Annotated in this window: 181 protein-coding genes, 5 tRNA genes and 5 pseudogenes (1 of these 191 cut by a window edge); 126 read left to right on the forward strand and 65 right to left on the reverse strand. The window is 69.6% G+C overall.

Annotated features, from left to right (window positions below):
- The first annotated feature begins 74 nt into the window (after positions 1-74).
- The 8 genes from OHA61_RS25915 (at position 75) to OHA61_RS25950 (ending at position 10,046) form a co-directional block, all read left to right on the forward strand.
- Complete coding sequence (locus OHA61_RS25915) at positions 75-1,094, forward strand: rod shape-determining protein (protein ID WP_142218247.1); 1,020 nt, start codon at positions 75-77, stop codon at positions 1,092-1,094.
- Between the two features lie 136 nt (positions 1,095-1,230).
- Positions 1,231-2,184: a rod shape-determining protein MreC gene (mreC, locus tag OHA61_RS25920; protein ID WP_266476390.1), complete on the forward strand. Its 954-nt coding sequence runs from the start codon at positions 1,231-1,233 to the stop codon at positions 2,182-2,184.
- A 13-nt stretch (positions 2,185-2,197) separates the two neighbouring features.
- A complete protein-coding gene (mreD, locus tag OHA61_RS25925) occupies positions 2,198-2,869 on the forward strand; it encodes a rod shape-determining protein MreD (RefSeq protein WP_406305046.1) in 672 nt (223 codons plus the stop codon).
- A 16-nt stretch (positions 2,870-2,885) separates the two neighbouring features.
- Positions 2,886-5,051: a penicillin-binding protein 2 gene (mrdA, locus tag OHA61_RS25930; protein ID WP_406305047.1), complete on the forward strand. Its 2,166-nt coding sequence runs from the start codon at positions 2,886-2,888 to the stop codon at positions 5,049-5,051.
- Positions 5,052-5,054: 3 nt separating this feature from the next.
- The gene (gene rodA / locus OHA61_RS25935; RefSeq protein ID WP_406305048.1) at positions 5,055-6,257 is read left to right on the forward strand and encodes a rod shape-determining protein RodA; all 1,203 of its coding nucleotides are present in this window, start codon (positions 5,055-5,057) and stop codon (positions 6,255-6,257) included.
- A gap of 50 nt (positions 6,258-6,307) precedes the next feature.
- A complete protein-coding gene (locus OHA61_RS25940) occupies positions 6,308-7,843 on the forward strand; it encodes a CHAD domain-containing protein (protein ID WP_406305050.1) in 1,536 nt (511 codons plus the stop codon).
- A 54-nt stretch (positions 7,844-7,897) separates the two neighbouring features.
- Complete coding sequence (locus tag OHA61_RS25945; protein WP_406307459.1) at positions 7,898-9,859, forward strand: TIGR03960 family B12-binding radical SAM protein; 1,962 nt, start codon at positions 7,898-7,900, stop codon at positions 9,857-9,859.
- 1 nt (position 9,860) lies between these two features.
- Positions 9,861-10,046, forward strand: a complete 186-nt coding sequence (locus OHA61_RS25950) for a hypothetical protein (protein ID WP_406305052.1) — start codon at positions 9,861-9,863, stop codon at positions 10,044-10,046.
- Between the two features lie 226 nt (positions 10,047-10,272).
- Here OHA61_RS25950 and OHA61_RS25955 read toward each other — a convergent pair whose 3' ends face one another.
- Positions 10,273-10,743, reverse strand: a complete 471-nt coding sequence (locus tag OHA61_RS25955; RefSeq protein ID WP_406305054.1) for a VOC family protein — start codon at positions 10,741-10,743, stop codon at positions 10,273-10,275.
- Positions 10,744-11,651: 908 nt separating this feature from the next.
- On the opposite strand from OHA61_RS25955, the gene OHA61_RS25960 reads away from it, so the two are divergent.
- Positions 11,652-12,644, forward strand: a complete 993-nt coding sequence (locus OHA61_RS25960; protein ID WP_406305055.1) for a DUF4238 domain-containing protein — start codon at positions 11,652-11,654, stop codon at positions 12,642-12,644.
- A gap of 111 nt (positions 12,645-12,755) precedes the next feature.
- Positions 12,756-13,082, forward strand: a complete 327-nt coding sequence (locus tag OHA61_RS25965) for a hypothetical protein (protein ID WP_406305056.1) — start codon at positions 12,756-12,758, stop codon at positions 13,080-13,082.
- Between the two features lie 255 nt (positions 13,083-13,337).
- On the opposite strand, the gene OHA61_RS25970 is transcribed toward OHA61_RS25965, so the two are convergent.
- Positions 13,338-15,020 (reverse strand): hypothetical protein, encoded by a 1,683-nt coding sequence (locus tag OHA61_RS25970; protein ID WP_406305057.1) that lies wholly within the window; start codon positions 15,018-15,020, stop codon positions 13,338-13,340.
- A gap of 1,065 nt (positions 15,021-16,085) precedes the next feature.
- Between OHA61_RS25970 and OHA61_RS25975 the strand changes: the two genes are divergently transcribed.
- Positions 16,086-17,003 (forward strand): aminoglycoside phosphotransferase family protein, encoded by a 918-nt coding sequence (locus OHA61_RS25975; RefSeq protein WP_406305058.1) that lies wholly within the window; start codon positions 16,086-16,088, stop codon positions 17,001-17,003.
- Entirely contained in the window at positions 17,000-17,329 is a 330-nt protein-coding gene (locus OHA61_RS25980) for an ankyrin repeat domain-containing protein (RefSeq protein WP_406305059.1), read from the forward strand. The genes OHA61_RS25975 and OHA61_RS25980 overlap by 4 nt, the downstream gene beginning before the upstream one ends.
- Before the next feature lie 3 nt (positions 17,330-17,332).
- Here the strand turns inward: OHA61_RS25980 and OHA61_RS25985 are convergent, their stop codons facing one another.
- Positions 17,333-18,703, reverse strand: coding sequence for a sporulation protein (locus tag OHA61_RS25985; protein ID WP_406305060.1), 1,371 nt, complete (start codon positions 18,701-18,703; stop codon positions 17,333-17,335).
- 207 nt (positions 18,704-18,910) lie between these two features.
- On the opposite strand from OHA61_RS25985, the gene OHA61_RS25990 reads away from it, so the two are divergent.
- Both OHA61_RS25990 and OHA61_RS25995 read left to right on the forward strand, forming a co-directional pair.
- Positions 18,911-19,453 carry an ATP-binding protein gene (locus tag OHA61_RS25990; RefSeq protein ID WP_406305061.1) on the forward strand — a complete coding sequence of 181 codons (543 nt, stop codon included), beginning with the start codon at positions 18,911-18,913 and terminating at the stop codon, positions 19,451-19,453.
- Positions 19,454-19,781: 328 nt separating this feature from the next.
- Complete coding sequence (locus OHA61_RS25995) at positions 19,782-20,078, forward strand: hypothetical protein (protein WP_406307461.1); 297 nt, start codon at positions 19,782-19,784, stop codon at positions 20,076-20,078.
- A 407-nt stretch (positions 20,079-20,485) separates the two neighbouring features.
- Here the strand turns inward: OHA61_RS25995 and OHA61_RS26000 are convergent, their stop codons facing one another.
- Positions 20,486-21,265, reverse strand: a complete 780-nt coding sequence (locus OHA61_RS26000; RefSeq protein ID WP_406305062.1) for a GntR family transcriptional regulator — start codon at positions 21,263-21,265, stop codon at positions 20,486-20,488.
- A 164-nt stretch (positions 21,266-21,429) separates the two neighbouring features.
- Between OHA61_RS26000 and OHA61_RS26005 the strand changes: the two genes are divergently transcribed.
- The 5 genes from OHA61_RS26005 (at position 21,430) to OHA61_RS26025 (ending at position 26,704) form a co-directional block, all read left to right on the forward strand.
- Positions 21,430-21,777 (forward strand): hypothetical protein, encoded by a 348-nt coding sequence (locus OHA61_RS26005; RefSeq protein WP_406305064.1) that lies wholly within the window; start codon positions 21,430-21,432, stop codon positions 21,775-21,777.
- Complete coding sequence (locus OHA61_RS26010; protein ID WP_406305065.1) at positions 21,777-23,078, forward strand: FtsK/SpoIIIE domain-containing protein; 1,302 nt, start codon at positions 21,777-21,779, stop codon at positions 23,076-23,078. Before OHA61_RS26005 ends, OHA61_RS26010 begins: the two co-directional genes overlap by 1 nt.
- On the forward strand, positions 23,075-23,272 hold the full coding sequence (locus tag OHA61_RS26015; protein ID WP_355836720.1) for a hypothetical protein: 198 nt from the start codon (positions 23,075-23,077) through the stop codon (positions 23,270-23,272). The genes OHA61_RS26010 and OHA61_RS26015 overlap by 4 nt, the downstream gene beginning before the upstream one ends.
- A gap of 298 nt (positions 23,273-23,570) precedes the next feature.
- The gene (locus OHA61_RS26020) at positions 23,571-24,917 is read left to right on the forward strand and encodes a replication initiator (RefSeq protein WP_406307463.1); all 1,347 of its coding nucleotides are present in this window, start codon (positions 23,571-23,573) and stop codon (positions 24,915-24,917) included.
- A 557-nt stretch (positions 24,918-25,474) separates the two neighbouring features.
- On the forward strand, positions 25,475-26,704 hold the full coding sequence (locus tag OHA61_RS26025) for a DUF6236 family protein (protein WP_406305067.1): 1,230 nt from the start codon (positions 25,475-25,477) through the stop codon (positions 26,702-26,704).
- A gap of 135 nt (positions 26,705-26,839) precedes the next feature.
- Here the strand turns inward: OHA61_RS26025 and OHA61_RS26030 are convergent, their stop codons facing one another.
- On the reverse strand, positions 26,840-28,459 hold the full coding sequence (locus OHA61_RS26030; RefSeq protein WP_406305068.1) for a recombinase family protein: 1,620 nt from the start codon (positions 28,457-28,459) through the stop codon (positions 26,840-26,842).
- Positions 28,460-28,692: 233 nt separating this feature from the next.
- Between OHA61_RS26030 and OHA61_RS26035 the strand changes: the two genes are divergently transcribed.
- The 8 genes from OHA61_RS26035 to galE all read left to right on the forward strand — a co-directional run bounded on the left by OHA61_RS26035 (position 28,693) and on the right by galE (position 41,414).
- Positions 28,693-29,874, forward strand: a complete 1,182-nt coding sequence (locus tag OHA61_RS26035; protein WP_406305069.1) for a hypothetical protein — start codon at positions 28,693-28,695, stop codon at positions 29,872-29,874.
- A gap of 125 nt (positions 29,875-29,999) precedes the next feature.
- On the forward strand, positions 30,000-30,776 hold the full coding sequence (locus OHA61_RS26040; RefSeq protein WP_324991328.1) for a TIGR03936 family radical SAM-associated protein: 777 nt from the start codon (positions 30,000-30,002) through the stop codon (positions 30,774-30,776).
- A gap of 231 nt (positions 30,777-31,007) precedes the next feature.
- Entirely contained in the window at positions 31,008-34,949 is a 3,942-nt protein-coding gene (locus OHA61_RS26045; RefSeq protein WP_406305070.1) for an Rne/Rng family ribonuclease, read from the forward strand.
- A gap of 332 nt (positions 34,950-35,281) precedes the next feature.
- The gene (locus OHA61_RS26050; protein ID WP_324981502.1) at positions 35,282-36,400 is read left to right on the forward strand and encodes a DegT/DnrJ/EryC1/StrS family aminotransferase; all 1,119 of its coding nucleotides are present in this window, start codon (positions 35,282-35,284) and stop codon (positions 36,398-36,400) included.
- Positions 36,401-36,402: 2 nt separating this feature from the next.
- Positions 36,403-37,413: a Gfo/Idh/MocA family protein gene (locus OHA61_RS26055; protein ID WP_389369761.1), complete on the forward strand. Its 1,011-nt coding sequence runs from the start codon at positions 36,403-36,405 to the stop codon at positions 37,411-37,413.
- 11 nt (positions 37,414-37,424) lie between these two features.
- Positions 37,425-39,074: a glycosyltransferase family 2 protein gene (locus tag OHA61_RS26060; RefSeq protein ID WP_406305071.1), complete on the forward strand. Its 1,650-nt coding sequence runs from the start codon at positions 37,425-37,427 to the stop codon at positions 39,072-39,074.
- Entirely contained in the window at positions 39,071-40,354 is a 1,284-nt protein-coding gene (locus OHA61_RS26065) for a nucleotide sugar dehydrogenase (protein WP_324981496.1), read from the forward strand. The genes OHA61_RS26060 and OHA61_RS26065 overlap by 4 nt, the downstream gene beginning before the upstream one ends.
- A gap of 79 nt (positions 40,355-40,433) precedes the next feature.
- Positions 40,434-41,414 carry a UDP-glucose 4-epimerase GalE gene (gene galE / locus OHA61_RS26070; RefSeq protein ID WP_406305072.1) on the forward strand — a complete coding sequence of 327 codons (981 nt, stop codon included), beginning with the start codon at positions 40,434-40,436 and terminating at the stop codon, positions 41,412-41,414.
- A 156-nt stretch (positions 41,415-41,570) separates the two neighbouring features.
- Here the strand turns inward: galE and OHA61_RS26075 are convergent, their stop codons facing one another.
- From OHA61_RS26075 to wecB, 3 genes are all read right to left on the reverse strand, one after another.
- Entirely contained in the window at positions 41,571-43,694 is a 2,124-nt protein-coding gene (locus OHA61_RS26075) for a glycosyltransferase family 1 protein (RefSeq protein ID WP_406305073.1), read from the reverse strand.
- Positions 43,691-45,046 carry a glycosyltransferase gene (locus OHA61_RS26080; RefSeq protein ID WP_406307465.1) on the reverse strand — a complete coding sequence of 452 codons (1,356 nt, stop codon included), beginning with the start codon at positions 45,044-45,046 and terminating at the stop codon, positions 43,691-43,693. Before OHA61_RS26080 ends, OHA61_RS26075 begins: the two co-directional genes overlap by 4 nt.
- Before the next feature lie 166 nt (positions 45,047-45,212).
- Complete coding sequence (gene wecB, locus OHA61_RS26085) at positions 45,213-46,316, reverse strand: non-hydrolyzing UDP-N-acetylglucosamine 2-epimerase (RefSeq protein WP_361914167.1); 1,104 nt, start codon at positions 46,314-46,316, stop codon at positions 45,213-45,215.
- Between the two features lie 412 nt (positions 46,317-46,728).
- On the opposite strand from wecB, the gene OHA61_RS26090 reads away from it, so the two are divergent.
- A complete protein-coding gene (locus OHA61_RS26090) occupies positions 46,729-47,784 on the forward strand; it encodes a hypothetical protein (protein ID WP_406305074.1) in 1,056 nt (351 codons plus the stop codon).
- A gap of 72 nt (positions 47,785-47,856) precedes the next feature.
- On the opposite strand, the gene OHA61_RS26095 is transcribed toward OHA61_RS26090, so the two are convergent.
- Together OHA61_RS26095 and OHA61_RS26100 are read right to left on the reverse strand one after the other, a co-directional pair.
- Entirely contained in the window at positions 47,857-48,459 is a 603-nt protein-coding gene (locus OHA61_RS26095; protein WP_266476420.1) for an acyltransferase, read from the reverse strand.
- Positions 48,460-48,766: 307 nt separating this feature from the next.
- Positions 48,767-49,348: a glycosyltransferase gene (locus tag OHA61_RS26100; RefSeq protein WP_406307467.1), complete on the reverse strand. Its 582-nt coding sequence runs from the start codon at positions 49,346-49,348 to the stop codon at positions 48,767-48,769.
- Between the two features lie 455 nt (positions 49,349-49,803).
- On the opposite strand from OHA61_RS26100, the gene OHA61_RS26105 reads away from it, so the two are divergent.
- The 6 genes from OHA61_RS26105 (at position 49,804) to OHA61_RS26130 (ending at position 64,085) form a co-directional block, all read left to right on the forward strand.
- Positions 49,804-51,147, forward strand: a complete 1,344-nt coding sequence (locus OHA61_RS26105; protein WP_406305075.1) for a VCBS repeat-containing protein — start codon at positions 49,804-49,806, stop codon at positions 51,145-51,147.
- Between the two features lie 53 nt (positions 51,148-51,200).
- A complete protein-coding gene (locus tag OHA61_RS26110) occupies positions 51,201-51,467 on the forward strand; it encodes a hypothetical protein (RefSeq protein ID WP_406305076.1) in 267 nt (88 codons plus the stop codon).
- 205 nt (positions 51,468-51,672) lie between these two features.
- Positions 51,673-53,157 carry an IS4 family transposase gene (locus OHA61_RS26115; protein WP_406301285.1) on the forward strand — a complete coding sequence of 495 codons (1,485 nt, stop codon included), beginning with the start codon at positions 51,673-51,675 and terminating at the stop codon, positions 53,155-53,157.
- Between the two features lie 74 nt (positions 53,158-53,231).
- Entirely contained in the window at positions 53,232-56,579 is a 3,348-nt protein-coding gene (locus OHA61_RS26120; RefSeq protein WP_406305077.1) for a LamG domain-containing protein, read from the forward strand.
- A 133-nt stretch (positions 56,580-56,712) separates the two neighbouring features.
- Positions 56,713-63,579 (forward strand): polymorphic toxin-type HINT domain-containing protein, encoded by a 6,867-nt coding sequence (locus OHA61_RS26125; protein WP_406305078.1) that lies wholly within the window; start codon positions 56,713-56,715, stop codon positions 63,577-63,579.
- On the forward strand, positions 63,579-64,085 hold the full coding sequence (locus tag OHA61_RS26130; protein WP_406305079.1) for an SUKH-3 domain-containing protein: 507 nt from the start codon (positions 63,579-63,581) through the stop codon (positions 64,083-64,085). Before OHA61_RS26125 ends, OHA61_RS26130 begins: the two co-directional genes overlap by 1 nt.
- A gap of 274 nt (positions 64,086-64,359) precedes the next feature.
- Here the strand turns inward: OHA61_RS26130 and OHA61_RS26135 are convergent.
- A pseudogene (locus OHA61_RS26135) lies at positions 64,360-64,730 on the reverse strand (tyrosine-type recombinase/integrase); the annotation flags it as partial.
- Between the two features lie 972 nt (positions 64,731-65,702).
- Entirely contained in the window at positions 65,703-67,529 is a 1,827-nt protein-coding gene (locus OHA61_RS26140; RefSeq protein ID WP_406305080.1) for a hypothetical protein, read from the reverse strand.
- Positions 67,530-67,835: 306 nt separating this feature from the next.
- Here OHA61_RS26140 and rplU point away from each other — a divergent pair, with 306 nt between their 5' ends.
- The 11 genes from rplU to OHA61_RS26195 all read left to right on the forward strand — a co-directional run bounded on the left by rplU (position 67,836) and on the right by OHA61_RS26195 (position 81,389).
- On the forward strand, positions 67,836-68,156 hold the full coding sequence (gene rplU / locus OHA61_RS26145) for a 50S ribosomal protein L21 (protein ID WP_015033583.1): 321 nt from the start codon (positions 67,836-67,838) through the stop codon (positions 68,154-68,156).
- Positions 68,157-68,170: 14 nt separating this feature from the next.
- Positions 68,171-68,425, forward strand: coding sequence for a 50S ribosomal protein L27 (gene rpmA / locus OHA61_RS26150; RefSeq protein ID WP_142217134.1), 255 nt, complete (start codon positions 68,171-68,173; stop codon positions 68,423-68,425).
- A gap of 121 nt (positions 68,426-68,546) precedes the next feature.
- Positions 68,547-69,983: a GTPase ObgE gene (gene obgE, locus OHA61_RS26155; RefSeq protein WP_406305081.1), complete on the forward strand. Its 1,437-nt coding sequence runs from the start codon at positions 68,547-68,549 to the stop codon at positions 69,981-69,983.
- A 259-nt stretch (positions 69,984-70,242) separates the two neighbouring features.
- On the forward strand, positions 70,243-72,303 hold the full coding sequence (locus OHA61_RS26160; protein WP_406305082.1) for a glycosyltransferase family 4 protein: 2,061 nt from the start codon (positions 70,243-70,245) through the stop codon (positions 72,301-72,303).
- A gap of 193 nt (positions 72,304-72,496) precedes the next feature.
- Complete coding sequence (locus OHA61_RS26165; protein WP_324980600.1) at positions 72,497-73,996, forward strand: bifunctional cytidylyltransferase/SDR family oxidoreductase; 1,500 nt, start codon at positions 72,497-72,499, stop codon at positions 73,994-73,996.
- Positions 73,997-74,147: 151 nt separating this feature from the next.
- A complete protein-coding gene (locus OHA61_RS26170; RefSeq protein ID WP_406305083.1) occupies positions 74,148-76,256 on the forward strand; it encodes a hypothetical protein in 2,109 nt (702 codons plus the stop codon).
- A gap of 85 nt (positions 76,257-76,341) precedes the next feature.
- Complete coding sequence (proB, locus tag OHA61_RS26175; RefSeq protein WP_266476433.1) at positions 76,342-77,469, forward strand: glutamate 5-kinase; 1,128 nt, start codon at positions 76,342-76,344, stop codon at positions 77,467-77,469.
- Between the two features lie 132 nt (positions 77,470-77,601).
- Positions 77,602-78,120, forward strand: a complete 519-nt coding sequence (locus OHA61_RS26180) for a hypothetical protein (RefSeq protein ID WP_406305084.1) — start codon at positions 77,602-77,604, stop codon at positions 78,118-78,120.
- Positions 78,121-78,195: 75 nt separating this feature from the next.
- Complete coding sequence (locus OHA61_RS26185) at positions 78,196-79,488, forward strand: glutamate-5-semialdehyde dehydrogenase (RefSeq protein ID WP_406305085.1); 1,293 nt, start codon at positions 78,196-78,198, stop codon at positions 79,486-79,488.
- Between the two features lie 78 nt (positions 79,489-79,566).
- On the forward strand, positions 79,567-80,181 hold the full coding sequence (locus tag OHA61_RS26190; RefSeq protein ID WP_324980586.1) for a hypothetical protein: 615 nt from the start codon (positions 79,567-79,569) through the stop codon (positions 80,179-80,181).
- A 134-nt stretch (positions 80,182-80,315) separates the two neighbouring features.
- The gene (locus tag OHA61_RS26195; protein ID WP_406305086.1) at positions 80,316-81,389 is read left to right on the forward strand and encodes a hypothetical protein; all 1,074 of its coding nucleotides are present in this window, start codon (positions 80,316-80,318) and stop codon (positions 81,387-81,389) included.
- Positions 81,390-81,549: 160 nt separating this feature from the next.
- Here the strand turns inward: OHA61_RS26195 and OHA61_RS26200 are convergent, their stop codons facing one another.
- The gene (locus tag OHA61_RS26200; protein ID WP_406305087.1) at positions 81,550-82,671 is read right to left on the reverse strand and encodes a M48 family metallopeptidase; all 1,122 of its coding nucleotides are present in this window, start codon (positions 82,669-82,671) and stop codon (positions 81,550-81,552) included.
- Between the two features lie 317 nt (positions 82,672-82,988).
- On the opposite strand from OHA61_RS26200, the gene OHA61_RS26205 reads away from it, so the two are divergent.
- The 6 genes from OHA61_RS26205 to OHA61_RS26230 all read left to right on the forward strand — a co-directional run bounded on the left by OHA61_RS26205 (position 82,989) and on the right by OHA61_RS26230 (position 86,932).
- Complete coding sequence (locus OHA61_RS26205) at positions 82,989-83,150, forward strand: hypothetical protein (RefSeq protein ID WP_186357104.1); 162 nt, start codon at positions 82,989-82,991, stop codon at positions 83,148-83,150.
- A gap of 53 nt (positions 83,151-83,203) precedes the next feature.
- A complete protein-coding gene (nadD, locus tag OHA61_RS26210; protein ID WP_142217123.1) occupies positions 83,204-83,827 on the forward strand; it encodes a nicotinate-nucleotide adenylyltransferase in 624 nt (207 codons plus the stop codon).
- A 19-nt stretch (positions 83,828-83,846) separates the two neighbouring features.
- Positions 83,847-85,559, forward strand: coding sequence for a LytR C-terminal domain-containing protein (locus OHA61_RS26215; protein ID WP_406305088.1), 1,713 nt, complete (start codon positions 83,847-83,849; stop codon positions 85,557-85,559).
- A gap of 83 nt (positions 85,560-85,642) precedes the next feature.
- Positions 85,643-86,074 carry a ribosome silencing factor gene (gene rsfS, locus OHA61_RS26220; protein WP_266478842.1) on the forward strand — a complete coding sequence of 144 codons (432 nt, stop codon included), beginning with the start codon at positions 85,643-85,645 and terminating at the stop codon, positions 86,072-86,074.
- Entirely contained in the window at positions 86,071-86,754 is a 684-nt protein-coding gene (locus OHA61_RS26225; RefSeq protein WP_406307469.1) for a histidine phosphatase family protein, read from the forward strand. Before rsfS ends, OHA61_RS26225 begins: the two co-directional genes overlap by 4 nt.
- A 105-nt stretch (positions 86,755-86,859) precedes the next feature.
- Positions 86,860-86,932: transfer RNA gene (locus OHA61_RS26230), tRNA-Ala, on the forward strand.
- Between the two features lie 95 nt (positions 86,933-87,027).
- Here OHA61_RS26230 and OHA61_RS26235 read toward each other — a convergent pair.
- On the reverse strand, positions 87,028-87,912 hold the full coding sequence (locus OHA61_RS26235) for a helix-turn-helix transcriptional regulator (protein ID WP_406305089.1): 885 nt from the start codon (positions 87,910-87,912) through the stop codon (positions 87,028-87,030).
- Positions 87,913-88,006: 94 nt separating this feature from the next.
- Here OHA61_RS26235 and OHA61_RS26240 point away from each other — a divergent pair, with 94 nt between their 5' ends.
- From OHA61_RS26240 to OHA61_RS26255, 4 genes are all read left to right on the forward strand, one after another.
- Positions 88,007-89,443, forward strand: coding sequence for an MFS transporter (locus OHA61_RS26240; RefSeq protein ID WP_406305091.1), 1,437 nt, complete (start codon positions 88,007-88,009; stop codon positions 89,441-89,443).
- Between the two features lie 70 nt (positions 89,444-89,513).
- Entirely contained in the window at positions 89,514-89,681 is a 168-nt protein-coding gene (locus tag OHA61_RS26245) for a hypothetical protein (RefSeq protein WP_324980570.1), read from the forward strand.
- A gap of 3 nt (positions 89,682-89,684) precedes the next feature.
- Positions 89,685-89,918: a hypothetical protein gene (locus OHA61_RS26250; RefSeq protein WP_040916346.1), complete on the forward strand. Its 234-nt coding sequence runs from the start codon at positions 89,685-89,687 to the stop codon at positions 89,916-89,918.
- Between the two features lie 143 nt (positions 89,919-90,061).
- Positions 90,062-90,134: transfer RNA gene (locus OHA61_RS26255), tRNA-Ala, on the forward strand.
- A 97-nt stretch (positions 90,135-90,231) separates the two neighbouring features.
- On the opposite strand, the gene OHA61_RS26260 is transcribed toward OHA61_RS26255, so the two are convergent.
- Both OHA61_RS26260 and OHA61_RS26265 read right to left on the reverse strand, forming a co-directional pair.
- Positions 90,232-91,827 carry a ferredoxin gene (locus OHA61_RS26260; RefSeq protein ID WP_324980561.1) on the reverse strand — a complete coding sequence of 532 codons (1,596 nt, stop codon included), beginning with the start codon at positions 91,825-91,827 and terminating at the stop codon, positions 90,232-90,234.
- Complete coding sequence (locus OHA61_RS26265; RefSeq protein WP_406305092.1) at positions 91,824-93,257, reverse strand: hypothetical protein; 1,434 nt, start codon at positions 93,255-93,257, stop codon at positions 91,824-91,826. The genes OHA61_RS26260 and OHA61_RS26265 overlap by 4 nt, the downstream gene beginning before the upstream one ends.
- A gap of 586 nt (positions 93,258-93,843) precedes the next feature.
- Between OHA61_RS26265 and leuS the strand changes: the two genes are divergently transcribed.
- From leuS to holA, 8 genes and pseudogenes are all read left to right on the forward strand, one after another.
- Positions 93,844-96,699, forward strand: a complete 2,856-nt coding sequence (leuS, locus tag OHA61_RS26270) for a leucine--tRNA ligase (protein ID WP_406305093.1) — start codon at positions 93,844-93,846, stop codon at positions 96,697-96,699.
- A 119-nt stretch (positions 96,700-96,818) separates the two neighbouring features.
- A complete protein-coding gene (locus OHA61_RS26275) occupies positions 96,819-97,610 on the forward strand; it encodes a hypothetical protein (protein WP_406305094.1) in 792 nt (263 codons plus the stop codon).
- 77 nt (positions 97,611-97,687) lie between these two features.
- Positions 97,688-98,533, forward strand: coding sequence for a DegV family protein (locus OHA61_RS26280; RefSeq protein WP_406305095.1), 846 nt, complete (start codon positions 97,688-97,690; stop codon positions 98,531-98,533).
- Positions 98,534-98,643: 110 nt separating this feature from the next.
- Positions 98,644-99,714: a helix-hairpin-helix domain-containing protein gene (locus OHA61_RS26285; protein WP_406305097.1), complete on the forward strand. Its 1,071-nt coding sequence runs from the start codon at positions 98,644-98,646 to the stop codon at positions 99,712-99,714.
- Positions 99,711-102,299, forward strand: a pseudogene (locus OHA61_RS26290) (ComEC/Rec2 family competence protein); the annotation flags it as partial. The gene OHA61_RS26285 and the pseudogene OHA61_RS26290, both read left to right, overlap by 4 nt.
- Positions 102,300-102,399: 100 nt before the next feature.
- A complete protein-coding gene (locus OHA61_RS26295) occupies positions 102,400-103,176 on the forward strand; it encodes an arylamine N-acetyltransferase (protein ID WP_406305099.1) in 777 nt (258 codons plus the stop codon).
- A gap of 11 nt (positions 103,177-103,187) precedes the next feature.
- The gene (locus tag OHA61_RS26300; protein WP_361910350.1) at positions 103,188-103,433 is read left to right on the forward strand and encodes a hypothetical protein; all 246 of its coding nucleotides are present in this window, start codon (positions 103,188-103,190) and stop codon (positions 103,431-103,433) included.
- A gap of 51 nt (positions 103,434-103,484) precedes the next feature.
- On the forward strand, positions 103,485-104,471 hold the full coding sequence (gene holA, locus OHA61_RS26305) for a DNA polymerase III subunit delta (RefSeq protein ID WP_406305100.1): 987 nt from the start codon (positions 103,485-103,487) through the stop codon (positions 104,469-104,471).
- 575 nt (positions 104,472-105,046) lie between these two features.
- Here the strand turns inward: holA and rpsT are convergent.
- Positions 105,047-105,313 (reverse strand): 30S ribosomal protein S20, encoded by a 267-nt coding sequence (rpsT, locus tag OHA61_RS26310; RefSeq protein ID WP_142217110.1) that lies wholly within the window; start codon positions 105,311-105,313, stop codon positions 105,047-105,049.
- A 210-nt stretch (positions 105,314-105,523) separates the two neighbouring features.
- On the opposite strand from rpsT, the gene lepA reads away from it, so the two are divergent.
- Together lepA and OHA61_RS26320 are read left to right on the forward strand one after the other, a co-directional pair.
- Positions 105,524-107,389: a translation elongation factor 4 gene (lepA, locus tag OHA61_RS26315; RefSeq protein WP_406305101.1), complete on the forward strand. Its 1,866-nt coding sequence runs from the start codon at positions 105,524-105,526 to the stop codon at positions 107,387-107,389.
- Between the two features lie 268 nt (positions 107,390-107,657).
- Positions 107,658-109,547 carry an AMP-dependent synthetase/ligase gene (locus OHA61_RS26320; protein ID WP_406305102.1) on the forward strand — a complete coding sequence of 630 codons (1,890 nt, stop codon included), beginning with the start codon at positions 107,658-107,660 and terminating at the stop codon, positions 109,545-109,547.
- A 102-nt stretch (positions 109,548-109,649) separates the two neighbouring features.
- Here the strand turns inward: OHA61_RS26320 and OHA61_RS26325 are convergent, their stop codons facing one another.
- Positions 109,650-110,234 carry a response regulator gene (locus OHA61_RS26325; RefSeq protein ID WP_361910332.1) on the reverse strand — a complete coding sequence of 195 codons (585 nt, stop codon included), beginning with the start codon at positions 110,232-110,234 and terminating at the stop codon, positions 109,650-109,652.
- 10 nt (positions 110,235-110,244) lie between these two features.
- Positions 110,245-114,357: a HAMP domain-containing protein gene (locus OHA61_RS26330; RefSeq protein WP_406307471.1), complete on the reverse strand. Its 4,113-nt coding sequence runs from the start codon at positions 114,355-114,357 to the stop codon at positions 110,245-110,247.
- A gap of 251 nt (positions 114,358-114,608) precedes the next feature.
- Between OHA61_RS26330 and OHA61_RS26335 the strand changes: the two genes are divergently transcribed.
- Together OHA61_RS26335 and hemW are read left to right on the forward strand one after the other, a co-directional pair.
- A complete protein-coding gene (locus tag OHA61_RS26335) occupies positions 114,609-116,561 on the forward strand; it encodes a SpoIIE family protein phosphatase (RefSeq protein ID WP_406305103.1) in 1,953 nt (650 codons plus the stop codon).
- Positions 116,562-116,589: 28 nt separating this feature from the next.
- Positions 116,590-117,822 (forward strand): radical SAM family heme chaperone HemW, encoded by a 1,233-nt coding sequence (gene hemW, locus OHA61_RS26340; protein ID WP_406305104.1) that lies wholly within the window; start codon positions 116,590-116,592, stop codon positions 117,820-117,822.
- A gap of 123 nt (positions 117,823-117,945) precedes the next feature.
- On the opposite strand, the gene OHA61_RS26345 is transcribed toward hemW, so the two are convergent.
- Both OHA61_RS26345 and OHA61_RS26350 read right to left on the reverse strand, forming a co-directional pair.
- Entirely contained in the window at positions 117,946-118,785 is an 840-nt protein-coding gene (locus tag OHA61_RS26345) for a DUF3097 domain-containing protein (protein WP_406305105.1), read from the reverse strand.
- Positions 118,786-118,795: 10 nt separating this feature from the next.
- Positions 118,796-119,518: an MBL fold metallo-hydrolase gene (locus OHA61_RS26350; RefSeq protein WP_406305106.1), complete on the reverse strand. Its 723-nt coding sequence runs from the start codon at positions 119,516-119,518 to the stop codon at positions 118,796-118,798.
- A 166-nt stretch (positions 119,519-119,684) separates the two neighbouring features.
- On the opposite strand from OHA61_RS26350, the gene hrcA reads away from it, so the two are divergent.
- The 4 genes from hrcA (at position 119,685) to OHA61_RS26370 (ending at position 123,789) form a co-directional block, all read left to right on the forward strand.
- A complete protein-coding gene (hrcA, locus tag OHA61_RS26355) occupies positions 119,685-120,710 on the forward strand; it encodes a heat-inducible transcriptional repressor HrcA (RefSeq protein ID WP_324977532.1) in 1,026 nt (341 codons plus the stop codon).
- Positions 120,711-121,847, forward strand: coding sequence for a molecular chaperone DnaJ (dnaJ, locus tag OHA61_RS26360; protein WP_266476475.1), 1,137 nt, complete (start codon positions 120,711-120,713; stop codon positions 121,845-121,847).
- 128 nt (positions 121,848-121,975) lie between these two features.
- A complete protein-coding gene (locus tag OHA61_RS26365; RefSeq protein WP_406305107.1) occupies positions 121,976-123,049 on the forward strand; it encodes a nitronate monooxygenase in 1,074 nt (357 codons plus the stop codon).
- Positions 123,046-123,789 carry a 16S rRNA (uracil(1498)-N(3))-methyltransferase gene (locus OHA61_RS26370; protein ID WP_406305108.1) on the forward strand — a complete coding sequence of 248 codons (744 nt, stop codon included), beginning with the start codon at positions 123,046-123,048 and terminating at the stop codon, positions 123,787-123,789. Before OHA61_RS26365 ends, OHA61_RS26370 begins: the two co-directional genes overlap by 4 nt.
- 9 nt (positions 123,790-123,798) lie before the next feature.
- Here OHA61_RS26370 and OHA61_RS26375 read toward each other — a convergent pair whose 3' ends face one another.
- Positions 123,799-124,209 carry a hypothetical protein gene (locus tag OHA61_RS26375; RefSeq protein WP_406305109.1) on the reverse strand — a complete coding sequence of 137 codons (411 nt, stop codon included), beginning with the start codon at positions 124,207-124,209 and terminating at the stop codon, positions 123,799-123,801.
- Positions 124,210-124,285: 76 nt separating this feature from the next.
- Between OHA61_RS26375 and OHA61_RS26380 the strand changes: the two genes are divergently transcribed.
- The 16 genes from OHA61_RS26380 (at position 124,286) to era (ending at position 141,552) form a co-directional block, all read left to right on the forward strand.
- Positions 124,286-124,813 (forward strand): hypothetical protein, encoded by a 528-nt coding sequence (locus OHA61_RS26380; protein WP_406305110.1) that lies wholly within the window; start codon positions 124,286-124,288, stop codon positions 124,811-124,813.
- 46 nt (positions 124,814-124,859) lie between these two features.
- Positions 124,860-128,066 carry a S41 family peptidase gene (locus tag OHA61_RS26385; protein ID WP_406305111.1) on the forward strand — a complete coding sequence of 1,069 codons (3,207 nt, stop codon included), beginning with the start codon at positions 124,860-124,862 and terminating at the stop codon, positions 128,064-128,066.
- Between the two features lie 108 nt (positions 128,067-128,174).
- Complete coding sequence (locus tag OHA61_RS26390) at positions 128,175-128,534, forward strand: histidine triad nucleotide-binding protein (protein WP_406305112.1); 360 nt, start codon at positions 128,175-128,177, stop codon at positions 128,532-128,534.
- Positions 128,535-128,550: 16 nt separating this feature from the next.
- Complete coding sequence (locus OHA61_RS26395) at positions 128,551-129,459, forward strand: ribonuclease Z (RefSeq protein ID WP_406305113.1); 909 nt, start codon at positions 128,551-128,553, stop codon at positions 129,457-129,459.
- A gap of 14 nt (positions 129,460-129,473) precedes the next feature.
- The gene (locus OHA61_RS26400; protein ID WP_406305114.1) at positions 129,474-130,478 is read left to right on the forward strand and encodes an adenosine deaminase; all 1,005 of its coding nucleotides are present in this window, start codon (positions 129,474-129,476) and stop codon (positions 130,476-130,478) included.
- 214 nt (positions 130,479-130,692) lie between these two features.
- Positions 130,693-131,991: a glucarate dehydratase family protein gene (locus tag OHA61_RS26405; protein ID WP_406305115.1), complete on the forward strand. Its 1,299-nt coding sequence runs from the start codon at positions 130,693-130,695 to the stop codon at positions 131,989-131,991.
- Positions 131,992-132,087: 96 nt separating this feature from the next.
- Entirely contained in the window at positions 132,088-133,197 is a 1,110-nt protein-coding gene (locus OHA61_RS26410) for a PfkB family carbohydrate kinase (protein ID WP_361918463.1), read from the forward strand.
- A gap of 152 nt (positions 133,198-133,349) precedes the next feature.
- Positions 133,350-134,366, forward strand: coding sequence for a PhoH family protein (locus OHA61_RS26415; protein WP_324977474.1), 1,017 nt, complete (start codon positions 133,350-133,352; stop codon positions 134,364-134,366).
- A 12-nt stretch (positions 134,367-134,378) separates the two neighbouring features.
- Positions 134,379-134,876: an rRNA maturation RNase YbeY gene (gene ybeY, locus OHA61_RS26420; RefSeq protein ID WP_266476494.1), complete on the forward strand. Its 498-nt coding sequence runs from the start codon at positions 134,379-134,381 to the stop codon at positions 134,874-134,876.
- Complete coding sequence (locus OHA61_RS26425; protein ID WP_389374341.1) at positions 134,873-136,171, forward strand: hemolysin family protein; 1,299 nt, start codon at positions 134,873-134,875, stop codon at positions 136,169-136,171. The genes ybeY and OHA61_RS26425 overlap by 4 nt, the downstream gene beginning before the upstream one ends.
- Complete coding sequence (locus tag OHA61_RS26430; protein ID WP_389374342.1) at positions 136,168-136,521, forward strand: MmcQ/YjbR family DNA-binding protein; 354 nt, start codon at positions 136,168-136,170, stop codon at positions 136,519-136,521. Before OHA61_RS26425 ends, OHA61_RS26430 begins: the two co-directional genes overlap by 4 nt.
- Before the next feature lie 356 nt (positions 136,522-136,877).
- Positions 136,878-137,606 (forward strand): hypothetical protein, encoded by a 729-nt coding sequence (locus OHA61_RS26435; protein WP_406305116.1) that lies wholly within the window; start codon positions 136,878-136,880, stop codon positions 137,604-137,606.
- A 44-nt stretch (positions 137,607-137,650) separates the two neighbouring features.
- Positions 137,651-138,004, forward strand: a complete 354-nt coding sequence (locus OHA61_RS26440; RefSeq protein ID WP_266476499.1) for a cytidine deaminase — start codon at positions 137,651-137,653, stop codon at positions 138,002-138,004.
- A 202-nt stretch (positions 138,005-138,206) separates the two neighbouring features.
- Positions 138,207-139,583 carry a beta-xylosidase gene (locus OHA61_RS26445; RefSeq protein ID WP_406305117.1) on the forward strand — a complete coding sequence of 459 codons (1,377 nt, stop codon included), beginning with the start codon at positions 138,207-138,209 and terminating at the stop codon, positions 139,581-139,583.
- Between the two features lie 56 nt (positions 139,584-139,639).
- Entirely contained in the window at positions 139,640-140,590 is a 951-nt protein-coding gene (locus tag OHA61_RS26450; protein ID WP_406305118.1) for a WxL protein peptidoglycan domain-containing protein, read from the forward strand.
- Between the two features lie 11 nt (positions 140,591-140,601).
- Positions 140,602-141,552 (forward strand): GTPase Era, encoded by a 951-nt coding sequence (era, locus tag OHA61_RS26455; RefSeq protein ID WP_389374360.1) that lies wholly within the window; start codon positions 140,602-140,604, stop codon positions 141,550-141,552.
- Positions 141,553-141,866: 314 nt separating this feature from the next.
- On the opposite strand, the gene OHA61_RS26460 is transcribed toward era, so the two are convergent.
- Positions 141,867-142,133 carry a protealysin inhibitor emfourin gene (locus tag OHA61_RS26460; RefSeq protein WP_324977498.1) on the reverse strand — a complete coding sequence of 89 codons (267 nt, stop codon included), beginning with the start codon at positions 142,131-142,133 and terminating at the stop codon, positions 141,867-141,869.
- A 25-nt stretch (positions 142,134-142,158) separates the two neighbouring features.
- Positions 142,159-143,226 (reverse strand): M4 family metallopeptidase, encoded by a 1,068-nt coding sequence (locus OHA61_RS26465; RefSeq protein ID WP_324977500.1) that lies wholly within the window; start codon positions 143,224-143,226, stop codon positions 142,159-142,161.
- Positions 143,227-143,589: 363 nt separating this feature from the next.
- Between OHA61_RS26465 and leuA the strand changes: the two genes are divergently transcribed.
- Together leuA and OHA61_RS26475 are read left to right on the forward strand one after the other, a co-directional pair.
- The gene (leuA, locus tag OHA61_RS26470) at positions 143,590-145,350 is read left to right on the forward strand and encodes a 2-isopropylmalate synthase (protein ID WP_406305119.1); all 1,761 of its coding nucleotides are present in this window, start codon (positions 143,590-143,592) and stop codon (positions 145,348-145,350) included.
- A 202-nt stretch (positions 145,351-145,552) separates the two neighbouring features.
- Positions 145,553-146,245 carry a TerB family tellurite resistance protein gene (locus OHA61_RS26475; RefSeq protein WP_406305120.1) on the forward strand — a complete coding sequence of 231 codons (693 nt, stop codon included), beginning with the start codon at positions 145,553-145,555 and terminating at the stop codon, positions 146,243-146,245.
- Between the two features lie 192 nt (positions 146,246-146,437).
- Here the strand turns inward: OHA61_RS26475 and OHA61_RS26480 are convergent, their stop codons facing one another.
- The gene (locus OHA61_RS26480; protein ID WP_406305121.1) at positions 146,438-147,799 is read right to left on the reverse strand and encodes an FAD-dependent oxidoreductase; all 1,362 of its coding nucleotides are present in this window, start codon (positions 147,797-147,799) and stop codon (positions 146,438-146,440) included.
- Between the two features lie 305 nt (positions 147,800-148,104).
- Between OHA61_RS26480 and OHA61_RS26485 the strand changes: the two genes are divergently transcribed.
- On the forward strand, positions 148,105-148,947 hold the full coding sequence (locus OHA61_RS26485) for a hypothetical protein (protein WP_406305122.1): 843 nt from the start codon (positions 148,105-148,107) through the stop codon (positions 148,945-148,947).
- Here the strand turns inward: OHA61_RS26485 and OHA61_RS26490 are convergent.
- Positions 148,871-149,167 carry a DUF397 domain-containing protein gene (locus OHA61_RS26490; RefSeq protein ID WP_406305123.1) on the reverse strand — a complete coding sequence of 99 codons (297 nt, stop codon included), beginning with the start codon at positions 149,165-149,167 and terminating at the stop codon, positions 148,871-148,873. The genes OHA61_RS26485 and OHA61_RS26490 overlap by 77 nt on opposite strands.
- Complete coding sequence (locus OHA61_RS26495) at positions 149,149-149,982, reverse strand: Scr1 family TA system antitoxin-like transcriptional regulator (RefSeq protein ID WP_406305124.1); 834 nt, start codon at positions 149,980-149,982, stop codon at positions 149,149-149,151. Before OHA61_RS26495 ends, OHA61_RS26490 begins: the two co-directional genes overlap by 19 nt.
- A 175-nt stretch (positions 149,983-150,157) precedes the next feature.
- Here OHA61_RS26495 and OHA61_RS26500 point away from each other — a divergent pair, with 175 nt between their 5' ends.
- Both OHA61_RS26500 and OHA61_RS26505 read left to right on the forward strand, forming a co-directional pair.
- Positions 150,158-150,337, forward strand: coding sequence for a hypothetical protein (locus OHA61_RS26500; RefSeq protein ID WP_361917105.1), 180 nt, complete (start codon positions 150,158-150,160; stop codon positions 150,335-150,337).
- Positions 150,334-150,549, forward strand: a complete 216-nt coding sequence (locus OHA61_RS26505; RefSeq protein WP_389374351.1) for a hypothetical protein — start codon at positions 150,334-150,336, stop codon at positions 150,547-150,549. Before OHA61_RS26500 ends, OHA61_RS26505 begins: the two co-directional genes overlap by 4 nt.
- A gap of 41 nt (positions 150,550-150,590) precedes the next feature.
- On the opposite strand, the gene OHA61_RS26510 is transcribed toward OHA61_RS26505, so the two are convergent.
- Entirely contained in the window at positions 150,591-153,086 is a 2,496-nt protein-coding gene (locus OHA61_RS26510; protein WP_406305125.1) for a SpoIIE family protein phosphatase, read from the reverse strand.
- Positions 153,087-153,258: 172 nt separating this feature from the next.
- Here OHA61_RS26510 and OHA61_RS26515 point away from each other — a divergent pair, with 172 nt between their 5' ends.
- The 3 genes from OHA61_RS26515 to OHA61_RS26525 all read left to right on the forward strand — a co-directional run bounded on the left by OHA61_RS26515 (position 153,259) and on the right by OHA61_RS26525 (position 155,236).
- Positions 153,259-153,528 (forward strand): DUF1905 domain-containing protein, encoded by a 270-nt coding sequence (locus OHA61_RS26515; protein ID WP_266476529.1) that lies wholly within the window; start codon positions 153,259-153,261, stop codon positions 153,526-153,528.
- Positions 153,529-153,629: 101 nt separating this feature from the next.
- A complete protein-coding gene (recO, locus tag OHA61_RS26520) occupies positions 153,630-154,376 on the forward strand; it encodes a DNA repair protein RecO (protein WP_406305126.1) in 747 nt (248 codons plus the stop codon).
- Between the two features lie 14 nt (positions 154,377-154,390).
- Positions 154,391-155,236: an isoprenyl transferase gene (locus OHA61_RS26525; RefSeq protein WP_361917115.1), complete on the forward strand. Its 846-nt coding sequence runs from the start codon at positions 154,391-154,393 to the stop codon at positions 155,234-155,236.
- A gap of 368 nt (positions 155,237-155,604) precedes the next feature.
- Here OHA61_RS26525 and OHA61_RS26530 read toward each other — a convergent pair whose 3' ends face one another.
- From OHA61_RS26530 to OHA61_RS26545, 4 genes are read right to left on the reverse strand one after another with little or no spacing between them, the layout of a single operon-like run.
- Positions 155,605-156,042: a transcriptional repressor gene (locus OHA61_RS26530; protein WP_324977521.1), complete on the reverse strand. Its 438-nt coding sequence runs from the start codon at positions 156,040-156,042 to the stop codon at positions 155,605-155,607.
- A gap of 55 nt (positions 156,043-156,097) precedes the next feature.
- Positions 156,098-156,991 (reverse strand): metal ABC transporter permease, encoded by an 894-nt coding sequence (locus OHA61_RS26535; protein WP_324977522.1) that lies wholly within the window; start codon positions 156,989-156,991, stop codon positions 156,098-156,100.
- Positions 156,992-156,993: 2 nt separating this feature from the next.
- On the reverse strand, positions 156,994-157,764 hold the full coding sequence (locus OHA61_RS26540) for a metal ABC transporter ATP-binding protein (protein ID WP_406305127.1): 771 nt from the start codon (positions 157,762-157,764) through the stop codon (positions 156,994-156,996).
- A 20-nt stretch (positions 157,765-157,784) separates the two neighbouring features.
- Positions 157,785-158,753 carry a metal ABC transporter substrate-binding protein gene (locus tag OHA61_RS26545; RefSeq protein ID WP_406305128.1) on the reverse strand — a complete coding sequence of 323 codons (969 nt, stop codon included), beginning with the start codon at positions 158,751-158,753 and terminating at the stop codon, positions 157,785-157,787.
- 200 nt (positions 158,754-158,953) lie between these two features.
- On the opposite strand from OHA61_RS26545, the gene OHA61_RS26550 reads away from it, so the two are divergent.
- Positions 158,954-160,336 (forward strand): glycine--tRNA ligase, encoded by a 1,383-nt coding sequence (locus OHA61_RS26550; protein WP_406305129.1) that lies wholly within the window; start codon positions 158,954-158,956, stop codon positions 160,334-160,336.
- 43 nt (positions 160,337-160,379) lie between these two features.
- Here OHA61_RS26550 and OHA61_RS26555 read toward each other — a convergent pair whose 3' ends face one another.
- Positions 160,380-160,769, reverse strand: coding sequence for a hypothetical protein (locus tag OHA61_RS26555; RefSeq protein WP_361918101.1), 390 nt, complete (start codon positions 160,767-160,769; stop codon positions 160,380-160,382).
- Positions 160,770-160,945: 176 nt separating this feature from the next.
- Between OHA61_RS26555 and OHA61_RS26560 the strand changes: the two genes are divergently transcribed.
- The 4 genes from OHA61_RS26560 (at position 160,946) to OHA61_RS26575 (ending at position 163,529) form a co-directional block, all read left to right on the forward strand.
- Positions 160,946-162,157: a sensor histidine kinase gene (locus OHA61_RS26560; protein WP_406305130.1), complete on the forward strand. Its 1,212-nt coding sequence runs from the start codon at positions 160,946-160,948 to the stop codon at positions 162,155-162,157.
- Positions 162,145-162,798, forward strand: coding sequence for a response regulator (locus OHA61_RS26565; RefSeq protein WP_406305131.1), 654 nt, complete (start codon positions 162,145-162,147; stop codon positions 162,796-162,798). The genes OHA61_RS26560 and OHA61_RS26565 overlap by 13 nt, the downstream gene beginning before the upstream one ends.
- Before the next feature lie 106 nt (positions 162,799-162,904).
- Entirely contained in the window at positions 162,905-163,108 is a 204-nt protein-coding gene (locus OHA61_RS26570) for a hypothetical protein (protein WP_324974499.1), read from the forward strand.
- Between the two features lie 217 nt (positions 163,109-163,325).
- Positions 163,326-163,529 (forward strand): DUF6243 family protein, encoded by a 204-nt coding sequence (locus tag OHA61_RS26575; protein WP_361918095.1) that lies wholly within the window; start codon positions 163,326-163,328, stop codon positions 163,527-163,529.
- A 61-nt stretch (positions 163,530-163,590) separates the two neighbouring features.
- Here OHA61_RS26575 and OHA61_RS26580 read toward each other — a convergent pair whose 3' ends face one another.
- Entirely contained in the window at positions 163,591-165,030 is a 1,440-nt protein-coding gene (locus tag OHA61_RS26580; protein WP_406305132.1) for an MFS transporter, read from the reverse strand.
- Positions 165,031-165,131: 101 nt separating this feature from the next.
- Between OHA61_RS26580 and OHA61_RS26585 the strand changes: the two genes are divergently transcribed.
- Entirely contained in the window at positions 165,132-165,983 is an 852-nt protein-coding gene (locus OHA61_RS26585) for a helix-turn-helix transcriptional regulator (RefSeq protein WP_406305133.1), read from the forward strand.
- Here the strand turns inward: OHA61_RS26585 and OHA61_RS26590 are convergent.
- Positions 165,956-167,383: an MFS transporter gene (locus OHA61_RS26590; RefSeq protein WP_406305134.1), complete on the reverse strand. Its 1,428-nt coding sequence runs from the start codon at positions 167,381-167,383 to the stop codon at positions 165,956-165,958. The genes OHA61_RS26585 and OHA61_RS26590 overlap by 28 nt on opposite strands.
- Positions 167,384-167,435: 52 nt before the next feature.
- Between OHA61_RS26590 and dusB the strand changes: the two genes are divergently transcribed.
- The 4 genes from dusB to OHA61_RS26610 all read left to right on the forward strand — a co-directional run bounded on the left by dusB (position 167,436) and on the right by OHA61_RS26610 (position 174,002).
- Entirely contained in the window at positions 167,436-168,584 is a 1,149-nt protein-coding gene (gene dusB, locus OHA61_RS26595) for a tRNA dihydrouridine synthase DusB (protein WP_406305135.1), read from the forward strand.
- A gap of 162 nt (positions 168,585-168,746) precedes the next feature.
- Positions 168,747-169,391 (forward strand): HAD family hydrolase, encoded by a 645-nt coding sequence (locus OHA61_RS26600; protein WP_406305136.1) that lies wholly within the window; start codon positions 168,747-168,749, stop codon positions 169,389-169,391.
- A gap of 395 nt (positions 169,392-169,786) precedes the next feature.
- Positions 169,787-172,495 carry a pyruvate, phosphate dikinase gene (gene ppdK, locus OHA61_RS26605; RefSeq protein WP_406305137.1) on the forward strand — a complete coding sequence of 903 codons (2,709 nt, stop codon included), beginning with the start codon at positions 169,787-169,789 and terminating at the stop codon, positions 172,493-172,495.
- A gap of 514 nt (positions 172,496-173,009) precedes the next feature.
- The gene (locus tag OHA61_RS26610) at positions 173,010-174,002 is read left to right on the forward strand and encodes an ArsR/SmtB family transcription factor (protein ID WP_406305138.1); all 993 of its coding nucleotides are present in this window, start codon (positions 173,010-173,012) and stop codon (positions 174,000-174,002) included.
- A 10-nt stretch (positions 174,003-174,012) separates the two neighbouring features.
- Here the strand turns inward: OHA61_RS26610 and OHA61_RS26615 are convergent, their stop codons facing one another.
- The 5 genes from OHA61_RS26615 to OHA61_RS26635 form a co-directional block, all read right to left on the reverse strand.
- A complete protein-coding gene (locus OHA61_RS26615; RefSeq protein WP_406305139.1) occupies positions 174,013-175,173 on the reverse strand; it encodes an alkaline phosphatase PhoX in 1,161 nt (386 codons plus the stop codon).
- Between the two features lie 167 nt (positions 175,174-175,340).
- Positions 175,341-176,276, reverse strand: coding sequence for an oxidoreductase (locus OHA61_RS26620; protein ID WP_406305140.1), 936 nt, complete (start codon positions 176,274-176,276; stop codon positions 175,341-175,343).
- Between the two features lie 137 nt (positions 176,277-176,413).
- Positions 176,414-176,764 (reverse strand): nitrite reductase small subunit NirD, encoded by a 351-nt coding sequence (gene nirD / locus OHA61_RS26625; RefSeq protein ID WP_406305141.1) that lies wholly within the window; start codon positions 176,762-176,764, stop codon positions 176,414-176,416.
- Positions 176,761-179,358, reverse strand: a complete 2,598-nt coding sequence (gene nirB / locus OHA61_RS26630) for a nitrite reductase large subunit NirB (RefSeq protein WP_406305142.1) — start codon at positions 179,356-179,358, stop codon at positions 176,761-176,763. The genes nirD and nirB overlap by 4 nt, the downstream gene beginning before the upstream one ends.
- Position 179,359: 1 nt before the next feature.
- Positions 179,360-180,538 carry an NAD(P)/FAD-dependent oxidoreductase gene (locus OHA61_RS26635; protein WP_406305143.1) on the reverse strand — a complete coding sequence of 393 codons (1,179 nt, stop codon included), beginning with the start codon at positions 180,536-180,538 and terminating at the stop codon, positions 179,360-179,362.
- Between the two features lie 501 nt (positions 180,539-181,039).
- Between OHA61_RS26635 and OHA61_RS26640 the strand changes: the two genes are divergently transcribed.
- Positions 181,040-181,843, forward strand: a complete 804-nt coding sequence (locus OHA61_RS26640) for a putative protein N(5)-glutamine methyltransferase (RefSeq protein WP_406305144.1) — start codon at positions 181,040-181,042, stop codon at positions 181,841-181,843.
- A gap of 86 nt (positions 181,844-181,929) precedes the next feature.
- Positions 181,930-182,715, forward strand: coding sequence for a TSUP family transporter (locus OHA61_RS26645; RefSeq protein ID WP_361918576.1), 786 nt, complete (start codon positions 181,930-181,932; stop codon positions 182,713-182,715).
- Here OHA61_RS26645 and OHA61_RS26650 read toward each other — a convergent pair.
- From OHA61_RS26650 to OHA61_RS26660, 3 genes are all read right to left on the reverse strand, one after another.
- On the reverse strand, positions 182,712-183,353 hold the full coding sequence (locus OHA61_RS26650; RefSeq protein WP_406305145.1) for a class F sortase: 642 nt from the start codon (positions 183,351-183,353) through the stop codon (positions 182,712-182,714). The genes OHA61_RS26645 and OHA61_RS26650 overlap by 4 nt on opposite strands.
- Before the next feature lie 93 nt (positions 183,354-183,446).
- Positions 183,447-183,953 carry a hypothetical protein gene (locus tag OHA61_RS26655; protein WP_406305146.1) on the reverse strand — a complete coding sequence of 169 codons (507 nt, stop codon included), beginning with the start codon at positions 183,951-183,953 and terminating at the stop codon, positions 183,447-183,449.
- Between the two features lie 226 nt (positions 183,954-184,179).
- Complete coding sequence (locus tag OHA61_RS26660; RefSeq protein ID WP_406305147.1) at positions 184,180-184,776, reverse strand: Uma2 family endonuclease; 597 nt, start codon at positions 184,774-184,776, stop codon at positions 184,180-184,182.
- Positions 184,777-184,939: 163 nt separating this feature from the next.
- On the opposite strand from OHA61_RS26660, the gene OHA61_RS26665 reads away from it, so the two are divergent.
- The 3 genes from OHA61_RS26665 (at position 184,940) to OHA61_RS26675 (ending at position 186,434) form a co-directional block, all read left to right on the forward strand.
- A complete protein-coding gene (locus OHA61_RS26665; RefSeq protein WP_406305148.1) occupies positions 184,940-185,545 on the forward strand; it encodes an NADPH-dependent FMN reductase in 606 nt (201 codons plus the stop codon).
- Positions 185,546-185,625: 80 nt separating this feature from the next.
- Positions 185,626-185,958: a divalent-cation tolerance protein CutA gene (gene cutA / locus OHA61_RS26670; RefSeq protein WP_324984809.1), complete on the forward strand. Its 333-nt coding sequence runs from the start codon at positions 185,626-185,628 to the stop codon at positions 185,956-185,958.
- Between the two features lie 83 nt (positions 185,959-186,041).
- On the forward strand, positions 186,042-186,434 hold the full coding sequence (locus OHA61_RS26675) for a gamma-glutamylcyclotransferase family protein (protein WP_406307474.1): 393 nt from the start codon (positions 186,042-186,044) through the stop codon (positions 186,432-186,434).
- Here OHA61_RS26675 and OHA61_RS26680 read toward each other — a convergent pair.
- The 8 genes from OHA61_RS26680 to OHA61_RS26715 all read right to left on the reverse strand — a co-directional run bounded on the left by OHA61_RS26680 (position 186,431) and on the right by OHA61_RS26715 (position 202,410).
- Positions 186,431-188,581 carry a molybdopterin oxidoreductase family protein gene (locus OHA61_RS26680; RefSeq protein ID WP_406305149.1) on the reverse strand — a complete coding sequence of 717 codons (2,151 nt, stop codon included), beginning with the start codon at positions 188,579-188,581 and terminating at the stop codon, positions 186,431-186,433. The genes OHA61_RS26675 and OHA61_RS26680 overlap by 4 nt on opposite strands.
- 110 nt (positions 188,582-188,691) lie before the next feature.
- Positions 188,692-189,273 carry a TIGR03086 family metal-binding protein gene (locus OHA61_RS26685; protein WP_406305150.1) on the reverse strand — a complete coding sequence of 194 codons (582 nt, stop codon included), beginning with the start codon at positions 189,271-189,273 and terminating at the stop codon, positions 188,692-188,694.
- Positions 189,274-189,372: 99 nt separating this feature from the next.
- A complete protein-coding gene (locus OHA61_RS26690; RefSeq protein WP_406305151.1) occupies positions 189,373-190,053 on the reverse strand; it encodes a vancomycin high temperature exclusion protein in 681 nt (226 codons plus the stop codon).
- Positions 190,050-191,864 (reverse strand): hypothetical protein, encoded by a 1,815-nt coding sequence (locus OHA61_RS26695; RefSeq protein ID WP_406305152.1) that lies wholly within the window; start codon positions 191,862-191,864, stop codon positions 190,050-190,052. The genes OHA61_RS26690 and OHA61_RS26695 overlap by 4 nt, the downstream gene beginning before the upstream one ends.
- Positions 191,861-195,463 (reverse strand): vWA domain-containing protein, encoded by a 3,603-nt coding sequence (locus tag OHA61_RS26700; RefSeq protein ID WP_406305153.1) that lies wholly within the window; start codon positions 195,461-195,463, stop codon positions 191,861-191,863. Before OHA61_RS26700 ends, OHA61_RS26695 begins: the two co-directional genes overlap by 4 nt.
- The gene (locus OHA61_RS26705) at positions 195,450-196,601 is read right to left on the reverse strand and encodes an AAA family ATPase (RefSeq protein ID WP_406305154.1); all 1,152 of its coding nucleotides are present in this window, start codon (positions 196,599-196,601) and stop codon (positions 195,450-195,452) included. The genes OHA61_RS26700 and OHA61_RS26705 overlap by 14 nt, the downstream gene beginning before the upstream one ends.
- Entirely contained in the window at positions 196,598-201,538 is a 4,941-nt protein-coding gene (locus OHA61_RS26710; protein WP_406305156.1) for a hypothetical protein, read from the reverse strand. Before OHA61_RS26710 ends, OHA61_RS26705 begins: the two co-directional genes overlap by 4 nt.
- Complete coding sequence (locus OHA61_RS26715) at positions 201,535-202,410, reverse strand: DUF4132 domain-containing protein (protein WP_406305157.1); 876 nt, start codon at positions 202,408-202,410, stop codon at positions 201,535-201,537. Before OHA61_RS26715 ends, OHA61_RS26710 begins: the two co-directional genes overlap by 4 nt.
- A 151-nt stretch (positions 202,411-202,561) precedes the next feature.
- On the opposite strand from OHA61_RS26715, the gene OHA61_RS26720 reads away from it, so the two are divergent.
- The 5 genes and pseudogenes from OHA61_RS26720 to OHA61_RS26740 form a co-directional block, all read left to right on the forward strand.
- Positions 202,562-203,539 (forward strand): sirohydrochlorin chelatase, encoded by a 978-nt coding sequence (locus OHA61_RS26720; protein ID WP_406305158.1) that lies wholly within the window; start codon positions 202,562-202,564, stop codon positions 203,537-203,539.
- 46 nt (positions 203,540-203,585) lie between these two features.
- Positions 203,586-204,917 (forward strand): deoxyguanosinetriphosphate triphosphohydrolase, encoded by a 1,332-nt coding sequence (locus tag OHA61_RS26725; protein WP_406305159.1) that lies wholly within the window; start codon positions 203,586-203,588, stop codon positions 204,915-204,917.
- Between the two features lie 129 nt (positions 204,918-205,046).
- A complete protein-coding gene (locus tag OHA61_RS26730) occupies positions 205,047-206,309 on the forward strand; it encodes an FAD-dependent oxidoreductase (protein ID WP_324989691.1) in 1,263 nt (420 codons plus the stop codon).
- Between the two features lie 35 nt (positions 206,310-206,344).
- Positions 206,345-208,249: a DNA primase gene (dnaG, locus tag OHA61_RS26735; protein WP_324989693.1), complete on the forward strand. Its 1,905-nt coding sequence runs from the start codon at positions 206,345-206,347 to the stop codon at positions 208,247-208,249.
- 177 nt (positions 208,250-208,426) lie between these two features.
- Positions 208,427-209,608 (forward strand): annotated as a pseudogene (locus tag OHA61_RS26740) (RNA polymerase sigma factor); the annotation flags it as partial.
- A 135-nt stretch (positions 209,609-209,743) separates the two neighbouring features.
- Here the strand turns inward: OHA61_RS26740 and OHA61_RS26745 are convergent.
- The 4 genes from OHA61_RS26745 to OHA61_RS26760 all read right to left on the reverse strand — a co-directional run bounded on the left by OHA61_RS26745 (position 209,744) and on the right by OHA61_RS26760 (position 215,270).
- Positions 209,744-211,666 carry an ABC transporter ATP-binding protein gene (locus OHA61_RS26745; protein ID WP_406305160.1) on the reverse strand — a complete coding sequence of 641 codons (1,923 nt, stop codon included), beginning with the start codon at positions 211,664-211,666 and terminating at the stop codon, positions 209,744-209,746.
- Complete coding sequence (locus OHA61_RS26750) at positions 211,663-213,396, reverse strand: ABC transporter ATP-binding protein (RefSeq protein WP_406305161.1); 1,734 nt, start codon at positions 213,394-213,396, stop codon at positions 211,663-211,665. Before OHA61_RS26750 ends, OHA61_RS26745 begins: the two co-directional genes overlap by 4 nt.
- A gap of 92 nt (positions 213,397-213,488) precedes the next feature.
- Positions 213,489-214,934, reverse strand: a complete 1,446-nt coding sequence (locus OHA61_RS26755) for an FGGY family carbohydrate kinase (RefSeq protein ID WP_406305162.1) — start codon at positions 214,932-214,934, stop codon at positions 213,489-213,491.
- Between the two features lie 36 nt (positions 214,935-214,970).
- On the reverse strand, positions 214,971-215,270 hold the full coding sequence (locus OHA61_RS26760; RefSeq protein ID WP_324989785.1) for a YtxH domain-containing protein: 300 nt from the start codon (positions 215,268-215,270) through the stop codon (positions 214,971-214,973).
- 173 nt (positions 215,271-215,443) lie between these two features.
- On the opposite strand from OHA61_RS26760, the gene OHA61_RS26765 reads away from it, so the two are divergent.
- The 3 genes from OHA61_RS26765 (at position 215,444) to OHA61_RS26775 (ending at position 215,857) form a co-directional block, all read left to right on the forward strand.
- Positions 215,444-215,516 (forward strand) — tRNA-Asn (locus tag OHA61_RS26765).
- Positions 215,517-215,521: 5 nt separating this feature from the next.
- A tRNA-Asn gene (locus tag OHA61_RS26770) sits at positions 215,522-215,594 on the forward strand.
- Between the two features lie 189 nt (positions 215,595-215,783).
- Positions 215,784-215,857, forward strand: a tRNA-Ile gene (locus tag OHA61_RS26775).
- Positions 215,858-216,265: 408 nt separating this feature from the next.
- Here OHA61_RS26775 and OHA61_RS26780 read toward each other — a convergent pair.
- The 4 genes from OHA61_RS26780 to OHA61_RS26795 form a co-directional block, all read right to left on the reverse strand.
- Positions 216,266-216,556, reverse strand: a complete 291-nt coding sequence (locus tag OHA61_RS26780; protein ID WP_406305163.1) for a hypothetical protein — start codon at positions 216,554-216,556, stop codon at positions 216,266-216,268.
- A gap of 677 nt (positions 216,557-217,233) precedes the next feature.
- Entirely contained in the window at positions 217,234-218,076 is an 843-nt protein-coding gene (locus OHA61_RS26785) for a slipin family protein (protein ID WP_406305164.1), read from the reverse strand.
- 673 nt (positions 218,077-218,749) lie between these two features.
- Positions 218,750-219,481, reverse strand: coding sequence for a hypothetical protein (locus OHA61_RS26790; RefSeq protein WP_406305165.1), 732 nt, complete (start codon positions 219,479-219,481; stop codon positions 218,750-218,752).
- 56 nt (positions 219,482-219,537) lie between these two features.
- Positions 219,538-219,777 carry a hypothetical protein gene (locus OHA61_RS26795; RefSeq protein ID WP_406307636.1) on the reverse strand — a complete coding sequence of 80 codons (240 nt, stop codon included), beginning with the start codon at positions 219,775-219,777 and terminating at the stop codon, positions 219,538-219,540.
- Between the two features lie 71 nt (positions 219,778-219,848).
- On the opposite strand from OHA61_RS26795, the pseudogene OHA61_RS26800 reads away from it, so the two are divergent.
- The 3 genes and pseudogenes from OHA61_RS26800 to OHA61_RS26810 all read left to right on the forward strand — a co-directional run.
- Positions 219,849-219,932, forward strand: a pseudogene (locus OHA61_RS26800) (flavin reductase); the annotation flags it as partial.
- Positions 219,933-220,029: 97 nt separating this feature from the next.
- Positions 220,030-220,326 (forward strand): flavin reductase family protein, encoded by a 297-nt coding sequence (locus OHA61_RS26805; RefSeq protein WP_406307476.1) that lies wholly within the window; start codon positions 220,030-220,032, stop codon positions 220,324-220,326.
- A gap of 512 nt (positions 220,327-220,838) precedes the next feature.
- A complete protein-coding gene (locus tag OHA61_RS26810; RefSeq protein ID WP_406305166.1) occupies positions 220,839-221,792 on the forward strand; it encodes a ScbA/BarX family gamma-butyrolactone biosynthesis protein in 954 nt (317 codons plus the stop codon).
- A gap of 215 nt (positions 221,793-222,007) precedes the next feature.
- Here the strand turns inward: OHA61_RS26810 and OHA61_RS26815 are convergent, their stop codons facing one another.
- Positions 222,008-223,534, reverse strand: a complete 1,527-nt coding sequence (locus OHA61_RS26815; RefSeq protein WP_406305167.1) for an SDR family oxidoreductase — start codon at positions 223,532-223,534, stop codon at positions 222,008-222,010.
- Between the two features lie 500 nt (positions 223,535-224,034).
- Here OHA61_RS26815 and OHA61_RS26820 point away from each other — a divergent pair, with 500 nt between their 5' ends.
- Positions 224,035-224,268, forward strand: coding sequence for a type II toxin-antitoxin system VapB family antitoxin (locus OHA61_RS26820; protein ID WP_175331083.1), 234 nt, complete (start codon positions 224,035-224,037; stop codon positions 224,266-224,268).
- On the forward strand, positions 224,265-224,672 hold the full coding sequence (locus tag OHA61_RS26825) for a PIN domain nuclease (RefSeq protein ID WP_406305168.1): 408 nt from the start codon (positions 224,265-224,267) through the stop codon (positions 224,670-224,672). The genes OHA61_RS26820 and OHA61_RS26825 overlap by 4 nt, the downstream gene beginning before the upstream one ends.
- Before the next feature lie 777 nt (positions 224,673-225,449).
- On the opposite strand, the gene OHA61_RS26830 is transcribed toward OHA61_RS26825, so the two are convergent.
- The 3 genes from OHA61_RS26830 to OHA61_RS26840 form a co-directional block, all read right to left on the reverse strand.
- Positions 225,450-226,178: an ANTAR domain-containing protein gene (locus OHA61_RS26830; RefSeq protein ID WP_406305169.1), complete on the reverse strand. Its 729-nt coding sequence runs from the start codon at positions 226,176-226,178 to the stop codon at positions 225,450-225,452.
- 5 nt (positions 226,179-226,183) lie between these two features.
- On the reverse strand, positions 226,184-226,903 hold the full coding sequence (locus tag OHA61_RS26835; protein ID WP_406305170.1) for a GAF and ANTAR domain-containing protein: 720 nt from the start codon (positions 226,901-226,903) through the stop codon (positions 226,184-226,186).
- Positions 226,904-227,186: 283 nt separating this feature from the next.
- On the reverse strand, positions 227,187-228,047 hold the full coding sequence (locus OHA61_RS26840) for an RNA polymerase sigma factor SigF (protein ID WP_406307477.1): 861 nt from the start codon (positions 228,045-228,047) through the stop codon (positions 227,187-227,189).
- A gap of 539 nt (positions 228,048-228,586) precedes the next feature.
- Here OHA61_RS26840 and OHA61_RS26845 point away from each other — a divergent pair.
- From OHA61_RS26845 to OHA61_RS26855, 3 genes and pseudogenes are all read left to right on the forward strand, one after another.
- The gene (locus OHA61_RS26845) at positions 228,587-228,781 is read left to right on the forward strand and encodes a hypothetical protein (RefSeq protein WP_406305171.1); all 195 of its coding nucleotides are present in this window, start codon (positions 228,587-228,589) and stop codon (positions 228,779-228,781) included.
- Between the two features lie 250 nt (positions 228,782-229,031).
- Positions 229,032-229,298 carry a hypothetical protein gene (locus OHA61_RS26850; protein WP_406305172.1) on the forward strand — a complete coding sequence of 89 codons (267 nt, stop codon included), beginning with the start codon at positions 229,032-229,034 and terminating at the stop codon, positions 229,296-229,298.
- A gap of 224 nt (positions 229,299-229,522) precedes the next feature.
- A pseudogene (locus OHA61_RS26855) lies at positions 229,523-229,831 on the forward strand (PRC-barrel domain containing protein); the annotation flags it as partial.
- A gap of 15 nt (positions 229,832-229,846) precedes the next feature.
- Here the strand turns inward: OHA61_RS26855 and OHA61_RS26860 are convergent.
- Together OHA61_RS26860 and OHA61_RS26865 are read right to left on the reverse strand one after the other, a co-directional pair.
- The gene (locus tag OHA61_RS26860) at positions 229,847-230,353 is read right to left on the reverse strand and encodes a diacylglycerol kinase family protein (protein WP_406307479.1); all 507 of its coding nucleotides are present in this window, start codon (positions 230,351-230,353) and stop codon (positions 229,847-229,849) included.
- A 93-nt stretch (positions 230,354-230,446) separates the two neighbouring features.
- Positions 230,447-230,686, reverse strand: the final stretch of a protein-coding gene (locus OHA61_RS26865; protein WP_406305173.1) for a hypothetical protein. The gene runs 357 nt beyond the window's last position; the window shows 240 of its 597 coding nt (coding positions 358-597); its start codon lies beyond the right edge, outside the window; its stop codon occupies positions 230,447-230,449.

The raw sequence follows: 230,686 nt of genomic DNA on the forward strand, positions 1-230,686 counted from the left end.
CACCCACCTCGCCATCCTAAAAAGCCATCAACGCTCGATTTGGGAAGGCCAGACGCATCCTCATGGGGAACAACATGTCGTTCATCGGCCGTGACATGGCTGTCGACCTCGGGACCGCCAACACGCTGGTGTACGTCAGGGGCCGGGGGATCGTCCTCAACGAGCCGTCCGTCGTCGCCATCAACACCAACACGGGCGGCATTCTCGCGGTCGGCGCCGAGGCGAAGAAGATGATCGGCCGGACACCGGGCAACATCGTTGCCGTCCGGCCGCTGAAGGACGGCGTCATCGCCGACTTCGAGATCACCGAACGGATGCTCCGCTACTTCATCCTGAAGATCCACAAGCGCCGGTACCTCGCCCGGCCGCGCGTCGTCGTCTGTGTGCCCTCCGGCATCACCGGCGTCGAGCGCCGCGCGGTCATCGAGGCGTCGACGCAGGCGGGCGCCCGGCAGGTGCACATCATCGAGGAGCCGATGGCCGCGGCCATCGGCTCCGGACTCCCGGTCCATGAAGCCACCGGCAACATGGTCGTCGACATCGGTGGCGGGACCACCGAAGTCGCCGTCATCTCACTCGGCGGAATCGTCACGGCACAGTCCATCCGTGTCGCCGGCGACGAGCTGGACAACGCGATCATCCAGCACATCAAGAAGGAGTACTCGCTCCTGCTCGGCGAACGGACCGCCGAGAACATCAAGATCACCATCGGTTCCGCCTACGACATGGACAAGGACGAGCACACCGAGATCCGCGGGCGTGACCTCGTCTCCGGTCTGCCGAAGACCGTCGTCATCTCGGCCGCGGAAGTCCGCAAGGCGATCGAGGAACCCGTCAACGCGATCGTCGACGCCGTCAAGACCACCCTCGACAAGTGCCCGCCGGAGCTCTCCGGCGATGTCATGGACCGCGGCATCGTCCTCACCGGCGGTGGCGCCCTGCTGCGCGGCCTGGACGAGCGGCTGCGCCGCGAGACCGGAATGCCCATCCATATCGCCGAGGATCCGCTGGACTCCGTTGCCCTGGGATCCGGTAAGTGCGTCGAGGAGTTCGAGGCACTCCAGCAGGTGCTGGACGCCCAGCCCCGCCGCTAGCGGCAATCGACGGATCCTCCCCCTGCGCCCCGGCGGGCGTGGGGGGACCCCCATACGGGTGCGCTGCCAACCCGTGCGGCGGGTCGTTGATATACAGACATCACCATTCCTACGAGGAAGGCACGGCCGCCGCACTGTGAGGGACACACGAGAGAGCCGGCTGCTCCTGGTGCTGCTGATCGCCATCGCGTTCGCTTTGATCACGGTGGATATCCGCGGGGGCGAGGAGTCACCGGTCGACGGCGCCCGGCAGGCCGCCGCCACGGTCTTCGGACCGGTCGAGAACGGCGTCGCGGCAGCGGTCGACCCGATCGGCAACGCGATCGGAGCGGTGCGGGACTCCGGTCAGCGCCACGACCGCATCACCCAACTGGAGCACGAGAACGCCGCGCTGAAGCAGAGACTCGGCAGCGACGACCGCAACCGCAGCCGGGTGCGCGAGCTCGACAAGATGCTCAAGAAGGCCGGCGCGGGACAGTACGGCATCAAGGGCGCCGAAGTCATCGCCATAGGAGCGGCCCAGGGCTTCTCCTGGACGGTGACCATCGACGTCGGCTCCAGTGACGGCATCCAGCGGGACATGACCGTCCTGAACGGCGACGGACTCGTCGGACGCGTCACCACGGTCGGCCCGAACACCGCGACCGTACTGCTCGCCAACGACCCGGACTTCACGGTCGGGACGCGCATGGAGAAGACCGACGAACTGGGCTTCGCCACCGGCCAGGGCGACCGTCCGCTCTCCGTACAGCTGCTCAACGGCAAGGCCAAGGTCAAGAAGGGCGACCGCCTGGTCACCTTCGGCTCGCAGGCCGACAAGCCGTTCGTGCCGGGTGTCCCGGTCGGGGAGGTCGTCCGTGTCGACCCCTCCGGCGGCGACCTCACCCGCACCATCTACGTCCGGCCGTTCGTCGGCTTCACCAAGCTCGACATCGTCGGCGTCGTCGTCCAGGCACCCCGGTCCGATCCGCGCGACGCGGTCCTGCCGCCCAAGCCGGCGGCCCCGAAGCCCACACCGACGGTCACGGTGACGGTCACCCCGTCACCCGGCGGCGATGTGAACGCGACCGGCCAGAACGACGAGCAGTAGGAGCTGATCCGTCATGCGTTTCAACCGGATGCTGCTCTCCACGACACTCGTCGTGGTCGCCCTCGTCATCCAGGTCTCCGTCCTCGCCCGCCTCCAGCTCCCCGGCGCCGTCCCCGACCTGCTGCTGCTCGTCGTCCTCGGACTCGCCTTCGTCTACGGGCACATGGCCGGGGCCTTCATCGGCTTCGGCGCGGGCCTGCTCGCCGACCTCGCCCCGCCCGCCGACCACGCCGCCGGACGCTACGCACTCGTGCTCTGCGTCATCGGCTACCTCGCGGGCCTGGTGCGCCCCGACAACGGCCAGATCAAGTCGGCCACCGGACCGATGGTCGTGGTCGTCGGGGCCGCCATCGGCTCGACGCTGCTGTACGCGGGGGTCGGCGCCCTCGTCGGCGACACCGCGGCCCGCCATGTGGGCCTGGGCAGCCTGCTGTTCACGGCCGTCGTCTACGACCTGCTGCTCGCGCCCTTCACCGTGCCGCTGATCATGGCCCTCGCCAGACGCGCCGAGAACGATCCGCTCTCCGAGAGCCCGAGCGGCGGCGGCGGCGACGTCGCCTCCCGCTGGCTCTCCTCCGGTACCGGTCTGCGGATCGGCACCCAGCGCCGCGGCGGACTGCGGGTGAAGGCGGCCAGGACGCGGGCGGCACGAGCCGGCCGCATCAAGGGAGTCAAGCGACTGTGATCGAGGGGGCAGCAGCGTGAGCAACATTCCGGAGACCGGGCGGACCCCCCGGGTCCAGATCCGGCTCGTGATCATCCAGGTCCTTGTCTTCTCCCTCCTCCTTACCCTCGGCGGACGCCTCTGGTATCTCCAGATCCGCAACGGCGAGGAGTACACCGACGAGGCGAAGAACAATCACGTACAGCAGGTCGTCCAGCCCGCCGTCCGCGGCGCGATCCTCGACGCCCGCGGCATCCCGCTCGCCGACAACGAGACCCGCCTCGTGGTCTCCGCGTCCCGCACCGAGCTGATGAAGATGAAGGACGACGGCAAGGGCGTCCTCACCCGTCTCGCGGCCGTCCTCGGCATGAAGCCGAAGGACGTCATGGACAAGGTCAGGCTCTGCGACGCCAAGACCCCCCAGCCCTGCTGGAACGGCTCCCCCTACCAGCCGATCCCGGTCACCGACGAGGCCACCACCCAGCAGGCACTGCAGATCCGTGAGCGCGCCGAGGACTTCCCCGGCATCACCGCCGAGCCCACCGCCGTACGCCGCTACACCGCGCCCGGCAAGACCAACACCGCGCAGGTGCTCGGCTATCTCTCGCCGGTCACCGACGAGGAGCTCACCAAGGCCAAGGACACCGACTCGCCGTTCCTGCGCTCCGACCAGGTCGGCCGCTCGGGCATCGAGCGCACCTACGACAAGGAGCTGCGCGGCAAGGCCGGAGTCACCCGCTACGAGGTCGACAACCTCGGCCGCGTCATCGGCCAGGCCGCCAAGGACGAGGCCCAGCCCGGCGCCAACCTCGTCACCTCGATCGACGCGCGCGTCCAGGCCGTCGCGGAGTTCGAGCTCAACAAGGCGATGAAGACCGCCCGCGGGGAGTTCGACAAGAACACCGACGAGAACTACAAGGCCGACGCCGGTGCCGTCGTGGTGATGGAGAACAAGACCGGCCGGATCGTCTCGATGGCCTCCCAGCCCACCTACGACCCCAACTCCTGGGTCGGCGGCATCTCCGCCAAGGACTACGCCAAGCTCACCGGCAAGAACTCCAACTACCCGCTGCTGAACCGCGCGATCCAGGGGCAGGCCGCCCCCGGCTCGATCTTCAAGGTGATCTCCTCGACAGCCGCGGTCAACGCCGGCTACCCGTTCGACGGCGCCTACCCCTGCCCCTCCTCGTACTCCGTCGGCGGCCAGGTCTTCAAGAACTTCGAGTCCAAGGGCTACGGCAGCATCAGCCTCGGCAGGGCGCTGGAGGTCTCCTGCGACACCGTCTTCTACGGCCTCGCCCACCGCGAGTGGCAGAAGGACGGCGGCACCAAGCCCAAGAAGCACACCGACGACTGGTTCTACAAGACCGCCCACCAGTTCGGCCTCGGCAAGGAGACCGGCATCGACCTCCCCAACGAGGTCAGCGGCCGTGTCCCCGACCGCCAGTGGAAGCAGCGCTTCTGGGAGGCCAACAAGGACGGCTGGTGCAAGCAGGGCAAGAAGAACGGCTCCTACGTCGAGAAGATCGCCTACGAGAACTGCCTCGAAGGAAACCGGATGCGGGCGGGTGACTCCGTCAACTACTCCATCGGACAGGGCGACACACTGGTCACCCCGATCCAGATGGCCACGATCTACGCCGCCATCGCCAACGGCGGCACCCTCTTCAACCCCACCATCGGCAAGGCCGTCATCAGCCCGGACGGCAAGTCCGTCAAGGAGATCAAGCCGACGTCCCACGGCAAGCTGCCGATGGACGCCGACACCCGCGAACAGATAGACAAAGCCCTCGCGGGAGTCACGACCCGCGGATCGGCCGCCTGGCGATTCGGCGGCTGGCCGCAGGACAAGATCCCGATGCACGCCAAGACGGGTACGGCGGAGGTCTACGGCAAGCAGACGACCTCCTGGTTCGTGTCGTACACCCCGGACTACACGATCATCATGACGATCGCCCAGGGTGGTACGGGCTCCGGCGCCTCAGGTCCTGCCGTGCGCAAGATCTACGAGGCGATGTACGGACTCGACGAGAAGGGCGGCCAGGACCTGAAGAGGGCCCTGCTGCCCGCACCGCAGAAGGCGCTCCCCAAGATCCAGCCCGACGGCTCCATCGACGCTCCGGAGATCAAGCCGTACGTGCCGAAGGAAGAGGAACCGGACCAGACCGAGCAGCTCGCGGGCCCGCCCGCGCGGAGGGACTGAGCCATGGCCGGTACGAACGGCTTCTCCGTCCCCGGATACGGGCCCCGGCGCGGCGGCCTGTGGTCCCAGCTGAGCGCCCGTGACTCCATGGTGCGCAGGCTCGACTGGCCGCTGCTCTTCGCGGCGATCGCGCTCTCCTTCGTCGGCTCGCTGCTGGTGTGGTCGGCGACGCGCGGGCGTACCGAGCTCAACCAGGGCGACCCGTACTACTTCCTGTTCCGGCACGCCCTCAACACCGGTATCGGCTTCGCGCTGATGATCGGCACCATCTGGCTCGGGCACCGCACCCTGCGCGGCGCCGTCCCGGTGCTGTACGGGCTGTCCGTGGTGCTCGTCCTGCTGGTCCTCACGCCGCTCGGCGCCACCATCAACGGCGCGCACGCGTGGATCGTGATCGGCGGCGGATTCTCACTCCAGCCCTCGGAGTTCGTGAAGATCACGATCATCCTAGGGATGGCGATGATGCTGGCCGCGCGCGTGGACGCGGGCGACCAGGTGCATCCGGATCACCGGACGGTCGCCAAGTCGCTGGGCCTCGCGGTCCTTCCGATGGCGATCGTCATGCTGATGCCGGACCTCGGCTCGGTCATGGTGATGGCGGTGATCGTGCTCGGGGTGCTGCTTGCCTCGGGCGCGTCCAACCGCTGGATCCTCGGGCTGATCGGCGCCGGCGTCATCGGCGCGGTGCTGGTCACGGCTCTCGGACTGCTCGACGAGTACCAGATCAACCGCTTCGCCGCGTTCGCCAACCCCGAGCTGGACCCGGCCGGTGTCGGCTACAACACCAACCAGGCCAGGATCGCGATCGGATCGGGCGGGCTGACCGGCACGGGCCTGTTCAAGGGCTCGCAGACCACCGGCCAGTTCGTGCCCGAACAGCAGACGGACTTCGTCTTCACCGTCGCGGGCGAGGAACTCGGCTTCCTGGGGGCCGGTCTGATCCTGCTGCTGCTCGGCATCGTGCTGTGGCGCGCCTGCCGGATCGCGCGCGAGACCACCGAGCTGTACGGCACCGTCGTCGCCGCCGGGATCATCGCCTGGTTCGCGTTCCAGTCGTTCGAGAACGTCGGCATGACGCTCGGCATCATGCCGGTGGCCGGTCTGCCGCTGCCGTTCGTGTCGTACGGAGGTACGTCGATGTTCGCGGTCTGGATCGCGATCGGGCTGCTGCAGTCGATCCGCGTTCAGCGGCCGATAACGGCTTAGGTGAACATTTGGGGCTGCCGCCAAGTCGTTTTGGCAACTAGATTCGGCACATGGCGGATACGAAGCGTGAGATCGAGCGGAAGTACGAAGCCTCTCCCGATACCCGGCTGCCGGATCCCGGCCGGGTTCCCGGGGTTTCGTCGGTCGTCGACAAGGGCGTCGTCGAACTCGACGCCGTCTACTACGACACCGCTGACCTGCGGCTCGCCGCCGCCTCGATCACCCTGCGGCACAGAACGGGCGGGAGCGACGCAGGCTGGCACCTCAAGCTCCCCGTCGCACCAGGCGTACGGGACGAGATCGCCGCGCCGCTGTCCGACACCGTCCCGCACAACCTGGCGGGCCTGGCCCGGGCCCGCACCCGGGACGCCGAACTCGTGCCCGTCGTACGGCTGCGGTCCAGCCGGGACATCCGCCACCTGCTCGATGCCGAGGGCGCGCTCCTCGCCGAGCTGAGCCGGGACGCTGTCCGTGCGGAACGCCTCACCAAGGGCGGCGGCACGGCCGCCTGGGACGAGATCGAGGTCGAACTCGCCGACGGCGGTGATCCGTCCTTTCTGGACGCCGTCGAAAAAAAGCTCCGCAAGGCCGGACTGAAGCCCGCCGCTTCGCCGTCGAAGCTGGCAAGGGCCCTGGCGGAGACCACCCCCCGGGGCAAGCGCGCCCCGAGGCAGCCGGCCCCGCCCGCCGGGCCGGGCCCGGAGACCGCCGGCGGCCAGGTCCTCGCCTATCTGCGGGAACAGGCCGAGGCACTGCTCGCCTACGACCCTGCCGTACGCCGCGATCTGCCCGACGCCGTCCACCAGATGCGCGTCGCCACCCGGCGGATGCGCAGCGCGTTCAAGACGTTCGGCAAGGTCGTCGACCGGACCGTCACCGACCCGATCGGCGAGGAGCTCAAGTGGCTCGCGGCCGAGCTCGGTGTCGCCCGGGACCAGGAGGTGCTCACCGAGCGGCTGAAGTCGAGGATCGACGCCATGCCCAGGACCCGGCTGCTCGGCCCCGTGCGCGGGCGGCTGCGCCTGTGGAGCGTCGCCCACGGCTCGGGCGCCCGGCGCAAGGCCGTCGCCGTGCTCGACAGCAAGCGCTACCTCGCGCTGCTGGAGTCACTGGACACCCTGCTCGGCGACCCGCCGCTGCTCAAGGCGGCGGGCGGCGCGGCCGCCAGGGTGATCCCCGCGGCCGTGATCAAGGACTACGACCGGCTGGCCGGGCGGATCGACCACGCCCTGGAGCTCCCGCCCGGCGAGGCCAGGGACATGGCCATGCACGACGCCCGCAAGGCCGCCAAGCGCGCCAGGTACGCGGGCGAGGCGGCCACGACCGCGCTCGGCAAGCCGGCGAAGAAGTTCACCAAGCGGATGAAGGCCGTACAGACGGTCCTCGGGGATCACCAGGACAGCGTCGTCGCCCGCGAAGCCCTGCGGAATCTCGCGATCCAGGCGCATGCGGCGGGGGAGTCCGCCTTCACCTGGGGCCTGCTGTACGGGCAGGAGGAGGCGGCCGCGGCGCAGCGCGAGGCGGAGCTGCCGGGGGTGTGGGCGCAGGCGTCGGCCCCGGAACTTCGGGCGGATCTGAGCGGATGAGCATCAAGGTAGGCTTGATGGTCACCCCAGCCCGCCTCTATGAGAGACACCACGATGCCTGTCGAGTCGGTCTTCCCACGCCTGGAAGCCCTCCTGCCGCACGTGCAGAAGCCCATTCAGTACGTCGGCGGTGAGCTCAACTCCACCGTCAAGGACTGGGACGCCTGCGATGTCCGCTGGGCGCTCATGTACCCCGACGCGTACGAGGTCGGACTGCCCAACCAGGGCGTCATGATCCTCTACGAGGTACTGAACGAACGCGAGGGCGTGCTGGCCGAGCGTACGTACAGCGTCTGGCCGGACCTCGAAGAGCTGATGCGGGAGCACAAGGTCCCGCAGTTCACCGTGGACTCCCACCGTCCGGTGAAGGCCTTCGACGTCTTCGGGCTGAGCTTCTCCACCGAGCTCGGGTACACCAACATGCTCACGGCCCTCGACCTCGCGGGCATCCCGCTCGCGGCCAGGGACCGGACGGTCGACGACCCCATCGTGCTCGCGGGCGGCCACGCGGCCTTCAACCCCGAGCCGATCGCGGAGTTCATCGACTGCGCGGTCATCGGCGACGGCGAGCAGGCCGTCCTCGACATGACCGGGATCATCCGCGCCTGGAAGGCCGAGGGCCGCCCGGGCGGGCGCGAGGAGGTCCTCTTCCGCCTCGCCAGGACGGGCAACGTCTACGTTCCGGGCTTCTACGACGTCGAGTACCTGCCCGACGGCCGTATCGGCCGCGTCGTCCCCAACAAGTCGGGGGTGCCGTGGCGGGTGTCCAAGCACACCGTCATGGACCTCGACGAGTGGCCCTACCCCAAGCAGCCCCTCGTGCCGCTCGCCGAGACCGTCCACGAGCGGATGTCGGTGGAGATCTTCCGCGGCTGCACGCGCGGCTGCCGCTTCTGCCAGGCCGGCATGATCACGCGCCCCGTGCGGGAGCGAAGCATCACCGGCATCGGCGACATGGTCGAGAAGGGCCTCAAGGCGACCGGCTTCGAAGAGGTCGGACTGCTGTCGCTGTCCTCCGCGGACCACAGCGAGATCGGCGACATCGCGAAGGGTCTGGCCGACCGGTACGAGGAAGACAAGATCGGCCTCTCGCTGCCGTCCACCCGGGTCGACGCCTTCAACGTCGACCTGGCCAACGAGCTGACCCGCAACGGCCGTCGCTCGGGTCTGACCTTCGCCCCCGAGGGCGGCTCCGAGCGCCTGCGCAAGGTCATCAACAAGATGGTCTCCGAAGAGGACCTGATCCGTACCGTCTCGACGGCGTACGGCAACGGCTGGCGCCAGGTGAAGCTGTACTTCATGTGCGGCCTGCCCACCGAGACCGACGAGGACGTCCTCCAGATCGGCGACATGGCGGTCAAGGTCATCGCCGAGGGCCGAAAGGTCTCCGGCCAGAACGACATTCGCTGCACGGTCTCCATCGGCGGCTTCGTGCCCAAGCCGCACACCCCCTTCCAGTGGGCCCCGCAGCTGAGCGCCGAAGAGACGGACGCCCGTCTGGAGAAGCTGCGCGACAAGATCCGCGGCGACAAGAAGTACGGCCGCTCCATCGGCTTCCGCTACCACGACGGCAAGCCCGGCATCGTCGAGGGCCTGCTCTCACGCGGCGACCGGCGGGTGGGTGCGGTCATCCGCGCCGTCTACGAGGACGGCGGGCGCTTCGACGGCTGGCGTGAGCACTTCTCGTACGACCGCTGGATGGCGTGTGCCGCCAAGGCGCTGCCCGAGTTCGGTGTGGACGTCGACTGGTACACCACCCGCGAGCGCACCTACGAGGAGGTCCTGCCCTGGGACCACCTGGACTCCGGTCTCGACAAGGACTGGCTCTGGGAGGACTGGCAGGACGCGCTCGACGAGACCGAGGTCGAGGACTGCCGCTGGACGCCGTGCTTCGACTGTGGCGTCTGCCCGCAGATGGACACGTTCACACAAATCGGCCCGACCGGACAGAAGCTGCTGCCTCTGACGGTCAAGAACGCAGGTCCGACGCCCGCCGCGAGTGGTCACACCCACTGACGTGACCGAGGCACTCGATCGGGTGGTTGAGGCGCTGGCGGGGGTGAGCGAGGAGGAGGTGGCTGCGGCGCTGGCTGCGGTCGTCGCTTCGCCCCCTCGCCCGTCGGCGCCGCTGGCGTCCTCTCGGACGTCGCTGCCGGGTCCTGGCAGTGCCCTGCACATCGTCTCCGAGGTGGAGTGGATCTGAGGGCTCGTTCCAGGCTTATGCGAAGCTGTGTGGCCTTTGAGCTCCTTACCTCTGGGAGGGTCTCTCGGCGTGGTGGCGTTTGAGCCCGTCAATCTGGTGCTGTGAGGCCTTCGACGGAGCCGACCCTCAACTTTCTCTAAGAGGCAGGCACAGTGCATGAGGTCAGCACCGTCGTGGCTGAGGCGGTCGGCCGCACGACGACGGCGCACGTGCGGAACGCGGTAGGTCAGGCCGGGGCGTCGGCGTCCTGCACGGAGGCTGCGAACGCCTCGGGGCCCTGCTCCGCCGCCGCCGGGTCCATCCACATGACCTGCCAGCCGTGGCCGTCGAGGTCGAAGAAGCTGCGTGAGTACATGAAGCCGTAGTCCTCGGCGCCATCCGCCTCGGAGCCGCCCGCCGCGAGCGCAGCGGCGCTGACCGTATCGACCTCATCGCGGGATGACACGCTGAAGCAGTACAGCGCCAGCGTGTGCGTGGTGGGGTCGGCCATCGGCAGTTTCGCGAACTCCGCGAACTTCTCGCGGCTGAGCAGCATGACGAAGGCGTGCTCGCCGACCAGCATGCAGGCGGCGGTCTCGTCGGTGAACTTCGGGTTGAAGCTGAACCCGAGCTCAGCGAAGAACGCCTTGCTGCGCTCGAGGTCCGCTACGGGGATGTTCACGAACAGCATGCGGCCGGGGTGTGCGGGATTGGTCATGGTGGGTCTCCAGTCGGTGGCTCGATGGCGTACGTCCTAGTAGACCGGCGCAGCCGGCGGAACTCATCGGTGGATCTCGGCTAGGTCGCAGTCGCAGCGTTGACAAAGTCCACAGCCACAGCTCAGAGACCCGGCCCTTCACTTCTTCGGCTCCTGGTGGAGGTGGCCCGCCCGTCGACACAAGTGACGTGCCTATGCGTGTTCTTGCCCGGCCGGGACCGTGCCCGTTTCCGGCGGGACGCAGCGGGCGGTGCGATGCGGCCTGTGTCGTGTCCGTGCAGGTACTTCCGCCTCCTGCCTATCACCCTCACCAAGGATTTCGGGCCGCTCCTCTCCTCGTCCGCGCAACCGACACCGGGCAGTACCCGCTCGCCGTCTGAAGGCTTTGACCAGGGTCTGGGCGTGAGTGTTGGTGACCAGCTGCCCGCAGATGGATACGCTCACACAAATCGGCCCGACCGGTAAGAAGCTGCTGCCGCTGATGTGAAGAAGCCGGCGGCCAGTGGGCACAGCCACTGAGGTGAGCGAGGCGCTGGCACGCATTGAAGAGGTCCTGTCGGGGATGAGTGGGGACGATGTGACCGCCGCTCTTGCTGCTGTCGGTGAACCGAGTCGGCAACGGCCTCTAGCGCCTGCCACACGGCGAACGCCCCTGCCGGGCCTTGAGGGCTCCTCACAAATCCACTCAGGGGTTGAGTGGGTCTGACCCTCGGGTGTTCTCCCCTGTGAGTTGCTGAGGCCCCTCTCGGTTGGACGAGGGGTCCCTCGGTGTTGCCGGGTCAAGCTGGCGGTGGATGAGTAGCTGCGTCGGTGCAACGGCGAGCTGACGAGGACCGCGCAGGGCCCGGTTGATCAGCCTCCCCGGAAAAGGCCATGACGCTGTCAGGACCTGCCCGTATCGTCATGACATGAGCAAGTCCTCCGGGAAGTCGAAGTTGAAGCGCCGCCACCACACTGTGCCGCGCCTGCTTCTGCGGCGCTTTGCCGACGGCGAGCAGATCATCCGTGTCCCCCTCGATGGGGGCGAGCGGCGTCTGGTGGGGATCGCCGACGTCACCGTCCACCGCGACTTCTACTCGATGCGGGACGAGTCGGGACAGCTCGACGACACCGTGGAGGACCTGCTCGCCGAGCTGGAGGGGAAGGCGGCGAAGGTCATCCGCAAGGTCATCGGCGGGGTCTGGCCTCTGCCGATCGAGGAGCGGGCGGTACTTGCCGAGTGGATCGCGGCGCAGCACGCGCGGATTCCTGCTGCTCGTACGGCACACAACGAGATGGCCGACCACCTCGGCAAGGTCCTGATTGCCATGGGCGGGAAGCCCGAGATCCGCAGGCACCTTGAAGAGGACGCCACGGGGCCCGTCTCTGACGAGGAGGTCGAGGCGTTGTGGGCGGAGGTGACGGACTTCGATAGCTACTCCGCCGAGATGTCGGTCAACGACCACGTGCTGTCGATGGGCCAGTCCATGAAGACGGCCTACGAGGTGTTCATGGCGCGTTCCTGGGGCCTGATCAAGTTCGAGCGCCGTACGCTGCTCATCCCGGATCATCCGGTGACGCTGGTACGTGACGAGGACATGCCGAGCTGGTCCGGCGTTGGAATCGGTAACGCAGCCGTGATCCTGATGCCGATCGACCGGCGGGCGGCCATCATGATGGCGTCGCTGGGACCTGATGACTTCTTCGTGCGAACCCACACGAAGCTGGCCAAGGAGCTTAACCAGCGCCTCGCCTACAACGCGCGCGGGGAGTTGTTCCACCACCCTGACGACAACCCCCTGGAGGGGGTTGAACTGCCGCCGGTGCGAGGCCGCGAGATGATGATCAGCCAGCCGCCGGAGAACTTCCTGTTGCCGGACGGCCCTTCGCACGCCTTCAAGGCAGCGTCGAATCCGCCCTGATGGGTCGCAGGCGACGAGGTCTACGGCGCCGACCCCGGCTTGCGGATCACGGCCGGCGAGCTGGCCTGGTACCGGTGCCTGACCCCATACCCGGTCCCCGTATGCGACCTCGTGCACGTCGCTGGCCGCCGGTGGACCGTCAGGAGAACTTCTAGGCCGCCAAGGGTCACGCCGGGGCTGGTCACCGCGGCGGCGACGACGGCGCCGACCGGCGAGCACCAGGTCCGCCGCTGGAACTACTGGCACCGGTGGACAACCATGGTCATGCTCGCCCACGCTTTCCTCACCGTCCGGGCCACGGTGATGAACGCCGCCGGGCTCACCACCGACGAGGCCGGGCTCATCGCGGTCAGGCTGGCCGAAGCACGCCCGCTGTTCACCACGCTCCTGGCCCGCACCACCGCGACCCCCGAGCAGATCCTCGCCTGGTCCCGCTGACGACGACGCCACCAGCCCCGAGCCCACACCGCCCACCGCCGCAGACGCGAATCCGCAGACCACAGCCCCCGGCTACGGCACCAGGGCGACGGGGCCTGTCAGACCATCGCGTGACGGCGGCGATCGCTGGCGAGGCACTTCGCAACGGCGTCGGCACCTCGAACTGCCGACGCCGTGACGGAATGCCGACCTGGCGGATTCACCGCCGACGACACGGACCCACCTGGCGCGGGGCGGCGCTCTACGGCTGTGGTCCTAGGGTTGAACGTGCCCTGGAAGAAGATCAGGGCTCGGTGCATCCATTCTCCGCAATGCTTGTTCGAACGATGACGCGTCCGGACGTGAGGGGTCGAGCAAATCGTGGAGAGTCTCCCAAATGGCTGCGTACTGGGTGCACAGGGTTTGGACCGTGGAGCCCGCCAACGGCTTCCAGCCAGACAGGTGAACCATGCGAACGGCGATCATCCACTGGCTGCTGCGATCCAATGGAGAAAGTTCGGCCCCCTTTTCTATGAAGTCACTCAGCAATCCCAGCCGTTCATCCAACTGTTCTATGTTGGTCCTGATGTGGTCGTAATCAGGCCAAGATGCTTCGTCGTTGAGGATTTCTTCAAAATCTGGTACCGCAGTAGGGATATCGGCGGAATTAGCCACCGTGGAGTCGGCTGCTAGTCGTGTTTTCTGTAGCAGCGTATCGCGGTCGGGCCAATTCCTGGCGCGACTCTCAGCCACTCTGTGCACCCAGTTCCAAACTTCTTGTTCCTTGCGGAGCCAATCGATCAAATCGTGAATGTCAGATGGGGGCCGTGTTTTTCGTAGACTCCAGGTTCGTTCCATAGTGCTGGCGATTCCGTCCAGCAGTCGCCGATCGTATGCTGTCATCTCAATCTCAATCGGCGGTGCGTCCCTGAAACGGTAACGATCGAGAGTGGAGTGTGGGTAGGCCTCGCGTCCGAATCGCAGGAAGCGGTCATTCTTGCGCAGTTGGGCGAGATCAGGATCCTCGGCGAGAAGCCAGGATCTCTCCATGGCTACAGATCCGCTGTCTGCTCCCTTAACGGCATCTCCCAGTTCACGGCAAGCGAGGTCGGCGAACCTTTCTGAGGATTCCCCATTTAGTCCGTCAGCGAAAAGTGCTACAGCATATACACAAGCGGCATCATAATGATCGAGCCAATTCTTACGATGCTCTCGGAAGTGCCAGGTGCGTGCCTTCTTTATGAGTTCCTCCAGTACTTCTGGGTTGGCTGGCCAATCAGCGTTGTAGCCAGCCGTCTTGCGGGCCCAGGATAGCCTTAGTGGCGCCCATGCCATCTGGTTAATTCGGAGTGCCGACTTTGTCAGCGGTGCTTCCAGAGTGTCATCTGTTACTGAATGTGAATAATCCTCGATCAGTCCATCAATTTCCTTTTTGCATGCAACCTGAAAGATTAGGCTGACGGTGTTCTCATGAGAAGCTCCTGGCGGGAGGGAAAGTTGCTGATGCAGCCAAAGGGCTGCTGCCGCTTTCCTGTCATGAATTGGCCCATACCATCCCGGAACTATCGCCTGCATATGCTCGCTGTATTTCCTCAACAGTGCGGGGATGAGAGCATGTCGAATCTCGTTCCTCGCCTCCTCCCGTCGCCTATGTGCGGGCTCACTCTTGCACCACTCTCGGGCTAGATTATTCGAAGTTCCTAGCACCACCGCATATCTATAGCGCGCATGAAGCAAACCCAACTTCCTTCGCCTGCGTGATTCATTCGTCGACAGTTGACCAAGCTCCAGCGCGCCGTGGTAGGTCTCCAAGGCGTCTAGAGGCAAGCCGAGCTTCTCCTGGGTCGCGGCTATCTGTGTACGCAGATAGAAATTAGTTGGATCAAATTGCACTGCCTCAAAAAAGGCATGGAGCGCCTCATCGAATCGGCGTTCACGGCTTAGCCTTGTGCCCTTCATGTAGGCAGAGAAGAGCTTGTAAGGCAGATGTCCTCCTTGCCAGCTGCCCCATGGGGGGTTCTCTCCTTTACGTGTGATTGTCAAAATTGCTGACATCACCCAACATCCGGCGTCATGCGTTGCTTCCTCCCATGTGTCTCCCCAGATTGTCTCTGTACAACTTCCGCGAGAGACGAACGATGTAACAGTGACAGTTGTGCCGCAGCTAGGCTTAAGGGGCCGGGTTTGAAGTACTCCCCTGACGCGATATGCAACCTTTGGGTGCAGCCGGGTGAAGACCTTTAGGAGACTTGACCAAAATTTCCCTGAGGATTCTAGGTTGACGTCTCCTACTAGGTCCAAGAAACTCACTGGTGGAGGCTCCGCCGGCAATGAGGTGGGCGGGTACAGGTCGGTCTCGGAAAGGTGCTTTCGGAATTTTGCAGTGAGATCGTCTAGGAGCGGCTTCGCCTTCCCATCCGGGGTCGCGTCAACGAAGTTTTGGACGTCCACTGGCCCAGGCTGATAGGCGCTTCGCGCGAGCAGGAGCGTCCTTATGGTCGCAATTAGGATAATCAATGCGGCTAGGCAAATGAGGCGTATGCTCAGTGGCGCTCCACCTTTTGCTGGCGTGACTGCCTCGGCAACCCCGTCGAAAATCCGGCCAACGGGACCACCCCAAGTGACCTGATGCGGATGTGCGTCGTATGGGTGGCCGCCGACCCACCAGAGCAAGGCCCCCAGTGAGCCGATCGCCAACGTCGTGGCCCATCGCCAGGGATGTGGGCGGCGGAGCGGCAGCAGTGACCGCTCGGCTGATCGACGCTTTTGGCGGTGAAAGGACATCTCCGCCTCCGATGCTTGGCATCCCGAGATATCCCCCACACCTGAGTGTTCTACGTGCACTCTTCGTGTCAAATTGATCACGCCTTGTGGGGGCGCACTGCCCACGCCCAGGGCACCAGGCGCGCTCTCGTCGTCGTCCCTGAACCTCGGTACGGTCGTGGTCGTGTCCGGTGCACGTGGGTTGGTCGCCCGCAGGCGTGCGGCGGTTGATCGCGCACGACTAGGGGAGCTGGTACGGGGATGGCGTTTGACGCTGTTCGGGGTTCGGAAGAGGGGTTCACGTCGGCGGGGGCGACGCGGGTGATGGTTGCCGCGTGCCGGGCTGCGGGACTCGACGACAGTGGTGCGAAATTGATCCGCCTCGGAGAGAACGCTCTGTTCCGACTGGCCTCGGCGCCGGTGATCGTGCGTGTGGCGCGTGGGGAAGAGTGGCTGCCGAAGGCACGCACTGAAGTCGCCGTCTCTCGCTGGCTGACGGGCGAGGGGTTCCCCGCGGCCCGAGCCGTGGAGGACTTGGAGCAGCCGCTGTTGATCGGCGGCCACCCTGTGACGTTCTGGCATCTGATCGTTGAGGGGGATCGCAAGGCTACGTACGGGGAGCTGGGCGGCGTCCTGCGGGACCTGCATTCGCTGTCGGTACCGGATGGCCTGCATCTGCCGTCGTTCGAGCCGTTCGACAAGCAAGAGTTGCGACTCGATCGAGCCGTGATCCCTGAGGATGACAAGGTCTTTCTCCGGAAGCGCTGGCTGGAACTCAAGGACCGGTACGCAGAGCTGCGGTTCTCCACGCCCAAGGGGCCTGTTCACGGCGACGCCCATGTGCAGAACCTGATGGTGGACGACCAAGGGCAAGTGATCCTGATCGACTTCGAAGCCTTCTGCTTCGATCACCCGGAGTGGGACCTGATGGTCACGGCTGTGGAGCATCACAGCCTTGGGTGGCAGACCGACGAGCAGTACGCCGATTTCGTGGCCGCGTACGGGCGGGACCTGTACGACTGGGAGGGGTACGAAACGCTGCGTGGCCTGCAAGAGTTCGGCATGACGACGTGGCTCATGCAGAACGTGCAGGAAGACGAGCAGACGGCAGCGGAGTACCGCCGGCGCATCGCCGGGCTGCGGAACGATGACGGGCCCCGGGACTGGCGGCCCTGGTGACCGTCCCGGATGAGCCGTGGAGCGAAGCTCGGTTCGCAGTGGAAATCGAGGATCTCGAACGGCTTCGTGAGCTCGTGGACGCTGGCGCGGACGTGAACGAGACCTACATGGGGATGCCGTTGCTGCATCACGCGATCGACACTGAGGCCGATGGCGCGTTGCAGTCAGGGCAGCCGCTGCATGTGGACACCACGGCCTACTTGTTGAGCAGCGGTGCCGATCCACGGCTCAAGGATGGGCAAGGTCGGGATGCCCATAGCTTCGCCGAGGGGTGCGGGCATTGGCTGGCGCTGAAATTGATCGTCGCATTCACAGCCAGACACTGACAGCTACTCGTCCTCTAGGCATTCGAGCGCGTCGCGAACCTGGTCGTTGAAGGCGGACACCGTCGGGTTCGTCGAGTGAGTGCTGACCTCGACCTGGAAGTCGGTGACGTAGCGCTGGAAGCGGGCGGACTGGAGAGAGTCGCCGCCGTCGACCGCGAGGCTTGCCGTGGTGACGGCTGCTTCCAGCTCGCCGTTCAGAAGCTGGCTCTGGGCAAGTACCATGCGGCAGAAGCCGAGAGTGCGTGCGTACTTCGGGTCGGTGTCGTTCACTGCCCGCTGCGCATGCTCCACGGATTCGCGGCGCATCTTGAGGTCGCGGAAGCAGTGGCACAACTCGCCCATGAGTTCCGCGGAGTCGAAGTAGCCCAGCCATTCCGGGTCTTCGGCTGTGCCGGCGCGCTCGAAGTGGCGCTCCGCTTCGTTCATGGCCCGGCCTCCCCCGATCGGATCACCCGCGTTGGAGAAGGCACGGGCCTCCATCGCCGAGAACAACGCCATGGCGCGCGGGGTTGCCTTCCCCTTGGCGCCCTCGACTCCTGCGCGCGCGAGTTGGATGGCCTGAGCATGGTTGCCGAGGTAGTTGGCCTGATGGCTGAGGTTGGACAGGATACGGGCGCCGAACATGCGATCGCCGATGACCTGGGACAGGCGCAGTGTGGATGTCAGGTAGCGGTGCGCGAGCCGGTGGTTTCCCGAGTCGTACGCGGTCCAGGCGAGCAACTGCGAGATTTCGGAGGCGGCGCCGAATAACGCGGTGCCGACCCGCTCGCTGTAGTTGGCGCTGAGCAGCGGTAGGACCTCGTGGCGGAAGTAGTGACGCAGTGCCTTGTGCCCGTGGCCTCCGCCGAACTTGAAGTCGAGCTGCATGAACATGTCGGCGGCTGCTCGGATCGCCTTGACATCGCGCATCCCTACACGCTGGGAGACGGGCCTGTCGGCCTGGACTCCGTCCGGGCGGGCCACCATCCATGACAGGACGGCAGAGCCGAGATCGGCGTCCGCGACGATCAGTTGCCCGCTCGACGGGGCCTCCGCGCGCTCCTCAGCGAGTCCGTCGAGCATCGACAACACATCGGGCACGGTGCCCGGGTAGCCAACCGGCTGCGGCGCCGACGGCTCCGGCTGGCCGAAGAATCCGAGATCGCCGGGTGTGATGCGACGGCTCAGTTTGGCGCCGAGTACCTCCGCCATGATCGCCGCTGTCTGTGGCTGGATGCCTGCGCCGTCCCGCCATCGCTGCACAGCGACGTGCGTCGTCCCGAGACTTGATCCGCGCTGTTCGGCGGCGTCACGCATGCGCTTCGCGAGGCCCTTGTTCGAGACCTTCGCTGCGTCCATGACTGCGATCAATTGCGCGTTCGGCTCTCGGCCCATGCTCCCCTGCCAACCAGAGAATGACGGCTTGTGTTCATCGTGGCACAGCCTGCTGACAGAGGGGGTTCATTCGTGAACCCCCTTCTGCCTTCCAAGTGTTCACGCGAACCCCCAGGTGAACGCTCCCGATCGTGCCGCCGTCGCCGTTCACTGTTCAGCACGGAAAAGGGCGGGACACAGGACCTGCCAACTTCGGGAGGGGACGGAATGAATGCCTGGCAGAGCAGACGGCTGGCGAACACTCCGGCGATGCTCACTCAGCGCGAAACGGTCGTGCCGGGGGCGGTTGAGCAGTTCCGTGCTCTGACGCTGTTCGTCGAGTCTCCCGATTCGGTGAAGGCGGCGCGCGACATGGCACGGTCCGCCGTACTGGACTGGGGGCTCGCCCATCTCGTCGAAGATGTGCGGCTGGTCGTCTCGGAACTCGTCGGCAACGTTGTGCATCACGCGGTTCCTGACGACTGTCTCGCTCACCCCGGCGCCGCTCGAAGGCTAGATGTCTCAATCCGGAAGTGGCCGAAGTGGCTGTTCATCGGCGTGACCGACGAAGACTCCAGCCCACCGACACTTCCGACAGGTGAGGTCTTCTCGCCCGAGCTGGTCGGCGGCTTCCCAGAAGCCGTGCTGCCGGACTGCGGCCGTGGCTTGCGGATCGTTCAAGGGCTGGCAGACGCGCTGTGGTGGTCACCGGACGAAGCGGGCGGCAAGACCGTGTTCTGCCGCTTCGACCTCGACGGCTCTACGACGTAGAGACTCCGGGGCGTTGCATACCTACCTCCTCCCACGCGATCGGGAGGAAGGCGATGCCCCGGTAACCGGCCGGTCCAGACCGCACCGGCCGAGGGGCGCGGTCTCTCAGCGGCTCCCGGGATCCCCTCCCGGCTGAGCGGCCGCGCCCTGCACAACAACCGAAGACCGAGACCGGACCACCCCCGCGCCTGGCAGCTACCGGGGTGGTCCGGGAGGGGACGCAGCGATCCCCGGTGCCTGATGGTACCGGGGTCGCTGCGCTGCGTTTCTGCCCTGGACCAAAAGAAGTTGATGATCCGTTACCTAGATCGGGGCAGAGGTGAGCAAGTTGACTGGCGCGGGTGAGGACTGGCTGAGCGATGGTCTCGACGTCGTAGGCGCAGACTCCGGTCTGTGGGTGCCAGGCGTCGACTACGTAGCGGGCTGGCGCAGGGCGGGAGAAGCTGCGGATCGGCTGAACCGGGCGCTGCTCGGTGCCGGGTTCGAACTGTCGGAGGTACGGGCCGTCGCGTCAACGAACGAGTGCGGGCGCGGGGTCGTACGGGTCGCGGGCTGGCCGGACGTCGTCGACAGGCTTGCCAGGTGCCTGGAGTCGGTTGCGGACGACGAAGGCGGCGCGTCGTGAGGCGCCTTTTCCCTGGTTATTGCCGCACGTGGGCATGTCGCCGGCCGCAGAGGTTTTGGGCGGTAGCTGCCATGGGGCGAGTGAGCAGGGGGCCTTACGCTGGCCCGGCGAATCGGGCAGGCACCTGCCCTGCCCGCTGTTGTGCCCGATGGGCCCCCTGCTCTTCGAGGCTCGCCCCATGGGAGCTGCCTAAAGCATCGGAGGCCGTCGACCCCCAGCCACGCGGGCCCCGGCCACAGCCGACGGGTCACCGCCTCTCCACCTCTGCGGCGTTGCGGCTTGGGGCACCGGGCGACCGGCCGGGACCGGCGGCCACGCCGCACGCCCGGCCGGGGCGGCCGGGCTGCCCGGCGCGCCGCAGGCGCGCCCTTGAGGAAGTGGAGAAAGTTTCGACCGATCTACGGCTCTCAGGCGCTGGCGGCCCGCGCGGACTCCTTGTCAGCCGTGATCCGGTAGGCCAGTTCGGCGCGGTCCGCCCCGACGCGGATCTCTTCGATGAGCAGGGGGCGGTCGTCGATGCCGTGCGTCACGCGGGCGAGGTGAAGGAGAGGGGTCGCGTCCGGGAGTCGCAGGGCGGCTCGCTCATCAGGCAGTGGCATCCGGGCGCGGACCGTCTCGGACCACCACAGCTTGTGCCCGGCCTTCGTGAGCAGACCGTAGATCACCGCTGGGTGGCTGCCCGGCGCTGCGGAGAGCTCGGGGACGTCATCGGTGACCGCGTACGGGATCAAGGTGCGGTGCATCGTGCGCGTACCGGTTGCGGAGTGCACGAGCAGGCGGTCACAGCCGAAGACGGCTTCCTCTTCGGGAAGGTCGAGCAGTTGGCCCGTGGCCTTCGTGGTGTGCGAGCGGTAGACGCTCGGCTCTTCGACTTCGTCCCACGCGGTGCCGTTGGGCTTCACGAATCGTCCGCCGGATGTACGGGTCACTCGGCGCTCGATGGTGACGGCGGGCTGGCCGTCGGAGCGTACGAAGCTGCCTTTGCCGTGGCGGACGTCGATAAGCCCTTCCGCGCGCAGTGCTGCGATGGCGTTGCGGACGGTCGGGCGGGAGACCTGGTAGCGCTCGATGAGCTGGGCCTCGGAGGGGAGCGGGGCGCCGGGCTCGAACTCGCCCGAGTGGATCGCTTCCCGGATCGCGGCGGCGACCTGTTGGTAGAGCGCGCCGGGGCGCTGGATCTCCGTCATCTCGGCACCTTCGGGTTGAGGTCATAGGCACGTCGCACGCGCGACATCACTCGTCAGCATAAGTAGTTGACCCCTCGCCGTACAGAGGCACATAGTTATCACTCGTCATAACAAGTGACGTCACATCAAGTGTGGCGTCCGGAACGGCCAAGGAGGCCAAAGCAATGCAGTCCATTCCCGTGGACACGGCGCGACTGGGCGTACTGCGGTGCGCCATCGCGCCCGAAGTGAAGATCAGCAACTCCGAGACAGGGGAGGTGAAGAAGGACCGCGACGGCAACACGATCTACACCGTGGCCGTCACCGTGCGGCAGGACCGGCGGCGTATCTCCGTGGTCGAGATCGCCGTGTCCGGTGAGCCGAAGGGCGTTGAGGAAGGTCAGATCGTCAAGGTCACCGGACTGGTGGCGTTCGCCTGGGCGATGGGCGACCGGCACGGAATCAGCTTCCGCGCAGATGCGGTCACCCCGGTGCCGGGTACCCCGGCTCAGGGCAAGGCCGGTGGTGCGTGATGGGTGCGATCCTGCTCGCCCTCTCGCTGGCTGCCCTGGCCTGGATATTCGTCGTCGCTGACCTGCTGCGGCGTCACCGTCCGGCCTGGCACTGGTACGTCACCGGCTATCCGCTAACCGCGTGGCGGGTGCTGTTCACCTGGCGCCGGGTCGCGATGCTCAACGACCTTGCGGTGTCCCGTCGTCCGCCGCGCGGGCTGGTCGGGGACTTGGTGGTCAAGGGCGATCCTCTGCGGCCGGTGGCTCCGCTCATCTCCATCCCGCGCGCTACTCGTATGGGCCTGACCGTGGTCGTGCGGCTGCACGCCGGGCAGACCCCGGCGACGTACATGAAGGCGGCCGACGCGCTCGTACATGCGTGGAAGGTCCACGCCGTACGGGTCACCTCGCCGGAACGCGGCCTGGTGCTCCTGACCGCGACGGCCAGTGATCCGCTGGAACGGACTGGCTTAGCGACAGCTCCGGCCGTGCTGTTGTCCGCTCTCATCGGCGCACTGGAGAGCGGCGGGGCATGGGTGATGGATCTCCGGATGGTGCCGCACTGGCTCATCGCCGGAGCCACACGCTCGGGCAAGTCCACTTTGCTTGCCCGGCTGATCACCCAACTCGCGCCGCAACCGGTTGCCCTGGTCGGCATCGACTGCAAGGGCGGGATGGAACTCGGCTTATTCGCCGACCGGCTGAGCGCGCTCACGACGTGCAGGCGCGAGGCGGTCGCGGTGCTCGCTGCACTCGTCGTCGACATGCAGGACCGCATGCGCGCCTGCCGCGCCGCGGGCGTCCGGTCGATCTGGGAGCTCCCCGACCAGCTGCGCCCCGTGCCGGTCGTCGTGATCGTCGATGAACTGGCCGAGCTGTACCTCTCCGACGGCAGGCGCGAGAGCAAGGCCGAGGCGGAGCAGTGCTCCACGCTCCTCCTGCGCTTGGCCCAACTCGGTGCCGCGCTCGGCTTGCACCTCGTGGTCGCCGGCCAACGCGTCGGTTCGGATCTCGGGCCCGGCGTCACCGCACTGCGGGCACAACTCGGCGGCCGTATCTGCCATCGGGTCAACGACCCCGGCACGGCGGAAATGACCCTCGGCGACCTCAACAAGGACGCGGTGGCAGTCGCCCAGTCGATCACCGCTGAGGAACGGGGCGTCGCCGTCTGCACGGGCCCGGACGGCGGCTGGAGCCGTGCCCGATCGCACCTGACGACGACCGAGGAAGCCATGGCGACGGCCCGGAAGCACTCGGCTCTGACCCCGGAGCTGCCCGCCATAGACCGCGCCCTGGTGGCGCTGGAAGGGAACGGCAAGTGATCAGCGAAGGTACAGCGTTCACGTTCTCGGTGATCTTCGGGATCATCACCGTCCTCCTCGTCCGCTCCCGCGACGTACGCGCCTGGGAAGCGGTCTGCGTCGGCCTCTTTGGGGTCTACCTCGGCCAGACGCCCGTGGTCTTCACCGTCCACGGCCTCGTGACCTGGGTCATCAGCGGCTTCTCCCACACCTGAGCAGGAAGGACAGACATGCCCATGAGTCGCGTGCGGTGCACCCACTGCAAGGGCGAAGGGGCCCGGACGACCTGGACCGGACGGCGCCGCCGCTGCCGCGTCTGCCGAGGCACCGGAACCATCCGCTGACCTGAGACCGGCACAACCGACCACGCACGTAAGGAGCACGACCCATGACCGACAGCGCCCCACCAACCAACAACCGTGCCGCCTCGGCGGCCCACCCCGGAAGGTCCCCACCATCACACCCGAGTTCACCCCGGCTGACAGGCGCGCCGCCCTCGACCGCGCGGCGCGCCTGCGTCACCTCTCCGAAGCAGACCGCGACGCGATACGACTCGCCCAAGACCCCAAGTTCGCACGATGGTTGGAACAGATCGCGGCCACTGGCGGATGCGCCCACCCGGTCCACCTCTCCGGTTCAACGACCACGCGGGACGCGATCACGGGCGAGATCCTGCGCTACTACGACACCCGCGAGGAACCGGGCGAGCGGCTCTCTGTCCGCTGCCGCAACAGACGCGCGACCGTCTGCCCGCCGTGTTCCCGCCTCCACGCAGGGGACACGTTCCACCTCGTCCGCGCGGGCCTCCTCGGTGGAAAGACCGTCCCCGCCACAGTCCGCGAACGGCCTCGGCTCTTCGTCACGCTCACCGCCCCGTCCTTCGGGCCCGTGCACCGGGCCGGGGATCGCTGCCGACCCCGACGCGACGGCGGCGAGTGCGAGCACGGTCATCCCCTCAGCTGCCGCGCCGTCCACGACACAGCCGATTCCCTCGTCGGCCAACCCCTCTGCACCGACTGCTACGACTACCCGGCCCACACCCTGTGGCACGCACACGCGGGCAAACTCTGGGACCGCTTCGTCATCGGCGTCAGGCGCCACCTCGCCTCCGCGGTCGGACTGACACAGTCCTGCTTCCCAGACCACGCGCGGCTGTCCTTCGCCCGCGTGGCCGAGTATCAGAAGCGCGCCGCCGTCCACGTGCACGCGGTCGTACGCCTCGACGGACCGGCCGGACCAGACGACGAACCCCCGGCATGGGGCAGCGCGGACCAGCTGGCCGACGCCGTGCGAGCGTCCGCGCACCGAGTCGTGGTCCGCACCCACTACAGCCCCGCCGTCGGTGAACTCGCCCTGCGCTGGGGCTCCCAGGTCGACGCTCGTCCCCTGCGTGCCGAAGGCCCCGGACCGGATGACGACGCCGTGGCCGCGTACGTCGCCAAGTACGTCACCAAGGGAGCGAACGAGACAGGCGCCGGCACCGACCAGCGGCTCACCACCTCGAAGGACATCGACGCAGCACCGGTGACCGACCACGTGCGCGCGCTCATGCGCACCTGCTGGCGCCTCGGCGGACTGCCCGAGTACGCGCCGCTGCACCTGCGGGCGTGGGCCCACACCCTCGGCTACCGGGGCCACATACTGACCAAGTCGCGTGCCTACTCGACGACGTATGCAGCGCTGCGGGCTGAACGCGCGGAGCACAAGGGCAATGCAGAACCCTTCGACATCCCCGGCGCCATCACCGATGCCCACTGGCGCTACGTCGGCTCCGGACACACGCCCGGAGCTGCTCTCATCGCTGCGGGGGTCGCCGAAGACCTCGCAGAGTCCCGGCAGCTCTGCGCGGAGGCGACGTAGGGGTGGAGCCGATAGCTGCCGCATCCAAAGGTGAGATTCGGCTTCCCGATCACTCGTACCTGCCTCGCCGTCCCGCCGACGGAGCGAGGAGCTTGATCGAAAGCGAGATCGTAATCGTGGATGAGGACGGAGCTGAGGCACCCTTCGATCCCTCGACATGGTTCGGGTGAGACAGCAAGACCGCCCTCTCTAAGACTGCGGGCAAGCAGCCGCCTAAGCCGGCGGGCGAGCAGGAACCGGCCGGACAGATCGTCGACTTGATGGCAACGCTGAACGCCTCCGTCCAGGCGGCGAAGGACGCGCGCGGCGAGAGCGGCGAGCACGCCACCGTCCATGAGATGCCGAAGAAACGCACCGCGAAGAAGGCGACCGCGGCAAAGAAGAGCACAGCCACAGCGCAACTCCCGCCGCCCTACGCCACCTCTCCGTGCTCCCGTGGACGAGAGTCAGCCCAGTTGCGGGCGCCGAACTTCCGAAGAACATGGAGGTAGGGCAAGGCCACGTCCTCCAGTAACCCGTCAGCGGCGGCTGCGGTGTGACAACGCTCGGAGCCTGAGATGCAGAAGATTGGATTGTACTACCCCTATATTCATCTGCGGGACACAGGCTGGATCAAAGCTGCGGCACTCTATCGCCCTCGCCTCGCGCGGATGGTGCCTTCGGGATATCCCGTCGATGATTCAATTGTCGTGCGGACCCTCACGGATGAACTCGACTTCCTGCTGAACGTAGAACCAGACGCTGCTGCGCGAGATGTTGCACCGCTGTTCCTTGACTTCTTGCGCAACAATATCGCTCAGGTAGTTGAAGAGTATGGGGTTTCTGGGTCTGGCATTCGTAGTGTGTCGCGCGAGCCTCACCTGAGGGGCGTCCGTCTTACTCTGGCGGAGAACTGGGGGTTGTCTGGAGTTCATTGGAGTGAGCTTGATGCCGAACTGCGTCAAGTTCTGATCGACTCTGGCCTTGCCGTCGAAGCATCCGATGCAACGAATCGGACCTCGACTCCCCGTCCCTGGATAGCAATGGACCCGATGCTTGCCTGGGTTTACAAGTGTGCTCTCGCCGACGAGTTGGCTCGACAAAATGGACTCGAGCCGACAACGGATCAGGTTCCTGCCCACCTTGGCGTCTACGAGTGGGACAGAGACCGCATCTCTTCCACCCTCCTCGGTGCAGCACCTCCTGTCGATCCAGGGGATCCTGTGGGGACTGTCGGGTTCTTGGCGGTCAAGCTTGCGGTGCCAAGAAACCTGGAAGATATTCCGATCTCGAAAATCGTCGAGCTGCGCCGAAAGCACGCGACCGAGTTTGAGGCGTTCGAGCATGCAATTTCCGAAGCGGCCGATGACCTTGGACAGGCCTCAAGAGGCGTGTGTGATCAGAAAGTTCTCCAAGCCTATGTCGAGTCGGAGATCCGGCACCGGTTCGATCAGCCGCTGAAGAATCTCCAGGGTGCCATGAGGGGGCTCAAATTGGGTACGGCTCTCGGCATTGCCAACCTAAAGTTTGAGATCCCGGCGCTCACCCTATTGGGAGTGGCGGCGGACCGGCCGTTGGTCATGGCTTCGGCAGCGGCTTTCGGGATTGCGTCTTTGTGTCGAAGTGCAGCCCAAGTCAGAAATGAGAAGCTGCGGGGAAACCCAACCGCCTACCTTCTGCGGATAAGCGGCGAGTTTGGCCCTAAGCCTGCGAATTGGATCAGGGGACTCGCTGCCAAGGCCGCCGCCACGCCGCCGAGCCGTGCAGACGATCTTCCCGAGGGGCAATGGAGTGCACGGCTGAAGTAAGCTATTTCGGTTGGCACCCGAGCGAAACGAAGTGCGCGCCAAGGCAGCCCCGCTCGAAGGAGCGTCTGTGTCCAACGGGGATATTGGCCTGTGGGCAACCGCAGCTCAAGCTAGGCGGAGATGGCGATCGCAGCGCTAGAAGACTTCCGCGAAGTCGTCCTCCTTGATGATCAGGCGGTCCCGTACGTCCTTGGGGATCGTCAGCTTCATGTGGATATAAGGGGCGCGGACCCCTTTCACCTTGGTGCGCTTGATCCTGCACCTCACGCCAACCCGGAGAAGGTCGGCGGACATGGCCTCCATGCCGCCCTCCTGCCATCGGGTCCGGAACGACTTGCCGTTGTGCACAGCTACCCAGCGGTCCTTGGTGGACTCCGGGTCCATGCTCTCCAACTGCTTGATGAGGCCGTCCAACGTCTTCTCGGCCTGCTCCTTGGTGAAGCGGGTCTTCGTGAAGCGGCCCCCGGGCTCAAGGCCGGTCATGTAGTAGCTGACGGACTGTTCGAGGCGCTGCTCTTCCTTCCGCGCTTCGGCACCCTGCCGGTACTCGCGCGTCATGACAGGCTCGTCACCGAGGACCTTCAAGACATCGTCAACGAGCTTGCTGTAGATGTCGTTGGGGTTCGGTGCGCCGTGGCCTCCGGCCTTGCACTTCCCGCACCGGAGATAGGCGTATGCCTTGCCCTTGGTCGTCGTCTTCTGCACCGTCATGTTGGTGCCGCAGTCGTGGCAGATCAGGACCCCGAGGAACTGCGTCGCGCCGCCGAGGACTCGGGCAGGCTGGTCCTTCCCTCGCCGGTTCAGTACTTCCTGAAGGCTCTCGAACTCGTCCTCAGTGAAGATCGGCTCTGCTACTCGGATGGGCTTGGCGTCCTTGCCTAGGACGATCTTCGAGCGGCGTACTCCACCGTTCTTGTCCTCTTCTACCCGGTAGCCCATGAGCGCCGGGTTCCTGAGCCGACGAAGAAGTGTCGAGGCCGTCAGCCCCGGCCCGCACAGTCCGGAACGTACGAGGACCTTGACCATGCGACGGGCGGAGGCGGGTGTGGCCCTCGTCGTGGCGTTGCGGCACCAGTGCAGCGCCCTGCGCGCGTCCTGGTTGATGACGAGGACGACCTTGCCGTTCTTGTCCTCTGCTGTCATGTAGCCGTACGCGGGCTTACCTACGAGCCATTCGCTCTGCGTCTTCGTGTAGTCCCAGAGGCTCGCGACGCGAGTGCTCGTGTTCGCCGCCTCGATCTCGGCGATACCGCCAATGATCGTGACCATGATCTTCCCGGCCGTCGTGGTCAGGTCTATGGAGTCGTTCTTGGAGACCAGGTTCTTCCCGTACTTCAGGCACCAGTCGATCATGATGCTGAGGTCCGAGAGCCGACGGACGAAGCGGTCCAGCTTCCAGAAGAGGAGGACGTCGAACTCCGGCGCCCGGTTGTTGAGCCAGTTCCCAAGCTCCTTGCGCTTCCATGGCGGGACCTTCGTGGCCGACACGTTCAGGTCGCTGGCGACGCCGACAACGCGATAGCCCCTTTCTCTGGCGAGGATGCGCAGATCCAATTCTTGGCGGACCGGCGACGTCGTGTCGTCGGTGAGTACGGACAGCCGCACGGACAACAGGGCTCGCGGGGCATCGTCGGGCAAGAGGGCTTCTGCCCTCTTCAACTCTTCTAGTAGTGCGCGATCTGCCTCAGTCCACTCGGTCTCAACGGCGTACTGCCCTTGGTCGGCCGCTGCACGTGTCCTTGTACGTCTCCCCATGTCTAGGACGGTAGTGCTGGATTTGGGGCTGTGTCTATATGGCCGCAGATGGACACGCATATCCAAATCGGCCCGACCGGCAAGAAGTTGCTGCCGCTGACCGTCGTCAAGTAGAGCTCGGGGCAAGGCCCGGCCGAGGGGAAACCCCGTGGCCGGGCCTTGGCCGTGTGCTGATCTTGCGAAGACCGCAGGCCGCGTCCCGTTAGTGGATCCGGACCGGGCCGTAGCGCGTCATGGCTGACATGGAGTTCGAGAAGTCCCCCCAGACATACGGGAGTCATCAGGCGACGCACTACCAGCCCGGCGAAGGCTGTCTGACCACCATCGTCCGGGTCCCGGTACGGATCGTGGTGCTGCTCGTGGTCGTTCCCCTACGGATGATCTGGGACCTACTCGTCGTCTGCGGACTCGCTCTCGACCGCCTGCTGCTGAGGCCGGTCGGCCGCGGGCTGGTCTGGCTGTACGAGCGCGTGCTCGCCCCTGTCGCGCTCTTCGTCGGCAAGGCGCTGTTCGTCTGGCCGTGGGTGGCGCTGTGGCGGTATGTGGTGGTGCCTGTGGTGACGTACGGGCTGGTGGTGCCGGTGGTGTGGATCTACCGGCAGTTGTTGACGCCGCTCGGCCACTGCATCGCCTGGCTCGTCGAGAACCTGCTGTTCGCGCCCGCGCGCTGGATCTACCGCCGGCTGCTCACCCCGGTCGGGCACGGTATCGCCGTGGTGCTCGGCCTGCTGGGCATGGCGCTGTTCGTCTGGCCGTGGGTGGCGCTGTGGCGGTATGTGGTGGTGCCTGTGGTGACGTACGGGCTGGTGGTGCCGGCGGTGTGGATCTACCGCCAGCTACTGACGCCGCTCGGCCACTGCATCGCCTGGCTGCTCACCGTGACGGGCCGCGACATCGCCGCCGTCTGCCGCGGGGTGTGGATGGCGGTCGCATGGCTGTTCGTGACACTGCTGGTCACGAACGCCGCCTGGGTCTACCGGCACATACTCGCCCCCGTCGGACGCGAGATCGCCGACGCGTTCGCTTTCGCCTGGCGTATCGCCGGATACATCTCCCACGCCGTCGGCAGGGCGCTGAAGTGGCTCGCCTGGAATCTGGTGGGGCGCCCGGTGCGCTGGTTCTACCAGGTCGTCTGCATCCCCGTCGGGCATGCCCTGCGCGACGGGATCTGGCGTCCGGCGAAGAAGGCCGCGGTCGAGGCGGGACGGGCCGCCCGGGCCGCGCTGCGATCGGCACGCGAGACGGTACGCCAGGCCAGGCGCGACGCCTGGCGGGCACTGGTCGGCGGGCCTGAGGCGCCCACGCCCGGGGAACCGGTAGTGCGGCAGACGCGTAGGCTGGGTGATGCGCAACAAACACAGACTGTTCCCGGCGCGCCGGCCGAACCCGAGATCTCCCTGCACAAGCGGGGGTGAGCCGGTCAGGCCCCCAGGGAACACCCCGCACGTCCGAGGGCGGCGCGCCCCCCGCGCCTGCCCCGCACCGAGGAGAAGAACCACTGGGCAAGCGACAGCCCGAAGGCCCGCCGCCCGCACCGGCGGTGCAGCGCATCCGACTGCGCTACACCAAGCGCGGCCGCCTCCGGTTCACCAGCCACCGAGACTTCCAGCGTGCCTTCGAGCGGGCGCTGCGCCGTGCCGAGGTGCCCATGGCGTACTCGGCGGGCTTCACACCGCACCCCAAGGTCTCCTACGCCAATGCCGCACCCACCGGCACGGGCAGTGAGGCCGAGTATCTGGAGATCGCCCTCACCGAGCATCGCGACCCCGACAAGCTGCGTGAGCTGCTCGACGAGTCGCTGCCCGCCGGGCTGGACATCACTGACGCCGTCGAGGCCCGTACGTCAGGGCTCGCCGACCGGCTCACCGCATCCGTGTGGGAGCTGCGGCTCGACGGGGTGGGAGTCGACGATGCTTCACAGGCCGTGTCCGCCTTCCTCGGCGCCGAGAGGGTGGAGGTCGAGCGCAAGACGAAGAACGGCCTGCGGACCTTTGACGCACGAGGCGCCGTGGCAGAGCTGCAGGCGCTCCATTCACCGGCTGATAGGCCGGGGGACGGGCCCTGTGCGATACTGCGGCTGGTTGTTCGGCACGTAACACCTGCCGTGCGACCCGACGACGTCCTGTCCGGTCTCCGAGCTGTGGCCGACCTGGCGCCGCCGGTCCCCGCAGCGGTGACCAGGCTGGCGCAGGGGCTCTTCGACGAGGAGTCCGGCACGGTGACCGACCCGCTCGCGCCCGACCGCGAGGCAGTTCCGGCCGCTCCATCCACGGCCGCCGGAATCGCCGCCGCGACGGCGCCGGGTCCCGCCGCGTAAGGGCAGTCGTTGTAGCGCAGCCCTGGTACTCGGGAGCCACCTGGGTCGGGCCGCGCACTGACAGGAGACTTTCGCCAGGCCGTACGTACATCGCGTAGGGAACCGGCGAGCCATACATCAGCTCCCGTGCGGCGCCCGCGCCCCGGACGGCGGCACCGCGAACATCACGCGGGCCGTGACCGGACCGGAATCAGGCGTGGCGCCCGGGAGCGTGACGGGAGAACCGCCCGCATGCACGAGCCGAACGAATCCGGCACCGCCGGAGAGACCGAGAACAATTCACCCAGCGATACGCTGCCGCCGCGCCGCAGGCGCCGGGCAGCATCGCGTCCCGCGGGGCCGCCGACGGCGGCCGCGGGTTCCACGGAGGCCGCGGAGGTCACGGCGGACATCGCCGAGACCCCTGTCGTCGCCGATGTTGCGGAGGCCGAGGCCGCCGAGCCGCGTACGCGTCGCCGTGCGACCCGCAAGGCGACCGCGCCTGCCGGTGCCCCCGAGGCGGCTGAGGCCGCCGAGGCTCCTGAGGTTGTTGCCGAGCCGGAGGCCGAGGCTCCCGCGCCGCGCACGCGCCGCCGCGCCACCCGTAAGGTCACCGCGCCCGCCGGCGCCCCGCAGGCCGCAGAGGCTGCTGAGGCACCTGAGGTTGGTGCTGAGCCCGAGGCCGAGGCCCCCGCGCCGCGTACCCGCCGTCGGGCCACCCGCCAGGTGACGGCCCCCGAGCCGGTCGCCGAGCCCGCTGCGGCCGAAGCCGTGGCCGTCGAGGACGAGGCTGAGACTGAGGCTCCCGCGCCGCGTGGCCGTGCCCGCCGCCGGGCGTCCGCGCCCGCCGGTGCCCCGCAGCCCGTAGAGACGGCTGAGGCCCCCGAGGCCGCTGAGGTTGCTGCCGAGGCTCCTGAGGTTGTTGCCGAGCCGGAGGCCGAGGCTCCCGCGCCCCGCACCCGCCGCCGCGCCACCCGTAAGGTCACCGCGCCCGCCGGCGCCCCCCAGGCCGTCGAGGCCGACGAGGACGAGGACGTCGTCGAGGCGGGCGAGAGCCTGCCCACGGGCACCGTCGCCCAGATCACCTCCGACGAGGCCGAGGTCGCGGCCGCCGAGAAGGCCGCCACCCGTGGCCGTACGCGCCGTCGCGCCACCGCGCCCGAGTTCGCACCGCCCGCGAAGGCCGAAAGCGTGAAGGCCGAGCCCGCGAAGGCCGAGAGCGAGAAGGCTGAGGCACCCGCGCGCGGACGCCGCGCCGGACGGCCCGCCGTGGCCGTGTTCCAGGCCCCCGTCTTCACCGAGCCCATGTTCCAGACCCCGGAGACGGCCGCCGCTGCCGCCGCCGCTGCCGTGGACACCGAGCCGGAGGAGGACGAGGACGTCGTCGAGCCGGTCGTCGAGACCGTCGCCCCCGAGCCTGCGGGCCGTCGCCGCCGTCGCCGTCGTGGTGAGGCCGCCGAGCCGGTCGAGGCCCCCGCGCCCGCCGCGCAGGAGGCCGAGCCGGAGGCAGAGACAGAGGCCGAGCCGGAGACCGAGGGCGAGGAGTCGGACGAGTTCGACGAGCGGCCCTCGCGCCGCCGCCGCCGTGGTGGCCGTCGCCGTCGCCGCGGTGAGCCCGCCGACACCGACGAGACCTCGGAGGAGCCCTCCGAGGAGACCGCCGGCGAAGAGGCCCAGTACGACGAGGAGGCCGAGGAGGAGGAGGGCGAGTCCGGGACCCCTTCGGCCGCCGGTACCTCCAGCAGCCGTCGCCGTCGTCGCCGTCGCCGTCGCAGCGGTGAGCCCGCCGAGGGTGAGGAGACGGTTTCGGGCGACCCGGAGCGTACGGTCGTCAAGGTCCGCGAGCCGCGCCCCGCGCGTGCCAAGAGCGACGAGCCGTCCGACGAGGTGCAGTCCATCAAGGGCTCGACCCGTCTGGAGGCGAAGAAGCAGCGCCGCCGTGAGGGCCGCGAGCAGGGCCGCCGCCGGGTGCCGATCATCACCGAGGCCGAGTTCCTCGCCCGCCGCGAGGCCGTCGAGCGGGTGATGGTCGTCCGACAGAGCGGCGAGCGCACCCAGATCGGCGTCCTCGAGGACAACGTGCTCGTCGAGCACTACGTCAACAAGGAGCAGGCGACCTCGTACGTCGGCAATGTCTACCTGGGCAAGGTGCAGAACGTACTGCCGTCCATGGAGGCCGCCTTCGTCGACATCGGCAAGGGACGCAACGCCGTTCTGTACGCCGGTGAGGTCAACTTCGAGGCGCTGGGCATGGCGAACGGCCCGCGCCGTATCGAGGCCGCACTCAAGTCCGGCCAGTCGGTCCTCGTCCAGGTGACCAAGGACCCGATCGGCCACAAGGGCGCCCGCCTGACCAGCCAGGTCTCGCTGCCCGGCCGCTACCTGGTCTACGTGCCCGAGGGCTCGATGACTGGTATCAGCCGCAAGCTGCCCGACACCGAGCGCGCCCGTCTGAAGACCATCCTCAAGAAGATCGTCCCCGAGGACGCGGGCGTCATCGTCCGTACCGCCGCCGAGGGCGCGAGCGAGGACGAGCTGCGCCGCGACGTCGAGCGTCTGCAGGGGCAGTGGGAAGACATCCAGAAGAAGGCCAAGAGCGGCGGCAGCTCCAACGCCCCGACCCTTCTCTACGGTGAGCCGGACATGACCGTCCGGGTCGTCCGCGACATCTTCAACGAGGACTTCACCAAGGTCATCGTCAGCGGTGGCGAGGCCTGGGAGACCATCCACGGCTACGTCAACCACGTCGCCCCGGACCTGACCGACCGGCTGTCCAAGTGGACGTCCGAGGTCGACGTCTTCGCGACGTACCGGATCGACGAGCAGCTGATGAAGGCGCTGGACCGCAAGGTCTGGCTGCCGAGCGGCGGTTCGCTGGTGATCGACAAGACCGAGGCCATGGTCGTGGTCGACGTCAACACCGGCAAGTTCACCGGTCAGGGCGGCAATCTCGAAGAGACCGTCACCAGGAACAACCTGGAGGCGGCCGAGGAGATCGTGCGCCAGCTGCGGCTGCGCGACCTGGGCGGCATCGTCGTCGTCGACTTCATCGACATGGTCCTGGAGTCCAACCGCGACCTGGTCATGCGGCGTCTGCTCGAATGCCTGGGCCGCGACCGTACGAAGCACCAGGTGGCCGAGGTCACCTCGCTGGGCCTGGTCCAGATGACCCGTAAGCGGGTGGGTCAGGGTCTGCTGGAGTCCTTCTCCGAGACCTGCGTCCACTGCAACGGCCGTGGTGTGATCGTGCACATGGAGCAGCCGACCGCCCCCGGTGGCGGTGGCGGCGGCAAGCGCGCCAAGAAGCGCGGCCGCGGCGGCGCGGAGCAGGGCCACGAGCACGAGCTCGCTGCCGAGGCCGAGACCGAGGCCGAGACCGAGGCGGAGGTCGCCGCCGAGGTGGCTGCCCCGGTGGCGCCGGCGGAGCCCGAGTTCGTGCCGGACGAGGAGCTGTACAGCAGCGCCGCGGAGGCCGAGGCCGCCGCGACGCGCGGCCGTGGCCGCCGCCGGGCGAGCCGTAAGGTCACCGCTCCGGCCGGTGCGCCGAAGGCGGCGGCCCCCGCGGCCGAGGCCGAGGTCGTCATCGAGGCCAGGGCCGAGGCGCCGGTTGCTGAGCCCCAGGCCGAGGCGCCCGTCGCCGAGGCGGAGGCTCCCGCTCCCGAGGCCGCCCCGGCGGGCCGCACCCGCCGCCGGGCCACCCGCAAGGCGACGGCTCCGGCCGGTGCGCCGAAGGCCGCCGAGACGACCCCCGTCGAGGCGGAGGTCGTCATCGAGGCCAAGGCACAGGCCCCCCAGGCCGAGGCGCCGGTCGCCGAGCCGGAGGCCCCCCTCTCCGAAGAGGCCCCCGTCGTGGCACCGCCGCGTGCACGCCGCCGGGTGACCCGCAAGGTCACCGCTCCCGCCGGTGCGCCGTCGGGCGCCGAGGAGGCCGCGATCGTCGTGGTCCCCGCGACGGCCGAGCCGGAGGCGGAGCCGGAGGCCGGGGCCGACGAGGCCGAGGCCGGCGCTCCGGCCAAGAAGGCCGCCCGCAAGACCGCCAAGAAGGCAACCGCGAAGAAGGCCGCCACCAAGAAGACGGCGGCCAAGAAGACCGCGGCGAAGAAGACGACCGCGAAGAAGGCCGGTGCGAAGAAGACCACCGCGGCGGCCGAGCAGCAGGCGCTGCCCACAGTGACGGCGACCACTGAGAGCTGAACAGTTGATGAGCCCTCAGTGAACGAACTGTGTCCCATCCCGCAGAGTGCGGGGTGGGACGCGGTTTTTGTCGCCGAATCGATGCAGGGCTGCGTTAACAGCCCCGAAATTGACTAGGAAATCCCTGATAATGTGACGGCGGTCGCTGCCGGGTGAGGGCCCCGTTCCGGACACTACGGTGGGTGACCGGCCCGGTTCGGGACAAGACCGGTCCCAGATCCTCGGTAGGGCGTTGGCTTTGCGCCGGAGGGGTATGCGCGGCCTCGTGAGACGTCCGCTCCGCCCCTGACCTCTGCCACATAGAGCTCTTGCGGTGTTCAAGGAGGACGTCCATGACGAGCAGCAACCAGCAGCCCATTCCCGCTGCACGCCCGGTCATCGGTGAGGAAGAGATCGAGGCCGCAGTACGCGTACTGCGCAGCGGCAGGGTCGTACAGGGCCCCGAAGTCGCCGCGTTCGAGGAGGGCTTCTCGGAGCTCGTCGAGGGGCGCCACTGTGTGGCCGTCAACTCGGGTACCTCCGCGCTGCACCTCCTTCTGCTGGCTTTGGGCATCGGCCCGGGTGACGAAGTGATCGTTCCTTCGTTCTCGTTCGCCGCTTCGGCGAACGCCGTCCGCCTCGTCGGCGCCGATGTCGTCTTCGCCGACATCGAGCCGGGCAGCTTCGGCCTGGACCCCGCGGCCGTCGAGGCCGCGATCACCCCGCGCACCGCCGCGATCATGCCGGTGCACCTGTACGGCCACCCGGCCGCGATGGACAAGCTCATGCCCATCGCCGCCAAGCACAAATTGGCCGTCGTCGAAGACGCCTGCCAGGCGCACGCCGCCGCGCTGAACGGCACCCCCGTCGGCGCGTTCGGCTCGGGCGGTACCTTCAGCTTCTACCCGACCAAGAACATGCACTCCCTCGAGGGCGGCATGATCTCCACGGCGGACGCCGAGATCGCCCGCACCCTGCGCCTCCTGCGCAACCAGGGCATGGAGCAGCGGTACGCCAACGAGATCGTCGGCGCCAACATGCGGATGACCGACGTCGCCGCCGCCGTCGGCCGCGTACAGCTCTCCAAGCTGGGCGGCTGGACCGAGCAGCGCATCGCCAACGCCGCGTACCTCACCGAGCACATCACCGCGCCGGCCGTACAGACGCCGACCGTCGCCGAGGGCGCGCGCCACATCTACCACCAGTACACGATCCGGGTCGGCGGGGACCGCGACGCCGCCATGGCGAAGCTCACCGAGGCGGGCGTCGGCAACGCCGTCTACTACCCGACCCCGATCCACCGGCTGAAGCCGTACTGGGAGCCGGACCAGAAGGCCGGCCGTAACTGGGACCTGCCCGAGACCGAGCGTGCGGCGGCCGAGGTCGTCTCCCTGCCGGTGCACCCTTCGCTGTCCGCGGAGGACCTCGAGCGGATCGCTGTCGCCGTGAACGAGCTTGGAGAGAACCAGTGACCATCGCCCAGGGACTTCGGGCCGGCCTGATCGGCCTCGGCTCGATGGGCCGCCACCACGCCCGCGTACTCGCCGGCCTGGAGGGCGTCGAGCTTGTCGCCGTCGTCGACCCGATGGGTGACAAGAACGGCTGGGGCCAGGGCGCCCCGGTGCTGTCGACCGTCGAGGAGCTCATCGCGCTCGGCATCGACTACGCCGTCGTGGCGTGCCCGACCGCATTGCACGAGGAGGTCGGCCTCCAGCTGGCCGAGGCCGGAATCGGCGCGCTCGTCGAGAAGCCGGTCGCGGACACCGTCGACGGCGCCCGCCGCCTCGTCGAGGCCTTCGAGTCGCGCGGCCTGGTCGCCGGCGTCGGCCACATCGAGCGCTGCAACCCGGCGCTGCGCTCCCTGCGCCAGCGCCTGGAGGCCGGCGAGCTCGGTGACGTCTACCAGGTCGTCACCCGCCGCCAGGGCCCCTTCCCGCACCGCATCGCCGATGTCGGCGTGGTCAAGGACCTCGCAACCCACGACATCGACCTCACCGGCTGGGTGACCGGCCAGACGTACACCTCGATCTCCGCGCGCACGGTCTCCAAGTCGGGCCGTCCGCACGAGGACATGGTCTCCGCGGTCGGCCAGCTCTCCGACGGCACCATGGTCAACCACCTGGTCAACTGGCTGAGCCCGCTCAAGGAGCGCTTCACCTCGGTCACCGGTGAGAGGGGCTGCTTCGTCGCGGACACGCTCACCGCCGACCTCACCTTCTACGCGAACGCCTCCCAGGCCACCGAGTGGGAAGCGGTCCAGGCGTTCCGCGGCGTCGCCGAGGGCGACATGATCCGCTACGCCATCCCGAAGCGCGAGCCGCTGCTGGTCGAGCACGAGCTCTTCCGGGACGCGGTGCTCGGGAAGTCGCACGACATTTGCACACTGCGCCAGGGTCTTCGTACCGTCGAGGTCGCAGCAGCCGTTCTGGAGTCCGCCGCCACGGGCATCACCGTCGATCTCTCCGCGTACCCCGCGGCCCAGTAGGGCGAGGAGCCTTGACCAGTCCTGATGTCACCGTCGTCGTCGCCGTGTACAACACGATGCCGTATCTGACGGAATGCCTTAACTCCCTTGTCGGGCAGAGCATTGGCCGGGACAGGCTCGAGATCGTGGCCGTCGACGACGGTTCCACGGACGAGAGCGGAGCGGAGCTCGACCGGTTCGCGAAGAAGTACCCGGACACCGTCACGGTGATCCACCAGGCGAACTCCGGTGGCCCGGCCGCGCCCAGCAACAGGGCGCTGGACGTGGCCACCGGACGGTACGTCTACTTCATCGGCGCCGACGACCACCTCGGCAAAGAGGCGTTGGCGCGGATGGTGGCCTACGCCGACAAGCACGACTCCGACGTCGTGATCGGCAAAATGGTCGGCACGAACGGCCGCTATGTCCACCAGGCGCTCTTCAAGAAGAGCGACCCGGACATCAGCCTGTACGACTCGGAGCTGCCGTTCACGCTGGCCAACACCAAGCTGTTCCGCCGTGAGCTGGTGGACAAGTACAAGCTGCGCTTCCCCGAGGACCTCCCGGTCGGCAGCGACATGCCCTTCACCATCGAGGCGTGTGTCCGGGCCCGGAAGATCTCGGTGATGGCGGACTACACGTGCTACTACGCCGTGAAGCGCGGGGACGCCAGCAACATCACCTACCGCGCCGATCATCTGTCGCGGCTGCGCTGCACGGCCGAGATCATGAAGCACGCGGCCGGGCTCGTCGAGGCGGGCCCCCAGCGTGATCACCTCCTCAAGCGGCACTTCACCTGGGAGCTCGCCAAGCTCGTCCGGGAGGACTTCCCGTCGCTGGACGCGGAGACCCGGCAGGAGGTGTGTGCCGGTATCGCCCGTCTCGCGGACGAGTACTTCACCGAAGCGCTGCGTGACTCCATGGACGTCAAGCGGCGGGTACGGATCGGGCTGGCCCAGCGGGGCGCGGTCCAGGAGCTCGTGCAGGCCATCACCGACGAGGCCGGGGCGCCGGTCCTTGTCGAGGACGGCCGCGCCTTCGTCCGCTACCCGGGGTTCCGCACTGGGGGGCTGGACCTGCCCGACCGTCTCTTCGAGGCGGACGCCGCATCCCTACCCGCGGTGCTGGCCGAGGCCACCGGCCTTGTGTCCGCGGAGTGGGAGCAGACCGGCGAGCAACTGGCGCTCGCCGTCGCCGTACGGGCCGGTGCGGTCGGGGACACCGACTCCGCCGTCATCCGTCTGGTGAACGGAGCCATGCCCAAGAGCTCCGACAAGGCGGGCGGCCGCAAGCTGCCCGAAGGGCACGAACTGCCCGCCCCCGTGGGCGAGTTCAGCCGCGAGCCCATGCCCGACGGAAGCGGCACCCTGATCCGGGCCCGGATCCCGGTCGAGCCGAAGCGCGCCAAGCTCGGCGTCCGTGTCCACCTGGACGTCGCCGGCTCGACGTACGAGATCCCGGTGAAGACCTGCGGGCTGCCGCTGCCGCTCGCACGGCGGTGGCGGGAGACGATCCCGTACCGCATCTCCGCCAACGCGAACCCCAAGGGACGGCTGGTCATCACCACGGCCCCCCTGTGGGAGCCCAGAGTCGGCCTGGACGCGCGCCTGCGCGCCCTGCTGTCCCGTCTCCCGCGCCTGCGCGCCCTGCTGTCCCGTGTGAAGAGGAAACTGACCCGATGAATATCTGTGTAGTCGCGCTGGGCAAGATCGGCCTGCCGCTCGCCGTCCAGTTCGCCGCCAAGGGCCACAAGGTCATCGGCGCCGATGTCAACGAGAAGGTCGTCGAGCTGGTCAACGCCGGCACCGAGCCCTTCCCCGGCGAGCACGACCTCGACCGTCTGCTCAAGGAGACCGTCGGCGCCGGGCTGCTGTCCGCGACCACCGACACCGCCGCCGCCGTCGCCGAGTCCGACGCCGTGGTGGTCGTCGTCCCGCTGTTCGTCGACGCCGAGGGCGTGCCGGACTTCGGCTGGATGGACTCCGCCACCAAGGCGATCGCCGCGGGCCTCAAGCCCGGCACGCTCGTCTCGTACGAGACCACCCTGCCGGTCGGCACCACCCGCACCCGCTGGGCCCCGATGCTGGAGCAGGGCTCCGGTCTCACCGCGGGCAAGGACTTCCACCTGGTCTTCTCGCCGGAGCGGGTGCTCACCGGCCGGGTCTTCGCCGACCTGCGCCGCTACCCGAAGCTCGTCGGCGGTATCGACGAGGCCTCCGCGAAGCACGGCGTGGAGTTCTACGAGCAGGTGCTCGACTTCGACGAGCGCGCGGACCTGGCGCAGCCGAACGGCGTCTGGGACCTGGGCACCGCCGAGGCCTCCGAGCTGGCGAAGCTCGCCGAGACCACCTACCGCGACGTCAACATCGGCCTGGCGAACCAGTTCGCCCGCTTCGCCGACAAGAACGACATCGACGTCAAGAAGGTCATCGAGGCCTGCAACTCGCAGCCCTACAGCCACATCCACCAGCCCGGCATCGCGGTCGGCGGCCACTGCATCCCGATCTACCCGCGGATGTACCTGTGGAACGACCCGGAGGCCACCGTCGTGCGCTCGGCGCGCGAGGCGAACGCCGCCATGCCCGAGTACGCCGTCGACCTGCTGGCCGCCGCCTACGGCGACCTGGAGGGCGTGGGCGTGCTGGTGCTCGGCGCCGCCTACCGCGGCGGTGTGAAGGAGACGGCCTTCTCCGGCGTCTTCCCGACCGTCGAGGCGCTCAAGGCGCGCGGGGCCGTCCCCTTCGTGTCGGACCCGATGTACACGGCCGAGGAGCTCACCGCGCACGGCCTGACCCCGCACGAGGGCCAGACCGTCACCGCCGCGATCCTGCAGGCCGACCACGCCGAGTACCGCGAGCTGGCCGCATCCGACCTGCCGGACGTCCGCGTCCTGGTCGACGGCCGGCGCACCACCGACCCGGCGCGCTGGGAAGGCGTCCGCCGGGTTGTCATCGGCGGCTGATTTAGTACGCAGTACTGGAGCGACACAGTGGCCCCGTCCCGAGTCACCGGGACGGGGCCGTTCCGCAAGGGGTATTGACATGACGTGGCTGATCACGGGCGGCGCCGGATTCATCGGCTCCCATGTGGTGAAGGCGATGACCGACGGTGGCGAGAGCGTCGTCGTCCTCGACGATCTGAGCACCGGCAGCGCCGACCGGCTGCCCGCGGGCGTACCGCTGGTGGCCGGCTCCGTCCTCGACGGTGAGCTGGTGGGCCGTGTCCTGGCCGAGCACGCGATCACCGGAGTCGTGCACATCGCGGGCAAGAAGCAGGTGGCCGAATCGGTGGAGAAGCCCCTGTTCTACTACCGCGAGAACGTCGAGGGTCTGCGGGTCCTGATCGAAGCGTCTGCCGCAGCAGGCGTCGGCCGGTTCCTGTTCTCCTCGTCGGCGGCCGTCTACGGCATGCCCGACGTCGACCTGGTGACCGAGGCGACGCCCTGTCTGCCGATGAGCCCGTACGGCGAGACCAAGCTCGCGGGTGAATGGCTGGTCACCGCCGTCGGCGGGGCGCACGGGATGGCGACCGCCTCCCTGCGCTACTTCAACGTCGCCGGCGCGGCCTCGCCGGAGCTGGGCGACGAGGGGATCTTCAACCTCGTGCCGATGGTCTTCGAGCGCCTGACCGCGGGCGAGCCGCCGCGCATCTTCGGCGACGACTACGCGACGCCCGACGGCACGTGCATCCGCGACTACATCCACGTCGAGGACATCGCCTCCGCGCATGTCGCGGCGGCACGGCGGCTCGCCGCGGACCCCTCGGCCTCGCTGGTCCTCAACATCGGCCGGGGCGAAGGGGTTTCGGTGGCGGAGATGGTCGACATCATCCTCGACGTCACCGGGCACACGGACAGCAAGGCCGAGGTCACGGCCCGCAGGCCGGGCGATCCGGCCCGCGTCGTGGCCGCCGCCGACCGCATCCGCCAGGAGCTCGGCTGGGAGGCGCGTCACGACGTGCGCGCGATGGTGACATCGGCGTGGGAGGGCTGGTGCCTGCGCCACCCGGAGGCACGCGGCTGACCAGCGCATCTGGAACCTGTGCACGACTTGGCCCTGTCAGGTCGATCAGGCCGCAGCAGATGTGCGTGCCAGGGCACGCGAGCCCGGCAAGATCGGCCGAACAGGGCCGAAGGGCCCCCGGGACTTCCCGGGGGCCCTTCGTGCTGCCTTACCGTCCTACTCGCCGAGCAGCAGCTCGTCGAAGCGACGGCTCACCACCGGCCAGTCCCATGCGGACAGCGCGTGCTCGGAGGCCAGCTTGCCCGCGTTCTGCCAGCTCTCCTCGGTCGCCGTGACCTCGAGGATGCGCTTCGCGGCCTCCTCCGGGGAGCCGACGACCCAGCCCTCGGGGTAGAGGGTGCGGGCGCTGTGCTCGCGTCCGGCGTAGAAGGGCCAGTCGCGGACGACGGGGACGGCGGCACTGGCCGCGCCCTCCATCAGACCGACATGGCAGCCCTCACGCACAGAGGAGCTCAGGATCGTGCCGATCGAGGTGAGCGCGGACGGTACGTCGTCCGTCGGCCCGAGACGAACCACGGCGCCGGACTCCACCAGCGGTTCGAGCTGGCGCTCGAACTCCTTCAGGTAGTCCTTGGTGGCACGGCTGGTCTTGGGATCCATGTCGCCGCCGACCAGCAGCAGCCGGTAGCGCTCGTCCTGCTTGCGTACGCGCTCCAGGACGTCGATGGCCCACAGCGGGTCCTTCGCCACCTGCGAGACACCGATGAGCCCGAGGTTGAAACGGGCGTCGGCGGGCTTCGCGCGGTTGAAGGCGCTCAGGTCCATGGCGTTGTCGATCATGTGCGTACGAGGCGCATCAGGACCGCGGAGCTGCGGCACCAGAGCGGTCGTCAGGTCCTGCACATGGTCGGCGACATAGATGAGGTCGTCCACGCGGGAGAAGTCCACGAGGTGCGGCCACCGGGTGAAGGCCTCGTAGCTGTGCAGCCGGACCACGATCCGGGTGTCACCCGGGTCGATCGTCGTGAGCATCACGGCCGGTGCCACACACCAGTCGAGGAACACCGTGTCGGCCCAGTCCAGATGGGGCCGCATGAGCTGCTCGACCTGCTCCGCGTAGAGGGCCTCGCCCCCGAGACGGTTCTCTATCATCCGCCGGCCGGCCCACGAGATGCGCTTCATGGCCGGCGTGGACGCCAGGTCCAGGTAGCGGACCTCGACGCCCTGGTGGGCCTCGTAGTGGGACAGGATCAGCTTGAGGAAGTTGTCGTTGGCGCTCGTGGTGACCAGCAGCCGCAGCGGCCGGTCCTTCGGAGGCGTCGCGGCCGGGGTCTTCCTGCCCTGCGGCTGCTGGATCTTCTTCATGACCGCCGAGCCGTGCACCGGCGCCGAGAAGGCGGCCGGGTCACTGGCCAGCGGCGAGCTGAGCTGGTCGATGTGGACGACCCGGTGGAAACCGAGGACGAGCGCACGGTCCAGCGTGGACGCCGCGCCCTCGGGATCCCCGGACGCGTACTGCTCGTCCGCGGCGGTCAGCAGCTCCTTGACCGTGCTGTCGAAGGCGCGCGGTGCCATGCCCCTCTTGAGCTCGGTCTTGGCTGCCTCGTCCAGCAGCGCCGTCCTGATCGCGGGGTCCGAGATGCGCTGTGCGGCGGTGGTCAGCGCGAGTGTCGCGCCGCCCGGCCGGCCGGCCCAGCGCATGCCCTCGGCCACCTGGCGGGACAGGCGCGCCCGGACGTTCGAGGGAACACCAGGTGCGCTGAGCGCGGTGCGCCACAGACGGGCACCGACGCTGCTGCGCATCAGGGGACGCGCCGTGGCCGTACGGATCACGGTCTCGGGCAGCGCCTTGGCCTGTCGGCGTACATCGCTGACGATCACCGAGCGGGGCGGCAGTGTCCTCCGCCTGGCCGGGGCCGGGGTCCGCTGCGGGTCCGACAGGGCACGCAGCGCCGGCGCGATGCCGAAGCTGGCGTCCGCGTTGGTGTACTGGGACAGCCGCCAGACCGTGTACACGGCGTTGGCGTCGAGCGCGACGAGCTGCTGTGCTCCCAGGCCGTGGCGGCGCAGCCACGGATTGCGGCGCATCTGGATCCACAGGCGGCGGCTCGCCGGGAGCCTGCGCAGCCTGCGGCGGGTCGCGGTGCGCAGATGCCCTATGCCGTACGGCAGTGCCTGGTACCCGTCCAGCTCGAGCCGGTCGAGCTCCTCCTGGCAGCTCTTCGTGTCGAAGGCGCAGGCCAGATAGACGCGGGCGCCCTGGGCGCGGAACTTCTGCACCGCGCCGGCCAGCACGCCGAGTTGCGGCTGGGCGGCGGCGACGAGCAACACATCGGTCACGGGGTGGGACCTCCGGCGACGATCGACTTCGATGAGAGGTCGTCCACATCCGTGGCTTCGACTGTCTGGGGGACGATGCCCTCCGCGGGCGCGGCCGGTACACCGTGCTCGGTGGCGAGCCGGTCGACGAGGTTCTTCACGGCGAGGGACATCAGGGCCTCACGGGTGAACTGGTCGGCGTGCGCCATCGCTTCCGCGTGGACCTCGTCGCTCGTCTCGACGGCCATGTGGGCCGCCTTCACGAAGGACTCCGCCAGGCCTTCCTCGTCGATGCCGACGGCGCCGGTCCACAGCGGATGACCGTTGAGAACGTTCGAGGCGTCGTGCTCGACGACATGCGCCGAGACGATCGGCAGGCCCGTGGCCATGTACTCGTACACCTTGCCGGAGGTCACGAAGCGACCGCCGATCAGGATGAGCACCATGGCGTCCCAGCGGGCGTAGATCGAGGAGACCTCGGCCTTGGCGGCGGGGCCGCCGAAGAACACGCCGTCAGCCTCGGCCTGCTTGAGCATCTCGGAGTGCTTGTTCGCCTCGCGGCCCGCTCCGTTGCCGATGTGGCCGCGTACCTCGAAGCGCGCGTTGGCGAGCAGTGGCTCCCTCTCACGGGCCGCGCGCCAGGCGTTGAGCACCGTCTCCAGGTGCGCGGGCGTGAAGTTGACCGTGCCCAGGTAGCCGAAGACCAGACCCGACTCGGGGTCGGGGCTGTGGGCGCGGCCGGGCGAGCTGTCCGCGTCGTAGCCGTTGCGCACGACCTCGACGCGTGAGGCGAACTCCGGGTAGCGGGCGCGGTAGTGGTCGGCGATCGGGTCGTTGACGACCCACAGCGAGACCGCGTTGTCGAGGACCTTCTGTTCCCAGCGGCCCATCTCGGAGTCCTTGGTGAACGCCTCGATGCCGGTGATCACATCGATCGACCAGCCGTCGCGGAAGTCCACGGCGTACGGGACCTTGGCCTCTTCCCAGAGCTTCCAGGCCGCGGCGAGATTCACGTACGGAACGCAGCTGGCCACGAGCAGATCCGCCGGGTGCTCCGCGTGAATGTCGAGCACCGCCTGCTCCAGATCGCCGCGCCACTCGCCGAAGTTCGGCTCGGGGAACGCCTTCTGCTGCCGCTTGCGCAGCTGCGAGACCCACCTGTTGGGGTTGAGGGCGCGGTCCTCGCTGTAGAGCCGGATATCCGTTTCCAGGTCCTCACGGGACAGCGGCAGCTCGACGATCTTCACCCGCGGGTCGACCTGCTCCAGCAGGGTGAGGTCGACACCCGAGTCCCGCTCCCAGGACTCCTGGGCGATGTTGACGACGGTGACGTCCCAGCCTGCTTTGCAGAACTGGTTCGCCGTCTCGCGCATGCGGTAGGCGCTGCTCTTCGCAGCCGGCGGGAAGCCGATGGCGAGATAGATGACATGCGGTCGCGGGCCTTCTGAGGGCAGCCCGGACCTGGGAGACGCTGACATAAACGGTGACGCTAGCACGGTGACAAGTACGGATTAGAGCCTGCATTGAGGCGCTTGTCCGTCACACGCGCCGGCTGCCCCCCTTCCACTCTTCCATGATCCGGACAACGTTCTGCGCGGCTCGTCCGTCGCCGTAGGGGGTGCCCGGGTCGGCCGTCGGAACGGCGCGGGTGACCGTGGCGGCCCACTCGTCGGCGGAGAGCTCGTGCGGGTCGGGTACCAAGACGTTCCAACCGGTGTCTACGGTTTCGACCCACTCGGTCTCGGGACGGATCGTGGTCGTGATCCGCTCCAGGAGGAAGGCCTCCTTCTGCAGGCCGCCGGAGTCGGTGACGACACCGGTCGAGGCCAGCACCGCGGCGACCAGGCCCGCGTACGGCAGCGGACGGCCGACGTGCACCGAGCCCTGCGTGAGCTCGATGCCGTGCTGGTCGGCCCGCGCGACCAGGCGCGGGTGCGCGAGCAGCGCCACCGGCACCGGCAGCTTGGCCATGGCGCCGATGATCGCGGCCAGGCGCTCGGGGTCGTCGGTGTTGTCGGGCCGGTGCAGGGTCGCCAGCAGGAACGGCTTCGAGGGGTCGATGCCCTCGGGCAGCGCGGGCGCGGCGTGCTCGCCGGCGAGCACCGCGTCGCGGATGCGCAGGCAGATGTCGACCATCACATCACCGGCCAGCACGGCGCGGTCCTTGAGGCCCTCGTCGGCGAGGTGGCGCATGGCCTCCTCGGTCGGGGCCAGCAGGACGTCGGCGCAGTGGTCGGTCAGTACGCGGTTGTGCTCCTCGGGCATGCGCCGGTTGAAGGAGCGCAGACCGGCCTCCAGGTGCGCGACCGGCAGGTGCATCTTCACCGCGGAGAGCGCACCGGCGATCGTGGAGTTGGTGTCGCCGTAGACGAGGACCCAGTCGGGCTGCTCACGCTCAAGCACCGGGTCGAGCGCGGTGAGCACCGCACCGGTCTGGACGCCGTGGCTGCCGGAGCCGACACCGAGGTGCACATCCGGGTCGGGGATGCCCAGACCGTCGAAGAAGACGTCGGAGAGATCGGCGTCGTAGTGCTGCCCGGTGTGCACGATGACGTGCTCGTGGTCGGTCTCGGCGAACGCGGCCGCGATGGGGGCGAGCTTCACCAATTGCGGACGGGCACCGACGATGCTGATGACTTTCACTGAACACTCTTCTTCTGGGTCAGGTCACTGGCGGGGCGTGTCACGGTCTCATACTGCGGGCCGACACCCCGCGCGATCGCGCCACCGCCGACGCGGCCTGACCGGCCCGGCGAAGCGCGTGCTCCCAGGGGTGCTCCAGGCAATGGTAGGCAATGGCCGAGGTGAGCGGACCGGCGGCCGGGGCTTCGCGCGGGGGCGCGCGTCATCGATAACGATTTCGTGAACGAGGCACGGGAGTGAGGGCCGACCGCGGCCCGGTCGGTGCTGCGAAAACCTGTCGTACTATCGTCGCGCAAGTTTTGCGGGGCGGTCACGCGAAAGACGATGGTGAGCCATGGCGGTCTGGTCCGGACGGAAATCTGCGCGCAGCTCGGACGAGCCGCCGAGCCGAAAGGCCGCTCCGATACCCACCGTGGACACCTCGTCGGCCCCCACCACCGGCTGGCTGGTGCGCGGCAAGGACGGCAGGCTCACAGCGTACGCACCGGGCTCGGACGGCGTGCTGCGCTGGACCGAGACCCGGCCCGGTGGCCCCCAGTGGACCGGGCCCGAAATGATCCCCGGACGCGGCGTGCTGCCGTATCTCTCCATCGCCCAGGGCGCCGACGGCTATGTCCACCTGGTGAGCCTGCGCCGCAGCCGCCTCGCGGACGGCCGGACCGGCACCGATGTGGTGTACGCCGTGCAGTACCAGTCCGGTCTCGCCGTACGTGACTGGTATCCGCTCGGCTCCCCCTACCCGAACGACCCCGATCTCGCCGGCCAGATCGGCCTCCCGTCGGCCGTGATCGACGCCGAGGGCTCGCTGCATGTGTTCGTACGCAACGCGGGCGGCGGCGTCTGCGGACGCGCCCAGGTGCCTTCCGGCAAGTGGAACAAGTGGGCCGACCTCAAGGGCAGCGGCGGCGTCGGTACGGTCTCTGCCTCGCTGACTCCGGACGGCCTGATGGAGCTGCTCGTCCCCACCGCGGACCACATCATGCGCTGGGAGCAGGAGACGCCGGGCGTCAAGTTCCAGCGCGCCGACGACATCCCCGCCAAGGCCGCGGCCGACTCGCTCAGCTCGGAGCGCACCGGCGGCAGCCGGCTCACGCACTTCTGGCACGACGCCGGGGACAACACGGTCCGCGCCTGGCGCCCGACCTCCGACGGGGCCCCGCTCGGCAACGGTGCGGGCACCGGGCCTGTCGCGCTGCTGCGCACCCCCGTCGACGGTCACGACTGCACGATCCTCGCCCACCGCGACGCCGCCACCGGCCGCCCGGCGCTGGCCGCGTATCCCACCGAGGACGAGTCCTCGGGTGTCACCTGGACTCTTACGGGTGAGCCCTGCGCGGGCGCTCCGGCGCTCGCGATCGACGCGAGGGGCCGGGTCGTGATGGCGGCCTTCGGTACGGACGGCACGCTGCGGGTCACGCGTCAGAAGGACGAGTCGGGCCTGGCGCTGGAGGCATGGACGCGGGTCTGACCGAGACAGGCATGCGAAACCCCCCGGACCGGGTCCGGGGGGTTTCGTCTGCCGTGGCGGAGCCGTCGCGCGTCAGACCGCCTGCTCGGCGAGGACGCCGTCCTTCTCCACGTACACGGTGCCGGACTGCGGGCACTCCCAGACGCCGGCCTCGCCCTCGCGCTCCACGAGACGGACACCGGCCCGGCCGACCCAGCCGATCTGCCGGGCGGGCACGCCCACGACCAGCGCGAAGTCCGGTACGTCCTTGGTGACGACCGCGCCGGCCGCGACCATGGACCAGCGTCCGATCCGCACCGGCGCGACACACACCGAGCGTGCGCCGAGCGATGCGCCCTCGGCGACCTTGACGCCGACGGCCTCCCAGTCGCCGCCGCGCTTCTGCTTGCCGTCGGGGTCGACGGAGCGAGGGTTGTGGTCGTTGGTGAGCACCACGGCCGGGCCGACGAAGACACCGTCGCCGAGCTCGGCGGGCTCGTACACCAGGGCGTAGTTCTGCAGCTTGACGTTGTCGCCGATCTGCACGCCGGTGCCGACGTAGGCGCCGCGGCCGACGACACAGCCCTCGCCGAGCTTGGCGCCCTCGCGGATCTGGGCGAGCTCCCAGACGCTGCTCCCGGCGCCGATGACGGCGGTCTCGTCGACCTGGGCGGTGGGCTGGACCCTGTAGTTCACTGTTCTGCCTTCCGGTGCGCTGCTTCGCCCGGCGAGCATACGTCGGAGCCGGGACGAACCCGGGGTCAGGGCGACCGGGGCCCAGACGAGCATCAGGTAACTGCCGTATGTATTGGATCGGACCAGGGCATACCCAGCTAGCGCGGACAACTGTTAAGTCACGTGCACGCTATGCACAGGTACCACACGTTCACCACAGAAATGGCACAGAGTGGCGACGAGGTGTGATGTCGATCAGATCACACGGGCTTCAGGTTCGGGGCAAGGGGGCTTTGAGGCGGGCCGTAATGCCCCAGGCCGCGACTCATCACAGAGCCTCGACGACAATCGCTCGGCTCATCTTGCTGTCGCCGCGCTCGCGTTCCACGAAGGTGATCGGGACCTCTGTGACCTTGAAGCCGGCCTTCACCACCCGCCCTACCCACGAGTAGAGGCTGCCGCCGCGAGAAGGGAACTCGCGCGACTTGGGCCAGTTCGCGACGCTTCCGCCCGGGACCCAGCGCGAGCCGAGGACAAGATCTGCCTCCGGTAGCGCCTCCAGGGGCCGGGGCAATCGTTCGGGCTGGTGAGAGGTGTCGGCGTCAATTTCAACGAGCACGCCGTAGCCGTGATCGAGACCCCAGTGGAAGCCTGCCAGGTAGGCCGCGCCCAGGCCCTCCTTGCCGCGACGGTGCAGGACATGTAGGTGATCGTCGTGGCCGGCGATCTCGTCGACGATCTTGCCGGTGCCGTCAGGTCTGTTGTCGTCGGCAACGAGGGGGTGCGCCTCGGGTACGGCGGCCCGAGCCCGCGAGGCGATCAACTCGATGTTGTCAGCCTCGTTGTACGTCGGGATGATCACCAACACCGTTCCCAGGGACCGAAAGTCCGCTGACCGCCCTTTACCAATTCCTCACCTCATGCTTCGGCCGGCGCGTTGAAGGGCTGCTCGGCTGGATCAGGTCAGCATGCGGGGTCCCTGGAGTACGGGCGGTCTCTGGCCGGATTGCGTCGATGTGGCAGAAAGGGCGGCCATTCGTGAAGCAGTTGTGACGGATTCGTGACCAGTCAGAAATGATCATGTCGGACATGTGATCTTGAATCCTTCTCTGAGTACACGTCAGAGTCGCACCCTGCTATGGCCAAAACGGTGGGGTGGGAATTCAGATGTCCGGCGTAGGGAAGGGCTGGCGGCGCTGTGCCGTCGGTGTCGCCGCAGCGGCGTTGCTTTCAGTAGGTCTAGGGGCTGCGTCCCCGCAACAGGCGTCGGCCGCCACCGCGTGTGCCGGTGGCCTCGACAACGACTTCAACGGGGACGGGATCCGAGATGTAGCCATCGCGGATCCCCTCGCGACCGTCTCAGGAGTGGAACGGGCGGGAGCGATCCACGTCGTCCTCGGAGGCGGCAAGGGGACCGTTGAGGTCTCACAGGACATGCCCAATGTCTCCGACTCGGCCGAGGCTGGGGACCAGTTCGGGTTCTCGTTCGCCGTTTACGATGCGGACCTGGACGGCTGCAGCGATCTGGCCGTGGGCATCCCCTACGAGGACGTGGGCACCACGCAGGATGCCGGGCTCGTTCATCTCATCTACGGTTCGACGGCCGGTATCGGCCAGGGCACCCCGTCCAAGGGACTCCGGCAGGGCTCTGACGGGCACCTGGGCGAGGCCTACGAGACCGAGGACTGGGTCGGCTATTCCGTCGCTGCCACCAAGTCGACGACGAACAATGTGTTTCTGATCATTGGAATTCCTGGCGAGGACGGCACTGGAAAGCCGGACATGGGAATGGTCAGCACCGTCTACGGCCCGGACCAGAAAGTCGCCTCGATCACTCAGGACCACCCCGGCGTCTGGGAAGACGCCGAGGCGTACGACCAGTTCGGCGCGTCGGTCGTGGCGGCCGGACAGGTCTTCGTCGTAGGAGTACCCGGCGAATCGATCGACACCGACCGGGCCGCCGGCGCCGTGATGTCGTTCCGGCCGTCGATCAACACCGACGGCATCCCTTCGCCGTCCTGGGGCATGGGCCAGACCCGTGAACCGGGTAAGGAAGCGTCCGCCGAGTCCGGGGACCGCTACGGCACGTCGATGGCCATCGCCCCGTACCGGCCGGCGGGCGCTACTGCCGCCACCGACTTCCTGTTCGCCGTGGGCACGCCCGGAGAGGACCTGGCCGGCGCGGCAGACGCCGGAGCGGTGCAGATCTATCACGCGACGGCTGCGGGCACTGTCACCCAGCTGAACTGGCTCGACCAGAACACGGCCGATGTGGAAGGTGAGGCCGAGGCCGGCGACTTCTTCGGCCAGCGCCTCACCGCGGTCAACACCACGCCCAGCGCGGTCGGCACCGCTTCCACCATGCGCCTCGCGGTCGGCGTTCCTGGGGAGGAGTCCTCGGAGGAGCACCGCGACAAGGGCGGTGTGCAGGTCTTCTCGATGCTTGGTGCCCCCGGCACTGGTGACAGCTGGATCGAGCCGGGCGCCGGCATCCCCTCCACGCCGTCCAATCAGCTCCTCGCCGGCCTGAGTGTCGCGAGCAGCCCCTCGCTGCTCTACGTCGGCATCCCGTACGGCCCCGCCGAGGGGCGCGCCGTGTACGGCTTCCCCTGGAACGTGGCGACGGGCGGTACTCCGACCCAGACCTGGAAGCCCGGCGAAGGCGGCATCCCGGCCGGTGGCGTCGCGTTCGGTGCCGTCGTCCGATGACCGAGCCGCGCGGATCTCGAGGAACTGATGTGAACAGCAAGGGGAGTAGATACGTGTCCACGCGGATACGGCGCAGCGTGCTGCTGCGTGGCGCGGCGGTGGCCGCGACGGCGGGCGCCGTCCTGGCCGGCGTCCTGGCCGGGCATCCAGCGCCGGAGCAGGCGCCGAAGGCCCAGAACGCGGCCGCCTCCGGTCCGGTCGAGACTGAGGACCAGGCCAAGGCCGCTGCCCGCAAGAGCGGTGAGCGAGTGGAGGTCTTGAGCCTGCGCACCGAGCGCCGTGAGATCTTCGCGGAGCCCAACGCAATGCCGGTGAGTTAGCACGTAGGTGCAGGTCAGGTGTTCATCGGCGAGGGGTTCAGGTAGAAATATCCCCTCGTGACGTTGCGTAGTTCGTTACTTCTAGTGATGTGTCGGCGGAGGCCGGGACGCGGCAACGGAGCTCCCGGTAGGACAGAAGATCGACCAAGATCCGATTGTCCGCGAGGGAACTCCGTTGGTTGCTCAGTGTGCCACCGCCGGTCCGTTGTCTGCCATCGCCGAGGGTGGCCAAGTCCCGTTAAGCGGGCTGGTGGCGCCGCCGGAGGGGCGCTTTGGCGAGCATGTGCGTCTCGGCGTGTTGACCGAGGAGATCAGTCCTGGGCTGGTGGACGAGGTTGTGGCGCTGACAGGCTGCGGCGAGCGTCGCCGTCGGCTGTTGCCGGCCCGGGCGGTGATCTACTTCGTCCTGGGTTTATGCCTGTTCAGCAGCTCCGACAGTGCCGGTCCGCCGGGATACCGGTCGGTTCTGCGCACGCTGACCGAGAAGCTGCGGCACCTGCCGGGCATGTGCGTGCAGCGCCTGCCCACCAGCTCTGCCCTGACCCGGGCCCGGCAGCGACTGGGCGACAAGCCGCTGCAGGCACTGTTCGAGCGACGATGCGGCCCGCTGGCCACGCCGACAACCTCGGGCGCGTTCGCGTTCGGGCTGCGGCTGGTCGCCTGGGACGGCACCGCGCTGGACGTCCCCGACACCCCCGCCAACGCACGGGAGTTCGGGTTCACCGGCAAAGGCAGTGTCAACCAGAGCGGACACCCGCAGGTCCGCCTGATGGCGCTGACCGAGTGCGGCACCCACGCCCTGATCGACGCGGCCTTCGACGCCGTGGCCAAGTTCAGCGAGCACAAGCTCGCCCGCCAACTGCTGGCCTGCCTGCGGCCGGACATGCTGCTGCTGGCCGACCGCAACTTCTCCGGCTACGAGTTGTGGGGCCTGGCCCGGGCCACGGGCGCCCATCTGGCCTGGCGGATCAAGAAGAACCTGGTCTTTGTCCCGCTGCGGGTACTGCCCGACGGGTCGTATCTGTCGGTCATGCCGACCCCGAAGGAGACCGTCCGGCACGGACAGGCCAGGGCGGCCGGCCGCACCCTGGCCGAGCCGCCGAAGGGCCACACCGTCCGCATCATCCAGTACACCGTGACCGTCCGGCCCCGGGTCGGGCTGCCCCGCACCGAGACATTCCGGCTGGTCACCAGCCTGCTGGACCCCCAACTGGCCCCGGCCCGCCAGCTGGCGCTGACCTACCACGAGCGGTGGGAGATCGAAAACGGGTTCGCGGAGCTGAAGAACCGCCTGCGCGGTGCCGGGTTCATCCTGCGCTCCAAGGCCCCCGAGCTGGTCTGCCAGGAGATCTATGCCCTCCTCACCGTCTACCAGGCGTTGTGCGCACTGGAGATGCGCGCGGCAGAGCAGGCCAGGATCGATCCCGACCGGATCTCCTTCACCGTCACGATGCAGCTCGTCCGGCTGACTGTCGCCGCTCAGGTCGCGGCGGACGCGACCGCGCTGGGCACCGCCCGCCGCGAGGTCGTGGCCGAGCTGCTGAACGCCCTCCTCCCGACCCGGCGCAACCGGCAGTGCCAGCGCATCAAGAAGCCGTCCAAGAACACCTTCGAGGTCAGGAAGCGGGACCAGCCCCGCACTCCCAGTAACGTCCACTACACACTCAGAGTCACCAAGCACCCGAGCTGACCTGCACCGACGTGCTAACTCACCGGCATTGGGAGCCCAACGGCACTTTCACCGCACGCGAGTACACAGAGCCAGTGCGCACCGTGCGGGGCGGCAAGTGGGCGCCCATCGACGCCACGCTGGTCAAGCGCGCGGATGGCTCCCTCGCGCCCAAGGCAACCACAGTCGGTCTGTCGTTCTCCAACGGCCAGGCGGGCAAGCCGTTCGTCACCATGAATCGGGCGGGGCGGGAACTCTCACTGACCTGGCCTTACGGCAAACTCGCGGCCCCCGTCGTCAAGGAGAACACGGCGACTTACGCCGACGCGCTGCCCGGCGTCGATCTGACCGTACGAGCCGAGGCCGACGGATTCGGCCACCTGCTCGTCGTCAAGACCCCCGAGGCAGCATCGAACCCGAAGCTGGCCAAGCTCGACCTGGGGCTCAAGGCCGACGGCCTGAAGCTGAAGGAGGATGCCTCCGGCGCTCTGCGGGCGGAGGACGCCGCGGTGGGCGGCACCGTCTTCGAGGCGGGCAAGCCGACCATGTGGGACTCGGCGGCCGTCAAGGAAGCCGCGAGCAAGTCCCGGGGAACCAAGGCGGTTGCCAAGGCGCTCGCCGCTGGCGGGGCCGAGGCCCAGAGCCGTACCCAGGCGCCGGCCGCTGCACTGGAGGGCGCGGGCGGAGGCGGCAAGACCGCCCCGCTGGGCGTCGAGATCGCCAAGGGCAAGCTCACGCTCATACCGGACCAGAAGCTGCTCACGTCGGCCGACACGGTCTTCCCTGTCGTGATCGACCCGATCCAGCGGACCACCTCGCGCACCGCGTGGACCGGCGTCATGTCCGGCATGCCCACCGAGCAGGACTGGAAGTACGCGGACAGCGCCGGTGTGGGCAAGTGCCCGACCGACTACAACCCGGTGTCCTGCAACGGCGTCGGTGTACGGCGACTGCTGTTCACCATGCCGACGTCCTTCTACAAGGGCAAGCAGATCCTGGGCGCGACGTTCTCGGCGCGCGTGGCGCACATCTACAGTGCGTCGCCGACGGCCGAGCCGATTCAGCTGTACCGGATCGGCGGGGCAAACTACTCGATCACGTCTTCCAGCAACTGGTCCAATACCAAGGACGACTGGTCTGACTACCTTCAGACGGTCGACAAGGCGATCTCGCCGACGTCCTGCTCCGGCCAGGCGAACCTGCACTTCGAGAGTGGCGCGACCGGCGAACTCACCAGCGAGGTCAAGGCGGCTGCCAGTGGTGGCTGGTCGTCGATGACGCTAGGTCTGCGAGCCGCGGACGAGAGTCGATTCGCGGAGTGGAAGAGGATCTGCGGCAACGCGTATCTGTCGATCAGCTACAACACGCTGCCGTCGCCGATTACGGCCGCCATGATGTCCAGCAACCCAGGGGGCAGCTGCAAGACCGGCGCAGCCCGCCCGTACAGCGAGGTACCTCCGGTCATCTCCACCGAGGCGCGTGACCCCGACCATGGGAACGGCCAGACGGACAAGGTCCTGGTCCAGTTCAAGGTCGAGTGGGCCGCCAGCCCTGGTGCGCCGCAGCCGTACAACAGCAGCACGGGCTATCTCTCACCCATCGCGGGAACGAAGTTCACGCACCAGGTGAAGTCCACCATCCCCCAGAACACGGTGATCTATTGGAGCGCCCATGCCTTCGACGGTGACGGCTGGGGCCCGTGGTCCCCACGGTGCGAATTCATCTATGACGCGACACTCCCCGGCAAGCCCAATGTGCTCTCCAAGGAATATCCGGCTGACACCGTCGAGCACGACGGGGTGGGCACGTACGGCGATTTCACCTTCACGCCCAACCCCAACGACTCCGTGCCCGACACAGATGTCGTGAAGTACCGCTACGCCTTTGACGGGGAGGTGTCCGCAGCCTCCCCCACCATCGCCGCTGCCGCACCCGGCGGACCGGCCTCCGTGACCTGGATGCCCCCCCGTGATGGTCCGCACTGGCTCGAAGTCGTCTCGGTCGACAAGGCGGAGAACACGAGCACGAGACAGCGCTACGACTTCAAGGTGAGCGAAGGCAAGCCGGTCGCCGGCCAGTGGAACCTCGCGGACGAACCCGGCAGCACCGAGGCGCACGACGAGCGTGAGGCCTTCTCCGCGAATGCCGGCAGCGGCGTGACCTTTGGTGTGGAAGGCCCGGGCGGCACTGCCGACTCCGCGGCGCACTTCGACGGCACATCCAACGCGTACCTCGACGCCGAGGAGACGGTGATCGACTCGTCGAAGGGCTTCAGCGTCAGCGCATGGGTACGCCCGACCGACCTCAGTCGTGACATGGCCGTCGTCAGCCAGGACGGCACCGGAGAGCCCGGTTTCACCCTGGGATACGACTCCATCGGCAAGACCTGGTCCTTCTCGGTCCCTGTCACCGACGTGGACACCATCGGCGAGTGGAAGGCCGTTTCCACCGGCCTGACCGCGGTGAAGGACCAATGGGTTCTGCTGACTGGTGTGTACGACGCACAGAAGACTGAGCTGCAGCTGTACGTGAACAAGGACATGAAGGGGACCGCCCAGCGCCCGTCGGTGTGGAAGTCGTACGGCCCGCTCCAGATCGGCCGCTCCACGGCCAAGAGCGGTTACCGCGACCAGTTCACGGGCGACCTCGCGGAGGTCCGGGTGTTCGACCGGATCCTGCCGGCCGCCCAGGTTGCGGAACTGATGACCGTCAAGCCGGACCGCAAGGGCTACTGGCAGCTGGACACCGCGACCAACGGTGTTTCGGCCGAGACGGGCAAGCCGAGCGGTTCGACGACCGTCTACGGGCCGGCCCTCAATCTGTCGGGTAACGCATCGATCTACCGCCCGGACCCGGACCCCTTGGTGGGAGACACCGCAGCCCTCGTTGGAGATGGTCACTTGCTCCTGGCCGGCGACGGTGGTTATGCGTCCACGGTCACGGCTCCCATCACCGGAGGCACGAGCTTCACCGTCTCCGCCCGAGCCCAGCTCACCTCGCTGGACCCGGAGAAGTCGCAGACCGTGCTGTCTCTTCCGGGAGTGAACGCCAACCGGTTCGCGGTGCGCTACCGCGCCGACGCCGAGGGCGGCAAGTGGGAGCTGGTCGTGGCCAAGACGGACACGGCCGGAGCCGAGGTCAAGTCCTTCGCGGACGACCAGGAACTGCCCGACACGGGCGGCTCCGGCCAGCACCTGGCAGTCGTCTACGATGCCGTCGCCAACGAGATCCGCTTGTACGTTCAGGGCCAGCTGGCTGCCACGGCGCACGGTGTCGACACCACCCTGTGGACCGCGAGTGGCGGCCTCCAGGTGGGCCGCTCGGCCATCGGTGACAGCGAGTTCTTCGCCGGTGCCCTTGACGAGGTCCGCGCCTACACCGGTGCCGCCGACCCGGTCAGGGTCCGTCAGATGGCCGTACTGACAGCGCAGCCACAGCTGTAATCACTTGCGGGTGTGCCGACTTCGACCGCGAGGTCGGCACACCCGCGTTCTCGTCTTCTTCTTGCTTCCCTGTCCCCGTTTTGATCCGTGGAGTTCTGTGATGTCTATACGTGGCCGCTTGCTGAGCCGCCGCATGCCCAGACATACAGTCGCCGCAACAGTGCTCGGGCTTTCCCTGGCACTGGCGGCTTCCTCTGTCCAGGCTGTTGCCTACGCTGATGAGAAGGGCCGGGGAAGACCCGGTGTCCAGGACTTCGGTGACCCTGTCGAGGGCACCGAGGGCAAGGTCAGGCACCGCCCCGCCGACCCTGCCCGCAAGGCTGCTGTGAAGCAGCTCGACAAGGCCGCCTGGCCGGCTCAGGGCAGCGCGGAAGTGCCGGTATCGAACGGCACGAAGACGCCCTCTGAGGTCAAGGTGGGTGGTCTGCCCATCTCCGCCACCGCGCCCAAGGTTGCGAACAAGACCAAGTCGGCTGCGAAGCCGATCACGGCGCCCGGCGAGATCAAGGTCGATGTCCTCGACCCCAAACGGGCCGCCAAGCTCGGAGTCGGGGCCGTTCTCCGCGTTCAGCGCTCGGATGACGGGTCGCAGGCCGCCAAGGTCCGCATGCACGTAGACTATGCCGCCTTTGCCGACGGCTACGGTGGTGCCTACGGTGCCCGCCTCCGGCTCGTCCAGTTGCCTGCATGTGCGGCGTTCGCCGACCCTGGCAGCAACGCATGCCCCGAGCTGCCCAAGCCTTTGGCGACGGTGAACAACGCGAAGGACCGTACGGTCTCGGCCGATGTCACGGCCACCCCCGCCGAGACTGGGACCTCCACCATGGCGGTCCAGGGCGCTTCGCTGGTAGCCGTGGCCGCCGGCCCGTCCTCGGCCCAGGGCACCTACAAGGCGACGGCTCTGTCCCCGTCCGCGAGCTGGAACGTGGCCCCCTCCTCGGGTGGCTTCTCGTGGAACTATCCGATGCGCACTGTCCCCACGCCCGGCGGGCAGACACCCAGCATCGGCCTGGGCTACTCGTCCCAGTCCGCCGACGGCCGGACCTCGGCGACCAACAACCAGGGGTCCTGGGTCGGCGAAGGCTTCTCGTACGACCCCGGGTACATCGAGCGCCGCTACAAGCCCTGCTCGGACGACGGCCACGCCGGGTCCGGTGAACAGTGCTGGGCGTTCGACAATGCCACCATCCTGCTCAATGGCAGCGCCACCGAGTTGGTCAAGGACGACAGCACCGGTCAGTGGCGCCTCGCTTCTGACGATGGCGCCAAGGTCGAGAAGCTGACCAATGCCACGAACGGCGACAATGACGGTGAGCACTGGCGCGTCACCACCACGGATGGCACCGAGTACTACTTCGGCATGAACCGGCTGCCGGGCTGGGCGACCGGCAACGAGGAGACCGCGTCCACTTGGACGACTCCCGTCTTCGGCGACGACTCCGGGGAGCCCTGCTACAACGCCACCTTCACGAGCGCTCACTGCAAGCAGGCCTGGCGCTGGAACCTCGACTACGTCAAGGACACCCACGGAAACGTGATGTCCTACTACTACGCGCCGGAGACGAACTACTACGCGCTTAATGGGAAGACGGACGTCAACGGCACGGCGTACCACCGTGGCGGATACCTGAAGCGGGTCGATTACGGTCAGCGCGACGGCCAGGTCTACGCGGCCAAGGCCCCGGCTCGTGTGGTCTTCAACACCGCCGAGCGCTGCTTGCCCACTGCGGACTTCGACTGCGCCGAGAGCAAGCGGACGAAGGCCAATGCTGCCTACTGGCCCGATGCCCCGGTCGACCAGGAGTGCAAGGCCGACACCAAGTGCACCGTGGGGCAGACGTTTTGGACTACGAAGCGTCTGACCGGCATCACCACGCAGATGCGCAAGGACGCCACGACCTACCAGGACGTGGACGCGTGGACCTTCACGCACCTCTTCACGGACAACGGTGACGATTCGAAGACGCTGTGGTTGTCGAAAATCGACCACGAGGGTCGGGTCGGCACTGCGGCCAATCTGCCGTCGCTCGAGCTCTACGGCCAGCAGCTCGTCAACCGAGTCGACGCGATCGGTGACAATCTCGCTCCGTTCTACCGCTTCCGTCTGGCGGCGGTGCTGAGCGAGACGGGCGCCCAGCTGGACGTCAACTATGCGCCGACGAACTGCACCAAGGACGCACTGCCCACGCCGGGCGAGTCGACGAAGCGCTGCTACCCGGTCAAGTGGGCACCGCCCGGATACATCGACCCGATCACGGACTGGTTCCACAAGTACGTCGTCGCGGAGATCGTGGAGACCGACCGCACGGGCGGTGGGGAGAGCCTGGTCACTCGATACGACTACCAGGGCAATGCAGCCTGGCGTAAGGCCGAGCCGGACGGCATCACCGAGGACAAGTACCTGACGTGGGGGGGCTGGCAGGGCTACGGCAAGGCCAAGGTCACCAGTGGCAGCGCCGACCAGCAGACCTCCCGCATCGACTACACGTACATGCAGGGCATGGACGGAGACAAGGACTCCGCCGGCGGAACCCGTTCTGTCAAGGTCCAGGACTCCACCGGTGCCGAGTACACCGACTCCAAGGAGTTCACCGGCTTCGAGCTTGAGGCGGCCACTTACGACGGCCCCGACCTCGTCTCGAAGGTGATCAGCACGCCGTGGAAGTACAACACCGCAACCCAGACGAAGAGCTGGGGCACCACACACGCCACCATCACGAAGGCGGAGACGACTCGGGGCTTCACGCCTCTCGCAGCCGGCGGTTGGCGTGAGACGAAGTCGACCACGAAGTACGAGACGGCGAACCACACAGGACGTGCCTACGAGGCTGAGGACCTGGGTGACGTATCGACGGCTGCGGACGACACCTGCACGCGTACCTGGTACGCCGACAACGCGGGCGAGAACATCCTCTCGCTGCCGTCGCGCAGCGAGTCCGTCGCGGTCAAGTGCTCTGCCGCGCCTGACCGTAAGACCCAGGTGCTCGCGGACGAGCGGACCTCCTACGACGGGGGTGCCTTCGGCGCGGCCCCGACGACGGGCGACGCGACCAAGACCGAGCGCCTCACCTCGCACGATGGCACGACCGGTACGTACCAGGCCACCGGTACCACGGTGTATGACGTGTTCGGCCGCCCCACGTCGCAGAAGAACGCGAGCCAGGCCGAGACCAAGACGGCCTACACGGACGTGAACGGTCTGATCTCCAAGGCCACGTTCACCAATGCCCTCGGCCACGTGACGACCACCGACTACGCCCCGGCCTGGGGCCAGTCGGCGGGACAGACGGACCCGAACGGAAAGCGGACCGATCTGGCGTACGACGGCCTTGGCCGGCTGACGTCCGTGTGGCTGCCGGACCGGGCCAAGACCCAGACCCCGAGCATCAAGTACTCGTACAACGTGCGCCGGGACAAGGTCGTCGCGATCAAGACCGAGAAGGTTGAGATCGACGGCTCGTACGGATCTGAGTACCAGCTGTATGACGGTCTGCTGCGCCCCCGTCAGATACAGACCGAGGGGCTGAACGGCACCCGCATGGTCGCCGACTCGTTCTACGACGGCACCGGCAAGGTGAAGAAGACCAACGCCACCTACAATGCGGCCGGCGTCCCCTCCGACGAACTCCTCATCGTGCACAACGGAGAGGTCGGCGCCCAGAGCCTCTTTCAGTACGACGGGATCGGCCGTACGACGGCGGAGATAACCGCCGTGTCAGGCGTCGAGCAATGGCGCTCGACCATTGCGTACAACGGTGAGCGTGTCGACGTCGACCCGCCGATCGGTGGTGTGCCGACGACGACCATCACCGACGCAGCCGGCCGCACCAGCGAAATATGGCACCACCACGGGACCTCGCCGAGCCCGAGCAGTGGTCACGACACGACCAAGTACACGTACACCTCGGCCGGAAAGTTGGAGACCGTCACTGACGCCAAGAGCAATGTGTGGCGTTACGAGTACGACCAGTTGGGCCGCAAGACGAAGTCGGTCGACCCTGACGCCGGCACGTCGACCACGGAGTACGACTCCCTCGACCGTCCCGTCAAGACGACGGACGGTCGCGGCAAGCAGATCTCGACGGTCTACGACAAGCTCGGCCGCCCGCTGACGACGTGGGAGGGTGAAGCCAACACCGGGACCAAGCTCACGGAGACCCGCTACGACAAGGCGGGCTGGCTCGGCCAGGCATGGGCTTCACTGCGGTACATCTCCGCCACCGAGTCCTTCGCATCGGTCACACAGTCCCTGGACAACTTCTACCGTCCGCTGAAGACGGCGTACACCGTGCCCGCATCTCAGGGCGCGCTCGCCGGCACTTACGTCTTCACGAACGCGTACAACCGTGATGGCACGGTGCAGTCTGCCGGTCTCCCCGCCGCGGGCAGCCTGCCGGCCGAGGCGCTCGTCTACGATTACGACGAGCTCCAGCGGCCGACGAAGCTCACGGGTACGTCGTCGTACGTCACCAACACGGTCTACTCGAACGCCAGCCATCTCCAGCAGCTCGAACTGTCCACCGGGACTGGCAAGAAGGTCTGGCAGACCTTCGCCTACGAGACCGGAACTGACCGGCTGACCCGGTCGGTTGTCGACATCGCCGGCGCGGCCGCTCCGGCGAAGGAGTCGAACTACTCCTACGACCAGGTCGGCAACGTCCTGTCCATCTCGGACACGGCGAATCCGGCGGCGCCGGACGTACAGTGCTTCGCCTATGACAACGGTCAGCGACTTGCCGATGCATGGACTCCTGGGTCCATCGCGGCGGACGCGACCGGGTCGGGCACCGTGGGCACGACCGCCCCCGTTGACGGAACCAGGCCCGCCGCCTGCGGGGCAGCCCCGGGGGCGAAGCCGCTCGGCGGCCCGGCTCCCTACTGGAAGTCGTACGTCACTGACGCAATCGGCAACCGCACCTCCGAAACGGCGCACGACACCGGACTCGACGCGTCGAAGAACATCACCCGCACCTACACCTACGGTGGCGCGGGCGCGGCGGGCGACGGCCCGCACCAGGTCACCAAGGTCGTCGAGAACACGCCGACCGGTGATCGTCAGTCGACGTACGAGTACGACGACGCGGGCAACACCACCAAGCGGACCATCGGCGGCAACGCCCAGACCCTGGAGTGGGACGCCTCCGGAAGGCTGGCCAAGGCCAAGGAGGCCGGCGGGTCGGAGACCACGTCCATCTACGATGCGAGTGGCAGCCGCGTACAGCGCAAGGACCCATCCGGCACGACGGTCTACCTGCCCGGCATGGAACTTCGGCTACGTAGCGGCGGCACCAAGGCGGAGGCCACCCGCTACTACACGCACCTCGGCGAGACCGTCGCGATCCGCTCCGACAACGGCGAGGTCTCCTTCCTCGCCTCCGATCACCACGGCACTGGCGAGCTGGCGATCAACTCCGCCACGGGGGCGGTCTCTCAGCGGCGCTTCGACCCGTACGGAGTCGAACGGGGCGAGGCGACCGGGACCTGGCCGGGGGAGAAGGGCTTTGTCGGAGGCACGATCGACTCCTCCACGGGCCTGACACACCTGGGCGCACGTGAATACGACCCGGTCATCGGCAAGTTCATATCCGTCGACCCGATCATCGACTACACGCGCCCGCAGCAGATCAACGGCTACGCGTACGCAGACAACACACCCGTCACGCTCAGCGACCCAAGTGGTCTCGAGAGCTGCTACGGCGCCGCCTACTGCTCGGGGAGCAACGGCACCTACGGCGAGTTCAAGGAGACCAAAGAGGGCAAGGCGAAGGGCGACGAGCAGCGAGCAGAGCAGGCGCGCGATCAGGCCCAGGACCAGCAGGCCGCCGCGAAGCAGCGGATCAAGCAGGCGGTAAAGGTCCTGGTGAAGATCGTCCGCGACATCCTCGGGATCGACGCGGCGCTGGACTGTTTCTCCAGCGGCGACTTGGGTGCCTGCGGGGAGACCCTGCTGAACGTCGCGGGCAGCTTCGCCGGCGGCATCGCGGGCAAGATCCTCGCAAAGTACGGCGTGCCGTGGAAGTGGGCCAAGGGTGCCAAACTCGCCAAACGAGTGGTTGGCCTGGTCGGCGACCTCATCGGCGGTGTCAAGGATCTGTTCAAGGCGAACAAGACGCTTGGCAAGGCGGAGGATGCCTTGTCGGCGGCACGCGCGAGGCTCAAGGCGGTCCTGAAGAAGGGCAAGGGGGACTCCGGATCCTGCCCGGTCCCCAATCACAGCTTCCTGCCAGGAACCAAGGTCGCCCTCGCGGACGGCAGCACCAAACCGATCGAGCGGGTCGAACTCGGTGACAAGGTCGTCGTCACGGATCCGGAGACGGGCGAGACCACGACCCGTGAAGTAGTCGGCACGATCGTCACCGAGGACGACAAGCACTTCGTCGACCTCACCATCGAGGGCAAGTCCGGTGACCAAGCGGCACTGATCTCCACGACGACCCACCCCTTCTGGGTGGAGTCCGAAGGCAAGTGGATCGAGGCCGGCGACCTCAAGCCCGGGATGACGCTCCGCACACCGGACGGCGATGTTGTCGAGCTGGCGAAGACCCGCTACTTCGAAAAGCGCCAGCGCACTCATGACCTCACGATCAGTGGCATCCACACGTACTATGTGGTGGCGGGGGCCACGCCGGTCCTCGTCCACAACTGCGGTGAGGCATCCCTCGACGCACAGGCCGATGCGGGCGAGATTCGGGGAAGCGACTTCGCCGCCGAATACGAATCTCGTAGCGGCCATGTCTACCGATCGGACAACAAGGAGCCTGTCACCGCTCCGGATGAAATGGCGGAGATCTTCGAGCAGCAGGCCCACCCGATGAACGGTGGATGTGCGGAGATGCAGTGCCTGAGCAAGGCGTATGCAAGAGAAGGCGAGCCGGGAATCCGAGGCGGGAACATGTCTACGGTACATGTGAGCGATACGCCCAAGGGTGACCACGGTGCTCCTGCCACCCCGTGCAAGGCGTGCCGCCGAGTGATGGACAGCTTGGGGGTGAATTACTAGTGAGCGGCGAACCGGCGGATTTCACCTCCCGATTGAACCCGGCAACGGTTTCCGCCCTGCGGCAGGCTGGCTGGTACCCCGGGCGACACCTCGACGTGTCCTCCGACATCCAGTCTCTGGAGGCACAGGGGTACATCCCGAGCCCATTGGCAACCGCCTTCCTCGAATCGTTCCGAGGTCTGAAGATTGGGCCGGCCCGTGAGGACGGCCCCAACTTCATCAACGGTGAACCGTTCTTCGTCGATGCCGTGGGGGCTGGCGGCAGGCATCAGGACGAATCCTCGGCAATCGGCTCAGCCATCGGCGGTTCGTGGTTTCCCGTCGGCTGGTGGCTCAGCTATTCGCATGTCTTCATGCGGCAGGACGGGGCTCTGGCCGCTTACGCGAACGGCCTGATCTGGAGCATCGGAAGCACACCTTGCGAGGGCTTGGACCTCATGGTGAGCGCGGATCGCCCGTTGATCTGCGTTCATGCGCCCGAGGGGATGAAGCCGTGGCCCAAGTAGGGCTCACGTGCCCGTCGGGAAATGTGGATGCGCCTCAGTCAGAACAAAGCCCTTCGGAAGTGGGCTTCAGGGCAAAACCCCTAGTCCGGACGTTCGGATCTCAGTTCGTGAACTTGTGGAGTTCCGCGAATCCGAGGAGTGGCTCTCTGAAGGTGGCGCTCAGAACGTTCTTCTGATGCCACGGGCATAGCCTGGAAGTGTGAGTTTGAAAGCCCCACCGGCAGTGGTGCCGGTGGGGCTTTTGGGTGCCTTGACGGCAACGGTGACGGCACCGTCAGCGGACTACGACTGCGGCGGGTGGGTCGTTAGGGTCGTTGTCCCGGGTGCCGAGGCACGGCCCAAGGTGTCGATGGCTTCGCGTTGGAGGCGGAGTCGGACGTGGGCGTAGACGTCGGCGGTGACGCCGATGTGGGCGTGGCCGAGGAGTTCCTTAATGACGACGAGGTCGACGCCCTGCTCCAGGAGCAGGGTCGCGGTCGAGTGCCGGAGGTCGTGGAAGCGGATACGGCGGAGCCCGGCCCGGTGGCGGAGTCGGCCGAAGCTGCGGGTGAGGTTGGCGGGGTCGAGGGGTCGGCCGGTCGGGGTGGTGAAGACGAGCCCGCTGTCCGGCCAGTCCGTTTTGGCGGCTCGCCGTTCCTGCTGCTGCTGTGCTCGCTGGGGTCACGCTGGTCCTCGTTCACAACTGCAACGAGTCGATGGACTTCGTGCACGGGACGAGCTCGACCCATGCCGAAAACATCGAGGCCAATGGGCTGAGCGGCGATGCGGCTCGCGGGAATTCCCAAGGCGGGTCTGTGGGGCAGCCAGGGAACCTGTTCACTTATCGGGTGAGCCCTGGCGACTCGGATACCCTCAGTGCCGCTGCAACGTTCGGCGGGAGCCGTACAGCTGCCGGAGATCGCCCAGCCATTCTCATCTTCCGTGTGTGTAAATGCACGTACGACCGGCTGTGTGCAGAGGGACATATAACTGACGAGGTGCGCGGGAGGCTTGAGCACATCTTCGGACCAGGAGCGATGCCGCACTTACAGCAGATCTACCGCAGGAACTTGTGATCGGCGTGGGCGGCCGCGAGGGAGATTGGCGGTGATATTCAGATGGTAGACCCCGCGGAGTATGATAAGGACATTCCGCGTGTTCAAGAGCAATTGAAGAAATTTGAGCGCGCTGTTGCGAATGTTCGGCGGACCCATAGCGGACGCCCGATGGAAGAGATTCGGCAGGCACTCTTGAAGGAATTTGATTCTGAGGGCTTGGCCGTGTGGAGTGAAGTGACGGATGACGCGGCTCGTCGCATTGCTGATGGACGAATGGGCGAGGCGTAAGGCCGCCACGCAAGCCGCCTCGGCTTCACTCGATCGTGATAGCAAATCTGGAGCCTCATCAAGCGGGACTGGTGGGGCTTCAGAGGTGCTTGACGGCAGTAGTTGACGGCAACGGCGGTGAACGCCGAGGGTGTTCACCGCCGTTGCCGTGCGCGCTTCAGGGGCGGTCGAGGGCGTTGCCGAGTGCGGTCATTGCCTCTCGCTGGAGGCGGAGGCGTACGTCTCCGCGCACGTAGAGAAGGTCAAGGCAACCTGCCGGTGCGGGTCCCGCTAGCTGTCGTCGCCCGACGGCTCAGCGCCGCTGGGCCCGGGCCTTCCTCAGTTGGAGCGCCAGGTACAGCGCGGCCGCCGTCGGGACGATCGTGCGGTACCAGCTCACATCCGGGGACCACCAGGCGTACGCCGCCGCGGGGACCAGGATCGCCAGGCCCACGATGCGCAGCACCCACCAGCGCCTGGCGCGGGGGACAGGCAGAGCAGGGGTGCCCAGGTCCGTCGACATGGTGTCGCGGATGCCCTTGAACACCCCTCGCTTGGCCAGGAGTTGGGCCCCGGGCACGCCGTCCAGGATCTCGTCGCGCTCTCCGAACCCGTCCGGGAGCGGGGGCAGCCCGAGCGCGGCCACCAGCTCCGACTGCCGCCGGGCCGGGCTGTCGGTGCCGCGCAGCAGCGAGACCAGCGGCCGAGGGTCGGCCGCGGGGAAGACGGCGGCGAGGGCCTGTGCAGTGGCGGTGGCCTGCGCGTGGTCGGTGACCGGGGCCGCCGGGTCCCACAGATGGGAGGCGCGGGCCCTGCCCTTGTGGAACAGCGTGAAGCCGCAGCGGTCGGCGGTGCGGCGCAGCACCAGGGCGGGCCACTTCTCGCCGGTGGTGAAGTTGTCCGCGGCCGCCGTCAGCATCTCCTCGCCGGCGAGGAAGCTCGCGCGTCTGCCGGGGGACGCGTCGGGGACGAGTTCGACGTAGCTCATCCCTGTCGCGGACGGGGCGGGGGCGATACGGAGCGAGACACCGCACATCAGGGCCGCCTCGGCGACCTGGTGGGGGCGGGCCGCCGCTATCGCCAGGGAGCGCGGCGCCGGGACGGCCGGTACGGGAGCCGCCGGCCGGACGTGCCCCGGCGGGCGGCCGAAGAACGGGGTCTGGGAGGCGACCTGCATCCGTACGCCGAGCCGGAACTCCAGGAACTCCTTGCGGCTGCCACCCACGTACGCCCACGGGAATTCGCGGGCGTGCACGCCGATCGCCCGGAAGACCTCCAGGGCATCGCTCCAACGCTCGGCGAAGATCAGCATCAGAGCCAGGTGGTTGCGGAACCCGGCGGCTTCGGGGTCGCCCGGCTCGTACCAGCCCGACAGCTCCAGGGCCCGGGTCACGGCGGCCTCGACCCGGGAGCGGTCGATCGGGCCGTCCTCGGTGGAGTCGTCGGACACCACCTCGTACTCGACCGCGGCCAGCAGCGGAAGAGCGTGCAGTTTCGAGCCGGGCAGCGCCCCTTCGGCGGCCCGCTCGGCGAAGGCGAACATCTCCTCGTGCGAGCCGTACCACTTGTCGCACAGGTACTGCAGGGCCGTGGCATGACAGCCGTAGTGGTGCGGTGCGCGGGCGACGGCCTCCGCCCAGTACGCGTCGAACACATCGCGGGGCGCCTGGATGCCGCGGGCGTGGGTGAGCGCGATCTCCCACGGCACCGGGTCGGTGGGGTTCAGTTCGGCCGCGGCGGCGATGACCGGAACGGCGTCCTCCAGGAGCGCGAAGAAGGCCCGGAACTGGTCCTGCGAAACATGGCGGGCGCGGTGGCCGGTCCGTATCTCCCAGGCCTGCTGGATGCACAGATCCGCCTTCACCAGCACCGCGTCGGGGTCATCGGGCGACTTCCCCAGCCAGTCCTCCAGCCAGCCCGGGCTGTGCAGCGCGCACCCGGCGAGCTCCGAGACGCAGACACTGCGCCGCTCCCACTGGGCGCCCAGCCGGGTCTCGGCGAGCAGCTCGCCGGCGGGTGCGGCATCGCCGCTCGCGGCGGCGGCGAGCGCGGCACGCAGGGCGGGGTCGGCGACGGCATCGACGGTGACGGCCTCGTCCGGTGGCAGATCCGCGCCCACGGCCGAACCGTGGCGGAGCATGCGAGGCATGGTGATGAGCGAGCGCAGGGACACGAGTTGATATTGAACAGGCCGCGGTGAGCATCCACCAGAGACGGGGGCCGGGTGCCCGGGAGACGGGGGCCGGGTACCCGGTTTGACCCCCTGGGGGCGGGCCCCGTAACCTTGACCCTCGGTGTGTTTCCATGCACACCCACCCCTGAGCAACTCCCTCCCAACGGCTCTGCCGGTCAGGAGAGGCCGCTCATCCTTCCGGATCGTCGCGGGCTTCGGCCCGTGCGAGTGGCTGGCATCAGGGGGTCCGTTCCGAGCGAGAGAGAGATCCGCGTGTACGCCATCGTGCGCAGCGGTGGTCGCCAGCACAAGGTTGCTGTCGGCGACATCGTTGAGGTTGACAAGATTTCCACTGCCAAGGTTGGCGACACGGTCGAGCTCTCGACCCTGCTCGTTGTCGACGGCGACGCTGTGACCAGCGACCCGTGGGTGCTGGCCGGAATCAAGGTCACGGCTGAGGTCGTGGACCACCACAAGGGCGCGAAGATCGACATCCTTCGCTACAAGAACAAGACCGGCTACCGCCGTCGCCAGGGTCACCGCCAGCAGTACACGGCGATCAAGGTCACCGGCATCCCCGCGGCTGCGAAGTAAGGGACTGAGGAGACATGGCACACAAGAAGGGCGCATCGTCCACTCGGAACGGGCGCGACTCCAATGCTCAGCGGCTCGGCGTGAAGCGCTTCGGCGGTCAGGTCGTCAACGCCGGTGAGATCCTGGTCCGCCAGCGCGGCACCCACTTCCACCCGGGCAACGGCGTCGGCCGTGGCAAGGACGACACGCTGTTCGCGCTGGACGCCGGCGCGGTGGAGTTCGGCACTCGCCGTGGCCGCAAGGTAGTGAACATCGTTCCGGTCGCCTGACTCAGGCGCCCGTAGAGCGGTTTTCTTCGCGAGGGCGGACCTCGCTTCCCGTTGATCGGGAAGCGGGTCCGCCTTTCGCTTGTTACGTAAGAGACATTCGGTACTTTCTGGAGGCACACCCATGACCACCTTCGTGGACCGCGTCGAGCTGCATGTCGCCGCGGGTAACGGGGGCCACGGCTGCGCCTCCGTTCACCGGGAGAAGTTCAAGCCGCTCGGCGGCCCCGACGGCGGCAACGGCGGCCGTGGCGGCGATGTCATCCTGGTCGTCGACCAGTCGGTGACGACGCTGCTCGACTACCACCACAGCCCGCACCGCAGGGCCACCAACGGCCAGCCCGGCGCCGGTGACAACCGCTCCGGCAAGGACGGCCAGGACCTGGTCCTGCCCGTGCCCGACGGCACCGTCGTCCTCGACAAGCAGGGCAATGTGCTCGCCGACCTGGTCGGCCAGGGCACCACCTTCATCGCGGGCCAGGGCGGCCGCGGCGGCCTCGGCAACGCGGCGCTCGCCTCCGCGCGCCGCAAGGCGCCCGGCTTCGCGCTGCTCGGTGAGCCCGGCGAGGCCCGTGACGTGGTCATGGAGCTGAAGACCGTCGCCGACGTGGCGCTCGTCGGCTACCCGAGCGCGGGCAAGTCCTCGCTGATCTCGGTGCTCAGCGCGGCCAAGCCCAAGATCGCGGACTACCCCTTCACCACGCTCGTACCGAACCTGGGCGTGGTCACCGCGGGGTCGACCGTCTACACCATCGCCGATGTCCCCGGCCTGATCCCCGGCGCCAGCCAGGGCCGTGGCCTGGGCCTTGAGTTCCTGCGCCATGTCGAGCGCTGCTCCGTGCTGGTGCATGTCCTGGACACCGCGACGCTGGAGTCCGACCGCGACCCGGTCTCCGACCTCGATGTGATCGAGGAGGAGCTTCGGCAGTACGGCGGTCTCGACGACCGTCCGCGCATCGTCGTCCTCAACAAGATCGACATCCCGGACGGCCAGGACCTCGCCGACATGATCCGCCCGGACCTCGAGGCGCGCGGCTACCGCGTCTTCGAGGCGTCCGCGGTGGCGCGTACCGGCCTGAAGGAGCTGTCCTTCGCCCTGGCCGAGATCATCGCCGAGGCGCGCGCGGCCAAGCCCGTGGAGGAGGCGACCCGGATCGTCATCCGCCCGAAGGCGGTCGACGACGCGGGCTTCACGGTCGCGCAGGAGGAGGACGGCCTCTTCCGGGTGCGCGGCGAGAAGCCGGAGCGCTGGGTCCGCCAGACGGACTTCAACAACGACGAGGCCGTGGGCTACCTGGCCGACCGCCTCAGCCGCCTCGGCGTCGAGGAGCAGCTGATGAAGGCCGGTGCCCGCGCGGGCGACGGCGTGGCCATCGGCCCCGAGGACAACGCGGTCGTCTTCGACTGGGAGCCCTCGATGATGGCGGGCGCGGAGATGCTCGGCCGCCGCGGCGAGGACCACCGCCTGGAGGCCCCGCGCCCCGCGGCCCAGCGCCGCCGGGACCGCGAGGCCGAACGGGACGACGCGCAGCGGGAGTTCGACGAGTTCGACCCCTTCTAGGGAACGTGCCGGATGGCTGAGCCGGGTCGGCGGACGGAGTCCGGCGCAGCCGTCCGAAGCGACGCGCAGCGGGAGTTCGACGAGTTCGACCCCTTCCAGGGGTTCGTTCCAAGGGCTCGGCCCCGATCGCCGGACGGGCTTGGAGAACAAGCCCGTCCGATTCGCTCTATTGCGTGAAGCGGCACAACCTCTCGCCCTCAATGACCGTCTTGTACGCGGGGGTGGGGCGTATCGCCCCTGCACACGGAACGGAGCGTCGGTGAAGATTTCTTTCCTCATCCACACGATTTACGGCATCGGCGGGACCATCCGGACCACGCTGAACCTCGCCGAGGAACTCGCCGACCGGCATGAGGTGGAAATCGTCTCGGTCTTCCGGCACCGCGACGACCCGATCTTCGCCATCGACCCGCGCGTCACCGTCGTACCCCTCGTCGACACCCGCCCCGCCTCCCCGTCCAACGAGACGAAGCACCCGCGCCAGCTGGAGCCCGCTGTGTGCCTGCCCCGGTCCGAGGCGCGGTACAAGGAGTACAGCAGGCTCACCGACGAGCGGGTGCAGGCCCACTACGCGGGCTCCGACGCGGATGTGGTCATCGGGACCCGGCCGGGACTCGTCGCGTACGTGGCACAGTTCGGCCCGGAGGGCGCCGTGCTCATCGGGCAGGAGCATATGACGCACAACCATCACAAGCCCGAGCTGCGCGCCGAGATGTACGACCATCTCGGGCGCCTCGACGCCTTTGTGACCGTCTCCGAGGGCGACGCCGCCTCCTACCGCGCGCAGATGCCGCTGCCCGACACCCGCGTGCTCGCGATCCCCAACAGCGTGCCCGAGCCGATGGTTCTGCCGTCCGACACCTCGGGCACGACCGTGGTCGCGGCCGGACGCCTCGCCTCGGAGAAGCAGTACCAGGTGCTCATCGAAGCCTTCGGCAAGGTCGTCGCCGTCCGGCCCGAGTGGTCGCTGCGGATCTGCGGCTGGGGCAACCAGAAGGACCGGCTGCGCCGGAAGATCGACGAGCTCGGCCTCTACAACAGCGTCCATCTCATGGGTCCCCGCTCGCCCATCGAGCCGGAGTGGGTCAAGGGCGCGATCGCCGTTTCCACATCACGGCACGAATCCTTCGGCATGACGCTCGTGGAGGCCATGCGCTGCGGTCTACCGGTGGTCAGCACGGACTGCGACTACGGCCCGAGGGAGATCATCGAGGACGGGGTGGACGGGCTGCTCGTCCCGGTCGGTGACGTCGAGGCCATCGCCGATGCCCTGCTGAAGCTCATCGACGACGAGGAGCTGCGCCGCCGGATGGGCGCGGCCGCGCTGCGCAACGCTCATCGCTTCGCCCCAGGTCCGGTCGCCAAGCAGTACGAGGAGCTCTTCGCGGAGCTGGGCGCGGCCACGGCCTCGCGCGCAGGCGCGGGCCATGTGGCCCGGGCGGCGGGGGAGAGTGAGCAGTTCACGCCCCTCGCCGACTGCCTGGTCGCCGATGACGGCGGGCTGACGGTCAGTCTGATCCCCGGCGGCGGCCGGCCCGTCGGCCGGGGTGCCGGGCTGCACCTGGTGTGTACGCACCCGGACACCGCGGTCGAGGCGCGGCGCTTCGCGTTCGACGGGGAGGGACGGGCAAGGGTGCCCGCCGGCGCCCAGTTCCCGGAGGGCGTGTGGACCTGCCAGGTGGAGCTGCCGGACGGCGAGCGGATCGCGCTGGCGACCCGGGCCGTCGACCAGCGCGGATCGATGCGGGCCGCTGCCCGTACGCCCGCGGGCGGCCCGGTCCGCAATCTCGTCCCGTATGTGAAGCAGGGAGTGCTCTCCCTGCGGTCCTGGGTCCGGCCGGTCCACGCCGAGGTCGGGGAGATCCGGCTCACTGGGCAGAGGATGATCATCTCCGGGCGGCTGTTCGCCCCGGGCACTCCCGCCGGCGACCCGGCTCTGCTGCTGCGCCGACGTGGCAAGGCTCACGCCGAGCTGACGTTCCCGGCGAGCCGCGAGGGAGATGACGGCTTCCGGGCCACCGTCCCGTGCGCGGCTCCGGCGGACCGCCAGGCGGATGCGCACGACGTCTGGGACTTGTGGCTGCGCCCGGCGCCCGGCGCGCAGCCGGTCAGGCTCGCGCGGGTCCTGGACGACGTGGTGGAGAAGGGTTCCCTCTTCCCGTATCCCGGCATCGACCTGCGCAAGAGACGCCCACTGGAGACGCTGCGCGCGGTGGCCCGCAGACTCGGCGGCAGACCGCAGGAGCTGGTCACGGTCAAGGTCTTCTACAGCGCGGCCAACGAGCTCGTACTGAACGTTGTCGACAAGCCGATCAGGTAGCCGTGCGCACTCTTGACAACTGTGGTTTCAGTCACCCGGACCCTGCGTCGGGATGCAGCAGTACCCCCTGTCCAGGGGGTGAACGCCCGGTTTCGAGGAGGTGTGGGGTGCTTGACCACCGCCTTGCGAGACCGTCACGGAGAGTGCGACCATCAGCCCGTCCCCCATTCGTCGCAAGGTAGGTCGGTCGTCTGTGTCTGTGCCGCACGTAGCCAAGCCCCGCACTACAGCCGTTGTGCTCGCCGGTGGTACCGGTCAGAGAGTGGGACTGGCGATCCCGAAGCAGCTGCTGAAGATCGCCGGCAAGGCCGTCATCGAGCACACACTGTCGATCTTCGAGCAGGCGGAGTCCGTCGACAACGTCATCGTGCTGATGGCGCCGGGTTTTGTGCCGGATGTGGAGCGGATCATCGCCAAGGCCGGACTCACCAAGGTGACGAAGGTGATCGAGGGCGGCGCGACCCGCAACGAGACCACCGAGCGCGCCATCGAGGCGCTCAGCGAGGGGCTCGCCGAGGGTGAGGACCACAACGTCCTCTTCCATGACGCTGTCCGTCCGCTTCTGTCACAGCGTGTGATCAAGGCGTGTGTCGACGCCCTCGACCGCTATCAGGCCGTCGATGTCGCGATTCCGTCCGCGGACACCATCATCGTGACCCGAACCCACGGCGAGGACGGCGAGTTCATCACCGACGTCCCGGACCGCTCGCGGCTGCGCCGTGGCCAGACCCCGCAGGCCTTCAAGCTCTCCACCATCCGGCGGGCCTACGAGATCGCGGCCGGCGACCCCAACTTCCAGGCGACCGACGACTGCAGCGTCGTGCTCAAGTACCTGCCCGACGTGCCGATCTATGTGGTCGCGGGCGACGAGTACAACATGAAGGTCACGCAGCCTGTCGATGTCTTCATCGCCGACAAGCTCTTCCAGCTGGCCTCCAGCGCGGCCCCGCGCCAGGCCGACGCCGCCGCCTACCGCGAGCTGCTGACCGGCAAGACGCTGGTGGTCTTCGGTGGTTCGTACGGCATCGGCGCGGACATCTGCGCGATCGCGAAGCAGTACGGCGCCCATGTCTACGCGCTGGGCCGCTCCACCACCGGTACGCACGTGGAGAATCCCGAGCATGTCGACGACGCCCTTTCCCGGGCGTATGCCGAGACGGGCCGGGTCGACTACGTCATCAACACGGCCGGTGTGCTGCGTATCGGCAAGCTGGCCGAGACCGACAACAGCACCATCCAGGAAGCGCTGAACGTCAACTACCTGGCGCCGGTGCAGATCGCTCGTGCCTCGTACAAGTATCTGGCGGAGACGAAGGGGCAGTTGCTCCTCTACACCTCCTCCAGCTACACCCGCGGTCGCGCCGAGTACAGCCTCTATTCGTCGACCAAGGCGGCCATGGTGAATCTCACCCAGGCCCTTTCCGACGAATGGGCCGGCGACGGAATTCGCGTCAACTGCGTGAATCCCGAGCGCACGGCGACTCCCATGCGCACCAAGGCTTTCGGCGCGGAACCGGAGGGCTCGCTGCTCTCTTCCGAGGCCGTGGCAAGGACCTCGCTGGACGTCCTGCTGTCCGAACTCACCGGCCATGTCATCGATGTCCGGCAGCAGGATCCGACACGTGAGGCGAGCGAAGCTTCGGACTTCGAGAAGGCCCTCGAAGCGGTCCTGGATCGCCAGGAGGATGTGTAATGATCGTTCGTTTAAAGTAATTATCGGGCCTTTGTGGTCGCCCTGAGGCGAAAACCTTGAGGCGAGGACAGAGGCCCGAGTTCGTGAAGCCCCACCTTCACGAAACCCGCCAAACGTGAATCAACCGGCACCCCCTTGGAGCAGGTTCTTCGTGATTTCGACCGCCATTCGACTGGCTCGCGTCGGCAGCCGGTCAGAGCTGGCCGCAGCGGCTCTGATGGGGCTCGGCTATCCGTGCGTGATGATCGCCGCACTGATCCCGAACCTCTGGTTCTTCGCGGCTGCCGCTGCCGTGACCTATCTCGCCGACTGGTATCTGCACCAGAAGGGCAGCTACCTGGTCAACCGGCTCAACAAGGTCCGGGCCGGTCTGCCGATCCGCTTCCTGCTGCGTCAGCTGCTGCTGGTTCTGCTGCTCGCCCGTGAGGGTCTGGCGGAGACCAACTTCTTCTACGCGGCCGTCGCCGGGTTCCTGATCTTCTACGGCCTCCAGGCGCCGCAGGGCGCGATCGCGACCCTGATCCGCCTACGCCGCACCATGCCGGTCGTCACGCGCAACGTCGACCTGAACGCCGTCCGTATCCCCGACGCCCCGCCGAACGCGCTGCTGCACCGCTCCGGCGAGAAGATGCTCCACCTCGACATCCCGGCGATGGCCGGCGTGGTGATCGCCGCGGGGACCGGCACGTACGGCATCGGGTATGCGGGCGTCGCCGTCACCCTCGCCCTCGGACTTGTCTACACGGCCGTCCTCGTCCCGTATCTGCGGCGCAGTCGCCGGGTGCCGGGCGCGGCCGCCGTGCTCAAGGGCGTCGAGACCTGGCTGCGCGAGTACCAGCCGACCGTCGTCCTGTACTTCTCCGGCTCCGACGAGTCCGCGTACCAGGTCAACATGTGGCTCGAGACCATGGAGCAGATCGACGGCCGGCCGCTGATCATCATGCGTGAACGCGGCATGGTGAAGAAGCTCACCGCGACCGCGGTACCCGTCATCTGCGTGCCGGGCGGCATGCATCTGATGAACCTCGACCTGTCCTCGGTCCGCGTCGCGCTGTACCCGGCCAACGTCGGAAAGAACATCCACATCCTGCGCGTGCCGACGATGAAGCACGTCTTCATCGGTCACGGCGACAGCGACAAGCTGGCCAGCGTCAACCCGTTCAGCAAGGTGTACGACGAGGTGTGGACCGCGGGCCGCGCGGGCCGCGACCGCTACGCGCTGGCCGACGTCGGCGTGCGCGACGAGGACATCGTCGAGGTGGGCCGCCCGCAGCTGGCTCCCATCACCTCATGGGCCGGCACCCCGAAGAACCCCATTCCCACGGTGCTGTACGCCCCCACCTGGGAGGGCTGGGACGACAACCCGGGCAACACCTCGCTGCTGCTGGCCGGCGAGAACATCGTCCGGCATCTGCTGGAGGCCGAGAAGCCGGTCCGCGTCATCTACAAGCCGCACCCCTTCACCGGCATCCGCAACAAGAAGGCCCTGGCCGTCCACGAGCGCATCACCGCGATGGTGCGCGCCGCGGCCGCCGAGCGTGCCGTCGACCCCCGCTGGGCTGCCGAAGCCGCCGCCACCCAGTCGGACCAGGCCGAGGCGAAAGCCGAACTGACCCGTATCCAGGCCCGTTTGGCCGAGCTGTCCAAGCCCGGCCGCGCGGGCGGCGACGAGTCGGAGGAGTCACGGGTCTCCCTCGCCGACCCTGAGCGCCTGGCCGAGATCAAGAGGCTGCGGGCCGAGTGGAACGACGCGTACTGGCGCTCCTGCGGCTGGTGGGAGCACCGGGTCGTCTCGGGCTCCGAGCCCAAGCTGTACGACTGCTTCAACGAGGCCGACGGCATGGTCTCCGACATCTCCAGCGTGGTCTCGGACTTCATCGCGAGCGGCAAGCCCTACGCGGTGACCGACTCCGGCCAACTGGGCGAGGAGGAGTTCAAGCGGCAGAACACCGCCGTACGGGCCGCGGTCATCCTCTCCAACAGCGCCGAGGAACTGAGCGAGCTGCTCGACGCGGTGGCGGATCGTTCCGGCGACAAGCTGGTTGACGCCAGGCGCGAGTTGAAGCGCTATCTGCTCGGCCCGGAGGAGCCCAGCTCGATCGAGCTGTTCAACGCGGCCGTACGGCGGCTGACGGCCAAGGCCGAGGCGCGCAACGCCGGTGTGGAGCAGCGCATCGGAGGCCAGATCATCGGCGAGCTCGACCCCGAGTCGGAGACCCCGGACGCGGAGTCCCAGGAGTCGACCGCGGTCGCACGCTGAACCGAGTGGCGCGGGGTGGGTGTGCGCTGTCCAGCCGGTGAAATGACCGCGCACCCGCGCCGCGCCCTGGCATAGATTCGGCACTGTGACAGTGGCAAGACAGCAGGTAACGCAAGCCCGCAGGATCGTCGTCAAGGTCGGCTCGTCCTCGCTGACCACGGCATCAGGAGGACTCGACGCCGACCGCGTCGACGCCCTGGTCGATGTGCTCGCCAAGGTGCGCAGCGGCGGCGAGAAGGAGATAGTGCTGGTCTCCTCCGGCGCCATCGCCGCGGGTCTCGCACCGCTGGGCCTGGCCCGCCGCCCCAAGGACCTGGCCCGCCAGCAGGCAGCCGCCAGTGTCGGCCAGGGCCTGCTGGTCGCCCGCTACACCGCCTCCTTCGCCCGCTACGGCGTACGCGTCGGCCAGGTGCTCCTCACCACCGACGACACCAGCCGCCGCGCCCACTACCGCAACGCCTACCGGACCCTGGACCAGCTGCTCGACATGGGCGCCGTCCCGGTCGTCAACGAGAACGACACCGTCGCCACGGACGAGATCCGCTTCGGCGACAACGACCGGCTCGCCGCCCTCGTCGCGCATCTCGTACGCGCCGATCTGCTCGTCCTCCTCTCCGACGTCGACGGGCTGTACGACGGGGATCCGGCCAGGCCCGGCACCTCGCGGATCGAGGAGGTGCGCGGCCCGGAGGACATCGCGCACGTACAGATCGGCAGCGCGGGCAAGGCGGGCGTCGGCACCGGTGGCATGGTCACCAAGGTCGAGGCCGCCAGGATCGCCGCGGCGGCGGGCGTCCCCGTCGTCCTCACCTCGGCCGTCCGCGCGGCCGACGCCCTCGCGGGCCGCGCCACCGGCACGTACTTCCACAGCACCGGACGCCGCTCCGCCGACAGGCTGCTCTGGCTCGCCCACGCCTCGACCCCGCAGGGCGCACTGACCCTCGACGACGGCGCGGTACGGGCGGTGGTGCAGGGCAGGAAGTCGCTCCTGCCCGCCGGGATCGCCGCCGTCGAGGGTGAGTTCAGCGCGGGCGACCCGGTCGAGTTGCGTGACACCGCGGGCCGGGCCGTGGCCCGTGGGCTCGTCAACTTCGACGCCAAGGAAATCCCGCAGCTGCTCGGCCGCTCGACCCGGGAACTCGCCGAGGAGCTCGGCCCGGCGTACGAGCGTGAAGTCGTACACAGGGACGATCTGGTCGTCCTGCACCCCTGAATCGGCTGAAAGTCCCGTCTTCTCTCGGAGACCTTCACCAAAAGCGCCCCACATCCCGTCCGGGACTGGTCAACTTTGTTGCGGAGGCATGGCGGGGGACAGCAGGACGACACATACAACAGGAGGCCGCCGGTGAGACGAGCGCGCCCAGGGGATGTGCCCCGAGGGCCGGGGGGCTTCCCCCATGCCCGGAGGGCCATGGGCGAGGAACGAGCCCTGACCAGCGTCGGAGCGGGCGCCGACTTCGACGACGGCGCCCAGAGCCGGGAGAGCGCGAAGGAGACGGACACCCACGGCGAGGACCGTGTGCTGTCCAAGCTGTGGCACATCACGCTCAGCGTCTCCGGAGCCGAAGCCCCGCTCAAGGAGGTCCGCCGCGGTCTGGAGCAGCTCGCGCACGACCATCCCTTCCTGCTGACCAGCCGGTACGCCAACGACCACGCGGAGATCCGCTACTGGGAGGAGGCGCGGGACCTGCACGATGCCGCGGCGGTGGCGCTGCGGCTGTGGGGCGAGCACCGCTCCAGCGCCCAATTGCCGCCTTGGGAGATCGTGGGCCTGGAGGTCATCGACCGCCAGACCTACCACCAGCGCATCGCGGAGGGGTACGGTCCGCCGCCGGCCGCCCCGGTGGGCGTACATCCCTTCTGAGGCCTCTGTCTCGCAGTTCGGGACAGCCGACGACGCCCGCCCGGGAGCCCCCGCAAAGCGCAGTACCCTGCGGTCATGACGACGTCCTCGCCGCTTTCGCCCTACGACAACCTCTCGCCCGTCGCCCGGGCCGCCTACCGTGCCCGTGGCGCCGCCGCCGACCTCGCCCCGCTGCCGCGCTCGGCGAAGGACGACGCGCTGCTGGCGATCGCGGACGCCCTCGAGGTCCGTACGAGCGAGATCGTCGCGGCCAACGCCGAGGACATCGCACGGGCCAGGGAGGCCGGCACCAGCGAGTCGATCATCGACCGGCTCACGCTGACCCCCGAGCGGGTGCGGGCGATCGCCGCCGACGTGCGGGACGTGGCCGCGCTGCCCGACCCGGTCGGCGAGGTGGTCCGCGGCTCGACCCTGCCCAACGGCATCGACCTGCGCCAGGTGCGCGTCCCCCTCGGCGTCGTCGGCATCATCTACGAGGCACGTCCCAACGTCACCGTGGACGCCGCCGCGCTCTGCCTGAAGTCCGGCAACGCGGTCCTGCTGCGCGGCTCCTCCTCGGCGTACGCCTCCAACAGCGCCCTGGTGAAGGTCCTGCGCGACGCGGTCGGCGGCTCGGGCCTGCCCGCCGACGCGGTGCAGCTCGTGCCCGGTGAAAGCCGCGATTCCGTACGGGAGTTGATGCGCGCCCGCGGCCTGGTGGACGTGCTCATCCCGCGCGGCGGCGCCTCCCTGATCCGTACGGTCGTCGAGGAGTCCACCGTCCCCGTCATCGAGACCGGCACCGGCAACTGCCATGTGTACGTGGACGCGCAGACCGACATCGACATGGCCGTCGACATCCTGATCAACTCCAAGGCGCAGCGTCCGAGCGTCTGCAATGCGGCCGAGACCCTCCTGGTCCACCAGGACATCGCGGCCGAGTTCCTGCCGCGCGCGCTCGACGCCCTGGCCGAGGCCGGGGTGACCGTGCACGGCGACGAGCGGGTGCTGGAGTACGGCGACGCCACCAAGGCCACCGTCGTGGCAGCAACGGCGGAAGACTGGGAGACGGAGTACCTCTCCTACGACATCGCCGCCGCCGTCGTCGACTCGCTGGACTCGGCCGTCGCCCACATCCGGCTCTGGTCCTCCGGGCACACCGAGGCGATCGTCACCACCTCGCAGGCTGCGGCCCGCCGGTTCACCCAATTGGTGGACGCCACGACGGTCGCCGTGAACGCGTCCACGCGTTTCACCGACGGTGGCCAGTTCGGATTCGGCGCCGAGATCGGGATCTCCACGCAGAAGCTGCACGCACGAGGTCCGATGGGTCTTCCGGAGCTGACCTCGACGAAATACATCGTGACAGGAGACGGTCACACCCGGTGACCGTCGGGCGGGTCATCCGAGCGGGGAGACTTCGGACTCCGCCTGCCCAAAGCGACCGCCCAGGTTTACTCTGAAGGCGTGCCGGACGACGTGGGGGGCAGGCCGTTCCCGGACGGCTGGGAGCCCGACGACGACCGCGGGGGCGCGGACGAGGACTTCGCCTCCGTGGTGTTCGACGAGGATTTCGTGCGTGCTGCCGAGATCCATGAGCCGACCGCCGTCGAGCGGCTTCTGGCTGCCGCCGAGGCCCGCGCCGAAGCCGACGCCTCACGGGCCGGATCCCGCGGCGGGGTGCCCGACGAAGAGCTCTACGACGACGGCTACGGCCCGGGTCTTTACGGCCGGGAGCGGGCATACGACGACGATGACGACGGCCTGGACTTCGACGACGAGTACACAGGTCCGTACGGCCGCCACGGCGGCGCTCTGCGCCCCTACCGCGGCAGCGCCCGCTGGCACCGCCCCGTGGCCTGGATCCTGGCCCTGCTGATGGGCATCGGAATGGTCGCCCTCGCCTTCACGGCCGTCTACCGCGGAGCCGCGGGCAACCGCCAGGACCAGGTGCCGCCGCCCGCCACGACCGGTGTGGACGCCACTCCCACCGGTGGCCCGGCCACCGACCGGGTGGGCGGGCCCTCCGCCTCCGCGGAGTACTCCGCGCCGCCGGTTCCGGCGGATCCGCGCACCCCGTGAACACCCCCTGAGCACCCTCGGACAAGCCCCTGATCAGGGGCTGTGCGCCCGCTTGACAAACTGCGTGAGAACTCGTCAGACATTGTCGTGTACCAGCGCGTTTACCGGGGCCCCGGCGGACCTACCCTGAAAGTATGGCTGGGCGCGGAGACCCGCCCGAGGGGACACCCGAGGGACTCCCCGGCGGTGAGGACGAGTACCGATCCGTCGTCTTCGACGAATCGTTTGTACGGGCTGCGCGGCTTCAGGAATTCTCGGCGCAGGAACGGATGGGCGAGCACGCGCGAGCTGTGCGCAGCCTTCCCGCCTGGAGCCGCAGGACGGGCTCCAAGCAGGTCCTGGTGCTCATCCTGCTCGTCGCGATGGCCTTCGGAACCGCGATCTACCTCGGCATCCGCCACCCCTACCAGACACCGGCGATCAAGCAGGCCGAACCGCTGCGCATCACCATGATCCCGCTCGCTCCGCAGGGCCCCGTCCCGGGCGGCACCCCCGCCGACCTCTACGCTCACAGCCCCGCCGCGAACTTCCGCCTCGGAGCCGCGGGCATCAATCTGCCCGGCGCCCGGCGCACCAAGAACTTCTCCGAGAGCCAGGTCATGACTGCCCTGACCACGGCGAAGGACTACCTCGTGGAGTCCTCGCTCGACCCCGACGTCCTCACGGGCGGCGCGGTGCGGCCGGTGCGGGTGCTGCTCGACCCGGACCAGCTGGAGCAGTTCGACCGGAGCATCGCCACGCCGGCTGCGGACGGCCGCCATGCCGCCACCGGCTGGCTGGTCCGCTTCGACCCGGCGAAGGTGGCGCTGGCCGACACGCAGGTACGGGTGCAGGGCACGCTGCGCTTCGCCGAGGCGGGGCCCGACGCCCTGGAGGTGACGTCGGACCACACCTTCGCCTATGCGCTGCGTCCGGTCGGCGTGAGCGGGCCCGGGGCGAACCAGGCCTCGCTGTTCACCGTCCGCCGCGAGCTGCACTTCCGCTTCGACCGGGACGACCTGCGCCAGCACCGCGCGGAGCTGCTGGTCAGCTACGTCCAGGCCGGCCCTCAGGCCTGCTCGGCGGACGCCTCCGGAACCCTGCGCCCGCTGCTCGCCGGCGAGCGGGCGACCGCGGACGGCCCGGCGGGCACGGACCCGTATGCGACGGGCCAGGCCACCGCGGCACTCTGCGGCTCCCTGTCACCAGGCGCGCAGCCCTCGCCGTGACGGACTGGGCGGTGCGGGGCGTCGGGACGGCAGCCTGGCCGACGGGCTGCCGTCGCCGCCTTGACCGCCTGGTCGACGACGGCCGCCTGACCGGCTGGTCTACGACGGCCGCTTGGCCGCCTGCCCGACGGCCGCCCGACTTGAGCCCGGCCCCCCGTGCTCAGCTGCCGCCCTGACCGCCTCCGCCCCCGGTCTCACCCGCCGGACCGCTGCCGTTGCCGCTGCTCTTCGTGCCGCCGGAGCCCGCGCCGCCGGCCGCCCCCGCGGCGGTGAACTTGTCCCGCAGCTTTCCGCCCAGGTCGCCCGCGCCGCCGGCTATGTCGCCGACCAGCTTCATCAGCGGGTCCTTGCTGGTGCGCACCGTGTCCGCGTAGTGCGATGCGGACTCGCGGAAGGAGTCGGACACCGATGCGTCCTTGTCCTCCGTACGCCGCGGGTAGTGGCCGTCCATGATCCGCTGGTAGTCGCGGCTCGCGGCCCACTTCTTGAGCTCGGCCGCGCGCACCGTGGTGAACGGGTGTGAGCGGGGCAGCACATTGAGGATCTTCAGGACCGAGTCGCGCAGGTCGCCGCCCGCCTCGTACTCCTCGGCCTGCTCCAGGAACGCGTCGACATTCATCTCGTGCAGATGGTTGCCACCTGCGATCTTCATCAGGCCGCGCATCGACGCCTGAAGGTCCTGGCCGACCAGCAGTCCGGCGCGGTCCGCCGAGAGCTCCGACTTGCGGAACCACTCGCGCAGCGCGGTGACGATGGCCATGATCGCCACAGTGCCGAGCGGGATCCACGCGATCTTCAGCGCGAGGTTGGTGAGGAACAGCAGGATCGTGCGGTAGACGGAGTGGCCGGAGAGGGCGTGGCCCACCTCGTGCCCCACGACCGCCCGCATCTCCTCCTCGTCGAGCAGCTCCACCAGTCCGGTGGTGACGACGATGATCGGCTCGTCCAGGCCGATGCACATGGCATTGGGCCGCGGGTCCTGCGTGACATACATCGCGGGGACCTTCTCCAGGTCCAGGATGTAGCAGGCGTCCCGCAGCATGGTGTTGAGATGGGCGAACTGAGCGTCGCTCACCCGCACCGAGTCGGAGAGGAAGAGCAGCCGCAGGCTGCGCTCGGGCAGCAGACCGCTCAACGCCTTGAAGACGGTGTCGAAGCCGCTGAGTTTGCGCAGCGCGACCAGCGCCGAGCGGTCCGCGGGATGTTCGTACGCCCGTGAGGAGATGCCGGCGAAGCGCTTGCGCTGCCTGCTCGGCACGTTCTCGTGACTGCTTTCGGTCATTCAAGCCCCCTGTTGCGCCTGTTGGTGCGTCTTATGGCTCGTCCCCCTGACGGACCCCAGCGTAGGTGCTGTGGCTACGGCCTGGCGGGGGCTGTGGATAACTGAGGAGCACGCCCGACATCGCTTGCCGGAGCGGGCCCCTCCCGCCTTGTCCTGCTACGCGGATACCGCGGAAACGGCACCGACGAGCAGGACAACGACTGAGTCGGCGTGAGCGTGCCCGGGCGCCCCGCATACGATGTGCGCGAAGTCTCTCCGCTCCGTCGGAGGCGTCCGATTCCCGAGCTCCGACTCCCGATCGATAGGTCCTGCTGAAGATGAGCCTCACCAGCACCGCCGCCAGCCTGGTCACCCTCGCCGAAGGCGCCGAGCACGGTGGCAACCACGAAAGCCTCAGCCCGTACCTCACCGGTGGCGGCGCGCTCTTCGCGCTCCTCCTGCTGCTGTGGATCACGACGCGCTTCAACCGCGACCGCTGAGTCCCCGGCCGACGAGTGGGGGCCGTTTCGTGGTGCCAGTAGGCTCTGCACGCATGGGAGAGCAGGAAGTGCCTACTGGTTCCGGTTCCGGCAAGCGCCGACTCGGTGTGATGGGCGGGACGTTCGACCCGATCCACCACGGACACCTGGTGGCTGCCAGTGAGGTGGCCGCCCTGTTCCACCTGGACGAGGTGGTGTTCGTGCCGACCGGGCAGCCGTGGCAGAAGACACACAAGGCCGTGTCGCCGGCCGAGGACCGGTATCTGATGACGGTCATCGCGACCGCGTCCAACCCGCAGTTCTCGGTCAGCCGCATCGACATCGACCGCGGCGGGCCGACGTACACGATCGATACGCTGCGGGATTTGCGCTCCCTCAACAAGAACGCGGATCTTTTCTTCATCACCGGAGCCGACGCCCTGTCTCAGATCCTCGGCTGGCGGGACGCCGAAGAGCTGTTCTCGCTCGCCCACTTCATCGGTGTGACCCGGCCGGGGCACGATCTGACGGACGACGGGCTGCCCGAGGGCGGTGTCTCTCTTGTGGAGGTTCCGGCGCTGGCGATCTCCTCGACGGACTGCCGTGCGAGGGTGGCGCAGGGCGATCCGGTCTGGTATCTGGTGCCGGACGGCGTGGTGCGCTACATCGACAAGCGCCAGTTGTACCGCGGCGAGTGAGCCACGGAGAGGGGCACCTGTGAACGACCAGCAGAGCCACCCGTACGACCCGTACTACCAACAGCCGCAGATCATCGGCTACGACGAGTACGGGCAGCCGGTCTATCAGCAGCCCCAGCCGTACGACCCCTACGCGCAGCAGCAACAGCAGCACCCTCAGCAACAACAGGCTCCCGGCCAGGGATACGGCTACGACCCGTACCAGCAACAGCAGCAACAGCGACCGCAGCCGCAGGCCGATCAGTCCCAGCAGTACGACCCGTACGGCCGTCCGCACCCCCAGCAGGGCCAGGGCCCGGGGTACGGCTACGACGGCTACGGCTATGACACCGGCCAGCAGCCCGCCGTCGACACCACCGGGCAGTGGAACATCCCGCAGCGGCCCCCGGCCCCGCCCGCGCAGGCGCCCGGGCCGGAGCAGCCCGCGGTGCCCGGCCAGCGCAGGCCCGCGCCCGATCGTGACTACCGCACCGAGCAGTTCTCCTTCATCGAGGAGCCGGACGAGGACTCCGAAGACGTCATCGACTGGCTGAAGTTCAGCGAGAGCCGCTCCGAGCGGCGCGAGGAGGCCAAGCGCCGCGGCCGCAACCGCGTCGTCGCGCTGTTCGTCGTCCTCGCGCTGGCTCTCGCCGGCGGCGTCGGCTACCTCTGGTACGCGGGCAAGCTGCCCGGTCTCGCGGACGCCGAGAAGAAGAACAACACGGCCACCGGACCGCAGAAGCGGGACGTGATCGTGGTCCATCTGCACAACACCAAGAAGAAGGGCACCTCCACGGCTCTTCTCGTCAACAACGCCACAACCAAGCAGGGCACCACGGTTCTGCTCCCCAACGCCCTCTCCGTCGCGAACGACGACGGCACCGCCACCACCCTCGGCAAGTCGGTCGAGGACGACGGCTCCGCGGGCACCCGTGAGTCGATCGGCACCCTCCTGGGCGCCAAGATCACCGGCACCTGGCGGCTCGACACCCCGTACCTGGAGAACCTCGTCGAGCTGGTCGGCACCATCGACCTGACCACCGACGCCGCGGTGCCCGGTACCAAGAAGGGCGAGGCGCCGCTGGTCAAGAAGGGCGAGAACCAGACGCTCAACGGCCGCGCGGCCGTCGCCTACGCCACCTACCTCGGGCCCGGCGAGGCCGAGGCGAAGCAGCTCCAGCGCTTCGGCCAGGTCATGCAGGGCGTCCTGAAGAAGTTCCCCGACGACCCGAAGTCCGCGACCGTCACTGTGGAGACGCTGGCGCAGATTCTCGACCCCTCGCTGCGCGAGAGCGATCTGGGCGCGTCGCTGGCCAAGCTCGCCGAGCACGCAAAGGGCGGCGACTACAAGACGGCGCTGCTGCCGGTCCAGCAGGACGGCACGCTCACCGAGCAGGCCGCCAGCAGTGTGGTCAAGGACATCCTGGGCGGCTCGGTCACCGCGCCGGACAAGGACGCAGCCCTCCGTGTGGGCATCAAGAACGCCACCGGGAACACCGGCGCCACCGAGAAGGCCCGGATCGACCTGGTCAACGCCGGTTACGCGGTCCTCGACGGCGGCAAGGCGGACACCGAGTCCACCTCGAAGATCACCTACGGCGACGAGGCGCAGAAGGCCAAGGCCGTCGAGGTCGCCAAGACCCTGGGTCTTGCGACGAGCGCGGTCAAGAAGGGCGCCGGCGCCCCCAACGCCGATGTCTCCGTCGTCCTCGGCAAGGACTACAAGTCCGGGAGCTCGTCCACCGGCGGATGATCAAGCCTCAATAATCCCGGCAAGGGGTGTCGGTGGTCCGTGAGACCCTTGAGGGGTACCTGACCGCCGACGAAAGCCTGCTTGTGACCGCCACGGATCGCTCCATCGAGCTCGTCAACACCGCCGCTCAGGCGGCTGCCGACCGGCTCGCGCACGACATCATCGCCTACGACGTCAGTGACGTGCTGTCGATCACCGACGCCTTCCTGCTCGCCTCCGCCCCCAACGACCGCCAGGTCAAGTCGATCGTCGACGAGATCGAGGAGCGGCTCAACAAGGAGCTCGGCGCCAAGCCGGTGCGCCGCGAGGGCGACCGCGACGCCCGCTGGATCCTGCTCGACTACGTCGACATCGTCGTGCACGTCCAGCACAGCGAGGAGCGTGTCTTCTACGCCCTGGAGCGGCTGTGGAAGGACTGCCCCGAGCTGCCCCTCCCCGAGGACGCCCTGAAGACCCGCGGCAAGGCCGAGGAGCACGCTCGGCTCACCGGTGACCCGGACGGTGAGCTGAGCTGAACGGCAGAGACACCGGAAACAGCAGAGACACCGGAAACAAGAGCGGCGCGGGGCGCCGTGTCGTCCTGTGGCGGCACGGCCAGACCTCGTGGAACCTCCAGCGCCGCTTCCAGGGCTCCACGGACATCGCCCTGACCGATGCAGGCGTCGCCCAGGCACGCCGGGCCGCACGGCTGCTCGCCTCCCTCAGGCCCCACGCGATCGTCGCCTCCGACCTTAAGCGGGCGGCGGCCACGGCCGGCGAGCTGGCCGGGATCACCGGCCTCGACGTCTCCTACGACTCGGCTCTGCGGGAGACCTACGCGGGCGCCTGGCAGGGCCTGACCCACGACGAGATCGTCGAGCGGTACGGCGAGCAGTACGCCGCCTGGAAGCGCGGTGAGCCCGTGCGCCGGGGCGGCGGTGAGTTGGAGACGGAGGTCGCCGACCGGGCCGCTCCCGTGGTGATGCACCACGTCGAGAAGCTCCCCGAGGAGGGCACGCTCGTCGTGGTCAGCCACGGCGGCACGATCCGTACCACCATCGGCCGGCTGCTCGGCCTGGAGTCCCACCACTGGGAGAGCCTCGGCGGCCTCTCCAACTGCTGCTGGTCGGTGCTCGGCCAGGGCGCGCGCGGCTGGCGGCTGCTGGAACACAACGCCGGCACGCTGCCGGAACCGGTCCTCGGCGACGACGACTGACCAGCTCCGGGCCCGGCGTTCGGCCCTGCGACCCCGGATTTCACTTTCCGGCAGGTCGCAGGCTAAAGTTCTTCTTGTTCGCAGCGCGGAGCGCGAAGAACACGCGGGGCTATAGCTCAGTTGGTAGAGCGCCTGCATGGCATGCAGGAGGTCAGGAGTTCAATTCTCCTTAGCTCCACAATCCGGATCCCGTCCTCACCAGAGGGCGGGATCTCGCGTTTCCCTGGCCGTCTGCCGGCTCGTCGTCTCCGGCGGTTCGTCGTCTCCGGCTCGTCAGCGGCCGCGGCGCGCGCGCAGCGCCTCGATCCGCTGCCGGCTCTCCTCGTCGTTCGGGGTGTAGGCGACGATCCGGCACTCCGGCATTCCGTTGATCGACAGCGATACGGATGTCATCCGAACCTCACCCACGGCCTTGTGGCGGAACGTCTTCACCCGCGGCCCCGGCGGCCGGACATTCCCGCTCTCCCACAGCTCGGTGAAGTAGTCGCTGACGGCCGAGAGGCGGTGGATGAACGACTCCCAGGCGGGCTCGCCCACATGACGTCCATACGCACCGCGCAGCTGCGCCACCATCAGCGGCAGCTCCGACTCCCGGAAGACCAGCGGGCAGTCCGGCTCGGGCAGGGTGAAGAGGCTCCACAGCACATTCCGCAGGCCGAAGCCCTTCACGTCGTGGCGGGCGAACAGATCGCGGTAGGCGTGGTTGGTCGCCAGGACGTCGTACCGCTCGTTGTAGACCACGGCCGGGTGCGGGTCCAGGGCGTCGATGATGCCCTGGATCTCCGGGCCGACGTGCTCGGCGCCCTCCTGCCTGTCCGGCGCGTACGGCACCTCCGCCAGGTGGTACAGATGCTCCCGCTCCGGCCGGTCGAGCCTGAGCGTGCGCGCCACGGCGTCCAGGACCTGGGCGGACGCATTGATCGGACGGCCCTGTTCGAGCCAGGTGTACCAGGTGACGCCGACGCCGGAGAGCTGGGCGACCTCCTCGCGGCGCAGCCCCGGGGTGCGTCGCCGCAGCCCGGGCGGCATGCCCACGTCGGCGGGTGTCACCCGCGCCCGGCGGCTGCGCAGAAACGCGGCCAGCTCGGGTCTGCGGCGGTGGTGTGCCGCCGCGCCTGTGGTGTTCGTCGTCGCCGTCATCGTGGTCACATCCCCCATGGTTGAGGCCCCGGCCCGTCCTTGCCAGGTGCTGTCAATACCAGCATCGGCGGGCTCTCGTTACCCGTACTGGAATGCCGTCAGGCTCGCAGCCATGACGGCAACCTCTGCGGAAACTCCACTGGTCAGTAAAGACCCAGGCACTGACAACCGGCCACGGCTGCTGCTCGCGATCGTGCTCGCGGCGCAGTTCATGGCGCTCCTCGACACCTTCATCGTCAATGTCGCGGCCCCCACCATCCGTGCCGAACTCGACGCGTCCGGCGCCGGGTTGCAGCTGGTCATCGCCGGTTACACCATCTCGTACGCCGTCCTGCTCATCACCGGCGCGCGGCTCGGCGATCTGCTCGGACACCGACGGGCCTATCTGGGCGGGCTGTTGCTCTTCACCGCCGCCTCGCTCGCCTGCGGACTCGCCGCGGACACAGGCCAGTTGATCGCCTTCCGGCTGGTCCAGGGCACGGGCGCGGCCCTGATGATTCCCCAGGTGCTCAGCCTGATCCAGCGGAACTTCACCGGCGAGCGAAGGGTGCGGGCGCTCGGCGCGTACTCGGCGGTTCTGGCCACCGGAGCCGCCGCCGGGCAGGTCGTGGGCGGTGTGCTGGTCAGCGCCGACCTTTTCGGCGCGAGCTGGCGGCCGGTCTTCCTGGTGAACGTTCCCATCGGCCTCGTACTGCTCGTCCTGGGTGCGCGGATACTGCCCAGGGACCGGCGCGAGGAGCCCGAGCGCGCCCGCGGCCTCGACCTGCCCGGTCTGGTGCTGCTCGCCGCCGCTGTGTCGCTGTTCACCGTGCCGCTGGTGCTCGGGCAGGAGCAGGACTGGCCTGTGTGGTCCTGGCTCTCTCTCGCCGCCTCCGTGGTGTTCTTCGGCGCCTTCCTCGCGTACGAGTCACGGCTGGCCGCTCATGGCGGCGCACCGCTGATCGCGCCGCGCGTGCTGCGCATACCCGGCATGGGCCGCGCGGTGCTGCGGATCACCTTGGTGATGGCGGTGAACGCGGGCTTCCTCTTCACCCTGACCCTGCATGTCCAGGGTGGTCTCGGCCACAGTGCGCTGCGCGCGGGGCTGATGTTCGCGCCGACCGCGGTGATCTTCGGAGCGGTCGGGCTGACCTGGCGGCGCTGGCCCGCCCGCCTGCACAAGGCGCTGGTCCCGGGCGGGTTCGCGCTGACCGCGCTGGCCTGCCTCGCGGTCGGCCTGACGCTGCGTGACGGCGGCGACGGCGGGTTGTGGCTGTACCTCGCCTTCATGGGTGTGGGAGCCGGTCTGGCGCTCGCCTACAGTCCCACGCTCACCGGCGCGCTCGCGACGGTACGACAGGAGGATGCCGCGGACGCCAGTGGGCTGCTCGTGACGATCGCGCAGCTCGGACAGCTGATCGGAGTTGCCGCATTCGGCACACTCTTCCTGAATCGGCAGACAGTACCCGGGGCGCAGGGGTCGGCTGATGCGCTGTGGGTGTGCGCGCTCGCGCTCGCCGGGGCTTCGATCTTGGGTTCGGTGGCCGGTCTGGTACGTAAACGCCGCTGACCCTCTTGCGTGGCCATGGCAGAATCGGACGGCCGGAGGGGACACCGGCCAGAACGGGAGGGAGAGCACGATGTCCGCCAGCGGGAGCGAGGAGGCCGAGGATGACCTGCTTGCCGCGGCGGAAGCACGCGCTCGTCTCAGCTGCCCGTCCTGCGGTTCGGCGCATGTCGCCCAAGTCCTCGGCGACAATGGCGGAGTGTCCTACGTGTGCACGGCCTGCGGCCACAGCTGGAGCTGAATGATGGGTGCACACAGGCGTAAATGCGACTGGTGCGGCAGTGGTACGCCCATCGTCCGGGACATGGACCCGATCAATCCCGAGTACCAGTACTGGTGCGAGGAGTGCGCGCGGGCGCTGATCATAAAAGGCGACCCCATCGAGACGTACAGAGAGCTCGAAGGGGAGCCGATCTACGGGCGGCTGCTGGACGAGCACTGCACCCTGAAGCGGTTCTACTCCTTCGCCACGGCCTGACAGGGACGGCTCGCGCCGTCGGCGGTGTCCCCTCGGAGTGTCCGTGGGAGGCCCGGAAACGATTTGGTGAAGCACCGGGGGGACCGTGTAATGTTGTCGACGTCGCCGCGGGGGAAGCCTTCCGGCAGGGCGGCACATCGCAAGGGGCTATAGCTCAGTTGGTAGAGCGCCTGCATGGCATGCAGGAGGTCAGGAGTTCAATTCTCCTTAGCTCCACAGAAGCAGTACAGATCAAGCAGTACACATGCAGTACGCATAAGGAAGCGGGCCACCCGGATCGGGTGGCCCGCTTCCTTATGTGCCGTCAGTCCCGTCAACCGCGGCCGCTGCCAAGGGCCTTGCGGTTGCCGCCGGGCAGTTCCCGCCGGCCGGAGGGCGCGGGGGCCCGCTCGCCGGGCATCTGCTCGATACGCATCGCCAGTGCGGGACACCGGCGTACGGCCCGCTGGGCGCGCCCCTGCAGGTGCATGGGAACGACCGCGTCGGCCACCGAGGGGTAGCCGTCGGGGTTGAGCCGGATCAGCTCCGGGATGATGTCCGCGCACAGCCCGTGGCCCTGGCAGAGCGTCCAGTCGATGAAGACCTTCTCACCGCTCGGAATCGACTCTTCCGCCTCCTCGTAGCCGGGCAGCGGGAGCGGCAGCACGCCGGTCGTCTCGCGTCCGCAGCCGCCGTGGAGCACATGGGCGGCGAGATCGTCGGTGAAGGCGGACAGAGTCGAGGCGAAGAAGCGCGCCGAGCCGTCGGGGTGCTTGCACGCGCCCCTGCCCTTCACGGCCTGGGTCACCTCGCGCAGCGCCTCCAGGGCGGCCGGGCCACCGCCGTTGATGACATCGGACAGACCGCCGGCCGCGGCGGGCAGGCCCAGCTTGCAGGGGCCGCACTGCCCGGCCGTCTCGGCGGCCAGCCAGTTGGCCACCCTCAGCGCCTCGCCCAGCGGGCAGGTCTCGGGGCCGATGGGGAGGATCGCTCCCGCGCCCAGCGAGCCGCCCACGGAGGCCAGGGACTCTCTCGAGACGAGCGACTCATGGACGGCGACCGAGTCGATCCAGTTGCCGTGGTAACCGCCGGTCAGCACGCCCTGGGGGAGCGGCGGGGCGCCCGCCAGCTGCAGCACGTAGCGCAGCGGCACGCCCGTGGGGACCTCGACGACCATCGGGCGCGCGACCGCCCCGGAGATCGTCAGCATGACTGTGCCCGGCTCGGTGTCCAGGCCGGTGTGGCTGTAGCGGCGTGAGCCGATGCGGGCGCCGATGGCGAGTTGCGCGAACGTCTCCGCGTTGGACAGCAGGGTCGGCGCGCCGCCGACGCCCGTGTCGGAGGCGCGCTCACGGCGGCCCGGCGGCAGCGCGGGGCCGCCGTTGACGGCACGGATCACGGAGGAGGCCTCGCCGGAGACCATGCGCTCCGGGGTACGCACCACCCGCGCGCGCAGCTGCTGCCCGCGCCGGTCGGACAGGCCGCGCTCGGCGAGCGCGGCGCGCATGGAGATCTCCGTGGAGTTGCGGGTGACCGCGACGACCAGAGTGCGCGCGCCGAGCGCCTCGGCGGCCAGCAGCGCGCCGTCGAGGATCAGATGGGGGGCGCGGTTGAGCAGGACGGTGTCCTTGCGGCAGGCGGGCTCGCCCTCACTGCCGTTGATCACGACGACGGGCCGCACCCCGCGCCGGATGGCGGACTTCGCGACCGCTCTGAGTTTCTGTCCGAAAGGGAAGCCTGCGCCGCCGCGGCCGCGCAGGGTTATCTCCTCGGCGAGCTGGGCCAGCCGCTCGCCGGTCATGGGTTCAAGAGGGCCGTGCACCTTGAGATGCATGGGGAGGTCGAGTCGTTCGACAAGGTCGAACCCCTGCGTCAGCTGGGGAAGGCCGACGACTCGGACCTCGGGGACATCAGGAAGGGGGGTGTTCACGGTCGGTCTCCTGCTGGCGCGTTCCAGGGCTCTCCCGCCGGAGGCGGAAAGAGGGGTCCGGGCATTGGCGCTGTGTCTTCGTAGCCACCGGCGGTGCCGGATTGGTACGGGGAGGGGGGTTCTTCGTACGGGGATGAGGGTTCGTAAGCGGAGGGAGCATCGTACGAGGCTGTGTCGTACGAGGTTGTGCCGTACGAGGGGGAGGGAGGTGCTTCGTACACGGGAGGGGGCTCGTACGCCGAAGGAGCGGGGGGCTCGTTCGGCTCCGGCAGGAAGGCCTGCGCGGGAGGCGGGGGCGATGGGGCCGGCCACAGGCCCGGCCTGGGGCCCGACTCCGAGACGACGGGGATCTCCTCGGTCATCGGGATGCGCTCGGCCAGCGGGGCCGACTGGTCGCCCGCGAGGGACACCGCGCGGTACGCGGCGGAGATCCCCGTGCCGGGGCCGATGCCGCCGCCTGCGGTCCTCTCGGCGGGGGTTTCCGCGATCGGGGGCGGCGGGGCTTCGTAGAGCTGGGGCGAGGGGGCGGCGAGCCGGCGGGGCTGCGCGCGCGACTGGCCGAGGGGGCCGCCGAGCGGGGTCTCGCGCTGGAACTCGGCCTCGTACGGGCGCTGCGAGGGAATGCCGTTCATGCCGTTGAGTCCGGCCGGTGCGGTCACTCCGCTCGCACCGGGGAGCGGGGAGGCGTTCAGATCGCGCCGTTCCCATTCCTCCGCGCCCTGTCTGTCGCCGGCCGAGCCGATCAGGGAAAGGATCTTGGCGGCGAGGCGGCGCTTCACAGGTCGCGGCAGCATCCGCAGGGCGACGGCGGCGGCGACGGCGGTGAGCGTCAGGCAGTACATGGTGACCACCCACGTCGCGGCCGGCCGGCCGGTGTACAGCCCGTGCACAAGGGCGAAGCACCAGGCCGGGTAGGCCAGCATGTGGAGCGGCCGCCAGCGGCCCGCCACCTTGACGTTGGCCGCGAGAGCGCTGCGCAGCGCGCCGGTCGTGGCTGCCACCACCATCAGGAACCCGGCGAGCGAGCCGAAGCCGATCAGGCTGGACGTCCCGGTGACGCCGAGTCCGAACGGGACCAGGGCGCCGATGAGTTCGACATGGCCCAGCGACACCTTGACGGTGGCGTGCAGCAGCAGGAAGCCGAGCGAGGCGACCGCCGTGCTCCGGTGGATGCCCTGGGCGAGGAGGCGGTGGCGGGTGGAGAGCAGCAGCCGGTCGGTGGCGATCAGGCCCCACGCCACGGAAGCGGTGAGGGACACCAGGGACAGAACCCCGGTCGTGAAGTCCAGCGCGGCGCGGAAACTGTCGCTCCCGCCGACGGCGAGCAGGGGTATGAGTACCAACGCCGCAGCGGTCAGGCCGCCTTGGACCTGGCGACTGAGCCCGGGGCCCGGCGCTGGCGAAGAACGGCTTTTGCGATGAGGGTTCATGGGGCGACTCCGAATGGTGCGGGAAATGCGGTCCCGTTGACGCATGCTAGGTCGACCCATACCAAGTGGTCTGAGGTTTCGGCGTTTAGAGAGCGGAACCACAGTCAACTGACTCTGGGGTTGCCCCGGATAAGCCCGATACGCGGAGTAACTTGAGCGCCTTGAGGTATTGGCCTATGCCAATCGGAGGGTGATCCGGGGCGCGATGCGGAGCGTGCGCCGGTGGCACATGAGGGGTGCGTGGGGGAGTTCGGTGGTTCGACGGGGAAACGGCGAGTGTCATGCGCGGGGTATGTGCGCGGGTTGGGTGGGGGAAGTGTGCAGAGGTGCGGTTCGTGCCGCCCGGATCCTCCCGGTCGGGTACTGGAGCCGCTCGGCGGCCCCGCCCGGGTGTCATGCGGCCGGTTCGCCTGCTGCGGTACCCTGACGCCATGCGTGCCGTACGCCTTCTGCTTAGCGAGCCGCGCTGATCAGTCCCGACGGATGAAAGATCCGGTCGGAATCGGCGCGGCGTCCCCTCCTGTGCGAGGGGTTTTTTCGTTTTGGATTCCGCTGGCAGAGACGAATCGATGGAGCTTCAAAGATCATGAGCGAGACGAATTCAGCTGCAGAGGTGGCCGCAGCGCACCGCTATACGGCTGCCATGGCGGCCGACATCGAGGCACGCTGGCAGGACTTCTGGGACGCCGAGGGCACGTACGAGGCGCCGAATCCGACGGGCGACCTGGCCGGGGACCCCGCCCTGGCGGCCAAGCCCAAGAAGTTCGTCATGGACATGTTCCCCTACCCCTCGGGCGCGGGTCTGCACGTCGGCCACCCCCTGGGCTACATCGCCACCGACGTGTTCGCCCGCCACCAGCGCATGACCGGGCACAACGTCCTGCACACGCTGGGCTTCGACGCCTTCGGCCTGCCCGCCGAGCAGCACGCGGTCGCCACCGGCACGCACCCGCGGGTCTCCACCGAGGCCGCCATGGAGAACATGAAGCGGCAGCTGCGCCGACTGGGCCTGGGCCACGACCAGCGCCGGTCGATCGCGACGATCGACCCCGAGTACTACAAGTGGACCCAGTGGATCTTCCTGCAGATCTTCAACTCCTGGTACGACGAGGACGCGCAGAAGGCCCGTCCGATCGACGAGCTGGTGGCACAGTTCGAGAGCGGTGAGCGTGCCGTTCCGGGCTCCACGCGCGCGTGGAGTGAGCTGAGCGCCGTCGAGCGCGCCGACGTACTGAGCGGCTACCGCCTGGCGTACGCCTCCGACGCGCCGGTCAACTGGTGTCCGGGCCTGGGCACCGTACTGGCGAACGAGGAAGTCACCGCCGACGGACGTTCCGAGCGCGGCAACTTCCCTGTCTTCAAGGCCAAGCTGCGCCAGTGGAACATGCGCATCACCGCCTACGCCGACCGGCTGCTGGACGATCTGGACGGCCTGGACTGGCCCGAGGCGATCAAGCTGCAGCAGCGCAACTGGATCGGCCGCAGCGAGGGCGCACGCGTCCACTTCTCCGTCGACGGCCGCGACGACGCACGGATCACGGTCTTCACCACCCGCCCCGACACGCTGTTCGGTGCCACCTACATGGTGCTGGCGCCCGAGCACGGCCTGATCGACTCCATCGTCCCGGCCGAGTGGCCCGAGGGCGTCAAGGAGCAGTGGACGGGCGGCGCGGCCACTCCTGCCGAGGCGGTCGCGGCGTACCGCAAGCAGGCCCAGACGAAGAGCGATGTCGAGCGGCAGACCGAGCACAAGGACAAGACCGGGGTCTTCACCGGTGCCTACGCCCTGAATCCGGTCACCGGCGAGAAGATCCCGGTCTTCGTCGCCGACTATGTGCTGATGGGCTACGGCACGGGCGCGATCATGGCCGTCCCCGGTCAGGACGAGCGTGACTGGGAGTTCTCCGAGGCCTTCGACCTGCCCATCATCCGTACCGTCCAGCCCCCCGAGGGCTGGGAGGGCGAGGCCTTCACCGGCCAGGGCCCCGCGATCAACTCCTCCAACGACGAGATCTCGCTGGACGGTCTGGGTGTCGCCGAGGCCAAGGCGAAGATCACCGAGTGGCTGACCGGTCGCGGCATCGGCGAGGGGACCGTCAACTTCCGGCTGCGCGACTGGCTGTTCAGCCGACAGCGCTACTGGGGCGAGCCCTTCCCGATCGTGTACGACGAGGACGGCGTCGCGCACGCCCTGCCCGAGTCGATGCTGCCGCTGGAGCTGCCCGAGGTCGACGACTACTCGCCTCGTACGTTCGACCCGGACGACGCCGACACCCAGCCCGAGACGCCCCTGTCGCGCAACGAGGACTGGGTCGATGTCGAGCTGGACCTGGGCGACGGCGTCAAGCGCTACCGCCGCGAGACCAACACCATGCCCAACTGGGCCGGTTCGTGCTGGTACGAGCTGCGCTACCTGGACCCGCACAACAGCGAGAAGCTGGTCGACCCCGAGATCGAGCGGTACTGGATGGGGCCGCGCGAGGGCCTGCCGCACGGCGGCGTCGACCTGTACGTGGGTGGCGCCGAGCACGCTGTGCTGCACCTGCTGTACGCGCGGTTCTGGTCGAAGGTGCTGTTCGACTTGGGGCACATCTCCTCGGTCGAGCCGTTCCACAAGCTGTACAACCAGGGCATGATCCAGGCGTACGTCTACCGGGACAGCCGCGGCTTCCCGGTGACGGCGGCCGAGGTCGAGGAGCGGGACGGGAAGTTCTACTTCCAGGGCGAGCCCGTCAAGCGCGAGCTGGGCAAGATGGGCAAGTCCCTGAAGAACGCGGTCACTCCGGACGAGATCTGCGCCGAGTACGGCGCGGACACGCTGCGTCTGTACGAGATGGCGATGGGTCCCCTGGATGTCTCGCGGCCGTGGGACACCCGCGCAGTGGTCGGCCAGTACCGGCTGCTGCAGCGGCTGTGGCGCAACATCGTCGACGAGGCGACCGGTGAGGTCACGGTCGTCGACACCGAGGCCGACGAGCCGACGCTGCGCGCGCTGCACAAGGCGATCGACGGCGCCGGACAGGACCTGGCGGCGCTGCGCTTCAACACCGCCATCGCCAAGATCACCGAGCTGAACAACCATCTGACCAAGGTGGGCGGTCCGCTGTCGCGCAGCGTGGCGGAGCGGCTGGTGCTGCTGATCGCCCCGCTGGCCCCGCACATCGCCGAGGAGCTGTGGCACAAGCTGGGGCACGGCGACTCGGTCGTGCACCAGGACTTCCCGGTCGCCGACCCGGTCTATGTCGTGGACGAGTCCGTGACGTGCGTGGTGCAGATCAAGGGCAAGGTCAAGGCGCGGCTGGAAGTCTCCCCGTCGATCTCGGACGAGGAGCTGGAGGCGCTGGCGCTGGGTGACGCGGCGGTGGTCGCGGCGCTGGGCGGCGCGGGCATCCGCAAGGTGATCGTGCGGGCGCCGAAGCTGGTCAACATCGTCCCCACGTAGCGCAGGGCGGTTGACGGCAGGGGTTTCCCCTACGGGCAGGTTGAGGGTTCCGATGGAACCCGCGGCCTGCCCGTTCCGTTTACGGTGGAGGGACAACAGCCGACGCCGGAGGGGCGCTCATGGAAGCCGCGATTCTGATAATGGCGCTGCTTTTCGTCGCCTTTGTGGCGTTGGGGGTGTATGTCAGCGTGAAGGTCATCGGCGCGGCCAAGCGAGGTGTGGAGCGCACGGTCACGCAGGCGCGCCGCACCGTCGAGGAGACGACGCTTCGCGCCAAGAGCTACGGACAGGGCGGCGTGGCCGGCGAGCTGGCACAGCTGCGGCTGTCGCTGCGTACGTCGATGAGGGCGACGCAGGACGCGCTGCACGCCGGTGCGGCCGAGGACGCCTCGCTGTCGGAGTCGATCGGCCTGTTCCAGCGGCTGAGTGCGCACGGCCATGAGCTCGACGACGAGCTGAAGCGACTGGAGCGCGAGCCGGACCGGGCGACGGTGGCGTCGCTGCTGCCCGGGCTGCGTGAGCGTACGGAGCGGATCACGCGCTCGGCCGAGTCGCTGCGATGGGCGGCGCGGGACCGGGCACGCAAGTTCGCCGACGACGATCTGGACGCGCTGAGCACGCAGATCGATGTGGAGGCCGGCGCGCTGAGGCACTGGTCGGGAGCGGAGACGGCGGAGCCGGAGGCCGCTGCGGCGGCGTCGTGGCCGCAGGCCGGGGGCACGGGCGGTGCCGGAGGTGGTGTTGACGGTGGTGGGGACCGCGTCGCGGAGCAGACGTGGCCGGAGGCCGGGGCCGGTGTTGGGCCCGGGCAGACCGTGGCCGAGCAGCCGCAGGCGATCACGGCATCCGATCCCCGGCAGCAGACCTCCTACCCCTGGCAGAAAACAGCCCGTCCGGAGACCACGAACTGAACCACCAGGCAGGCGACGCGACCACCGACGAGGGCCCGGGCTGCCGTCCGGCCGCCCCTGCGGGTAACCTCCCGCTCATGTCCCGCCATGTCGCGATCGTCACCGATTCAACGGCCTACTTGCCGCCGCCGACGATGGAGAGCCACGGCATCATCGCGGTGCCGCTGACCGTCGTACTTGGTGATCAGGCGCTCGAGGAGGGCACCGAGATCTCGGCCCGCTCGCTGGCGCTCGCATTGCAGAAGCGACGCCCGGTGACCACGTCCAGGCCGAGCCCCGAGGTGTTCGCCGAGGCGTACCGCGCGCGAGCCGAGGCCGGAGCGACGGGGATCGTCTCCCTGCATCTGTCGGGCGAGTTCTCGGGGACGTACGACGCGGCTGTGCTGGCCGCCAAGGACGCGCCCGTGCCGGTGCGGGTGGTGGACACCGGGATGGTTGCCATGGCCCTGGGGTTCTGCGCGCTCGCCGCCGCAGAGACGGCGGAGGGGGGCGGCACGCTGGACGAGGCGGTGGCCGCCGCGGAGAAGCGCGCCGCGGGCACGTCGGCCTACTTCTACGTGGACACCCTGGACTATCTGCGCCGGGGCGGCCGGATCGGGGCCGCGCAGGCGCTGCTGGGCTCGGCGCTCGCCGTGAAGCCGCTGCTCCAGCTGGACGGCGGACGCATCGAGATGCTGGAGAAGGTGCGTACGGCCTCGAAGGCGATCGCCAGGCTGGAGGAGATCGTCGTCGACCGCGCGGGCACGAGCAGCGTCGACATCGCCGTGCACCATCTCGCCGCGCCGGAACGGGCCGCGGCGCTGGCGGAGCGACTGCGGGAACGGGTTCCGGGCCTTGTGGATCTGCATGTGAGCGAGGTGGGCGCGGTGATCGGGGCGCATACGGGACCGGGGCTGCTGGGGGCTGTGGTCTCGCCTCGCTGAGGAGCTTCCGACGCTCTTGTGGGTGACCGGGTTATCCACAACAGGGCGGTTGTCCACGGAAATTGGGCCTGCTCAGCGGGTTCGGGTGGATGTGCCTACCGTCCTGTGACATGGCTCTGAGAACACGTTCCGCACGTAGTGGCCCGGGCAGGGCGCGGGCTTCGGACGGCCGCGCCCGCGACGGCCGCGTCGCTGATGGCCGCGCCCGCGACTTCGGCTCGGGTAGTGGACCCGGCCGTGGCGTGCACCGCCCTGCTCGCCGATCCGCTCGTCTTCGCGGCGGGCGGGTGGCTGCCGCGTCGACCACAGCCCTGCGCCGGCGCGCGGACGCCCTGTTCGACGGTTCGCCGGGCGGTACTGGACCTGCCGAACCGCCGGCGGCGAGTCTCGACGTTGCTGTCGGGCACTCGCGTGCCGAAGGACGCGCCGTCGCAGCCGCGGATGCGAGCGTCGGTGCCGATGTGGCCATCGGTACGAGCGCCCGGCAGCGCATGCGGCTGGCGGTGCGGGAGCGCTTGCCGTTGTGGCTGCAGCTCAGATGCGGTCTGGAGCCCAGAGCTCTCGCCGCCCTGGCCGTCGTGCTCGTGCTGGCCGCGGGATTCGCGGTCCAGCACTTCTGGGTGGGGCGGCCCCAGACCGTACGGGCCCCGGAGCTGGTCCAGCAGGGCGCGGCCCCGCCGGAGCCCCGGCCCTCCCCTGGGCCGCCGCCGCCGCCCGATCCGGGGCCGGGCGGCGGTCGGATCGTCGTCGTCGACGTCAGCGGCAAGGTGCGGCGGCCGGGCGTTCACCGGCTGCCGGCGGGATCCAGGGTGGCCGACGCGCTGCGGGCGGCCGGTGGCGTCAGAGCGGGCACGGACCTGACCGGGCTGAACCGGGCTCGGGTGCTCATGGACGGAGAGCAGGTGGTGGTGGGCGTCGCCGCAGCTCCGGGGGTGCCCGCCACCGGATCGGGCCCGGGCGCACCGGGCTCGGCAGGAGCCCAGCCGGCGGGGCCGGTGAGCCTCAACGCGGCGACCGTGGAGCAGCTCGACTCCCTGCCCGGGGTCGGTCCCGTGCTGGCCCAGCACATCGTCGACTACCGCACCCAGCACGGGGGTTTCCGGTCGATCGACGAACTCCGCGAGGTCAACGGGATCGGCGACCGCCGGTTCGCGGACCTCCAGACCCTCGTACGGCCATGACGCGCCCGGCGGTGCACGCCGCGTCGGGCCATCGGCTGGGGGCGTCCGACCCGCGGCAGGAGGGACCGGCCGATCTGCGGCTGGTGCCCCCGGCCCTGGCGGCCTGGGCCGCGGCTGCTCTCGCCGTGGGCGTGCCGGGCTGGTGGACCGGGCTGGCCGTGACCGTCTGTGTTGTCGTTGCGGGGCTGTTACTGGCTCCGATGTCGTTGAGGGCGGTGCGTGCCGGAACGGGCGGCGGAGGCCCGGGGGCCGATGGCGGGGATGCGGGTTCCGGCCGACGCGGGTTCCGGCTCAACGCCACGGCGCTGGCGGCCATGTTGCTGTGCGGTGCCGCGGGTGCGGCCTCGGCCGGTCTGCACGGTGCGGATCTGCGGCGTGGTCCACTGCCGGAATTGGCGGGCGAATATGCCCACGTCACGGCCGAATTGACCGTCATCTCAGATCCGCGACTGACCCGGCCCCGGGTCCGCGGCGATCAGATGGCCGGACGTTCCGTGGTGCTGGACGCGGAGGTGAGCCGAGTGACGGGGCCAGGCGGCACTGTGACCGTGACCCGGACGCCCGTGCTGGTGATCGTGCGGGCAGGTGCGTCCGGCAAGGCGGGCGACTCCACAGCCCGGTGGCTGCGACTGCTGCCCTCCACCCCGCTCCGGCTGGCGGGACGGCTCGCGCCGCCGTTGAACGCCGACGACCGATTCGCTGCGGTCCTGCGGCCGGACGGGGCCGGTCCGCCGCCGATCACGGGACCGCCGACCGCCCTTCAGCGCACGGCCGGAGGGCTCAGGGCGGGACTGCGCGCTGCGACCGAGGGGCTCGCCCCGGATGCCCGCGCTCTGCTCCCTGGGCTGGTCGTGGGCGACACCTCTCGGGTCCCGCCCGACCTCCAGGATGCCTTCGAGGCAACGGATCTCACGCATCTGCTTGCCGTATCGGGCAGCAATCTCACCGTCGTGCTCATACTGCTGATCGGACCGCCTGGCACCGCGCTGCTGGCCGAACGGCGAGGTCTCGCGCCCCGGTTGGGCATCACGCTGCGAGGGGCCGCACTCCTCGGCGGTGGGCTCACGCTCGCTTTCGTCGTCGTGTGCCGACCGGAACCGAGCGTGCTGCGGGCCGCGGCCTGCGGGACCGTCGCCCTGCTCGCCATCGGCACCGGACGCCGCCGGTCGCTGCTGCCGGCGCTGGCCACCGCCGCACTGCTGCTGGTCCTGTACGACCCGTGGCTCGCGCGGAGTTACGGCTTTCTGCTCTCCGTTCTGGCCACGGGCTCGCTGCTCACCATCGGCCCCCGCTGGAGCGCGGCGCTGCAACGCATACGGGTGTCGCCCCGGCTCGCCGAGGCGCTGGGTGCGGCGGCTGCCGCACAGGCGGTATGCGCTCCCGTCGTGGCGGTCTTCGCGGCCAGGGTCAGCCTGGTGGCGATCCCCTGCAATCTCGTCGCCGAGCTCGCGGTCGCCCCGGCCACGGTTCTCGGGTTCGCCGCTCTCGCCGCGGCGCCGGTGGCGATGCCGGTTGCCGAGGCGGTGGCCCGTTGTGCCGGGTGGCCCGCGGGGTGGATCGCCTCCGTCGCGCGCACCGGGGCGGCGCTGCCCGGGGCTGAGGTGGGGTGGCCGGACGGCTGGCCGGGCGGGCTGTTGCTGGCTGTCGTCACGGTCCTGGTCGTGCTCGCCGCCCGGCGCCTTCCCAGGCATCCCTGGTGGGCGGCAGGCTGCACGCTGCTGCTTCTGCTCGCCGTGCTGCGTCCGGCCCCGCTCACCAGAGCCATGTCCGGCTGGCCGCCACCGGGGTGGACGTTCGCGATGTGCGATGTCGGGCAAGGGGACGCCACCGTGCTTGCGGCGGGCGGGGGTTCGGCCGTCGTCGTGGACGCGGGGCCCGATCCGGAGCTGGCCGACCGTTGCCTGCGCGACCTGGGAGTCACCCGGGTTCCGTTGATCCTTTTGACGCACTTCCATGCCGATCATGTCCGGGGGCTGCCAGGTGTGTTGCGGGGCAGAGCCGTCGGTGCGGTTCAGACGACGACGTACGACGAGCCCTGGGAGCAGAGCGTGTTTGTGCGGAGGACGACGGCTGCGGCCGGGGTGCCCGTGATCCGGGCGGGGCCGGGGGAGCGGCGGAGGGTCGGGCGGCTTGCCTGGCAGGTGCTGTGGCCGCCGGCAGCCCGTGCATCCGGGGCAGCCCCTGCGGCCGGGCCTGGCCTTCCGGGGCCGGGCTTCGTACCGGAGGGGCCCAATGACGCCAGCGTGACGCTGCTCGTACGGGTCGAGGGCGGCCCGACCCTGCTGCTCCTGGGGGACCTCGAACCAGCGGCCCAGAGGGGGCTGTTGAGAGCCTTCCCGGCGCTCCCTTCCGTCGATGTCCTCAAGGTCGCCCACCACGGCTCGGCCCATCAGCACCCCGGTCTGCTGCGGGGCGTACGCGCACGGCTGGCGCTGATCTCTGTGGGCGCGGACAACACGTACGGCCATCCCTCCCCTCGGACGATCGGCGCGTTGCGGGCCGGGGGCGCGGTGGTGCTGCGTACGGACACCGACGGGGCGATCGCGGTGACAGGAGGCGGCCGGGACCTGCGGGCGGTGCCGCGAGGCTCTGACCCGCCGCTGCGGATGACGTCGGTGCATCGGGCGACAGGTCTAGGACCAGGGGCCCATGGCGTGCGGACACCCCGGGCGCCACACTCTCCTCATGGATGCCTACCTCCGCCGTATCGGCGCGAGCCGCCCGGCGCGCGCCGATGCCGACGCACTGCGCGAGCTGCAGCTGCGCCACTTGCAGACGGTCCCCTTCGAGAACCTCTCCATCCATCTCGGCGAGGACATCGTGCTGGAGGAGAAGGCGCTTCTGGGCAAGATCGTGGAGGCCGGGCGCGGGGGCTTCTGCTACGAACTCAACGGGGCCTTCGCCGCGCTGCTGCGCGACCTCGGCTTCGGTGTCAGCCTCCTCCAGGGGCGGGTCTTCGGCGACGAGGGCCGCCTCGGTGTCCCGTACGACCATCTCGCCCTGCTGGTCGAGACGGCGGACTCGACGGGTCCCTGGCTGGCCGATGTCGGCTTCGGCGACCACTGTCACTATCCGCTGGCGTTCGACGAGCGGGGGGACCAGGAGGACCCGGCCGGTACGTTCCGGATCGTCGAGGTTCCCGAGAGCGGTGATCTCGATGTCCACCGCGACGGGAAGCCGCAGTTCCGCCTTGAGCGGCGGCCGCGCGTCCTGGACGACTTCCGGGCGGGAGCCTGGTGGCACCGGACCTCGCCCGATTCCCACTTCACGCGGTCGGTCGTGTGCTCGCGGCTCACCCCGGAGGGCCGGATCACGCTCAGCGGCCGCAAGCTGGTCACCACCGTGCGGGGCGAGCGTCACGAGCAGCCGCTGGCCGACGACGCTGCGGTGCTCGCGGCCTACCGCGAGCACTTCGGGCTGGTGCTCGACCGCCTGCCGTCGGCTCCCGGCCGGGCGACCTGAACAATGTCTCTGTGAGTGCTGTGAGACATGTACTGGTGCTGCCCGACCGCGACGCCGCCGAGGAGACGGCCGAGGCCCTGCGGGACCGCTTCGGCATCGCCGATGAGCCCCTGCTCGTACGGGACGCGCTGGCAGGTGAGGACGATGCCGAGGACGCGCAGTGGCTGGTGGTCGTCGAGGACCCGGAGCGGCGGCTCGATCCGGTGAAGCTGGACGAGTTCGTGGGGGAGTGGGACGGCTGGCTCGAGGGGCCGTGATGGTTGCGAGGTCGGGGGAGGTGTCAGTGGTGCGTGGGATGCTGGACCGCGATGGCCACAAGGAAGAATTCGACCGACGATCCCCTCGCCCCCGTCACGCTCGCCGTGGGCCAGGAGGACCTGCTCCTCGACCGTGCCGTACAGCAGGTGGTGGCGGCCGCCCGGGCCGCCGACGCCGATACGGACGTGCGCGACCTCACCGCCGATCAGCTGCATCCGGGCACCCTTGACGAGCTGACGAGCCCTTCGCTCTTCGCCGAGCGCAAGGTCGTCGTCGTGCGGAACGCGCAGGATCTGTCCGCGGACACCGTCAAGGACGTCAAGGCGTATCTGGATGCGCCCGCGGAGGAGATCACTCTCGTTCTGCTGCACCCCGGCGGGGCGAAGGGGAAGGGGCTGCTGGACGCGGCTCGTAAGGCGGGGGCGCGCGAGGTCGCCTGCCCCAAGACGACGAAGCCCGCGGAGCGGCTCACGTTCGTACGCTCCGAATTCCGTGCGCTCGGGCGGTCGGCGACGCCCGAGGCGTGTCAGGCGCTGGTCGACTCGATCGGCAGCGATCTGCGGGAGCTTGCCAGTGCGGTGTCCCAGCTGACGGCCGACGTGGAGGGGACGATCGACGAGGCGGTCGTCGGGCGCTACTACACCGGCCGGGCCGAGGCCTCCAGCTTCACGGTCGCCGACCGTGCGGTGGAGGGGCGGGCGGCCGAGGCGCTGGAGGCGCTGCGCTGGTCGCTGTCGACCGGGGTGGCCCCTGTCCTGATCACCAGCGCGCTGGCGCAGGGGGTGCGGGCGATCGGCAAGCTCTCCTCGGCCCGTGGCGGGCGGCCCGCGGATCTCGCGCGCGAGCTGGGCATGCCGCCGTGGAAGATCGACCGGGTGCGGCAGCAGATGCGCGGCTGGACGCCGGACGGGGTGGCGGTGGCACTGCGGGCGGTGGCGGAGGCGGACGCGGGGGTCAAGGGCGGCGGGGACGACCCGGAGTACGCGCTGGAGAAGGCGGTGGTTGCGGTGGCGCGGGCGGCGAGGTCGCGGCGCTGAGCCCTGCGGTGGGCTTTTCCCCCACCCCGCCCGCCCCCTACGGCCTGGCGGCCGTGGGAGGTACCCCCATCCCGAACCGGGGGCAAGCCCCCGGACCCCCCGGGGAGGGGGAGACGTGGGGATACTTCGTACCCCCACACCCCCGAAGCGCCGGCTGCGCGGCGCGAAACGCGGCCCGGGCGCCCCTGTGCCCCGGCGCACCCCGAAGCGCCGGCTGCGCGGCGCCATGCGGCCTGGGCCCCGAGCGCCATTTCCGCGGCGCGCTGCGCCGGCGATGCTGCCCGGCGTGACGGCGCACCCTCGGTCCGGGGCGCCCCCGATCCCCGGCGCACCCCGAAGGGTCGGTCTCTCGCGGCGCCGAGCGGACGACCCACCCGGCGCCCGCCCCGCCCTCGAGCCCCCCAAACGCCGAAAGCCCCGGTCCCGTCCTGGGGAAGGACGGTGACCGGGGCCACGGATCAAGCTTGGTGCGCCGCACCCGCGTGGCGAACGCAGGCCGCGTGCGGCGCGAAGGGTGCCGGGTCAGGAGCGGAAGAGAGGGCCCGCTGAGTCCCTACCGGCGACAATCAAGAGGTTCAGCCCTGCAGGGAGCCAACCTTGGCGGCCAGCGCCGACTTCTTGTTGGCGGCGGCGTTCTTGTGGATGACACCCTTGGAGACGGCCTTGTCCAGCTTCTGCGACGCCTCACGGACGGCCACAGTGGCCTTCTCGACGTCACCCGCTGCGACAGCCTCGCGGGCCTTACGGATCGCGGTCTTGAGCGACGACTTGACGGCCTTGTTGCGCAGGCGCGCCTTCTCGTTCGTCTTGTTCCGCTTGATCTGGGACTTGATGTTCGCCACGAAAGAGCCTTTTCAGGTTCGGTGAAACTTCGATCTCTGAGGTTGCGTCCCGCACTGAGAGGGCACGAGACACAGCTGCCCACGTTACCAGCCGTTCATCCGACCGCCCAAACCGGGCGCAGCCCCGCAGCCATGGGACGATAGAAGCTACGTATCGATCCGACATCGCCCGAGACGAGACGCCCCGCGTCTCAAGAATCAGGACCCTGCGTGCCCGCGACTCCTACCAACGTGCCCGAGCCGAGCCGTACCGACCCGGCGCTGATCCGCAATTTCTGCATCATCGCGCACATCGACCACGGCAAGTCGACCCTTGCCGACCGGATGCTCCAGCTGACCGGTGTGGTCGAGCAGCGGCAGATGCGCGCTCAGTACCTCGACCGTATGGACATCGAGCGCGAGCGCGGCATCACGATCAAGTCCCAGGCAGTCCGGCTGCCCTGGGCGCCGACCGAGGGGCCGGATCAGAGCAGGACCCACATCCTGAACATGATCGACACCCCCGGGCACGTCGACTTCACCTACGAGGTGTCGCGATCCCTCGCCGCCTGTGAGGGCACGGTCCTGCTGGTCGACGCCGCGCAGGGCATCGAGGCGCAGACGCTCGCCAATCTCTATCTGGCGATGGAGAACGACCTCACGATCGTTCCGGTCCTCAACAAGATCGACCTGCCCGCCGCCCAGCCGGAGAAGTTCTCCGAGGAGCTCGCCAACCTCATCGGCTGCCAGCCGGAGGACGTTCTCAAGGTCTCCGCCAAGACCGGCGTCGGCGTGGAGGCCCTGCTGGACCGCGTGGTCCGCGACGTCCCCGCCCCGGTCGGTGTCGCCGACGCCCCCGCCCGCGCGATGATCTTCGACTCGGTCTACGACTCGTACCGCGGTGTCGTGACGTATGTACGGGTCGTCGACGGGCAGCTCAACAAGCGCGAGCGCATCAGGATGATGTCCACCGGCGCCACCCACGAACTCCTCGAGATCGGCGTCTCCTCTCCCGAGATGACCCCGGCCGACGGCATCGGCGTCGGCGAGGTGGGCTACATCATCACCGGCGTGAAGGACGTGCGTCAGTCCAAGGTCGGTGACACGATCACCTCCCTCACCAAGGGCGCGACCGAGGCGCTGGGCGGCTACAAGGACCCCAAGCCCATGGTGTTCTCGGGCCTGTATCCGCTGGACGGCTCGGACTACCCCGAGCTGCGCGACGCCCTCGACAAGCTGCAGCTCAACGACGCCGCCCTGGTCTACGAGCCGGAGACCTCCGCCGCGCTCGGGTTCGGCTTCCGTGTCGGCTTCCTCGGGCTGCTGCACCTGGACGTCATCCGTGAGCGGCTTGAGCGCGAGTTCGGGCTCGACCTCATCGCCACCGCCCCCAACGTGGTCTACCGCGTGGTCATGGAGGACGGCACCGAGCACACCGTCACCAACCCGAGCGAGTTCCCCGAGGGCAAGATCGACGAGGTGCACGAGCCGGTCGTACGGGCCACGATCCTCGCCCCCAGCGAGTTCATCGGTTCGATCATGGAGCTCTGCCAGACCCGCCGAGGCACGCTGCTCGGCATGGACTACCTCTCCGAGGACCGGGTCGAGATCCGCTACACCCTCCCCCTCGCCGAGATCGTCTTCGACTTCTTCGACCAGCTGAAGTCCAAGACCCGCGGTTACGCCTCCCTCGACTACGAGCCCACCGGCGAGCAGGCCTCCAGTCTGGTGAAGGTCGACATCCTGCTGCACGGCGACAAGGTCGACGCCTTCTCCGCCATCACGCACAAGGACGCGGCGTACGCGTACGGCGTACGGCTGGTCGCCAAGCTCAGGGAGCTCATCCCGCGGCAGGCCTTCGAGGTGCCCATCCAGGCCGCCATCGGCTCTAGGGTCATCGCCCGCGAGACCATTCGCGCCATCCGCAAGGACGTCCTCGCCAAGTGCTACGGCGGTGACATCTCCCGTAAGCGGAAGCTGCTGGAGAAGCAGAAGGAGGGCAAGAAGCGGATGAAGATGGTCGGCAGCGTGGAGGTCCCGCAGGAGGCCTTCATCGCGGTGCTGTCCAGCGACGAGGGCGGCAAGGCGAAGAAGTAGCCCAGGAGACATGACACGGGAAAGCGCCCGCCGGGGGGTCCGGACGGGCGCTTTTCGCGTGTCAGAGGGGCGCATCCCGCGATACGTGAGAGGTGCACCGATTATCGGTTCCGGCACGTGATCCTGCCGTCTGTTCGTTATGAAGCGGCAGCCCGCAGCCTCTTACGCACCGGCTTGGTGCGCTCTACTCTGATCACGGCTCGATGGTTACTCGCCAGTTAAACAACCAGCCAGTCGTGCAGTGCTTGCCGCAGGCCCGGAGGACGTCGTGAGCGACACACAGACCCTGATCGAGAACCGACCGCCCTCGGTGGCGACCCTCTTCGCCGAGCGCGTGGCGGCCACGCCCGACGCCGAGGCCTACCGGTATCCGGTGGCCCCCGCCTCCGGTCATGGACCCGACGACTGGAAGTCGTTGAGCTGGGGCCAGGCCGCCGAGCGGGTGTACTCCATCGCGGCCGGCCTGATCGATCTCGGCGTACAGCCCGAGGAGCGGGTCGCGCTCGCCTCCTCCACCCGGGTCGAGTGGATCCTCGTCGACCTCGGTGTGATGTGCGCGGGCGGCGCGACCACGACGGTCTACCCGTCCACCAACGCCGAGGAGTCGGCATACATCCTCGCCGACTCCGTCAGCCGGGTGCTGATCGCGGAGGACGCCTCCCAGCTCGCCAAGGCGCGTGAGAAGCGGGCCGATCTGCCGGAGCTGAAGCATGCCGTGGTCATCGACATGGCGGGCGTCGAGCCGGACGAGAGCGACCCCGAGGGCTGGGTCCTCTCGCTCGCCGACCTGGAGGCGCGCGGCGCGGAGTATCTCGCCAAGCACCCGGAGGCCGTCAAGGAGCGGGTCAGTGCGATCAGGGCCGACCAGCTGGCGACGCTCATCTACACCTCGGGCACCACGGGCCGCCCCAAGGGCGTCCGGCTGCCGCACGACAACTGGTCGTACATGGCCAAGGCGATGACCGCCACCGGCCTGATCGGCCCGGACGACGTCCAGTACCTCTGGCTGCCGCTCGCGCACGTCTTCGGCAAGGTGCTGACCTCCGGACAGATCGAGGTCGGCCATGTCACCGCCGTCGACGGCCGCGTCGACAAGATCATCGAGAATCTGCCGGTCGTGCAGCCGACATACATGGCCGCCGTGCCGCGCATCTTCGAGAAGGTCTACAACGGCGTCGCGGCCAAGGCGCGGGCCGGCGGCGGTGCGAAGTACAAGATCTTCCAGTGGGCGGCCGGGGTCGCCCGCGAGTACGCCAAGGCCACGCAGGACAACTACCGGCGTACGGGCACGGCCGGCGCTCCCTTCGGGCTGAGCGCCAAGCACAAGGTCGCCGACGTACTCGTCTACTCCAAGCTCCGCGACGCCTTCGGCGGGCGGCTGCGCGCCGCGGTCTCCGGCTCCGCGGCCCTCGCGCCGGACATCGGTTACTTCTTCGCCGGCGCCGGGATCCACATCCTGGAGGGCTACGGCCTCACCGAGTCCAGCGCGGCGTCCTTCGTCAACCCGGGCGAGGCGTACCGCACCGGCACCGTCGGCAAGCCGGTGCCCGGCACCGAGGTGCGCATCGCGGACGACGGCGAGATCCTGCTGCGCGGTCCCGGCATCATGGAGGGCTACCACGGGCTGCCGGAGAAGACGGCGGAGGTCCTGGAGCCCGACGGGTGGTTCCACACCGGGGACATCGGCGAGCTGTCCGCGGACGGCTATCTGCGGATCACGGACCGCAAGAAGGACCTGATCAAGACGTCGGGCGGCAAGTACATCGCGCCGGCCGAGGTCGAGGGTCAGTTCAAGGCGGTCTGCCCCTTCGTGTCCAACATCCTGGTGCACGGCGCGGACCGTAACTTCTGCACCGCGCTGATCGCGCTCGACGAGCCCACGATTCTCGGCTGGGCCAAGGAGAACGGTCTTGAAGGCAAGTCGTACGCGGAGGTCGTGGCGACGAAGGAGGCCCAGCAGCTCATCGAGGGCTATGTGAAGCGGCTCAACGAGGGGCTGCAGCGCTGGCAGACGATCAAGAAGTTCCGGCTGCTTCCGCGGGACCTGGACATCGAGCACGGCGAGCTGACGCCGAGCCTGAAGCTGAAGAGGCCGGTCGTCGAGCGGGAGTACAAGGACCTGATCGAGGACATGTACGCGGGCTCGCGCGAGGCGTAGGTCGAGGGCGGGGCCCGGAGCCCGGCGGAGTCTTCCGCCGGGGCTCCGGCCCCGGACCCCGCGCCTCAAACCCGGCGGGGCTGAATCTGGGCCCTGGCCCCGCTACACGCATCTGCCGCGGCGCAGGTCCGTCAGGAGTTCCTCCATCCGCGTCAGCTGCATCCGCAGCTCCGGCACATCTGCCGGACCGCTGCGGCCCAGTTCCGTCTCTATCGTGCTCAGCCGCTCCGCGAGCTCGCCCAGCTGCTCCTGCTCGCGCGCCAGCATCCGCTCCAACTGGCGGTTCTTGCGGTGCAGATCGAGGAACACGTTCACCTTCGCCCGCAGCACCCACGGGTCGAAGGGTTTGGTCAGAAAGTCCGCCGCCCCCGTCGCATACCCCCGAAACGCATAGCCGCTGTCCGCCTCCGTCCCGGTCAGGAAGATGATCGGAACGTCCTTCGTCTGGTCGAGGCGCTTGATGTTGGACGCGGTCTCGAAGCCGTCCATGCCCGGCATCCGTACATCCAGCAGGACCACCGCGAACTTCTGCCGCAGCAGTGCCTTCATCGCCTCCTCCCCCGAACGCGCGCGGACCAGCGGCTCGTTGAGGGACCCCAGTACAGCCTCCAAGGCGACGAGATTGTCCTCCATGTCGTCCACCAGGAGGATGCTCGCGCGGTCGGCGGTGGTCGCCTCTGTGCTCATCGTGTCTGCCTCACGTGATCGTCGGTGGGACGGTCGGATTCCCATCGGCGGTTGACTGTCCCGGTATCGCGGGTGCTGCTCCAGGTGTCGCTCCGTCCGGTCCGCTCGTCCCCCCGCCCTCCGGGTCCAGCAGGGCGCAGACGACGGTCAGCAGACGGTCGACGTCCACAGGTTTGGGCACGTACTCGTTCGCGCCCTGGGCGATCGACTTCTCACGGTCGCCGGGCATCGCCTTGGCGGTGAGAGCCACGATCGGCAGATCCGTCCACAGCGGGCTCCGTCTGATCGCCTCGATCGTCTCGTAACCATCCATCTCGGGCATCATGATGTCCATCAGGATCAGTTCGACGTCGGTGTTCCGCTCCAGCGTCTCGATGCCTTCCCGGCCGTTCTCCGCGTACAGCACGGGCATGCCCACCCGGCCCAGCACATGGGTGAGCGCGAAGACGTTGCGGATGTCGTCGTCCACGATGAGGACGCGCCGGCCCGTCAGGAGCCGGCCCCGGCCCGACCTCCACTCCTCCAGCTTGGTAGTGGTCGCCCAGCCGTCGTCCAGGTCCGCGCGCGGCATGTGCTCCGCGTGATGGCGCTCCGGCGAGGTCATCGGCACGTCGTGGACGTCATGGATGCCCAGACCGTCGTGGGAGCCGTCGCTGTCGGCGCCGATGTGGCCGGGGTAGAGGACGGGGACGTACAGCGTGAAGGTGGAGCCGCAGCCCGGCTCGCTCTCCGCGATGATGCGGCCGCCGAGCAGCCCGGCGATCTCCCGGCTGATCGACAGGCCCAGGCCCGTGCCGCCGTATTTGCGGTTGGTGGTCCCGTCGGCTTGCTGGAACGCCTCGAAGATCACCGGCAGTTTCTCGGGCGCGATGCCGATTCCGGTGTCCGTGACGGCGAAGGCGATCAGGTCGTCGATGCCCTTGAGCAGCTTGTTGTCGGGGTCCTTGAGCCGGCCCACCCTCAGCTCGACGCGGCCGCTGGAGGTGAACTTGATCGCGTTGGAGAGCAGATTGCGCAGGATCTGCTGGAGCCGCTGCTCGTCGGAGTACATCTCGCGCGGTACGTCCTCGGCGACCGCGACATCGAAGGCGAGACCGCGGTCGAGCGTGATCGGGCGGAAGGTGGCGTGGACGTAGTCGAGGAGTTTGATCAGCGGCAGCTTCTTCGGGCGCACATCCATCCGGCCCGCCTCGATCTTCGACAGGTCCAGGATGTCGTTGATCAGCTGGAGCAGGTCGGAGCCCGAGCGGTGGATCGTGGTGGCGAACTGCACTTCCTGGTCGGAGAGATGACCGTCCGGATTGTCGGAGAGCAGCCGGGCGAGGATCAGCAGGGAGTTCAGCGGGGTGCGCAGTTCGTGTGACATGTTCGCCAGGAACTCCGACTTGTACTGCGAGGAGGTGGCCAGAAGTGCCGCCTTCTCCTCCAGTTCCGCGTTGGAACGCTGCAACTCGGCCTGCTGGCGCTGGAGTTCGTCGGAACGCTCCTGGAGCTGGATGGCCAGGCGCTGGGACTCGCCGAGGAGCGATTCCGTACGGGAGTTGGCGATGATCGTGTTGATCGCGACGCCGATGGTGTTCACGAACTGGTCGAAGAAGGCCAGGTGGACATCGGAGAAGCGGGAGAAGGACGCCAGCTCGATGACGCCGAGCAGCTTGTCCTCGAAGAGGATCGGGATGATGACGACGCTGGCGGGGGACGCCTCGCCCAGCCCCGAGTTGATCTTGATGTAGTCCGGCGGGGCCTCCTCCAGGAGGATCCGCTTCTTCTCCAGGGCCGCCTGGCGCACAAGACCGTGTCCCGGCATGCCGGTCGTGTCGATGGTGGCGGACTGGGCCGAGCCGTACCCCGCGATGAAGGCGAGTCCCTTGGTGGTCGATGTCGTACGGGACGGAGTGCCGTCGCCGTCCGGGTCGGCCAGGAAGAAGGCGCCGTACTGCGCGTTCACCAGCGGGGTCAGCTCGCGCAGGATCAGGTCGGCGACCTCCATCAGATCGCGGTGGCCCTGCATCAGACCCGCCAGGCGGGCGAGGTTGGACTCCAGCCAGTCCTTGGCGCGGGTGGTCTCACGGAGGTTGGACACCATCAGGTTGATGTTGTCCTTCAGCTCGGAGACCTCACCCCGGGTCTCGACGGTGATCGAGCGGGACATGTCGCCCTGGGCGACGGCGGAGGCCACCTCGGCGATGGCGCGGACCTGGGTGGTGAGGTTGAGCGCGAGCTCGTTCACATTGGTGGTCAGGCGCTTCCAGGTGCCGTACACGCCCTCGACGCGCGCCTGGCCGCCGAGCTGGCCCTCGCTGCCCACCTCGCGGGCCACGCGCGTGACCTCGGAGGAGAACGAGGAGAGCGTGTCCACCATGGTGTTGATGGTGGTCTTGAGCTCCAGGATCTCGCCGCGGGCGTCCACGTCGATCTTCTTGGACAGGTCGCCCTGCGCCACGGCCGTCGCCACCTGGGCGATGTTCCTCACCTGTGAAGTGAGGTTGTCGGCCATGTAGTTGACGTTGTCGGTGAGGTCCTTCCACAGGCCGGTGACGCCGAGGACCTGGGCGCGGCCGCCGAGTCTGCCGTCCGTACCGACCTCGCGGGCGACCCTTGTCACCTCGTCGGCGAAGGCGCGCAGCTGCTCCACCATCGTGTTGACGGTGTCCTTGAGCTCAAGGATCTCGCCGCGGGCGTCGACGGTGATCTTCTTGGAGAGGTCGCCGTTGGCGACGGCGGTGGTGACCTGGGCGATGTTGCGGACCTGTGAGGTCAGGTTGGACGCCATGAAGTTGACGTTGTCCGTGAGGTCCTTCCAGACGCCGGAGACGCCGCGGACCTGGGCCTGGCCGCCGAGGTTTCCTTCGGTGCCGACTTCGCGGGCGACGCGGGTGACCTCGTCGGCGAAGGCGGAGAGCTGGTCGACCATGGTGTTGATGGTCGACTTGAGCTCCAGGATCTCGCCCTTCGCCTCGACCGTGATCTTCTTGCCGAGGTCGCCCTGGGCCACGGCCGTCGACACGAGTGCGATGTTCCTCACCTGTGAAGTGAGGTTGTCGGCCATGAAGTTGACGTTCTCGGTGAGGTCCTTCCAGACGCCGGAGACGCCGCGGACCTGGGCGCGGCCGCCGAGGTTTCCTTCGGTGCCGACTTCGCGGGCGACGCGGGTGACCTCGTCGGCGAAGGCGGAGAGCTGGTCGACCATGGTGTTGATGGTCGACTTGAGCTCCAAGATCTCGCCCTGGGCGTCGACGGTGATCTTCTGGGACAGGTCGCCGTTGGCGACGGCAGTGGTGACCTGGGCGATGTTGCGGACCTGTGAGGTCAGGTTGGACGCCATGAAGTTGACGTTGTCCGTGAGGTCCTTCCACACGCCGGAGACGCCGCGGACCTGGGCACGGCCGCCCAGCTGGCCCTCCGTGCCGACCTCGCGGGCCACGCGGGTGACCTCGTCGGCGAAGGCGGAGAGCTGGTCCACCATCGTGTTGACGGTGAGCTTCAGCTCCAGCAGCTCTCCGGTCGCCTCGACCGTGACCGTACGGGTCAGGTCGCCGCGGGCGACGGCCGTGGTCACCGCCGCGATGTCCCGTACCTGCGCGGTCAGCCGGGAGGCCATGGTGTTGACCGCTTCGGTCACATCCCGCCAACTCCCGGACAGGCCCTGGACCTTGGCGCGTCCGCCGAGGCGGCCCTCGGTGCCCACTTCGCGCGCGACGCGGGTCACTTCGCCGGTGAAGAGCGAGAGCTGGTCGACCATCTTGTTCACGGCACGGCCCAGCCGCCGCAGATCTCCGCGCAACTGGCGGTTGCCGTCGTGCAGATCGACCCGCTGGGTCAGATCGCCGCCGGCCACCGCGTCCAGCACACGGGTGGCGTTCGCCGCGGGCACCACGAGGGCGTCGAGAAGCGCGTTCGTACTGTTCACGCCGGAGGTCCAGGCGCCCTGGCCGGGGCTCGCCGCCAGCCGGTCGTCCAGGCGTCCGTGCCGTACGACTTCCCTGCGTACACGCGTCAGTTCATCCGTGAAGTGCTGATTGCGCACCGCGATCTGGTTGAACATCGCCGCCAGCTCGGCGGACATCCCTTCATGCGTCTCAGCCACCCGTATCTTGAAGTCCCCGTCCCGCAGAGCCGTCATGGCGGCCAGCAGAGGGCGGAGCTCCGAGGCCCGGATCCAGGCACCGTCGGGCGGCGGCTCGGCACCCGACGGGGAGGCCGACGGGGCGGGCAGCCCGGAGGACTGGGCGGGCGACAAAGCACTCTGTTCGTTCATAACCGCCCACTTCAGTGACTCGGCGCTTATGGGCAGGCTCAGTCTGTCACTCTGTCGGTGTCATAAGCGGCGCATTGCCAGAACCGACCAGGAGCCGCACAGTGGGGCCCATTCCGATGCAGCGAGACACCGTCCAGCGCACAACCCCGTTGTACCCACTACGGGATGACGCGCGGTCGGTTTCCCGCACGAGCCTGCCCGGAAACCCTCTCGCGCCCTGTGCCGCGCGACGTTTCGTACGAGCCGCACTCGCCGACTGGACCAACCTCGGACTGCTCGCCACCTGCGCCTACTGCCGGGGCACGGCGGGCCGCGGGGGCTGCCCGCCGGGCAGGCACAGTACGGACCGGCTCGCAGACGATGCCGTACTCGTCGTCAACGAGCTGGTGACAAACGCCGTAGTCCATGCGGGTACCACCGTCGAACTCCTCTGCCGGCTCGAGGAGTCGGCCGAGGGCGAGCCCGCCGCGCTGGTGATCGAGGTCTCCGACCACCACCCCGCCAGGACCGTACGCAACGAACCGCACGGCGAGGACCGCACCGGCACCCCCGAATACGGACGCGGCCTCCATCTCGTCGGCGCCCTCGCCGAGCGCTGGGGCATCACCTATCGCGCCGCCCTCAAGACCGTCTGGGCCCGCCTGCCCGTCGACGGACTGGAGTCCTGCCCCGTGCCGGGCGCCGAACCCGCGCTCCAGCGCGGGCTGCGCGCCGCCGAGATCCTCGCCCCCACGCCGCGGCGCACCGCCCGGGAGGACCCGGACTGGATCAGCCGAGGGGCGCTCTCCTTTCTCGCCGAAGCCTCCGACCTGCTCGCCGGACAGCTCGACGAGGACTTGGTCGCGGCGCTCGCCGGGCAGCTGCTGGTGCCACGGCTCGCCGACTGGTGCGCGATCTGGCTCGACGGCGAGGGCGGCCATCCCAGGTGGGGAACGGGCGGCCCGCTGGGAGCCGCGCCCCGGCTCGCGCGGGTCTGGCACAGCGACGAGTCCCGCATCGAGGAACTGCGCGAGACCCTCGGCAAGGAGCCCCCGCGGCTGCCCGACACCCCAGGCAACGGCCCCGTGCCGATCCCCTGGCCGCGCGAGGGCGAGCCTGGCGCGGGCACGGGGACGGTGCAGGCCTACCGTCTCGTCACCGGCGGGCGCGGTCTCGGCACGCTTCTCGTCGCCCGGCAGGGCCTGGCACGGGTGCCCGACGAAGTGACCGCGCTGATCGAGGACTTCGCGCGGCGGCTCTCCCTCGCGATCGGCGCGGCCCGGCAGTACACCCGGCAGGCCACCATCAGCAAAGTCCTCCAGCGGGGTCTGCTGCCCGGCAAGGTCGGCGAGATCCCCGGCGTGGACCGCTTTCTCGTGTACGAGCCGAGCGACGACGGAGTCGCGGGCGGCGACTTCTACGACATCTTCCCGGCGAGCTCCGGCGGCCGCTGGTGCTTCATGCTCGGCGACGTCCAGGGCAGCGGGCCCGAGGCCGCCGTCGTCACCGGCCTCGCCCGGCCCTGGCTGCGGCTGCTCGCCCGCGAGGGCTACCAGGTCGGCGAGGTGCTCGACCGGCTGAACGGACTGCTGCTCGACGACGCGATGGAAGCGGCGGAGGCGGCCGCGCTGATGGTCGCCGCTGCCGGCGGCCAGGGCCTGCCGGAAGGGCCGCAGGCCCGCTTCCTGTCCCTGCTCTACGGGGAGCTGGTGCGCTCGCCCCTGGGCGGTGTGCGGTGCACCGTCGCCAGCGCCGGGCATCCGCTGCCGCTGCTGCTGCGGCCCGACGGCACGGTGCGTACGGCGGCCGAGCCGCAGCTGCTGCTCGGGGTCGTCGACGAGGTTGCGTACCAGAGCCAGACCTTCGACCTGGAGCCCGGTGACACGCTGCTCTGCGTCACGGACGGGGTCACCGAGCGCCGCTCGGGGGCGCGGATGTTCGACGACGGCGACGGTCTCGCGACGGTGCTCGCGGGGTGTGCGGGGCTGACGGCGCAGGGGATCGCGGAACGGATCAAGCAGGCGGTGCACGAGTTCGCGGAGACGCCGCCGGGGGACGATCTCGCGCTGCTGGTGCTGCAGGCGATGTGAGCCTCGCGGGTGACGGACAATGGGGGGCATGCCTTCCGTACTGCCCGATGGTGAGCCCATGCCCGAGGACGGGGCGCTGCCCGCATCCGCCCTCGAGGAGGCCGCCGGCCGGCCGCTCGCCTTCTATCTGCATGTGCCGTACTGCGCGACGCGCTGCGGCTACTGCGATTTCAACACTTACACGGCGACCGAGCTGCGCGGCTCGGGCGGCGTCCTCGCCTCCCGCGACAACTACGCCGCGATGGTCACCGAGGAGATCCGCCTCGCCCGCAAGGTGCTCGGCGACGACCCGCGGCAGGTGAAGACGGTCTTCGTCGGGGGCGGTACGCCTACACTGCTCGCCGCCTCGGATCTCGTACGGATGCTGTCGGCGGTACGCGAGGAGTTCGGCCTCGCGGAGGACGCGGAGATCACCACCGAGGCGAACCCGGAATCGGTGGATCCGGCGTACCTGGCCGAGCTGCGGGAGGGCGGCTTCAACCGGGTGTCCTTCGGGATGCAGAGCGCTCGGCAGCACGTACTGAAGGTGCTGGACCGCACGCACACGCCGGGGCGGCCCGAGGCGTGCGTCGCGGAGGCGCGGGCGGCGGGCTTCCAGCATGTGAACCTCGATCTCATCTACGGCACGCCGGGGGAGAGCGACGACGACTGGCGCGCGTCCCTCGCGGCGGCGGTGGGTGCGGGGCCCGACCACATCTCGGCGTACGCGCTGATCGTGGAGGAGGGCACCCAGCTGGCGCGGCGCATCCGGCGCGGCGAGGTGCCGATGACCGACGACGACGTCCACGCGGACCGCTACCTGATCGCGGACTCGGTCCTCGCGGAGGCGGGCTTCGACTGGTACGAGGTCTCCAACTGGTCGACCTCACAGGCCGGCCGGTGCCTGCACAACGAGCTGTACTGGCGGGGCGCGGACTGGTGGGGCGCGGGCCCCGGAGCGCACAGCCACGTCGGCGGGGTGCGCTGGTGGAACGTGAAGCACCCGGGGGCGTATGCGGCAGCGCTGGCGGAAGGCCGGTCGCCGGGAGCGGGCCGTGAGGTGCTCGCGCCGGAGGACCGCCGGGTGGAGCGGGTGCTCCTGGAACTCCGCCTGCGCGAGGGCTGCGAACTGTCGCTGCTGCGGCCGGCGGGGCTGGCGGCGGCGGGGCGGGCGTTCTCGGACGGCCTGCTGGAGGCGGGGCCGTACGGGGAGGGACGGGCCGTGCTGACGCTGCGGGGGCGGTTGCTGGCGGACGCGGTGGTGCGGGACCTGGTGGATTAGGGGTGAGGTGGGTACGGGGTGCGCCTGCGGCGGGCCCGTCCCCTACCCGCCCTCCCCCTACGGCCTGGCGGCCGTGGGAGGTACCCCCACCCCGAACTGGGGCTCCGCCCCAGACCCCGCGCCTCAATCGCCGGCGGGGCCGGCAAGGTCCGGCGCCGTGACGAAATCGATCAGCTCCTCGACCCGCCCCAGCAGCTCCGGCTCCAGGTCCTTGTACGACCGCACCGCCGACAGAATCCGCTGCCACGCCGCCCCCGTGTTCTCCGGCCAGCCAAGCGCCCGGCAGACCCCCGTCTTCCAGTCCTGGCCCCGCGGGACCGACGGCCACGCGCGGATGCCCACCGAGGACGGCTTCACCGCCTCCCACACGTCGATGTACGGGTGGCCCACCACCAGTACGTCCTCGTCCGTGACCTCCGCCGCGATGCGGGACTCCTTCGAGCCCGGGACCAGATGGTCCACCAGCACCCCCAGGCGCGCGTCCGGGCCCGGGGCGAAGTCGCGGACGATCGACGGGAGGTCGTCGATGCCTTCCAGATATTCGACGACGACCCCCTCGATCCGCAGGTCGTCACCCCACACCCGCTCCACGAGCTCCGCGTCGTGGCGGCCCTCGACATAGATGCGCCCCGCCCGCGCCACCCGCGCACGCGCCCCGGGGACCGCGAGCGAGCCGGACGCGGTGCGGGCCGGGCGCACCGGAGCGGCGGCGGAGGGGCGCACGAGTGTGACGACGCGGCCCTCCAGCACGAAGCCACGCGGGACCATCGGGAACACCCGGTGCTTGCCGAAGCGGTCCTCCAGCGTGACCGTCGGCCCCTCCGCCGTCTTCTCGCAGCGGATCACCGCACCGCAGAAGCCCGTGCCGACCTCCTCGACGACCAGATCGGGCTCGGCCGGCACCTCCGGCGCGGGCTGCGACTTCTTCCAGGGCGGGGTCAGATCCGGGCTGTAGCTGCGCATTCGCCAGACGCTACGACACCCCGAAGCGCGCCGCCAGCAGCTCGCGTTGGGCGCGTACGAACGCCGCGTCGACGACCGCGCCGTGCCCCGGTACGTACGCCGCGTCCTCGCCGCCGAGCGACAGCAGCCGGTCCAGTGCCGCGGGCCAGCGGGAGGGGATCGCATCCGGGCCCGCCTGGGGTTCGCCCGACTCCTCCACGAGGTCGCCGCAGAAGACGACCTCCGGGCTGCCGGGCACCAGAACCGCCAGATCGTGGCCCGAGTGGCCGGGGCCGATGTTGGCCAGCAGCACCTGGCGGCCGCCCAGGTCCAGCGTCCACTCCCCGAACACCAGATGGTGCGGCGCCACCAGCACGTCGGCCGCCTCCGTCGCGTCGGCCTCGGTGACCCCGTGCCGTATCGCCGTGTCGCGGATCTCGTCCCGCTCCCGCCGCATCAGTTCGGCGATCCCGACCGCGCCGTACACCTCCGCGCCCGAGAACGCCGCAGTGCCCAGCACATGGTCGAAGTGGGGATGGCTCAGTGCGATATGCGTCACGCGGCGTCCGCCGAGCAGGGCCTCGGCCTGGGCCCGCAGCTCGGCGCCCTCGCGGAGTGTCGAGCCGGTGTCGTACAGGAGGACACCGTCCTCTCCGGCGATCAAACCACTGGTGGCATCCCAGCCGGGAAGCCTCCGGCGCCCCACCCCGTCGGCCAGCCGCTCCCAGCCGAAGTCTTCCCAACTGACGTCCATACCGCGACGCTATCCGCAACCGACCAGCACTGTCGCTCGGTGGCGTGGTCGGCCGCCCTTGCTAGGGATGTACCCCACGGCCGTACACTGGCACGGGGAAATGCTGGCACTCGTACGCATCGAGTGCCAAGCAGTCACCGAGGAATCACAGCTGGAGGTGTGCGCGATGCTCAGCGAACGCAGACTCGAGGTGCTGCGCGCCATCGTCCAGGACTATGTCGGCACCGAGGAGCCCGTCGGCTCCAAGGCGCTCACCGAGCGTCACAAGCTCGGGGTCTCCCCGGCCACCGTCCGCAACGACATGGCGGTGCTGGAGGAGGAAGGGTTCATCGCCCAGCCTCATACGAGCGCGGGGCGTATCCCCACGGACAAGGGCTACCGGCTCTTCGTCGACAAACTGGCAGGCGTCAAGCCGCTGTCGTCGCCCGAGCGTCGTGCCATCCAGAACTTCCTGGACGGAGCCGTCGACCTCGACGACGTCGTGGGCCGTACGGTACGGCTGCTGGCGCAGCTGACCCGGCAGGTCGCGGTGGTCCAGTACCCCTCGCTGACCCGCTCCACCGTCCGGCATGTGGAGCTCCTCTCCCTCGCGCCCGCCCGGCTGATGCTCGTGCTGATCACGGACACCGGACGGGTCGAGCAGCGCATGATCGACTGCCCCGCGCCTTTCGCGGAATCCTCGCTCGCGGACCTGCGGGCCCGGCTCAACAGCCGGGTCGTCGGGCGCCGCTTCGCGGATGTGCCGCAGCTGGTGCAGGACCTTCCCGACTCCTTCGAGGCGGAGGACCGGGGTACCGTTTCCACGGTGCTCTCGACCCTGCTCGAAACCCTGGTCGAGGAGACCGAGGAGCGGCTGATGATCGGCGGCACCGCCAATCTGACGCGCTTCGGACACGACTTCCCGCTGACGATCCGGCCGGTGCTCGAGGCTCTTGAGGAGCATGTGGTGCTCCTCAAGCTGCTCGGCGAGGCCAAGGAAGCGGGCGGCATGGGCATGACCGTGAAGATCGGTCATGAGAACGCCCACGAGGGCCTCAACTCCACGTCCGTCGTCGCGGTCGGCTACGGTTCGGGCGACGAGGCAGTTGCCAAACTCGGCGTGGTCGGACCGACCCGCATGGACTACCCCGGAACGATGGGAGCGGTACGCGCAGTGGCACGTTACGTCGGACAGATCCTGGCGGAGTCGTAAGTGGCCACGGACTACTACGCCGTACTCGGCGTACGCCGCGACGCGTCCCAGGACGAGATCAAGAAGGCCTTCCGCCGGCTTGCCCGTGAACTCCACCCGGATGTGAATCCGGACCCGAAGACGCAGGAGCGCTTCAAGGAGATCAACGCCGCGTACGAGGTGCTGTCGGACCCGCAGAAGAAGCAGGTCTACGACCTCGGCGGAGACCCGCTCTCGCAGGCGGGCGGCGGCGGCGCGGGCGGCTTCGGCGCCGGTGGCTTCGGGAACTTCTCGGACATCATGGACGCGTTCTTCGGTACGGCGTCGCAGCGCGGCCCCAGGTCGCGTACGCGGCGGGGCCAGGACGCGATGATCCGCCTGGAGATCGAGCTCAACGAGTCGGCCTTCGGCACGACGAAGGACATCCAGGTCGACACGGCCGTCGTCTGTACGACGTGTTCGGGTGAGGGCGCGGCGCCGGGTACCTCGGCGCAGACCTGCGACATGTGCCGCGGCCGTGGTGAGGTCTCGCAGGTGACGCGGTCCTTCCTCGGCCAGGTCATGACCTCGCGGCCGTGCCCGCAGTGCCAGGGCTTCGGAACGGTCGTGCCGACCCCGTGCCCCGAGTGTGCGGGCGACGGGCGGGTACGGTCCCGCCGCACCCTGACGGTCAAGATCCCGGCCGGTGTCGACAACGGCACACGCATCCAGCTCGCGGGCGAGGGCGAGGTCGGCCCGGGCGGTGGCCCCGCCGGCGACCTCTACGTCGAGATCCACGAGCTGCCGCACGCGGTGTTCCAGCGCCGGGGCGACGATCTGCACTGCACGGTGACGATCCCCATGACGGCGGCGGCGCTGGGCACGAAGTGCCCGCTGGAGACGCTGGACGGCATGGAGGAGGTCGACATCCGCCCGGGCACCCAGTCCGGACAGTCGATCCCGCTGCACGGGCGCGGCATCACGCATCTGCGGGGCGGGGGCCGTGGCGACCTGATCGTCCATGTCGAGGTGATGACCCCGTCGAAGCTGGACGTGGATCAGGAGCGGCTGCTGCGGGACCTGGCGAAGCTGCGCGGCGAGGAAAGGCCTACGGGTCAGTTCCAGCCGGGGCAGCAGGGACTGTTCTCCCGCCTGAAGGACGCGTTCAACGGGCGTTAGGCCCTCTCGAACGCCGGAGGGGCTGAATCATTCAGCCCCTCCGGCGTTTTCAGGACAGCGGCACGCACCCGCGGCGGTTGCGGAACGCCCGATTCGATGGGGCGCGAGCGGCATGGCACCATGCCTGCATGTCCTCCGCACTGACCGATCTTTGCCGTCACCCGATCGTGCAGGCCCCCATGGCGGGCGGCGCATCCTGCCCCCAGCTCGCCGCCGCCGTGTCCGAAGCCGGCGGGCTCGGGTTCCTCGCTGCCGGGTACAAGACCGCGGACGGCATGTACCAGGAGGTCAAACAGCTGCGCGGGCTCACCGCGCAGCCCTTCGGCGTCAATCTCTTCATGCCGCAGCCCAACACCGCCGACCCCGGTGCCGTCGAGATCTACCGGAATCAGCTCGCCGGTGAGGCCGCCTGGTACGAGACTCCACTCGGCGACCCCGACTCCGGTCGCGACGACGGATACGAGGCCAAGCTGGCCATCCTCCTCGACGACCCGGTGCCCGCCGTCTCCTTCACCTTCGGCTGCCCGACCCGCGATGTGCTCGACTCCTTCGCCAAGGCCGGGACCTTCACCGTCGTCACCGTCACCACACCCGAAGAGGCGCAGGCCGCGCAGTGGGCCGGGGCCGACGCCGTGTGTGTGCAGGGCATCGAGGCCGGCGGCCACCAGGGCACCCACCGCGACGACCCCGAGTCCGACGGCGCCGGGATCGGGCTGCTCTCGCTCATCGCGCTGATCCGCGAGACCGTGCAGCTTCCGCTCATCGCCGCGGGAGGGCTGATGCGCGGCGGCCAGATCGCGGGCGTGCTCGCGGCGGGGGCGGTCGCGGCGCAGCTCGGGACCGCGTTCCTGGTCTGCCCCGAGTCCGGTGCGAACGCGCTGCACAAGCAGGCCATGACGAATCCTTTGTTCGTACGCACCGAACTCACCCGCGCCTTCTCCGGGCGGCCCGCCCGCGGCCTCGTGAACCGCTTCATGCGCGAGCACGGCCCGTACGCGCCCGCCGCCTACCCCCAGGTGCACCACCTGACCAGCGGCCTGCGCAAGGCCGCGGCCAAGACGGGCGACGCGCAGGGTATGGCGCTGTGGGCCGGGCAGGGCCACCGGCTGGCGCGTGAGCTGCCCGCCGGCCGGCTGGTCGACGTCCTCGTCGCCGAAACGGACTCCGCGCGCGCCGCGCTGGCGCTGGGCGGTTCCCGATGACCGCGCCGGTCTTCGTCGTCGACTCCCTGGAGGGCGTCGGCCCGGGGGCGACCGTCACCCTGGACGGTCCCGAGGGGCGGCACGCCGTCTCCGTACGCAGGCTGCAGCCCGGCGAGGACATCGTGCTGACGGACGGCCGCGGGCGGGGGGCGGCGGGCGTCGTCCTGCGGACCGAGGGCAAGGACCGGCTGATCGTCGAACCGCGGGAGTTCCCGACGGAACCGGAGCCGGCCCCCCGTATCACCGTCGTGCAGGCGCTGCCCAAGGGCGACCGTGGTGAACTCGCCGTCGAGACGATGACGGAGACCGGAGTCGACGCGGTCGTGCCGTGGGCTGCCGCGCGCTGCATCACGCAGTGGAAGGGCGAACGGGCCGCCAAGTCGCTCGCGAAGTGGCGGGCGACGGCGCGCGAGGCGGGCAAACAGTCGCGCCGGCTCCGCTTCCCGGAGGTCGCGGACGCGGCAACGACCAAGCAGGTTGCGTCACTTCTGGCCGAAGCGGATTTCGCGGCGGTGCTGCACGAGGAGGGCGCCGAGCCGCTGGCCACGGCGGAGCTGCCCGCGGAGGGGTCGATCGTGCTGGTGGTGGGCCCCGAAGGGGGCGTGTCCCCGGAGGAGTTGGCGGCCTTCGCCGAGGCCGGCGCGAAGCCGTACCGGCTCGGGCACAGCGTGCTGCGCACGTCGACGGCGGGCACGGCGGCGACGGCGCTCCTGCTCGGCCGCACCGGCCGCTGGTCGTAGGACCCGTCCTCAATCTCCCCCAGACTTCGTCCGGGGGACCCCCAACGGGCTTGAGAGGTTCCGGCTCACCACCGCGTCGAACAGTGGCCAGCCGTCCAGTTCCGTCGTCCTGCCGTCTGCCGGCAGGACGCCGCGAGCCTCGGCCTCGTCCACGAAGCGGCGTACGACGCCAGGTTCATGCAGGTTGAGCCAGTGGTCCCGGTCGTCCGCCACCGTGCCCGAGGGGAGGTATGCATCGGGCGTGAGCCGCCCCGGACCCGCCCGGAAGACCAGTCGCAGCCGCGTCTGTGTGCCCTCGCGCCCGAGGGAGAGCACTTCGGCGCAGTGTTCGCCGGTGCTGTCTTGGTGGCGGTGCCGTACCGACCACAGATGGATGGTGTCGCCGACGACGAGGCGCCTGACCTTCCGGTTCGCTCCCATGACGTCAACCTAAGGTGTTCACGAGTGGCGACAAGCGGCCTACCGCAGCCGGTGACACAGTGGGAGGCTGCCTCTCATGGGGGCCTTGAGACGCGTACTCCACCCGCGCACCCTCGCGGCAATCTGCGCTGCCGCGGCCGCAGTTGTGGGTGTAGCGGCCTGTGAACCGTCGACCGGCGGTCTGAGCTCCGTCGCGGTCGCGGTCACCACCGACAAGACGGCGACCAGCACTCTGGAGCGGATCGGCTTCAAGGTGCGCTGGCTCAGTTGTACGGCGAACATCGACGGCGGCCAAGCGCCTGCCACCGCCTCCGCGTCCCCCTCCAGGCCGAGCGTGGCCACCGTCGACTGTCACGGTGAGACCGAATCCGGCCAGGACATCACGCTCAAGGGCAAGGTGACGGACGAGCGTTCCGGCACCTGCGTACGCGGGCGTCTCGTCGCGAAGGTCGGCGGCAAGGTTGTCTTCGAGGCGAGCGTGCTCGGCAACTGCGGTGCCGCGCCCAGCAGTACGCCGCCGACCCGGCCGCCGGGCGGGCCGGCGCGTCCCACCGTCACCGTCACGGTGACCGTGACCGAGACGGCCGACGCGCCGGCCAAGTGATCCGAAAGCCGTGACCGGGCGGCGGCCGCCTGCCTAGGGTGACGGTGTGACGCACCCTGCCTACCTCCGGTATCCGCATGTCCACGGCGAGTTGATCGCCTTCACCGCAGAGGACGACGTCTGGGTCGCCCCGCTCGACGGCGGCCGCGCGTGGCGCGTCAGCGCCGACAACGTTCCGGTGAACCATCCGAGGATCTCTCCCGACGGCACGCACATAGCGTGGTCCTCACAGCGGGCAGGCGCCCCCGAGGTGCATCTCGCGCCCGTCGACGGCGGTCCGACGAACCGCCTGACGTACTGGGGAAGCGCCAAGACGTCCGTCCGCGGCTGGACCCCCGACGGCCAGGTCCTCGCGATCACCACCCACGGCCAGGCCTCGCTGCGCCGCACCTGGGCGCGCGCCGTGCCGCTCGACGGCGGGCCCGCGGCCGTGCTGCCGTACGGGCCCGTGGCCGACGTGGCACACGGGCCGCACACCGTCCTGCTCTCCGCCACGATGGGCCGGGAGGCCGCCGCCTGGAAGCGCTACCGGGGCGGCACCGCGGGCAAGTTGTGGATAGACCGGGACGGCGAGGGCGAGTTCGTACGCCTCCACGAGGAGCTCGACGGGAACATCGAGTACCCGCTCTGGGTGGGGGACCGGATCGCCTTCCTCTCCGACCACGAAGGCACCGGCGCGCTCTATTCGTCGGCGGCCGACGGCTCTGGCCTGCGGCGGCACACCCCCCTCGACGGCTTCTACGCCCGCCACGCCGCCACCGACGGCACCCGCGTCGTCTACGCGTCCGCCGGTGAACTGTGGCTCCTCGACAGCCTGGACGCCGCCGAGCCGCGCCGGCTCGACATCCGCCTCGGCGGCCAGCGCACCGATCTGCGCCCCCGCCCCGTCAAGGCCGACCACCACTTCGGCACCGCGACCCCCGACCACACGGGCCGCGGCAGCGCCGTGGAGGTCCGCGGCACGATCCACTGGGTCACCCACCGGGAGGGGCCCGCGCGGGCGCTCGCCGCGGAGCCCGGCGTACGGGCCAGGCTGCCCCGCACCTTCCGCGTCGAGGGTGAGGAACAGGTCGTCTGGGTCACCGACGCCGAGGGCGAGGACGCACTCGAATTCGCCCCGGCCACCGGCCCCGCGCCCGGCGCGACACCCCGCAGGCTCGGCGCGGGACGGCTCGGCCGCGTACTGAGCCTCGCCGTCGCACCGGACGGCAGCCGCGCCGCCGTCGCCTCGCACGACGGCCGCGTCCTGCTCGTCGAACGGGAGTCGGGCGAGGTCCGCGAGGTCGACCGCAGCGAGCACGGCGACGCCACCGGCCTCGCCTTCTCGCCCGACTCCGGCTGGCTCGCCTGGTCGCACGCGGGACCCGAACCGCTGCGCCAGCTCAAGCTCGCCAACACCGCCGATCTGTCGGTCTCCGAGGCGACCCCGCTGCGCTTCTGCGACTACCAGCCCGCTTTCACGCTCGACGGAAAGCACCTCGCGTTCCTCTCCGAGCGCGCCTTCGACCCGGTCTACGACACACATGTCTTTGACCTGGCCTTCGTCCGCGGCTGCCGCCCGCATCTGATCACGCTGGCGGCCACCACGCCCTCACCGTTCGGGCCGCAGCGCCACGGCCGGGCGTTCGAGACGGACAAGGACAAGGACCAGGGACGGCAGGACAGCGAGGACGGCGGCGTCCCCGTGACCCGTATCGACCTCGAAGGGCTCGCCGACCGGATAGTGCCCTTCCCCGTCGAGGCCGCCAGCTACTCCACGCTGCGCGCCGCCAAGGACGGACTGCTGTGGCTGAGCCATCCGCTGCGCGGCGTCCTCGGCGCGACCCGCGCGACGCCCGACGACCCGGGGCCCCAGACCGCCCTGGAGCGGTACGACCTCGTCCAGCAGCGGATCGAGGAGCTTGCCCCGGACGCGACGAGCTTCTCCGTCAGCGGCGACGGCAAGCGGGTGCTGCTGTACACCGACGGCAAGCTCAAGGTGGTCCCGAGCGACCGCAGGGCCTCACGCGACGAGGAGAGCGACTCCAACATCACCGTCGACCTCTCGCGGGTGCGCGGCACCGTCGACCCGGCCGCCGAGTGGCGGCAGATGTACGACGAGGCCGGGCGGCTGATGCGCGACAACTTCTGGCGCGCGGACCTCGGCGGCGTCGACTGGGACGGCGTACTGGACCGCTACCGCCCGATCCTGTCCAGGGTGGCCACCCATGACGATCTGATGGATCTGCTCTGGGAGGTGCAGGGTGAGCTGGGCACCTCGCACGCCTACGTGACACCGCGCGGCGGGTACGGAAGCGCGAGCACCCGCCAGGGCCTGCTCGGCGCGGACATCTCCCGCGATGCGGACGGCGCCTGGCGCATCGACCGCGTCCTGCCGTCCGAGACGTCCGACCCGAACGCCCACTCACCGCTCGCCGCGCCCGGCGTCGCGGTCCGCGCGGGCGACGCGATCCTCGCCGTGGACGGCAGGCCGGTGGACCCCGTCGCCGGGCCCGGACCGCTGCTCGTGGGCGCCGCGGGCAAGCCCGTCGAACTGACCGTCTCCCCGGCGGGCGGCGGCGATCCGCGCCACGCCGTCGTCGTACCGCTCTCGGACGAGGAGCCGCTGCGCTACCACGCCTGGGTGGCGGACCGGCGTGCCTACGTCCACGAGAAGTCCGGCGGCCGCCTCGGCTATCTGCACGTCCCCGACATGCAGGCGCCCGGCTGGGCCCAGATCCACCGGGATCTGCGGATCGAGGTGGCGTGCGAGGGCCTGGTGGTGGACGTACGTGAGAACCGCGGCGGGCACACCTCCCAGCTCGTCGTCGAGAAGCTGGCGCGCCGGATCGTGGGCTGGGACCTGCCGCGCGGGATGCAGCCGTACAGCTACCCGCAGGACGCGCCGCGCGGCCCGGTGGTCGCGGTGGCGAACGAGTTCTCGGGCTCGGACGGCGACATCGTCAACGCGGCGATCAAGGCGCTCGGCATCGGCCCGGTGGTGGGGACGCGCACCTGGGGCGGCGTCGTCGGCATCGACAGCCGGTACTCCCTGGTGGACGGGACGCTCGTCACCCAGCCCAAGTACGCCTTCTGGCTGGAGGGATACGGCTGGGGCGTGGAGAACCACGGCGTCGACCCGGACGTCGAGGTGGTGACCACCCCGCAGGACCATGCGGCGGGGCGTGACCCGCAGCTGGACGAGGCGGTACGCATCGCGCTCGCGGTGCTGTCCGAGAACCCGGCGAAGACTCCTCCGGACCTTCCCTCGTAGGGCTCTGCTGCGACGCCGGGCGCCGGTCCTCAGCGACCGCGCCCGGCGGCGGCGTGGGTGGCCTATACGATGCAAGTCGTAGTGGAACCACGCGAGGAGGATCCCGGCATGGCGGGAGAACCGCAGGCTGACTGCCTGTTCTGCAAGATCGTCGCGGGGGATGTGCCCGCCACCGTCGTGCGGGAGACCGAGCGGATCGTCGCCTTCCGCGACATCAATCCCCAGGCTCCCACCCACATCCTGGTCATCCCCAAGGCGCACTACCGCGATGCCGCCTCGCTCGCCGCCGCCGAGCCGCGGCTCGCGGCCGATGTGCTGCGCGAGGCGGGCGAGGTCGCCGCCGAGGAGAAGGTCGACGGCGCCGGTTACCGGATCGTCTTCAACACCGGAAGCGGCGCGGGCCAGACCGTCTTCCACGCCCACGCGCATCTGCTGGGCGGCCGCGGTCTCGAATGGCCCCCGGGATAGAGAAAGCCGACTCGCCTTGTCCGTACGTGAATTGGTCGTGCTCGGCACCGCCAGTCAGGTCCCGACCCGCCACCGCAACCACAACGGCTACCTGCTGCGCTGGGACGGCGAAGGCATACTCTTCGACCCCGGCGAGGGCACGCAGCGCCAGATGCTGCGGGCCGGGGTGGCAGCGCACGACATCAACCGGATCTGCGTCACCCACTTCCACGGCGACCACTCCCTCGGACTCGCCGGGGTGATCCAGCGCATCAACCTCGACCGGGTCCCGCACGAGGTGTCCGCGCACTATCCGGCGAGCGGGCAGCGCTTCTTCGACCGGCTGCGGTACGCGACGGCCTACCGCGAGACCGTCGAGCTGATCCAGGCCCCCGTCGCCGCCGACGGGGTGCTGGCCGAGAACGGCTCGTACACCCTGGACGCCCGCAAGCTCTCGCACCCCGTCGAGTCGTACGGCTACCGCATCACCGAGCCGGACGGCCGCCGCATGCTGCCCGAGAAGCTCGCCGCGCACGGCATCAAGGGCCCCGACGTGGGGCGGCTCCAGCGCGAGGGCGAGGTGAACGGCGTCACCCTGGCCGAGGTCAGCGAGGTCCGCCGAGGTCAGCGGTTCGCCTTCGTCATGGACACCCGCCTCTGCGACGGCGTGCACGCGCTCGCGGACGGCTGCGACATGCTCGTCATCGAGTCGACCTTCCTCGACGAGGACGAACAACTGGCAACTGACCACGGCCACTTGACCGCCGGTCAGGCAGCGCGGGCCGCCCGCGACGCGGGAGTGCGGCATCTGGTTCTCACCCACTTCTCGCAGCGCTACAGCGACCCGGAGGAATTCGAGCGGCAGGCACGCGCGGCCGGGTTCGAGGGCGAACTGACCATCGCCCAGGACCTGTTGCGCGTCCCCCTGCCCAAACGCCACCAGTGAACGAGGCGAGAGCCGTGTCCCCCCAGCCCCTCCCCAAGGCCGAACTGCACCTCCACATCGAAGGCACCCTCGAACCCGGACTCGCCTTCGCACTCGCCGCGCGCAACGGCGTGGAACTGCCGTACAAGAACACCGAGGAGCTGCGCCGCGCCTATCTCTTCGAGGATCTGCAGTCCTTCCTCGACCTCTACTACGGCCTGATGGCCGTCCTGCACACCGAGGACGACTTCGCCGAACTCGCCGAGGCGTATCTCGCACGCGCCGCCGAGCAGGGCGTACGGCACGCGGAGATCTTCTTCGACCCGCAGGCGCACACCGCGCGCGGCGTCCCGATCGGCACGGTGATCGAAGGGCTGGCCCGCGCGCTGGACCACAGCGAGGAGCGGCACGGCATCTCGACGCGGCTGATCATGTGCTTCCTGCGGGACGAGTCCGCCGAGTCGGCGATGCAGACGCTCGCGGCCGCGAAGCCGTATCTGCACCGGATCACGGCCGTGGGCCTCGACTCGGCGGAGGTCGGCCATCCGCCGTCGAAGTTCCGCGAGGTCTACGAGGCGGCGGCGGCGCTCGGACTGCGCCGGGTCGCCCACGCTGGCGAGGAGGGCCCGCCGGCGTACATCACCGAGGCCCTGGACGTCCTCGGCATCGAACGCGTCGACCACGGCCTGCGCTGCATGGAAGACCCCCAGCTCGTCGAACGCCTGGTCCGCGAGCGGATCCCGCTGACGCTCTGCCCCTTGTCGAACGTCCGCCTGCGCGCGGTCGACACCCTGGAGGACCACCCGCTGCCCCGGATGATGGCGGCGGGCCTGCTGTGCACGGTGAACTCGGACGACCCGGCGTACTTCGGTGGGTACGTCGGGGAGACGTTCTACGCGGTGCGGGAGGCGCTGGGGCTGGACGAGGGGGCTCTGCGGGAGCTGGCGCGGAACTCGTTCGTGGCGGCGTTTCTGGATGACGACGAGGGGCGGCGGGCGGGGCTGATCGCGGAGGTGGAGGCGTACGAGTTCGGTCGGTAGGCGGTGCGGGGGCGGCAGGGCCGCACATTCAGCCCCTCCGGCGTTTGAGGAGCGGGGTCTGGGGCGGAGCCCCAGTTCGGGAAGGGGCGGGGTGGGGAACAGGCCCGCGCAGCGGTACCGCCCCGGCCGCGACGTCCCATTGACGGCCCCCGTTCCCGTACCTAGTCTCGATCCCGTTCTCATCCATGTACGCCATCTACATAGGGAGACAGCGGTGACGCGCAACCTCACGATCACCGACGTGCGGCTCACCCCGATCCTCGTCGCCGATCCCCCGCTGCTCAACACCCAGGGCGTGCACCAGCCGTACACCCCCCGCCTCATCGTCGAAGTCGTCACGGCGGACGGCGTCACCGGCGTCGGCGAGACCTATGGCGACACCAAGTACCTCGATCTGGCCGCCCCCTTGGCGGACTCGCTGCCCGGCTGCCAGGTCAGTGACGTGAACGGCCTGCACCGGCTCGCCGACCTCGTGTGCGGCGACTCGCCCGAGGCCACCGGCGCGGGCGCCGTCGACGCGGGCGGTCTGCGCGGGGTGCAGACGGCCGACAAGCTGCGGCTCTCCGTCGTCTCCGGCTTCGAGGTCGCCTGCCTCGACGCGCTCGGCAAGGCACTCGGACTGCCTGTGCACGCCCTGCTCGGCGGCAAGGTGCGCGACGCCGTCGAGTACAGCGCGTATCTCTTCTACCGCTGGGCCGAACACCCGGGCGGGGCGGGGGAGCCGGACGACTGGGGCGCGGCGCTCGACCCGGCGGGCGTGGTCGCCCAGGCCAGGCGCTTCTCGCGCGAGTACGGCTTCGCCTCCTTCAAGCTCAAGGGCGGCGTCTTCGAGCCGGACCGGGAGATCGCGGCCGTACGGGCGCTCGCCGAGGCGTTTCCCGGACAGCCCCTGCGGCTGGACCCCAACGGTGCCTGGTCGGTCGAGACCTCGCTGAGGGTCGCGGAGGAACTCGGTGACGTACTGGAGTATCTGGAGGACCCGGCGAGCGGCACCGACCGGATGGCCGCGGTCGCGGCCGCCACCGGTGTCCCGCTCGCCACCAACATGTGCGTGACCACCTTCGCCGAGATCCCGGAGGCCTTCACGCGCGGCGCCGTTCAGGTCGTGCTCTGCGACCACCACTACTGGGGCGGACTGCGCAACACCCGTGAACTGGCCGCGATCTGCCGGACGTTCGGGGTCGGCCTGTCCATGCACTCCAACACACACCTGGGCATCAGCCTCGCCGCGATGACCCATGTCGCGGCCGTCGTCCCCAACCTCGACCACGCCTGCGACAGCCATTACCCCTGGCAGGCCGAGGACGTCATCACCGAGCGCCTCGACGTCAAGGACGGCCGCCTCGCTGTCAGCGATCTGCCGGGGCTCGGCGTGGAACTCGACCGGGACAAGCTGGCCCGCCTGAACCGGCGCTGGCTCGAGGACGACGGCACGATGCGCGAACGCGACGACGCGGCGGCGATGCGGGTCGCCGAGCCGGGCTGGGCCGCACCGCCCGTGCCGCGCTGGTAGCCGGGCACGGGCCCGGAACCACCCCGCCGCACCCGCACACGCGCCGCTCCATCAGGCAGACTGGCCTGATCTGCACCACGTACCAGGAGCGGCACGGTGAGCACTCGACACGGTGAGCAACGGGACCACGCGGCCGCCTGCCTCGACCCGCTCGCGAGCCTGCGGACGCCCGAGGATCCCGCCTGCGACGTCTACCTGACCGGCAACGTCTTCCTGGACATCATCTTCACCGGCCTCGACTCCGCCCCCGTACGCGGCACCGAGTCCTGGGCCCGCGGCATGGGATCGAGCCCAGGCGGCGTCGCCAACATGGCCACCGCTCTCGCCCGCCTCGGCCTGCGCACCTCGCTCGCCGCCGCCTTCGGGGACGACCACTACGGCGAGTACTGCTGGGACGCCCTCGAACAGGGCGAGGGCATCGACCTCTCCCTCTCCCGCACCGTCCCCGGCTGGCACTCGCCCGTCACCGTCTCCATGGCGTACGAGGGCGAGCGCACGATGGTCTCCCACGGCCACGAGGCACCGCCGCCCGAGCCCGCCCCCGACTGCCCGCCCCCCGCGCGCGCCGCCGTGGCATCGCTGACCCCCGGCCGGGCCGACTGGATCGCGCAGGCCGCCCGCAAGGGCGCCCGCATCTTCGCCGACGTCGGCTGGGACGAGACCGGCCGCTGGGACCCGCAGGACCTCGCCGATCTGGAGCACTGCGAGGCCTTCCTGCCCAATGCCGAGGAGGCGATGCGCTACACCCGCACCGACCGCCCCCTGGCCGCAGCCCGCGCCCTTGCCGAACGCGTCCCGGTCGCCGTCGTCACGCTGGGTGCGGAGGGCGCGTGCGCCGTGGACGGGGCGACCGGCGAGTGCGCCCAGGTTCCGGCCATCGCGGTGGAGGCGCTCGACCCGACAGGTGCCGGCGACGTGTTCGTGGCCGGGTTCGTCACCGGCACTCTCGCCGGCTGGCCGCTCGCCGACCGGCTCGCCTTCGCCGGGCTGACCGCCGCCCTGTCGGTGCAGGAGTTCGGCGGATCACTCTCCGCGCCCGGCTGGTCGGAGATCGCGGCCTGGTGGCAGCACGTCCAGGGCGTCGCCGACCAGGATCCGGCGGCCCTGCAGCGGTACGCCTTCCTCGAAGCGCTGCTGCCCGCTCAGGCCAGGCCCTGGCCGCTGCGCAGGGCCGTCCCGACGATCGGCTTCGGCCGCTCCGCATAGGCCGGGGAACGAGCCCCGGCCGGACCGCGGACGGACCCCCGCGGAAAAGCCCTCGGTCTTGTCAGTGCCAGGTCGTACGCTGGGTATCTCAGAGGTTGTCGAGCAGCGAGAACCCTGCAACGGGAGGTATGTGCAGGCCACAGAGCCGGCCCATGACTCAGACACCCACAGCCCAGAGCCCAGCACCGGGGCAGGCACGAGCCCACTTCACCGTCCCCGCCAAGCATCCGATGGTGACGGTCCTGGGTTCGGGTGACGCCCTGCTGCGCGTGATCGAGAAGGCCTTCCCGGCGGCCGACATCCATGTCCGGGGCAATCAGGTGAGCGCGGTCGGTGACGCGGCGGAAGTCGCCATGATCCAGCGCCTGTTCGACGAGATGATGCTGGTGCTCCGCACCGGTCAGCCGATGACGGAGGACGCAGTGGAACGCTCGATCGCCATGCTCAAGGCGAGCGAGAACGGCAACGGACCGGACGAGACCCCGGCCGAGGTGCTCACCCAGAACATCCTCTCCAGCCGCGGCCGCACCATCCGCCCCAAGACCCTCAACCAGAAGCGGTACGTCGACGCGATCGACAAGCACACGGTCGTGTTCGGCATCGGCCCCGCCGGTACGGGCAAGACGTATCTCGCCATGGCCAAGGCGGTCCAGGCCCTGCAGTCCAAGCAGGTCACCCGGATCATCCTGACCAGGCCCGCCGTCGAGGCGGGAGAGCGGCTGGGCTTCCTGCCCGGCACGCTCTACGAGAAGATCGACCCCTATCTGCGCCCGCTCTACGACGCGCTGCACGACATGCTCGACCCCGACTCGATCCCGCGGCTGATGGCGGCGGGCACGATCGAGGTCGCGCCCCTGGCGTACATGCGAGGACGGACCCTGAACGACGCCTTCATCATTCTCGACGAGGCGCAGAACACGAACCCCGAGCAGATGAAGATGTTCCTGACGAGGCTCGGCTTCGACTCGAAGATCGTCATCACGGGCGACGTCACCCAGGTGGACCTTCCGAGCGGCACGAAGAGCGGTCTGCGCCAGGTCCGGGACATCCTGGACGGCGTCGACGACGTGCACTTCTCGCTGCTCACGTCGCAGGATGTCGTACGGCACAAGCTCGTCGGCCGTATCGTCGACGCGTACGAGAAGTACGACATCCAAAACGGGAAGTAGCAAAAGCGCGCCATGTCGATCGACGTCAACAACGAGTCCGGAACCGAGGTCGACGAGCAGGCGATCCTCGACATCGCCCGCTACGCGCTCGCGCGGATGCGTATCCACCCGCTCTCCGAGCTCTCGGTGATCGTCGTGGACGCCGAGGCCATGGAGCAACTGCACATCCAGTGGATGGACCTGCCCGGTCCGACCGACGTCATGTCCTTCCCGATGGACGAGCTGCGTCCGCCGGTCAAGGACGACGAGGAGCCCCCGCAGGGGCTCCTCGGTGACATCGTGCTCTGTCCCGAAGTCGCCAAGAAGCAGGGCGAAGAGGCCGAGACGCAGCACTCCATGGACGAGGAGCTCCAGCTTCTGGCCGTCCACGGAGTGCTGCACCTGCTCGGTTACGACCACGAGGAGCCGGACGAGAAGGCTGAAATGTTCGGGCTCCAGGCTGCGATCGTCGACGGCTGGCGGGCGGAGAAGGGCCTTTCCGGTCCGTCCCCGGCGCCGACCGTCTCATGAGCGGCCAACTGATCTTCGGCGCGATCCTGCTGGTCGTCGTCGCCTGGCTGGCCGCCTGCGCCGAGGCGGGCATCGCCCGCACCTCCAGCTTCCGCGCCGCCGAGGCCGTCCGCTCCGGGCGCCGCGGCTCCGCCAAGCTGGCACAGGTCGCCGGCGACCCGACCCGCTATCTCAACGTCGCCCTGCTGGTGCGGGTGTCCTGCGAGATGGCGGCAGGGGTCCTTGTCACCTACGCCTGCCTGCAGGAGTTCGACGAGACCTGGGAGGCGCTGGCCGTCGCCATCGGCGTGATGGTCCTCGTCAGTTACGTCGCCGTGGGCGTCTCACCGCGCACCATCGGCCGCCAGCACCCGCTGAACACCGCGACGGCCGCGGCGTACGTCCTGCTGCCGCTCGCCAGGATCATGGGTCCCATCCCGCAGTTGCTGATCCTGCTCGGCAACGCGTTCACGCCCGGAAAGGGTTTCCGCAAGGGCCCGTTCGCGAGCGAGGCGGAACTGCGGGCCATGGTCGACCTCGCCGAGCAGGAGTCCCTGATCGAGGACGACGAGCGCCGGATGGTGCACTCCGTCTTCGAGCTCGGCGACACCCTCGTACGCGAAGTGATGGTCCCGCGGACCGATCTGGTCTGCATCGAGCGCTACAAGACCATCCGCCAGGCCCTGACGCTGGCGCTGCGCTCCGGCTTCTCCCGGATCCCGGTGACCGGGGAGAACGAGGACGACATCGTCGGGATCGTGTACCTGAAGGACCTCGTCCGCAAGACACACATCAACCGCGACTCCGAGTCCGACCTGGTGTCGACGGCGATGAGGCCCGCCGCGTTCGTGCCCGACACCAAGAACGCGGGCGATCTGCTGCGCGAGATGCAGCAGGAGCGCAACCATGTCGCCGTCGTCATCGACGAGTACGGCGGCACGGCGGGGATCGTCACCATCGAGGACATCCTGGAAGAGATCGTCGGCGAGATCACCGATGAGTACGACCGTGAACTCCCGCCGGTCGAAGAACTCGGCGATGGACGCTTCCGGGTGACCGCCCGGCTCGACATCGGGGACCTCGGCGAGCTCTACGGCCTCGACGAACTCGACGACGAGGACGTGGAGACGGTCGGCGGCCTCCTGGCGAAGGCGCTCGGAAGGGTCCCGATCGCGGGCGCGTCCGCGGTGGTCGACCTGCCGGACGGCCGCGAGCTGCGACTGACGGCGGAGTCTCCGGCGGGCCGCCGGAACAAGATCGTGACGGTGCTTGCGGAGCCGCTGCCGAAGCGGCCGGAGGGGGGAGCGGCGGCGTGAAGGCGAAGGAACTGAAGGCGTTCTGCCTGGAATTCGGCGCGGCGGTGGAGGAGTTTCCGTTCGGGCCCGAGGTGTCGGTGTTCAAGGTGCACGGGAAGCTCTTCGCGCTGAGTGCGCTGGATGCGGAGCCGCTGAAGGTGAATCTCAAGTGTGAGCCGGAGATTGCGGTTCAGCTGCGCGCCGATCACGCGGCGATTGTGCCGGGCTATCACATGAACAAGCGCCACTGGAACACGGTGACGGTGGGGGAGTTGCCGGACCGGCTGGTCCGTGAGCTGATCGAAGACTCCTACGACCTGGTGGTCGCGGGCCTCCCAAAGACGGTCCGGCTCCGCCTGGACCGGGCGTAAGGCTTGCGCCTGCGGCGGGGCTTGTTCCCCACCCCGCCCTCCCCCAGACTCCGTCCGGGGGGACCCCCAACCTCCCCGCGCCTCAAACGCCGACGGGGCTGGAGTGTGCGGCTGGGCCGCACATTTCAGCCCGTCCGGCGTTTGAGGACACGCGCGAAGCGCGTTCGGGGGTCTGGGGGCTTGCCCCCAGTTCGGGAAGGGGCGGGTAGGGGAACAGCCCCGCCGCAGGCGGCTGGTTCGCGGACCACCCGGCGGCTGGCTGACCTGTGCGGATGTGTATCCTCTGCCCGTGAAAAAGGGGAGGGGGGAAGCTCCCCACGAGCGTTTTGAGCCCGATTCAAGGGGAGTTACTGCTGATGCGTACCCGCATGCGCGGCGTCATCGCCGCCGTCGCCGTTTCGACGCTGAGCCTCACCGCGGCGGCATGCCAGAGCTCGTCCGGCGATGACAAGAAGCCTGCCACGACGGATGCGGCCAAGCCGCAGGGGACCAAGACGGAGGAGCCTGCGGCCACCACGCCGCTGACGGCCGCTCAGATGACGGCCGCCACGGTGGAGCTCAAGGACCTGCCGGCCGGCTGGAAGTCCAACAAGGTCTCCGCCGGCGACGACCCGGCGCCGAAGGCCGACCAGCCCAGCTGCCAGCCCATCGCCGACATGATGGGCGACGAGATCAAGGGCGCCACCAAGGGCAGCGACGTCGACTTCAAGCAGGCCGACGGCAAGACCGAGCTGAGCCAGCAGGTCTTCACGTTCGCGGGCACGGGCGCCGCCGACTTCACCAAGGCCATTGGCACGGCGCTGGAAACGTGCACCAGCGTCCCCTTCGACATGGAGGGCCAGAAGGTCCCCGTCAAGATCAAGAAGCTGGACGCCCCGAAGGTCGGCGAGGAGTCGCACGCCTTCCAGATGGCCATCGTGTTCGGCCCCGGTGTGGAGATCAAGGCAAATCTGCTGGTGGCCCACCAGGGCACCGGCGCCACCCGCGTTGCGTACGTGAACACCGGCGACGCCGCCGCGCAGAAGAGCTTCGAGAACATGGTCCAGCTGATCGGCGACAAGTTCGTCAAGGGCGTCCAGGGCTAGCTCGTGTCCGCACCCCGGCCGCTCCGCCGATCTATGCTCGGGGCATGACGCAGAGCACCGACCTCAATCCCGAGGACCGCAAGATCATTACGCTGGCGCGAAGCGCCCGGGCCCGCAACGGTGTGCCCGAGGGTGCGGCCGTACGGGACGAGACCGGGCGTACCTATGTCGCCGGGACCGTGGCTCTGGAGTCGCTCAGGCTCAGTGCGCTCCAGACCGCCGTCGCCATGGCCGTCGCCAGCGGCGCGCAGTCCCTGGAGGCCGCGGCCGTCGTCTCCGAGGCGGACGCCGCCTCCGACGCGGACCGCGCGGCGGTGCGTGATCTGGGCGGGCCCGGGACGCCGGTGCTGCTCGCCGGTCCCGACGGGGAGCTCAAGTCCTCCGTGGCCGCGGGCTGACCGCACGCGCCGGCGGGCGTGACAGTACGAATGTGACAGGGGTCGGCGTCATCAACCGGTGGCGCCGATTCCCCTTTCTGCCTGCGGAAATGCGGATCTTGACAGTATCTGATGGGTCATCAGACGGTGCATTTCGATTCCATTGACTTCTTTCGGCCATGACACGTCAATAGCCCCCGGCATTCCTCAGAAGGGGGCAATCATGGCTACGGCCACCCGAAGATCAGTACCCCGGCCCACCCGAAGATCCACCGGTCGGTTCACCGGCCGGGCGCGGCGCTGGACCGCCGCCCTGGGAGCGGTCGCCCTTGTCGCCGGTACGGCGGCACTCGCCGGACCCGCGCACGCGCTGGCCGCCGCATCCGCACCGGTGGACTTCGCGACCCACTGCGTACCGCCGCCCATCGCCGGTATCCCGCCCATCGACGGCACCACGACCGCCCAGATCACCGTCGACAAGGCCGCACCGAAGGTCGGCGACACCGTCACCGTCACCTACACCGTCACCAAGCCCGCGGCCAGCAACCCGGTCGACCTCGCGCTGCCCGCCGACATCATGACGCCCAGTGGCAAGGTCGCCCTCGGCGGCGCCCAGGCCGGAAGCGTCACGGTCACCGGACCCAAGAAGAACCCGCCGGTCCCCGGCAAGGGCGCCTTCCCGCCGTTCTCGATGACCGGCACGTTCACGGTCACCGCGCCCGGCTCGATCACCCTCTCGCCCGGCGACTACAACATCCACACCAGCTACATCATGGAGCTGGACACCCCCTGCACAGTCATCAGTCCGCCCGCACCCGTCTCCGAGACGATCACCGCGACGGACCAGCCCGGGGCCAATGAGCGCTCCATCCAGCTGGCGACGGCCTCCGGCAAGCCCGGCGACAGCGTCACCGTCACCGGCGCCAAGTTCACTCCGCTCGCCGACATCACCGTCGTCGGCCGGGCCGGAGCGGCCGAGACCGCCGACAAGACAACCGTCAAGGCGAACGCGGCAGGCGGCTTCACGGCACCTCTCGCGGTCAACGACAAGGCGACCACAGGCATCGTCGCGTACGAGGGCAGTGCCTGGTCGGCGGAGAAGGGCGCCGGCCCGGCGGCGTACACCGTCATCGACGACACCCCGCTGCCCGGCAACAGCCAGAAGCTCAACTCCTCCGTCGCGGCAGGCACGTTGTCCATGTCCCAGGCCGGTGACACCGTCGCCATGTCGGCGGTCGACTTCGGCACGGGCGGGGCATCGACCGGCGATCTGAAGACGGTGACGGTCAAGGACTTCCGCGGCGGGCCCGCGGGCTGGTCCCTGACCGGCAAGGTCACCGACTTCACCGGACCCGGCGGAAAGATCGACGCCGGAAAGCTCGGCTGGACTCCGGCCTGCACCACCAAGCCCGGCAGCCCCAGCACCTGCGTGGCCGGATCGGCGGGAGCCGTCGGCAGCGCGGGCGCGACCCTGGCCTCCACCCCCAACGGGGCGCTCACCGGAGGCGAGTTCACCGTGGACGCGAAGGTCTCGCTGAACGTCCCGGCGTACACCGCCCCCGGCGCGTACTCCGGCGTCCTGACCCTCACGCTCACCTGACACCCGGCGGGCCGGGCGCGCACCCGGTCGGCCCGCCTCGGCCCGTGGGGGGTTTCATGCGCAAGCTCTACGTCATCGTGCTGCCCGTCCTCGCCATGCTGTTGTACGGACAGGGAACCGCGCGCGCCGCCGACAACGGCAACTGGTCCGTCTACCCCGCCGCTTCGCAACTGGGCGGGCGGCCCTACTTCTATCTCTCGGCCGATCCCGGCACGACCCTCACCGACCAGGTGACGGTCACCAACAAGACCGCGGCCCCGCTGACCTTCCGGCTGTACGCGGCCGACGCGTACAACACCGAACGGGACGGCGGCTTCGCCGTACGCACCCGCGGCGAGAAGCAGCGCGGCGTCGGTGCCTGGGCCAAGCCCCAGCGCGAGCGGGTCACCGTCCCGGCGAACAGCTCGGTCACCGTGCCCTACACCCTCACCGTCCCCGACGACGCCGAGCCCGGCGACCACCCCGGCGCCCTGGTCGCCCTCGACGAGCGAATCGGCGCCGCGACCGGCTCGGTCGCCGTGGGCATCCAGCAGGCCGTCGGCGCCCGCGTCTATCTGCGGGTGGGCGGCCCCACCGTGGCCGCGCTCTCCGTGGAGGACGTGAAGTTCACCCACAACCAGCCCCTCGTCCCGGGCACCGGCGAGAGCAGCGCGCTCATCTCGTACACCCTCTACAACCGCGGCAACGTCACCCTCAACCCCAAAGTCGCCCTCAAGGCCGAGGGCCTGTTCGGGCGCGACCTGCTGAGCCGCGACCTGAAGAAGATCCCCTCCGAACTGCTGCCCCGCCAGAAGATCCGCCTCACCGAACGCTGGTCGGGCGCACCCCAGCTCGAATGGGGCGAGGTGAAGCTCACAGCCAGCGCGCGGGATGTGCGCGAGTCGGCCGGGGTCTCCTTCTTCGCGCTGCCCTGGCTGGTCGCACTGCTGCTCGCGGCTGCCGCGGCGGGGGCCGGGGTGTGGGTCAGGGTGCACCGGCGGCGTACGCGCGTAACCGGGGGCGCGTGACATCAGGGACAATGGGCGCCATGAGCGCTCGTACAGATGAGAACAACGCCCCCCACCGGGCAGGCTTCGCCTGCTTCGTGGGCCGCCCCAACGCGGGCAAGTCCACCCTCACGAACGCTCTGGTCGGCCAGAAGGTGGCGATCACCTCCAACCGGCCCCAGACGACCCGGCACACCGTGCGCGGCATCGTGCACCGCCCCGACGCGCAGCTGATCCTGGTCGACACCCCCGGCCTGCACAAGCCGCGCACGCTGCTCGGCGAGCGGCTGAACGACATCGTGCGCACCACCTGGGCCGAGGTCGACGTGATCGGCTTCTGCCTGCCGGCGAACGAGAAGCTCGGCCCCGGTGACCGCTTCATCGCCAAGGAGCTCGCCGGGATCAAGAAGACCCCGAAGGTCGCGATCGTCACCAAGACCGACCTGGTCGACTCCAGGACCCTCGCCGAACAGCTGATCGCGATCGACCGGCTCGGCAAGGAGCTGGGCATGGAGTGGGCGGAGATCGTCCCCGTCTCCGCGGTCGGCGACAAACAGGTCAAGCTGGTGGCGGACCTGCTCATCCCGCTGCTGCCCGAGGGCCCGACGCTCTACCCGGAGGGCGACCTCACCGACGAGCCCGAGCAGGTCATGGTCGCGGAGCTGATCCGCGAGGCCGCGCTGGAGGGCGTACGGGACGAGCTGCCGCACTCGATCGCGGTGGTCGTCGAGGAGATGCTGCCGCGGGAGGACCGCCCGGCGGACAAGCCGCTGCTGGACATCCACGCGAATGTCTACATCGAGCGCCCGAGCCAGAAGGGCATCATCATCGGCCCGAAGGGCAAGCGCCTGAAGGAGGTCGGGGTGAAGTCCCGCCACCAGATCGAGGCGCTGCTGGGGACGCCGGTGTTCCTGGACCTGCATGTGAAGGTCGCGAAGGATTGGCAGCGGGACCCGAAGCAGCTGCGGAAGCTGGGCTTCTGACGCTGCGCGGGTCCGCTGCGCGGGGCTGTTCCCCACCCCGCCCGTTCCCTTAACCGGGGCTTCGCCCCGGACCCCGCGCCTCAAACGCCGGCGGGGCTGAATTTCGCGCCCGGGACCACGCCTCAAGCGCCGACGGGGCTGGATGTGCGGCTGGGCCGCACATGTCAGCCCGTCCGGCGTTTGAGGACACGCGCGAAGCGCGTTCGGGGGTCTGGGGCGGAGCCCCAGTTCGGGATGGGGGTACCTCCCACGGCCGCCAGGCCGTAGGGGGAGGGCGGGTCGGGGAACAAGCCCGCCGCAGGCGACCCGTCCCGTCACGCACCTTCCTTGAGTACCCGCGAGATCAGCTCCCGCTGCGCCTGCGACAGACGCGGATCGGCGCAGTGGACGGTCCGCCCGTCCACGGTGATCTGATAGCTGAACCCGTCCGGCACCCCCACCGGCGGCGTGCCCCGGCCCTCGGCCATCGCCCGCTCGGCCAGGGCACGCCATTCGCTCGCGTCGGTCCGACCCGAGGTGTCCACCTCGGCGAACCGTTCGATGCCGGCGAATCCTCCTGTGCGCCTTACCTGGATACGCATGGGTCCTGTCTAGTACGAGAACGCCTCAGTTGGTAGGCACCCCGACCTGGGACCATGCCTTCAGCAGAGCCTCCTGCTCCGCGCCCTCGCCGTAGCGCGCGCGGGCCGCCGCCACCGACAGGGCCGCGAAGTCGGTGAACTGCGCGGTCGTGGAGAGCTGTCCGCCGGTCAGCACGTCGTACCAGATCTGGCCCGCCCGCTCCCACGCGTTGCCGCCCAGCGCGGTGGCGACCAGATAGAAGGCGTGGTTCGGGATCCCCGAGTTGATGTGGACGCCGCCGTTGTCGCGACCGGTCCTGACGTAGTCCTCCATCGTCGCGGGCTGCGGGTCCTTGCCGAGCACGTCGTCGTCGTACGCCGTGCCCGGCTCCTTCATCGAGCGAAGCGCGATGCCCGACACATTGGGGCCCAGCAGGCCCGCGCCGATCAGCCAGTCGGCCTGGTCGGCGCTCTGGCCGAGGGAGAACTGCTTGATCAGTGAGCCGAAGACGTCCGACATGGACTCGTTCAGCGCGCCGGACTGGCTGAAGTACTCCAGGTTCGCGGTGTACTGCGTGACTCCGTGCGTGAGCTCGTGCCCGATCACGTCCACCGGCAGGGTGAAGTCCAGGAACAGATCGTTGTCGCCGTCGCCGAAGACCATCCGCTCGCCGTCCCAGAAGGCGTTGTCGTAGTTCTCGCCGTAGTGGACGGTCGCGTTGAGCGGCAGGCCGGAGTCGTCGATGGAGTGGCGGCCGTACGCCTTCAGATACAGCTCGAACGTGGCGCCGAGGCCCGCGTGGGCGCGGTTGACCGTGGCGTCCTGGGCGGGCTGGTCGCTCTCGGAGTGGACCTTCCTGCCCGGCACCGTCTCCTGGTGTTCGGCGTCGTAGATCGTGCGGTTCGGCTTGTCCGACACCGTGCCGGTGACGCTCGGGGCGAGGCCGCGGACCGTGGTGAGACGGCGGCGGGTGCGCTGGAGGGCGTCGTGCTCGAGGGTGCGGGCGGCTGGGTCGGCGATGGCGGGGTCCTCGGCGCGGGCCAGTTTGTCGAGGACATGCGGCGGCACGATGGTGCAGAAGACCGGGTTGACCCGGCGGGCGTTGGCGTCCATGCCCCCGGACTGTGGCACTGGGTCATGACGCTGTCACTAGTTGCCACCATGATTAGTGAAATGGAGTGATAACGGAGGACTGGCGTCCGCGACGGGGGCCACTGGTGTACCGCTGATATGGCGCCCAAGTGCGGTACGTCACTATTTGTCCGTTTGTAGAGTCGTGTCCCGCATACTGATACGGCACCTCCGTCCCCGCCCTCACTGGGCTACGCTGCTGCGCATCATGCGTTTCGGGCTGCTTCTTCTTAGCTGCCGCGGCGAGGGCCTGTAGTCGTAGGCCGACCCCCTCCCCGCGGGATCTGGTGCTGCTTCGACTCAGTCGGCCGTCCTACTTGATGGACCCCGAGGAGCCCTACGCAAATGTCTGACAACTCTGTCGGTCGCCCCACGCCCGTCACCAACGCGACCCACACCCAGAAGCCGTCCGGGATGCCCATCCACAAGTACGGGCAGTACGAGGCCGTGGACATCCCCGACCGCACCTGGCCCGACAAGCGGATCACCAGGGCCCCCCGCTGGCTGTCGACCGATCTGCGCGACGGCAACCAGGCCCTGATCGACCCGATGTCGCCCGCCCGCAAGCGCGAGATGTTCGACCTCCTGGTCCGCATGGGCTACAAGGAGATCGAGGTCGGCTTCCCCTCCTCCGGCGAGACCGACTTCGCCTTCGTACGCTCCATCATCGAAGAGGGCGCGATCCCCGAGGACGTGACGATCTCCGTCCTCACCCAGGCGCGCGAGGACCTGATCGAGCGCACCGTGGAGTCCGTCGTCGGCGCCCACCGCGCGACCGTGCACCTGTACAACGCCACCGCGCCCACCTTCCGCCGGGTCGTCTTCCGCGGCTCGAAGGACGACATCAAGCAGATCGCCGTGGACGGCACCCGGCTGGTGATGGAGTACGCCGAGAAGCTGCTGGGCCCGGAGACGACCTTCGGCTACCAGTACAGCCCGGAGATCTTCACCGACACCGAGCTGGACTTCGCGCTGGAGGTCTGCGAGGCCGTCTGCGACGTGTGGCAGCCTGAGGAAGGCCGCGAGATCATCCTCAACCTGCCTGCCACGGTGGAGCGTTCGACTCCCTCCACGCACGCGGACCGCTTCGAGTGGATGTCGCGCCATCTGTCGCGCCGCGAGCACGTGTGCCTGTCGGTCCACCCGCACAACGACCGCGGCACCGCCGTCGCCGCCGCCGAACTGGCGATCATGGCAGGGGCCGACCGTATCGAGGGCTGTCTGTTCGGGCAGGGCGAGCGCACCGGCAACGTCGACCTGGTGACGCTGGGCATGAACCTGTTCTCGCAGGGCGTCGACCCGCAGATCGACTTCTCGCAGATCGACGAGATCCGCCGTACGAGCGAGTACTGCAACCAGATGGAGATCCACCCGCGCCACCCCTACGCGGGCGATCTGGTCTACACGGCCTTCTCCGGCTCCCACCAGGACGCCATCAAGAAGGGCTTCGACGCCATGGAGGCCGACGCGGCCGCCCAGGGCAAGACGGTGGACGACATCGAGTGGGCCGTGCCGTATCTGCCCATCGACCCCAAGGACGTCGGCCGTTCCTACGAGGCGGTCATCCGGGTCAACTCCCAGTCGGGCAAGGGCGGTGTCGCATACGTCCTGAAGAACGAGCACAAGCTGGACCTGCCGCGCCGGATGCAGATCGAGTTCTCGAAGATCATCCAGGCGAAGACGGACTCCGAGGGCGGGGAGGTCACGCCGAAGGCGATCTGGTCGGTCTTCCAGGACGAGTACCTGCCGAACCCGGGCAACGCGTGGGGCCGTATCCAGCTGAGTTCCGGCCAGACGACGACCGACAAGGACGGCGTCGACACCCTGACCGTCGAGGCGGTCGTGGACGGCGCCGAGACGGTCCTGACCGGCACCGGCAACGGCCCGATCTCCGCGTTCTTCGAGGCGCTGAACGCGGTGGGCGTCGACGCGCGGCTGCTGGACTACCAGGAGCACACGATGAGCGAGGGCGCGTCCGCGCAGGCCGCGTCGTACATCGAGTGCGCGATCGACGGCAAGGTGCTGTGGGGCATCGGCATCGACGCGAACACGACGCGTGCGTCACTGAAGGCGGTCGTCTCGGCCGTCAACCGCGCGGCGCGCTAGTACCCCCGGACAACCGAGGTCCGGTCCTGATCGCCGGACAGGCTTGAAAACAAGCCTGTCCGGCGTTCGTGTGTGCGGGCGACAGGCGAGGGAATCGGCCATGTCCCGGCGCTCTGCTGCCGGGGGTGCTGACGCGACATCACCGATGTGGCTAACATCACGCCAATGCGGCAATGTTGCCGGAGCGTTTCGGAGGTGCGAGGTGCAGCCAGACCGGGGATTGTTCGGCCGAAAATTGCTGGTCTGCGGCGTTCATACCTCTTGGAACACTGTGGGGGACGGTGAGTTCTTCTGCCCCGATTGCGGAGGCGACCGCAACTACCGCCGCCGCACCGGCCGCCGCCGTTTCACCTTCCTCGGTGTGCCCCTGCTGCCGCGCGGCTTCGCGGGCCCGGTCGTCGAATGCGCCGCCTGCCACGGCCACTTCGGCACGGAAGCCCTCGACCACCCCACCACCGCCCGCTTCTCCGCGATGCTCCGTGACGCCGTCCACACCGTCGCTCTGGCCGTCCTCGCCTCCGGCGGCACCTCCTCCCGCCCGGTCAGGGAGACCGCCGTCGCCACGGTCCGCGCTGCCGGGCTCGACGACTGCACGGAGGACCAGCTCACCGGCCTGATCGAGGCGCTGGCCGCGGACACCGGCCGTTTCGTCACCGACACCGGGCCCTACGGCGCGGCCCTCGCGATCGAACTGCACGAGGCGCTGGAGCCGCTCGCACCGCATCTGGCGCCCGCGGGGCGGGAGTCGATCCTGCTCCAGGGGGCACGCATCGCACTCGCGGACGGGCCGTACAGCGCGGCGGAGCGGGAGGTGCTGACGACGGTCGGTACGGCGCTGCAGCTGTGCGCGGACGATACGGCGCGGCTGCTTGCCACGGCGCGGGCGCCGTTCTAGTCCGCTGCGCGGGGCTTGCCCCCACCCCGCCCCTTCCCGTAACCAAGGGGCTTCGCCCCTGGACCCCGTATGCGACCTTCGGCCGAATGTCCTCAAACGCCGGACGGGCTGGATGTGCGGCTCGGCCGCACATCCAGCCCCGCCGGCGTTTGAGGCGCGGGGTCTGGGGCGGAGCCCCAGCGGCCCGCAGGGTCAGGCCCCGCTCGCCCGCAGCATCTCCTCGCGCTCCACGATCTTCACCCGCTCGCGCCCCTCCGCCTCACCCCGCGCCCGCTCCGCCGCGTCCAGCCGGTGCCAGCCCTCCCACGTGGTGTACGAAACGCCCTTCCCCTCAAGGAAGTTGACGACCGCTTCCTCCTCCGGCGCAGCCGGAACACGCAGCCGCCCGCCCGCGTGGTCGTCGAGCAGGTTCGCGACCGTCTCGTTCGCGTCGCCCTTCGTGTGGCCGATGAGGCCGACCGGGCCGCGCTTGATCCAGCCCGTCACATACGTCGACTGGAGGTGCTCGCCGGCCTCGATGACGCGGCCGCCCTCGTGCGGCACGGTCCCGCTGATGAAGTCGAAGGGCAGCTTGGGCAGTTCGTCGGAGAGATAGCCGACCGCCCGGTAGACGGACTGCACGTCCCAGGTGTGGAACTCGCCGGTACCGGTGACGTTGCCCGTGCCGTCCAGCCGCGTCCGCTCCGTACGCAGCCCCGCCACCCGGCCGTCCTCGCCGAGGACCTCGACGGGGGACTCGAAGAAGTGCAGGAACAGCTTGTGCGGACGGTCGCCGACGTCGCGGATCGCCCAGTTCTCCAGGGTCTTCGCGACCATGTCCGCCTGCTTGCTGGCGCGGCGGGTGGCGATGGAGCCGTCGTCGTAGTCGATGTCCTCGGGGTCGACGATCACCTCGATGTTCGGCGAGTGGTCGAGCTCCCGCAGTTCCATCGGGCTGAACTTGGCCTGCGCCGGGCCGCGCCGCCCGAACACGTGCACTTCGAAGGCCTTGTTGGCCTTCAGGCCGTCGTACACGTTCGGCGGGATCTCGGTCGGCAGCAGCTCGTCCGCGGTCTTGGCCAGGATGCGGGCCACGTCGAGGGCGACATTGCCGACGCCGAGTACGGCCACCTTCTCCGCCTCCAGCGGCCAGGTGCGCGGCACATCGGGGTGCCCGTCGTACCAGGACACGAAGTCCGCGGCGCCGTACGAGCCGTCCAGCTCGATGCCGGGTATGTCGAGGTCCCGGTCCGCGTCCGCGCCGGTGGAGAAGATCACCGCGTCGTAGAACTCCTGCAGATCGTCCAGGGCGATGTCGCTCGGGTAGTCGACATTTCCGAAGAGGCGTATCTGCGGCTTGTCGAGCACCTGGTGGAGTGCGGTGATGATGCCCTTGATCCGCGGGTGGTCGGGCGCGACGCCGTACCGGATGAGGCCGAACGGCGCGGGCATCCGCTCGAAGAGGTCGATGGACACACCGGGCTCGACTGCGGCCTCGGACTTCAGCAGGGCGTCGGCGGCGTAGATTCCGGCGGGGCCGGCACCGACGATCGCGATCCGCAGAGGGCGGGGCATGAATGGTTCCCTTCGAACGATGTCCACGGGCGTGACCCGGCGAGTGAGACGGCCAGGCGCGTGCGGAGGGAGCCGACTCTCGTACGCCACCCTGGCAACGGCGCTCCCACCGCGGTACCCGCCCTGCACCTATGGACCCATAAGCCTGATCTATGACCCGGCACCCGGGAGGGGCGGGGTAAGGACACCCTAACCTCCAGTTCTCCGGCCACCCTCGGCGCCCCCGGCCCACCGGTGTAGCGCGGCGGGGGATCTCGCGGCACGCTGGAGTGCAGGAGGATCTGCCCGGCGAAGGGGCCCCCGCCATGAACCCTGCCTCACGCACGGCACCCGGCGGCCGTCTCGACGCCGCGCTGGAAAGCCCGATCGTCGGCCTGTCCCCGTGGATCGCCTTCTCGGTCCTCGTCGGCCCCGGCCGCTTCGGACTGGCGGTGGGCCTCGCCCTCGCCCTGGCGGTCGTGCTCTTCTGCGCGGGGCGGATGCTCTACCGCGGCATCTCGCTCAAGATCCTCGAAGTGGCGGGCGTCGTCTTCTTCGCCGCCCTGGCCACCGTCGGAGTCGCCGCGTCGCCCGGCACCTATCGATGGCTCGACACCTACGCGGGCGAGATCTCCAACCTCACGCTGGTGGTCATCGCCTTCGGCTCCATGGCGGTACGGGTGCCGTTCACGATGCAGTACGGGCGCGAACGGGTCGGCCCCGAGTACTGGAAGTCGCCGGAGTTCCTCCACATCAACTATGTGATCACCGGCGTCTGGGGAACGGCGTTCCTCGTGGCAGCCCTCGCGGGCGGCTTCGGCGACCTCGTCCTGCACAACCCGGACAACCTCTGGACCACCTGGATCATTCAGATCGCGGCGATGGTCACCGCGATGAGCTTCTCGGAGTGGTACCCCCATGTCGTCCGCGCCCGCAGCCACGGCGCCGGGACCCCACCGCCGGTGCGCAACCTGCTGACCCCGCTGGCGGGTCTGATCATCCCGGTGGGCGTCGTCTCCCTGATCTTCGACGCGGCGGCGTCCTGGTTCAGCGTCGGGTTGATCCTCATCGGGGTGATCATGGCCCGCGCCATCAACAAGGACGTGGAGATGACCCCGCCTGGCGGCGAACACCCTCAACGAAAGAGGTCCAGCTGGCGGCTCCGATGACGAGGACGGGGCCGTTGGGGTTCTTGCTGTCGCGGACGGGGACGACGCCGGGGACGTTGTCGAGGACTTCCACGCAGCTACCGCCGTCGCCGTCGCTGTGCGTGCTCTTGCGCCAGGCGGCGCCCGGGAAGTCGTAAGCCACTTCGACGCAGTCGCCGCCGTGCCCGTCGCTGTAGCTGCTCTTGCGCCACTGGGCGGTGCTCAGGTCGCACTCACGCATCGTCTGAAGTCCTCCGCCGCCGATTCGATCAGGGCCAGGGACGCCTCCGGCGACAACGCGGCGGCCCTCAGCAGATCGTAGGCCGCTTGTGTCCGCTTCACCACCGCCGGATCGTCCAGCAGATTCCCCGAATACACGGCCTCCGTATAGGCAGTTGGCGGGGCGTCCTCGAACTCCATGAGCGTGAGCATCTTGCCCATTTGTGGGTACGCACCGGCCGCGTACGGCAGCACCTGGATCAGGGTCTTGCGCTCGCGCACCAGCGCCGCGATGTGGTCCAGCTGGCGCGCCATGGCGACAGGGCCGCCCGCGGGGATCCGCAGAGCGGTCTCGTGCAGGATCGCCCAATACACGGGCCGTGCAGCGTCCTTCAGGATCTGGGCGCGGTCTATCCGTGCCTTGACCGTCTCCTGGACGTACTCCTCGGAGGCGAGCGGATTGCTGGCCAGAACGACCGCCTGGGCGTACTCCGCGGTCTGGAGGAGTCCTGGGACGACGGTGGGCGCGAACTCGCTGATCCTCGTCGCGAGAGCCTCAAGCTCCGCCGCAGCCGCGAAGTAGTCCGCGTACCGCGAGCTATTGATCAGCTTCCGGCACATCCGCTCGAAAAAGCCTCCGGTTTGCAGCGTCTCATCGATCCGCTGAGCCACATCCAATTGCGGCTTCCGAATGGCCTGTTCGAATTGGCCGATGTAACCTCCCGACACAAAAACGCTTGCCCCCAGGGCCGCCTGAGTGATTCCCGCGTCCTCCCGGAGCCGCTTCAACTCGGCACCGAAGAACTCCCAAGCCGCCTGCCGTGAACCATTGGCCATGGATCAAACCCCTTGTTACTGCTGCCCAGTTGTAGTGCGCGGCCCTCTGTTGAGCGTAGCTGCGAGCCCTCACAGTTGTAATGCGAAAGGCGAATCCGGATCGGGAAGGGCAGTCATGGCGAGCAAGGAAAACCCGCGGCACTCGATGGAATGCATCGAAGAGGCGGAGGAAGCTGTGAACAATTTACGGACGGCCCTGGAGCGCTACGGCATCACCCTGCCGTCACTGCGCCTGGAGCCCGCCTCGTACGCACGGGAGGCGCCCTGTCCCCTGGTCGAATTGGGGCGCTGCACCGTCGACGTGGTCCGCATGCTCACGGCAGTACTGCCGAAGGAAGGCGGCGCGGCACGGTGACCGGGCCCATCGGGACGTACGTCGTCGACATGCGCACCGGCAGGGTGGGCCGGCTCATGGGGGAGGCGGGGGCGCGACTGTTGCTGAGACCCGTCGGCGGGGGCCGGGAGTGGGAGTGCGAGCCGGACGCGGTGCGGCTCGCGACCGCGGTGGAGCGGATCAGTGCGACGACGGCGTACGTGAACGCGCGCAGCCGGGGCGAGGTGACCTGAAGTGGCCGTCCGGTGCCCGCTTCCGCTGACCCGGCGGGGGGCTAAGGCGGCGAGGCGCGGGTGTACTTGGTGAGCAGCAGCGCGATGTCGTCCATGCGGTTCGGGGACTGGCGGGCGTCCCGCAGCAGTGCGTCGGCCAGTTCTTCGAGGGAGCCCGCAGCAGCATGGGCCAGCAAGCTCCGTAGCCGGTCCGTGCCCACACCGATGTCGGACTCGCGTGTCTCGATCAGTCCGTCCGTGTAGAGGGCCAGCACCGAGCCGGGCACAAGAGTCAGCTCCGATTCCGGGTAGTCGGCGGTGCGTTCCACTCCGAGGAGCAGGCCGCCCGGCAGATCCAGGATGTCGGTGTGCCCGTCGGGTCGGCGCAGGAGGGGCTGGCAGTGGCCCGCGCGCACCACGTGCGCGACTCCCGGCCCCGGGTCGAGGAGGACGTAACAGCAACTCGCGAGGAGCCCGGGGTCGAGGTCGATGAGCAGCCGGTTGGTACTGGCGATCACATCGCTCGGCCGGTGGCCCGCGGAGGCGAAGGCCCGTACCGCGCTTCGGAGTTGGCCCATGGCGGCTGCGGCAGCGACGTTGTGGCCCTCGACGTCCCCGACGACCAGCACGACGCCACGGTCCGTGGGGATCACGTCGTACCAGTCACCGCCGATGTGCATCCCGCGCGTACCAGGCAGGTACCTGCCGGTGACGCGGACGCCCGGCAGTACGGGCAGCCGGTGCGGAAGCAGCGCGTTCTGCAGGCCCCGGGCGAGGGTGAATTCGGCGTCGTAGAGCCTGGCACGTTCCAGTGCCTGGGCGATCAGCCCGCTCAGCGCGGTGAGGAGGCTCCGTTCCTCGTCGGAGAACCGGTGGACCTCGTCGAAGCCCATGATGCAGGCACCCACGGGACGGCTGGAGGCGATCAGGGGCAGGAACACGAAGGAGCTGGACTCGGGCTGGAGCTCGGGATAGGACGCATTGAACTCTTCCCGCGATTCGATGAACAGCGGCACCCCGGAGGTCAGCGCCCCGGTCACGGGCTCCCGGGCCGCGTCATGCAGCGGCAGGCCCTCGAACCGCTCCAGAAAGTTCTCACGGTAGCCACGCTGCGACAGCAGATGTACGTGCCGCTCGTGCACCACGAGCATCGCCAGTCGGTCACCGCCGACGGCGGGCATGAGCTGGTCGGCGACGACGTCGCACACTTCGCGCGCGGTGACCGCCTCGGTCAGGGCGCTGCTCATCTGAAGGACGCGATAGATGGCGCCCAGGGGCGCCGGCGTCAGCCGCGAAGAGGACGGAGCGGCTCCTCCTGCCTCATCGAGGGGTGCCCCGGGCTCGGCTCCGGCCGGGACCGGTTGTCCGGCCGGGGCGGCCCAGCCGGTCAGGCCCTGGGCATCCGGGCGGAGCGAGAAGACGAGCCACCGGTCGGGGGAGCGGGCCAGGAAGGAGACGGGCTGCTGGGAGACCCTGGCGGCCCGGAAACGGTCTTCGTAGGCGGGATCGGCCAGCCACGGCACAACGTCCCAGGGGCGGCGGCCCACCAGATCCTCCCTGCGTACGTGCAACAGCCGCACCAGGCTGTGGTTGGCGTAGGCCACACGCCCCTCGCGGTCGAGCGCGAAGAAGCCGTCCGCGAGCCGTTCTATCGCCGCGACGGCGGCCATACCGGATCCGAGGTCGAGGACCCCGCCCACCAGGTGGGGCCGCGACTTGGGGGCGGCGTCGGGTTCGGGTACCCGGCCCCACAGCTCGATGGTGCGGTGCCCGCCGCCCTTCTCCGGCACGCGCAGACTCTGGGCGAGGACGCGGCCGTTCTTGAGTGCGGCACGGGCGGCACCGCGGAAACCGGGACGGTCCGCGGGGTGCACCTTGGCCTCCAGCGTGGCCGCTCGTCCGTCGTACTCGCCCGGGGTGAGGCCGAAGGCCGCGCACACGGTGGCGTCCGCCTCCAGGGCCCCGGTGGCGAGGTTCCAGTCGAACAGGCCCACCCGTACCGCTGACGGGGAAGGTACCGGGACCTCCAGCGGGCCGGTCTCCATTTCGTACCCGACGTCGACGCCGCGCGCGTTCAGATGGGCGAGTGCTGCGCCGAGGCGGCCGGCTGCGGTACGCAACTGACGTCGCTGGGCCTTGGACAGCCCTTCCCCTCCGGACCTGGCGGCCCACACCGCGGCCATGGAACCAAAGGCCTCCTGCCCCGCCGTGACCGGTACGGAGGCGGAGCCGAAGGGGTAGGGCAACGCGACCGCGAGCTGAGGAAAACGCCGCATGGTGTCTTCGGCGTCGACCAGATGGACCGTCCGCCCGGAGCGGAACGCCTCCGCCACGGGAATGCCACTGTTCACAGGAATCCGCCGCCAGCCGCCGAGCAGGGAAGGCGGCATCCCGGCCGCCGCGGCGAGTATCAGCGTCTGACGGTTGCGCGAGACCAGGAACACGCTCGCCGCATGCGCCCCGGTCACCTCGACGGCTTTGAGGACGGCTTCAGCCAGTGCATCGTCACGTTCCGCATTGCCGTCGGCGTTCGTGGTGCCGAAGGGATGCGTACTCAACCTGGTATCGCTGGACGACACGCTGGCCCCGATCGCTGCAATGGTGGCGTGGCCCGCACGTCAGGGGTGTCTGCCCAATTCTTCTATGGAATGGTTCGGTGCGAAACCCGACGGACGCCGCACCGATCGGGAGGGGGCGATGAGTTTGCCCGCCTCGGGCCGTCCTATCCGCATGGACAAACAATTCAGCGCGACGCTGCAGAAGAGCCCTGAGAAGGGCGGCTGGACGTATCTGGTGTGGCCCGAGTCGGTCGAGTACTTCGGCACCCGGGGCCTGGTCAAGGTCAGGGGGACGATCGACGGTCATCCGTTCCGGAGCTCCTTCATGGCCCTCGGCGACGGCACGCACAAGCTGCCCGTGAAGGCGGACGTGCGCAAGGCGATCGGGAAGGAGGCGGGGGACTCGGTGACCGTACGTCTTGAGGAGCGCGTGGAGGATTGACGATCCGATGGCGGGCGGCCGTTGTCCGTACGGGACAATGGCTGCATGAGCCTGTTCCGTGACCCCCCGGCCCCCCGGCCGGACACCCGTGGGGGCGCGCGATGAGTCTTTTTCGTGACGACGGCGTTGTCCTGCGCACCCAGAAGCTGGGCGAGGCCGACCGCATCATCACGCTGCTCACGCGCGGGCACGGGCGCGTGCGGGCCGTCGCACGCGGCGTGCGGCGGACCAAGTCCAAGTTCGGGGCGCGGCTGGAGCCCTTCTCGCATGTGGACGTGCAGTTCTTCGCCCGCGGCAGCGAACTCGTCGGGCGCGGGCTCCCCCTGTGCACCCAGAGTGAGACCATCGCCGCGTACGGTGGCGGCATCGTCACCGACTACGCCCGCTACACCGCGGGCACCGCGATGCTGGAGACCGCCGAGCGGTTCACCGACCACGAGGGCGAGCCGGCCGTCCAGCAGTACCTGCTCCTCGTCGGCGCCCTGCGCACCCTCGCCCGTGGCGAGCACGCGCCGCACCTGATCCTCGATGCGTTCCTGCTGCGCTCCCTCGCCGTCAACGGCTACGCGCCCAGCTTCGAGGACTGCGCGAAATGCGGCATGCACGGGCCGAACCGGTTCTTCTCCGCCGCCGCCGGCGGCGTCATATGCGGCGACTGCCGGGTGCCCGGCAGCGTCGTACCCTCTGCGGAGGCCATCGGTCTGCTCAGCGCGCTGCTGACCGGCGACTGGCCCACGGCGGACGCGTGCGAGGCGCGCCACGTCAGGGAGGGCAGCGGGCTGGTGTCCGCCTATCTGCACTGGCACTTGGAGCGCGGCCTGCGCTCGCTGAGGTACGTAGAGAAATAGGAGATGTGAGCCGCATGGCACGACGCGGAATCCTGGGCCGGTCCCGCCGCGAGTACAAGGTCCCCGAGCCGCACCCGTCCGGCGCGCGCCCGCCGAAGATCCCCGGCGAGCTGGTGCCAGGCCATGTGGCGTGCGTCATGGACGGCAACGGCCGCTGGGCCAAGGAGCGCGGGCTGCCGCGCACCGAGGGGCACAAGGTCGGCGAGGGCGTCGTCCTCGATGTGCTCAAGGGCTGCCTGGAGATGGGCGTCAAGAACCTCTCGCTGTACGCCTTCTCCACCGAGAACTGGAAGCGCTCGCCCGACGAGGTGCGCTTCCTGATGAACTTCAACCGGGACGTCATCCGGCGCCGGCGCGACGAGATGGACGAGCTGGGCATCCGTATCCGCTGGGTCGGCCGGATGCCGAAGATGTGGAAGTCCGTCGTCCAGGAGCTCCAGATCGCGCAGGAGCAGACGAAGAACAACGACGCCATGACGCTGTACTTCTGCGTCAACTACGGCGGGCGCGCGGAGGTCGCGGACGCGGCGCAGGCGATCGCGCGGGACGTGGCGGCGGGCAAGCTCGACCCGTCGAAGGTCAACGAGAAGACCTTCGCGAAGTACCTGTACTACCCGGACATGCCGGACGTGGACCTGTTCCTGCGGCCGAGCGGCGAACAGCGGACGTCCAACTACCTGATCTGGCAGAGCAGTTACGCGGAGATGGTGTTCCAGGACGTGCTGTGGCCGGACTTCGACAGGCGGGACCTGTGGCGGGCGTGCCTGGAGTACGCGCAGCGGGACCGTCGCTTCGGGGGGGCGATTCCGAACGAGGAGCTGGAGGCGATGCGGGGTCGGCCGGAGGGTACGGCTGGCTGAGGCGGGGGCTTCGCCTGGGGGCCAGGTTGGGGTGCGGGCGTTCGCGGTGCGGGCGGGGGTTGTCCCCCACCCCGCCCGCCCCTACGGCCTGGCGGCCGTGGGAGGTACCCCCATCCCGAAACTGGGGGCTTCGCCCCCAGACCCCCGGGGGAGAGGTTGACGTGGGGGCTGACGCCCCAGACCCCCTTGGCGGCAGCTTCGCGCCGCGGGGTGCGCCGGTTCCGTAGCGGCCCAGACGGTGCGCCCGGCACCGTGCGAGCCCGCAACCCGAGGCCCGGACCCCCGCGCCCCAGCGTGCCGGGCGAGCCCGACGCCCGAGCCCCGGACCGCCGAGCCCCGCGAAGGGACCCGCGCCCCGCGTGGAACCGTCAGGACTCCGGCGTCGCGACCGCGCAGTCCGCGCAGGTGCCGAAGATTTCCACCGTGTGCGCCACGTTCACATAGCCGTGCTGCGACGCCACCGTCTCGGCCCACTGCTCCACCGCCGGGCCCTCCACCTCCACCGCCTTGCCGCAGACGCGGCACACCAGGTGGTGGTGATGGTCGTCCGTCGAGCAGCGGCGGTAGACGGACTCGCCGTCGGACGTGCGCAGTACATCCACCTCGCCCGCGTCCGCCAGCGACTGAAGGGTCCGGTAGACCGTGGTCAGGCCGACCGAGTCGCCGCGGTGCTTGAGCATGTCGTGCAGGTCCTGCGCGCTGCGGAACTCGTCCACCTCGTCGAGCGCCGCCGCCACCGCGGCGCGCTGCCGGGTCGACCGGCCTCGCACTGGGGCCGTGTTCCCGCCGGTTGGCGCCGTCACCACAGCTGCCTCCTCGCTTCGCCCGCACATCCGTCGGGCCATTCTGTCAGGCCCGCGATCAGACCTTGACGTCGTCGCCGGCCTGCCGGGTGCCCGGCACGTCCGCCGTGCACTGTGCCGCGTTCGCCTCCAGTGTGCGTGCACGCCGCCTCGCCAGCGGTGTCGCCAGCGCGGTCAGCGCCACGAAGACCCCGATGGCCATCAGTACGATCGTCGCTCCTGGCGGCACGTCCTGGTAGTAGGAGGTGGTGGTTCCGGCCAGAGTTACGGCGACTCCGATAGCCACGGCCACCGTGAAGGTCGCCTTGAAGGAGCGGGAGATCTGCTGGGCCGCGGCCACCGGGACCACCATCAGAGCGCTGACCAGCAGCAGCCCGACGACACGCATCGCCACGCTCACCGTGACCGCCGCGGTGACGGCGATCAGCAGATTCAGCCAGCGCACCGGAAGTCCGGTCACCCGCGCGAACTCCTCGTCCTGGCTCACGGCGAACAGCTGCCGCCGCAGCCCCAGCGAGACGAGCACCACGAACGCGGCGAGCAGCGAGATCGCGGTGAGGTCCGCGTCGGAGACCGTGGACAGCGAGCCGAACAGGAACGAACTGAGATTCGCCGTGGAGCCGGTGTCCGAGATGTTGATCAGCAGGACACCGCCCGCCATACCGCCGTAGAAGAGCATCGCCAGCGCGATGTCGCCGCGCGTGCGCCCGTACGCCCGGATCAGTTCCATCGTGACCGCGCCGACGACGGAGACGACCGTCGCCATCCAGATCGGGTTGGTCGACAGCAGGAAGCCGAGGCCGACACCGGTCATCGCGACATGGCCGATGCCGTCGCCCATCAGGGCCTGCCGGCGCTGCACCAGGTAGATGCCGATGGCGGGGGCGGTGATGCCGACCAGCAGGGCGGCGATGAGCGCCCGCTGCATGAAGGCTGTCTCGAGGATTTCCATGATCAGGTCAGCAGTCCCGTGCGGAGCGGCTCGTCGGCCGCGTGGGGGTGTACGTGGTCGTGGCCGGGCAGGGCATGCTGGCCCACAGCCTTCGGCGGCGGCCCGTCGTGGACCACGCAGCCGTCCCGCAGCACGACCGCGCGGTCGATGAGCGGCTCCAGCGCGCCCAGCTCGTGCAGGACGAGCAGGACCGTCGTACCGGCGGCGACCTGCTCGCGCAGTGTCCCGGCGAGGATCTCCTGGCTGACCAGGTCCACGCCCGCCATCGGCTCGTCCATGATCAGCAGTTCGGGGTCGGAGGCGAGCGCGCGGGCGATCAGCACTCGCTGGTGCTGGCCGCCGGACAGCGCGCTCACGGAGTCCTTGGCGCGGTCGGTGAGACCGACGAGCTCGATGGCACGCTGCACGGCGGCCCGGTCGGCCTTCGACAGCAGGCCCAGCCTGCTGCGGGACAGCCGGCCAGAGGAGACGACCTCGCGCACGGTCGCCGGCACGCCGCTCGCGGCGGTGGTGCGCTGCGGTACGTAACCGATGCGCGCCCACGAGCGAAAGGTGCGCAGCTCTGTGCCGAACAGGGCGATCTCGCCGTCGGTGAGCGGCACTTGGCCGATCAGGGACCGTACGGCGGTGGACTTGCCCGAGCCGTTGGCGCCGAGCAGGGCGACCACCTCACCGCGCTGGACGGTGAGGTCGATGCCGCGCAGCACCGGTCGGGAGCCGAGCGAGGCCCTGGCCCCGCGGACGGATATGACGGGCTCGTTCACCGATGCCACGGTTGCCTCCACAACAGGTGTCACTTCGCGCCGAGAGCCTTCTGCAGCGCGGCCAGGTTGGACTCCATGACCTGCAGATAATCACGGCCCCGGGACTTGTCCGTAATTCCTTCGAGGGGGTCGAGGACGTCCGTCTTCAGACCGGTGTCCTCGGCCAGGGTCTTCGCCGTCTTGTCGCTGGCGAGCGTCTCGAAGAAGACCGTGGTGACCTTGTCCTTCTTCGCGATGGTCTGGAGCTGCTTGATACGGGCGGGGCTGGGCTCGGACTCGGGGTCGATGCCCGCGATGCCCTCCTGGTCCAGGCCGTACCGCTCGGCGAGGTAGCCGAAGGCGGAGTGGGTGGTGATGAAGGTCTTGGTCGCGGCGGTCTTCAGGCCCTGCTGGTACGCGCTGTTCAGCCCGTTCAGCTTGGTGAGAAGTGCGTCGGTGTTCTTCTTGTAGTCCGCGGCGTGGTCCGGGTCGGCCTTCTCCAGGGACGTGCCGACGCCCTTGGCGACCTCGGCGTACTTCACCGGGTCGAGCCAGATGTGGGGGTCGGAGCCCGCCTCGCCCTCGTGCTCGTCGTGGCCGGCCTCCTCGCCCTCGTGGCTGTGGCCGCCCTCGGTGCCGTGGTGCTCCAGCTTGGTGAGGGTGGCGGCGTCGACTTTGTTCTTCGCCTCGGACTGGGCGATGGCCTTGTCGACGGCGGGCTGGACGCCCTTGAGGTAGACGATGTAGCCCGCTTCGTTCAGCTCTGCGGTCTGGCGGGGCCCCAGCTCCAGGTCGTGCGGCTCGACGCCGGGCCTGGTGAGGGTGGAGACGGTGACGTGGTCACCGCCGATCTGCTCGGCCAGGTACTGCATGGGGTAGAACGACGCCACCACCTTGAGCCTGCCGTCGCTGCTCTTGCCGTCGGCGGCGCTGGAGGTGGAGCAGGCGGAGAGGGTCACGAGGCCGAGGGTGACGGCTCCGGCGGCGGCGGTGGCGGGTATGAGGCGGCGTACGTTCATGACAGTCATTTTCAACAAAAGTGGAAACGATTGTCAACAACGTCCCCGGGCTCCCCCTACCCGGAACCGATTTGATCCGGGGGGTGCGGCCGCCGGTAACCTGAAGCATTCGCCCAACCGTCTCCCGACCACCACCCCTCACCGAGGCGCTCCGCGCCGCACCTGTTAATTCCCGTCGTCGTCGTAATGAAGAGAGCACCGTGGCCGCCGACAAGATCGACACCATCGTCAACCTGAGCAAGCGCCGTGGCTTCGTCTACCCGAGCAGTGAGATCTACGGCGGTCAGCGTGCCGCCTGGGACTACGGGCCGCTGGGTGTCGAGCTGAAGGAGAACATCAAGCGCCAGTGGTGGCGCTACATGGTCACCTCGCGCGAGGACGTCGTCGGTATCGACTCGTCGGTGATCCTGGCCACCGAGGTCTGGGAGGCCTCCGGCCACGTCGCCACCTTCACCGACCCGCTCACCGAGTGCACCTCCTGTCACAAGCGGTTCCGCGCGGACCACCTGGAGGAGGCGTACGAGGAGAAGCACGGCCACGCCCCCGCGAACGGCCTCGCCGACCTCAACTGCCCCAACTGCGGCAACAAGGGCACCTTCACCGAGCCCAAGCAGTTCTCCGGGCTGCTCGCCACGCACCTCGGCCCGACCCAGGACTCCGGCTCCGTCGCCTATCTGCGCCCCGAGACCGCGCAGGGCATCTTCACCAACTTCGCGCAGGTCCAGCAGACTTCGCGAAGGAAGCCGCCGTTCGGCATTGCCCAGATGGGCAAGTCCTTCCGGAACGAGATCACTCCGGGCAACTTCATCTTCCGCACCCGCGAGTTCGAGCAGATGGAGATGGAGTTCTTCGTCAAGCCGGGCGAGGACGAGAAGTGGCAGGAATACTGGATGGAGCAGCGCTGGAGCTGGTACCGCGACCTGGGTCTTCGTGAGGAGAACATGCGCTGGTACGAGCACCCGGCCGAGAAGCTCTCCCACTACTCCAAGCGCACCGCGGACATCGAGTACCGCTTCCAGTTCGGCGGCAGCGAGTGGGGCGAGCTCGAGGGCGTCGCCAACCGCACCGACTACGACCTCACCGCGCACTCCAAGGCGTCGGGCCACGACCTGTCGTACTTCGACCAGGAAGCCGGCGAGCGCTACACCCCGTACGTCATCGAGCCCGCAGCCGGTGTCGGCCGCTCCATGCTCGCCTTCCTCCTCGACGCGTACAACGAGGACGAGGCGCCGAACGCCAAGGGCGTCATGGAGAAGCGCGCCGTGATGCGCCTCGACCCGCGCCTCGCGCCCGTCAAGGTCGCGGTGCTGCCGCTGTCGCGCAACCCGCAGCTGTCCCCGAAGGCCAAGGGCCTCGCGGCGGACCTGCGCAAGCACTGGAACATCGAGTTCGACGACGCGGGCGCCATCGGCCGCCGCTACCGCCGCCAGGACGAGATCGGCACGCCGTTCTGCGTCACCGTCGACTTCGACACCCTCGACGACAACGCGGTGACCGTGCGCGAGCGCGACACCATGCAGCAGGAGCGTGTCTCCCTGGACCAGATCCAGCAGTACCTGGGCAGCCGTCTGCTCGGCTGCTGATCGGGTCCTACGCGGCACGCAGTACGACGAGGAGCCCCCGGTGTCACAGGCACCGGGGGCTCCGGCGTACCGCGAGTACCCCGCACAGCGCCGCGAGCGGCAGCTCCGCGCAGAGGGCCATCGCCATGGCCGCCGCCAGCTCGGCGCCCGGTGCGGACGTGAGCAGATCGACGCAGGCGTCGGCCGTCAGCAGCAGCGCGGCCCCGGCCGCCGCCGCACGATGGCCGCCCCCACCCCGTACCAGCCGGGTGCCCGCCGTCAGCAGACAGACGGCCTCCAGGGTGTCGAGAGCCACCCACGCCGCGGCCTGTCCGGGCGGCAGCGTGCCGGCGAGATACCCCATCCAGGGCAGCAGCGCGAGCCCCGCGCCGGTGAGCAGCCTGCCCTGCCACATACACGTCGGGACAGGGGAGTTGAAGGCGAGGATGGCCATGGGGAGTGTCCTTCACGGGTCACGGAACCCGGCTTTCGGGCTCGTGATCAACACTCCTGTGGCGGGCCGTCACAGTCAGTAACACAGGTTTCCGACCTGGGGTGGTGCCAGTTGCACCCCCGATAGGGCAAGGGAGTTCATGGCGGCCGCGCAGGCCCGCCGCATACGGTTGGATCATGACCATCCCGCCACGGCTGCGCCGCACGCTCACACGGCTGCGGCGAGACCTCCTCTTCGTCGCAACCGGGGTGCCGCTGCACCTCCTCGCGGCGCCGCTGTTCCTGTGGACCGTGACGCTGATCGTCAAGACGGTGGCAGGGACGTCCAGCTCGGCCCCGGCAGTCCTGCCCATCCCCGTCCTCCTCGTCACCGTCGCCGGATTCGGCCTCACCGAGGCCCACCGGTGGCGCTATCGCGAGCTGTGCGGAGTGGAGCTGCCGAGGCTGCGACTGGCCGTGCCGGGACGGCAGTTCGCGTACAACTGGCTTGTGGCCCCCTGCCTCGGCGCACTCGAACTGCTCGTCCTCCTGCTCCTGCTGGCGGGAACCGCGGCGACCACGGTCTACGCGTGGATCATGCTGCTGCCGGCCGATTTGCGCCTCGACCACCCGGGCTACACCACTCAGGCCGCCTACGTGACGGCCGCGGGCCTGCTCGCACTCGCCGCCGTGCCGCAGCTCGCCGGAGCGCTCGTACGGCTCGAGAACCGCATTGCCCCCGCCCTGCTCAGGGACAGCCGCGGCGAGGCACTGAAACGGCGCGTCGAAGACCTCACCGAAAGCCGCGCCGGGGCCGTGGACGCCGCTGTCGCCGAGCGCCGCCGCATCGAACGGGACCTCCACGACGGCGCCCAGCAGCGCCTCGTGTCCCTCGCCCTCAACCTGGGGATCGCCAAGGTCACCCTCAAAGACCTGCCGCCCGAGGTGCGGCAGGTCATCGACGACGCACACCGCGAGGCCAAGGAATCGATCGAAGAACTCAACAACCTGGTACGCGGCCTGCATCCGGCCGTCCTCGACGAACTCGGCCTGGACGCGGCCCTGCCGGGACTCGCCGCCCGGGCGCCCCTGCCCGTACGACTGCGGGCCGACCTGCCGGAGCGCGCCGCACCCGCCGTCGAAGCCGTCGCCTACTTCGTGGTCTCCGAAGCCCTCACCAATATCGCCAAGCACGCCCGGGCCACCAGGGCGGACGTGAGCGTCTCCCGGCTGGGAGAGATACTGCGGGTGATCGTCGCCGACGACGGCGTGGGCGGCGCAGACTCCTCCCGCGGCACCGGCCTCACCGGACTCACCCAGCGGGTGGGCTCCGTCGACGGGACCTTCCGGATGAGCAGCCCCACCGGGGGCCCGACCGTCATGACCGTGGAGCTGCCATGCGCGCTGTGATCGCCGAGGACTCGATTCTGCTCAGGATCGGCGTCGTCAAGATCCTCGAAATGGCCGGATTCGAGGTCGTCGCCGAAGTCGGCGACGCGGAGGGCCTGTTGGCCGCGGTCGCCGAACACCGCCCGGACATCGCCGTCGTCGATGTCCGGATGCCGCCCGGCTTCACCGACGAAGGCGTACGGGCCGCGCTGCGGATCCGGGAACAGTGGCCGGACACGTCCGTACTGATGCTGTCGCAGTACGTCGAGGAGCGGTACGCGGCCGAGCTCATCGCCGCCAACACCAGCGGCATCGGATATCTCCTCAAACAACGCGTGGCGGACGTCGAGGAGTTCATCGACATGCTGCGCCGCGTCGCCGACGGAGGAACCGCCCTGGACCCGCAGGTCGTCGCCCAGCTCCTCGTGCGGCAGCGCAACGATCCGCTGGAACGGCTCACCGAGCGGGAGCGGGACGTCCTGGCCCTCATGGCGGAGGGCCGGTCCAATGCCGCGATAGCCGGACGCCTCGTCGTCAGCGAGAGCGCCGTCGCCAAACACATCAACAGCATCCTGGCCAAACTCGACCTGCCGCGCGCCGATGGCGACCACCGCAGGGTGCTGGCGGTGCTGAGATTTCTGGAGGGCGGCGCCGCTTCCTGAGCGTGACGTCTGAGCAAGCGGTGAAGCCTGAGCAACAGAGCGGGAAGATTCCGCTGTTGATGTTGTTCGTGCTGCACACTGGGCGCAATCGTCACCAGGAGGACCGATGCCGTCCACGACCACAAGCAAGGTCAGCAGATGGGATCAGCACGGCCGTGAACACGTCGTGCATGTAGCGAAGTCGGGCATGCAGCGCACGCTGACCTGCGACACCTGCGGCTGGCGCAAGGGGGCGCAGTTCCTGCCGTGGCTCAAGGCCGAAGAACACCTCGCCCAGGAGCACCAGGCGACGGTCGACCCGAGCGTGTAGGGCCGGGGCCGTCAGGCGGTCATGCCCCGCGGCACCGGATCCGCGACGCCCCGCACGGCAGCTGTCACGCCGGAAATTGTGTGCCCCACCCCTGTCGGCGCGGTACCGTCGCCTGCATGTATGCGTATCTCCCGATCTACGAGTGAGAGGCGGCGGGCAGCCCCCGCCCCCGTCTGACGATTCCCCAGTCACTTCTCACCACCAATGGGAGACCCCCATGGCCAAGAGCCGTAACAACCTCCTCGGCGTCGGCGGACAGCGAAAGAAGCTGTCCCGGGCCGAGCAGCAGGGCAACGGTCCGGCGCGTAACGCCGACCGCAAGACGTCCGCCGAACAGAAGCAGGAGCTGGTGCGCAAGATGCGTGAGCGCGCCCAGGGCAGCAGCGGCGACGCGGAGGCGCCGCAGGACGAGCAGGCCTGATCACAGCCGTGGGCCCGGACCGCGTGACGCGGTCCGGGCCCACGGGCGTGTACGGCCCTCCTCAGCTCACCGTGCGCGGCAGCCGCAGGCTCAGCAGCGCCGTCAGCGCGATCATCCCCAGCTGCACCAGCAGCGTGACGGTCAGCGCCTGACGCATCCCACCCGAGCCGGCCAGCGACAGGAACAGCGAGCCCAGGGTGGCCACGCCCAGTGCCAGGGCCGACTGCTGCGTCGTCACCATCACCCCGCTGCCCACGCCGGCCCGCTCCGCCGGTATTTCGGAGAGCACGAGCCGGAAAATCACCGGCAGCTGGAGCCCCTGGCCGAAGCCGGCCAGGGCGACGCCCGGCATCAGTTCCAGGAAGCCCACGTCCGGCCAGTCGCGCCGGACGGTCAGTACCAGGAGCGCGATGCCCACGGCCTGGAGCACCGAGCCTGCCGTCACGATCCGGGTGCCGTACCGCACGACCAGCCGCGGACCGGCCAGCGACGCCCCGAAGAAGGCCACCGCCATCGGCACCAGCGCCAGGCCGGAGGCGACCGCCCCCATCCCGAGGCCCTGCTGCAGCGCCACCGCGATCACGAACATGAAGCCGCCGAAGCCGATCGAGAACGGCAGCACCAGCGCGAGACCGCGCCGCAGCGAGAGCAGCCCGAACAGGCTCGGCGGCACCAGCGGCGTGCGCCCCTGCCGGTCGGCGTGCCGCTCCACCCGGTAGAAGGCGACCGCGGCGAGCGGGAACACCGCCAGGGCCACCCACGTCCACAGCGGCCAGCCCGCCGCACGCCCCTCGGTCAGCGGCGCCAGCAGCGTCAGCAGGGCAACGGCCAGCAGCACAGTGCCGGGCACGTCGACGGGCGCGGGGTGCGCGGAGCGCGTCCTCGGAACCGAGCGGGCCGCGAGCACCAGGCCGATCAGCACCACCGGCACGTTCACCAGAAAGACCGCCCGCCAGCCGCTGCCCGCGACGTCGGCCGCGACGAGCACGCCGCCCAGGATCTGCCCGGCGACCATCGAAAGGCCCGCGGTCGCTCCGTACAGGCCCATCGCCCGGGCCCTGCGGGGTCCGGCCGTCGCCGACTGGATGGTGGCGAGCACCTGCGGCAGCATCAGCGCGGCCGCGGCGCCCTGCGCCACCCGCGCTCCGACGAGCGTCCAGGCGTCAGGCGCGAGTCCGCAGGCCAGCGAGGTCACGCCGAAGGCCGCCATGCCCACCAGGAAGAGCCGGCGGCGGCCGAACATGTCCCCGAGGCGTCCGCCGAGGACGAGCAGCACGGCGTACGAGAGCCCGTAGCCGGCGATCACCAGCTCGAGCAGTGCGGGGCCCGCGGCGAGATCGTGGTCGATGGTGGGCAGGGCGACATTGACGATGAAGAAGTCGATCAGCGGAAGTGCCGCGCCGAGCAGCAGGGTGAACAGGCCGAGCGGGCCGAGGGCCGGTTCGTTCGAGGTGCCGGTGGCGCGGACGGGGGTTGGGGGAAGGACACGGGTCTCACTCACGGCCTCGACGATCCTCGCCCGCCCAGCCTGGTACCAGAGTCTCTTTATCCTGGTACAAGCAGTACCTGGCAACGGGCTGAACCATTCGGCACCCTGGGAGTATGACCACGATGGTGCAGGAGACCGACGTACGACGGCACGAGCTCGCGGGCTTTCTGCGCAGCCGTCGCGAGCGCATCACCCCCGAGCAGGTCGGTCTGCCGCACGGCCGCCGCCGGCGCACCCCCGGTCTGCGCCGGGAGGAGGTCGCCCAGCTCTCCGCGGTCGGCGTCACCTGGTACACCTGGCTGGAGCAGGCCAGGGACATCCAGGTCTCCCCGCAGGTGCTCGACGCCATCGCCCGCGCCCTGCTCCTCGACGCGAGTGAACGCACCCACCTCTTCGCGCTGGCGGGCGCGGCCGATCCGGCGCCCGGCACACCGTGCCCGACCGTGACTCCGTCCCTGCGGAAGATGCTTGAGCAACTGGAGCCGTTCCCGGCCTGCGTCCAGAACAGCCGGTACGACATCCTCGCCTACAACCGCACCTACGGACGGCTGCTGTGCGATCTCGACGCGCTGCCGCCCGAGGACCGCAACTGCATGATCCTGGCCTTCACCAACGACGACTGGCGGGCCTCGGTCGCCGAACTCAGCGATGCCAAGGGGATGATGGCCGCCAAGTTCCGCGCGTCGATGGCCGGGCACCTCGCCGAGCCCGCCTGGAAGTCGCTGCTGGCGCGGCTGGAGAAGTCCGCGGAGTTCCGCGAGGTGTGGGCGCGGCACGAGGTGGTCGGCCAGAGCAATAGGAGGAAACTCATCCGCAACGCCCATGTCGGGCTGCTGCGCCTGGAGCACCAAGACCTGTGGCTGGGGCCGAGCGCCGGTCCCCGGCTGATCACCTACGTACCCCTGGACGCCGAGGCCCGCGAGCGGCTGGAGAAGCTTCAGGCACTGGCGCTCGCCGAGGTCTGAGCTCCCCTCTGCTCGTCCAGACGTTCCGCCGTGCGCCGCGCGGTCTCCTGTGCCCAGGTGCCGCTCGTCAGCGCGCCGATCCCGAGGACGCACAGCCCGCACCCGGTGATGACCCACCAGGCGGGGCGGCTCGCCGCGACAAAGCCCTGCGCGTACGAGGTGGAGGCGACCCCCGCCGCGAGGACCGCCCCGAGGACCGCGACGCCGAGGGTCTGGCCGATCTGGCGGCTCGTGGAGGCCACGGCCGCGGCGACGCCGGCTTGGGCGCGCGGCATGCCGGAGACGGCGGTGTTGGTGATCGGCGCGTTCACGAAGCCGAAGCCGAGGCCGAACAGCACGTACCCGGTGAACAGCAGGGGATCCGACGTCTCGGCCCGGAAGGCGGCGAAGAGCACCCCGCTCGCCGCCATCGCCGTGCCCGCGATCAGCAGCGGGAGGCGCGGCCCCCGGCTGCCGACCAGCCGTCCGGACAGGGGCGCGCAGACGAAAGTCAGCGCCGCCATCGGCAGCATGTACAGCCCGGCGTGCAGCGCGGACAGGCCGCGGATGTCCTGCAGATAGAGGGTGTTGACGAACAGGAAGCCGCCGAGCGAGGCGAAGGCGCACACCGCTATGACGGTGGCCCCGCTGAACGGCGCGCTGCGGAAGAAGCGCAGATCGATCAGGGGCTCGCGTCGTCTTGGCTCCCACAGCAGCAGTCCTGTGAGCGCGAGGGCGGCGACCGCGGCGAAGGCGAGATCCGTCTCGATGATCGCGTACGTGAGCGAGCCGAGCAGCACGATGACCAGGAGCTGCCCGACGGGGTCTGGCCGGCGCGGTTTCGGGGCGCGGGACTCCGGAACGTAGCGCCAGGTCAGCAGCAGCGCGGCGAGGCCGACGGGCAGATTGACCCAGAAGACCGAGCGCCAGCCGACGCCGTCCACGAGCACCCCGCCGACCAGCGGTCCGGCGGCCATCGAGATACCGACGACGCCGCCCCAGACCCCGATGGCGCGGGCGCGCTCGCGCGGGTCGGTGAAGGTGTTGGTGATGATCGACATCGCGACCGGATTGAGCATGGAGCCACCGACGGCCTGGATCATGCGGAAAGCGACCAGCGAGGGAAGGTTCGGGGCGAGGGAACAGAGCAGCGAGCCGAGCGTGAACAGGACCAGCCCGGCCCGGAAGACCCGGCGGCGGCCGATCCGGTCGGCGGTCGAGCCGGAGAGCATCAGCAGTGAGGCGAGGACGAGGGTGTACGCGTCGATCGTCCACTGCATTCCGGCGACGGAGGCGCCCAGCTCCTGGCGGATGGAGGGCAGCGCGACATTGAGGATGGTGTTGTCGAGGCTGACGATCAGCAGGCTCATGCAGCAGATCGCCAGCACCAGCAGGCGCCGTCGGTGTGTGAGCTCGGACATATGCGGATAGTACGGCTAACTAACGAGTCCCGTCGTACGCGACAATGGACGGATGACCACGCTTGCCCCGTCCCCCTCGATGCTCACGATCGGCCCGCACGCCGTACAGCCCCCGGTGGTGCTCGCGCCGATGGCGGGCATCACCAACGCGCCCTTCCGCACGCTGTGCCGCGAGTTCAGCGGCGGCAAGGGGCTGTTCGTCAGCGAGATGATCACGACGCGGGCGCTGGTCGAGCGCAATGAGAAGACGATGCAGCTCATCCACTTCGACGAGACCGAGACGCCGCGGTCGATCCAGCTCTACGGAGTGGATCCGGTGACCGTCGGCAAGGCGGTCCGCATGATCGTGGACGAGAATCTGGCCGACCATATCGACCTGAACTTCGGCTGCCCGGTCCCCAAGGTGACCCGCAAGGGCGGCGGCTCCGCGCTTCCGTACAAGCGGCCGCTGCTGCGGGCGATCCTGAACGAGGCCGTGTCCAATGCCGGTGCGCTTCCCGTGACCATGAAGATGCGCAAGGGTATCGACGACGATCACCTCACCTTCCTGGACGCGGGCCGGATCGCCGTCGACGAGGGCGTGACGGCGATCGCGCTGCACGGGCGCACGGCGGCGCAGCACTACGGCGGTACGGCGGACTGGGACGCGATCGCCCGGCTCAAGGAGCACGTCCCGGAGATCCCCGTACTCGGCAACGGCGACATCTGGTCGGCGGACGACGCGCTGCGGATGGTGCGCGAGACCGGCTGCGACGGGGTGGTCGTGGGACGCGGATGCCTGGGGCGGCCCTGGCTGTTCGGCGACCTGGTGGCGGCGTTCGAGGGTACGGGAACGTACGCGACGCCGACGCTCAAGGAGGTCGCGGCCGTCATGCGGCGGCATGCGGAGCTGCTGGGGGAGTGGATCGGCGACGAGGCGCGCGGGGTGATCGACTTCCGTAAGCACGTGGCCTGGTATCTGAAGGGCTTCGCGGTGGGCTCCGAGATGCGCAAGAAGCTGGCGATCACGTCGTCGCTGGGGGAGCTGGACGAGCTGCTGGCTCAGCTGGACCTGGACCAGGCGTGGCCGGTGGGGGCGGACGGGCCTCGCGGTCGCACGTCGGGGAACAACCGGGTTGTCCTGCCGGACGGGTGGCTGAAGGACCCGTACGACTGCGCCGGGATCAGCGCGGAAGCCGAATTGGACACGTCCGGAGGCTGATCGGGACTGGCCTCAACCACCCGCCGGGCTGGAGAGGTCCCCCGCGTGGCGTGAAAGCGGCGCCGTGTCCGAGGAGTTGCTCACGCTGAACGTCACGCTGCCCGCCACATAGCGGTCGTCCGTCCACTCGATCGGCCGCCCTGTCGCCGTGCACGTCACGATATGGACGGCACGCTCGTCGACACCGAGGTGCTGTGGTGGGAGGCGACCGAGGAGGTCGCCGCCTCGCTCGGCCACCGGCTGACGGACGCGGACGCCCCGGAGGTCGTCGGCCGGGCCGTGCAGGACACGGCCGCTCATCTGATACGGGTCTCACGAAGGGATGCCCCGGACCGGATGGCCCTGAGTGCCACGTCGGCGGCGGCGGCGCTGACCGCCGGTTTCCACGGGCGGGTGGAGGCCGGGGCCCCGCTGCGGCCCGGCGCACGGCGGTTGCTGGCCGAACTGGAGCAGCGTCGGGTGCCGTTCGCTCTGGTGAGCGCGTCGCCCCGGATCGTCGTCGACTCGGTGGTCGCGGGCGCGCTGGCCGATGTGCCGTTCTCCTTCACGATCTCGGCCGACGACACCGTACGGACCAAGCCGCATCCCGATCCCTACCGGGCGGCCGCCGAGCGCTTCGGTGCTGCTCCAGGGGCCTGTGTGGCGGTGGAGGACTCTCCGGACGGAAGTGCGTCCGCGCAGGCCGCGGGATGCCCGGTGCTGGTGGTGCCGTCGTTGCTGCCGGTACCCGCGTCCCGGGGACGGGTCTTCGCCGAAAGCCTGGAGGACGTGGATCTTGCGCTGCTCAGCCGGTGTGTTTCGTCCTGAGAGCCGGTGTGTTGCGGCCCGGGACGGGGGTCCGGATGATGGGACGGAAGGCTCTTCGGTCGCGTGATTCTCGCCACCCCTGAGGAGGGGCACGCTCAGATGAGCGATTCGGGATGGATCCACCTCCCGAAGGGTGGCACGGAGTGCCATCCCTCGGACGTTCAAGTCTTGAACTCAACAGCGACATAGGCTGCTCATCCGAGCGGCAATGGTCTGCTTTGAGTCAAGCCCTCTTCGGAGGGTGAAAGGTTTTCTACTCGCCAGTTACTTTCGATCTGGTGGCGGACGTGTGGTTACAGCCGCATGACGGGCAAGTGGACGTACCCAGACGCCTTCGATCTGGGTATGTTCCTCGCCGTCAGGGCAGCCACCGAGTCCTCGAGGAGTCGAGACCCGTGTCGGAAAACAAAGATCAGAAGTTCGTCTACGACTTCACCGAGGGGAACAGGGACCTCAAGGACCTGCTTGGCGGCAAGGGCGCGAACCTCGCCGAGATGACCAACCTCGGGTTGCCCGTCCCTCCGGGCTTCACGATCACCACCGAGGCGTGCAAGGTCTACCTCGAGAGCGGCCAGGAGCCCTCGGCGCTGCGCGACGAGGTGAGCGCCCATCTCGACGCCCTCGAGCAGTCGATGGGCAAGAAGCTCGGCCAGGCGGACAACCCCCTTCTCGTATCCGTACGTTCGGGCGCGAAGTTCTCCATGCCGGGCATGATGGACACCGTCCTCAACATCGGCCTCTCCGACGCGTCGGTGGTCGGGCTCGCCAAGCAGTCCGGTGACGAGCGCTTCGCCTGGGACTCCTACCGCCGCCTGATCCAGATGTTCGGCAAGACCGTCCTCGGCGTCGACGGCGAGCTCTTCGAGGACGCGCTCGACGAGGCCAAGACCGCCAAGAAGGTCACCGTCGACACCGACCTCGACGCCGCCGACCTCAAGAAGCTGGTCAAGCAGTTCAAGAAGACCGTCGCCCGCGAGGCCGGCCGGGACTTCCCGCAGGACCCGCGCGAGCAGATGGATCTCGCGATCCGCTCGGTCTTCGAGTCCTGGAACACCGACCGCGCCAAGCTCTACCGCCGCCAGGAGCGCATCCCCGGCGACCTGGGCACCGCCGTCAACATCTGCTCCATGGTCTTCGGCAACCTCGGCCCCGACTCGGGCACCGGCGTCGCCTTCACCCGTGACCCCGCCAGCGGCCACCAGGGCGTCTACGGCGACTACCTGCAGAACGCGCAGGGCGAGGACGTCGTCGCGGGTATCCGCAACACAGTGCCGCTCGCCGAGCTGGAGAGCATCGACAAGAAGTCGTACGACCAGCTGATGCAGATCATGGAGACCCTCGAAACGCACTACAAGGACCTGTGCGACATCGAGTTCACCATCGAGCGCGGCCAGCTGTGGATGCTGCAGACCCGGGTCGGCAAGCGGACCGCGGGCGCGGCCTTCCGTATCGCCACCCAGCTCGTGGACCAGGGCCTGATCGACGAGGCCGAGGCCCTGCAGCGCGTCAACGGCGCGCAGCTCGCCCAGCTGATGTTCCCGCGCTTCGACGAGGACGCGAAGGCGGACCTGCTCGGCCGCGGTATCGCAGCCTCCCCGGGCGCGGCCGTCGGCAAGGCCGTCTTCGACTCGTACACCGCGGTCAAGTGGTCGCGCTCCGGCGAGAAGGTCATCCTGATCCGCCGCGAGACCAACCCCGACGACCTCGACGGAATGATCGCCGCCGAGGGCATTCTGACCAGCCGTGGTGGCAAGACCTCGCACGCCGCCGTCGTCGCACGCGGCATGGGCAAGACCTGTGTCTGCGGCGCCGAGGACCTCGAGGTCGACACCAAGCGCCGCCGGATGACGGTGAACGGCACCCTCGTCGAGGAGGGCGACGTCGTCTCCATCGACGGCTCCACCGGCAAGGTCTACCTCGGTGAGGTGCCGGTCGTGCCCTCCCCGGTCGTCGAGTACTTCGAGGGCCGGATGCACGCGGGCGCCGACGACGCCGACGAGCTGGTCGCCGCCGTGCACCGGATCATGGCCTACGCGGACCGGGTGCGCCGTCTTCGCGTACGGGCCAACGCCGACAACGCCGAGGACGCGCTGCGCGCACGGCGCTTCGGCGCGCAGGGCATCGGCCTGTGCCGCACCGAGCACATGTTCCTCGGCGAGCGCCGCGAGATGGTCGAGCGGCTGATCCTCGCCGACACGGACGACGAGCGCGAGCAGGCGCTGGGTGCCCTGCTGCCGCTGCAGAAGAAGGACTTCGTCGAACTCTTCGAGGCGATGGACGGACTGCCCGTCACCGTGCGGCTGCTGGACCCGCCGCTGCACGAGTTCCTGCCGGACATCACCGAGCTGTCGGTACGCGTCGCCCTCGCCGAGTCCCGCAAGGACGCCAACGAGAACGACCTGCGGCTGCTGCAGGCCGTGCACAAGCTGCACGAGCAGAACCCGATGCTGGGTCTGCGCGGTGTACGCCTCGGTCTGGTCATCCCCGGTCTGTTCGCCATGCAGGTGCGGGCGATCGCCGAGGCCGCGGCCGAGCGCAAGAACGCCAAGGGCGACCCGCGCGCGGAGATCATGATCCCGCTCGTGGGCACCGTGCAGGAGCTGGAGATCGTTCGCGAGGAGGCCGACCAGGTCATCGCCGAGGTGCAGGCCGCCACCGGCACGAACCTCAAGCTGACCATCGGCACGATGATCGAGCTGCCGCGCGCCGCGCTGACCGCCGGTCAGATCGCCGAGGCCGCGCAGTTCTTCTCCTTCGGCACGAACGACCTCACCCAGACGGTGTGGGGCTTCTCCCGCGACGACGTCGAGGCGAGCTTCTTCACCGCGTACCTGGAGAAGGGCATCTTCGGGGTCTCCCCGTTCGAGACGATCGACAGGGACGGCGTCGGCGCCCTCGTACGCAGCGCCGTCGAGGCCGGTCGCGCCACCCGCCCCGACCTGAAGCTGGGCGTGTGCGGTGAGCACGGCGGCGACCCGGAGTCGGTGCACTTCTTCCACGAGGTGGGCCTGGACTACGTCTCCTGCTCGCCCTTCCGGATCCCGGTGGCGCGCCTGGAGGCCGGCCGCGCGGCGGCCGAGTCGAAGGGCAGCGACTCCCGATAGGACGCCGGAGCCGTCGCCGGTCTGCTGGTGGCTTCGGCCGCCGGGAGATCGGTAACCCTCACCCCTCACCGACCCGGTGGCGGCTCCGGAACACAGAAGCGGAAGAGGCGGGCGCCTGTGCGGGGCGTCCGCCTCTTCCGCTTATTTCACGCTTGCCGGAAAGTCCCTGTTGAATTCCGGACCGTTACCACGAATCGAATTTTTGCCATTTACTGCGCAAACGACGGGCGGAGCGCGGCCTGTGGATCCCCATCCACAGGCCGCGCCCCATTACCCGTGCCGGACAGGGAGCCGCAACCCTCTGTCGCCCGCCGCCGGACGCGCAAAGCCCCCCACGGTCTTCGCTGCGTCCATCGGAGACAGAAGATTTCCTGCCCGACGTCGTACAGCCTTTCGGTTGGCACCCACCCCTCGCGAGGCGTTTCAACTGTGGCTGAAACACCGTGGTAACGTCCTGTGATTGCATGCATACTCAGTGGTGGGGGCGATTGCGGATGCAACAAGTGGGGGTTCAGTGCTGCGTATCCATTTCACTGGGGATGACCTAGCCAGAGTTCGGATGGCGGCCAGACCGGATGTTCTGTGGGAAACGATTCTCAGCTTTCATCGATTGAGGGAGCGCCGGCGCGCGCTGATGTTCGGCGAATGGCGTGCGGAAACCCGGGTCCGGCTGAGTGGTGAAACACGCCTGCTGGCCGCGCTGGTTCCGCCGCGGGGCTATTTCCCCGACTTTCTGACACCCCCCGAGGGCGCCTGCGGGCTGGAGGCGGGCCTGGAAGCCCTGCGGGCCACCCCGCCCGCCCGGCTGCACTCCGAACTCGCCCTGGCGGCCGCGGGACGGGCCACCACGCCCGTGCTGCCGGGCCGGCTCTCCGCCCTCGCCGAGGGCAGACCCGAGGCGCTCGCCGGTCTCGTCGCCGCGCTGCGCAGCTACCACCGGGCCGCCATCGAACCGTACTGGCCGCACATCCAGGCGACGGTCGAGGCGGACCGCGCGGTGCGCGGCCGCGCGCTGCTGGACGGCGGCGCCGGAGAACTGCTCGCCTCACTGCCGCCGGTGCTGCGCTGGCGGGCGCCGGTCCTGGAGGCCGACTATCCCGCGGAGCGCGAACTGCACCTGGACGGGAGGGGGTTGCTGCTCCAGCCGTCGTTCTTCTGCCGCGGCACCCCGGTGGTCTACCGGGACACCGCGCTCCCGCCGGTGCTCGTCTACCCAGCCGCCCACAGCTGCGCTCCGGCCTTCGGCGAGTCGGGCGACCCCTCGCTCGGCAAGCTCGTCGGCCACACGCGCTCGGTCGTCCTGCAGGCGATTCGCTACGGCTGTACGACCAGTGAACTCGCCCGCAGGGCAGGGGTGTCGCTCGCCTCCGCCAGCCAGCACGCGGCGGTCCTGCGCCAGGCGGGCCTGGTGGTGACCCTGCGCCACGGCAATGCCGTCCTGCATACGGTCACCCCGCTGGGCGCCGCCCTGCTCAGGGGCGGCGCCACAGCGGAGGCCGCGGGCTAGCGGAGAGACACTAGGCCCGGAAGGGGCCTGTCACCTCGTACGTGATGCCGCCCGACGAGGAGCCGCTCGTGCCGCGCTGGCTGGAGAAGTACAGCCGCGTGCCGTCGGGGGAGAAGGCCGGTCCGGTGATCTCCGACGAGGACTGGCCGTTGATCCGCAGGAACACCGCCACCACGTCGTCGGGCGTGATGATGCAGATCTCCATGTTGCCGCCGTCCTCGGCCACGAAGAGATCGCCGGAGGACGCGCCGGTGACATTGTCCACGCCGGTCAGCGGGGCGCCGCCGCCGACCACCAGCGAGTCGTCGTAGGCCAGCTCGTAGGTGCTGCTCGCGAGGTTGAGCTGCCAGAGGCGGTTGTCGCCCTTGGTGGTGAACCAGACGGTGTCATTGGCGTAGTGGCAGCCCTCGCCGCCGTTGAAGTGCTTGGCGCCGGAGACCTGGGTGCGGGTCGTGGTCGGCGAGCCGTCCGGGTCGGGCACGTTCTGCCAGCTGAAGGAGCCGGAGGTGCCGGAGCCCGCGACGAGCACCTGGAGGGTGCCGGAGGCGAGGTTGCCCCAGGTGGTGGGGATGAACCGGTACAGGCAGCCGTTGGACTCGTCCTCGGTCAGGTAGATGACCTTGCGCACCGGGTCGGCGGCGGCGGCCTCGTGTTTGAACCTGCCCATCGCGGACCGGCGCACGGCGGCGTTCACGCCGTACGGGTCGGTCTCGTAGACGTATCCGAGGCTGACCTCCTCGCACGAGAGCCAGGTGTTCCACGGCGTCTTGCCGCCGGCGCAGTTCTGGCGGGTGTTGGAGAGGATTCTGTACGCACCGGTGATCGCGCCGGCCGAGGAGAACCTGACCGCGCTCGCGCCGCCCGAGGGGTTGATTTCCGAGTTGGAGACATAGATCCAGCCCGAGCCGTCGGCGAAACAGGCGCCGCCGTCGGGGGCGTTGTGCCAGGTGTACGAGGTCGAGCCGACCTGCTGGCCGGACCGGGCGATCACCCTGCTGCTGAATCCGCTGGGCAGCTGGATGCCGTTGGCGTCCGCCGTGCCGATGGCCCCGTAGGGACCGGGGCCCGGCTGGGCGGGAGCCGCGTAGGCGGCGCCCCGCATCAGCGTGCCGCCGAAGGCGGCGGCGGACGTGCCGATGACCGCTCCGCGCAGGAAATTGCGACGTTCCACTGTCACTCCAGGTGAGGGTGGTGACCGCCCCGGGACATCGGTCGACGACCCGGGGTAGCGCGCTACCGGAACCTAGGAGTCCTGAATTGACAGCACGTCAACACGTGGTGACGTAGAGCGGTCCACTCACCCGTGATCGCCCCGTCTCCGCCCGCCGTGACGTGCTCTCAGGACACGGAGGACCTGAGGCCCTCGTACGTCACACCGGTGAGCTGCTCGGAGGCGGCCCACAGCCGCTCACCCGTCGCGTCGTTCTTCGACCACTTGAGCCGCCACGACGGCGCGGGCGCACCGCGCCAGCCGAACAGCCTCGGGCCGGTGAAGGAGTCGGGCCGCACACCCGGCGCGGTGGCCGCGTACAGCGTCGGCAGCGCGCCCGACTCGGCGGGCTGCGCGAAGAGGCGGTTGCCGACCGCCATGAACTGCTCCTTCGCCTTCTTGCCCTCCATCCGGGCGCCCGCGGTCTGCAGGTTGGTGTTCGAGTAGCCGGGGTGGGCGGCGGCAGCGACGATCTCGGAGCCCGCCGCCGCGAGCCGCCTGGCCAGCTCGTGCACGAAGAGCAGGTTCGCCGTCTTGGTGCGGGAGTAGGCGGTCCAGGGGCTGTAGCGGCGCTCGCTGTTGAGATCGCCGATGTCGACGCCTGCCATGGCGTGCATGAAGCTGGACACGCTCACCACCCGCGCGCCCCGCCCCTTCTGCAGTTTCGGCAGCAGCAGTCCGGTCAGCGCGAAGTGCCCGAGGTGGTTGACGCCGAACTGCCTCTCGAAGCCGTCGGCCGTCTTCCCGTACGGAAGGGCCATCACACCCGCGTTGTTGATGAGCAGGTCGAGGCTGTCGTACGGGTAGCGGGCCGCGAACTCCCGTATCGAGGAGAGGTCCGCCAGATCCAGCGGGCTGAACTCCACCTTCGCGCCCGGCACCAGGCCCGCGATGTGGGCCTCGGCCTCCTTGCCGCGTGCCTCGCTGCGGCAGGCGAGAATCACCCGCGCGCCGCGGCGGGCCAGCTCCCGTGCCGTGATGAGTCCGATGCCGCTGTTGGCCCCGGTGACGACGGCGGTGCGCCCGTCCTGGTCCGGTATGTCGCTCGCGTTCCAGCCCGACATGGCTGAACTCCTCAATAGGGAAACTGGGTTGAGTTCAGCCTATGAACGAACGGGCCCGGGAGCCACAGTCGGCGCCCAGATCTGATCCGGCCGCCCCTCCCGTGTCAGCGGATGTCAGGCAGGGCGCCGCGGGCGGCTCACCCCACGCGCACTTCGTATGCCGTCACCGACACCGCATCGTCGTCCAGACAGCGGCCCGTGCGCAGGTCGAAGCGCTGCTTGAGCAGCGGCGACGCGACGAAGGGGCCGGCGGCCGCCGAACCGAGCAGGCCGCGGGAGAGGACCTGGGCGCCCGTGAACGGGTCCCGGTTGTCGATGGCGTGGACAGCGCCCTCGCGGTCCACGAACACCGCCGCCTGGCTGCCGTCGGGCAGGAGGGCCGCGACACCGCGGCCCGGCGTCAGCAGGGACAGCGCGCACAGCGCGAACCACTCCTGGCCCACACGGAGCTGGACCTGCGTTTGCGTCTTCTCGGGGGCGATCGTCATCGGGCAGCAGTACCTTCCAGGGCTTCCAGCGGACGGATGGACAACAGCGGCAGATCAGGCTTGACCTGGTCGCGCTCGGGCACGAATTTCACGGTCGGGTCCGGGACGTCCGGCGCGTTGACGAAGGAGACGAAACGGCGCAGCCTCTCCGGGTCGTTGATGGTCTCGGACCACTCGTCGCGGTAGTTGGCGACATGGTCCGCCATCAGTGACTCCAGCTCGGCGCAGATGCCCAGCGCGTCATGGACCACCACGTCCCGTACGTGATCGAGGCCGCCCTCGATCCGCTCCAGCCAGGTCGAGGTGCGCTCGAGACGGTCGGCGGTACGGATGTAGAACATCAGGAACCGGTCGATCAGCCGGACCAGTTCGGCGTCGGAGAGATCCTGGGCGAGCAGATCGGCGTGGCGCGGGGTCGCGCCGCCATTGCCGCCCACGTAGAGATTCCAGCCGTTGGCCGTGGCGATGACGCCGAAGTCCTTGCTCTGCGCCTCCGCGCACTCGCGCTGGCAGCCGGAGACCGCGGACTTGAGCTTGTGCGGGGAGCGCAGGCCCCGGTAGCGCAGCTCCAGGTCGATGGCCATTTTGACCGAGTCCTGTACGCCGTAGCGGCACCAGGTCTGCCCCACACAGGACTTCACGGTGCGCAGCGCCTTGCCGTACGCATGCCCCGACTCGAAGCCCGCGTCGACCAGCCGGGCCCAGATCTGCGGCAGTTGGTCCACCCGGGCGCCGAACAGGTCGATCCGCTGGCCGCCCGTGATCTTCGTGTAGAGGCCGTAGTCGCGGGCCACCTCGCCGATCACGATCAGCTTCTCGGGGGTGATCTCACCGCCGGGGATACGCGGCACGATCGAGTACGAGCCGTTCTTCTGCATATTGGCGAGGAAGTGGTCGTTGGTGTCCTGGAGCGCGGCCTGCTCGCCGTCCAGCACATAACCGCCCGCGCCGATCGTCGGGGCCAGCGAGGCGATGATCGAGGCGACGGCCGGCTTGCAGATCTCGCAGCCGTTGCCGCCGCGGGCCGCCTCCCGGCCGTGCCGGTCCAGGATCTCCTGGTACGAGGTGAGGCGCAGCGTGTGCACGATCTCGTACAGCTCCTGGCGGCTCTGCCCGAAGCAGCCGCACAGGCCCTTGTCGACCTCGACGCCCGAGGCCTCCAGTTCGGCGTTGACCAGCTGGCCGAGCACCTTGACGCAACTTCCGCAGCCCGTACCGGCCTTGGTGCACTTCTTCACCTCGGGCACGGTGGTGCAGGAGTGCTCGGTGACCGCGCCGCGGATGGTGCCCTTGGTGACGTTGTGGCAGGAGCAGATGACCGCGTCGTCGGGCAGCGCGGAGGGGCCGAGCGCCGCCGGGGCGCCGATGCCCGCGGGCATCACAAGCTGCTCGGGCGCGACCGGCGGGACGGAGCCGGTGAGCGGGCGCAGCATGCCGTACGCGTCGGCGTCGCCGACCAGTACGCCGCCGAGGAGCTCGCCCTCGCTGCCGATCACCAGCTTCTTGTAGACCCCGGAGCGGGAGTCGGAGTACACGACGTCCAGGCAGCCTTCCGCCGCGCCGTGCGCGTCGCCGAAGGAGGCCACGTCCACGCCGAGAAGCTTGAGCTTGGTGGACAAGTCCGCGCCGGTGAAGGCTTTGACCTCACCCTCCAGCGCGGCGGCCGCAGTCTCGGCCATCTCGTAGCCGGGCGCGACCAGGCCGTACACCCGGCCGTCCGACGCCAGCGCACACTCGCCGATCGCGAAGACGGCGGGGTCGGACGTACGGCACTGCTCATCGACGACGATGCCGCCGCGTTCGCCGATCTCCAGGCCGCAATCACGGGCGAGCTGGTCCCTGGGCCGCACACCCGCCGAGAAGATGACCAGATCGGTGTCGATGGACGAGCCGTCCGACAGCGCCATCGCGGTCACGGCGCCGTCCTCGCCCGCCGTGATCTCCTTACCGCCGACGCCCGTGTGCACGATCAGGCCCATGTCCTCTACGGTGCGGCGCAGCGCGGCGCCGCCGCCCTCGTCCACCTGCAAGGACATCAGCCGCGGATTGAACTCGACGATGTGCGTGGCGAGCCCCAGCCCCTTGAGGGCCCCGGCCGCCTCGAGGCCCAGCAGCCCGCCGCCGACCACCGTGCCGGTCCTGCAGTTCTTGGCGTACTCCTCGATCGCGAGGAGGTCCTCAATGGTGCGGTAGACGAAGCAGCCGTCGCTGTCCTTGCCGGGCACCGGCGGCACGAAGGGGTACGAGCCGGTGGCGAGGACGAGCGTGTCGTACGTGAAGGTGCGGCCGGCGCGCGAGGTGACCGTGCGCGCGTCCCTGTCGATCGTCTCGGCCGGGTCGTCCAGATACAGCTCGATACCGTGCCGCTCGATGAAGTCGCCCTCGACGAGGGAGAGTTCGTCGGGCGTGCGCCCGGAGAAGTACGAGGTCAGCTGAACCCGGTCGTAGGCGGCGCGAGGCTCCTCGCACAGCACGACGATCCGCGCCCGCCCGGCCACGCCGCGCTCGGCGAGTGCCTCCAGGAATCGCTGGCCGACCATGCCATGGCCGACGACCACGATCGTGGGAGTCGTGGGGGTGGTCATAGCGGGCATGTCAGAGGCCTCCATCATTGGTGAGCAGGTGGAGCAGGGGCACCGTCTCCGGCAGGGCCTCGTCGCCCTCCCAGGCCCGGGCGAGCGCGCCGACCGCGGCGAGATCCCCGAGCAGCACCCCGCCGACGAGCCGGTCCCCGCGGACGACGACCTTGCGGTAGGCGCCGCGGGTGGCGTCGGCGAGCTGGACGACGTCGTCCCCCGGGCGCGGGGTCGGGTCGCCGAACGCGGCGAGGTCGAGTGCGCCGGGACCGCTGAGGGTCAGCCGGGTCAGGGCGCGGGTGCCCGTGTAGCGGGCGGTCTTCCCGGTGAGCAGGCAGGCCAGCACATCGGCCTGTTCGAGGGCGGGACCCGCGAGTCCGTACACCCGTCCCTCGTGCTCGGCACAGTCGCCGATGGCGTGGATGTACGGGTCGGATGTGCGCAGCTCGTCGTCGACGAGGATGCCCTTGCCGACGTCGAGCCCGGCATCCTGGGCGAGCTTGGTCCGCGGGCGCACGCCGCAGGCGAGGACGACGAGCTCCGCGTCCAAAACGTATCCGTCGGCGAGTTCGACGTCCGTGCCGCGCAGTCCGCGCACCCGGCACTCGGTGTGGACCTCCACGCCCATCGCTTCGAGGTGCGCGCGGACCAACTGCGATGCGGAGACGTCCAGTTGGCGCTCCATGAGGTGCTCGCCCTGCTGGGCCAGCACCACCTTCGCGCCCCGCTCGGCCAGCGCCCGCGCCGCGGAGACACCGAGCAGCCCGCCGCCGACGACGACGGCCCGGGTTCCGGACCGTACGGCGGCGGACAGGGCCGCGCAGTCGTCGAGCGTACGGAACGGATGCACGCCGTCCGGGAGCCCCTGAGCGATCCCGCGCAGCGCGGGCAGCACGGGGTTCGAGCCGGTCGCGAGGACCAGCCGGTCGTACGGCACCGGTGTCCCGTCCTCGCAGAGCACCAGCCGGCGCTCCCGGTCGATGGCCGTTGCCCGCACGCCCCGGCGCACCGGTACGGCGGGCAGGGCGATCACCTCCGGGGCGTAGCGCCCCGCGAGTACTTCCGCGAGCAGCAGGCGGTTGTAGGGGGCGTGCGGCTCCTCACCGATCACGGTGACGGGCGCGCCGACGGCGACGAGCTGCCGCGCGAGCCGCGCGCCTGCTGTCCCGCTGCCGATCACTACGGTTCCAGATGCCATAGCCGCAGCGTGCGGGGTCGGTGTTACCTCGCAGGTGCGGGGCTGTTTCCCGGGGGGAACGCTGCGCTCAGCGCGGCGGGGTGGGGGGTGTGAGGGCGCGTACGGGGGCGCTGCCCCCGGACCCCCGCGCCTCAAACTCCCCCAGACTTCGTCCGGGGGGACCCCCACGGGGCTGAATGTGCATGTGCGGCTCGGCCGCACACTTCAGCCCGTCCGGCGTTTGAGGACACGCGCGAAGCGCGTACGGGGTCTGGGGCGAAGCCCCAGTTCGGGATGGGGGGTACCTCCCACGGCCGCCAGGCCGTAGGGGGAGGGCGGGGTGGGGAACAAGCCCGCCGCAGGCGGTAAAGTTGCCGTCTCCACACGACGTGGACCTACCGAGGAGGTGAGACCCATTACCGCTGTCGCAGTCCGGGTGCTCTCTTCTCAGGGACCCGCGGTCCCTCCCGCATAGGTGACCGCCCCTCCCGAGCGCGCCCTTCGGTTCCCCGAAAGGCTCTCATGCCGGTTTCACCATCACTCCTGACCTCTCCCGCCATCGTCACCCGGCTTCGCACCGCCGGCTGCGTCTTCGCCGAGGACGAGGCGGAACTGATCCTCTCCACCGCACGGACGCCGTCCGACCTCGCCGCCATGGTGGACCGGCGCGTTGCCGGTCTGCCCCTTGAACATGTCCTCGGCTGGGCCGAGTTCTGCGGTCTGCGGGTGGCCGTGGACCCCCAGGTCTTCGTACCGCGCCGCCGCACCGAATTCCTCGTCCGCCAGGCCGTCGCCCTCGCCCGTCCCGGGGCCGTTGTCGTCGACCTGTGCTGCGGCTCCGGCGCGGTGGGTGTCGCGCTGGCCGCGGCGCTGGGGCGGGTCGAGCTGTACGCGGCCGACGTCGACCCCGCCGCGGTGCGGTGTGCCCGGCGCAATGTCGGGGCCGCCGGCGGCCGGGTGTACGAGGGCGACCTGTTCGCGGCACTGCCCGCCGCGCTGCGGGGCCGTATCGATGTGCTGGCCGCCAACGTGCCCTACGTACCGACCGAAGAGGTGGGACTGCTGCCCTCGGAGGCCAGGGAGCACGAGCCACTGGTCGCGCTCGACGGCGGCGCGGACGGGCTCGACGTCCTGCGGCGGGTCGCGGCCGACGCCCCGCGGTGGCTGGCGCCGGGCGGCAGTCTGCTGGTGGAGACGAGCGAGCGTCAGGCGCCGCTCGCCCTGGAGGCCTTCGGCGGCAGCGGGCTGATCCCGGCGATGGCCGTTTCCGGGGAGTTGTACGCCACGGTGGTGATCGGAACGAGCCCCGCCGGGCCGTCGGCTTGATCGGCGCCCCCCCGGAACCTCAGAGGTCGCTCAACTCTCCCGGGATCGATGGACGCCACACGCATCACGTCCGTAGGGTCGCGGGCATGCCCGACATATCGCTGACCACGCTCGTCTTTCTCTGTCTCGCCGCCGCTGCGGCCGGCTGGATCGACGCGGTGGTCGGCGGTGGCGGGCTGCTGCTTCTGCCCGCCATGCTGCTCGGCCTGCCCCATGTGCAGACCGCGCAGATCCTCGGCACCAACAAGGCCGTGGCCATCGTCGGCACGTCGGGCGCCGCGATCACCTATGTGCGCAAGGCCCCCGTACAGGTGAAGACCGCGGTACGGATCGGGCTCGCCGCGCTCGCCGGCTCGATGGGCGGCGCGTTCTTCGCGGCGGGGATCAGCAGCGAGGTGCTGAGGCCCGTGATCATGGTGGTGCTGCTCGGCGTCGCCGCCTTTGTGATGCTGCGCCCCACCTTCGGCACCGCCACGGACGCCGAGCGGCGGACCGTCACCCGCACCCGTACGATCGCCGCGATCGTGCTCGTCGGCGGCGGGATCGGCTTCTACGACGGGCTCGTCGGGCCCGGCACCGGCACCTTCCTGGTGCTCGCGCTCACCGCCGTACTCCATCTCGACCTGGTGACCGCGTCCGCCACGGCCAAGATCGTCAACATCTGCACCAACGGCGGGGCCCTGGCGATGTTCGCGTACCAGGGCACGGTGATGTGGCAACTGGCCGCGGTGATGGCGGTGTTCAACCTGGCGGGCGGGATGTTCGGCGCGCGGATGGCGTTGCGCAAGGGCAGCGAGTTCGTCCGCGGAGTGCTGCTTGTCGTGGTCTTCTCGCTGGTGGCGAAGCTCGCCTTCGACCAGTGGACGGCTTAGACGGACGATTTCGGCTCCCGCACCCCGATGAGATGCGCGAAGGCCACCACATTGCCCTTGTAGCCGGTCTTCTCGGTGAAGCCGCCCCCGCAGGTGATCACCCTCAGCTCGGCGCGGTCCTTCGGCCCGTACACCTTCGCGTCGGGGAACGAGTCCGCGTCGTACACCTCGATCGCGTCGATCGTGAAGACCGCCGTGCGGCCGTCCCTGCGGGTCACCTCGATCCGGTGGCCCTTCTTCAGCGCGCCCAGGCTGTAGAAGACCGACCGACCGCGTGCGTTGTCGACGTGCCCGGCGACGATCGCCGTGCCCTTCGCGCCCGGGGTGGTGCCGTCCCGCCACCATCCCGCGAGGTTGCGGTCGGCTGCCGGCGGTACCTCCAGGCTGCCGTCCCCGGCGAGGCCCAGCGGCATGACCGGGGCGTCGACGCGTATCTCGGGTATGCGAAGGCGTACGGGCACGGACGGCGGCAGCGGGTCGGCGGCCGCGTCCGTGTAGGAGTCGGGACCGGCCGCGAAGGCCTCCGCGGCGGAGGGGACCGGGGGGTTCACAACAACGGAGCCGTTCTGGACCAGCCAGGCGCCGGCGCAGACGGCGACGGCTATCGCCCAGCCCTTGCCCTTGCCCGTGGCGCTCATCGGTCCTCCGTATACATCTCGCCCGCTCCCGGCAGGCTCGAGGCCTGCCAGGAGCGGGGACACGGCGGAACCGGAACGGTGGAAACCGCTCCGTCAGCTGCCCTGCGCGCCGCTCGCCCGGCGGCGCAGGAGCACGGTCCCGCCGACGGCGGCCGCGGCCAGAATGGCCGCCCCCGCCGCGATCTTGGTGGTGTCGGGGCCCACGCTGCCTCCGACGCCGGTGTTCACATGACCGCTCGGCCAGCCGTGGTGCTCTACGGTCACGTCGCCCGAGGCCTGTCGGCCGTTCTTGCAGCTCACCGTGATGGCGTAGGTCCCCGCATGGGTGTGCCGGGGGATCGTGAACTGACCGACCGCGACCTCCTTGTGTGTCCCGGGCGCCAGACGGAACTCGCCGGCGCCCAGAGCACGCGCGTCGCCGACACCATGGCCGCCGGGGCCGCAGGCGGTGGTGCTCACGGTGATGACGGTGCCCGCAGTGGCGATGGACGGGAAGACCTCCAGCGTGCCGAAGTCCCAGGCGTACGCGGGATGGACGCCGAGTCCTATCGCGGCGGCCGCCAGCGCGGTACTGGTCAGCAGGCGGGCGGTGGTGCGCATGGTGATCCTCCGAGAAGCGCGCTGGTGCGAGGTGCTCGTCTTCTCTCAGAGGTAAGGCGCAGCCCGTCGCGCCCGCCTGCTGATGGGGAATCAGATCAGTGTGCCCGGCTCGGCGTGTCGCGCTGGACAGGAGGCGTTGCCGCAGGTCATCGCGGGTGATGGGGAATCAGATGACGGACGCGCTGAACGGGTGACGCGGTCAGGGGCGAGGCCCGGTGCCGGGGGTCTATTCGGCGGGCTCAGCAGACTCCGCGGCGAAGCCGCTCGTGTCGAGGTCGAAGTCGAACGGCGCGGGCACATGCAGCGGCTTCCCGAAGGTCACCGTGGTGTGCGATCGGTAGCCCTGCGGCGACGGGTCCCAGAAGGCGGCGATCTCCTCGGACTGCATGTCGAGGATCAAATACACCGGCACCTGCCTGCCGTACGCCTCCAGCTTGTCCTGCCAGTCGGCGTCCTTGGTGGAGACCGACGTGAGTTCGGCGACGAGGGACAGCGCTTCCCCGTCGGCGTGGCGGCCGTCGGCGTCGAACGCGGCTTCGTCGGAGACGTGGAGATCGGGTCCGAAGGCGCGCTCGGAATGAGCGAAGCTGAAGAGGAACGGAGCCGTGTCCGGGGCGTGCCCGTCGGGGGCATGGGCTCCGAGCTGTCGACGCAGCAGCTTCATCGGCTTCATGCAGCGAAGCTCGGACCACGGCGACACGACGATCTTCCCCCGGATGAGCTCGGCCTTGTAGCCGTCAGGCGTGGCCAGTTCCTCCACGGTCCTGAGCAGGTTCTCGAATTCTCCGGAAGGCGGTGCACCTATCGGTGTCGGCCGTTCCATCGGTCCTCCGAGTGCTCGTACGCAGGGCTGGTGGAGCTCCAACGGTAGTGACGCTCTGCTGCGACGACCGGGCTACGGCAGGGGCCCACCCGTTCGAGTTAACCCAACGTGACCCTTGGATCCGCTTGACCTCAACCAAACTTGACGTACGAGGCTCCTCGGCATGGACCTCACAACGCCCGAAAACGGCGCACCGCTCAAGCTTGCCGTCATCCTCTCCAGCAACCGCGAGGGCCGCTTCGGCCCCGTCGTCGCCGACTGGTTTCTCTCCCGCACCGCCGGGCGCGACGACTTCGCCGTCGACCTGATCGATCTCGCCGACGCGGACCTGCCGACCGCTCTCTCCTACCAGCCCGGCTCCGCCGCGCGGGCGGAGCTCGCGAAGGTCTCGCCGAAGCTGTCCGCCGCCGATGCCTTTGTCGTCCTCACTCCCGAGTACAACCACTCCTTCCCCGCCTCACTCAAGAGTCTGATCGACTGGCACTTCACCCAGTGGCAGGCCAAGCCCGTCGGCTTCGTCTCCTACGGCGGAATCTCCGGCGGCCTGCGCGCCGTCGAGCAGCTGCGTCAGGTCTTCGCCGAGATGCACGCCGTCACCGTCCGGGACACGGTCTCCTTCCACAACGCGGCCACGCACTTCGACGGCGAGGGACGGCACAAGGACCCCGCGGCCTGCGATGCCGCGGCCGAGGTGATGCTCGACCAGCTCGCGTGGTGGGGGAGCGCGCTGCGCACGGCCAAGTCGGCGCGCCCGTACGGACAGGTGTGAAGGGGCTGCCGGGACGGTGTCTGTCAGCCGTGCGTACGGTGGTCTGACCGAGTGGCCCTTCGACCCGGAGGAGATTGTCGGTGGCCCAGGCACTGACCGTACTCACCGTACTGACGACGACCGACAGCGCCGAGAAGGCCGAGCGGCTGGCGCGGGGCGTGGTGGAGGCGAGGCTGGCGGCGTGCGCGCAGATCTCCGCGCCCGTCACCTCCGTCTTCCGCTGGAAGAACGCCATCGAGACCGCGGAGGAGTGGCAGGTCCTCTTCAAGACGACCGAGGCCTGCTATCCGGCACTGGAGGCGCATCTGATCGCGGCACACGACTACGAGACGCCGGAGATCATCGCGACGCCGGTGGTGGGCGGCGGCGCGGCGTATCTGGCGTGGATCGACGCGGAGACCGTGGCGCCGTGAGAGAACCGGGCTTCGGGGAGGGCTCCGGAGAGAGCTTCGGGGAAGGCCTCGGGGAGGAGCTTCCCTTCTTCGTCTACGGCACGCTGCGCCCGGGCGAGGGCAACCACGATCTGTTTCTGCACGGCCGCACCGCCGCCGAGGAGCCCGCGGTGCTCGCGGACGCGGTGCTGTACGAAGGCCCCGGCTATCCCTACGCCCTGCTTGAACCCGGTGGGGGCACGGTCGCGGGCGAGGTGGTGACGGCGGCGCCGGGGGAGTACGCGGAACTGCTCGCCGTACTCGACCGGCTGGAGGAGTACGTCGCGCCGGGCCACCCGCGCAATCTGTACGAGCGGGTGGCGCGCGAGGTCCGGCGCCCGGACGGCACTGCCGTACGGGCCTGGGTGTACGTCGCGGCGCCGGGCGAGGCCCGGAAGCTGCGGGCGACGGGCACGCCGATCCCGGGCGGCGACTGGACGGGCCGCCTGCCCGGTTAGGGCTCGTCGGCCGCGACCCGCTCCACCCGGACCGCGCACACCTTGAACTCGGGCATCCGCGAGGTCGGGTCGAGCGCCGGGTTCGTCACCGAGTTGACCCGGCCCTCGCCGGGCCAGTGGAACGGCATGAAGACGGTGTCGTCCCGTATCCCGGTGGTGATCCGCGCGGGCCCGACCGCCCGCCCGCGCCGGGAGACGACGGCGAGCGGCTCGCCCTCGAGCGCCCCCAGCCGTTCGGCGAGCAGCGGATGGAGCTCCACGAAGGGCCCCGGCGCGGCGGCGTTGAGCTCGTCGACCCGCCGGGTCTGCGCCCCGGACTGATACTGCGAGACGACGCGGCCGGTGGTGAGCAGGACGGGATACGCCTCGTCGGTCTCCTCGGCGGCGGCACGATGCGCGACGGCGATGAACCGGGCGCGCCCGTCGTCCGTGGCGAACCGATCGAGAAAGAGGCGCGGCGTACCGGGGTGCGGGGCACCGGCGTGCGGGCCGGTATCCGGGGCGGCCGCGTCCTGTGCCGGGCAGGGCCAGAAGACCCCGTTCTCCTCCGCGATCCTCCGGTACGTGATGCCCGAGTAGTCCGCCGGGCCGCCCGCCGACGCCCTGCGCAGTTCCTCGAAGACCTCCTCCGGGGACGACGGGAAGCCCTTCTCGTGGCCCAGCAGGGAGGCAAGGCCGCCCAGGACCTCCAGGTCGCTCCGTACTCCCGGCGGTGGCGAGAGTGCACGGCGGCGCAGCAGGACCCGGCCCTCCAGGTTGGTCGTCGTGCCCGTCTCCTCCGCCCACTGGGTGACCGGCAGCACCACGTCCGCCAGCGCCGCCGTCTCGGACAGCACCACGTCCGCGACCGCGAGGAAGTCCAGCGAGCGCAGCCGCTCCTCCACATGCCCGGCGCGCGGCGCGGACACCACCGGGTTCGAGCCCATCAGCAGCAGCGACTTGATGTCCCCGCCGAGCGCGTCGAGGAGTTCGTACGCACTGCGCCCCGGGCCCGGGAGTGTCTCGGGCTCCACACCCCACACCCGGGCGACATGGGCCCGCGCCGCCGGGTCGTCAAGCTTGCGGTAGCCCGGCAACTGGTCGGCCTTCTGGCCGTGTTCGCGGCCGCCCTGCCCGTTGCCCTGGCCCGTCAGGCAGCCGTAGCCGGACAGCGGCCGCCCCGCACGGCCCGTCGCCAGACACAGGTTGATCCAGGCGCTGACCGTGTCCGTGCCCTTGGAGTGCTGCTCGGGCCCGCGCGCCGTCAGCACCATCCCCGACTCGGCGTCGCAGAACATCCGTACCGCGTCCCGCAGTTGGGGAACGCCCACGCCGGTGATCCGCTCGACCAGCTCGGGCCAGTGCGCCATCGCCGCTGCCCTGGCCTCCTCCCAGCCGCTCGTACGGTCCGCGATGAACTCCTCGTCCGTACGCCCCTCCGCCACCGCCACATGCAGCAGCCCCAGCGCGAGCGCCAGATCCGTCCCGGGCCGGGGCGCGAGGTGCAGATCAGCCTGCTCCGCCGTCCGCGTACGGCGCGGGTCGACGACGATCAACGTGCCGCCGTTCTCCCGCAGTTCGGTCAGATAGCGCAGCGCCGGCGGCATCGTCTCGGCGAGGTTCGAGCCGACCAGGATCACGCACCCCGTGCGCGGAATGTCCTCCAGCGGGAACGGCAGCCCGCGGTCGAGACCGAACGCCCGCTGATGCGCGGCCGCGGCCGACGACATGCAAAAACGTCCGTTGTAGTCGATCTGCGAGGTGCCGAGCACGACCCGCGCGAACTTCCCGAGGGTGTACGCCTTCTCGTTGGTGAGCCCCCCGCCCCCGAAGACGCCGACCGCGTCGGGGCCGTACGCCGTGCGCGTGCGCCGCAGTCCCGCCGCGACCGTGCGCAGGGCCTCCTCCCAGGTGGCCGGCTCGAGCCTGCCTGTGGCGGGGCGACGGACCAGGGGCTCGGTCAGGCGCACCCGGGAGGAGAGCAGTGCGGGCGCGGTGCGGCCCTTGCCGCACAGCGCGCCCCGGTTCACGGGGAAGTCCGGCCGTTCCACGATCTCGACCGCCTCCGCCTCGCCGCGCAGGCTCATGCCGCACTGCAGGGCGCAGTAGGGACAGTGGGTCGGCGTGATGGGGGCGGCCGGGGCGGTCGTGGCGGTGGCGTCGGGCATACGCCCAGGTTGGGTCGTCCGTGTTACATGGGCGGGCGCCCCGCATTACGGTCCGGGTACGACGGGCTCCGCCCGCGCACCGCCGCCCCGTGAGGCACGGACGACGCTCCTCACGCGCGGCGGCCGAGCAGCGCCAGCAGCCTGGTCTGGTGGCTGTCGCCCGGCGGCGGCTCGATCGGAGGCGCGAAGAGACCGGACTTCGCCAGCTCCGCGGCGTACGGCGTGACCTCGTCGAGCACGAAGAGGACCAGCGCGTCCGGCAGCCGCTCCGGCGCGCCGATGGCCCGCGACAGATCCCAGGCGTGCACGACGGCGTCCGTGACCATTTGCCCGCAGTACGCGACCGCGGGTGCCTCCCCGTACGACAGCTGTACGGTCCGCTCCAGCGCGCCGGGCGCCGCGAAGGCCTTGCGCGCGGCGCGCGCGGCGGTGTCCCAGCTGGTCTTCGGTTTTCTGCCGAGGACATCCCCGTCGTAGGCGTCGCCCACGTCCCCGGCGCCCAGCCCGTCGGTCACCAGGGCGGGCACCCACAGTTGTTCCGCGGTGAGATGGTTGACGAGATCGCGTACGGACCACTCGGTGCAGGGCGTCGGATCGTCCCACTGATCGGCCTGTACGGCGTGCACGCGGTCCGTGAAGAGCGCGAGCGCTTCGGCGTGACGGCTGAGCAGGGTGGCTACGTCGTTTTCCATACGCCTCACTGTCGCGCGCCGCGGATGCCGACGCGAGTCTGCGGCACGCATGCGCGGGCGCGTGTCATGGCGGGCGTCGTCACGGCGTCGTCGAGGGCGTCACCTCGCCGCCGCGGCCAGCGCCTCCTTCACACCCGGTTCCCGGGCCCCGAGGAACCGCGGATCCGGCGTGAACGTGGCGTCCAGGGCCGCCTTGCCCGCCGCGACCATCTCGCGCGTCCCGCCGTACAGCCAGGTCACATCATGCGGCTCGGCGACCCCGACGCCGTACGACTCGACCCCGGCCGCCCGGCAGAGCGCGACGGCCCGCCGGATGTGGAAGCCCTGGGTCACCAGAACCGCCCGGTCGACCCCGAAGATCTTCTTGGCGCGTACGCAGGAGTCCCAGGTGTCGAACCCGGCGTAGTCACTGACGATCTGCTTGGCTGGCACGCCGCGGGCGGTGAGATACGTGCGCATCGCGTCCGGCTCGTCGTACTCCACGCGGCTGTTGTCTCCGGTGACCAGCACGACCTTGACCTTGCCCGCCCGGTACAACTCGGCGGCGGCGTCCAGACGGTGCGCGAGATAAGGGGTGGGGCGGCCCTTCCACAGCCCGGCCCCGAAGACGACGGCGACATCCTGCGCGGGCACGTCCGCGACGGTGCGGACCCGGCTGTCGGCGACGGCATGCATCCAGGTCGCGGGCGCGAGCGCGAACACGCACGCCAGCATGACCGTCTGCACGATCCGCCGCTGGGCGCGCCGGGTGCGGGGCAGTCTGAGTCTTGGTCGCTTCACACCTGGTCAGACGCTGATCGGTCCGGATCGGTTCGGTCCGGATCACTTCGGTCCGATGCCGACCAGGCGGCCGGCAGCAGGGACCGGGCCGCGGCCGAGCAGTAGACCGCGGCCGCCAGCCAGGCTGCCGCGAAGGCGTCCGGATCGGCGGGCAGCAGTCTGCCCAGCGGGTCATGGCGGCGGTCCGCGGCGGCGTCGGCGAGGGATTGCGCGCACTGCGCACCGGTGGTCAGGCCCACCGCACGCAGCCGTCGCGGTAGTTCGCCGTCGGCCGCCGCGGCGGTGACGGCGCGGCCACCGGCGACCGTACGGTCAACGGCCCGGCGCAGCAGATCCAGCTCCACGGGCAGCGCGGGCGGCGCATCGCCCTGGGGTGGCGGGGTGGTCTGTGCCGGTATGTGGGAACGGTTCAGACGGCGCAGGCCCAGGTCCGCGCGGGTCTGCTCCCCGTCGTGCCCCGTCCAGGCCGCCGCCAGGGCATGGACACCGCCCGGACGGTCCGGGACCGCCCTGGCGATCAGCCGCAGGGCGAGTCCGGGGCGTGCCGCGAGCAGCCGCAGATTCTCCGCGTACGGCAGCTGAGGCCGCTCGTCCGGGGCGAGCAGGCGCAGAGAGGGGCCGCCGCTGACGAGGAAACCGCCGTCGACGCCCACCGTCCCCGTCAGGAAGAGCAGATCGCCGCCCGCCGGTCGGGCGTCGGCGGGCTGGGCCCACCAGTCGAGGGCCCCGGCGAGTTGATCAGCGGGTGGCCGCTGCCAGAGTGCGTCGAGCGGCGGCTCGTGCCATCGGGCGCCGCTCGCCCGTACGGAACGGATGCGGGAGCCGCCGCCGATCCGGCCGTCCGGTGACACCGTCGGACTCGTCAGGATCACCCCGCAGCCGTCGCCCCATTCGCGCAGCGGCAGCGCACAGCCGCCGGGGACGGGCGAACCCGCCGCCTGAGCCGCGCGCTCGGGTCCGCCGGGGGCGACGTCCGAGACGGTAAGGAGGGTGCCGTCGGGGCCCAGGGCGTAGGTGGTCGCGCCCGCGTAGCCGGAAGCGGTGACGACGGGCTCGGTGAACAGGCCGTACAGACGCAGCGGTTTGGCCGGTTCGTAGGCGCGGCGGGCGGGTGTGACGGCGTCGTCCGGTCTCCGTACGAGATCGAGCAGCCCGGCCAGTTCGCCGGAGAGCTCGGACAGCCGGAACGCCGGATCCTCCGAACGCGCCTCGCCCAGCCTGCGCGCGATCCGCACCGCGGCGGCGGAGGGCAGATGGAGCCCGGCGAGCCGCGCGGAGTGTGCGGCGTGCAGCAGCTCGGCACGCTGGACGGCCCCGGAGCCGGTGAGTCCGGTGACCAGCACGGCTGTCGCCGCCGTACGCAGCGCGTGCAGGGCCACGGCCTGGACGGGGGTGAGGGCGGCGGCGGGGGGCGCGGTGCCCGGGTCCGGGACTTCGGCGGGGGGTTCTTGTGCCGTGGGACGGGCTTGTTCCGCGGGCTGGGCCTGTTCCGCGGGCGGCTCGGGGACGGGCGCGTCCGCCAGCGGCGCCGTTGACAGAACAGCCGCGCGATGCAGGCAGGCCGGGGCCAGCAGACAGCCGCACACCGCGTCGTCCGCGTCCCCCACGATGCCGTTCGTGACCTTCAGGGTCACCGCTGTGTCCTCGTCCACCCGGATGCGTACGCCGTCGGGCGTGGCTTCCACCGGCCAGCCGGACGCCTTCGCCGCCGCGCCGTCCACGCGCCTGCGCAGCCTTGCCGGAAGCAGATCGAGCGCCGCGGCCGCCACATCGGCGGCCACCGGGGGAAGCGCGGGGGGAGTCGTCGTCACCGGTGCGTACCTCCTACGCGCTCGCCGACCCAGCGGGCCAGCTCCAGGGGGCTGAGTGCGGCGACCGGCATGCCCGCCGCCACCAGGCGGCCCGCCACACCCGCGGAGTAGCGAGGCCGCCCCTCGTCGTCCAGCGAGGCGCAGCCAAGGACATGGCAGCCCATGTCGAGAAGCGTCCGCACCTCCGAGAGGAGCGGTCCGATCGGGCCACCCTCCTCGAAGTCGCTGACCAGGACGACGAGCGTGCGGGACGGCACGGTCACCAGCTCGCGGGCATGGCGCAGACCGCGCGCGATGCTCGTGCCCCCGCCGACGCGTACCTCGAGCAGCAGGCTCAGCGGATCGTCCACATGGTCGGTGAGGTCGAGTACCTCGGTGGAGAACGCGACGAAATGCGTACTCAGAGCGGGGACTCCCGCCAGGACGGACGCGGTGAGCGCGGACCAGATCGTCGAGGCCTCCATCGAGCCCGAGACGTCCACGACGAGAACGAGCCGCCAGTCGGTCGACCTGCGGGCCCGCGTACGGAACACGGGCCGCTCCGGAAGTACCGTCACCGCTCCGGTGTCCGGGTCACGGCGGGCGGTCGCCAGGTTGGCGCGCAGGGTGCGCGCCAGATCCAGCGGGCCGCCGGGGCGGCGGGTGGGGCGCGGATGGCTGAGCCCAGTGAGCGCGGGCCGCAGCCGGTTGGCGAGCGCCTCGGTCAACTCCCGCACCAGCCGCGCCACCAGGGGCCGCAGGCGCGCGAGCTGCTGCTCGGGGAGGGCGCCCGCGTAGGACAGGACGGTGCGCAGAAGCTCGACTGAGGGCCGGGCGGCGGCGGGGTCCAGCTCCAGCGCGGCGTCGAGCCGCCCGGTGTCGGCCGCCGCGGCCAGCACCTCTTCGCGCACGCCGGGCCCGAAGAGCGCGGCGAGCTCGTCCGACCAGGCCCGCACATCGGGATACGAAGCCTCGCTGCCGCCCCTGGACCCGCTGCCGTACCCGTCGTCGCCCCGCGAGCCTTCGCCGCGCCCGCTGCCGTACAACTCGTCCAGGGCGGAGGCGATCCGTGCGGCCCCACCGCTCAACTCCCGCCCCCGCCCGAGGAGAAGCCGCCAGCGCTCACCGGGGGTGAGCGAGTGGGGGGTTGTCGGCTCATGCCCCGTGGTGGCCGCCGCCTTCATGTCGGTCGCCGCCGCATCCACGCCGGCCTCCGTGTCGGCCGCCGTGGCCTCCGCGTCCCTCGCCGTGCCCTCCGCGTCCGCCGCCGGAGCGGGCCCGTCCGGCTCGCCCACGGCGCCCGCCAGCCCCCTCACCGTCAGCGCCTCCCTGCCCGCCAGGTCCGCTGCCGCCAGCAGGGCCAGCGTCGCCGGGTCCGTCACCGGGCCGGTGAGGGTGCCCGCCGCCGTGCCCGTGCGGTCTTCCACCACCGACAGGAGGCGGGAGCGAGCCGCCGGGGCCAGCGTGTCGAAGCCCGCCCGCAGAGCGGGGAGGCGATCCAGGAAAGCCCGGTCCGGCAGCGACTCCATCCGTTGGAGCAGGGGGTCCAGCGCGCGGCCCGTCTCCAGCAGGGGACCCGCCGCAAGCAACGTGCCGCGCAGGAACTCGGACAGACCGGCTCGCAATTCCGGTGTCGTCGCGCCGTCGGCCCGCGAGGCCAGACGCGCGCCGAACTCGCCCGCGTCCCGCTGCCCCAGCAGCACCCGTGCCGCACCCGCCGCGCCACGCATCAGCGGCGTCGCCCCCGCGTCCAGCCTGGCCAGGGCGTCGGCGAGGCGCAGGCCACCGCCCACCTCGGCGGCCTGTCCCGCGAGCGCGACGAGGGCGCGGGCGTCGGCCGCCTCGGTGGAGCCCGCGAGCCCGTCGAGCGCCCGCACGCCCGCCGCGGCCAGCTCCTCGTACGCCCCGTCGACCGCGACCCGCTCCCACTTCTCGTCGAGTCCGGCCGCATGCCCGGACCTGATCCGGCCCAACAGGGCCATCCCGGCGAGCAGTTCGGGCAAGCTGCCGGTGGCCGGGAGGAGCTCGGCGGCCTCGGCCAGCCGCTGCGCGGCAAGCTCGCGAAGCGCGCACCTGGCGGCCTCGGCCAGGCCGTCCAGTACCTCCGCGGCCGTCGGCCCGCCCAGCCGCAGCTCGTCGGCGCGCCGCCGGCGCAGCATTCCGTCCGCGGCCTGCTTCAGCGTCACCCCGTGCACGCCCGCCACGTCGAGCATCGCCGCCGTCGAGGGTGTCCAGGCCACGGCCCACCGCGTGGTCAGCGCGGCTGCGTCGCCGACGCCGGCGACCTCGGACTCCTCCCCGTACGGAACACGGCAGACGGCGAGCCGCCGCAGCGCGATCTCGCGCCGCCGGTCGAGTTCGGAACGGAGCATGTCCAGGCGCAGTTCCCGTCGTTCGGGCGCGCCCGGCGCGGGCAGTTTCAGCTCGCCCAGCAGCGCTTCCACGGCGGGCCCGAGCCCCGAGCGCGGTGTGCTCGGCGCAAGCCGTCCCTGCCGTGCGCCGACCAGCACCTGCTCCATCGCGGCGGCCACGACCCGCCCCCGTCCCAGCAGTCGGCCCTGGGTGAGCACGGTCTGCGCGGCCTCCACCAGCTCACCCCGCCCGGCGGCGGGCAGGCCGCGCAGCGACGCCAGGTCCCGGGCCATCCGCACCACTTCGCGCGCGTCGGCGGGCCCGCTCGGATGCCCGGCGTCCCGTACGGCCGCGCAGATCCGTACCGCGGTCGAGGTCAGCAACTCGTCCAGCCGCGCGGGATCCCCCGCCGCGCGGAAGACACCGCGTTGCCACTCCGGGTCGCGTATGCCGGCGGGATAGCCGGACCGCTCGTCGAGCAGCGCGTACGAGTACGGCACGAGCGAGGTGACCACTTCGGCGCGCTCCGAGGCGACCTCCGTGTGATCCGCTGCCGCCTGCGCAAGCCCACCGTCCGCGCTGAACCCCTTCGTCAGCGCGGGCGCGTGGAACGCCCCGATCACGGCCGCCGCCCGCCGCCCCGCGTGCTCCGCGAGCCGGCGCCTCATGTTCGCCTCGCGTCTGAGGTCGTACGGATCCACCGCACCCGCGTCCTCGCGCAGCGCCCAGCCGACCAGCAGAGCCGCCCGCCGCAGCGCCTGCGCACCGGAACCCGGCGCGGTCGCCTCGACCAGGCGGTCCCACAGATCGTCGCCGGGCCTCCCGCCGGCTCTGGCCCGCAGCGCGGCCGCCAGCGACCCCGCATCCGGGTCCGCGGGACGGTTCCCGTGCGCGTCCCCCTGCGAGCGCGCGCCCAGCGGCAGATCGAACGGCACCACCTCCACGCCCGCATCCCGCGCCCAGCGGATCGCCGCCAGCTCCGGCGAGAACTCCGCGAACGGCAGGAACACCAGCCCCGCACCACTGCCCGCCAGCGCGACCGGCGGGACCGTCGCCGGGTCCCCCAGATGCTCCAGCCACGGCGCGAACTCCTCCGGCAGCTCGACGAACAGCACCTCGGGAGCCGCCTCGTCCAGCAGCTCGGGAATGGCCGCCGCCAGCGCGGGCGAGTGGTGCCGCACCCCGATCAGATACGGATCGCGGCAGCCGGCGAGCAGATCCAGAGCACCCCCCGGATCCGGCTCAGGCTCAGGCTCAGGCGAGCTCATCGCGCAGCTCCCACAGCGTCCGCCACATCGGCGCACCGCTCTCGGCCCGCCGCCGCACCGGCCCGTCCCAGTACCCGAGCAGCCGCGCGTGGTCGGCCGGGTCGTCCTTGCGGACCGTGCCGAGCAGATGCCCCGGCAAGGTGCGTACGACATCGCGCCCGTCGCTCAGATACGCCGCGCCGAGCCCCATGGACGTGGCCACCTGCACCGCCTCCGCCGTCGACATGACCGTCGACGGCCGCTCCACCTCCCAGCCCTCCGCGCTGCGCCCCGAGCGCAGATCCCTGAAGGCCGTCACCAGCGCTTCCAGCACCGCGTCGTCCACCCCGAACGCCGCCCCCGACCGCGCGAGCGCCGCCGTGGCCTGACCGCGCACCAGCTCCGTCTCGGCGTCGAGGTCGCCGATCGGGCCGACCTCCTCGAAGTTGAACCGTCGCTTCAGGGCGGCCGACATCTCGGAGACGCCCTTGTCGCGGAGGTTGGCAGTGGCGATGAGGGTGAAGCCCGGCACGGCGTGAACGGTCCCGTCCGCACCGTCCCCGCCGGCCAGTTCGGGCACGGACATCCGGCGCTCGGAGAGCAGGGAGACCAGAGCGTCCTGCACCTCGGGCAGACAGCGGGTGACCTCCTCGACCCGGGCGACCGCGCCGCGCGTCATCGCGGTCAGCACCGGTGAGGGCACCAGGGCCTCCCTGCTCGGGCCCTTGGCCAGCAGCATCGCGTAGTTCCAGCCGTAGCGCAGCTGGTCCTCGGTGGTGCCCGCGGTGCCCTGGACGGTGAGCGTGCTGGTCCCGCAGACGGCCGCGGCCAGCAGTTCGGACAGCATCGACTTGGCCGTACCGGGCTCGCCGACGAGCAGCAGCCCCCGCTCGCCCGCCAGTGTCACCACACACCGTTCGACCAAGGCGCGGTCGCCCACGAACTTCTGTGAGACGACCAGCTGCCGCCCGTCCGGCGACCGCAGCGGCTCGCCGTCCGAGCCGCAGACGAAGACGACTGCCGCGCGCGGCGTCATCCGCCACCCGGGCGGCTTCGGCCCGTCGTCGTACGCCGCGAGAAACGCCAGCTCCTGGCCGTACCGGTCCTCCGGCAGTTCGACCTGCCGGGCACTGATGACACCCGCGGTGTCCACACTCATCGCGAACCTCCCCTGCCGCTACGGCCCTTGAACTCCTCGAAGCCCGGCGCGTCGCCGTCGAGCACGCGCTGCCACGCGGCCGCGTACAACTGCGCCACCGGTCGGTCCGGCACCACGAAGCCGTACAGATCCCAGGGCACGAGCGCCGTCTTCCAGCTCTCCGCCGGCAGCCGCGGAGTCTTCTGCTCCAGCCAGCCGCCGGGCAGGAAGAGCGAACGTCCCGCCCGGGCCCGCTTGGCCTCCACCACCAGGTCGGTGGCGGACAGTTCAGCCCTGGCCTTCTTCAGCCGGGCGGGCTTCCAGCCGGTCCACTCCGCCTGGTTCCGGTCGGTCGGATCGGGCAGGGCCAGCAGCATCAGATACAGGGCGGCCGCATCCTCCGACAGCCCGAACCGCTCCGCCGCGGCCTCCACCAACTCGGGGGCGGTGCGAGGCGGATACTGCGCCGCTCCGGGTGGCCCGTCGACCGCGACCAGGGCCGTGAACTCCTCACTCAGCAGCGCGCGCAGCGCCCGCACCAATGACGTCTCACGGGAGATCCCCGCCAGCAGCTTGAGAGCGGGATGGTCGGGACCGCCGCCCTCGCCCGTCAGCAGAGCGGCGGGCCGCACCCAGACCGAGTCCCATTCCGAGGTGTACCGCGTCGGCGAGAGCACGAGTGCGTCCGAGAGCTCGACCAGACCGTCCTTAGAGCCCTCGCGCTTCAGCGGCAGCCGGTGCGACTCCCGCAGCCGCTTCGAGGTCGCGTTCCCCTCCGTGTCCCAGTCCACGCCGAGATCGAGCAGCAGCCCGGGATCGGCCAGCCGCTCCCGCAGCATCCGCAGGGTGAGGGGCAGGACCTCGCGCAACGGGTCGCCGTAGGGCAGCCGGTAGGCGAGCCAGCGCAGCATGCCGACATAGGCGCCCATCGCCGATCCGGTCAGCAGCTTCTCCGGCTCCGCCGGAACCGGCGATTCGCCGTCGGAAACCTGCTGCGTACGGCCGGTGAGTTCGGTCTGTGCCGCCGGGTTGAGTACGGAGTCGAGCATGGCGCCGGGCCCGATCTCCGCCACTACGCGGGAGATCAGCCAGGAGGGCGCGACGCGCCGCTTTCCGCGGGCCGCGAGCCAGGCCCCGGTGAGCGGCTCCAGATCGAAGCCCTCCGTCCACAGCTCGTCCACGCGCACCGGCTCGACGGGCAGCAACAGGCCTGTGAACACCTGCCGTTGAGCCGGGGACATGGCGCCCAGGACCGCCCGCCCGGTCTGCGCCTCCGCGGTCTTGGCCCCGAGCGGAGCCAGGTATTGCGCCGCCGGCAGAGCGTGCCGTCCGTATCCATTGATGCCGGGAAGTCCGAGCTGCAGCAGCGCGCCCGTCACCGGGCTCACCCCGACCTGCGCGGCGAACTCCTGTGCCTGCTCCGGCCGGTAGGGCAGCGGTCCGAGCCTGCGCACCGCGTCCACCAGGGCCCGCACCGAGTCGGCCCGCAGGGGATCGTCGATGGTACCCAGCACCTCGGACTCGGCCAGGGCGAATCCGTCCCAGGCGCCGAAGGAGCCGGCCGGGTCGTACTCGATGCCGTTCCAGTACGCGTCCGTCGAGTCGACCCGCTGGCAGGCGATGATGAGCAGCCGTCGGGCTCCCGAGTGCCGTACGGCACCGATCAGTTCCCTGTTGGTCGAGGTCCGCTCACTCTTCAGCTGGACCAGGCGGAGCCGTCCGCGCGGGTCGACGAGGACGGCGTCGCCGTCCGCCCGCACTTCGAGGGCCGCGTCGAGGAACTCCAGCAGGGCGGCACGGTTCCCCTCCTCCGTCGCGGGCGAGGCCGCGCGCACGGCGGCAGCCGCCATGCCCGCGCCGGGCAGCGTCAGCCACCCCAGGTAGGTGCCGGACAGCTCCGCATTTGCTTCGTCCGCCCCCGGCTCCAGCACCTGCCGCAGCACCCGGAGCTGGTCCATGGCCGAGGTGGCGTCGAGATCCCAGGAGTGCCCGTAGAAATTCCTGGAGCCGAGGAATCCGCCGAGCGCGTCCTGCAGGTCACCGTCGAACGCGTGCCGCACCACCGGCCCGGTCTGCTCGTGGGCGGGCTCCCGCTGCCCCTTCGCAGCCCGCTCCGCCAGGACGCCGATGCGTGCGCCGTGCCGCGCCGCCTCCTCGACCAGTCCGGCCACGCCTGCGGCAAGACCCGGGTGGGTGATCTCCGGCAGCAGCTTCGCCACGGCCGCGTCCGGCTTCGCGCCGTCCGCCACGGCCGCCAGCAGCGCCTGCGCGTCCGCTTCGGTCACCGCACGCAGCGCGGCCGAACCCCGCTCGTCACGCGGCCGCAGCGCGTGCCAGTAGCCGATCGGCGGCACCAGCGGGGTGCCCGCGGCGTGCGCACCGCCCCGGTCGCCCTCCTGGAAGGTGGCCAGCAGGACACCTTCGGTGTCATGCAGCGAGATCGTCGCGTTGTAGCCGCGCGACTCGCGAGGATGCAGCGCGGCTCCGGCGGGCAGCCGCAGGGGAGGCAGCGGAATGCCGTGGGTGAGGTGCTCCACGCGGCTGCCCGCGGGGATCTCGACGGCCGGGCTGCGGCTGCCGTCCACGGAATGGGCCGTGAGCGTCCGTGCCTGCGGGTCGTAGCGCACCCACCAGCCGAGCAGGCCGTCCTTGGTGCCGAACGGCGAGGATTCCAGCCCCTGTTGGACGGGGAGCAGCCGGCAGTAGTGCTCGACGAGGGCGCCCGAGCCCCCTTCTGCCAGCGCCGAGTCGAAGAAGGCGGGCACCGAGACACGGCCACGGCGGGCCGACTCCGGGTCGTACTCCCACCACTTGTGCTCGTGCAGCACCCACACCGAGATGCCGTCCGAAGCGATCATCCGCCGCTCCGCCGCGAAGGAGGTGTCCCCCGCGTGGACGGGCCGCCCGCCGAAGGTGCGGCCACCGCCGGGCAGCGCCAGCGACGGCATCTGGTTCGACATCCAGTGGTCGTTCAGCTCGCCCTCGGGCTTGAACACCTCGGCCGCGCTTCCCGACCAGCGGGCCCGGCGCTCGGCGCCGTGGCCGTTGGTCACCAGCCACTGGCCGCCCACATACCGGACCGTGGGCACGTCCCAGGTGTTGGCCGAGCGCACGGGCAGGGAGAGCGTCTGCCGGTCGAGTACGGCACGGGGTCCCACTGCCGCGGCCTGCATGCCGACCCGTACGACCAGGGCGGGCCAGGCGTCCGACAGGCGGTACCACTCGTTGACGAGATGGCCGTATTGCTGTCCGGCGGCCATGGGGTTGACCTTGCCGAGCTCCGGAACCGCCTCCTCCAGTGCGGGCCAGCCGAGCTCGTCGAGGATGCCCGCGCGGAGAGTGCGCGCCAGCGCCCCGGCGGGCGAGACGGCAGTGATCCGCTCCACGGCCTCGGGCGCCGCCGCCAGCACGGCCGGCGCGGAGAACTTACTGAGCCTGCCCAACAGGCCGTCCATCCCCGGCAGTCCGTGCGGCCGCTCGAGATCGTCGGCGCGGTCGCCGATCCAGCCCGCGAGGGCCGTGCGCAGCGCCGGATGCTCCGCGATCCGGCTCAGCTGTGCCGGTGCCTCATGGGCGCCCGCCAGCCGCTCCACGCCGCCGCGCAGCACCCGCGCGAACCGGGCGTCGGCCCCCAAGGCGGCCAGATCCCTGCGCCCCTCGCGCTCGTCGGACAGCCACGGTGCGAGCTCCAGGTTCTCCATGTCGTCCGACGGGTGCTCGACGGGCACGCCCAGCGCCAGGCAGAGATCGAGGAGATCCAGGTCGACGGTGGTGCGCCAGCCGCCGCCGCGCAGCAGCCGAAGCGGTGTGCCGTCCGCGATCAGCCGCTGTGCCAGCCGCTCCACCAGGGTCTGTTCGGCCGAAAGCCGCTTCATGCCACGCCAGCCGCGCTGCCGGTGCCGAGCCCACGACGACACCCACTCGGCGGCCGGAACCGTCCCGTCCAGCAGCAGTCCGATCGCCCCGCACCGGTCGAGGACCGCCAGCCACGATTCGTCGAACGCTTCGGGGCTGTCGCCGCCCACCACCGGAAACAGCGCCAACAGCCGCTCCCGGACCGCCTGGTCCCCGGCGGCGGCATCGGCCAGCGCGGGCAGCGCCGACTTCCAGAAACTCGCCGCCGCGCGGTTCATCGCGCCGGTGTGGATGATCTCCGCGATCAGCGCACGCTCCTCGGCGCCCGCGTCCAGACCGGCCGCCTTGGCGAGCCGCCGCAGATCCTCCACCATGCCCGCGTAAGGGGTGAGTCCGGCCGCACACCGCTGTGCGGAAACGGCCCGGAACTGGGCGTACGCCTCGGCCGCGGACAGCCGGGTGGCAAGCCCCTTCGCGTACTCGCGCAGGGCCTTGCCGCTCAGCGCGCCCGCCCCGGCGAACTCCAGGAACACCTCCCGCAGCCGCTCCTCGTCGACCGCCAGCGCATGCCGCTGCTCGGCCGCCCGCGCCTTGCCGAAGAAGATCGAGGCGTGCTGCCGGGACTCGGCGGCGAGGAAGAGCCGCGCGGCCTGCTCGTAGAAGGTGGGCAGGAAGTGCGGTACCGAACGATCCAGACGCTCGCCGAGCTCGTCGAAGCCGTCCTTCGCGAGGCCCGGCTTGGTCGTGACCAGGCGGGCGAGGCGCTCCATCTCCTTGACCACGGCGAGCGCGTGGTGGCCGTTGTCCGGGTCGTGGACCAGCGCCCAGGCGGGGAAGCCGAGCGACTGCCGCCTCACCCGTCCGACCGGCGCCGCTCCCGAACCGGTGAACCCCAGATACTCCAGGGAGAGATCCTCCGCGGGTCCGATCGCCTCGGGCACCAGCCGCACCACCGTGCGCCCGTCCAGCGCCGGATGTGCGTACGCCCGCGCGGTGAGCTCGTCGCCGCCCGGTCCGCCGTCCTCGCTACCCAGCGGCAGCACCGCCCCGGCCTCCAGCAGCCCGTCCACCGATCCCCCGTTCGTCTCCACCGCGCTGCTCACAGCCGCCCCTCCTCGTCGTCCCCGACCACCCGGCCCGCGTACACCAGCGCGGCCATCCGCTCGCCCTCCGACCAGGCGACCGGCCCCACTTCGGCGAGCGGCAGCCGCCGGCCGTCCTTGTCGCGCCACTCCAGCGGCCCGGTCAGCGACTCTGCCTCCGGGTAGTCGTCCCCCAGCCAGAACGCCGCCTCCAGGGCGCGCCCGTCCTCCACCAGCGGGCAGACCACCTGGCCGCCGCGCACCCGGTAACCCAGCGACACCGCGCGCGCGGTCGCGTGGCGCAACTGCTCGAACTTTCCGTTGGCGTACACCTGCCAGTCGTGGCCGCGTGCCTCCCCGGGCCGTCGCCACACCTGACGGAACAGCTGCTCCACGCCCTGCTCGACCTCCAGCTCCACGGCGAACTCCCGCAGGTCGTCCAGGTCTTCGAGGAGCACCGGATGCGGGATCAGCACCGTCTCGCACTCAAGCCGCACCGAGTCGCCGTCCAGGTCCACGATCCCCGCGCCCTTCGCGGGATCCGCGTCGCGCAGAAACCCGGCGCGCTCCATGTCCGCCGTGCCGTCCGCCCCCACCGGCGCCACCACCAGATCGCGCAGTGCCGCCTGCCACGCCGCGTCCGGCCACACGCGGGCCAGCAGCGCCACCGGCACCGGCAGCGAGCGCACCAGCCAGGTGTCCACCTGCTCCCGGCACTCCCGCTCGTGCCGCTCGAGCCATTCCGCCAGCTGCCGCAGCCGCACCACCTCGGCGTCGTCCCGCAGCTTCGCGGGCACCTGCTTCAGGGCGCGCCCCGCCCCGTTTCTGCACAGCACTTTCGTGCCGTCCAGCGTGACGGCGTATCCGCCGCTCTCCGTCTCGATCCAGCCCATGGCGAGACCGCCCTCCCCGACGTTCCGGTTGCGATGTCGATCACAGTAGGTGAGGGGTCTGACAACGCCGCCGGTCAGCCGGTGAGCCTGTGGAAAACACCCGTCACCCCCGCGCAACGACCCCGCAATCTCGAGGCGGCAGGATCGGTTCATGACGGAGTCGGCAGTACACCCTCGCGAGTCCCTGCCCCTCGACGCAACGCCCCTCGACGCAACGCTCCTCGGCGCCGCGCCTCTCGGCGCCGGGCCGCTCGACACGACCCCCCTGGACACCACCGCGCAGTTGCTCTCGCGCATCACCGACCAGCTGGGCACCCAACTCAGCCATGTCACACGGAACGGAACCCGCAGGCGTATGCCACCGACCGAACGGCCCACCCTCGTCGCCGTCGCACACGGCAGCCGCGACCCGCGCGCCCTGCGCACCGCCACCGCGCTGCTCGATCTGGTCCGTGAGCTGCGCCCCAGCCTCGACGTCCGCCTCGGCCACATCGAGCTGAACGAGCCACTGCTGCCCGACACCCTCGCCGCGCTGCACGCCGAGCGGCGTGGGCAGGGCACCCGGGCCGTCCTCGTCCCTCTGCTCCTCGGCCGCGGCCACCACGTCAAGCACGATCTGCCGGCGGCCGCCGCCGCGCTGCCGGCCGCGGACATCCGCATCGCCGCCCCGCTCGGCCCGCACCCCCTCCTCGTCGAGGCGCTCTGCTCGCGCCTCGCGGACGCGGGCTGGCGGCCCGAGGACGGCACCAGCCGCAGCGCCGGGGTGGTCCTGGCCGCTGCCGGATCGCGTGACCCCGACTCCGCGTCGGACACCCGCCGCATGGCGGACCTGCTCAGCGAGCGCCTGGGCGGAGTGCCGGTCATTCCCGCGTACGCCTCTGCCGTCGCGCCGACCGTGCCCGCGGCCGTCCGCGCGCTCACCGCCCGCGGCCGCCACCGCATCGCCGTCGCCTCCTACTTCGCCTGCCCCGGCCAGTTCGCCACCGCCAGTGCCGCCGCGACGCCCTGGATCGCCGCCGCACCGCTCGGCGCGCACCCGGCCCTGGCCCGGCTGCTGCTGCAGCGCTACGACGAGGCCCTGAGCACGCCCGCGTACGCCGCTCAGCGGCGCGAACTCGCCACCGCGTAACCCGCTCGGTCGCCCGTCCGCGACCCGCTCCGGTTACCTTCGGTGCATGGCAGGCACCACCAGCACCACCTCATCAGGACCCGACGGACCCCCCGGACCGGGCGGACACGACGCATACGACGAGGCAGCCACCGACCGCTTCGCCCCCGAACCGGACAAGCGCCCCGGCCGCACCGCCTTCCAGCGCGACCGCGCGCGCGTGCTGCACTCCTCCGCGCTGCGCAGGCTCGCCGGGAAGACCCAGGTGGTGACGCCCGGCACGCGCAATCAGGCCTGGGACGCCAGCCCACGCACCCGGCTCACCCACTCCCTGGAGTGCGCCCAGGTCGGACGCGAACTCGGCGCGGCGCTCGGCTGCGACCCCGATCTCGTCGAGGCATCCTGCCTCGCCCACGACATGGGCCACCCGCCCTTCGGGCACAACGGCGAACAGGCGCTCAACGACTTCGCCAAGGACTGTGGCGGCTTCGAGGGAAACGCCCAGTCACTGCGCCTGCTGACCCGTATCGAGCCCAAGCGCTTCGTCCACGACGCGTACGGCGATCTCGTCAGCGTCGGCCTCAACCTCACCCGCGCCGCCCTGGACGCCGCCACCAAATACCCGTGGCCGCGCGGCGGACACCCCACCGACCCCGACTCGATGAAGTTCGGCGTCTACGAGGACGACCTGCCGGTCTTCGCATGGGCCCGCGAGGGAGCGCCCGCGTACGGGAAGTGCTTCGAGGCCCAGGTCATGGACTGGTCCGACGACGTGGCGTATTCGGTGCACGACTTCGAGGACGGACTGCACGCCGGCCATGTCGACCCCAACCTCCTGCTCGCCGAACCGGAGCGCAGCGACATCTTCCGGGTCGCCATCGGCCGGTACGTCCCCGAGGACACCGATCCGCAGGAGCTGGCCGAGGCCCTGGACCGGCTCGTCGACCAGGAGTGGTGGCCGCACCACTACGACGGATCCTCGGTCGCGCAGGCCCGGCTGAAAGACGCCACCAGCCAGCTCATCGGCCGGTTCTGCCTGGCCGCAGAGGGCGCGACCCGCGAGGCGTACGGCTCGGGCCGGCTCACCCGGTACGCCGCCGAACTGGTCGTCCCGCCCGACGCCCGCAACGAATGCGCCGTACTCAAGGCCGTCGCCGACCGCTATGTGATGCAGCGCGCCGAACAGGAGGCACTCCGCGCCGACCAGCGCATCGTGCTGGCGGAGCTGGCCGAGGCGCTCACGGCCCGCGCACCCGAGAGTCTCGACCCGCAGTTCCGTGCTCTGTTCAACGCCGCACCCGACGACCGCGCGCGCAAGCGGGTGATCGTCGACCAGCTGGCCTCGCTCACCGACGCATCGGCCCGCACCCTGCACACCCAGCTCACGACACGCCGCTGAACAGCCGGGAGAGCCGCCCGGGCGGGTCCACGATGACACGCCCAGGGGTCACTCCCTCTTCCGCCATAACGCTCCGTGCGGGACGCTCGCTGAAGGCTGAGCAGCGTAGAAGCAAAGAGGAGGCATCAAGTGGTCGACGCACATCGGACATTCGTCATCGTCGGCGGTGGGCTGGCCGGAGCCAAGGCCGCCGAGACCCTCCGTGCCGAGGGGTTCACCGGACGAGTGATCCTCATCGGTGACGAACGCGACCACCCTTACGAACGCCCGCCGCTGTCCAAGGGCTATCTGTCGGGCAAGGAGGAGCGCGACAGCGTCTTCGTCCATGAACCCGCCTGGTACGCGCAGGCCGATGTCGAACTGCACCTCGGCCAGACCGTCGTCGCCGTCGACCGCGACGCCAAGTCCGTACGCCTGGGTGACGGCACCGTCCTGCACTACGACAAGCTGCTGCTGGCCACCGGCGCCGAGCCGCGCCGGCTCGACATTCCCGGCACCGAGCTGGCCGGCGTCCACCATCTGCGCCGCCTCGCCCACGCCGACCGGCTGCGCCGGGCGCTCACCGCGCTCGGCCGCGACAACGGCCAGCTGCTCATCGCGGGCGCGGGCTGGATCGGCCTGGAGGTCGCCTCGGCCGCCCGTGGCTACGGCGCCGAGGTTATGATCGTCGAACCGGAGGCAACCCCGCTGCAGCGGGTCATCGGCCCCGAGCTCGGCCAGATGTTCACCGAGCTCCACCGCGAGCACGGCGTCCGCTTCCACTTCGGCGCCCGTCTCACCGAGATCACCGGGCAGGACGGCATGGTGCTCGCGGCCCGTACCGACGACGGCGACGAGCACCCCGCGCACGCCGTCCTCGCCGCGATCGGCGCCGCGCCGCGTACCGGACTGGCCGAGACGGCCGGTCTCGCGATGGCGGACCGTGAGCACGGCGGGGGCGTGGCCGTCGACGCGAGCCTGCGCACCTCCGACCCCGACATCTACGCGGCGGGCGACGTCGCGGCGGCCCACCACCCGCTCCTGGGGTCCCGGCTGCGCGTGGAGCACTGGGCGAACGCCCTCAACGGCGGTCCGGCGGCAGCGCGCGCGATGCTCGGCAAGGAGGTCTCCTACGACCGGATCCCGTACTTCTTCTCCGACCAGTACGACCTCGGCCTGGAGTACTCGGGCTGGGCGCCGCCCGGTTCGTACGACGCGGTGGTGCTGCGGGGCGACGCGGGGAAGCGGCAGTTCATCGCCTTCTGGACGAAGGACCGCCGGGTGATCGCCGGGATGAACGTGAACGTGTGGGACGTCACCGACCCCATCCAGCAGCTGATCCGCTCCGGCGCCCCGGTGGACCCGGACGCCCTCGCCGACCCTTCCGTACCGCTCACTTCCCTCAACAGCTGACAGGAGTGTCACCGCGCCACCGTAGACTTCCGCGTGTGGCAGGCAGGATCAACGATGACGACGTGAAGGCGGTCCGGGACGCGGTCCCGATCGACGCCGTCGTTTCGGAGTACCTCCAGCTGCGCAACGCGGGCGGCGGCAATCTGAAGGGGCTCTGCCCCTTCCACGACGAGAAGTCCCCCTCCTTCCAGGTCAGCCCGAGCAAGGGTCTCTTCCACTGCTTCGGCTGCCAGGAAGGCGGCGACACCATCGCCTTCGTGATGAAGATCGACCATCTCTCCTTCTCCGAGACGGTCGAGCGCCTGGCCGCGACGGCGGGCATCACCCTGCGCTACGAGGAGGGCGGGTACAACCCGACCCACCAGCGCGGCGAGCGCATCCGCCTGGTCGAGGCACACAAGATCGCCGCGCAGTTCTACATCGAGCAGCTGGAGAACGGCCCCGAGGCCGAGACGGGCCGTAAGTTCCTCGCCGAGCGCGGCTTCGACCAGGCCGCGGCCCAGCACTTCAGCGTGGGCTACAGCCCGCAGGGCTGGGACCACCTCACCCGCTTTTTGCGCGGCAAAGGGTTCAGTGACAAGGAGCTGATCCTCTCCGGCCTCTCCCAGGACGGCCGCCGCGGGCCCATCGACCGCTTCCGCGGGCGGCTGATGTGGCCGATCCGCGACATCTCGGGCGATGTCGTCGGCTTCGGAGCGCGCAAGCTGTACGAGAGCGACAACGGGCCGAAGTACCTCAACACCCCCGAGACGGGCATCTACAAGAAGTCGCAGATGCTCTACGGCATCGATCTCGCGAAGAAGGAGATCGCCAAGACCAGCCGGGCCGTGGTCGTCGAGGGCTACACCGACGTCATGGCCTGCCATCTGGCCGGGGTCACCACCGCGATCGCCACCTGCGGAACCGCCTTCGGCGGCGACCACATCAAGATCCTTCGCCGGCTGCTGATGGATAACGCCACCGCCGAGGTGATCTTCACCTTCGACGGCGACGCGGCCGGTCAGAAGGCGGCGCTGCGGGCCTTCGAGGACGACCAGAAGTTCGCCGCCGAGACCTCGATCGCGATCACTCCGGGCGGCATGGACCCCTGCGAGCTGCGCCTCGCCGAGGGCGACGGCGCGGTCGAGAAACTGGTCGAAACGCGCACGCCGCTCTTCGAGTTCGCGATCCGTCACAGCGTCCAGCGCCACAATCTGGAGACGCCCGCGGGCCGCGCCGCCGCGCTCGACGAGGCCGCGCCGATCGTCGCCGGCATCAAGAACATCGCCATCCAGCACGAGTCGGCGGTGCAGCTCGCGGGCATCCTCGGCATCCTCGACACCCAGTTCGTGGTCAAGCGGGTCGCCCAACTCGCGCGCTGGGCCCGCGACCGCGGCGGACGAGGCCCGGCGACCCAGTCCCGCGCCCCCCAGTCGTACGAGACCCAGAGCGCCCCGCGAACCCCCGCGGGCCCCGCGCTCAACCTCCGTAGCCCCGCTCATCGCACCGAGCGCGAACTGCTCAAGCTCGCGCTCCAGCACCCGGCCCTGGTCTCCCCGGCCTTCGACGCGTACGGCATGGACGAGTTCACCGCCCCGCCCTATGCCGCCGTCCGCCAGACCATCGCCGAGGCCGGCGGAGCAGAACAGGGCACCGAGGACACCCCCGACTACCTCGCCCGCGTCCGCGACACCGCTCCGAACGACACGGTGCGCGCCCTGGTCACCGAGCTCGCCGTCGAAGCCGTCCACGCGCGCGTGGTCGACGAGAGCTACGCCGGAGTCCAGCTCGTCCAGGTCCGCCTGCGGGCGGTCGACCGCCGCATCCGCGAGGTCCAGGGCACCCTCGCCCGCCTCGGCCAGCACGCCGACCCCGAGCAGCACACGGCCGTGCAGAACGAACTCTGGGTGCTCCAGCAGTACGCCCAGTCCCTGCGCAACCAGGGCGCGGACGCCCTCTAGAGGCCCGGCAGTCCTTGCTTCGGTAACCGCCCGGTCACGCACGGGACTCAAAAAGTGCTCGCATGCCCCTCGTGGCGGCTGTGTGTCGTACCCCACACTGGGGTGCGGTGCCTGAGTCCTCGGAGCGCGGCCGTCCACCCACGGTGGGCCTCTCACTCCCGCGGATCCGCTCATCGTGTACGGGACGGAAAGCGGCCCGGCCGCCCCCGTCCCGCTGCCGCACACCCCCGACCCGGCAGCGATCACCTGGAGGTCGCCCCCGTGCAGACCCAGACCCTGACCGAGACCGATGCTGTCGCGGCCGTTTCCGCGCAGGTCCCCGCGCAGAGCCGGGCCGTACATCACCCCGAGGCCGTGCCCCAAGCGGCCCCGGAGACCGTCGTCGAGGAAACAGTGGATGTGCCCGAGCCTCCGGAGCCCCGGGCCGGCCGCGTCGACAGCGGCGGGCCCTCCTCCGACCTGTTCCGGCAGTATCTGCGGGAGATCGGCAGGATTCCGCTGCTCACGGCCGTCGAGGAGGTGGAGCTTGCGCGCCGCGTCGAAGCCGGTCTGTTCGCCGAGGAGAGGCTCGCCAACACCCCCGACATCGACGACTCCCAACTGGCCGTCGACCTCGACAAGTTGGTCGTCATGGGCCGGATGGCCAAGCGCCGGCTGATCGAGGCCAACCTGCGGCTCGTCGTCTCCGTCGCCAAGCGGTACGTCGGGCGAGGACTGACCATGCTCGATCTCGTCCAGGAGGGAAACCTGGGCCTGATCAGGGCGGTGGAGAAGTTCGACTACGCCCGCGGCTACAAGTTCTCGACGTACGCGACCTGGTGGATCCGCCAGGCCATGTCCCGGGCCCTCGCGGACCAGGCACGCACCATCCGGGTCCCGGTCCATGTCGTCGAACTGATCAACCGCGTCATCCGGGTCCAGCGCCGGATGCTCCAGGAACGCGGCTACGAACCCACCCCCGAAGAGGTGGCCGTCCAGCTGGACCTGTCGCCCGAGCGGATCAGCGAAGTACTGAGGCTCGCCCAGGAGCCGGTCTCGCTGCACGCGCCGGTGGGCGAGGAGGACGACGTGGCACTCGGCGACCTCATCGAGGACGGCGACGCGGCATCTCCCGTCGAGTCCGCGGCCTTCCTACTGCTGCGCGAGCACCTGGAGGCGGTGCTCTCGACGCTCGGCGAACGGGAGCGGAAGGTCGTGCAGCTGCGGTACGGGCTGGTGGACGGGAGGCCGCGGACGCTCGAGGAGATCGGCCGGATCTTCGGCGTGACGCGGGAGCGGATCCGCCAGATCGAGTCCAAGACGCTGAACAAACTCCGGGACCACGCGTTCGCGGACCAGCTGCGGGGCTATCTGGACTGAGGGGTACGGTGCGCATATCCAGCCCGTCCGGCGTTTGAGGACATGCGGCCGAAGGTCGCATACGGGGTCCGGGGCTTGCCCCGGTTACGGGAAGGGGCGGGGTGGGGTGAAGCCCGCCCCCGCACCCCCCGCCCCCTACTCCACCTCCACCACCGCCTGGGCGAACTGCGCCGCGTACAGCCGCGCATACGCCCCCTCCGCCGCCAACAGCTCCTCATGCGTGCCCTGTTCGACGATCGCCCCGTTCTCCATCACCAGGATCACGTCCGCATCCCGGATCGTGGAGAGCCGGTGCGCGATGACGAAGCTCGTGCGGCCGTGGGCGAGCCGTGCCATCGCCTTCTGGATGAGCACCTCCGTACGGGTGTCCACCGAGCTGGTCGCCTCGTCGAGGACCAGGATCACCGGGTCGGACAGGAACGCCCGCGCGATGGTGATCAGTTGCTTCTCGCCCGCGCTCACGCCCGAGCCCTCGTCGTCGATCACCGTGTCGTAGCCGTCGGGCAGCGTACGGATGAACCGGTCGGCGTGCGCGGCGCGCGCCGCCTCCTCGATCTCCTCGCGGCTCACCTCCCGGGAGGCTCCGTACGCTATGTTGTCGGCGATCGTGCCGCCGAACAGCCACGTGTCCTGCAGCACCATCCCTATCTGGGACCGCAGTTCCTCCCGGGACATCCTGGCGACGTCGACCCCGTCGAGGCTGATCCGCCCACCCGTGACCTCGTAGAACCGCATCAGCAGGTTCACCAGGGTCGTCTTGCCCGCGCCCGTCGGGCCGACGATCGCGACCGTGTGACCCGGCTCCACGCTCAGCGACAGATTCTCGATGAGCGGCCTGTCCGGCTCGTAGCGGAAGGCGACCTTCTCCAGGGACACCCGGCCCTGCGGGCGTTCGGGCCGTGCGGCGGACGGCGTGTCCGCCTCCTGCTCCTCCGCGTCGAGGAGTTCGAAGATCCGCTCGGCGGACGCGACGCCCGACTGTACGAGGTTCGCCATCGAGGCGACCTGCGTCAGCGGCATCGAGAACTGCCGGGAGTACTGGATGAACGCCTGCACGTCGCCGATCGACAGCGCGCCGGAGGCGACCCGCAGCCCGCCGACCACGGCCACCAGCACATAGTTGAGGTTCGAGACGAAGAACATCAGCGGCTGCATGACCCCGCTGTTGAACTGCGCCTTGAATCCCGCCTCGTACAGCGCCTCGTTCTGCTCGGCGAAGTCCCTGGCCGACTCGTCCTGCCGCCCGAAGACCTTCACCAGCGCATGACCGGTGTACATCTCCTCGACATGGGCGTTGAGCTTGCCCGTGGTCTTCCACTGCTGCACGAAGTGCGGCTGCGAGCGCTTGCCGACCTTCGTCGCGACGACGACCGACACCGGCACCGTCACCAGCGCCACCAGCGCGAGCAGCGGCGAGATCCAGAACATCATCGCCAGCACGCCCACGATGGTCAGCAGCGAGTTGATCAACTGGCCCATCGTCTGCTGCAGGGTCTGCGAGATGTTGTCGATGTCGTTGGTCGCCCGGCTGAGCACCTCGCCGCGCTTGGCCCGGTCGAAGTACGACAGCGGCAGCCGCGACAGCTTCGCCTGTACGTCCTCGCGCATCCGGTACAGGGTCCGGTTGATCACCCGGATCGACAGCCGGGTCGCCACCAGCATCAGCAGCCCCGCGGCCACGTACACCGCGAGCGCCGCCAGCAGCACATGGCCGACGGCGGTGAAGTCGATGCCGTCGCCGGGCGTGAAGTCCACGCCGGACAGCAGGTCCGCGAGCCCGCCCTGGTCCCTGTCCCGCAGGCCGTCGATCGCCTGCTCCTTGCTCGTCCCCGCGTCCATCTCACGGCCGACGACCCCGGCGAAGACCAGGTCGGTCGCCCGGCCCAGAATCCACGGACCGACCACGTTGAACGCGACGCTCAGCACAGCGGCCGCGAGCATCACCCACAGCGTCATACGCTCCGGCGCGAGCTGCCGCAGCAGCCGTTTGCCAGAACCCTTGAAGTCCATGGACCGCTCGACGGGGCCCATCATCATCCGTCCGCCCGGCCCGCTCATGCGGCCTCAGCCTCCGTCAGCTGCGAGAGCACGATCTCTCGGTAGGTCTCATTGCTCTCCATCAGCTCGTGATGGCTTCCGGTCCCCACGACCTGCCCCTCGTCCAGCACCACGATGCGGTCGGCCTCACGGATGGTGGACACCCGCTGGGCGACTATCACGACCGTCGCCTCGGAGGTCTCGCGGGCGAGTGCGCCTCGCAGCGCCGCGTCGGTGGCGTAGTCCAGGGCAGAGAAGGAGTCGTCGAAGAGGTAGATCTCCGGACGCTGCACCAGGGTCCGCGCGATCGCGAGGCGCTGGCGCTGACCACCGGAGACATTGGTGCCGCCCTGCGCGATCGGCGCGTTCAGCCCGCCTTCGAGTTCCCGTACGAAGTCGGCCGCCTGCGCCACCTCCAGCGCCTGCCACAGTTCCTCGTCGCTCGCGTCGGGCTTCCCGTAGCGCAGATTGGTGGCCACGGTCCCGGAGAACAGATACGGCCTCTGGGGCACGAGCCCCACCGTCTTCGCCATCAGCGCCGGATCGAGGTCCCGCACATCGACGCCGTCGACGAGCACCTCGCCGTCCGTCGCGTCGAACAGCCGCGGTACGAGCCCGAGCAGCGTCGACTTTCCACTGCCCGTCGACCCGATGATCGCGGTGGTCTCGCCGGGCCGCGCCAGCAGGGTGACATCGCGCAGCACCGACTCCTCGGCCCCCGGATAGCGGAACTCCACGGCCCGCACCTCCAGATGCCCGTGGCTGCGCAGCTCCCGTACGGCCTTGATCGGCGGGATCACGCTCGAGTGAGTGTCCAGCACCTCCTCGATCCGCTCGGCACAGACCTCGGCGCGCGGCACCATCATGAACATGAAGGTGGCCATCATCACGGCCATCACGATCTGCATCAGATACGCCAGGAACGCGGTCAGCGCGCCGATCTGGATCGCGCCGCTGTCGACCCGGTGTGCGCCGAACCAGACGACGGCGATGGACGACACGTTCACGACCGTCATCACGGTCGGGAACATCAGCGCCATCAGCCGGCCGGTGGACAGGGACACATCGGTCAGCTCGTTGTTGGCGCCGCGGAAGCGTCCGGCCTCGTACTCGTCGCGGACGAAGGCGCGGATGACGCGATTGCCGGTGATCTGCTCCCGCAGCACCCGGTTCACCGTGTCCAGACGCTCCTGCATGGTCCGAAACAGCGGCCGCATCTTCTTGACGATCAGCGAGACGGCGATGCCCAGCACCGGCACCACCGCGAGCAGCACCGCCGACAGCGGCACATCCTGCCCGAGCGCCATGATGATGCCGCCGACGCACATGATCGGCGCCGACACCATCAGCGTGAACGCCATCAGGACCAGCATCTGCACCTGCTGGACGTCATTGGTCGTACGGGTGATCAGCGAAGGGGCGCCGAAGTGGCCGACCTCCCGCGCGGAGAAGCTCTGCACCCGGTCGAAGACAGCGGCCCGGACGTCACGCCCGAGCGCGGCGGCGGTCTGTGCGCCGATATAGACAGCTCCGATGTTGCAGAGCACCTGCACGATGCTCACCGCGATCATGAGCGCGCCGAGCCGCAGGATGTAGCCCGTGTTCCCCCTCACCACACCGTTGTCGATGATGTCCGCGTTGAGGGTCGGCAGGTAAAGGGTGGCGCTGGTCTGCAGCAGCTGCAGCACCACAAGGAGGGTGATCGGTTGTCTGTACGGACCCAAATGCGTCCGCAGTAGTCGTATCAGCACACGCTGTCTCTCGGAGTCGGCAAGATCTGGGAGTCACCCCCATCTTGCGACACTCCACCCGTGGAACCTCAAGGGATTAATTCAAGGCGGGGTCAAGATGTCGGGTTGAACGCCCCGGGGTGGATCTGCTCCCGCGTCGCGCCGTACTGCCGGCGCACCGCCTGGCCCACCGCCAGCTCGTCGCCGGGCTCGAAAATCTGGGCGGCCGCGCCCTGCCAGGCCGGGGGAGCACCCGGCGACAGCGTGCCCTGCGAGACCCCGAGCGCCCAGGCCGCCTGCCGGGCCGCGCCGAGCGCCGCGTAGTCGGCGGGCTGCGGTACGACGACCTGCGCCCCGAAGATCGCGGGCGCCGCGGCCTGCACGGCGGGCAGCTCGGCCGCCGCACCCAGCAGAAAGACCCTGCGTACCTCGACCCCGCGCCCGCGCAGCACATCCAGGGCGTCCGCGAGCGAGCAGAGCATGCCCTCGAAGGCGGCCCGCGCCAGATGCTCGGGCTTCATCGACTCGCGGCGCAGGCCGCTCAGCGTCCCCGCGGTGTGCGGCAGTTGCGGAGTGCGCTCGCCCTCCAGATACGGCAGCAGCACAAGCCCCGACGAACCGGGCGTCGACTTCATCGCCAGCGCGGACAGCTCCTGGAGCTCGCCGAGCCCCAGCAGTTCGGCCGTACCGCGCAGCGCCCGTACGGCATTGAGCGTGTGCACCACCGGCAGGTGCATCCCGGTCGCGTCGGCGAACGACGTAATCATCCCGCTCGGGTCAGCCAGCGCCTCATGGTGCACGGTCATCACCGAACCCGAGGCCCCCAGCGACACCACCGCGTCGCCGATCCCGACACCGAGCCCGAACGCCGCCGCCATCGTCTCGCCGGTCCCGGCGGAGATCAGCAGCCCCTCGGGCGTCGTCCCCGCGGCCTCGGCAGGGCCGAGCACCTCGGGCAGTGCGACCTGGTGCCCGAGCGCCAGCTCGACCAGATCGGGCCGGTAGGAGCCGGTGCCGGCCGACCAGAAGCCGGTGCCGGAAGCGCCGCCGCGGTCCGTGGTCCTGCGGCCCGGTCGGCCCAGCAGCTGCCACACCAGCCAGTCGTGCGGCTGCAGGACAGCCGCGACGCGACGCGCCGTGTCGGGCTCGGCGCGTGCCATCCAGCGCAGCTTCGACACCGGCTGTGCGGCCTGCGGCACCGAGCCGACGGCCTCGGCCCAGGCCTGCCGCCCGCCGAGCGCGTCGATCAGATCCGCCGCGGCGACCTGCGCCCGCTTGTCGTTGCCGAGCAGCGCGGGGCGTACGAGATTGCCCTGCGCGTCCAGCGGCACCAGTCCGTGCTGCTGGGCGGAGACGCCGATGGCCTGCACGCCTTCGAGCAGCCCGCCGGCCGCCGCGTCGCCGAGCGAGAGCAGCCAGGCCTGCGGATCGATCTCGGTGGCTTTCGCCTCGGCGGGGTGCGGTGCGTACCCCTGGCGCAGCACAGCACCCGTGTCCGCGTCACAGACGACGATGCGCGTGAATGCAGACGAACTGTCCAAGCCAGCGACTATCCCCATGACACAAGATTCTGCCGCACATGAGCAATGTCGGCGTCACGTGTTGCTGGTTCCCCAGTCGTCCTCGCCGTTCGCGGTCCGCTCCCGCAGGGACCGCACCCGCTCCGCCACCGAGTCGGGCACCCGGTCCCCGACCTTGTCGCTCACCGCGTGGAAGGCCTTGCCCGTCACCTGGCGTCCGTTCTGCGCGGCGGACTCCACGGCATTGCGCACCGCGGGATTCTGGGAGAACTGGCGAACGGACTTCTTCAGCTGCTCGTAGCGCTCGCGCCCGGCCCGTGTGCCGATCACGTAACCGAGGGCCAGTCCGGCGACGAACGTCAGCTTGTACCGCATGGCTGCCACCCTTCCCTTGCGTCGGTGCAGGCCGCCTACCCGTCGTGGCCCGTGATCACCCGGGCCCATACCGATTGGCGGAGCACCCCCCTGCTTGCGCTAATGTATGTGTCGCAGCGGGCACACGCCCCCCGGGACGCCCGGGGTAGGTACGTTCGGTGCATACGCAGCAATCCCCTGTAGCTCAATTGGCAGAGCAGCCGGCTGTTAACCGGCAGGTTACTGGTTCGAGTCCAGTCGGGGGAGCGCGATCCCCTGTAGCTCAATTGGCAGAGCATTCGGCTGTTAACCGGAGGGTTACTGGTTCGAGTCCAGTCGGGGGAGCGGATACGGAAGAGGGCCCCTTGGGGGTCCTTTTTCGTGTGTCATCTGCGAGGTTCGACGACTTCTGGAACCGGGCAGGCGGCAGCGCAGTCCTCATGATTGTGCGTTGCCGACCATCCGAGGCAGGAGATCGTATGAGCGGCTATGCTGCGGCAGACGGCGCGCACATTTGTGCGCGACGCGCCGTTAGGGGCGGTAGCTCAGCCGGTTAGAGCAGCGGACTCATAATCCGTCGGCCGTGGGTTCGAGTCCCACCCGCCCCACTCAGCACTACGCGTGGAGAATCGATCTGACCAGCGTCTTCGCTGGTCAGAAGGATCTTGCTGGTGATCGTGACGGCCGGTTTCTGCCGCTGCCCACTCAGTGTGTGGACAGTGTGTGGACAGAGGATGCAGCGACACGCCTCAGCCGCGTGTCCCTATGCGGTTTCCTGGCCCGGTCCCTCTTCCGTGCCGTCGTCCTTCTGGGCTTTGCTCAAGCCAGCCAGCTACATCGGATGCAGTGACGCGGCCGATCACGAAGCGCACCAACCTGAGGTGCTGACGCTGATCCTCAGGTACGGCCGCGTGCAGATCCTCGACTCGGACCAGCTGCAAACTGCCTTCCGTGCAGTGCTCGCGCAGCCACTTCTCTGCGGCAGCCGCCGCCTGCTCTGGAGAGCGCACGGCGGCTCAGATCTCCCCCAGCAGTTCGCCGTCGTGCCGAAGCAGGGCGCGCACCGCCCAGAGGTCGCCGTAGCTCGCCGCATGGGCGTACACGACGGCAAGCCCGTCTCTAAAGGCACTCTCTGGGATCTTCAGCGCCTGATGCACTCCGTAGGACACTTCGCGCGGGACTACGGACAGCGTCGACTCTGCCTCGGCGCGGAGCAGCTCGGGCAGGACGCTGGTGTACGTGTCGGAGGTGATCTGCCGTGAGCTGTGGCCCAGCTTCTCCTGCACGACCTTGATGTCGTTCCCCACGAGCAATGAGAGGCTCGCTGAGATGTGTCGGGCATCGTGGAGGCGGGTCGGGGAACCACTGTTCGCGCTCCCGCTGTTGCTTCGACTTCCATTCGCGCAGGACTTCGGCCGACTCCAGGCCCATAGAGACCGGCGGGACAAAGACGACGGCCTACGTCTACGACGCCGATGGCAACCGACTGATCCGTCGTACCGACACCGACACCACGCTCTACGTTGGAGCGACGGAAATCACCCTCGGCAAGCGCGATCACGGGCAAGGCCACTCGTTACTACGACCTTGGCGGCGGCAACCAGGCAATCCGCAACGACGACGGCAAGCTCAGCTTCTGCGGAAAGAATAGCGCCCCCGTCGGTGATGGCTGAGGCCTGGAGGAGCGTGAGGTTGCCGCGCACCGCTCACCGGCAAGTGGTTCCTGGCCTCGGAGCCGTACGGCAGCGGTACCGCCCCGGTGATCACGCGTTTGCCCGACGAGAACAGCCACCGCCGCCTTGCGCTGGCCTATCCCGCTGATGGTTGCGGCGGGGGTGCGGGAGGCTGGCAGCGCCAGCAGGGTGACGCACAGGCTCCCCGGACCTGGGCACAGGGGCACCACGGTGCGTCGCACCCTCCCGGCCATGCGCCGGTGGCCCACCGGGGCTCGTGGCCCGGTGGGCCACCGGCGAAGCGGTGCTGATCACACGGTCTCGGCCACTCCGTTCAGCACCGGTGCGGGGACCGTTTTAGTGATGTCGACGGGCGGTGCGGCCGCTGCCGTTTCCCGGGCGAGGAAGGAGCCGAGTTCGCCGATGGTGCTCATGAGGGGGGCGGGGAAGACGACGGTGGTGTTCTTGTCCACGCCGATCTCCACCAGGCTCTGCAGGTTGCGGAGTTGCAGGGCAAGCGGGTGGGCCATCATCGTGTCCGAGGCGTCGCCGAGCGCGGCGGCGGCGAGCGATTCTCCCTCGGCATTGATGATCTTCGCCCTCTTCTCGCGTTCGGCTTCCGCCTGCTTGGCCATCGCGCGCTTCATGCTGTCGGGCAGCTGGATGTCCTTGAGCTCGACCAGGGTGACCTCGACACCCCATTCAGCGGTCGTCACATCGAGGATCTGGCGGATATCCAGATTGATGCGGTCGGTCTCGGAGAGCGTCTCGTCGAGGGTGTGCTGGCCGACGACCTTGCGCAGGGTGGTCTGGGCGATCTGGTTGATCGCCGCGTGGGCGTTCTCGATCGCGATGACGGACTTCACTGCGTCGACGACCCGGAAGTAGGCAACCGCGGACACGTCCACACTCACGTTGTCGCGCGTGATGATGCCCTGGGACTGGATCGGCATGGTGACGATCCGCAGCGACACCCGGTGCAGGACATCCACGACAGGGATGATGAACCGCAGCCCCGGGGAACGGGTTCCCACCAGGCGGCCGAAGCGGAACAGCACCCCCATCTCGTACTGCTTGACGACCTTGATGGCCATGGCGAGCGCCACCAGAGCTAGGACGACGGCGATGACAAGGAGAAGGATCAGAACTTCCATGTGCTGCTCCTCAGGTTGAGGACCGCGTCGACCTGCCCGAGGTCCCGGGAATGTGTCGGCACGACGGGTGATGCCATGGGTACCGACTGCTTGGCTGTGCCCGTGGCCCCGTCGCGACGTTCGCGGGCCCATCTGAGCAGGGCGCCCGGAGGTTTCGAGGACCGCGGACTACCGTGCCTCCAGCATCGCTTGCTGCGGATGCGCGCGGCAGGGCCGAACGGTCCCCGAAGCACCGTGTCAACCTCTGTTTCTCACAGCGGTTCTTCCGCGTGATGAGCCGTCAGGGCGGAGGCCGGGCGCTCACCCGGGCACCGTGTGCTGTTCGCCGCGGTGGGACGAGGACTTGGCGGGGGCGGAGGGCCGCCTTCGCGGAAGCTACGCTGTGACGTCTTGCCGGGTGTACCTCCAGATATTTCTGATCCGACGTCAACCAGCCTTGCTTCGGAAACTTGTCGGCCCTCCCCCTCGGCGCGCACGACGTCGACCAGGCGCATCCTGCCTTCGGCGCTCGACTGGGACCTGATCCGCCAGCACTACGACCAGAGCTCAAGTGGGCCGATCGCCTCACCGACGCCGACTGCCACCGCTGTTCTGGACGCGACGACCGGACCGGGCAGCGCGCGTAGGGTTCGTGGCCGGGGTCAGCGGCGGCGGTGTTTCCCCCGGGCGCCTGTCACTGCTCGCTGGTGGCGATGTAGCGGCCGTGCCAGGTGTGGTCCCAGACGGTGCCGGTGGAAGCATTGACCGACAGCATGCCGCTGATCTTCTCGGAGCGCAGGGTGTGCAGGGTGTAGTAGCCGGGGAATGCCTCGGCCTCGCCGACGGTGAGGTCGCTGCCCCGGTCACGCAGCCACTTCTGGGCTCGGTCCTGGGCCTGGTCGGGGGAGATCCGGGTCTGGGTCTGGCCGCGGTGGTGCATGCCGTAGTCGGTGTTCCACATCATCGCGGGGCCGTACTCGATCCCGGTGTCACCGTCCGTCGGGTCCACGAGGACCTCGGTGGCCAGCTTCCCGGAGGGGGCCTTGAGTTCGGCGTAGAAGTTCTTCGAGAACTGCATGACCTCGCCGACGCGCAGGTCGAGCCGGTCGGCGAAGGTGTCGGCCCGCTGTCGGGCTTGGTCCAGGGTGTTGACCGGGGTGCCGTCGCCGCGTTGCCAGTAGTGCCCGCCCATCATGCCGGGACCCCATGAGCCCCGGTCGTCGCCCATCATGCCGGGTCCCCACGAATCCCAGTCGTCCCAATCGTCGCCCGATGTGCCCGGCGTGGGGCTGGTTGGAGCGGTCGCGGCCGGGCGAGGGGCTGTGCTGCTGGACGTGGTGTTGTCTCCCGCGCATCCGGCGGCCAGCGTGCCGGCCAGCGCGAGGACCGCCAGCGCGGCGGCGGTCCGCCTGCTTGTGCCGGTCATGATCATCACCATCCGGGCCGTTCCTGCCGCGACGCCGGGCCGGCGTCGCAGGACTACTACCAGCTTCTCGCCGGGCGGGAGGACCCGCCCAGGGGCCGTTCGGACCGGTGCGGTGCGCCGGTCGGCCCGTGCCGCGTGCTCGGGATGGTGCCCAGGCTGGTGGCGTCCCCCACCGCCAGGACCCGGCCCGGCCCGTCGGCCACCTTGGCCGCCACGGTCGGGTCCAAGTCGATCGCGTCGACCCTGGCTGCTCGGAAGCGGTCGAGGATCATCCGGGTGTCGTAGCCGGAGCCCAAGCCGATCTCCAGTGCACGGCCGGGCCGTTTCGTCGGCCCGGCCGGGCGCCCCACCCGATCGGAAAGAACTCATGCTGGAGCAACGCTCGTTCCGCGACATACTCGGCCGGTTCACCACGGGAGTGGTACTGGTCACCGCAGACACGGCCGAGGGCCCCAAGGGCATGGCGGTCAACTCCTTCACCTCCGTCTCGCTCCCCCCCCCCGCTGGTCGCCCTGTGCGCCGCGGACACCTCCTCCACCTGGCCGGCCATCCGCGACACCGGTTCCTTCGCGGTGACGATCCTCGGCGACCGGCACGCGGAACTCTGCCGCCTGTTCAGCACGAAGGGCGCCGACCGCTTCGCCGCCGGCGACTGGTCGACGACCCGTGCCGGGCACCACATCCCCGCCGACGGCCTCGGCTGGCTGGACTGCCGCATCACCACGGTCCACCCGGCGGGCGACCACGAACTGGTCATCGCCGAGGCCCTGGAGGGCGCCCTGACCGAACAGGCGGACCCCCTGGTGTTCCACGCCGGCCGCTTCACGGCCCTGGCAGCGGCCTGAGACGAACGAACACCGACGCGATTCGGGTTGGTTCGGTTCGGTTGTTCGGTCCGGGGCACTAGCCTCGCGGCCCGCTCGGTTCGGGCCTCGCCCGTGGCCCGGTTCGGTTCGGCTCCTGTTGTGGTGGCTTGGCAGTCGGCCCGGGGCCCCAGCTCAGGCCTTGGTCTCAGCTCAGTTTCCGGCTCCAGGCCAGGCGGCCTGGTTCGGTTCGCCCCCGGCCTGGCGGCTTGGCGGTCGGCCTGGCACCCGCCCCGGCTCAGAGCCCGGCTTCGCCCCCTGACCCGGCGTCCGGTGCGGTCCCGGTCTCGGGCCGGCGATCCGGGGATCCAGCGGTGTCCGGCGATCCGGTTCGGTGCCGGACTCGGCCGACGGCAGCCCGTCACCGCCTGACTCCTCCCGCCCACCGGGCCGAGGCCACGGGCGTCCTCGGCCCGGCCCGGTCCGCCCGGCAGGGCATCCGCACCGGTTCCGGTTCGTGCCCCGCGTCGACGCCCACCAGAAAGGCAACCTGCGTGTCCCTCACCGATCCCACACTCACCGTGCCCCTGCCGCCGGATGCCAGGGACGAGGCCGACCTCCACTTCGTGCGGACCGCCCCACGCCATCTCGTCGACCGCAGCGCGGTGGCCGAGGTACTGATCACGGATTGGCGGCGGCTGGGCCCCGACGTCTTTCGGCTGGGCGCGCAGTGGCCGCGCGGGCACCACTTCTACGCGCCCATCGCCGGTGCCTGGTACGACCCCCTGCTTGCCGCGGAGTCACTGCGGCAGGCGTCCGTCCTGGTCGGGCAGACGTACTACGGAGTCCCGGCGGACCATGACTTCACCATCGCAGAACTGGAGTTCGAGGTCGCGCCGGGTGCCATTCTGCTCGGCACCCGCCCCGCCGAGGTGCGCCTCGACGTCGCGGCCACGAACGTACGGCATCGCCACGGCACCCCGACCGCGCTCACGCTGGAGGCCGACCTGCTGCGCGGCGGCGACTTCGCCGGTGCCGGACGGCTGACCCTGCACACGACGGCTCCCCGCGACCCCGCCGCAGGGGAGGGCGGCGGGTACCCGCCCCTGCCCGACCCCGTCCCCCCGGCGATCGTGGGCCGGCTCGACGAACGCGACGTCGTCCTCGGCGTCCCCGGCTCCGCCGGTGCCCGCCGGGGGCTGGTCTGGGACCTGCGGATCGACCCCGGACACCCGGTGCTCTTCAACCACCCCACCGACGAGATCCCTGGGATGGTCCTTCTGGAGGCCGCTCGCCAGGCCGTCCAGGCGGCCTGCGCTCCGTACCGCGTACGGCCCCGTGGAACTGCGCAGCGCCTTCCATTTCCCCCTGACCCTGTCCGCCCCCTGCCACATCTCCGCGACGCGGCTCCCCGCGCAGGACGCGAGCGAGGACGCCGCCCTCCGGGTCACCGCCTGGCAGTCCGGCCGCCTGGCCTTCGACAGCCTGGTGGTGGCGAGCCTGTGTGACTGAGTACGAGCCCGAGTGCTCCCGGCGGTGGGGCGCAGCCGGGTGGGTGACTATGAGCTCGGGCAGCTCGGGCAGCTCGGGCAGCTCGGGCAGCTCGGGCAGCTCGGGTGGTGTGTTGGGTGCGGGTCGGTGGGCGCTGGTCGCGCAGTTCCCCACACTCAGCTTGGTGCTCAAAACACTGCAACACGCACGTGCTGGGTTCGGACGCACGGCCTCAGCCCGGATTCGCGCCGTGGCCGTCATGAGCGGCGTCCGCTTGGATTGCGGCCTGCGCGATGTTGCGGGCCATACCGCCGAACACGACCGCATGGAACGGCGACACGCTCCACCAGTAGACATGCCCGAGCAGACCGTGCGGGTGGAACAGCGCCCGCTGCCGGTAGCGCGCCCGGCCTTGTTCGTCCTGGTCGCAGTTCATCTCCAGCCAGGCGAGCCCCGGCAGGCGCATCTCTGCACGCAACCGCAGCAGTCGGCCGGGTTCGATCTCCTCCACGCGCCAGAAGTCCAGCGAGTCCCCGACCCGGAGCCGTGCCGCGTCCCGGCGGCCACGGCGGAGTCCGGTGCCTCCGACCAGCCGGTCGAGCCAGCCTCGTACGGCCCAGGCGAGCGGGAAGGAGTACCAGCCGTTGTCACCGCCGATCCCCTCGATGACCTGCCACAGTGCGTTCGGTGAGGCGTCGACGGCGAGCGCGCGTCGGTCGACGTAGAGGCTGCCTCCGGCCCAGTCCGGGTCCGAGGGCAGTGGATCGCTCGGAGCGCCGGGCAGCGAGGCGGAGGACCAGCGGGTGGCGACCTGAGCGTCGCGTACGCGCTGAAGAGCCAGGGTGAGCGCCTGGTCGAAGCCGATCGGTGCGCCAGGCGGATCGGGTACGTACCGGGCGATCTCGTGCTCGCGGCAGATGACCTCGTGCCGCAGCGACTCGACCAGCGGCCGGGCGAGGGAGGGGGGAACGGGAGTAATCAGGCCGACCCATAGGCCGGAGAGACGGGGCGTCAGCATCGGTACACGCAGGATGAAGCGGTGGGGCAGGCGGGCCACCACCGCGTACCGCTGCATCATCTGCTCGTATGTCATGATGTCGGGCCCGCCGAGGTCGAACGCGCGGTTCACCTCGTCGGGCATCCGTGCACTGCCCACCAGATACCGCAGCACGTCCCGGACACCGATCGGCTGGATGCGGGTGCTGACCCAGCTCGGGGTGACCATCACCGGCAGCCGCTCGGTGAGGTAGCGCAGCATCTCGAAGGACGCCGAACCGGAGCCGATGATGACCGCGGCGCGGAGCACGGTCGCCGGCACAGCCGAGCGAAGGAAGATCTCGCCGACCTCGGCGCGGGACCGCAGATGGGGCGACAGTTCGCTTTCCGGCACATCGGCCGGGGTCAGCCCGCCCAGGTAGACGATGCGCCGTACGCCCGCAGCGCGAGCCCGCTCGGCAAACACCTGGGCGGCCTTCCGGTCGGTCTCCTCGAAGTCGTCTCCGGCCCGCAGGGCATGCACGAGGTAGTAGGCGACATCGATACCGCGCAGAGCGCACCCGACCGAATCAGGATCGGTCACATCCCCGCGAACCGCCTCGGCGTGCCCTGCCCACGGATGGTCGCGCAGTTTGTCCGGAGACCGGGCCATGCACCGTACGCGGTACCCGGCGTCCAGCAATTCGGGAACCAGCCGGCCTCCGATATACCCCGTCGCGCCGGTCACCAGACAGTGCAGGCTTCGCGTGTCCCGGCCGCTCATGGAGGCCTCCGATCCGCAGGGGTACGTCAATGCCACTCTCGCCCCTGTCGACGGATTTCGCTCATGAGGCAGCAGCGGATGTGGTGCCGCCCTCCGTAGGCGCTCGGGACCGGGACGTGTGGGCTGAGCGGAGGGTTTTCGGAATGCGGCCCTGCGCCGTCTCGGCGTGCTGCCGCAGAGGAGGCGGTGGCTTCCTGCCGTGTCCGGTTCGACTTCAGCAAGTTGCGACGCGCGCACGACAGCACGGCTAAGATCCTTGATCGAATCTTCGGTCGAGGCAAACGCGGCAGTATGGCCCCTCATGGTCGAGGAGTCGCGGGTGGCCCGGAAAGTGATCAGGGTGGGCGCCGTCGCGCGCGGTCGGGAATTAAGGGTTTGAGGCCTTGGGTGAGCTCGCTGATCCGGCGTCGTGCCGCATCTCGTCGCGAGGGGCTCTCCCGTGAATGTTGGTGATGTATCATGGATATGTACATCGTGGACTCTCGGGTGGGGTGGTGAGTATGTCCGTTACCCAGATCGACCTTGATGATGAGGCACTGGCTGAGGCGATGCGCCTGATGGGTGTGACCACGAAGAAGGAGACCGTCAACGCGGCTCTGCGGGACTATGTCGCCCGTATCAGGAGGCTCGAGGCCGCGGAGAAATTGGCTGAGCGGGGCGAGCGGGGCGAGTTCGAGGAGGCCGCAGCCGCTTACGACGCTGCTAAGCGCGCGCGGCGGGCGGCCTTTGAGTGATCACGTATCTCGTTGACACCTCTGCGCTGTGGCACCTGTTCCGTACTCCTGGGGCGCTGCGCCCCTGGGAGGGGCACATCGCCGCCGGGGTGCTGCGTATCTGTGAGCCGACGCGCACCGAGTTTCTGTACTCGGCCACCAGCCCGTCGCATCGCGACGAGTTGGGCGGGGAGCTGGATGCTCTGTGCCAGCTTTCGCCCGTTCCGAAGAACGCGTGGCGCTGGGTCGACACCGCCCAGCACAAGCTCACGCAACGAGGACAACACCGGGCCGCGGGAGCCATCGACCTCCTGGTCTGCGCGACAGCGGTCCACCACGGTCACACCGTGCTCCATGTGGACAATGACTTCGTCACCGTGGCGGCGGTCCTCAAAGAAGTACAGCAGAGGGACGTCCGCGCCTGACCGCGACGCGTTTCAGCCGACGGCTGCAAGTTGTCGCGGAGGCGCACGGCGCTGTTGGCCAGTGGCGGTGGCCATCGGTGGGCTTGCCACCACCGACTCTTGTTCAGCCACGACCAAGTCGCTGCCCGAAAGCGGGAAAGCACACGGGAACAGGCCCGTAACGCGGCCTGCGTCCTCGGACGACATCGTCCTCATCCCAGCGGGTTCGCCTGACGCAGGCATCGATGAATGCGTTCCAAGTGGCGCAGTCTTCCCGCTCGAGCAGCGGTACCTGATGACCTCGGCGGTCCGCAGCCGGATGCCGGGAGCGACGGTGCAGGCACGGTCGGCCAGCAGGCAGGCTCGCAGGGCTCTACAGCCTCGCCACCAGGCTCGTGCGTCGTGGTGCCGCACCTGGGATGGGGGGTGACTGCCCCGCGCATGGCCGAGCGCCTGGTGGACGCTTCACCACGTCCGAGGCGATGCCTGGCAGTTCGGCGCCCAGCCGCGAAATCGTGTTCCCAGAGCTGGAGGTGTTGGTGTGCAACGCAGGCGGACGGCCATTCGGGCCGCTGCCTCCGGGCATTGCGGTCTCTCGCAGTCACCGGCCGAGCAATTGTCAGCACGTCGCCATGCGCCTCGCGGGCCGGAGATGGATTTGGTCCTTCGTCGACGATCAACTCGCGCGCCTACACGTCGACGTGAGGCACGGCGGGGCCGGTCTCCAATGCCCCGTCGCTGTGCGGGCGAGGGGGGCTTGGCCAAAGCAGCCGGCCATGCCGAGTAGCTTCTCGGTTTCTACGGGTGTGGGATGTCGTTGGTGTTGAGGGATTGGTCAATGATTCGGCGTGCGCAGTCCGAGATGCGTAGCTGGTGGGCGCGGGCGTAGGCGCGCAGGGTGGTGAAGGCGGTGTCTGGGTTGGTGTTCCAGCGTTCGGCGAGGATGCCTTTTGCTTGTTCGATGAGAATGCGTGTGGTCAGGGCGCGTTGCAGCTGGGCCTTTTCTGCTTGTTCTTGATCAAGGTCACGTTGTTGCAAGAGGGCGATGGTGGCGACATCGGCCAGAGCCTGGGCGAGGGAGGCGTCTTGCGGGCTCAATGGTTGCAGGCTGGTGTGGAACACGTTCAACGCCCCTACTGCGCGGTTGCGCAGGCGGAGCGGGAAGACGTGGCTGGTACGGAGGCCGCTCCGGCGTGCGCGGGCGGCGAACGCGGGCCAGGCGCTGGTGGCGGTGGGGCTGTTCAGATCCATATTGGTGCGTGCCGTGCCGCTTCGGTAGCACTCCAGGCAGGGGCCTTGGTTGTGCTGGAGAGCGAAGAGTTCCAGCAGGTGTGTTGCCTCGTCGGAGGCCGCGATGGTCTGCATGGTGTCCTTCTCGTTGGCCAGAAGGATGCCGGCGGCTGAGACATCGAGCAGGGTGACGCAGTGTGCGCACAGCTGCTCAAGGAACTCGATGAGGTCGAAGTCATCGATCAGTGAGTCCGCAACTTGCACGAAGACCGCTGACACTTGCTGTTCGCGGGACATGGAAGTCATCCCTTCGTCTCGTCTGGTGCATCGGATTTGGGTCTGTCGGCGTCCAGACGAAGGCGTCGAGACACGATGTCCTCAGCAATGTCGATGATGGACCTGCCGTGGCTGTAGGCATAGGCGCGAAGCCGCAGCAGCGCCTGGCCGAGCGAAGTGTTGAGCTGGACACTGAGCATGCCGGTCGCTTGGTGAACGACTGCGCGGTGCAGTTCGCCGTTGGGCTGCTCATCGACCCAGGTATCGAGCTGTACGCCGTCACCCCCGAGGAACTGAAGTGTGAGTGCCGCCGCCAAACCCAGGGCGTCGTCCATCTCCTGTCCGGTCATGGGCCCCGGGGTGGAGCGCAGAGCGGTCAGGACTCCGACGGTGATGCCGCCGAGGGACAAGGGAAGGCAGAACATGGCCTCGATCGGCAGGTGCGCCATGGCGGGGAGCAAAGTGGGCCATCTGCCGGCCCACACCGCGGAAACGTCGTGAGCCAGAACGAGCAGGCCCGTGCGGACGGCGTCCGGGCCCGGTCCTTCGCCCAGCGTGAACTGCAGGTCTTCGAAGAGCGAGCTTGTCTTGCCGGAAGACCACAGCTGCTCCGTGGCGTGACCCGCGATGGACAGAGATAGCGCCAGATGATCCATCCCAAGGACGCCGGCGCAATCATCGGAGAGCTGAGGCCTGGCCTCTGCATACAGGAGCCGCAGGATCTCCGTCATTGCGGAGCTGATCACTGGTGGCCACCCTCCTCTGCTCCTTGGGGTCGGCGCCGTACCGATGTCCTTGCTGAAGCGGTCAGGGGCTTGCCCCCTTCCCCCGTGTGGCCGACGCCCCCATCGCCTAGGCCGTGTTTTAGAACTAGCGCCGTCCGCCCGTAGGGCGGGGCTCGCGGCGTCTGGTGCGTGCAATCGCAAGGCGGAGGATCATCCTCGTACTGGACGTACTTGGATGACTCCGACAACGCAGCGAGTGTGCGTGCCAGTCGTCGCGAGCCAGGCGAGAGTTCTAAAACACGGCCTAGTGGTCGGTGAGCATGCCGGTGCGGAGTTGGGCCAGGATGCGGGTGAGCAGGCGCGAAATGTGCATTTGTGAGCAGCCGAGTTCGTGGCCGATCTCGGACTGGGTCATTTCCTGGCCGAAGCGCAGTTGGATGATGCGGCGATCGCGTTCGCCGAGATGGGCCAGCAGGGAGGCGAGGGCGTGAAAGTCTTCCACCAGTTCGATGGCGGGGTCGCAGCCCCCGACGGTGTCCACGTACGTGCGACTGCGCTGGTGGACGAGACCGTCGCTTGCATCGCGGGGCGGGTCGAGGGAGTCGGCGGTGTAGCCATTGGCGGCGACCAGCCCGTCGATGACCTCTTCCACGCTTAGCTGTAACTGCGCGGCGAGTTCCCTGACGGTGGGCTCGCGGTCGAGGTCACTCTCGAGTTCCTCCTTGGCCCTGGCCAGATCGATACGCAGTTCCTGCAGTCGACGCGGAACATGTACGGCCCAAGTGGTGTCCCGGAAGTACCGCTTGATCTCCCCCACGATGCAAGGGATGGCAAAGGAGGTGAACTCGACGCCGCGTGACAGGTCGAACCGGTCGATCGCTTTGATCAGTCCGATGGTGCCCACCTGGACGATGTCGTCCATCTCGCCACTGCCGCGGTTACGGAACCGGCCGGCGGCGAACCGGACCAGGGCCTGGTTCATCTCGATGAGTGTGTTGCGGGCGTACTGGTAGTCGTGCGTGCCTTCTTCCAGAAACTGAAGCTGATCGAAGAACAGCTTCGACAGCGCCCGTGCATCACGCGGTGCGATCTTTGCCACGTCCTCTATCCGTGGCAGCGAACTGGAGAACGAAGGAGCCTGAGTCGAGGGACTTGTCGCGGTCAGCGGTACGGACTTTCCTGTCGACTGCGTGAAGCTGGTCACGTCACTGCCTTTGCCGTTGGGTACTGCAAGGTGCCTCCGTCAAAACGAGGGGCGCGCGACGCGTGGCGCAGCAGCGGCTCAGCCTCGCCTCCACGGTTGTCATGCCTGCGAGCCGACGTCCGCAATGCGAGAGCGCCAGTGGGTAAATGGGCCTTTTGGAGCGGCCGTTGGGGAGTCCGCTGCCGGGCCGCGCAACGTTCACGGTGGTGTGATCCCGCGTGCCGTGCGCCATGCCTGCACCCCCGATGCGGCTAGATGGCCAGGATCGCCGGGGGCTCGGGCTTGACTTCCAAGCTAGACCCTCGACGCACAGGATGGCTAGGCGCTCAAAGATCAACTACGGAGGCAGAAGCCGCGGGGCGTGGCCCGCTGGGTGATCAAACGGGCCACCGCGGGCGACAAGAGGGCCGGGTACTGCCCGGATGTACTCGCTGCCGTCCTGGCGCTCATACCAAGCCCGTCGAACCCCGTGGAGACGGATGATGCGTACGGAACGCGGCGTGAGCGCCCCCTGTCACTCCGGCCCGTCGGGGGACACCGCCCGATGGAGCGTGCTCCGCGAGATCCCCAACTTCATCGTGATCGCCCGGATCGACAGTTCCTCGGCCCGCTGGAGCCGGCGGATCTCCGGCCAGCCCTCCACGCATGCACCCATCGTCCCGGCCTGGTTCAACCAGCCAGGCTCCCAACGCTGAGTGAGGGTTGTGCGTGTTGACGTTCGGGACGGTTCTCTCGCCGCAGCAAGATCCGTGCAGCCGTGTCGTGCGGGGCCGCAAAAGGGTCCGCCAGACCTGACCGCATCGCCTGAGCGCGCCTCAAGTAGGCATCTGGGCAAGGCAGTACAAGTCGACGGGGGCGCTATCCGCAACCCTTCGACAGGACTACCCTGTTCAGTGAGGCCCCGGTCCCCGGCAGTGATGACACGTTCCGCCGTGGGAGGCCGCAGTGTCTGCCTTGTTTCTCATTCTCTTTCTGGCCCTGGTCGGCCTCGGCTTCCTCAATCCCCTCTGGTGGGTGGCGGCTGCTGTGCTGATCTTCGGGGCCGTTCAGTACGGCCGCGGTGGGTACGGACGCGGGCGCCGTGGCGGCGATTCTGACTACGGCGAGTACCGGGACTACCGGGATCGTCAGGACCGCTGGGACCGCCGCTACAGCCGACAGCGCCGGGGCCGCTGGAATCGCCAGGACCGCCGGGACGGCGAACATCAGTGATAGTCCTGGCGCCCTGCCTTGCGCCGCCTTCAGGCGGCGGACCGCCGGTGGCTGCGCGCGGAATGGCTGCCGCTCCGGAGTGGGGAATCCGTGCGGTGCCGAGTTCCAGGCGTTCGAGGCTCGTTCGGGATGTTTGGTGACATTCGATGGGGCACTCGGTCGGCTGCAGGGCGGGGAAGGGTATCTGCCCTTCTGTTCTGGTGAGATGTGAGGAGGGGAATTTCGTGAGTGACTTCTGGGGGTACGCCCCGGCCGCCGGCCACAACGCAGGAAATAGCCTGGTCGGCTTCAAGGTAGAAGCCACTGACGGCAGCATTGGAAAGATCGACAGGCATTCCGACGAGGTCGGCTCGGCCTACATTGTGGTCGACACCGGTGTGTGGATCTTCGGCAAGGACGTACTGCTTCCGGCCGGCGTCATCGAGCGCGTGGACGCGTCCGAGCAGAAGGTGTACGTGTCCCGGACGAAGGACGAGATCAAGGACGCGCCGGAGTTCGACAAGGAAAAGCACCTGGGCGACCCGGACTACCACGCGTCTGGGCTCCTACTACCAGTACCTGCGTGGCTGACCGCAGCCGCGTGTAACTGCCGCGGTGGCGGCCCGCCCGGAGATCTCAGGGCGGGCCGCCACAGGCGCGAACTCGACTCCGCCTTTCTGAAACACGAGGTTGAGGTCGGGCAGGATTTCGCCCGTGATCGGATGTCGCATAGCCCGTACGTGCTGGGGCCGGCCGCCCGCACCGCCATCGACGGTGACGCGGCCGGGGCCGACGGTTCCGCCGCAGCCCGCCTCCAAGGAGTCGGCGGTGGACTTGAGGGTCGGTAATCCGAGGTCGGTGGCGAAGTGGTTGAGGGTGCCTGCGGGGAACACCGCCAAGGGCAGGCCGCCTTCAGCGGCCAGGACTGCTGCCGCGTTGACTGTGCCGTCGCCACCGGCGATGCCGAGCGCGCCACCGCGGGCGCCGGCGTCCTTGCGGCCTGGCCGAGCACGAGTTGCAGGTCGCCACCGTCGCAGAGCCGTATGTCCGCCTCTGGCAGGCGGTCCGCAGTTCAATTTCGGCGGGTACGTCGCTGCCCGCGCCGCTGTTGACGACTGCGATCAGTCCCTGTCCTGCCGGCAGCGCGGGGACGGGGACGTCTTGAGCCGTCACCCTGGCCACCGAGTCCAGGCATGGCGAGCGAGTCCGTCCAGCCTCATGGTCGTTGGCTCCCTGAGGGGAAGAACCAGCGCACGGAAGACGGTGGGGCCGGTCGGTCTCCGGACCTCACCGATGTCTCGCCAGCCCCAGGACCGGAAGGCAGCGAGGGACGGATGGTCGGCCTGATCGACCAGGGTGACACCGAGCGACGCCTGGTGGTCGGTCAGCAGCCGCTGCTGCAGTCGGCG

The organism is Streptomyces sp. NBC_00885, assembly GCF_045207475.1.
Classification (GTDB): Bacteria; Actinomycetota; Actinomycetes; order Streptomycetales; family Streptomycetaceae; genus Streptomyces.

What these genes read in the sequence shown, in the direction of transcription:
- OHA61_RS25915 (WP_142218247.1), top strand. Translation starts at nt 75, where the DNA reads ATGTCGTTCATCGGCCGTGACATGGCTGTCGACCTCGGGACCGCCAAC.
- mreD (WP_406305046.1), top strand. Translation starts at nt 2,198, where the DNA reads ATGCGTTTCAACCGGATGCTGCTCTCCACGACACTCGTCGTGGTCGCC.
- rodA (WP_406305048.1), top strand. Translation starts at nt 5,055, where the DNA reads ATGGCCGGTACGAACGGCTTCTCCGTCCCCGGATACGGGCCCCGGCGC.
- OHA61_RS25940 (WP_406305050.1), top strand. Translation starts at nt 6,308, where the DNA reads ATGGCGGATACGAAGCGTGAGATCGAGCGGAAGTACGAAGCCTCTCCC.
- OHA61_RS25945 (WP_406307459.1), top strand. Translation starts at nt 7,898, where the DNA reads ATGCCTGTCGAGTCGGTCTTCCCACGCCTGGAAGCCCTCCTGCCGCAC.
- OHA61_RS25955 (WP_406305054.1), bottom strand. Translation starts at nt 10,743, where the DNA reads ATGACCAATCCCGCACACCCCGGCCGCATGCTGTTCGTGAACATCCCC.
- OHA61_RS25960 (WP_406305055.1), top strand. Translation starts at nt 11,652, where the DNA reads ATGAGCAAGTCCTCCGGGAAGTCGAAGTTGAAGCGCCGCCACCACACT.
- OHA61_RS25970 (WP_406305057.1), bottom strand. Translation starts at nt 15,020, where the DNA reads ATGAAGGGCACAAGGCTAAGCCGTGAACGCCGATTCGATGAGGCGCTC.
- OHA61_RS25975 (WP_406305058.1), top strand. Translation starts at nt 16,086, where the DNA reads ATGGCGTTTGACGCTGTTCGGGGTTCGGAAGAGGGGTTCACGTCGGCG.
- OHA61_RS25985 (WP_406305060.1), bottom strand. Translation starts at nt 18,703, where the DNA reads ATGGGCCGAGAGCCGAACGCGCAATTGATCGCAGTCATGGACGCAGCG.
- OHA61_RS25990 (WP_406305061.1), top strand. Translation starts at nt 18,911, where the DNA reads ATGAATGCCTGGCAGAGCAGACGGCTGGCGAACACTCCGGCGATGCTC.
- OHA61_RS26000 (WP_406305062.1), bottom strand. Translation starts at nt 21,265, where the DNA reads ATGACGGAGATCCAGCGCCCCGGCGCGCTCTACCAACAGGTCGCCGCC.
- OHA61_RS26005 (WP_406305064.1), top strand. Translation starts at nt 21,430, where the DNA reads ATGCAGTCCATTCCCGTGGACACGGCGCGACTGGGCGTACTGCGGTGC.
- OHA61_RS26010 (WP_406305065.1), top strand. Translation starts at nt 21,777, where the DNA reads ATGGGTGCGATCCTGCTCGCCCTCTCGCTGGCTGCCCTGGCCTGGATA.
- OHA61_RS26025 (WP_406305067.1), top strand. Translation starts at nt 25,475, where the DNA reads ATGCAGAAGATTGGATTGTACTACCCCTATATTCATCTGCGGGACACA.
- OHA61_RS26030 (WP_406305068.1), bottom strand. Translation starts at nt 28,459, where the DNA reads ATGGGGAGACGTACAAGGACACGTGCAGCGGCCGACCAAGGGCAGTAC.
- OHA61_RS26035 (WP_406305069.1), top strand. Translation starts at nt 28,693, where the DNA reads ATGGCTGACATGGAGTTCGAGAAGTCCCCCCAGACATACGGGAGTCAT.
- OHA61_RS26045 (WP_406305070.1), top strand. Translation starts at nt 31,008, where the DNA reads ATGCACGAGCCGAACGAATCCGGCACCGCCGGAGAGACCGAGAACAAT.
- OHA61_RS26050 (WP_324981502.1), top strand. Translation starts at nt 35,282, where the DNA reads ATGACGAGCAGCAACCAGCAGCCCATTCCCGCTGCACGCCCGGTCATC.
- OHA61_RS26065 (WP_324981496.1), top strand. Translation starts at nt 39,071, where the DNA reads ATGAATATCTGTGTAGTCGCGCTGGGCAAGATCGGCCTGCCGCTCGCC.
- galE (WP_406305072.1), top strand. Translation starts at nt 40,434, where the DNA reads ATGACGTGGCTGATCACGGGCGGCGCCGGATTCATCGGCTCCCATGTG.
- OHA61_RS26080 (WP_406307465.1), bottom strand. Translation starts at nt 45,046, where the DNA reads ATGCGCGAGACGGCGAACCAGTTCTGCAAAGCAGGCTGGGACGTCACC.
- OHA61_RS26125 (WP_406305078.1), top strand. Translation starts at nt 56,713, where the DNA reads ATGCCCAGACATACAGTCGCCGCAACAGTGCTCGGGCTTTCCCTGGCA.
- OHA61_RS26140 (WP_406305080.1), bottom strand. Translation starts at nt 67,529, where the DNA reads ATGCTCCGCCACGGTTCGGCCGTGGGCGCGGATCTGCCACCGGACGAG.
- rpmA (WP_142217134.1), top strand. Translation starts at nt 68,171, where the DNA reads ATGGCACACAAGAAGGGCGCATCGTCCACTCGGAACGGGCGCGACTCC.
- obgE (WP_406305081.1), top strand. Translation starts at nt 68,547, where the DNA reads ATGACCACCTTCGTGGACCGCGTCGAGCTGCATGTCGCCGCGGGTAAC.
- OHA61_RS26185 (WP_406305085.1), top strand. Translation starts at nt 78,196, where the DNA reads ATGACGACGTCCTCGCCGCTTTCGCCCTACGACAACCTCTCGCCCGTC.
- OHA61_RS26195 (WP_406305086.1), top strand. Translation starts at nt 80,316, where the DNA reads ATGGCTGGGCGCGGAGACCCGCCCGAGGGGACACCCGAGGGACTCCCC.
- OHA61_RS26200 (WP_406305087.1), bottom strand. Translation starts at nt 82,671, where the DNA reads ATGACCGAAAGCAGTCACGAGAACGTGCCGAGCAGGCAGCGCAAGCGC.
- OHA61_RS26205 (WP_186357104.1), top strand. Translation starts at nt 82,989, where the DNA reads ATGAGCCTCACCAGCACCGCCGCCAGCCTGGTCACCCTCGCCGAAGGC.
- nadD (WP_142217123.1), top strand. Translation starts at nt 83,204, where the DNA reads ATGGGAGAGCAGGAAGTGCCTACTGGTTCCGGTTCCGGCAAGCGCCGA.
- OHA61_RS26235 (WP_406305089.1), bottom strand. Translation starts at nt 87,912, where the DNA reads ATGGGGGATGTGACCACGATGACGGCGACGACGAACACCACAGGCGCG.
- OHA61_RS26240 (WP_406305091.1), top strand. Translation starts at nt 88,007, where the DNA reads ATGACGGCAACCTCTGCGGAAACTCCACTGGTCAGTAAAGACCCAGGC.
- OHA61_RS26245 (WP_324980570.1), top strand. Translation starts at nt 89,514, where the DNA reads ATGTCCGCCAGCGGGAGCGAGGAGGCCGAGGATGACCTGCTTGCCGCG.
- OHA61_RS26250 (WP_040916346.1), top strand. Translation starts at nt 89,685, where the DNA reads ATGGGTGCACACAGGCGTAAATGCGACTGGTGCGGCAGTGGTACGCCC.
- OHA61_RS26265 (WP_406305092.1), bottom strand. Translation starts at nt 93,257, where the DNA reads ATGAACCCTCATCGCAAAAGCCGTTCTTCGCCAGCGCCGGGCCCCGGG.
- leuS (WP_406305093.1), top strand. Translation starts at nt 93,844, where the DNA reads ATGAGCGAGACGAATTCAGCTGCAGAGGTGGCCGCAGCGCACCGCTAT.
- OHA61_RS26275 (WP_406305094.1), top strand. Translation starts at nt 96,819, where the DNA reads ATGGAAGCCGCGATTCTGATAATGGCGCTGCTTTTCGTCGCCTTTGTG.
- OHA61_RS26280 (WP_406305095.1), top strand. Translation starts at nt 97,688, where the DNA reads ATGTCCCGCCATGTCGCGATCGTCACCGATTCAACGGCCTACTTGCCG.
- OHA61_RS26285 (WP_406305097.1), top strand. Translation starts at nt 98,644, where the DNA reads ATGGCTCTGAGAACACGTTCCGCACGTAGTGGCCCGGGCAGGGCGCGG.
- OHA61_RS26295 (WP_406305099.1), top strand. Translation starts at nt 102,400, where the DNA reads ATGGATGCCTACCTCCGCCGTATCGGCGCGAGCCGCCCGGCGCGCGCC.
- holA (WP_406305100.1), top strand. Translation starts at nt 103,485, where the DNA reads ATGGCCACAAGGAAGAATTCGACCGACGATCCCCTCGCCCCCGTCACG.
- OHA61_RS26325 (WP_361910332.1), bottom strand. Translation starts at nt 110,234, where the DNA reads ATGAGCACAGAGGCGACCACCGCCGACCGCGCGAGCATCCTCCTGGTG.
- OHA61_RS26330 (WP_406307471.1), bottom strand. Translation starts at nt 114,357, where the DNA reads ATGACGGCTCTGCGGGACGGGGACTTCAAGATACGGGTGGCTGAGACG.
- OHA61_RS26335 (WP_406305103.1), top strand. Translation starts at nt 114,609, where the DNA reads ATGCAGCGAGACACCGTCCAGCGCACAACCCCGTTGTACCCACTACGG.
- hemW (WP_406305104.1), top strand. Translation starts at nt 116,590, where the DNA reads ATGCCTTCCGTACTGCCCGATGGTGAGCCCATGCCCGAGGACGGGGCG.
- OHA61_RS26345 (WP_406305105.1), bottom strand. Translation starts at nt 118,785, where the DNA reads ATGCGCAGCTACAGCCCGGATCTGACCCCGCCCTGGAAGAAGTCGCAG.
- OHA61_RS26350 (WP_406305106.1), bottom strand. Translation starts at nt 119,518, where the DNA reads ATGGACGTCAGTTGGGAAGACTTCGGCTGGGAGCGGCTGGCCGACGGG.
- hrcA (WP_324977532.1), top strand. Translation starts at nt 119,685, where the DNA reads ATGCTCAGCGAACGCAGACTCGAGGTGCTGCGCGCCATCGTCCAGGAC.
- OHA61_RS26365 (WP_406305107.1), top strand. Translation starts at nt 121,976, where the DNA reads ATGTCCTCCGCACTGACCGATCTTTGCCGTCACCCGATCGTGCAGGCC.
- OHA61_RS26370 (WP_406305108.1), top strand. Translation starts at nt 123,046, where the DNA reads ATGACCGCGCCGGTCTTCGTCGTCGACTCCCTGGAGGGCGTCGGCCCG.
- OHA61_RS26375 (WP_406305109.1), bottom strand. Translation starts at nt 124,209, where the DNA reads ATGGGAGCGAACCGGAAGGTCAGGCGCCTCGTCGTCGGCGACACCATC.
- OHA61_RS26380 (WP_406305110.1), top strand. Translation starts at nt 124,286, where the DNA reads ATGGGGGCCTTGAGACGCGTACTCCACCCGCGCACCCTCGCGGCAATC.
- OHA61_RS26390 (WP_406305112.1), top strand. Translation starts at nt 128,175, where the DNA reads ATGGCGGGAGAACCGCAGGCTGACTGCCTGTTCTGCAAGATCGTCGCG.
- OHA61_RS26415 (WP_324977474.1), top strand. Translation starts at nt 133,350, where the DNA reads ATGACTCAGACACCCACAGCCCAGAGCCCAGCACCGGGGCAGGCACGA.
- ybeY (WP_266476494.1), top strand. Translation starts at nt 134,379, where the DNA reads ATGTCGATCGACGTCAACAACGAGTCCGGAACCGAGGTCGACGAGCAG.
- OHA61_RS26425 (WP_389374341.1), top strand. Translation starts at nt 134,873, where the DNA reads ATGAGCGGCCAACTGATCTTCGGCGCGATCCTGCTGGTCGTCGTCGCC.
- OHA61_RS26435 (WP_406305116.1), top strand. Translation starts at nt 136,878, where the DNA reads ATGCGTACCCGCATGCGCGGCGTCATCGCCGCCGTCGCCGTTTCGACG.
- OHA61_RS26440 (WP_266476499.1), top strand. Translation starts at nt 137,651, where the DNA reads ATGACGCAGAGCACCGACCTCAATCCCGAGGACCGCAAGATCATTACG.
- OHA61_RS26445 (WP_406305117.1), top strand. Translation starts at nt 138,207, where the DNA reads ATGGCTACGGCCACCCGAAGATCAGTACCCCGGCCCACCCGAAGATCC.
- OHA61_RS26450 (WP_406305118.1), top strand. Translation starts at nt 139,640, where the DNA reads ATGCGCAAGCTCTACGTCATCGTGCTGCCCGTCCTCGCCATGCTGTTG.
- era (WP_389374360.1), top strand. Translation starts at nt 140,602, where the DNA reads ATGGGCGCCATGAGCGCTCGTACAGATGAGAACAACGCCCCCCACCGG.
- OHA61_RS26460 (WP_324977498.1), bottom strand. Translation starts at nt 142,133, where the DNA reads ATGCGTATCCAGGTAAGGCGCACAGGAGGATTCGCCGGCATCGAACGG.
- OHA61_RS26465 (WP_324977500.1), bottom strand. Translation starts at nt 143,226, where the DNA reads ATGGACGCCAACGCCCGCCGGGTCAACCCGGTCTTCTGCACCATCGTG.
- leuA (WP_406305119.1), top strand. Translation starts at nt 143,590, where the DNA reads ATGTCTGACAACTCTGTCGGTCGCCCCACGCCCGTCACCAACGCGACC.
- OHA61_RS26480 (WP_406305121.1), bottom strand. Translation starts at nt 147,799, where the DNA reads ATGCCCCGCCCTCTGCGGATCGCGATCGTCGGTGCCGGCCCCGCCGGA.
- OHA61_RS26485 (WP_406305122.1), top strand. Translation starts at nt 148,105, where the DNA reads ATGAACCCTGCCTCACGCACGGCACCCGGCGGCCGTCTCGACGCCGCG.
- OHA61_RS26490 (WP_406305123.1), bottom strand. Translation starts at nt 149,167, where the DNA reads ATGCGTGAGTGCGACCTGAGCACCGCCCAGTGGCGCAAGAGCAGCTAC.
- OHA61_RS26495 (WP_406305124.1), bottom strand. Translation starts at nt 149,982, where the DNA reads ATGGCCAATGGTTCACGGCAGGCGGCTTGGGAGTTCTTCGGTGCCGAG.
- OHA61_RS26515 (WP_266476529.1), top strand. Translation starts at nt 153,259, where the DNA reads ATGGACAAACAATTCAGCGCGACGCTGCAGAAGAGCCCTGAGAAGGGC.
- recO (WP_406305126.1), top strand. Translation starts at nt 153,630, where the DNA reads ATGAGTCTTTTTCGTGACGACGGCGTTGTCCTGCGCACCCAGAAGCTG.
- OHA61_RS26525 (WP_361917115.1), top strand. Translation starts at nt 154,391, where the DNA reads ATGGCACGACGCGGAATCCTGGGCCGGTCCCGCCGCGAGTACAAGGTC.
- OHA61_RS26535 (WP_324977522.1), bottom strand. Translation starts at nt 156,991, where the DNA reads ATGGAAATCCTCGAGACAGCCTTCATGCAGCGGGCGCTCATCGCCGCC.
- OHA61_RS26545 (WP_406305128.1), bottom strand. Translation starts at nt 158,753, where the DNA reads ATGAACGTACGCCGCCTCATACCCGCCACCGCCGCCGCCGGAGCCGTC.
- OHA61_RS26555 (WP_361918101.1), bottom strand. Translation starts at nt 160,769, where the DNA reads ATGGCCATCCTCGCCTTCAACTCCCCTGTCCCGACGTGTATGTGGCAG.
- OHA61_RS26560 (WP_406305130.1), top strand. Translation starts at nt 160,946, where the DNA reads ATGACCATCCCGCCACGGCTGCGCCGCACGCTCACACGGCTGCGGCGA.
- OHA61_RS26565 (WP_406305131.1), top strand. Translation starts at nt 162,145, where the DNA reads ATGCGCGCTGTGATCGCCGAGGACTCGATTCTGCTCAGGATCGGCGTC.
- OHA61_RS26570 (WP_324974499.1), top strand. Translation starts at nt 162,905, where the DNA reads ATGCCGTCCACGACCACAAGCAAGGTCAGCAGATGGGATCAGCACGGC.
- OHA61_RS26575 (WP_361918095.1), top strand. Translation starts at nt 163,326, where the DNA reads ATGGCCAAGAGCCGTAACAACCTCCTCGGCGTCGGCGGACAGCGAAAG.
- OHA61_RS26585 (WP_406305133.1), top strand. Translation starts at nt 165,132, where the DNA reads ATGACCACGATGGTGCAGGAGACCGACGTACGACGGCACGAGCTCGCG.
- OHA61_RS26590 (WP_406305134.1), bottom strand. Translation starts at nt 167,383, where the DNA reads ATGTCCGAGCTCACACACCGACGGCGCCTGCTGGTGCTGGCGATCTGC.
- dusB (WP_406305135.1), top strand. Translation starts at nt 167,436, where the DNA reads ATGACCACGCTTGCCCCGTCCCCCTCGATGCTCACGATCGGCCCGCAC.
- OHA61_RS26600 (WP_406305136.1), top strand. Translation starts at nt 168,747, where the DNA reads ATGGACGGCACGCTCGTCGACACCGAGGTGCTGTGGTGGGAGGCGACC.
- OHA61_RS26620 (WP_406305140.1), bottom strand. Translation starts at nt 176,276, where the DNA reads ATGTCGGGCTGGAACGCGAGCGACATACCGGACCAGGACGGGCGCACC.
- nirD (WP_406305141.1), bottom strand. Translation starts at nt 176,764, where the DNA reads ATGACGATCGCCCCCGAGAAGACGCAAACGCAGGTCCAGCTCCGTGTG.
- nirB (WP_406305142.1), bottom strand. Translation starts at nt 179,358, where the DNA reads ATGCCCGCTATGACCACCCCCACGACTCCCACGATCGTGGTCGTCGGC.
- OHA61_RS26635 (WP_406305143.1), bottom strand. Translation starts at nt 180,538, where the DNA reads ATGGCATCTGGAACCGTAGTGATCGGCAGCGGGACAGCAGGCGCGCGG.
- OHA61_RS26640 (WP_406305144.1), top strand. Translation starts at nt 181,040, where the DNA reads ATGCCGGTTTCACCATCACTCCTGACCTCTCCCGCCATCGTCACCCGG.
- OHA61_RS26645 (WP_361918576.1), top strand. Translation starts at nt 181,930, where the DNA reads ATGCCCGACATATCGCTGACCACGCTCGTCTTTCTCTGTCTCGCCGCC.
- OHA61_RS26650 (WP_406305145.1), bottom strand. Translation starts at nt 183,353, where the DNA reads ATGAGCGCCACGGGCAAGGGCAAGGGCTGGGCGATAGCCGTCGCCGTC.
- OHA61_RS26655 (WP_406305146.1), bottom strand. Translation starts at nt 183,953, where the DNA reads ATGCGCACCACCGCCCGCCTGCTGACCAGTACCGCGCTGGCGGCCGCC.
- OHA61_RS26660 (WP_406305147.1), bottom strand. Translation starts at nt 184,776, where the DNA reads ATGGAACGGCCGACACCGATAGGTGCACCGCCTTCCGGAGAATTCGAG.
- OHA61_RS26665 (WP_406305148.1), top strand. Translation starts at nt 184,940, where the DNA reads ATGGACCTCACAACGCCCGAAAACGGCGCACCGCTCAAGCTTGCCGTC.
- OHA61_RS26680 (WP_406305149.1), bottom strand. Translation starts at nt 188,581, where the DNA reads ATGCCCGACGCCACCGCCACGACCGCCCCGGCCGCCCCCATCACGCCG.
- OHA61_RS26685 (WP_406305150.1), bottom strand. Translation starts at nt 189,273, where the DNA reads ATGGAAAACGACGTAGCCACCCTGCTCAGCCGTCACGCCGAAGCGCTC.
- OHA61_RS26700 (WP_406305153.1), bottom strand. Translation starts at nt 195,463, where the DNA reads ATGAGCTCGCCTGAGCCTGAGCCTGAGCCGGATCCGGGGGGTGCTCTG.
- OHA61_RS26705 (WP_406305154.1), bottom strand. Translation starts at nt 196,601, where the DNA reads ATGAGTGTGGACACCGCGGGTGTCATCAGTGCCCGGCAGGTCGAACTG.
- OHA61_RS26715 (WP_406305157.1), bottom strand. Translation starts at nt 202,410, where the DNA reads ATGGGCTGGATCGAGACGGAGAGCGGCGGATACGCCGTCACGCTGGAC.
- OHA61_RS26720 (WP_406305158.1), top strand. Translation starts at nt 202,562, where the DNA reads ATGACGGAGTCGGCAGTACACCCTCGCGAGTCCCTGCCCCTCGACGCA.
- OHA61_RS26725 (WP_406305159.1), top strand. Translation starts at nt 203,586, where the DNA reads ATGGCAGGCACCACCAGCACCACCTCATCAGGACCCGACGGACCCCCC.
- OHA61_RS26745 (WP_406305160.1), bottom strand. Translation starts at nt 211,666, where the DNA reads ATGAGCGGGCCGGGCGGACGGATGATGATGGGCCCCGTCGAGCGGTCC.
- OHA61_RS26755 (WP_406305162.1), bottom strand. Translation starts at nt 214,934, where the DNA reads ATGGGGATAGTCGCTGGCTTGGACAGTTCGTCTGCATTCACGCGCATC.
- OHA61_RS26760 (WP_324989785.1), bottom strand. Translation starts at nt 215,270, where the DNA reads ATGCGGTACAAGCTGACGTTCGTCGCCGGACTGGCCCTCGGTTACGTG.
- OHA61_RS26785 (WP_406305164.1), bottom strand. Translation starts at nt 218,076, where the DNA reads ATGGAAGTTCTGATCCTTCTCCTTGTCATCGCCGTCGTCCTAGCTCTG.
- OHA61_RS26790 (WP_406305165.1), bottom strand. Translation starts at nt 219,481, where the DNA reads ATGACCGGCACAAGCAGGCGGACCGCCGCCGCGCTGGCGGTCCTCGCG.
- OHA61_RS26815 (WP_406305167.1), bottom strand. Translation starts at nt 223,534, where the DNA reads ATGAGCGGCCGGGACACGCGAAGCCTGCACTGTCTGGTGACCGGCGCG.
- OHA61_RS26820 (WP_175331083.1), top strand. Translation starts at nt 224,035, where the DNA reads ATGTCCGTTACCCAGATCGACCTTGATGATGAGGCACTGGCTGAGGCG.
- OHA61_RS26830 (WP_406305169.1), bottom strand. Translation starts at nt 226,178, where the DNA reads ATGTCCCGCGAACAGCAAGTGTCAGCGGTCTTCGTGCAAGTTGCGGAC.